Origin of the sequence: Crystallibacter degradans (genome assembly GCF_012952295.1) — a bacterium.
GTDB classification, from domain to species: domain Bacteria; phylum Actinomycetota; class Actinomycetes; order Actinomycetales; family Micrococcaceae; genus Crystallibacter; species Crystallibacter degradans.
Genome location: NZ_JABBCH010000003.1, coordinates 57,180 through 283,249, shown reverse-complemented (window position 1 = coordinate 283,249; position 226,070 = coordinate 57,180). Strand labels below are relative to the sequence as shown.

General features: G+C 64.6%; 222 protein-coding genes and 4 tRNA genes (2 of these 226 cut by a window edge). 161 read left to right on the top strand and 65 right to left on the bottom strand.

Translation table 11 applies throughout. The annotated features are described in order from the left end of the window. Positions 1-215, top strand: partial view of a DUF4229 domain-containing protein gene (locus HGO92_RS07995; protein ID WP_169993505.1) — the 3' portion only. 121 nt of this gene lie to the left of the window's left edge; the window shows 215 of its 336 coding nt (coding positions 122-336); its start codon lies beyond the left edge, outside the window; the stop codon is at positions 213-215. A gap of 3 nt (positions 216-218) precedes the next feature. On the opposite strand, the gene HGO92_RS07990 is transcribed toward HGO92_RS07995, so the two are convergent. The 4 genes from HGO92_RS07990 to HGO92_RS07975 all read right to left on the bottom strand — a co-directional run bounded on the left by HGO92_RS07990 (position 219) and on the right by HGO92_RS07975 (position 3,813). Then, positions 219-1,100: a 1,4-dihydroxy-2-naphthoate polyprenyltransferase gene (locus HGO92_RS07990; protein WP_169993504.1), complete on the bottom strand. Its 882-nt coding sequence runs from the start codon at positions 1,098-1,100 to the stop codon at positions 219-221. A 100-nt stretch (positions 1,101-1,200) separates the two neighbouring features. Further along, on the bottom strand, positions 1,201-2,316 hold the full coding sequence (locus HGO92_RS07985) for an AMP-binding protein (RefSeq protein WP_169993502.1): 1,116 nt from the start codon (positions 2,314-2,316) through the stop codon (positions 1,201-1,203). A gap of 10 nt (positions 2,317-2,326) precedes the next feature. Further along, positions 2,327-3,265: a 1,4-dihydroxy-2-naphthoyl-CoA synthase gene (locus HGO92_RS07980; protein WP_169993727.1), complete on the bottom strand. Its 939-nt coding sequence runs from the start codon at positions 3,263-3,265 to the stop codon at positions 2,327-2,329. A 110-nt stretch (positions 3,266-3,375) separates the two neighbouring features. Further along, the gene (locus HGO92_RS07975; protein WP_169993500.1) at positions 3,376-3,813 is read right to left on the bottom strand and encodes a VOC family protein; all 438 of its coding nucleotides are present in this window, start codon (positions 3,811-3,813) and stop codon (positions 3,376-3,378) included. A 272-nt stretch (positions 3,814-4,085) separates the two neighbouring features. On the opposite strand from HGO92_RS07975, the gene HGO92_RS07970 reads away from it, so the two are divergent. The 6 genes from HGO92_RS07970 to HGO92_RS07945 all read left to right on the top strand — a co-directional run bounded on the left by HGO92_RS07970 (position 4,086) and on the right by HGO92_RS07945 (position 9,834). Beyond that, positions 4,086-5,732 (top strand): ATP-binding cassette domain-containing protein, encoded by a 1,647-nt coding sequence (locus HGO92_RS07970; RefSeq protein ID WP_169993498.1) that lies wholly within the window; start codon positions 4,086-4,088, stop codon positions 5,730-5,732. Between the two features lie 62 nt (positions 5,733-5,794). Continuing rightward, entirely contained in the window at positions 5,795-6,256 is a 462-nt protein-coding gene (locus HGO92_RS07965; RefSeq protein ID WP_169993497.1) for an SRPBCC family protein, read from the top strand. Positions 6,257-6,265: 9 nt separating this feature from the next. After that, positions 6,266-6,754, top strand: coding sequence for an SRPBCC family protein (locus tag HGO92_RS07960; protein ID WP_169993495.1), 489 nt, complete (start codon positions 6,266-6,268; stop codon positions 6,752-6,754). Positions 6,755-6,950: 196 nt separating this feature from the next. Continuing rightward, on the top strand, positions 6,951-8,162 hold the full coding sequence (locus tag HGO92_RS07955) for a thiolase family protein (protein WP_074701138.1): 1,212 nt from the start codon (positions 6,951-6,953) through the stop codon (positions 8,160-8,162). Next, on the top strand, positions 8,162-8,965 hold the full coding sequence (locus tag HGO92_RS07950) for an enoyl-CoA hydratase/isomerase family protein (RefSeq protein ID WP_169993493.1): 804 nt from the start codon (positions 8,162-8,164) through the stop codon (positions 8,963-8,965). The genes HGO92_RS07955 and HGO92_RS07950 overlap by 1 nt, the downstream gene beginning before the upstream one ends. A 5-nt stretch (positions 8,966-8,970) precedes the next feature. After that, positions 8,971-9,834 (top strand): 3-hydroxyacyl-CoA dehydrogenase family protein, encoded by an 864-nt coding sequence (locus HGO92_RS07945; protein WP_169993491.1) that lies wholly within the window; start codon positions 8,971-8,973, stop codon positions 9,832-9,834. 93 nt (positions 9,835-9,927) lie between these two features. On the opposite strand, the gene HGO92_RS07940 is transcribed toward HGO92_RS07945, so the two are convergent. Next, on the bottom strand, positions 9,928-10,827 hold the full coding sequence (locus HGO92_RS07940) for an SGNH/GDSL hydrolase family protein (protein ID WP_169993489.1): 900 nt from the start codon (positions 10,825-10,827) through the stop codon (positions 9,928-9,930). Positions 10,828-10,966: 139 nt separating this feature from the next. Between HGO92_RS07940 and HGO92_RS07935 the strand changes: the two genes are divergently transcribed. Together HGO92_RS07935 and HGO92_RS07930 are read left to right on the top strand one after the other, a co-directional pair. After that, complete coding sequence (locus HGO92_RS07935; RefSeq protein WP_169993487.1) at positions 10,967-11,578, top strand: GNAT family N-acetyltransferase; 612 nt, start codon at positions 10,967-10,969, stop codon at positions 11,576-11,578. Between the two features lie 4 nt (positions 11,579-11,582). Beyond that, complete coding sequence (locus HGO92_RS07930) at positions 11,583-12,296, top strand: tyrosine-protein phosphatase (RefSeq protein ID WP_240974484.1); 714 nt, start codon at positions 11,583-11,585, stop codon at positions 12,294-12,296. A gap of 310 nt (positions 12,297-12,606) precedes the next feature. Here HGO92_RS07930 and HGO92_RS07925 read toward each other — a convergent pair whose 3' ends face one another. Then, entirely contained in the window at positions 12,607-13,041 is a 435-nt protein-coding gene (locus HGO92_RS07925) for a PaaI family thioesterase (protein WP_169993485.1), read from the bottom strand. Between the two features lie 165 nt (positions 13,042-13,206). Between HGO92_RS07925 and paaZ the strand changes: the two genes are divergently transcribed. Beyond that, positions 13,207-15,279: a phenylacetic acid degradation bifunctional protein PaaZ gene (gene paaZ / locus HGO92_RS07920; RefSeq protein WP_169993483.1), complete on the top strand. Its 2,073-nt coding sequence runs from the start codon at positions 13,207-13,209 to the stop codon at positions 15,277-15,279. Positions 15,280-15,310: 31 nt separating this feature from the next. Here paaZ and HGO92_RS07915 read toward each other — a convergent pair whose 3' ends face one another. The 5 genes from HGO92_RS07915 to HGO92_RS07895 form a co-directional block, all read right to left on the bottom strand. Further along, the gene (locus HGO92_RS07915) at positions 15,311-15,961 is read right to left on the bottom strand and encodes a nicotinamide mononucleotide transporter (protein WP_169993481.1); all 651 of its coding nucleotides are present in this window, start codon (positions 15,959-15,961) and stop codon (positions 15,311-15,313) included. A gap of 66 nt (positions 15,962-16,027) precedes the next feature. Next, complete coding sequence (locus HGO92_RS07910) at positions 16,028-16,657, bottom strand: TetR/AcrR family transcriptional regulator (protein WP_169993479.1); 630 nt, start codon at positions 16,655-16,657, stop codon at positions 16,028-16,030. Positions 16,658-16,688: 31 nt separating this feature from the next. After that, entirely contained in the window at positions 16,689-18,029 is a 1,341-nt protein-coding gene (gene paaK / locus HGO92_RS07905; RefSeq protein WP_169993477.1) for a phenylacetate--CoA ligase PaaK, read from the bottom strand. 14 nt (positions 18,030-18,043) lie between these two features. Next, positions 18,044-18,535 carry a hotdog fold thioesterase gene (locus HGO92_RS07900; protein ID WP_169993475.1) on the bottom strand — a complete coding sequence of 164 codons (492 nt, stop codon included), beginning with the start codon at positions 18,533-18,535 and terminating at the stop codon, positions 18,044-18,046. A gap of 171 nt (positions 18,536-18,706) precedes the next feature. After that, a complete protein-coding gene (locus HGO92_RS07895; protein ID WP_169993473.1) occupies positions 18,707-20,935 on the bottom strand; it encodes a S9 family peptidase in 2,229 nt (742 codons plus the stop codon). 167 nt (positions 20,936-21,102) lie between these two features. On the opposite strand from HGO92_RS07895, the gene paaA reads away from it, so the two are divergent. The 6 genes from paaA to HGO92_RS07865 are packed head-to-tail and all read left to right on the top strand — an operon-like array spanning position 21,103 to position 25,887. Next, positions 21,103-22,098, top strand: a complete 996-nt coding sequence (gene paaA, locus HGO92_RS07890) for a 1,2-phenylacetyl-CoA epoxidase subunit PaaA (protein WP_169993471.1) — start codon at positions 21,103-21,105, stop codon at positions 22,096-22,098. Between the two features lie 23 nt (positions 22,099-22,121). Next, positions 22,122-22,454 carry a 1,2-phenylacetyl-CoA epoxidase subunit PaaB gene (gene paaB, locus HGO92_RS07885; RefSeq protein ID WP_169993723.1) on the top strand — a complete coding sequence of 111 codons (333 nt, stop codon included), beginning with the start codon at positions 22,122-22,124 and terminating at the stop codon, positions 22,452-22,454. Beyond that, on the top strand, positions 22,451-23,278 hold the full coding sequence (gene paaC, locus HGO92_RS07880) for a 1,2-phenylacetyl-CoA epoxidase subunit PaaC (protein WP_169993469.1): 828 nt from the start codon (positions 22,451-22,453) through the stop codon (positions 23,276-23,278). Before paaB ends, paaC begins: the two co-directional genes overlap by 4 nt. Before the next feature lie 45 nt (positions 23,279-23,323). After that, positions 23,324-23,863 (top strand): 1,2-phenylacetyl-CoA epoxidase subunit PaaD, encoded by a 540-nt coding sequence (paaD, locus tag HGO92_RS07875; RefSeq protein WP_169993467.1) that lies wholly within the window; start codon positions 23,324-23,326, stop codon positions 23,861-23,863. Then, positions 23,864-25,054 carry a 1,2-phenylacetyl-CoA epoxidase subunit PaaE gene (gene paaE / locus HGO92_RS07870; RefSeq protein WP_169993465.1) on the top strand — a complete coding sequence of 397 codons (1,191 nt, stop codon included), beginning with the start codon at positions 23,864-23,866 and terminating at the stop codon, positions 25,052-25,054. It begins immediately after the preceding gene. A 53-nt stretch (positions 25,055-25,107) separates the two neighbouring features. After that, entirely contained in the window at positions 25,108-25,887 is a 780-nt protein-coding gene (locus HGO92_RS07865) for an enoyl-CoA hydratase/isomerase family protein (RefSeq protein ID WP_169993722.1), read from the top strand. Positions 25,888-26,187: 300 nt separating this feature from the next. On the opposite strand, the gene HGO92_RS07860 is transcribed toward HGO92_RS07865, so the two are convergent. Next, entirely contained in the window at positions 26,188-26,640 is a 453-nt protein-coding gene (locus tag HGO92_RS07860) for an Lrp/AsnC family transcriptional regulator (RefSeq protein WP_169993463.1), read from the bottom strand. Positions 26,641-26,894: 254 nt separating this feature from the next. On the opposite strand from HGO92_RS07860, the gene pdhA reads away from it, so the two are divergent. The 3 genes from pdhA to HGO92_RS07845 are packed head-to-tail and all read left to right on the top strand — an operon-like array spanning position 26,895 to position 30,622. Beyond that, entirely contained in the window at positions 26,895-28,019 is a 1,125-nt protein-coding gene (gene pdhA, locus HGO92_RS07855; RefSeq protein ID WP_169993720.1) for a pyruvate dehydrogenase (acetyl-transferring) E1 component subunit alpha, read from the top strand. Positions 28,020-28,043: 24 nt separating this feature from the next. Continuing rightward, positions 28,044-29,036, top strand: coding sequence for an alpha-ketoacid dehydrogenase subunit beta (locus tag HGO92_RS07850; RefSeq protein ID WP_169993461.1), 993 nt, complete (start codon positions 28,044-28,046; stop codon positions 29,034-29,036). Between the two features lie 2 nt (positions 29,037-29,038). Then, entirely contained in the window at positions 29,039-30,622 is a 1,584-nt protein-coding gene (locus tag HGO92_RS07845; protein WP_169993459.1) for a dihydrolipoamide acetyltransferase family protein, read from the top strand. Between the two features lie 14 nt (positions 30,623-30,636). Here the strand turns inward: HGO92_RS07845 and HGO92_RS23715 are convergent, their stop codons facing one another. Then, a complete protein-coding gene (locus HGO92_RS23715; RefSeq protein ID WP_240974483.1) occupies positions 30,637-32,358 on the bottom strand; it encodes an HNH endonuclease in 1,722 nt (573 codons plus the stop codon). 198 nt (positions 32,359-32,556) lie between these two features. Between HGO92_RS23715 and HGO92_RS07830 the strand changes: the two genes are divergently transcribed. Beyond that, complete coding sequence (locus tag HGO92_RS07830; protein ID WP_169993457.1) at positions 32,557-32,763, top strand: hypothetical protein; 207 nt, start codon at positions 32,557-32,559, stop codon at positions 32,761-32,763. 75 nt (positions 32,764-32,838) lie between these two features. Here the strand turns inward: HGO92_RS07830 and HGO92_RS07825 are convergent, their stop codons facing one another. Beyond that, positions 32,839-33,696, bottom strand: coding sequence for an RCC1 domain-containing protein (locus HGO92_RS07825; RefSeq protein ID WP_169993455.1), 858 nt, complete (start codon positions 33,694-33,696; stop codon positions 32,839-32,841). A gap of 153 nt (positions 33,697-33,849) precedes the next feature. On the opposite strand from HGO92_RS07825, the gene HGO92_RS07820 reads away from it, so the two are divergent. The 3 genes from HGO92_RS07820 to HGO92_RS07810 all read left to right on the top strand — a co-directional run bounded on the left by HGO92_RS07820 (position 33,850) and on the right by HGO92_RS07810 (position 36,588). Then, positions 33,850-34,317 (top strand): hypothetical protein, encoded by a 468-nt coding sequence (locus tag HGO92_RS07820; RefSeq protein ID WP_169993453.1) that lies wholly within the window; start codon positions 33,850-33,852, stop codon positions 34,315-34,317. A gap of 202 nt (positions 34,318-34,519) precedes the next feature. Beyond that, positions 34,520-35,353, top strand: coding sequence for an MBL fold metallo-hydrolase (locus tag HGO92_RS07815; RefSeq protein WP_205834277.1), 834 nt, complete (start codon positions 34,520-34,522; stop codon positions 35,351-35,353). 11 nt (positions 35,354-35,364) lie between these two features. Continuing rightward, positions 35,365-36,588, top strand: coding sequence for an MFS transporter (locus tag HGO92_RS07810; protein WP_169993714.1), 1,224 nt, complete (start codon positions 35,365-35,367; stop codon positions 36,586-36,588). Here HGO92_RS07810 and HGO92_RS07805 read toward each other — a convergent pair. Continuing rightward, positions 36,563-37,471 carry a phosphatase PAP2 family protein gene (locus tag HGO92_RS07805; RefSeq protein ID WP_169993451.1) on the bottom strand — a complete coding sequence of 303 codons (909 nt, stop codon included), beginning with the start codon at positions 37,469-37,471 and terminating at the stop codon, positions 36,563-36,565. The two genes, HGO92_RS07810 and HGO92_RS07805, sit on opposite strands and share 26 nt — an antisense overlap. A gap of 97 nt (positions 37,472-37,568) precedes the next feature. Between HGO92_RS07805 and HGO92_RS07800 the strand changes: the two genes are divergently transcribed. The 4 genes from HGO92_RS07800 to HGO92_RS07785 all read left to right on the top strand — a co-directional run bounded on the left by HGO92_RS07800 (position 37,569) and on the right by HGO92_RS07785 (position 43,754). Next, the gene (locus tag HGO92_RS07800; protein ID WP_169993712.1) at positions 37,569-38,564 is read left to right on the top strand and encodes an o-succinylbenzoate synthase; all 996 of its coding nucleotides are present in this window, start codon (positions 37,569-37,571) and stop codon (positions 38,562-38,564) included. 160 nt (positions 38,565-38,724) lie between these two features. Next, complete coding sequence (locus tag HGO92_RS07795) at positions 38,725-40,815, top strand: PhoX family protein (protein WP_169993710.1); 2,091 nt, start codon at positions 38,725-38,727, stop codon at positions 40,813-40,815. A gap of 101 nt (positions 40,816-40,916) precedes the next feature. After that, positions 40,917-42,800, top strand: coding sequence for a thiamine pyrophosphate-binding protein (menD, locus tag HGO92_RS07790; protein ID WP_169993449.1), 1,884 nt, complete (start codon positions 40,917-40,919; stop codon positions 42,798-42,800). A 63-nt stretch (positions 42,801-42,863) separates the two neighbouring features. Next, positions 42,864-43,754 carry an intradiol ring-cleavage dioxygenase gene (locus tag HGO92_RS07785; protein ID WP_169993447.1) on the top strand — a complete coding sequence of 297 codons (891 nt, stop codon included), beginning with the start codon at positions 42,864-42,866 and terminating at the stop codon, positions 43,752-43,754. A gap of 57 nt (positions 43,755-43,811) precedes the next feature. On the opposite strand, the gene HGO92_RS07780 is transcribed toward HGO92_RS07785, so the two are convergent. The 4 genes from HGO92_RS07780 to HGO92_RS07765 form a co-directional block, all read right to left on the bottom strand. Further along, positions 43,812-44,570, bottom strand: a complete 759-nt coding sequence (locus tag HGO92_RS07780) for an amino acid ABC transporter ATP-binding protein (RefSeq protein ID WP_169993445.1) — start codon at positions 44,568-44,570, stop codon at positions 43,812-43,814. A 3-nt stretch (positions 44,571-44,573) separates the two neighbouring features. Then, positions 44,574-45,359 carry an amino acid ABC transporter permease gene (locus HGO92_RS07775; protein WP_346768889.1) on the bottom strand — a complete coding sequence of 262 codons (786 nt, stop codon included), beginning with the start codon at positions 45,357-45,359 and terminating at the stop codon, positions 44,574-44,576. A 72-nt stretch (positions 45,360-45,431) separates the two neighbouring features. Beyond that, entirely contained in the window at positions 45,432-46,241 is an 810-nt protein-coding gene (locus tag HGO92_RS07770) for a basic amino acid ABC transporter substrate-binding protein (protein ID WP_169993443.1), read from the bottom strand. Positions 46,242-46,414: 173 nt separating this feature from the next. Continuing rightward, a complete protein-coding gene (locus HGO92_RS07765) occupies positions 46,415-47,719 on the bottom strand; it encodes an isochorismate synthase (RefSeq protein WP_169993441.1) in 1,305 nt (434 codons plus the stop codon). A 148-nt stretch (positions 47,720-47,867) separates the two neighbouring features. Between HGO92_RS07765 and HGO92_RS07760 the strand changes: the two genes are divergently transcribed. Genes HGO92_RS07760 through HGO92_RS07750 form a run of 3 tightly spaced genes read left to right on the top strand, consistent with a single transcriptional unit; the run spans position 47,868 to position 51,079 of the window. Then, positions 47,868-48,629, top strand: coding sequence for a demethylmenaquinone methyltransferase (locus HGO92_RS07760; protein WP_169993439.1), 762 nt, complete (start codon positions 47,868-47,870; stop codon positions 48,627-48,629). Positions 48,630-48,631: 2 nt separating this feature from the next. Further along, on the top strand, positions 48,632-49,969 hold the full coding sequence (locus HGO92_RS07755; protein ID WP_169993437.1) for a geranylgeranyl reductase family protein: 1,338 nt from the start codon (positions 48,632-48,634) through the stop codon (positions 49,967-49,969). Positions 49,970-49,978: 9 nt separating this feature from the next. After that, positions 49,979-51,079 carry a polyprenyl synthetase family protein gene (locus HGO92_RS07750; RefSeq protein ID WP_169993435.1) on the top strand — a complete coding sequence of 367 codons (1,101 nt, stop codon included), beginning with the start codon at positions 49,979-49,981 and terminating at the stop codon, positions 51,077-51,079. A 28-nt stretch (positions 51,080-51,107) separates the two neighbouring features. Here HGO92_RS07750 and HGO92_RS07745 read toward each other — a convergent pair whose 3' ends face one another. The 3 genes from HGO92_RS07745 to HGO92_RS07735 all read right to left on the bottom strand — a co-directional run bounded on the left by HGO92_RS07745 (position 51,108) and on the right by HGO92_RS07735 (position 52,738). Continuing rightward, complete coding sequence (locus tag HGO92_RS07745) at positions 51,108-51,584, bottom strand: HIT family protein (RefSeq protein ID WP_169993433.1); 477 nt, start codon at positions 51,582-51,584, stop codon at positions 51,108-51,110. 4 nt (positions 51,585-51,588) lie between these two features. After that, positions 51,589-52,032 carry a hypothetical protein gene (locus tag HGO92_RS07740; protein WP_169993431.1) on the bottom strand — a complete coding sequence of 148 codons (444 nt, stop codon included), beginning with the start codon at positions 52,030-52,032 and terminating at the stop codon, positions 51,589-51,591. 82 nt (positions 52,033-52,114) lie between these two features. Continuing rightward, positions 52,115-52,738, bottom strand: coding sequence for a putative glycolipid-binding domain-containing protein (locus HGO92_RS07735; protein WP_169993429.1), 624 nt, complete (start codon positions 52,736-52,738; stop codon positions 52,115-52,117). A gap of 137 nt (positions 52,739-52,875) precedes the next feature. Between HGO92_RS07735 and HGO92_RS07730 the strand changes: the two genes are divergently transcribed. The 9 genes from HGO92_RS07730 to HGO92_RS07690 all read left to right on the top strand — a co-directional run bounded on the left by HGO92_RS07730 (position 52,876) and on the right by HGO92_RS07690 (position 62,956). Next, positions 52,876-53,598: a sirohydrochlorin chelatase gene (locus HGO92_RS07730; RefSeq protein ID WP_169993427.1), complete on the top strand. Its 723-nt coding sequence runs from the start codon at positions 52,876-52,878 to the stop codon at positions 53,596-53,598. 208 nt (positions 53,599-53,806) lie between these two features. After that, positions 53,807-55,531, top strand: coding sequence for a nitrite/sulfite reductase (locus tag HGO92_RS07725; protein ID WP_169993425.1), 1,725 nt, complete (start codon positions 53,807-53,809; stop codon positions 55,529-55,531). Next, positions 55,528-56,265, top strand: coding sequence for a phosphoadenylyl-sulfate reductase (locus HGO92_RS07720; protein ID WP_169993423.1), 738 nt, complete (start codon positions 55,528-55,530; stop codon positions 56,263-56,265). The genes HGO92_RS07725 and HGO92_RS07720 overlap by 4 nt, the downstream gene beginning before the upstream one ends. Next, positions 56,262-57,227 carry a sulfate adenylyltransferase subunit CysD gene (gene cysD / locus HGO92_RS07715; protein ID WP_169993421.1) on the top strand — a complete coding sequence of 322 codons (966 nt, stop codon included), beginning with the start codon at positions 56,262-56,264 and terminating at the stop codon, positions 57,225-57,227. Before HGO92_RS07720 ends, cysD begins: the two co-directional genes overlap by 4 nt. Next, complete coding sequence (locus HGO92_RS07710) at positions 57,227-58,597, top strand: sulfate adenylyltransferase subunit 1 (RefSeq protein WP_169993419.1); 1,371 nt, start codon at positions 57,227-57,229, stop codon at positions 58,595-58,597. The genes cysD and HGO92_RS07710 overlap by 1 nt, the downstream gene beginning before the upstream one ends. Then, positions 58,587-59,720 carry an ABC transporter substrate-binding protein gene (locus HGO92_RS07705; RefSeq protein WP_346768888.1) on the top strand — a complete coding sequence of 378 codons (1,134 nt, stop codon included), beginning with the start codon at positions 58,587-58,589 and terminating at the stop codon, positions 59,718-59,720. The genes HGO92_RS07710 and HGO92_RS07705 overlap by 11 nt, the downstream gene beginning before the upstream one ends. Before the next feature lie 5 nt (positions 59,721-59,725). Then, a complete protein-coding gene (locus HGO92_RS07700; protein ID WP_169993415.1) occupies positions 59,726-60,478 on the top strand; it encodes an ABC transporter ATP-binding protein in 753 nt (250 codons plus the stop codon). Then, positions 60,468-61,349 carry an ABC transporter permease gene (locus HGO92_RS07695; RefSeq protein ID WP_169993413.1) on the top strand — a complete coding sequence of 294 codons (882 nt, stop codon included), beginning with the start codon at positions 60,468-60,470 and terminating at the stop codon, positions 61,347-61,349. The genes HGO92_RS07700 and HGO92_RS07695 overlap by 11 nt, the downstream gene beginning before the upstream one ends. A gap of 110 nt (positions 61,350-61,459) precedes the next feature. Next, complete coding sequence (locus HGO92_RS07690) at positions 61,460-62,956, top strand: FAD-dependent oxidoreductase (protein ID WP_169993706.1); 1,497 nt, start codon at positions 61,460-61,462, stop codon at positions 62,954-62,956. On the opposite strand, the gene HGO92_RS07685 is transcribed toward HGO92_RS07690, so the two are convergent. After that, positions 62,953-64,386, bottom strand: coding sequence for a PucR family transcriptional regulator (locus HGO92_RS07685; protein ID WP_169993410.1), 1,434 nt, complete (start codon positions 64,384-64,386; stop codon positions 62,953-62,955). The genes HGO92_RS07690 and HGO92_RS07685 overlap by 4 nt on opposite strands. A 193-nt stretch (positions 64,387-64,579) precedes the next feature. Here HGO92_RS07685 and HGO92_RS07680 point away from each other — a divergent pair, with 193 nt between their 5' ends. From HGO92_RS07680 to HGO92_RS07660, 5 genes are all read left to right on the top strand, one after another. Next, on the top strand, positions 64,580-66,151 hold the full coding sequence (locus HGO92_RS07680) for a sodium-dependent transporter (protein WP_169993408.1): 1,572 nt from the start codon (positions 64,580-64,582) through the stop codon (positions 66,149-66,151). Next, positions 66,148-66,285 (top strand): methionine/alanine import family NSS transporter small subunit, encoded by a 138-nt coding sequence (locus HGO92_RS07675; RefSeq protein ID WP_169993406.1) that lies wholly within the window; start codon positions 66,148-66,150, stop codon positions 66,283-66,285. Before HGO92_RS07680 ends, HGO92_RS07675 begins: the two co-directional genes overlap by 4 nt. Positions 66,286-66,512: 227 nt before the next feature. Then, the gene (locus tag HGO92_RS07670) at positions 66,513-67,943 is read left to right on the top strand and encodes an aminobutyraldehyde dehydrogenase (RefSeq protein WP_169993404.1); all 1,431 of its coding nucleotides are present in this window, start codon (positions 66,513-66,515) and stop codon (positions 67,941-67,943) included. Between the two features lie 45 nt (positions 67,944-67,988). Continuing rightward, entirely contained in the window at positions 67,989-69,368 is a 1,380-nt protein-coding gene (gene gabT / locus HGO92_RS07665; RefSeq protein ID WP_169993402.1) for a 4-aminobutyrate--2-oxoglutarate transaminase, read from the top strand. A 159-nt stretch (positions 69,369-69,527) separates the two neighbouring features. Next, complete coding sequence (locus HGO92_RS07660) at positions 69,528-70,406, top strand: universal stress protein (protein WP_169993400.1); 879 nt, start codon at positions 69,528-69,530, stop codon at positions 70,404-70,406. 5 nt (positions 70,407-70,411) lie between these two features. On the opposite strand, the gene rarD is transcribed toward HGO92_RS07660, so the two are convergent. From rarD to HGO92_RS23455, 7 genes are all read right to left on the bottom strand, one after another. Beyond that, a complete protein-coding gene (rarD, locus tag HGO92_RS07655; protein WP_169993398.1) occupies positions 70,412-71,446 on the bottom strand; it encodes an EamA family transporter RarD in 1,035 nt (344 codons plus the stop codon). A gap of 61 nt (positions 71,447-71,507) precedes the next feature. Then, positions 71,508-72,506 carry a DUF6177 family protein gene (locus HGO92_RS07650; RefSeq protein ID WP_169993397.1) on the bottom strand — a complete coding sequence of 333 codons (999 nt, stop codon included), beginning with the start codon at positions 72,504-72,506 and terminating at the stop codon, positions 71,508-71,510. Then, entirely contained in the window at positions 72,503-72,922 is a 420-nt protein-coding gene (locus HGO92_RS07645) for a hypothetical protein (RefSeq protein ID WP_169993396.1), read from the bottom strand. The genes HGO92_RS07650 and HGO92_RS07645 overlap by 4 nt, the downstream gene beginning before the upstream one ends. Further along, complete coding sequence (gene eccCa, locus HGO92_RS07640) at positions 72,912-76,937, bottom strand: type VII secretion protein EccCa (protein ID WP_169993395.1); 4,026 nt, start codon at positions 76,935-76,937, stop codon at positions 72,912-72,914. Before eccCa ends, HGO92_RS07645 begins: the two co-directional genes overlap by 11 nt. A 1-nt stretch (position 76,938) precedes the next feature. Further along, complete coding sequence (locus tag HGO92_RS07635) at positions 76,939-77,940, bottom strand: nucleotide-binding protein (RefSeq protein WP_169993394.1); 1,002 nt, start codon at positions 77,938-77,940, stop codon at positions 76,939-76,941. Between the two features lie 73 nt (positions 77,941-78,013). Next, on the bottom strand, positions 78,014-79,342 hold the full coding sequence (gene eccD / locus HGO92_RS07630) for a type VII secretion integral membrane protein EccD (protein ID WP_169993393.1): 1,329 nt from the start codon (positions 79,340-79,342) through the stop codon (positions 78,014-78,016). Positions 79,343-79,345: 3 nt separating this feature from the next. Then, complete coding sequence (locus HGO92_RS23455; protein WP_205834276.1) at positions 79,346-79,654, bottom strand: hypothetical protein; 309 nt, start codon at positions 79,652-79,654, stop codon at positions 79,346-79,348. 292 nt (positions 79,655-79,946) lie between these two features. On the opposite strand from HGO92_RS23455, the gene HGO92_RS07620 reads away from it, so the two are divergent. The 8 genes from HGO92_RS07620 (at position 79,947) to HGO92_RS07585 (ending at position 89,261) form a co-directional block, all read left to right on the top strand. Then, entirely contained in the window at positions 79,947-80,285 is a 339-nt protein-coding gene (locus tag HGO92_RS07620; RefSeq protein ID WP_335644923.1) for a hypothetical protein, read from the top strand. Positions 80,286-80,366: 81 nt separating this feature from the next. After that, the gene (locus HGO92_RS07615) at positions 80,367-80,672 is read left to right on the top strand and encodes a pore-forming ESAT-6 family protein (RefSeq protein ID WP_169993392.1); all 306 of its coding nucleotides are present in this window, start codon (positions 80,367-80,369) and stop codon (positions 80,670-80,672) included. Positions 80,673-80,747: 75 nt separating this feature from the next. Beyond that, the gene (locus HGO92_RS07610) at positions 80,748-81,128 is read left to right on the top strand and encodes a DUF6507 family protein (RefSeq protein ID WP_169993391.1); all 381 of its coding nucleotides are present in this window, start codon (positions 80,748-80,750) and stop codon (positions 81,126-81,128) included. Between the two features lie 65 nt (positions 81,129-81,193). Continuing rightward, positions 81,194-84,028, top strand: a complete 2,835-nt coding sequence (locus HGO92_RS07605; protein ID WP_169993390.1) for a glycohydrolase toxin TNT-related protein — start codon at positions 81,194-81,196, stop codon at positions 84,026-84,028. Positions 84,029-84,035: 7 nt separating this feature from the next. After that, complete coding sequence (locus tag HGO92_RS07600; RefSeq protein ID WP_169993389.1) at positions 84,036-84,560, top strand: hypothetical protein; 525 nt, start codon at positions 84,036-84,038, stop codon at positions 84,558-84,560. 45 nt (positions 84,561-84,605) lie between these two features. After that, entirely contained in the window at positions 84,606-85,751 is a 1,146-nt protein-coding gene (locus HGO92_RS07595) for an SseB family protein (RefSeq protein ID WP_169993388.1), read from the top strand. Positions 85,752-85,763: 12 nt separating this feature from the next. Next, positions 85,764-87,461: an Imm61 family immunity protein gene (locus tag HGO92_RS07590; protein WP_502305984.1), complete on the top strand. Its 1,698-nt coding sequence runs from the start codon at positions 85,764-85,766 to the stop codon at positions 87,459-87,461. A gap of 372 nt (positions 87,462-87,833) precedes the next feature. Further along, positions 87,834-89,261: an FAD-dependent oxidoreductase gene (locus HGO92_RS07585; RefSeq protein ID WP_169993386.1), complete on the top strand. Its 1,428-nt coding sequence runs from the start codon at positions 87,834-87,836 to the stop codon at positions 89,259-89,261. Between the two features lie 58 nt (positions 89,262-89,319). Here the strand turns inward: HGO92_RS07585 and HGO92_RS07580 are convergent, their stop codons facing one another. Further along, positions 89,320-89,550 carry a hypothetical protein gene (locus HGO92_RS07580; RefSeq protein ID WP_169993385.1) on the bottom strand — a complete coding sequence of 77 codons (231 nt, stop codon included), beginning with the start codon at positions 89,548-89,550 and terminating at the stop codon, positions 89,320-89,322. Between the two features lie 213 nt (positions 89,551-89,763). On the opposite strand from HGO92_RS07580, the gene HGO92_RS07575 reads away from it, so the two are divergent. Both HGO92_RS07575 and HGO92_RS07570 read left to right on the top strand, forming a co-directional pair. After that, positions 89,764-90,357 carry a TetR/AcrR family transcriptional regulator gene (locus HGO92_RS07575; RefSeq protein ID WP_169993384.1) on the top strand — a complete coding sequence of 198 codons (594 nt, stop codon included), beginning with the start codon at positions 89,764-89,766 and terminating at the stop codon, positions 90,355-90,357. A gap of 53 nt (positions 90,358-90,410) precedes the next feature. Then, complete coding sequence (locus HGO92_RS07570) at positions 90,411-90,743, top strand: ankyrin repeat domain-containing protein (protein WP_169993704.1); 333 nt, start codon at positions 90,411-90,413, stop codon at positions 90,741-90,743. A 51-nt stretch (positions 90,744-90,794) separates the two neighbouring features. Here the strand turns inward: HGO92_RS07570 and HGO92_RS07565 are convergent, their stop codons facing one another. Both HGO92_RS07565 and HGO92_RS07560 read right to left on the bottom strand, forming a co-directional pair. Then, positions 90,795-92,294 carry a catalase gene (locus tag HGO92_RS07565; protein ID WP_169993383.1) on the bottom strand — a complete coding sequence of 500 codons (1,500 nt, stop codon included), beginning with the start codon at positions 92,292-92,294 and terminating at the stop codon, positions 90,795-90,797. Further along, entirely contained in the window at positions 92,287-92,757 is a 471-nt protein-coding gene (locus HGO92_RS07560) for a Fur family transcriptional regulator (protein ID WP_169993382.1), read from the bottom strand. Before HGO92_RS07560 ends, HGO92_RS07565 begins: the two co-directional genes overlap by 8 nt. A 172-nt stretch (positions 92,758-92,929) precedes the next feature. Here HGO92_RS07560 and HGO92_RS07555 point away from each other — a divergent pair, with 172 nt between their 5' ends. From HGO92_RS07555 to HGO92_RS07535, 5 genes are all read left to right on the top strand, one after another. Then, positions 92,930-93,673 (top strand): alpha/beta fold hydrolase, encoded by a 744-nt coding sequence (locus HGO92_RS07555; RefSeq protein ID WP_169993381.1) that lies wholly within the window; start codon positions 92,930-92,932, stop codon positions 93,671-93,673. Further along, positions 93,670-94,392 carry an esterase/lipase family protein gene (locus HGO92_RS07550; RefSeq protein WP_169993380.1) on the top strand — a complete coding sequence of 241 codons (723 nt, stop codon included), beginning with the start codon at positions 93,670-93,672 and terminating at the stop codon, positions 94,390-94,392. Before HGO92_RS07555 ends, HGO92_RS07550 begins: the two co-directional genes overlap by 4 nt. 10 nt (positions 94,393-94,402) lie before the next feature. Continuing rightward, positions 94,403-95,683, top strand: coding sequence for an MFS transporter (locus tag HGO92_RS07545; RefSeq protein WP_169993379.1), 1,281 nt, complete (start codon positions 94,403-94,405; stop codon positions 95,681-95,683). 105 nt (positions 95,684-95,788) lie between these two features. Then, positions 95,789-96,655: a zinc metalloprotease HtpX gene (gene htpX, locus HGO92_RS07540; protein WP_169993702.1), complete on the top strand. Its 867-nt coding sequence runs from the start codon at positions 95,789-95,791 to the stop codon at positions 96,653-96,655. 12 nt (positions 96,656-96,667) lie between these two features. Beyond that, positions 96,668-97,342 (top strand): histidine phosphatase family protein, encoded by a 675-nt coding sequence (locus HGO92_RS07535; RefSeq protein WP_169993378.1) that lies wholly within the window; start codon positions 96,668-96,670, stop codon positions 97,340-97,342. A 63-nt stretch (positions 97,343-97,405) separates the two neighbouring features. Here the strand turns inward: HGO92_RS07535 and HGO92_RS07530 are convergent, their stop codons facing one another. Further along, positions 97,406-97,897, bottom strand: a complete 492-nt coding sequence (locus tag HGO92_RS07530; RefSeq protein WP_169993377.1) for a YajQ family cyclic di-GMP-binding protein — start codon at positions 97,895-97,897, stop codon at positions 97,406-97,408. Between the two features lie 171 nt (positions 97,898-98,068). On the opposite strand from HGO92_RS07530, the gene HGO92_RS07525 reads away from it, so the two are divergent. From HGO92_RS07525 to HGO92_RS07510, 4 genes are all read left to right on the top strand, one after another. Further along, positions 98,069-98,443 carry a hypothetical protein gene (locus HGO92_RS07525; protein WP_169993376.1) on the top strand — a complete coding sequence of 125 codons (375 nt, stop codon included), beginning with the start codon at positions 98,069-98,071 and terminating at the stop codon, positions 98,441-98,443. A 102-nt stretch (positions 98,444-98,545) separates the two neighbouring features. Further along, positions 98,546-98,627: transfer RNA gene (locus tag HGO92_RS07520), tRNA-Tyr, on the top strand. A gap of 251 nt (positions 98,628-98,878) precedes the next feature. Continuing rightward, entirely contained in the window at positions 98,879-101,194 is a 2,316-nt protein-coding gene (locus HGO92_RS07515; protein ID WP_240974482.1) for a penicillin-binding protein, read from the top strand. A 16-nt stretch (positions 101,195-101,210) separates the two neighbouring features. Next, positions 101,211-102,803, top strand: coding sequence for a hypothetical protein (locus HGO92_RS07510; protein ID WP_169993374.1), 1,593 nt, complete (start codon positions 101,211-101,213; stop codon positions 102,801-102,803). Positions 102,804-102,825: 22 nt separating this feature from the next. On the opposite strand, the gene HGO92_RS07505 is transcribed toward HGO92_RS07510, so the two are convergent. Beyond that, a complete protein-coding gene (locus HGO92_RS07505; protein ID WP_169993372.1) occupies positions 102,826-103,233 on the bottom strand; it encodes a hypothetical protein in 408 nt (135 codons plus the stop codon). A gap of 181 nt (positions 103,234-103,414) precedes the next feature. On the opposite strand from HGO92_RS07505, the gene HGO92_RS07500 reads away from it, so the two are divergent. Then, positions 103,415-103,801, top strand: a complete 387-nt coding sequence (locus tag HGO92_RS07500) for a thioredoxin family protein (RefSeq protein WP_169993370.1) — start codon at positions 103,415-103,417, stop codon at positions 103,799-103,801. 67 nt (positions 103,802-103,868) lie between these two features. Here HGO92_RS07500 and HGO92_RS07495 read toward each other — a convergent pair whose 3' ends face one another. Then, the gene (locus HGO92_RS07495) at positions 103,869-104,855 is read right to left on the bottom strand and encodes a DNA-3-methyladenine glycosylase family protein (RefSeq protein ID WP_169993368.1); all 987 of its coding nucleotides are present in this window, start codon (positions 104,853-104,855) and stop codon (positions 103,869-103,871) included. A 103-nt stretch (positions 104,856-104,958) separates the two neighbouring features. Between HGO92_RS07495 and HGO92_RS07490 the strand changes: the two genes are divergently transcribed. Then, positions 104,959-106,335, top strand: a complete 1,377-nt coding sequence (locus HGO92_RS07490; protein ID WP_074701218.1) for a cystathionine beta-synthase — start codon at positions 104,959-104,961, stop codon at positions 106,333-106,335. An 11-nt stretch (positions 106,336-106,346) separates the two neighbouring features. Next, positions 106,347-107,507, top strand: a complete 1,161-nt coding sequence (locus HGO92_RS07485; RefSeq protein WP_169993366.1) for a cystathionine gamma-synthase — start codon at positions 106,347-106,349, stop codon at positions 107,505-107,507. Between the two features lie 81 nt (positions 107,508-107,588). On the opposite strand, the gene HGO92_RS07480 is transcribed toward HGO92_RS07485, so the two are convergent. Further along, on the bottom strand, positions 107,589-109,052 hold the full coding sequence (locus tag HGO92_RS07480; RefSeq protein WP_169993364.1) for an alanine/glycine:cation symporter family protein: 1,464 nt from the start codon (positions 109,050-109,052) through the stop codon (positions 107,589-107,591). 102 nt (positions 109,053-109,154) lie between these two features. Between HGO92_RS07480 and HGO92_RS07475 the strand changes: the two genes are divergently transcribed. The 13 genes from HGO92_RS07475 (at position 109,155) to HGO92_RS07415 (ending at position 123,566) form a co-directional block, all read left to right on the top strand. Then, positions 109,155-109,802 carry an MOSC domain-containing protein gene (locus tag HGO92_RS07475; protein ID WP_169993362.1) on the top strand — a complete coding sequence of 216 codons (648 nt, stop codon included), beginning with the start codon at positions 109,155-109,157 and terminating at the stop codon, positions 109,800-109,802. Between the two features lie 70 nt (positions 109,803-109,872). Beyond that, positions 109,873-111,900, top strand: a complete 2,028-nt coding sequence (locus tag HGO92_RS07470) for an oxidoreductase (protein ID WP_169993360.1) — start codon at positions 109,873-109,875, stop codon at positions 111,898-111,900. Then, positions 111,900-112,409 carry a PadR family transcriptional regulator gene (locus tag HGO92_RS07465; RefSeq protein ID WP_169993358.1) on the top strand — a complete coding sequence of 170 codons (510 nt, stop codon included), beginning with the start codon at positions 111,900-111,902 and terminating at the stop codon, positions 112,407-112,409. The genes HGO92_RS07470 and HGO92_RS07465 overlap by 1 nt, the downstream gene beginning before the upstream one ends. Positions 112,410-112,775: 366 nt before the next feature. Next, complete coding sequence (locus HGO92_RS07460; RefSeq protein ID WP_169993356.1) at positions 112,776-114,707, top strand: DEAD/DEAH box helicase; 1,932 nt, start codon at positions 112,776-112,778, stop codon at positions 114,705-114,707. 245 nt (positions 114,708-114,952) lie between these two features. Next, entirely contained in the window at positions 114,953-116,185 is a 1,233-nt protein-coding gene (locus HGO92_RS07455) for a glycosyltransferase family protein (RefSeq protein WP_205834274.1), read from the top strand. Beyond that, complete coding sequence (locus HGO92_RS07450) at positions 116,175-117,449, top strand: glycosyltransferase family 4 protein (protein ID WP_169993354.1); 1,275 nt, start codon at positions 116,175-116,177, stop codon at positions 117,447-117,449. Before HGO92_RS07455 ends, HGO92_RS07450 begins: the two co-directional genes overlap by 11 nt. Continuing rightward, positions 117,449-118,609 (top strand): glycosyltransferase family 4 protein, encoded by a 1,161-nt coding sequence (locus HGO92_RS07445; protein ID WP_169993352.1) that lies wholly within the window; start codon positions 117,449-117,451, stop codon positions 118,607-118,609. The genes HGO92_RS07450 and HGO92_RS07445 overlap by 1 nt, the downstream gene beginning before the upstream one ends. Further along, the gene (locus HGO92_RS07440; RefSeq protein ID WP_169993350.1) at positions 118,606-120,459 is read left to right on the top strand and encodes an ABC transporter ATP-binding protein; all 1,854 of its coding nucleotides are present in this window, start codon (positions 118,606-118,608) and stop codon (positions 120,457-120,459) included. The genes HGO92_RS07445 and HGO92_RS07440 overlap by 4 nt, the downstream gene beginning before the upstream one ends. After that, positions 120,460-121,779: a phosphotransferase family protein gene (locus HGO92_RS07435; protein ID WP_169993348.1), complete on the top strand. Its 1,320-nt coding sequence runs from the start codon at positions 120,460-120,462 to the stop codon at positions 121,777-121,779. It begins immediately after the preceding gene. Beyond that, positions 121,776-122,837: a phosphotransferase family protein gene (locus HGO92_RS07430; protein ID WP_169993345.1), complete on the top strand. Its 1,062-nt coding sequence runs from the start codon at positions 121,776-121,778 to the stop codon at positions 122,835-122,837. The genes HGO92_RS07435 and HGO92_RS07430 overlap by 4 nt, the downstream gene beginning before the upstream one ends. Further along, positions 122,834-123,232, top strand: a complete 399-nt coding sequence (locus HGO92_RS07425) for a hypothetical protein (RefSeq protein ID WP_169993343.1) — start codon at positions 122,834-122,836, stop codon at positions 123,230-123,232. Before HGO92_RS07430 ends, HGO92_RS07425 begins: the two co-directional genes overlap by 4 nt. Before the next feature lie 127 nt (positions 123,233-123,359). Next, positions 123,360-123,431 (top strand) — tRNA-Thr (locus HGO92_RS07420). 58 nt (positions 123,432-123,489) lie between these two features. After that, positions 123,490-123,566 (top strand) — tRNA-Met (locus HGO92_RS07415). Positions 123,567-123,698: 132 nt separating this feature from the next. Here the strand turns inward: HGO92_RS07415 and HGO92_RS07410 are convergent. Continuing rightward, positions 123,699-124,187: a hypothetical protein gene (locus HGO92_RS07410; RefSeq protein WP_169993341.1), complete on the bottom strand. Its 489-nt coding sequence runs from the start codon at positions 124,185-124,187 to the stop codon at positions 123,699-123,701. Between the two features lie 206 nt (positions 124,188-124,393). Between HGO92_RS07410 and HGO92_RS07405 the strand changes: the two genes are divergently transcribed. The 6 genes from HGO92_RS07405 (at position 124,394) to HGO92_RS07380 (ending at position 128,281) form a co-directional block, all read left to right on the top strand. Then, positions 124,394-124,960 carry a type 1 glutamine amidotransferase domain-containing protein gene (locus HGO92_RS07405; protein WP_169993339.1) on the top strand — a complete coding sequence of 189 codons (567 nt, stop codon included), beginning with the start codon at positions 124,394-124,396 and terminating at the stop codon, positions 124,958-124,960. Positions 124,961-125,091: 131 nt separating this feature from the next. Further along, on the top strand, positions 125,092-126,000 hold the full coding sequence (locus HGO92_RS07400) for a DUF2797 domain-containing protein (RefSeq protein ID WP_169993337.1): 909 nt from the start codon (positions 125,092-125,094) through the stop codon (positions 125,998-126,000). Positions 126,001-126,017: 17 nt separating this feature from the next. After that, positions 126,018-126,254, top strand: a complete 237-nt coding sequence (locus HGO92_RS07395; protein WP_169993335.1) for a hypothetical protein — start codon at positions 126,018-126,020, stop codon at positions 126,252-126,254. A 65-nt stretch (positions 126,255-126,319) separates the two neighbouring features. Next, a complete protein-coding gene (locus tag HGO92_RS07390) occupies positions 126,320-126,769 on the top strand; it encodes an FAS1-like dehydratase domain-containing protein (protein WP_169993698.1) in 450 nt (149 codons plus the stop codon). Continuing rightward, complete coding sequence (locus HGO92_RS07385) at positions 126,769-127,194, top strand: MaoC family dehydratase (RefSeq protein ID WP_205834272.1); 426 nt, start codon at positions 126,769-126,771, stop codon at positions 127,192-127,194. Before HGO92_RS07390 ends, HGO92_RS07385 begins: the two co-directional genes overlap by 1 nt. A gap of 7 nt (positions 127,195-127,201) precedes the next feature. Next, positions 127,202-128,281 carry a UDP-N-acetylmuramate dehydrogenase gene (locus HGO92_RS07380; protein ID WP_169993331.1) on the top strand — a complete coding sequence of 360 codons (1,080 nt, stop codon included), beginning with the start codon at positions 127,202-127,204 and terminating at the stop codon, positions 128,279-128,281. A gap of 20 nt (positions 128,282-128,301) precedes the next feature. Here the strand turns inward: HGO92_RS07380 and HGO92_RS07375 are convergent, their stop codons facing one another. The 12 genes from HGO92_RS07375 to HGO92_RS07320 form a co-directional block, all read right to left on the bottom strand. After that, positions 128,302-128,457: a hypothetical protein gene (locus HGO92_RS07375; protein WP_169993329.1), complete on the bottom strand. Its 156-nt coding sequence runs from the start codon at positions 128,455-128,457 to the stop codon at positions 128,302-128,304. A gap of 6 nt (positions 128,458-128,463) precedes the next feature. Then, positions 128,464-128,733 (bottom strand): hypothetical protein, encoded by a 270-nt coding sequence (locus tag HGO92_RS07370; RefSeq protein ID WP_169993327.1) that lies wholly within the window; start codon positions 128,731-128,733, stop codon positions 128,464-128,466. After that, positions 128,730-129,152 (bottom strand): hypothetical protein, encoded by a 423-nt coding sequence (locus tag HGO92_RS07365; RefSeq protein WP_169993325.1) that lies wholly within the window; start codon positions 129,150-129,152, stop codon positions 128,730-128,732. Before HGO92_RS07365 ends, HGO92_RS07370 begins: the two co-directional genes overlap by 4 nt. 240 nt (positions 129,153-129,392) lie before the next feature. Further along, entirely contained in the window at positions 129,393-130,544 is a 1,152-nt protein-coding gene (gene asd, locus HGO92_RS07360; RefSeq protein WP_169993323.1) for an aspartate-semialdehyde dehydrogenase, read from the bottom strand. Positions 130,545-130,646: 102 nt separating this feature from the next. Continuing rightward, positions 130,647-130,955, bottom strand: coding sequence for a GNAT family N-acetyltransferase (locus HGO92_RS07355; protein ID WP_169993321.1), 309 nt, complete (start codon positions 130,953-130,955; stop codon positions 130,647-130,649). A gap of 120 nt (positions 130,956-131,075) precedes the next feature. After that, positions 131,076-131,657 (bottom strand): dihydrofolate reductase, encoded by a 582-nt coding sequence (locus HGO92_RS07350; RefSeq protein WP_169993319.1) that lies wholly within the window; start codon positions 131,655-131,657, stop codon positions 131,076-131,078. Then, entirely contained in the window at positions 131,654-132,415 is a 762-nt protein-coding gene (locus HGO92_RS07345) for a thymidylate synthase (RefSeq protein ID WP_240974499.1), read from the bottom strand. Before HGO92_RS07345 ends, HGO92_RS07350 begins: the two co-directional genes overlap by 4 nt. A 112-nt stretch (positions 132,416-132,527) precedes the next feature. Continuing rightward, a complete protein-coding gene (locus HGO92_RS07340; protein WP_169993316.1) occupies positions 132,528-133,052 on the bottom strand; it encodes a ferritin in 525 nt (174 codons plus the stop codon). Positions 133,053-133,168: 116 nt separating this feature from the next. Beyond that, positions 133,169-134,134 carry an NUDIX hydrolase gene (locus HGO92_RS07335; protein ID WP_346768886.1) on the bottom strand — a complete coding sequence of 322 codons (966 nt, stop codon included), beginning with the start codon at positions 134,132-134,134 and terminating at the stop codon, positions 133,169-133,171. Continuing rightward, complete coding sequence (locus tag HGO92_RS07330) at positions 134,131-136,356, bottom strand: RNA degradosome polyphosphate kinase (RefSeq protein ID WP_169993312.1); 2,226 nt, start codon at positions 136,354-136,356, stop codon at positions 134,131-134,133. Before HGO92_RS07330 ends, HGO92_RS07335 begins: the two co-directional genes overlap by 4 nt. A 73-nt stretch (positions 136,357-136,429) precedes the next feature. Next, positions 136,430-137,407: a mycothiol synthase gene (mshD, locus tag HGO92_RS07325; RefSeq protein WP_169993310.1), complete on the bottom strand. Its 978-nt coding sequence runs from the start codon at positions 137,405-137,407 to the stop codon at positions 136,430-136,432. A 42-nt stretch (positions 137,408-137,449) separates the two neighbouring features. Beyond that, positions 137,450-138,160 carry a winged helix-turn-helix transcriptional regulator gene (locus HGO92_RS07320; RefSeq protein WP_169993309.1) on the bottom strand — a complete coding sequence of 237 codons (711 nt, stop codon included), beginning with the start codon at positions 138,158-138,160 and terminating at the stop codon, positions 137,450-137,452. Positions 138,161-138,317: 157 nt separating this feature from the next. Between HGO92_RS07320 and HGO92_RS07315 the strand changes: the two genes are divergently transcribed. The 3 genes from HGO92_RS07315 (at position 138,318) to ygfZ (ending at position 141,050) form a co-directional block, all read left to right on the top strand. Next, the gene (locus tag HGO92_RS07315; RefSeq protein ID WP_240974481.1) at positions 138,318-139,070 is read left to right on the top strand and encodes a hypothetical protein; all 753 of its coding nucleotides are present in this window, start codon (positions 138,318-138,320) and stop codon (positions 139,068-139,070) included. Positions 139,071-139,294: 224 nt separating this feature from the next. After that, positions 139,295-139,897: a nitrobindin family protein gene (locus HGO92_RS07310; protein WP_169993307.1), complete on the top strand. Its 603-nt coding sequence runs from the start codon at positions 139,295-139,297 to the stop codon at positions 139,895-139,897. A 67-nt stretch (positions 139,898-139,964) separates the two neighbouring features. Next, complete coding sequence (ygfZ, locus tag HGO92_RS07305) at positions 139,965-141,050, top strand: CAF17-like 4Fe-4S cluster assembly/insertion protein YgfZ (protein WP_169993306.1); 1,086 nt, start codon at positions 139,965-139,967, stop codon at positions 141,048-141,050. Between the two features lie 27 nt (positions 141,051-141,077). Here the strand turns inward: ygfZ and HGO92_RS07300 are convergent, their stop codons facing one another. The 5 genes from HGO92_RS07300 to HGO92_RS07280 form a co-directional block, all read right to left on the bottom strand. Continuing rightward, positions 141,078-141,788 carry a GNAT family N-acetyltransferase gene (locus HGO92_RS07300; RefSeq protein WP_169993304.1) on the bottom strand — a complete coding sequence of 237 codons (711 nt, stop codon included), beginning with the start codon at positions 141,786-141,788 and terminating at the stop codon, positions 141,078-141,080. Between the two features lie 36 nt (positions 141,789-141,824). Next, on the bottom strand, positions 141,825-142,853 hold the full coding sequence (locus HGO92_RS07295) for an ATP-dependent 6-phosphofructokinase (protein WP_169993303.1): 1,029 nt from the start codon (positions 142,851-142,853) through the stop codon (positions 141,825-141,827). Positions 142,854-143,115: 262 nt separating this feature from the next. Next, positions 143,116-143,373, bottom strand: coding sequence for a PspC domain-containing protein (locus HGO92_RS07290; RefSeq protein ID WP_169993301.1), 258 nt, complete (start codon positions 143,371-143,373; stop codon positions 143,116-143,118). A 32-nt stretch (positions 143,374-143,405) separates the two neighbouring features. Next, on the bottom strand, positions 143,406-143,645 hold the full coding sequence (locus tag HGO92_RS07285; protein ID WP_169993299.1) for a hypothetical protein: 240 nt from the start codon (positions 143,643-143,645) through the stop codon (positions 143,406-143,408). Continuing rightward, on the bottom strand, positions 143,642-145,147 hold the full coding sequence (locus tag HGO92_RS07280) for a PspC domain-containing protein (RefSeq protein ID WP_169993297.1): 1,506 nt from the start codon (positions 145,145-145,147) through the stop codon (positions 143,642-143,644). The genes HGO92_RS07285 and HGO92_RS07280 overlap by 4 nt, the downstream gene beginning before the upstream one ends. 134 nt (positions 145,148-145,281) lie before the next feature. On the opposite strand from HGO92_RS07280, the gene HGO92_RS07275 reads away from it, so the two are divergent. Together HGO92_RS07275 and HGO92_RS07270 are read left to right on the top strand one after the other, a co-directional pair. Next, a complete protein-coding gene (locus HGO92_RS07275) occupies positions 145,282-146,640 on the top strand; it encodes an ATP-binding protein (RefSeq protein WP_169993296.1) in 1,359 nt (452 codons plus the stop codon). After that, positions 146,637-147,287: a LuxR C-terminal-related transcriptional regulator gene (locus HGO92_RS07270; protein WP_169993294.1), complete on the top strand. Its 651-nt coding sequence runs from the start codon at positions 146,637-146,639 to the stop codon at positions 147,285-147,287. The genes HGO92_RS07275 and HGO92_RS07270 overlap by 4 nt, the downstream gene beginning before the upstream one ends. A 66-nt stretch (positions 147,288-147,353) precedes the next feature. Here the strand turns inward: HGO92_RS07270 and HGO92_RS07265 are convergent, their stop codons facing one another. Next, a complete protein-coding gene (locus HGO92_RS07265) occupies positions 147,354-148,562 on the bottom strand; it encodes a pyridoxal phosphate-dependent aminotransferase (RefSeq protein WP_169993292.1) in 1,209 nt (402 codons plus the stop codon). A 293-nt stretch (positions 148,563-148,855) separates the two neighbouring features. Between HGO92_RS07265 and HGO92_RS07260 the strand changes: the two genes are divergently transcribed. The 5 genes from HGO92_RS07260 (at position 148,856) to rplA (ending at position 151,729) form a co-directional block, all read left to right on the top strand. After that, positions 148,856-148,928 (top strand) — tRNA-Trp (locus HGO92_RS07260). Between the two features lie 114 nt (positions 148,929-149,042). After that, positions 149,043-149,312 carry a preprotein translocase subunit SecE gene (secE, locus tag HGO92_RS07255; protein WP_083339782.1) on the top strand — a complete coding sequence of 90 codons (270 nt, stop codon included), beginning with the start codon at positions 149,043-149,045 and terminating at the stop codon, positions 149,310-149,312. A 107-nt stretch (positions 149,313-149,419) separates the two neighbouring features. After that, on the top strand, positions 149,420-150,292 hold the full coding sequence (nusG, locus tag HGO92_RS07250) for a transcription termination/antitermination protein NusG (protein WP_346768885.1): 873 nt from the start codon (positions 149,420-149,422) through the stop codon (positions 150,290-150,292). 125 nt (positions 150,293-150,417) lie between these two features. Then, on the top strand, positions 150,418-150,849 hold the full coding sequence (rplK, locus tag HGO92_RS07245) for a 50S ribosomal protein L11 (protein ID WP_169993291.1): 432 nt from the start codon (positions 150,418-150,420) through the stop codon (positions 150,847-150,849). A 172-nt stretch (positions 150,850-151,021) separates the two neighbouring features. Next, positions 151,022-151,729, top strand: coding sequence for a 50S ribosomal protein L1 (gene rplA, locus HGO92_RS07240; RefSeq protein WP_169993289.1), 708 nt, complete (start codon positions 151,022-151,024; stop codon positions 151,727-151,729). 68 nt (positions 151,730-151,797) lie between these two features. Here rplA and HGO92_RS07235 read toward each other — a convergent pair whose 3' ends face one another. Beyond that, complete coding sequence (locus HGO92_RS07235) at positions 151,798-152,313, bottom strand: hypothetical protein (protein ID WP_169993287.1); 516 nt, start codon at positions 152,311-152,313, stop codon at positions 151,798-151,800. 132 nt (positions 152,314-152,445) lie between these two features. On the opposite strand from HGO92_RS07235, the gene HGO92_RS07230 reads away from it, so the two are divergent. From HGO92_RS07230 to rplL, 8 genes are all read left to right on the top strand, one after another. Then, the gene (locus tag HGO92_RS07230; RefSeq protein WP_169993286.1) at positions 152,446-153,546 is read left to right on the top strand and encodes a GNAT family N-acetyltransferase; all 1,101 of its coding nucleotides are present in this window, start codon (positions 152,446-152,448) and stop codon (positions 153,544-153,546) included. A gap of 116 nt (positions 153,547-153,662) precedes the next feature. Continuing rightward, positions 153,663-157,382, top strand: a complete 3,720-nt coding sequence (locus HGO92_RS07225) for a nitrate reductase subunit alpha (protein WP_169993284.1) — start codon at positions 153,663-153,665, stop codon at positions 157,380-157,382. Then, complete coding sequence (gene narH / locus HGO92_RS07220) at positions 157,382-159,172, top strand: nitrate reductase subunit beta (RefSeq protein ID WP_169993282.1); 1,791 nt, start codon at positions 157,382-157,384, stop codon at positions 159,170-159,172. Before HGO92_RS07225 ends, narH begins: the two co-directional genes overlap by 1 nt. Further along, entirely contained in the window at positions 159,169-159,792 is a 624-nt protein-coding gene (narJ, locus tag HGO92_RS07215) for a nitrate reductase molybdenum cofactor assembly chaperone (protein WP_169993281.1), read from the top strand. The genes narH and narJ overlap by 4 nt, the downstream gene beginning before the upstream one ends. Continuing rightward, positions 159,789-160,541, top strand: coding sequence for a respiratory nitrate reductase subunit gamma (gene narI / locus HGO92_RS07210; RefSeq protein WP_205834270.1), 753 nt, complete (start codon positions 159,789-159,791; stop codon positions 160,539-160,541). Before narJ ends, narI begins: the two co-directional genes overlap by 4 nt. Positions 160,542-160,553: 12 nt before the next feature. Continuing rightward, positions 160,554-161,765, top strand: a complete 1,212-nt coding sequence (locus HGO92_RS07205; protein ID WP_346768884.1) for a nitrate/nitrite transporter — start codon at positions 160,554-160,556, stop codon at positions 161,763-161,765. Positions 161,766-162,068: 303 nt separating this feature from the next. Beyond that, entirely contained in the window at positions 162,069-162,671 is a 603-nt protein-coding gene (gene rplJ, locus HGO92_RS07200) for a 50S ribosomal protein L10 (RefSeq protein WP_169993279.1), read from the top strand. Between the two features lie 74 nt (positions 162,672-162,745). After that, complete coding sequence (rplL, locus tag HGO92_RS07195; RefSeq protein ID WP_074701263.1) at positions 162,746-163,123, top strand: 50S ribosomal protein L7/L12; 378 nt, start codon at positions 162,746-162,748, stop codon at positions 163,121-163,123. Positions 163,124-163,199: 76 nt separating this feature from the next. Here rplL and HGO92_RS07190 read toward each other — a convergent pair whose 3' ends face one another. Together HGO92_RS07190 and HGO92_RS07185 are read right to left on the bottom strand one after the other, a co-directional pair. Continuing rightward, complete coding sequence (locus tag HGO92_RS07190; RefSeq protein WP_346768883.1) at positions 163,200-163,679, bottom strand: aminoacyl-tRNA deacylase; 480 nt, start codon at positions 163,677-163,679, stop codon at positions 163,200-163,202. A 4-nt stretch (positions 163,680-163,683) separates the two neighbouring features. After that, entirely contained in the window at positions 163,684-164,883 is a 1,200-nt protein-coding gene (locus tag HGO92_RS07185; protein WP_169993276.1) for an acetyl-CoA C-acyltransferase, read from the bottom strand. Between the two features lie 514 nt (positions 164,884-165,397). Here HGO92_RS07185 and rpoB point away from each other — a divergent pair. The 19 genes from rpoB (at position 165,398) to tuf (ending at position 192,064) form a co-directional block, all read left to right on the top strand. Then, positions 165,398-168,916, top strand: coding sequence for a DNA-directed RNA polymerase subunit beta (gene rpoB, locus HGO92_RS07180; RefSeq protein WP_169993274.1), 3,519 nt, complete (start codon positions 165,398-165,400; stop codon positions 168,914-168,916). A 114-nt stretch (positions 168,917-169,030) separates the two neighbouring features. Then, the gene (locus HGO92_RS07175) at positions 169,031-172,924 is read left to right on the top strand and encodes a DNA-directed RNA polymerase subunit beta' (protein ID WP_169993273.1); all 3,894 of its coding nucleotides are present in this window, start codon (positions 169,031-169,033) and stop codon (positions 172,922-172,924) included. 188 nt (positions 172,925-173,112) lie between these two features. Beyond that, entirely contained in the window at positions 173,113-173,877 is a 765-nt protein-coding gene (locus tag HGO92_RS07170; protein ID WP_169993271.1) for an IclR family transcriptional regulator, read from the top strand. A gap of 91 nt (positions 173,878-173,968) precedes the next feature. Continuing rightward, positions 173,969-175,159, top strand: coding sequence for a 4-hydroxybenzoate 3-monooxygenase (locus HGO92_RS07165; RefSeq protein ID WP_169993270.1), 1,191 nt, complete (start codon positions 173,969-173,971; stop codon positions 175,157-175,159). Between the two features lie 37 nt (positions 175,160-175,196). Beyond that, positions 175,197-176,042, top strand: a complete 846-nt coding sequence (gene pcaH, locus HGO92_RS07160) for a protocatechuate 3,4-dioxygenase subunit beta (RefSeq protein WP_169993268.1) — start codon at positions 175,197-175,199, stop codon at positions 176,040-176,042. Further along, positions 176,042-176,614: a protocatechuate 3,4-dioxygenase subunit alpha gene (pcaG, locus tag HGO92_RS07155; protein ID WP_169993267.1), complete on the top strand. Its 573-nt coding sequence runs from the start codon at positions 176,042-176,044 to the stop codon at positions 176,612-176,614. Before pcaH ends, pcaG begins: the two co-directional genes overlap by 1 nt. A gap of 6 nt (positions 176,615-176,620) precedes the next feature. Beyond that, complete coding sequence (locus HGO92_RS07150; RefSeq protein WP_169993265.1) at positions 176,621-178,045, top strand: lyase family protein; 1,425 nt, start codon at positions 176,621-176,623, stop codon at positions 178,043-178,045. After that, complete coding sequence (locus tag HGO92_RS07145) at positions 178,042-178,836, top strand: alpha/beta fold hydrolase (RefSeq protein ID WP_169993264.1); 795 nt, start codon at positions 178,042-178,044, stop codon at positions 178,834-178,836. The genes HGO92_RS07150 and HGO92_RS07145 overlap by 4 nt, the downstream gene beginning before the upstream one ends. A 75-nt stretch (positions 178,837-178,911) precedes the next feature. After that, positions 178,912-179,337 carry a 4-carboxymuconolactone decarboxylase gene (gene pcaC / locus HGO92_RS07140; protein ID WP_169993262.1) on the top strand — a complete coding sequence of 142 codons (426 nt, stop codon included), beginning with the start codon at positions 178,912-178,914 and terminating at the stop codon, positions 179,335-179,337. Between the two features lie 186 nt (positions 179,338-179,523). After that, positions 179,524-180,729 carry an acetyl-CoA C-acyltransferase gene (locus tag HGO92_RS07135; RefSeq protein WP_169993261.1) on the top strand — a complete coding sequence of 402 codons (1,206 nt, stop codon included), beginning with the start codon at positions 179,524-179,526 and terminating at the stop codon, positions 180,727-180,729. A gap of 21 nt (positions 180,730-180,750) precedes the next feature. Further along, the gene (locus HGO92_RS07130) at positions 180,751-181,449 is read left to right on the top strand and encodes a 3-oxoacid CoA-transferase subunit A (protein WP_169993259.1); all 699 of its coding nucleotides are present in this window, start codon (positions 180,751-180,753) and stop codon (positions 181,447-181,449) included. Further along, positions 181,446-182,087, top strand: a complete 642-nt coding sequence (locus tag HGO92_RS07125) for a 3-oxoacid CoA-transferase subunit B (protein WP_169993257.1) — start codon at positions 181,446-181,448, stop codon at positions 182,085-182,087. Before HGO92_RS07130 ends, HGO92_RS07125 begins: the two co-directional genes overlap by 4 nt. A 35-nt stretch (positions 182,088-182,122) precedes the next feature. After that, positions 182,123-182,911, top strand: a complete 789-nt coding sequence (locus tag HGO92_RS07120; protein WP_169993255.1) for an IclR family transcriptional regulator domain-containing protein — start codon at positions 182,123-182,125, stop codon at positions 182,909-182,911. A 132-nt stretch (positions 182,912-183,043) separates the two neighbouring features. Next, positions 183,044-185,155, top strand: a complete 2,112-nt coding sequence (locus HGO92_RS07115) for an acyltransferase family protein (RefSeq protein ID WP_169993253.1) — start codon at positions 183,044-183,046, stop codon at positions 185,153-185,155. Between the two features lie 56 nt (positions 185,156-185,211). After that, positions 185,212-187,335 (top strand): acyltransferase family protein, encoded by a 2,124-nt coding sequence (locus HGO92_RS07110; RefSeq protein ID WP_240974480.1) that lies wholly within the window; start codon positions 185,212-185,214, stop codon positions 187,333-187,335. A 266-nt stretch (positions 187,336-187,601) separates the two neighbouring features. Then, positions 187,602-187,976: a 30S ribosomal protein S12 gene (gene rpsL / locus HGO92_RS07105; RefSeq protein WP_169993251.1), complete on the top strand. Its 375-nt coding sequence runs from the start codon at positions 187,602-187,604 to the stop codon at positions 187,974-187,976. Between the two features lies 1 nt (position 187,977). Continuing rightward, a complete protein-coding gene (gene rpsG / locus HGO92_RS07100; protein ID WP_074701280.1) occupies positions 187,978-188,448 on the top strand; it encodes a 30S ribosomal protein S7 in 471 nt (156 codons plus the stop codon). A gap of 84 nt (positions 188,449-188,532) precedes the next feature. Continuing rightward, complete coding sequence (fusA, locus tag HGO92_RS07095; RefSeq protein WP_169993250.1) at positions 188,533-190,647, top strand: elongation factor G; 2,115 nt, start codon at positions 188,533-188,535, stop codon at positions 190,645-190,647. Positions 190,648-190,873: 226 nt separating this feature from the next. Further along, on the top strand, positions 190,874-192,064 hold the full coding sequence (gene tuf, locus HGO92_RS07090) for an elongation factor Tu (RefSeq protein WP_169993248.1): 1,191 nt from the start codon (positions 190,874-190,876) through the stop codon (positions 192,062-192,064). Between the two features lie 153 nt (positions 192,065-192,217). Here the strand turns inward: tuf and HGO92_RS07085 are convergent, their stop codons facing one another. Continuing rightward, positions 192,218-192,598: a VOC family protein gene (locus tag HGO92_RS07085; RefSeq protein ID WP_169993246.1), complete on the bottom strand. Its 381-nt coding sequence runs from the start codon at positions 192,596-192,598 to the stop codon at positions 192,218-192,220. A 233-nt stretch (positions 192,599-192,831) separates the two neighbouring features. Between HGO92_RS07085 and HGO92_RS07080 the strand changes: the two genes are divergently transcribed. Together HGO92_RS07080 and HGO92_RS07075 are read left to right on the top strand one after the other, a co-directional pair. Then, a complete protein-coding gene (locus tag HGO92_RS07080; RefSeq protein ID WP_169993244.1) occupies positions 192,832-196,572 on the top strand; it encodes a hypothetical protein in 3,741 nt (1,246 codons plus the stop codon). Positions 196,573-196,581: 9 nt separating this feature from the next. Next, positions 196,582-196,722, top strand: a complete 141-nt coding sequence (locus HGO92_RS07075) for a hypothetical protein (protein ID WP_169993242.1) — start codon at positions 196,582-196,584, stop codon at positions 196,720-196,722. Positions 196,723-196,795: 73 nt separating this feature from the next. On the opposite strand, the gene HGO92_RS07070 is transcribed toward HGO92_RS07075, so the two are convergent. After that, positions 196,796-198,268, bottom strand: coding sequence for a GH1 family beta-glucosidase (locus HGO92_RS07070; protein ID WP_169993240.1), 1,473 nt, complete (start codon positions 198,266-198,268; stop codon positions 196,796-196,798). Between the two features lie 543 nt (positions 198,269-198,811). On the opposite strand from HGO92_RS07070, the gene rpsJ reads away from it, so the two are divergent. The 26 genes from rpsJ (at position 198,812) to HGO92_RS06940 (ending at position 213,832) form a co-directional block, all read left to right on the top strand. Continuing rightward, on the top strand, positions 198,812-199,120 hold the full coding sequence (gene rpsJ / locus HGO92_RS07065; RefSeq protein ID WP_003803825.1) for a 30S ribosomal protein S10: 309 nt from the start codon (positions 198,812-198,814) through the stop codon (positions 199,118-199,120). A gap of 16 nt (positions 199,121-199,136) precedes the next feature. Then, positions 199,137-199,790 (top strand): 50S ribosomal protein L3, encoded by a 654-nt coding sequence (rplC, locus tag HGO92_RS07060; protein ID WP_169993238.1) that lies wholly within the window; start codon positions 199,137-199,139, stop codon positions 199,788-199,790. A 4-nt stretch (positions 199,791-199,794) separates the two neighbouring features. Further along, positions 199,795-200,397, top strand: coding sequence for a 50S ribosomal protein L4 (rplD, locus tag HGO92_RS07055; RefSeq protein WP_169993236.1), 603 nt, complete (start codon positions 199,795-199,797; stop codon positions 200,395-200,397). Then, complete coding sequence (rplW, locus tag HGO92_RS07050) at positions 200,394-200,699, top strand: 50S ribosomal protein L23 (RefSeq protein ID WP_139005744.1); 306 nt, start codon at positions 200,394-200,396, stop codon at positions 200,697-200,699. Before rplD ends, rplW begins: the two co-directional genes overlap by 4 nt. A gap of 30 nt (positions 200,700-200,729) precedes the next feature. Then, positions 200,730-201,569 (top strand): 50S ribosomal protein L2, encoded by an 840-nt coding sequence (gene rplB / locus HGO92_RS07045; RefSeq protein WP_169993234.1) that lies wholly within the window; start codon positions 200,730-200,732, stop codon positions 201,567-201,569. Positions 201,570-201,581: 12 nt separating this feature from the next. After that, a complete protein-coding gene (gene rpsS / locus HGO92_RS07040; protein ID WP_074701289.1) occupies positions 201,582-201,863 on the top strand; it encodes a 30S ribosomal protein S19 in 282 nt (93 codons plus the stop codon). A gap of 39 nt (positions 201,864-201,902) precedes the next feature. Then, positions 201,903-202,268, top strand: a complete 366-nt coding sequence (rplV, locus tag HGO92_RS07035; RefSeq protein WP_074701290.1) for a 50S ribosomal protein L22 — start codon at positions 201,903-201,905, stop codon at positions 202,266-202,268. After that, positions 202,269-203,111: a 30S ribosomal protein S3 gene (gene rpsC / locus HGO92_RS07030; RefSeq protein ID WP_169993233.1), complete on the top strand. Its 843-nt coding sequence runs from the start codon at positions 202,269-202,271 to the stop codon at positions 203,109-203,111. It abuts the gene before it with no gap. After that, positions 203,112-203,528, top strand: a complete 417-nt coding sequence (gene rplP / locus HGO92_RS07025; RefSeq protein ID WP_074701292.1) for a 50S ribosomal protein L16 — start codon at positions 203,112-203,114, stop codon at positions 203,526-203,528. Positions 203,529-203,530: 2 nt separating this feature from the next. Then, a complete protein-coding gene (rpmC, locus tag HGO92_RS07020; RefSeq protein ID WP_169993231.1) occupies positions 203,531-203,863 on the top strand; it encodes a 50S ribosomal protein L29 in 333 nt (110 codons plus the stop codon). Next, the gene (rpsQ, locus tag HGO92_RS07015; protein WP_074701294.1) at positions 203,860-204,150 is read left to right on the top strand and encodes a 30S ribosomal protein S17; all 291 of its coding nucleotides are present in this window, start codon (positions 203,860-203,862) and stop codon (positions 204,148-204,150) included. The genes rpmC and rpsQ overlap by 4 nt, the downstream gene beginning before the upstream one ends. Before the next feature lie 395 nt (positions 204,151-204,545). Next, positions 204,546-204,914 (top strand): 50S ribosomal protein L14, encoded by a 369-nt coding sequence (gene rplN / locus HGO92_RS07010; protein ID WP_074701295.1) that lies wholly within the window; start codon positions 204,546-204,548, stop codon positions 204,912-204,914. 3 nt (positions 204,915-204,917) lie between these two features. Next, entirely contained in the window at positions 204,918-205,286 is a 369-nt protein-coding gene (rplX, locus tag HGO92_RS07005; RefSeq protein WP_074701296.1) for a 50S ribosomal protein L24, read from the top strand. Further along, on the top strand, positions 205,286-205,855 hold the full coding sequence (gene rplE, locus HGO92_RS07000) for a 50S ribosomal protein L5 (RefSeq protein ID WP_074701297.1): 570 nt from the start codon (positions 205,286-205,288) through the stop codon (positions 205,853-205,855). The genes rplX and rplE overlap by 1 nt, the downstream gene beginning before the upstream one ends. Positions 205,856-205,937: 82 nt before the next feature. Beyond that, on the top strand, positions 205,938-206,336 hold the full coding sequence (gene rpsH / locus HGO92_RS06995) for a 30S ribosomal protein S8 (RefSeq protein ID WP_074701298.1): 399 nt from the start codon (positions 205,938-205,940) through the stop codon (positions 206,334-206,336). An 18-nt stretch (positions 206,337-206,354) separates the two neighbouring features. Continuing rightward, a complete protein-coding gene (gene rplF / locus HGO92_RS06990; protein WP_169993229.1) occupies positions 206,355-206,891 on the top strand; it encodes a 50S ribosomal protein L6 in 537 nt (178 codons plus the stop codon). Between the two features lie 2 nt (positions 206,892-206,893). Beyond that, positions 206,894-207,265 (top strand): 50S ribosomal protein L18, encoded by a 372-nt coding sequence (gene rplR, locus HGO92_RS06985; RefSeq protein ID WP_074701300.1) that lies wholly within the window; start codon positions 206,894-206,896, stop codon positions 207,263-207,265. Continuing rightward, positions 207,262-207,978, top strand: a complete 717-nt coding sequence (rpsE, locus tag HGO92_RS06980; protein ID WP_169993227.1) for a 30S ribosomal protein S5 — start codon at positions 207,262-207,264, stop codon at positions 207,976-207,978. Before rplR ends, rpsE begins: the two co-directional genes overlap by 4 nt. Beyond that, entirely contained in the window at positions 207,978-208,196 is a 219-nt protein-coding gene (gene rpmD, locus HGO92_RS06975) for a 50S ribosomal protein L30 (RefSeq protein ID WP_139005753.1), read from the top strand. Before rpsE ends, rpmD begins: the two co-directional genes overlap by 1 nt. A 2-nt stretch (positions 208,197-208,198) precedes the next feature. Next, the gene (gene rplO / locus HGO92_RS06970; protein ID WP_169993225.1) at positions 208,199-208,654 is read left to right on the top strand and encodes a 50S ribosomal protein L15; all 456 of its coding nucleotides are present in this window, start codon (positions 208,199-208,201) and stop codon (positions 208,652-208,654) included. Between the two features lie 198 nt (positions 208,655-208,852). Beyond that, positions 208,853-210,166 carry a preprotein translocase subunit SecY gene (gene secY, locus HGO92_RS06965; RefSeq protein ID WP_169993223.1) on the top strand — a complete coding sequence of 438 codons (1,314 nt, stop codon included), beginning with the start codon at positions 208,853-208,855 and terminating at the stop codon, positions 210,164-210,166. Then, positions 210,163-210,738: an adenylate kinase gene (locus HGO92_RS06960; protein WP_169993222.1), complete on the top strand. Its 576-nt coding sequence runs from the start codon at positions 210,163-210,165 to the stop codon at positions 210,736-210,738. Before secY ends, HGO92_RS06960 begins: the two co-directional genes overlap by 4 nt. 100 nt (positions 210,739-210,838) lie before the next feature. Beyond that, the gene (gene map, locus HGO92_RS06955; RefSeq protein ID WP_169993220.1) at positions 210,839-211,666 is read left to right on the top strand and encodes a type I methionyl aminopeptidase; all 828 of its coding nucleotides are present in this window, start codon (positions 210,839-210,841) and stop codon (positions 211,664-211,666) included. A 340-nt stretch (positions 211,667-212,006) separates the two neighbouring features. Continuing rightward, positions 212,007-212,693 (top strand): beta/gamma crystallin family protein, encoded by a 687-nt coding sequence (locus HGO92_RS06950; protein WP_169993219.1) that lies wholly within the window; start codon positions 212,007-212,009, stop codon positions 212,691-212,693. After that, the gene (locus tag HGO92_RS06945; RefSeq protein WP_169993217.1) at positions 212,694-213,290 is read left to right on the top strand and encodes an RNA polymerase sigma factor; all 597 of its coding nucleotides are present in this window, start codon (positions 212,694-212,696) and stop codon (positions 213,288-213,290) included. Between the two features lie 2 nt (positions 213,291-213,292). Beyond that, positions 213,293-213,832 (top strand): hypothetical protein, encoded by a 540-nt coding sequence (locus HGO92_RS06940; RefSeq protein ID WP_169993215.1) that lies wholly within the window; start codon positions 213,293-213,295, stop codon positions 213,830-213,832. 1 nt (position 213,833) lies between these two features. Here HGO92_RS06940 and HGO92_RS06935 read toward each other — a convergent pair whose 3' ends face one another. After that, entirely contained in the window at positions 213,834-215,099 is a 1,266-nt protein-coding gene (locus HGO92_RS06935; RefSeq protein ID WP_169993213.1) for a multidrug effflux MFS transporter, read from the bottom strand. A 91-nt stretch (positions 215,100-215,190) separates the two neighbouring features. Here HGO92_RS06935 and HGO92_RS06930 point away from each other — a divergent pair, with 91 nt between their 5' ends. Continuing rightward, positions 215,191-215,658 (top strand): MarR family winged helix-turn-helix transcriptional regulator, encoded by a 468-nt coding sequence (locus tag HGO92_RS06930; RefSeq protein ID WP_169993211.1) that lies wholly within the window; start codon positions 215,191-215,193, stop codon positions 215,656-215,658. A gap of 24 nt (positions 215,659-215,682) precedes the next feature. Here HGO92_RS06930 and HGO92_RS06925 read toward each other — a convergent pair whose 3' ends face one another. Next, positions 215,683-217,782: a restriction endonuclease gene (locus HGO92_RS06925; protein ID WP_169993209.1), complete on the bottom strand. Its 2,100-nt coding sequence runs from the start codon at positions 217,780-217,782 to the stop codon at positions 215,683-215,685. A 169-nt stretch (positions 217,783-217,951) separates the two neighbouring features. Here HGO92_RS06925 and HGO92_RS06920 point away from each other — a divergent pair, with 169 nt between their 5' ends. The 10 genes from HGO92_RS06920 (at position 217,952) to HGO92_RS06875 (ending at position 225,084) form a co-directional block, all read left to right on the top strand. Next, positions 217,952-218,758: a phosphotransferase enzyme family protein gene (locus tag HGO92_RS06920; RefSeq protein WP_205834269.1), complete on the top strand. Its 807-nt coding sequence runs from the start codon at positions 217,952-217,954 to the stop codon at positions 218,756-218,758. Between the two features lie 9 nt (positions 218,759-218,767). Continuing rightward, positions 218,768-219,772, top strand: coding sequence for a P1 family peptidase (locus HGO92_RS06915; RefSeq protein ID WP_169993207.1), 1,005 nt, complete (start codon positions 218,768-218,770; stop codon positions 219,770-219,772). 161 nt (positions 219,773-219,933) lie between these two features. Continuing rightward, positions 219,934-220,155: a translation initiation factor IF-1 gene (gene infA, locus HGO92_RS06910; protein WP_005267757.1), complete on the top strand. Its 222-nt coding sequence runs from the start codon at positions 219,934-219,936 to the stop codon at positions 220,153-220,155. A 72-nt stretch (positions 220,156-220,227) separates the two neighbouring features. Beyond that, a complete protein-coding gene (gene rpmJ / locus HGO92_RS06905) occupies positions 220,228-220,341 on the top strand; it encodes a 50S ribosomal protein L36 (RefSeq protein WP_005267758.1) in 114 nt (37 codons plus the stop codon). A 152-nt stretch (positions 220,342-220,493) separates the two neighbouring features. Then, positions 220,494-220,868, top strand: a complete 375-nt coding sequence (gene rpsM, locus HGO92_RS06900) for a 30S ribosomal protein S13 (RefSeq protein ID WP_074701314.1) — start codon at positions 220,494-220,496, stop codon at positions 220,866-220,868. A 43-nt stretch (positions 220,869-220,911) separates the two neighbouring features. Next, positions 220,912-221,313, top strand: a complete 402-nt coding sequence (rpsK, locus tag HGO92_RS06895) for a 30S ribosomal protein S11 (protein ID WP_074701315.1) — start codon at positions 220,912-220,914, stop codon at positions 221,311-221,313. A 153-nt stretch (positions 221,314-221,466) separates the two neighbouring features. Continuing rightward, positions 221,467-222,477, top strand: a complete 1,011-nt coding sequence (locus HGO92_RS06890) for a DNA-directed RNA polymerase subunit alpha (protein ID WP_074701316.1) — start codon at positions 221,467-221,469, stop codon at positions 222,475-222,477. Between the two features lie 68 nt (positions 222,478-222,545). Next, entirely contained in the window at positions 222,546-223,103 is a 558-nt protein-coding gene (gene rplQ, locus HGO92_RS06885) for a 50S ribosomal protein L17 (RefSeq protein WP_169993205.1), read from the top strand. 34 nt (positions 223,104-223,137) lie between these two features. Further along, entirely contained in the window at positions 223,138-224,064 is a 927-nt protein-coding gene (locus HGO92_RS06880) for a tRNA pseudouridine synthase A (RefSeq protein WP_169993203.1), read from the top strand. A 162-nt stretch (positions 224,065-224,226) separates the two neighbouring features. Further along, positions 224,227-225,084 carry a Rieske (2Fe-2S) protein gene (locus HGO92_RS06875; protein WP_169993201.1) on the top strand — a complete coding sequence of 286 codons (858 nt, stop codon included), beginning with the start codon at positions 224,227-224,229 and terminating at the stop codon, positions 225,082-225,084. Here HGO92_RS06875 and HGO92_RS06870 read toward each other — a convergent pair. Then, the gene (locus HGO92_RS06870) at positions 225,070-225,705 is read right to left on the bottom strand and encodes a prepilin peptidase (RefSeq protein WP_169993199.1); all 636 of its coding nucleotides are present in this window, start codon (positions 225,703-225,705) and stop codon (positions 225,070-225,072) included. The genes HGO92_RS06875 and HGO92_RS06870 overlap by 15 nt on opposite strands. A gap of 22 nt (positions 225,706-225,727) precedes the next feature. Beyond that, positions 225,728-226,070 carry the end of a type II secretion system F family protein gene (locus HGO92_RS06865; protein WP_169993198.1) on the bottom strand. It continues 542 nt past the right edge of the window, so only the last 343 of its 885 coding nucleotides appear in the window; its start codon lies off the right edge, out of view; it ends in the stop codon at positions 225,728-225,730.

The following is a 226,070-nucleotide window of genomic DNA, read 5'->3' as shown; positions in this document are numbered from 1 at the left end:
GCATCACGTACCTGTTCTTCCGCGAAATGCGCGACGCCGCTTCGGAGTCCCTGCGGCACCGGTTCTCGGGCAAGGCCGCGCCCCTGCGGACCTCAACCGAGATCTCGGATGCGATGGCCGAAGACGAGGCCGTGGACCGCTATGGCGAGCTCCGGGTGGACGCGGACCGCAAGCCCAAAGACACCAAGCCCGAAGACAAGCCGACGGCGGACTGACCGCTACATCAGCCGGGTCAGCGCCAGACCCAGCGAGAAGGCGACGGCGAAGCACAGGTTGATGATGCCGGTCTGCTTCAGCACCGGGATCAGGTCCTTGCGCTTCTTGCCCTTGAGCATGACCCAGCTGGGCATCAGGCACACTGGGGCCAGCAGCAGCACCAGCAGGATCCACGGATGCTCGTTGACCAGGACCAGCGGCAGCAGGATGGCAACGGCCAGCATCATCACGTAGCTGATCCGTGCCGCCTCGTCGCCCAGCCGGACGGCAAGGGTGATCTTCCCGACCTCGCGGTCCGTGGGAATGTCCCGCACGTTGTTGGCCATCAGCAGCGCCGTGGCGATCAGCCCGGTGCCTACTGCACCTACGAATGAAGCCCAGTTGACCTGCAGCGCCTGGGTGTAGGTGGTGCCCATGGTCGCCACGATGCCGAAAAACAAGAACACGAAGACCTCGCCCAGGCCCCGGTAACCATAGGGGTTGCTGCCGCCGGTATAGCCCCACGCGGCAATGACACAGCCAGCGCCCACCAGCAGCAGCGGCCAGGTCTGGGACAAAATAATCAGGGCCAGCCCGGCGATCAACGCCAGCCCAAAACAGCCGAACGCCGCGAACTTGACGGACTTCGGCGAGGCCACGCCGGAAGCGGTCAGGCGGATGGGTCCCACGCGGACGTCGTCGGTGCCGCGGATGCCATCCGAGTAGTCGTTGGCATAGTTGACGCCGATCTGGAAGAGCAGGGCGATCAGCAGCGCCAGCAAAGCCCGCGTTGGGTTGAAGGCCTCGAGGTCGAAGGCCGCGGCGCTGCCCACGATGACCGGGGCAGCCGCCATCGGCAGCGTGCGGGGGCGTGCGCCTTCAAACCATTGGGCAACTGTAGCCACGTGAAGATCCTGCTTTCGTGAACGGTAATGATGGCGGCGGACCGGATCCGGTGCCGGCCGCAATGAACTATTCTCGCTTATCGCTGGTGGGCGGCGGGTATCAGCCGGCTTCGCGCAGCGCCTGCGCCACGGCCAACCGGTCCGGCTTGCCGTTGGCCAGCAGCGGCAGGGCATCCAGCCGCACGAGGATGCGCGGCACCGCGGCCGGCCCCAGCGTCTCGCGGACCGTGCGGCGGATCAGCTCATCGTCCGCCTGACCGACGACGGCGGCGCCCACCCGGGTGCCCCATTCCGGGTCCTCGACCCCGGCCGCCAGGGCGGCCTCCACCCCGGGGACGGTCTCGACGGCCGCGGCGACGGCGGCGGCGGAAACCTTGACGCCACCGGTGATGAGCACATCGTCCGCCCGCCCGCTGACGGTCAGAACGCCGTCGTGCATTTCACCCAGATCCTCGGTGAGGAACCAGCGGGTGGCCGAGCCATCCTTGTCCGGAGTGGTACTGAAGTGCGCGTCCGTGAGCTCGGGGTTGTCCAGGTAGCCCGAGGCCAGGACGTCGCCGCCGATGGAAATCCGGCCTGCATCCAGCCCCAGCTGCACGCCGTCCAGCGGTACGCCGTCGTAAATGCAGCCGCCGCAGGTCTCGCTCATGCCGTAGGTACGGACAATCCGCAGTGAATGCTTCCGGGCCGCCGCGCGCAGGTCGTCGGACATCCGGGCGCCGCCAAGCAGGATGGTGTCGAAGCGGCGCAGCACCTGGACCGTTTCCGGGGACGGGTCCGTGAGCAGCCGGTGCAGCTGGGTGGGGACCAGCGAGACCAGCCGGAACCTATCCGTGAGCTCGCCCGCCGCGGCGGTGAATGCCTCCGGGGTGAAGCCCGCCGACAGGTCCATCACCCAGGGGCGGGTGCCCGCGTAGAGCGAACGCACCAGCACCTGCAGGCCGGCCACATAGTTGGGGCTCAGCGTCAGCAGCCACTGGCCCTCGCCCTGCAGCCGCATGGCCGTGGCCATCGAGGACGCGGCCAGCGCCTCAATGCCCAGCATGGTGGCCTTCGGCGTGCCGGTCGAGCCCGAGGTCCGCACTACCGCTGCGGTCTCCGGCGCCAGACCGGCCGAGGTAACCGGCTCGGGGGTGCCATCAGGTGCGATTTCGACGGCGGGGCCCGCGCCTGCCAGCGCCGCGGACAGTGCCTTCAGCGCCGGATCGATGTTCATCCGGGCAGCCCTAGAAGTAGTGCGGAAAGCGGGACCAGTCGGGATCGCGCTTTTCCAGGAAGGCTTCCTTGCCCTCCACGGCCTCGTCCGTCATGTAGGCCAAGCGGGTGGCCTCGCCGGCGAAGACCTGCTGGCCGGCCAGCCCGTCGTCCGCGAGGTTGAACGCGAACTTGAGCATGCGGATGGCCTGCGGCGACTGCCGGGCGATATCCGCGGCGTACTCCAGTGCGGTCGCTTCGAGACGCTCGTGGTCCACGGCCTCGTTGACGGCGCCCATCCGGACCATGTCTTCGGCGGAGTACTCGCGGGCCAGGAAGAAGATTTCGCGGGCGGCCTTCTGGCCGATCTGGCGGGCCAGCAGCGCCGAGCCGTAGCCGGCGTCGAAACTGCCGACGGTGGCATCGGTCTGCTTGAACTTGCCGTACTGGCGGGAGGCGATGGTCAGGTCAGCGACCACGTGGAGGCTGTGGCCGCCGCCGGCCGCCCAACCATTAACGACGGCGATGACCACCTTGGGCATGGTGCGCATCAAGCGCTGGACTTCGAGGATGTGCAGCCGTCCGGCGCGGGCCGGGTCGATGGTTTCCTGCGTCTCGCCGTCGGCGTAGCGGTAGCCGTCGCGGCCGCGGATCCGCTGGTCGCCGCCGGAGCAGAACGAGTGCCCGCCGTCCTTGGGGGAGGGGCCGTTGCCGGTCAGCAGGACGGTCGCCACATCCGGCGTCATCCGGGCGTGGTCCAGTGCACGGTAGAGCTCGTCCACCGTGCCGGGCCGGAAAGCATTGCGGACCTCGGGCCGGTTGAAGGCGATACGCACCGTGGGCAGATCGCGCAGCACGGCGCCGGACGTGTCCCGTTCCACCTGGCGGTGGTACGTCATGTCCTGGAAGTCGAAACCGGATACCTCGCGCCACTGGGCGGGGTCGAAGACATCTGACACCTTTGCGGGCAGGGCGGCGGCCTGTGCTTGGTTGCTGGCTTCCGGAACGGCAGTGGCGGGCGCGGGGGCAGAATTCTCAAAGCTCACATAGCGAGTTTAGCCCCGGGCCCAAAACCGACCTGTCACGTGAGGCAGAATTCGTTGCCTTCCGGATCGGCCATGGTCTCCCAGCTGTACGGTCCCTGCTGGGCGTCATACAGGAACTTGGCACCGCGTGCTTCAAGCCGCGCCCGGACCACGTCCCTGTCGTCGCCGGCAAGGCGCACGTCCCAGTGCAGCCTGTTCTTCACCGTCTTCGGTTCCGGGACCGGCTGGAAGAGGATCCGCCGGCCATCGGGCAAGTCCTTTTCCCCCGGCGGAGAAATGGCGGCGCCGGCCCGCCAAACCAGCATGCCGTTATGGATGACGGTGTCTTCCTCGCGGGCGTGGCCCTTGGCGATCATTTCGCTGATGAATTCCGGGTCCGTTTGCTCCACCGACCAGCCCAGGGTTTCGGCCCACCAGTCGGCCTGGCTGTGGGCGTCGGCGCAATCGACGACTATCTGCAAGTTGTAGGTCATGTTTCGACGGTAGGCGCCCGGCCATTCGTGCGCCAGAGTCTTCCGGACAGCTATTGTCCGCGAAAGCGACGACGGTTGGTCCAGCACATGCGGCGTCCACGGCCCGCAACTGCACGGAGGGGCGTTGAAACGTTGACAGCTCCATCCCGGCGCTCCCACACTGGAAGGCATGAAGCTGTAACCCGCTTTCGTCCATTTGCCTGCCCGCTGCACACCGGCCCCGTGGCCGCGCGCGCCCCGCAGGCATAACTATTCGACGCAATGGGGTTACCGTGACCGGTCATATTCATCTCTCACACCTTTCGCACGGCTACGGCGGCCGGCTCCTGCTGGACAACGTCAGCCTTGTCATCCCGTTCGGCGAACACCTGGCCATCATCGGCGAGAACGGCGCCGGCAAGTCCACCTTGCTCAGGCTGCTGGCCGGTCTTGAACAGCCGGACGCTGGAACCGTTGCCGTCCACGGCACCCACGGTTACCTGGGGCAGACGCTGGACCTGCCGCCGTCGTCCTCTGTTGGACAGGCCATCGACGCGTCCTTGTCCGGACTGCGCACCATGGAATCGGAACTCCGCGGACTCGAGGCCGCTATGGCCGGCGGCAAGGCGCAGGAAAGCGGCCGGTACGACGAGCTGCTCGCGGCCTACCGGCTGCGCGATGGCTACGCCGCGGATGCCCGCGTGGACGGCGCGCTGAACGGGCTGGGCCTCGGGCATATCACCAGGGACCGGAAGATCGGCTCGCTCTCTGGCGGCGAACAGGGACGCCTGGCGCTCGCCTGCCTGCTGGCGGATCCCGCCCCGGTGCTGCTGCTGGACGAGCCGACCAACCACCTGGACAACAGCGCGGTCGAGTGGCTGGAACATGCCCTCGCCGCGCACCCGGGCACCGTCGTCGCCGTTTCGCATGACCGAACCTTCCTGCAACGCGTCGCCACCACCGTGGTGGAAGTGGACGCGGACCGCCGTACCTTGACGCGCTACGGCAACGGCTACACCGGATATCTGCGGGAGAAAGCGGCCGAGCGCCAGCGCTGGGCTCAGGCCTACGGCACCTGGCTGGACGCGATCGCGGCGGAAAAGGCGAAAATTGCCCGGCACCAGGAGCAGTTCGACGACGTTCCGGACCGGCCGGACAAAGACAAGATGGCCTTCGATTTCAAGACCAGCACCGTGGAGTCGGCACGGACCAGCCGGCTGCGCAACGCCCAGGAACGGCTGCGCCGGCTGCAGGCCCGGCCCGTGCAGCGGCCGCCCGAACCACTGAAGCTGGCCGCGGACTTCGGCGGCACCGGCCTGACCGGAACCATGCTGGAGGCGTCCGGCGTCGTGGTTGAAGGCAGGTTGCAGATGGACGGCCTTCAACTGGCGGCCGGGCAGAAACTGCTGGTCTCCGGCCCCAACGGTGCGGGTAAAACCACGCTGCTGGATGTGCTGGCCGGCCGGCTGGTACCCGACAGCGGAACTGTGCGCCGTCGCGGGCGGCTGGGCTACCTGCCCCAGGAGCTTGCCCCGCCGGCCCACCCGGAGCACCGGCTGCTGCAGGCTTTCGGCACCGGACTGCCCGGCGATACCGAGGAACACGCGGAGAAGCTGCTGGCCCTCGGGCTGTTCCGCACCGCGGACTTCTTTGTGCCGGTCGGGGCGCTGTCCGTGGGGCAGTATCGCCGGCTGGCGCTGGCCCGGCTGCTGGTTGGCCATTACGACGTGCTGCTGTTCGACGAGCCCACCAACCATCTCGCTCCGGCGTTGGTGGGTGAGCTGGAGGAAGCGCTCGCCGCCTACGCGGGAACCCTTGTCATGGTCAGCCACGACCGCCAACTGGGTGCCTGGTTCGCCGGGCGCTTCGGCGGCACCGGGCCCGGCGCGGAACTGCGGCTGGTCGACGGCCGGGTCGCGCCTTTCCCAGTGGCTGTCTGACCCATGGGCTACTGTGTTGGGCAGACCATCGCGGATACACATGTTAGAAACCAGAGGGATCAATGGCGCATCAACTGGAGTTGACCCAGCACGTGAATGCACCGGTGGAGGCCGTGTGGGAGGTGTTGACGGATATCGACGGTGCCGCGGGAACGCTGTCCGGTGTAACCAAGGTGGAGGTCCTCACACCCGGCCCCTACACCGAAGGCTTCCGTTGGCGGGAAACCCGGAAAATGATGGGGAAGGAAGCCACCGAAGAGATGTGGGTTGCAGACGCCCAGGCTCCCCATGCCACCACGGTTAAGGCGCAGTCCGGCGGCGCCGACTACACCACGCGCTTCACCTTGCGTCCGGTGGCGGGCGGTACGGAACTGACAATGTTCTTCGGTGCCGAGCAGGCCCGCCCGGGCGCGCTGACCAAGCTGATGATGGCTGTGTTCGGCAAGTTCGGCATGAACGCCGCCCGTAAAGCGATGGCACAGGACTTGAAGGACATCGCGGCCAAGGCCGAAAACCGTGCCTGAGGAGGAAGTATGACGGCAGGAAAATTCAAGGTGGATGTCAGTCTGGACAGCACGGTGGAGGGCCAGCCGGTGCTGCGTTTCCGCCGCCGGTACGGCCACGACGTCGAACGGTTGTGGCGCGCGCTGAGCGAGGACTCTGAACTTTCGGCGTGGTTCCCCTGCGCGGTCCGGCTGGAACAGCACGTCGGCGGAGTCATCGAGTTCCGTTTTCCGGATGAAGAACCTGACGAAGGCAAGGTCCTGGAGCTGGATCCGCCGCACCTGCTCGCCTTCAGCTGGGACCAGGAAGTGCTTCGCTGGCAGCTGCAGCCCGATGCCGGCGGCAGCCTGCTCCTGCTCACGAACACCATTCAGGATCCGGCCAGGGTTGCCAACGTTGCTGCCGGCTGGCACGGCTGCCTGGAGCAGCTGGCGGCTTTCCTGGACGGCTCCGCCGCCGCCGCGGGGCAGTCCCATGAAGAACTCGTCCGGCACTACAGCGAGGCGCTGGGGCAGTAAGTAAGCCGCCCGCCGTCGTCGTTATGTTGACAGCGCCCGGAGTCATGTAACGCCTTGGACTGATGCTTCAGTTGACCCTCGCCAGCGCGCGTGGGATTCTTTATAGAACGGTCGGTCGGTAATTTCTGCCGGGCAAAATCCGTCGGAGCCGTCCGCACATCGTCATCCAAGACACTCGAGCGCGAGGGAAAATTCAATGGCTGAGGCATTCCTGATTGGCGGGGCCCGTACCCCGGTTGGCCGCTATGGAGGCGCACTGTCCGCGGTACGCCCGGACGATCTGGCCGCGCTCGTGGTCAAGGAAGCCGTGCACCGCGCGGGCGTGGATCCGGACGCCGTGGACGAGGTCATCTTCGGCAACGCCAACGGTGCCGGCGAGGAAAACCGCAACGTTGCCCGCATGGCCTGGCTGCTGGCCGGCTACGGGGACCACGTGCCCGGCATTACCGTCAACCGCCTGTGCGCGTCGGGGCTGAGCGCCATCATTATGGCCTCGCACATGATCAAGGCCGGCGCCGCGGACATCGTCGTGGCCGGCGGCGTCGAGTCGATGAGCCGCGCGCCCTGGGTGCAGGAAAAGCCGATGAAGGCCTTCGCTAAGCCCGGCGAGCAGTTCGACACGTCCATCGGCTGGCGGTTCGTCAACGAGCGCTTCGCCAAGGGCGACCTGTCGCGCGATGGCAAAATGACCTACTCCATGCCGGAGACGGCCGAGGAGGTCGCCGATGTCTACGGCATCTCCCGCGAGGACGCTGACGCCTTCGCCGTGCAGTCGCACGAGCGGGCGATCGCGGCAATCGAGGGCGGCCGGCTGAAGGACGAGATTGTCCCCGTCACGGTCAAGAGCCGCAAGGGCACCTCCGTCGTCGACACGGACGAGGGCCCGCGCCCGGGCACCAGCCTCGAGGTCCTCGCCGGGCTCAAGCCCATCATCAAGCCCGGCGGCGTGGTCACGGCCGGCAACTCCAGCTCCCTCAACGACGGCTCGTCCGCGATCATCGTGGCGTCCGAGGCGGCCGTGAAGAAGTTCGGCCTGACCCCGCGCGCCCGCATTGTGGAAGGCGCCTCCGCCGGCGTCGCCCCGGAAATCATGGGCGTCGGCCCGGTCCCGGCCACCCGCAAGGTGCTGGACAAGGCCGGCTGGAGCGTCGAGGACCTCGGCGCCGTCGAACTCAACGAAGCCTTCGCCACCCAGTCCCTGGCCGTGCTGCGCGACCTGAAGATCGACCAGAGCATCGTAAACAACGACGGCGGGGCCATCGCCTTGGGGCATCCGCTCGGTTCCAGCGGCTCACGTCTGGTGGTGACCCTGCTGGGTCGGATGGAACGCGAGAACGCCCAGCGCGGCCTGGCCACCATGTGTGTGGGCGTGGGCCAGGGAACGTCGATGATCATCGAGCGGGTCTGATGCTCTTCGAAACGCACGAGTTCTCCACCCTGCTGCTCGAAGAGCGCGAGGACCGGATCCACGTCCAGCTGCACCGGCCGGAGGTCCGCAACGCCATCGACCAGGCCATGGTCGATGAACTGCATGCCATCTGTGCAGTGCTGGAGCGGCAGCCGCGGATCATGATCCTGTCAGGTACGCAGGTCAACGGTAAGGGGATCTTCGCCTCCGGTGCGGATATCGCACAGCTGCGCGAACGCCGTCGTGAGGATGCCTTGGCCGGGATTAACTCGACCATCTTCAACCGGATAGCCCAGCTGCCCATGCCGGTCATCGCCGCCCTCGACGGCTATGCCCTCGGAGGCGGGGCCGAACTGGCTTACGCCGCGGACTTCCGCCTGGCCACACCGAGTGTGAAGATCGGCCAGCCGGAGACCAACCTTGGCATCATGGCAGCCGCCGGAGCCACCTGGCGCCTGAAGGAACTGGTCGGCGAACCGCTGGCCAAGGAAATCCTGCTGGCCGGCCGCATCCTCGGTGCGCAGGAAGCCCTGGCGGTGCATCTGGTCACCGAAGTTCACGAGGCGGAGGTCCTGATCGACGCCGCCCACGCGCTGGCGGACCGGATCGGGGCCCAGGACCCGCTGGCCGTCCGGATCACCAAGAGCGTGTTCCACACTCCGCGGGAAGTCCACCCCGTCATCGATACGATCGCGCAGGGAATCCTGTTCGAATCCGAAGCCAAATTCGACCGTATGCAGGCGTTTCTCGACAAGAGCGCTGCCAAGCGGGCGGCCAAGGAAAAGCAGACAGAAAGCAAGTAAGCCACATGGAAACAGTAGATACGGTACCTAGCAAAGTAGGCGTGCTCGGCGGCGGCCGCATGGGTGCAGGCATCGCCCACGCCTTCCTGACCGCCGGTGCCGAGGTAGTTGTGGTGGAAAGGGACGACGACGCCGCGGAAGGCGCGCGCCGCCGGGTCACCGATGCGTTGCTCAAGAGCGTGCAGCGCGGCACCACCACCGAGACCATCGAGGCGCTGACCCAGCGGCTGTCGGTCTCGGTCAACTACAACTCCTTCGGCAGCTGCGGCCTGGTAGTTGAAGCCGTACCGGAAGACTTCGAACTGAAGTCGACGGCGCTCAAAGCCGTGGAAGCGCAGCTGCCTCCGAACGCCTGGCTGGCCACCAACACCTCGTCGCTCTCGGTTGGCAAGCTCGCCGAACAGCTCGAACGGCCTGCCAACTTCTGCGGCCTGCACTTCTTCAATCCGGTGCCGGCTTCGCTGCTGGTCGAGGTGGTGCTGGCCGAGGAGACCTCGGATGAGTCGGCCGCTGCGGCCCGGTCATGGGTCCAGTCGCTGGGCAAGACCGCCGTCGTCGTCAATGACGCCCCTGGCTTCGCTTCATCGCGTCTGGGGGTGGCCATCGCCCTGGAAGCCATGCGCATGGTGGAGGAAGGCGTGGCCTCGGCGGAAGACATCGATGCGGCCATGGTTCTCGGCTACAAGCACCCCGTGGGGCCGCTGAAGACGACGGACATCGTGGGCTTGGACGTCCGACTGGGCATCGCCGAGTACCTGCACTCCACCCTGGGGGAGCGCTTTGCGCCGCCGCAGATCCTGCGGGACAAGGTGGCAAAGGGCGAGCTCGGACGCAAGAGCGGCAAGGGTTTCTTCAGCTGGGATAGCTAGGCACACCCCAAACGCACTAAGCAGGCAAACAATCGCCCGTCGGAGAGTTTCTCCGACGGGCGATTGTTTATGACTATTACTTTCGGTTGACTACTAGTCCCGCAAGGAACGGACTACAGGTTTCAGGACCTTCGCGTAGCCCTTCTCATAGCCTTTTTCAGTCGGGTGGTAGTTGTTGGGGTGCTGCAGATTGGCGGGATCGAAGTTGATCCACGGGTCGGATGACCCGATCCCATGATTCCGGAATCGTTTGGTCACATCGACGTAGACCGCATTGGACTCGGAACTTTCCGCAGTTTGCTTGATGATGCTGTTTAGCCGGTCCACTCCGTCGTTGAATACCTTTGCGGCTTCGGGAGACAGGGGCGAGGCTGTGGCGCCCTCGGTAGAGAACAAGTGTGGATAGCCGAGTGCGACGATGGCCGCATCTGGCGCCTCATCACGTATCAGTTTGTAGTCGTGTTTCAGTGCCGGGGCGACCTGCTTTTCGGCCACGAAGACGGCTCCGGCCACTGCGTCGTTGCAGTCCTTCAACGTCAGCTTTGCGCATGCGTAAATGATCGTGCCAAACGAGACGTCGTTTCCACCTGCCGTGATGGCCACTAGGTCTGTGTGCTCGCCGAGATCATCGGTAGCCGCAAGAATTTGATCGGGAACGTCCGGAACGTCCGGATCATCGTCGACGTCAACCAAAGCCTTGGCACCCGAGCAGGCTGCATTGGTAGCGTTGACAGCATGGCGGCGCTCTTCCAGAGCTTCGGCATACCCGGAATCTGTAATGAGGCAGTTCGCGCCCGGAAGCACGGTGCTGTCCATGAATGTGCCGGCACCGATGCCGGCCGAGTAGGAGTCGCCGAGAACGACCAGATCAACGGAGTCCTCATGGGCGACGGCAGGTGCAGCGACAGACCCGGCTACAAGACCGGCAACCAGAACTGTCAGCGCACCAACGCGCTTAGTCAGGCCGGTACGGCCTCGAAAATTGGCTTTCATGCGTCCCAAAATACCCGTGACGGCTGCCGACGTGGCACGTTTCACGTCGTGTCGGCTAACAAGAAGTTTTGCGACACGCCGATGGGATGCGTCAAATTTTCGGGATCCCAAGGTTTTTCCAAGGTCCTAAGATGAGTCCATGTCACTGTTCGAGCCGCTGACCCTGACCGGTAAGTACGTCCGACTGCAGCCTTTGCGCAGGCGCCACATGCCAGCACTGGAGGATGCTGTACGCGACGGCGAGCTGTGGAACCTCTGGTATACGCGGGTTCCCTCCCCGGAGACCATGGAACTGGAGATCCGCCGCCGGATGGAGAAACAGGACCAGGGCACCATGCTGCCGTTCACCGTCAGCCGGCTCTCCGACGGCGTGGTCCTCGGCATGACCACCTTCTGCAACATCGATACGGACACCCCGCGGGTGGAGATCGGCTACACGTGGACCCGGGCCAGCGCGCAGGGGACCGGAGCAAACCCGGACAGCAAGATGGTCCTGATGACGCATGCCTTCGAAAAGCTCGGCTGTCGCGCAGTGGAGTTCCGGACGCATTGGATGAACCATCAGTCCCGCGAAGCCATCGAACGTCTCGGGGCGAAGCAGGACGGCGTGCTGCGCAACCATACAAAAATGCCGGACGGAACCGTGCGCGACACGGTTGTTTACTCCGTGCTCGATTCCGAGTGGCCCATAGTCAAGCGCGGTCTCCAGGCCAGGCTGGACAAAGTCCGTACTGACGCAGGGGACCGGTGAGGGCATGACGGCACGGCTGGAGCGGATCCGCCCGATGGAGTGGGAGGGCGCGGTCAATGCGCGCCGGATTGCCGGGGACATTTTCGGTATGGGCCGTTCGGAATGGCTGACGGAGACCGGCTGGCGCCAGATGTACGACGACGGGGTGCGTACCGTTATCGATTTGCGGAACGTGGGGGAGCGCTTGCGCCGCGAAACGGATCCCGAGGTCGCGGCCGAGGTCCGCTCGCCCTTTACCGTGCTTAACTGCCCGACGGAAGAACCAGACCACGCGGAGTTCCGCGAGCTCAGCGGACCGTACATGAGCCATCCGAGTTCCTACCCGGACAACCTCCGGCTCTTTCCGCACAAGATCACAGCGATAGCCCGGTCCCTGGCAGGGGCGGAGGGCGCCGTCGTTATTCATTGCTCGGCCGGACGCGACCGCACCGGACTCATCGCGATGCTGCTGCTGAACCTCGCCGGCGCGGACACCGGCACCATTGCGGACCACTACGAGTTCGGCCTGCGTGGCATCAACGAGTGGCACCGCATCAGCCCTTATCGGCATCCGATTGAACGGTACGTCTCCGGTCCGGAGCTTGCTGCGCGGATCGAGGACACCCGCGCAGCGGTAGAGGCAGCCGCGGAAGGTTTCGACGCCGCAAAGTACCTGTTGCGGAACGGACTGGGCGAGACGGAGCTGCGGCAACTACGGAGCCGGTTGCATCTGGACTGACTTTGGCGGCGGTGGCAGCTTCCCCAAGCTGCCACCGCGGCCTTCCCCAACGCCGCCGAGGGACTCATGCATACACGGTGCTGCACTCGACGGTCCGCCCGCTGCCGTCGTCATGTTCGTCTTGAACGTGCGGGGCAGGAGTCCGCGGATGGTGGCTGCTTTACCGTCAGCAATTTCTGCTGGGCGGTCTGCCGGGCCTCCGCTGACGCCGGTGCGGGCTTCGTGCTTGAAACACTACCGGCCGGTTAGGGGAGAAGGGAGGATCTCCACTACTCGATTTTCTACTGGTCTTTCTTGAGTAGCCGGCGCACTATTCGCCGGGTTTGGGGCGGTCCAGAATGAGGTTGGTGATGCGCATGGAGCACAGCCGGCGTTCCTCGTCGTCGTAAATCACGACCTCATGGCTGGTGGTGGTGCGGCCCAGGTGGATCGCGGTGGCCACGCCTGTGATCCTGCCGCTGCGTGCCGAACGGTGATGCGTGGCTGAGACATCGACACCGACGGCGGAGCGGCCCTTGCCGGCATGGATCACGGCCGCCCAGGACCCGATGGCCTCGCCGAACGCCAGGGAGGCACCTCCGTGCAGCAGGCCGAAAGACTGCCGGTTTCCCTCCACCGGCATGGTGGCGACGACGCGCTGGGCAGATTCTTCCAGGATCTTAACGCCCATCTTCTCGTCCAGTTCGCCGAGGACGATCTTCCATGGCTGATCCTGCTCGTTTTCTGTCTTGATATCCGGCTGCATTAGTCGATCCTGACCCTTCCGTCCTGTTGGCTTCGGACGCATTCATGTAGTGTAGACATGTTACCGAACGACCGTTCAGTTTGTTTATCCTGCGTTGTTCAGATGCTTGTCGATACTGTGGACGATACTGCGATTCGTCCCCAGAGAAGGAAAGGGCAGTCAACGATGACCACAACCTCCGTTGGTGTTGAATTTGTGCCGAGTTTCGTCCAGGACGCCTGGTGGACGCCGGAATCCGGGGTAACCGGTACCGAGGTCCGTGACGCCAGCACAGGCGATGTGCTGGCCCAAGTGAGCACGGACGGGCTGGATCTGGCAGAAATGGTCCGGTACGGCCGGAGCGTCGGCCAGACCGAATTGGGCAAGCTGACCTTCCACCAGCGTGCGCTGAAACTCAAGGAACTGGCACAGTTCCTCAACAGCCACCGTGAGGCGCTCTACGAGCTTTCCCACCGCTCGGGCGCCACCAAGATCGACAATATGATCGACATCGACGGCGGCATCGGCGTCCTTTTCACCTTCGGTTCCAAGGGCCGGCGTGAACTACCCAATTCCCAGGTGGTCATCGACGGGCCCGCCGAAGTGCTCGCCAAGGACGGTTCCTTCATCGGTGAGCACATCTACACCCGTATTCCGGGTGTGGCCGTGCAGATCAACGCCTTCAACTTCCCCGTGTGGGGCATGCTGGAGAAGTTCGCGCCGGCGTTCATCGCGGGCGTTCCCACCATCGTCAAGCCGGCCACTCCCACCGGCTACGTCACGGCCGCCGCGGTCAAGCTCATCATCGAGTCCAACATTCTGCCGGCCGGCTCCCTGCAGCTTATTTCCGGCTCCGCCCGGGACATGCTGGACCACCTTGACTACCGCGATGCGGTCTCCTTCACCGGTTCGGCTACCACCGCAAATCTGCTGAAGTCCCATCCGAATGTCGCCCAGGGCGGTATTCGCTTCACGGCGGAAGCTGACTCCTTGAACGCAGCGATCCTGGGTCCCGATGCCGTGCCGGGCACCCCTGAGTTCGACGCCTTCATCAAGTCGCTGGTCACCGAAATGACGGCCAAGGCCGGCCAAAAGTGCACCTCCATCCGCCGCACCATCGTCCCGACCGAGCGTGTGCAGGACGTTGTCGACGCCGTGCGGACGCGGATCGAGGAGCGGGTTGTCGTCGGCGATCCGCGGGCCGAAGGCGTGACCATGGGCGCCCTGGCTTCGCTGGAGCAGCTTGCCGACGTGCGCGCGGCAGTTCAGGAAATGCTCGACGCCGGTGGCGAACTGGCGTATGGCACGCTGGATTCCCCTAAGGTCACCATGCAGGACGGAACCGTCGGGAGCGTCGACGACGGCGCATTTATGTCCCCGGTGCTGCTGAAGTTTGCCGACGCAGAGGCGGAGGCGGTGCACTCGCGCGAGGCGTTCGGGCCGGTTTCCTCCGTCATCGGCTACAAGGACCTGGATGACGCCATCCGGCTCGCAGCCATGGGCTCAGGCTCCCTGGTTGCCACCGTCGCCACCAACGACCCCGAGACCGCGCGCAAACTGGTCACGGGAATCGCCGCCCACCACGGCCGCGTGCTGGTGCTCAACCGCGAGGATGCGCGCACCTCAACAGGCCACGGCTCCCCGGTGCCGCACCTGGTCCACGGCGGTCCGGGACGCGCAGGCGGCGGCGAGGAACTCGGCGGCATCCGTTCCGTGCTGCACCACATGCAGCGCACCGCGGTCCAGGGCTCGCCCAACATGCTCACGGCGATTACCGGTGTCTGGCACACCGGCGCCGACCGCAATTTCGACGAGGTGCACCCCTTCCGGAAGAGCCTCGCCGAACTCAAGATCGGCGATGCGCTGCGCTCGGACCTGCGGCAGGTCACCCTGGAGGACATCACGGCCTTCGCAAACGAGACCGGGGATACGTTCTACGCGCACACCAACCAGGAAGCTGCGGAGACCAATCCGTTCTTCCCCGGCATCGTGGCGCATGGCTACCTGCTGATTGCCTGGGGCGCAGGCCTCTTCGTGGAGCCCGCTCCGGGGCCGGTGCTGGCCAACTACGGTCTGGAAAACCTGCGCTTCATCACGCCGGTTGCGGCCGGCGATTCCATCCGCGTGACACTAACCGCGAAGCGGATCACGCCGCGTGAAACGGACGAGTACGGCGAGGTTGCCTGGGATGCAGTCCTGACCAACCAGAACGATGAGATCGTTGCCACCTACGACGTGCTGACGCTCGTCGAAAAGTAGCAGCGGTGACGGTTGCTCCTGCCCGGCGGTATCAGCTGCCGGCAGGGTGAGCCACCGGAGCAAGGCGGCCCTGATGATTCAGGGCCGCCCTCCATTTAAGCAGTCCGAAGACGTAGAGACCCAGGACGACGGCGGTATAGGCGAATGCCGCAGGCGGGGCCGGGACCAGCACGGCCAGGCTGGCCAGGTTCAAGGCCCCGAAAGCGGCACCCACATACCAGGACTCGAAGATGCCGTGCGCGAACCCCAAGTACATCACCAGCGGCAGGGACGACAGCAGGCTGCTCAGGACGTACCCGGGACCGACAAAGGACAGCAGCTCGAAGCCGGCAAAACCTGTGATCAGGGTGAAGAGGATCAATAGCCCGGCCGCGATGCCCCACTCCACTGGGTACGCATGTCTTAGCGGGATTGAAGCGGTAGCGCCGTCTTTGTATAGCTGCCAGCGCCATAGGCCGTAGATGCAGACGGCGAGCGTGAGCACTGGGCCGAAACTGGTCCGGATGCCTTGGGCCTGGATGCTGAGACTGAGAAAGGCGATGGTGGTGGCGATGGGAAAGAGCCAGACCCATCGGAACCTGTAGGCAAAGAGCGCAATGCCGGCAATGGTGAGACCCATGTTCGCCAGCGATATCCACATATACGGTCCGGTTTCCCCTGGAAAATCCGCGAACCAGTCCATAACGTCCCCCTGACGCCGATTGGTTGCTGCCAGCGTAACAGTCCGGCGGCCGGGGGCGGGAGACTCTCAGGCGATAACGCGGGCAGCCGTTGGCAGGTGAAGACCGTCGAACATCATGGAAATCAGGTCATCGGCCAGCTTTTGCGAGGTCAGCTTTCCGCCGGGCTTGTACCACTCGACGATGGAGTTAATCGTGCCGAAGAGCAGGCGCGTGGTGGTGCGCGGATCGATATCGCTGCGCAGGCTGCCTTCTTCGCGGGCCGCGTCCATCAGGGCCGCAACCTTGTGGTCGAACTCGCGGCGGCGTTCCAGTGCGTTGCGCTCCACCTCGGTGTTTCCGCGCAGCCGCAGCAGCAAGGTGACGTAGGGGAGTTTTTCCGTCAGGACGTCGATGGTCCGGCGCAGCACGTACTCCAGCCGGTCATCCGCCCGGCCGGCGGAGGCACCGGGCTCTTCCAGAATTGCTTCCAGCGAGCCCAGTGCCTCCTCCAGCGCCAACCGCAGCAGGTCCCCCTTGGACGGAACATGGTGGTAGATAGCGCTCTTGGAAATGCCGAGGTTTTCCGCCAGGATGCCCATGGAGGTAGCCTCGTAGCCATGCTTGTTGAAGACGGTGACGGCTACGCTCAGCACTGACTGCTGGTCGTATCCCGGACGTCCGCGCCGGGCTGTTTCCGGATTCTTCGTCTTCACCATGACAACTATCTTTCCATGAACGTTCGGTCGGTCAGCCCTCGAGCTTGCGCAGGTCGTAGACCCTGCGGAGCTTGCCGTTGGACCGCTCGAGGGAGCCTGGTTCAACGATGTCGATCCGGCAGCTGGAGCCGACATGGATCTTGATCTGCTTCTGCAGGTCCTTGGCAGCCGTGGCGGCGGTTTCGGCCGTGCAGTCGTCGCGACGTTCGATCTTCACGGTCAGCTCGTCCATCCGGCCCGGCCGGGTGATCTCGAGCTGGAAGTGCGGGCTCAGGCCCGGAACGCGCAGCGCGATTTCCTCGATCTGGGTGGGGAACAGGTTTACGCCGCGCAGGATGATCATGTCATCGCTGCGCCCGGTGATCCGCCCGATGCGGCGCATGTTGGCCCGGCCCGTGCCCGGCAGCAGCCGGGTCAAGTCGTGGGTGCGGTAGCGGATGACCGGCATGGCTTCCTTGGTCAGCGAGGTGAACACCAGTTCGCCGTGTTCGCCGTCGGCCAGCACTTCGTCCGTTGACGGATCGATGATCTCGGGGCGGAAATGGTCCTCCCAGATCGTGGAGCCGTCCTTGTAATCGATGCACTCGCCGGCGACGCCCGGACCCATGACTTCGGAGAGGCCGTAGATGTCGCAGGCGTCAATGTCGAGCTTGGTTTCGAGCTCGTGGCGCATTTCCTCGGTCCACGGTTCAGCACCGAGCACGGCAACCTTCAGCGAGGTCTGGCGCGGGTCCAGGCCCTTGCGTTCCATGGCATCAACGATGGTCAGCAGGTAGGTGGGGGTGCAGAGGATGGCATCCGGCTCGAAGTCCTGGATCAGCTGGATCTGCTTTTCGGTCTGGCCGCCGGACATGGGGATAACCGTGCAGCCAAGCTTTTCGGCACCGTAGTGTGCGCCGAGGCCCCCGGTGAAGAGGCCATAGCCGTACGCGTTGTGGACCTTCCAGCCCTTCTTGACGCCGGAGGCGCGCAGCGACCGGGCGAACAGCGTCTCCCAGCGTTCAAGGTCGCCCTTGGTATAGCCGACCACCGTGGCCCGGCCGGTAGTGCCGGAAGACGCGTGGATGCGTGCCACCTCGTTCTGCGGAACGGCGAACATGCCGAACGGGTAGGACTGGCGGAGGTCTTCCTTGTCCGTGTACGGGAACTTCGCCAGGTCGGCCAGTTCCTTCAGGTCCTCCGGGCGCACCCCGGCGTCGTCGAACTTCTTTTTGTACATCGGCACACGTTCGTAGGCGTAAGCCACAGTGTGCTGCAGGCGCGCAAGCTGAAGGGCTTCGAGTTCGTCCCGGCTCATCAGCTCCTCGGGATCGAGGGTCTCGGGCTCAGCCGGAGTGGACTTGCGGGCTTTCGTTCCGGTGGTGGTGGTCATTAAAGAGGTCCTTGCTAGTGCTTTTTGGCGGCGGGGTTGGGTACGGTGCGCGATCTGCCGCGGAACTCGGCGAGGACTTCCTCGCCGCTCCCGGACTCCTGGGTCACGCGGATGTCGTACAGACCGCTGCGGCCGGTCTGGTTGACGAGGGTGGCGGTGGCAGTCAGCTGACGGCCTGAAAACCCCGGATTCATGAAATTAACATCGACGCCGGAGGCAACGGTAATGGTGCTGCCGTCACCGTGCGGATCGTTGCAGGCCAGTGCGAAGGCGACGTCGGCGAAGGCGAAGATCATGCCGCCCTGCGCCATGCCGAAGCCATTGAGCATCTCGTCCCGCAAGCGCATCCGGATGACAACATCACCGAACTCCGCGCGAACCAGTTCCACGCCCATCCACGCGGCGGCCTGGTCGTTGACGAAGGCAGGATGGAAGGGCGCAGCAGATTCCGCGGCGGGGCTGTCGGGCTGCCCGCCGAGGTTGGTGTCGACGTCGATTTCCGTCATGTGGGCCCCTCCCTGTTCTTTACCGAATGTTCATTAGGTAATCCTGATTTGTGAGCCAAGTCAAGTCATCCCAGTCAGCAGAAGGCACCAGCAGCACCCAGCCGGAAGCGAGGCTGCCGCAGAAAGCTGCGACAGCCTCGCCGTCATACTCTCCCCGAGGGGGCTAAATAACTAGATCAGTTCGCGGGCATCCAAGGCCGCAAGGACGAAGGCGTAGTCCCAGGCCCGGTCCTTCCAGGCTTCGTACCGCCCCGAGGCACCGCCGTGGCCGCCGTCCATCTCCGTCTTGAGCACAATCGGCTCCGACGCCGTGGCGGCCTCGCGCAGCCGTGCCACCCACTTGGCCGGTTCCACGTAGAGCACGCGGGTGTCATGGAAGCTGGTCACCGCGGCGATGCGCGGGTAGGCCGCCTTATGCACGTTCTCGTACGGGGAGTAGGACTTCATGTAGGTGTAGACCTCGGGATCGGTGATCGGATTGCCCCATTCTTCCCACTCCAGGGCGGAGAGCGGCAGGTCCGGATCAAGGATCGAGGTCAGCGGGTCCACAAACGGCACCTGGGCGACGACGGCCGCGTACTTTTCCGGCGCCAGGTTGGCAATGGCACCCATCAGCAGGCCGCCGGCGGAACCGCCCATCGCGGCGATCCGCGCGGGATCGGCCCAGCCGGAAGCCGCCAGCCAGTCGGTGGCGTCGATGAAGTCGGTAAAGGTGTTCTTCTTGGCCAGCTTCTTGCCGTCGTCGTACCACTTGCGTCCCACCTCGCCGCCGCCGCGCACGTGCGCAATGACGAACACGACGCCGCGGTCCAGCAGCGAGAGCCGGGCGGTGTTGAAGCCCGGATCCATGCTGAGCTCGTAGCTGCCGTAGCCGTAGATGAGCGCGGGATTGGCGGAATTACGCTCCAGCGTGGCCTTGCGGACGACCGAGAGTGGAATCTGCGTCCCGTCCTGCGCAGTGGCCCAGGCCCGCTCGGCGACGTAGTCCTCGGATCGGTAGCCGCCCAGGACCGGCGTCTCCTTGCGCAGGAACAGCTCCCCGGTAGCCAGCTCGTAGTCATAGACCCGGGGCGGCGTGAGGAAGGAGCTGTAGCCGAGCCGGATGACCGGCGCGTCGTAGTCGGAGCCGCCGACACCGGCGGTGTAAAGCTCCTCGTCGAAGTCCGGCTCCACCGGTTGCGCCTGCCCGGGCGTCCCCAGCCCCGCCAGCGGGATGACCTGGACCCTCTCGATCGTGTCTTTGCGTACGGAAAGCACCACGTGCGTAGCGGTAACCCCCGCGCCGTTGACCCGCACGCCGTCGTCGTGCGCTGTGACGGTATCCCAGCGCTGCTGTGCCAGCGGCTTGGCGAACTCGGCCGCGTCCACCACGGAAACCATGGAGTTGACCGCGTCCTTGTTGTGCGTGAGCAGGACCTTCTCCACCCCGTCGAGCAGGAACGGTTCGGCCTCGTAGAGGATGCGCTCGTTGCGCGAAATGATGGTGCGCAGGCCGGTCTCCTGGTGCGCGAAATCAAGCAGGCGCGTTTCGCTGTATTCGGAGCAGCCGATCCCGATGACCAGGTGCCGGCGGTCGGCGGAGAGCTCGAAACCGGTCCACATTGCGGGATCGTCTTCCTGATAAACAACGACGTCGGCGCTCACCTCGGTGCCGAGCGTGTGGGATTTGATCTGGTGCGGCCGCCAGGAATCGTCCACCACGGTGTAGAAGACCTGGCTGCCGTCGGGGGAGAAGGCCAGCGAATAGAAAACGTTCTCCACCACGTCCGGAAGCAGTTCGCCGGTCCGCAGGTCCTTGATCCGCAGTGTGAAGCGTTCGTCGCCGGCGTTGTCCACCGCGTAGGCATAGAGGTTGCCGTCACGGGTGACTGCCGCGCCGCCAAGGGAGAAGAAGGGGTGGCCCTCGGCCTCGGCGTTGCCGTCCAGCAGGATCTGCTCGCCCTGCACTTCGGTGGCCGGTTCAACCTGCGGCGGGGTCCAGTCTGCCTTGGTGTCGCCGGTGTCCTGTGCCTTGACCCGGCACTGGATGCCGTACTGCTTGCCCTCTTCCATCCGACCGTAGTACCACCAGCCGTCCTTGCGGACCGGGACGGAGAGATCGGTCTCCTGCGTGCGGTTCTTGATCTCGTTGAAGATCGCCTCGCGCAGCGGCTGCTGGTCGGCAGTGACGGTTTCGGTGTACTGGTTTTCGGCCTGCAGATGGGCGACGACTTCCGGGTTCTCCTTCTCGCGGAGCCATTCGTAGTTGTCCACGAACGTGTCCCCGTGGTGCGTGCGCTCCACCGGTTCCTTCCGGGCGACCGGTGGCTGCGGCAATCCTGTGGGCCGGGTCTGGCCGGCCGGGTTGGCAGTGCCAGTGGTGGGGGAGTCTGCTGCGGTGTCTGCGGGAGAGTGGCTCATGCCCCAAATATATAGACCGGGTTCCGTGTGGCCGCCAGGTTTGGCTGACAGGTGAACCGAACGCTCGGCGAGTGACGCTTGACGGGCTCGTCGACGTGACTATATCCTGAACGAACGGTCGGTAAATATTTCGCGCCGGAATTTCCCCCCATAGTGAGGTGACCATCATGGCAACGAAGACGCAATCCCCCAGAGACGCACAGTTGCAGCCTGTTCCGTCCGCTGAGGACGAGGCCGGCCAGGCCTACTTTGACAAGATCATCGCCGAGGATTCACGGATCGAGCCGGCGGACTGGATGCCGGCCGGGTACCGGAAGACCCTGACCCGGCAGATTTCCCAGCACGCCCACTCCGAAATCATCGGGATGCAGCCGGAGGCGAACTTCATCACGCGCGCCCCGTCGCTGAAGCGCAAGGCCATCCTGATGGCCAAGGTGCAGGACGAAGCCGGGCACGGCCTCTACCTGTACTCCGCGGCGGAGACGCTGGGCACGCCCCGCGACGAGCTCTTTGACCAGCTGCTCAGCGGCAAGGCGAAGTACTCCTCCATCTTCAACTACCCCGCGCTCACCTGGGCGGACATGGGTGCCATCGGCTGGCTGGTGGACGGTGCCGCTATCGTCAACCAGGTGCCGCTGTGCCGTGCTTCCTACGGTCCCTACGGCCGGGCCATGGTGCGCGTGTGCAAGGAAGAGTCCTTCCACCAGCGGCAGGGCTTCGAGATCCTGCTCGAGCTGGCCAGCGGAACGCCTGCGCAGAAGCAGATGGCCCAGGATGCGGTCAACCGCTTCTACGCTCCGGCGCTGATGATGTTCGGTCCGAACGACGACGAATCCCCGAACTCGCAGCAGTCCATGCGCTGGAACATCAAGCGCTTCTCCAATGACGAGCTGCGCCAGCGTTTTGTGGGCATGATCCAGGAGCAGGTTAGGGTCCTCGGACTGACCCTGCCCGATGACGAGATCCGCTTCAACGAAGAAACCGGCAAGTGGGAGTACGGCGAACTCGATTGGAATGAGTTCTACGAGGTCCTCAAGGGCCGCGGCCCCTGCAACGCCCAGCGGATGGAACGCCGCCGCGAGGCGCACGAGAACGGCGCATGGGTACGCGAAGCAGCAGCTGCCTACGCAGCTAAGAAGGCACAGAAAGCACAGGTAGCCTAATGGCAACATCAGACCAGACCGCTATGGGGACGTCGGACAAGACCCCCGCCACGGAAATCGGCCACACGCCGGAGAAGGCCCCCTGGCCGCTCTGGGAGGTTTTCGTCAGGTCATCCCGCGGACTTTCGCACGTGCACGCAGGTTCCCTGCACGCGCCGGACGCCGAGATGGCAGTGCGTAACGCACGGGATCTGTACACACGGCGCAACGAAGGTGTATCGCTGTGGGTCGTACCGGCGTCGTCCATTGTTGCCAGCGATCCGGATGCCAAGGGTGAGTTCTTCGAATCGCCCAAAGGCAAGGACTACCGCCACGCCACGTACTACAAGAAGAGTGAAGGGGTGAAGCACCTGTGAGCGGCGAAAGCGCAACACGCATCACGCCGGGCAACGCCCTGCGTCCCGAGGACGTGGCCGAGCGGGTTGCCGGTGGTGTCCAGGTCGGCGAAGACGTCGGCGAATATGCACTGCGCCTCGGGGACGACGCCCTGATCCTGGCCCAGCGGCTCGGCTGGTGGATCTCCCGTGCGCCCGAGCTCGAAGAAGACGTGGCCCTGGGCAACATCGCCCTGGACCTCCTCGGACACGCGCGCTCGTTCCTCACCTATGCCGGCTCCGCCTGGGGCAAGACCGAGGATGACCTGGCCTACTGGCGCGGCGAGTCTGAATTCCGCTCCTGCTTCCTGGTCGAGCAGCCTAACGGTGACTTCGGCAAGACCATCGCCCGCCAGCTGGTGTTCTCCATCTTCCAGCACGAGCTGTACTCACGACTGGTCGATTCCGCGGACGAGACGATCGCCGCCATCTCGGCTAAGGCGCTTAAGGAAGTGGATTACCACCGGGACCACGCGATCCAGTGGACCATCCGCCTCGGAGACGGCACGGAGGAGTCCAAGCGCCGCATCCAGGCGGGTCTTGAATCGGTCTGGCCCTACGTGGCCGAACTGTTCCAGGATGACGAACTCATTGAACGGCTTGGCGGAGTTGCCGCGCATCCGTCCGAAATGCGCGCACCCTTCGACGCGCTCATGGCGCAGGTGCTGGATGAGGCAGGGCTGGAGCTCCCCGACGTGCAGCCGGCAATGACCGGTGGCCGCGGCGGCAAGCACAGCGAACACCTGGGCTACATCCTCGCGGAAATGCAGGTCATCGCGCGCGAACACCCGGGCGCCACCTGGTAAATCGGCAAGAGCCAAGACGAGTCAACAAAAGATAACGGAGCAGGTATGTCTACCAACACAGCAGTGCGCCCGGCCGAGGCTGAAGCAGCCAGGGCCTGGGACATCGCGGCGACGGTCTGCGACCCTGAGATTCCCGTCATCAATATCGCCGAACTGGGAATCCTGCGCAGTGTCGACGTCGTGCCTGGAGAATTCGACGACAACGGCAACCCGGCAGTGGACGTCACCATCACGCCCACCTATTCCGGCTGCCCCGCCATGGATGCCATCAAGGACGACGTCGTTGCCGCCCTTGGCGAACAGGGTTACGGTGACGTGCGGGTCAGGCTCGTCTTGGCGCCGGCCTGGACCACGGACTGGATGACGGATTCGGGCAAGGCCAAGCTGGAGGAGTACGGCATCGCGCCGCCCACCGGCATGGCTGCCCTCCGAAGCGGTCCGATCAGCCTGGGACTCAGCGTGAAATGCCCGCAGTGCAACTCGCTCAACACCCGTGAACTGACCCGGTTTGGCTCCACCTCCTGCAAGGCGCTCTATCAGTGCAATGAGTGCAAAGAACCTTTCGATTACTTCAAGGTGCTCTAAATGACTACTTCCACATCGCCGGCCTCAGCTTCCGACGCTTCCGGCGGTACCGCCACCGACGCGCCGGCCAAAAAGCGCGGCTCCTTCCACCCGCTGAGCGTTGCCGAGGTCCGCCGCCTCACCGACGAGGCCATCGAGGTCACCTTCGCCGTGCCCGAGGAGCTGCAGGGCCAGTACGACTATGTCCCCGGCCAGTACGTAGCGCTGCGCACCACCATGGAGGGCCAGGAAGTCCGCCGCAGCTACTCCATCTGCGCCGAGCCTCGCCCGGGGGAGATCCGCGTGGCGATCAAACGCGACATCGGGGGCTTGTTCTCCAACTGGGCCAACGAGAACCTGAAGGCCGGCGACGTCCTGGACGTCATGAGCCCCACGGGTGCGTTCATCTCCAAGCACCAGATGACGGAGATCAACCGCCCGGAGGCCATCGACACGGACGCCGAAGACGTTTTCGTGGCGTTCGCTGCCGGTTCCGGCATCACCCCGGTGATCTCCATTGCCCGCACCGTTTTGGCCGCGAACGACAACGTCCGTTTTGACCTGGTGTATGCGAACAAGGCCGCCATGGACGTCATGTTCGTGGAGGAACTGGCGGACCTGAAGGACAAATACCCGGCGCGTTTTGCCGTCCATCACGTGCTCTCCCGCGAACAGCGCATCTCGCCGCTGCTCTCGGGCAGGATCGACGCCGAAAAACTCACCAGCCTCTTCGATGACGTGCTGCGTACGGACGACGTCGACGAGTGGTTCCTCTGCGGTCCGTTCGAATTGGTCCAGCTCTGCCGCGACACCCTGGCCGAGCGCGGAGTGCCGGCGGAGAAAATCCGGTTCGAGCTCTTCACCACCGGCGAGCCGACCAAGCCGCAGGGCAACATCGGCCGCCCGGTCGAGGTGGACCCGAACGCCGACAACTACGAAATCAACTTCCAGCTCGACGGACTCTCCGCCCAGGTGGCCAGCCCCAAACATGCCCGCGAAACCGTGCTCAACGCGGCACTGCGCGTCCGTCCCGATGTTCCCTTCGCCTGCGCCGGCGGCGTCTGCGGCACCTGCCGCGCCAAGGTGGTCTCCGGGACGTTCGAGATGGATGAGAACTACGCGCTGGAGCCGGAGGAGATCGAGCGCGGCTACGTGCTGACCTGCCAGACCCGGCCCACCGGCGATGAAATCACCGTCAACTACGACGCGTAAACGCCGCTGAATTTACCTGCACTGCACCTGCACCGAAGGAGAAAACCGTGGGCATGATCGAGTTGTCGATCGCTAACAACGTCGCCGAAGTGGTGCTGAACGCGCCGCAGAAGATGAACGCGCTCAACGAAGAGGCCTTGGCTGAACTGGAAAAGGCGTACGACGACGCCGCCGCGGCTGCCGCTGACGGTTCCGTCCGCGCGTTGCTGCTCCGCGGTGAAGGCCGGGGCTTCTGCGCCGGACGGGACATCTCCGGCGTCGTACCCGAAACCGACGACGCGTACGGCTACCTCGGAAACCTGGTGACGCCGCTGCTGAAAAAGATGGCAGCCTTCCCGGCACCCACGTTCGCGGCGGCACAGGGGGCATGTCTCGGCGTCGGACTGGGCCTGCTCATCGCCACCGACGTAGTCTACGTTGCCGACAACGCGAAGATCGGTTCACCGTTCGCCAACCTTGGCGCCACTCTGGATTCCGGCGGCCACTGGTTGTTCACCGAGCGGCTCGGTGCCCACCGCACACTGGATCTGATCTACACAGCCGACCTGATGAGCGGCGAAGAAGCTGTCCGCGCCGGCCTGTTCAGCCGGGCCATGCCGGCGGACGAACTGTTGGACAGCACACGGGCCACGGTGGCCAAGGTTGCCCAAGGTGCCACCGGTGCCTTCCGCGCATCGAAGGAACTGGTGGCGAACATCCGGGACCAGCGGCTGGGACTGTGGTCCGCCGTCGACGAGGAAAACACCGCCCAGGGCGAGCTGTGCAAGAGCGAAGACTACGCCGAGGGTTTCAAGGCGTTCCAAGAAAAGCGCAAGCCGGTTTTCAAGGGCTAGCAGGCCTTTCTCCTATCGGGGCTGCCGCACCCTTCCTACCCTTGACATGTCATGCTCCCGGGCAGAGAATTTATCAAACTGATTTTCTAACCGATGAAACGATCCGAGCTGGGGAAACCCACAAGGCATGGCAGGGCTGGTCCGCTTCTGCGGCCACATGGGGGAGGGCAGTTCCGCGACGCGAGGCTGTTGCAGTCGGAGCGCACCAGTCCTGACCATGGTTAACGGGACGCCGCCGGGAAGAACCCGGCGGCACTGCCGTTTAATGCCGGCTGCAGGGGTCCTTGCCCAGCCCGGCTGTTATCGGGTGTCGAGGTCTTCGAACACGAGGAACGTCTGCGTGTCCAGAATCCCCGGCATTGACTGGATCTGGTCGAAAATCACCCGGCGCAGGTCCACATTGTCGATGGCGCGGACCAGCAGGATCACGTCAAAGTTACCGCCGACAAGCGCGATGTGGTGGACCTCGGGGATGGCTCGCAGGGCTTCCCGGAGTTCGCGCCAGGAATGCTGGCGCAATTTCAGCGTTACGTAGGCGGAAGACTTCAAGCCGGCTTTGATCGGATCCACCAGGGCGGTGAACTTTGTCAGGACCCCGGCTTCGGTCAGGCGAGCGATGCGCGAATACGCGTGCGCGCGGGAGATATGCACGTTCTCGGCTACGGACGTAACCGACAACCGGCCATCGCGGGTGAGCTCTGCCAGGATCTTCCGGTCAATGTCGTCCAGTTTCGGCGAATCGCCATCTGTCATTCGTCTACACCTCGTTTAGTTAGTCAGCTCACACTTACAATTCGTCTACAAGAATACGGTGTCAGAATTGAAAATTCCATGATTCTTGCTGGAAGTGGATACGAATAGTCATCCGAACGCATACTAAAGCAACACAGTTTCTACTCTCCGGCACAGCTGCGGTGAACGATTATCCGCCTGGCGGCCAACAGTATGCGAAGGATGCGAGGGAGCAAACGATGACTATCTCAACCGGAAACCCGCTCGAGGGATCGATGCAGGACCCCTCCCGCAGTTCAGACCTGGATCAGCAGGCAACCGCCGAGTCCTACATGCTGCCGTCCGGGCAGCCGGTCCAGCTGGTGGATCCCGACGGCCGCCACATCCACAACGACAAATACCCCCTGCCGAATGGCGAAGCACTGCTGACTGCCTACCGCGAACTCGTGGTTGGCCGCCGTGTCAATGACCAGGCCAATGCGCTGGTGCGCCAGGGCCGCATGGCCGTTTATCCGTCCTCACATGGCCAGGAAGCCTGCCAGGTTGCGGCAGCCGTCTGCATCGACAAGCAGGACTGGCTCTTCCCTACGTACCGCGACACCGTCACAGTGCTGGCCCGGGGCGTGGATCCCATCCAGGCGCTCACCCTGCTGCGAGGCGACTGGCACAGCGGGTACGACCCGTACGAACATAACGTTTCCATCCAGGCTACGCCGCTGGCCACCCAGCTGCTGCACGCCGTCGGGGTGGCCCATGCGGCCAAGCTCAAGGGCGAGAACACCGTTGTGATCGCCATGTGCGGGGACGGTGCAACCAGCGAAGGCGACTTCCACGAGGCACTGAACTTCGCCGCCGTCTTCCACGTTCCGGTGGTGTTCTTCGTCCAGAACAACCAGTACGCCATCTCCGTACCGTTGCACCACCAGACCGTGGCGCCGTCGTTAGCTCACAAAGCCATCGGTTACGGCATGCCCGGGGAGCGGGTCGACGGCAATGACCTCGCCGCACTGCTGTCCGTCCTGGGCAAGGCCGTCGAGCGGGCACGGGACGGCGGCGGACCGGCCTTGGTGGAAGCACACACCTACCGCATGCAATCCCACACCAACGCGGACGATGCCACCCGCTACCGCGAAGACGACGAGGTCCAGCAGTGGGTGCCGAAGGATCCGATCAAACGTATGCGCACCTATCTGACTGACCTCAACCTGCTGGACGAAGCAGTGGAAAAGAACATTGCCGAGCAGGCGGAGACCGTGGCAGCCGCAATGCGGGACGGGCTGAACGCCGAGTCCGAGGTGGATCCGGAAGACCTGTTCCGCTACGTATTCACCGAAAAGACCAGCCAGCTGCACGAACAGGCGGCCAAGCTGCGCGACGAGCTGTCACGCGAATCGGCCTAGCTGCTACCACCGGAGGAACCCACCATGAGCACAACACTGACGTTTGCCAAGGCGCTGAACACGGCACTGGCCGATGAGATGGAATCGGATTCGACCGTCGTCGTATTTGGTGAAGATGTAGGCCTTCTTGGCGGCGTCTTCCGGATTACCGACGGACTGACGGCACGCTTCGGCGAGGAACGTTGCTTCGACACGCCGCTGGCCGAGTCCGGCATTATGGGCATGGCCATCGGCATGGCGATGAACGGGCTGCGTCCGGTGGTGGAGATGCAGTTCGATGCCTTTGCCTACCCTGCCTTTGAGCAGGTCGTTTCGCACGTCGCCAAGATGCCGAACCGGACCAAAGGCAAGGTCAAGCTGCCCATGGTTATCCGCATTCCGTATGCGGGCGGCATTGGCGGCGTGGAGCACCATTGCGACTCCTCCGAGTCCTACTATGCGCACACGCCCGGGCTGACGGTGGTGGCGCCGGCAACCGTGCAGGACGCCTACACAATGCTCCGCGAGGCCATCCGCCATCCGGACCCGGTGGTTTTCCTGGAGCCGAAGAAGCTGTATTGGTCCAAGGAAGACCTCGAACTGGAGTCCCTGCGCGAATCAGTCGGCTCCTTCGGACGTGCTGTCGTTGCGCGCGAAGGCAGCGACGCCACGCTGATTGCCTACGGTCCTTCGGTGTCCACCGCGATGAATGCCGCGGCCGCCGCTGCCGAAGAAGGCCGGTCGCTGGAGGTAATCGACGTGCGTTCCATCGTTCCTTTCGACGACGAAACCGTGGCGGCATCCGTGCGTAAGACGGGGCGCGCCGTCGTGATCGCCGAGGCCCCGGGCTTTGCCTCGGTGGCCTCGGAAATCGTGGCCCGGGTGCAGGAACGCTGCTTCCACTCGCTGGCAGCGCCGGTTCTGCGCGTTACCGGTTTTGACATTCCTTACCCGGCGCCGAAGTTGGAGCAGTTCTACCTGCCCAGCGTGGACCGCATCCTGGACGCCGTGGATGATCTTCAGTGGGAGGACGCATAATCATGTCACGTCAGATATTCAACCTTCCGGATCTGGGCGAGGGACTGACCGATGCCGAACTGGTCAACTGGCTCGTCAATGTAGGCGATGAAATCAAGGTCGACCAACCGATCGCCGAAGTCGAAACCGCCAAGTCCATGGTGGAAGTACCCAGTCCGTATGCCGGCACTGTTGCCGAGCTTCACGGGGCGGCAGGGGAAACCATTGATGTTGGCAAACCGTTGATTTCCGTCGACGCCGCAGGAGCCGCAGGTTCTGCCGGGCCGGCTGGAGGTTCCACTTCAGCTGCCGGCGGCGCACGCGCTGCCGAAGCACACCCCGACGCGGAAGCGTATCGGAACGAGGAACGGGCCGGCGTCCAAGCCCCGGCTGCGGCTGCTGAGCCGGCCGAAGAAAGCGGATCCGGAAATGTCCTCATCGGCTATGGAACACCTGGCGGCCACGGCGGCGCCAAGCGTACCCGTCGGCCAAAGGGGAGCACTGGTGTGCGGGCCGGGACAGCCGCTCCGGTGGCTGAGCCGAGGACCGTCTCCGCTTCCGCACCGGCTGTTGCCGCAGCACCCGATCGAGCGCCGCGGGCCGCTGTAGCCCAGGCCGTGCGGTCGGCCGAAGCCGGTGACCCTGCTGCTCTGGCAGCTGCCCCGCCGTCTAACGGATCGGCCCCCATTGGTCTGGCGCCGCAAGTGGTCTCACCACTGGTGCGCAAACTGGCGCGGGACGGCGGATTGAGTATTTCCGAGATGCAGGGCTCGGGCCCCGGCGGGCTGATCCTGCGTCGGGACGTTGAAGCTGCGCTCGCAGGCTCAAGCGGAAGCCGGACCGCGGTGGGATCGGCCGACACAGCTTCCACTTCTGTGGCCGCCGACGGCGCTGAGACCGATGCGCGCACTGGACTTGGGATCGCTACGCGCACGCCTATGAAGGGCGTCCGGAAGACGGTAGCTGCAGCCATGTCGCAGAGCCGGCGGGAGATCCCGGAAGCCACAGTATGGGTAGACGTAGACGCCACCGCGCTGCTTGAAATGCGTGCCGCGTTGAAGAAACGGGATCCGGACAGCACTCCGGGTCTCCTGGCCTTCATCGCGCGTTTTGTCACCGCAGGCTTGGCCAAGTTCCCTGAACTGAATACCCGTGTGGAAAACGACGAGATTGTTGGCTTTGACGGCGTAAATCTCGGTTTCGCGGCACAAACGGAGCGTGGGCTGATGGTCCCCAGCATCCGCGGTGCCGATAAGCTCAGCGCCCGCGAACTGGATGCCGAGATTCGCCGGCTGGCTGCCGTCGCACGCGAGGGCAAAGCCACTCCGGCAGAATTGACCAGCGGAACCTTTACGCTGAACAACTACGGAGTCTTTGGGGTAGACGGCAGCGCAGCCATCATCAATTACCCTGAAGTGGCCATCCTTGGGGTTGGCCGGATCATTGATAAGCCATGGGTCGTCAATGGACAGTTGGCGGTCCGTAAAGTCACCGAGCTGACCCTGGCATTCGACCACCGTGTATGCGACGGCGGCACAGCCGGCGGCTTCCTTCGGTATGTAGCGGACGCCATTGAAAGCCCGGGAACGGTTCTCGCCGATCTCTGACTTTGCCGTTGCTGTCAGGCTGCTTGGCGGTAGATGAAGTCGATGCGGCCCAGGGCCTGCTCGAAGACTGACAACGGCTCCAGTGTCTCGTCCGCCTGCTCCGTCGCCGGTGGCGTGCCGGGCAGGGCTGGCGCGGTCGAGCGGTAGGTGTGCCCGGTCGGGGTCGTCGTTTCGACGGTGTGGCGTGGACCGGGGATCCTTCGGGCGTGCCAGCCGTCGGTTTCCTTCGCCAGGTTACATGCTTCACATAGCCCTTGCCCGTTGAGCTCGCTGGTCGCCCCGGCGTCGCGCCAGGGCACGACGTGGTCGTGGTGGCGGATCGGTGCGTCGCACCACGGCGTGCGGCAGAGCTGGTCCCTGGCCTGGATCATGCGTTGCATCCCGGCCGGCATCAACCGCGCCCGCGAATCCGCGCCGAGCAGTTGTCCGGTGCCCGGCGCGGTGTACAGTCGGCGCACCCAGACTTCCACCTCGGACTCATCGATCGCGTTTCCGGAGGCTGTTCGCTCCGAACCTGGTGGCCCTGTTGGCGTACCGGTGGCTTCGGTGGTTCCGGTGTCTGCGGTGTCGGCACCTGCATCGTTGGCCGGTATGGGTTCGGCTGTGTCTGGCGGGCCGGAGCCGGCAGCACCGTCCCCAGCGCCGGCATCCGTTGCGCGGGTAACGATCGTGTCTTCCTCGGCGCCGTTTATCGGATTGCCGACCGCAGGATGATCTGTGCCGCCGTTCCCAGCGGCGCCCTTCATCGGGCTACCGGCGGCGGAGGCGTCCTTGCCAGCGTTCCCGTTCCCGTTCTCGGTGTCGGTGTCGCCGGTGTGGAGCAGGTCGCGGGCCCATTGGGCGGGGACGATGCCGTACCCGGCCAGACGGGCAGGCTCGGAGTCGCCTTGGAACAGGGTGCGGTCGGTCATGACCAGCTGCACCTCGATTTTTGCGGGATTCTCGGCTGGTTGGCCGGTGACGCGTTCGACGAGGATGTCGGCCATGAGCTGGCCCCGGCCGCGTTCATCGCCCTGCGCCTTGAGCCGGTCGGCTTCCTTGGCCAGGGCCGCGTGGACGGCCACGCCCTGCACCACCGGCAGCAGGCAGGACACCTGGGCCATGGTGTCCGGCGCGGGACGGCAGGAGACGTGGCGTTCGGTTTCGGCTTTCGCGGCCCTACGGACCACCGACAGTGGGTCCAGCCGCAGCGCGGCCTGCTTCGCCATGGCCCCGATCCGCTTGTCCCCGCAGCCGCGCAGTGTTTTCGGATCAGCACACAATTCCCGGTCGACGCGGGCCCGGTCTTCCACGCCCAGGCACGCGGTTTCGCGGACCAGGATGGTCGCCCGCCACTCGTTCAGCCGGCCCTCCGCCAACGCCTTATACGTGTGCGGCATTTCCCTGATCAGCGTGGTGGCCATGCCCAGGTGCTTACCGCCCCGGTTCGGGGAGTCCTTGCGTGCCAGGCCGATCTCCTTGGCCAGGCCCCGGCTCCGCTTCTCCGCCGCGACCCCGGCCGCTGCCCGGGTTTCCCGGCGGGAAGCAGCAAACGCTTCCGTCTCGCGCGCCTGCGCGGCAGCCGCGGCGGCTTTAAGTTCCTCCAGTGCGGTGATCCGGTCGATCCGCACCCCCTCGGCGACGTCCTGGTCCATGTTCGCCAGTTCCAGGATCGCGGCCCGGACCAGTACAGCACCCGGATCACCGGGGACCGGCTTCACCGGATCCATCTCCGCCGGAACGATTGACTCGAACATACATTCGATTCTACGGTGATGTGACGGACGGCACAAGCGTTTAGTCCAGCGGTGGATAACCAGAAAGGTGGTGATAGCTAGGGGAAATGCCGAGGCTGTTGGCCATGTGAAGGCTCGCAGGGCACCACCCAGTGGCGGCCCGAACCTCGGCCGTACAAATCCCTGTACCGCCGACATTGCCCGGGCTACCCTTGTGACATGAAAGCTCTTCCTGAGGCCTACGAACTGTATTTGGCCGGATTGAGTTCTGCTGAGGCAGACGCCATTCGTCCGGTATTTCTGGAGTCTGTGGCGGAAGGCGACCATGGGATTCTGATCCGTGGCGCGGGGTCGCACCACGTCCAGGCTCTCGTCGACCCTCGCGTCCCCTTTGGCGAGATCCACGAAGGGTACATGTGGGACTAAAGTGTGAATCGCAGCGCTAAATGGCGGCTTATCTGCGGCGCTAAATGGCGTCCCGCGCCGCGCCTAAGCCGCTCGTTAGTCGGTTGAGGAGAGGTACCAGCTCACAGTGTCGCATTGGCCGTCATCGCTGTTACCGGTCGCCAAAACGCTCCCATCGGAGCGAAGGCCTAGCGTGTGAGTGGAACCAGCCGCAACCGCCACGACGTCACGCCACGATGCAACATCGCATTGGCCGCGACTGTTGTCGCCGGCCGCGCGCACCTGGCCCCCAGCGACCACCGCAACCGTGTGATAACTGCCTGCTGACACGGCTACAACGTCACGCCACGCAGACACTTCTTCGACCCAGGACGCTCGGTCTCCGGCCACAATCACTCGTCCGTCTCTGGTGAGGGCGACCGTATGCAGGTAGCCCGCGGCCACCGCCCGCAGGTCGCGCCATCCGGCCACCTCGCATTGGCCCCTGCGATTGTTTCCCGCAGCCACTGCTGTGCCATCCGCCCGAAGCCCTATGGAGTGCCAGTCTCCCGCCGCAACGGCCACCAGTTCGTTCCAACCTTCAATGTCGCTGGCTCCTTCGTTCCGTCGACCAGCCGCACGGGCTGTACCGTTTGCGATGACTGCGAGCGTGCGTCGCCAACCAGCGGCGATGCTCACGACGTCTGTCCATTCGTCGACGTCGCACTGCCCCTCGTTGTTCCAGCCGGTCGCGAGCACCGTGCCGTCCTCGCGCAGTCCAACCGTGTGAGAGCGCCCGGTGTTCGATGCTGTGTGCACGTTTCCAGCCGCCACCGCGACGATGCTATTCCAGCCCTCGACGCGCCGTTCCTCCGCTTTCGGGATGCCCGCGGTTAGCACCGAACCCTGCGCGGTAACGCCTACCGAGTGTCGGCGACCGGCCGCGATGCGGGTGTGGGGATAGCAAGTAGTCATCTTTAGATCGTCTCAGGAGTTGCGACGCGCAACATCAGTCCCTCGGAGGTTGTGGTCGATGGGGATGCGCCCTCTACGTAATGGAACGGTGGCCCGCTAACGGCCGTTTATGAAACACCCCTGGGCAAAAAGATCCCGGCCGAGCTCGTCGAGGTGATCGAGGCGCTGGCCCTCCGCCGGCCAGCGCCGACCATGGCCTTCATCTGCCGGCGGGTCGGAGACATCGCCCGGGACCGGGACCTGCCGGCACCGAGCTACTCCAGCGTCCGAGCCGTAGTCACGGCGATCGATCCAGGACTGATCACGCTCGCACAGGAAGGCGACGCTGCATACCGGGACAGGTTCGAGTTGGTGTTCCGCCGTGCAGCCTCCCGTCCGAACGAGCAGTGGCAGGCGGACCACACCCTCCTCGACATCATGGTCGTCGACAAGGGCGGCAACCCCGTGCGGCCCTGGCTCACCATTGTGCTCGATGACTACTCCCGCGCCGTCGCCAGCTACACCCCTCTTCACCGGAGCACCGACGGCCGAGCAGACAGCACTGGCGCTGCATCAGGCCGTACACCGCAAGACCAGCCCGGCTTGGCAGGTCTGCGGGCTCAGTCGGCCATACATCTCTGACAAAAGTGCGCCATTTACCGCTGCGATTCACAGACTAAAGGACCAGTAAATCGGTTTTCGTTCTCATCCCACCGGAATGAGGGCGTTCGGTTACGCGCTATCCGGTCTGTGACTGCTTCCCTCCCGCCCACCGCGATACGGTAGTGGTTGGACGCGCAATGACGCTGCGTCCTGGGAACGGATCCAGGAGGAAATGGCCGGCATGAGCGAGACCGTGCAAACCGAGGACAAGGCCGAGCATGTTCAGGTGGCACCCGGAAACTATGTGATCCGAACGCGGAGCTACTTGCTCAATAGCGGCCTGGTGATCGGGAAGCAAAAAGCCATGGTGATCGACACCGGGGCAGGCCCTCGACAGGCACGGCAGATATACAAGGCTGTCCGGTCCCTAACGAAGCTGCCGCTGGTGGTAGTCAACACCCATTCGCATTTCGACCACATCTTCGGCAACGCCTTTTTCGCGGACAACGGCGTCCATGACTTTTATGCGCATCGCAACTGCGCGCACGATATGGCTGAAACTGCCTCACTCCAGCGCGAGCAGGTAGCGGAAACCGAGCCCGAAATGGCCGAGGGGACCGGGGAGCACACCCGCATCCGTGTCCCGACCAAGCCGGTGGATACCGAAGTCACCGTGAACCTCGGCGACATGCCGGTGAAGCTGTTCTACCTGGGCCGTGGCCATACCGACGGCGATTTGCTGGTGGGTACACCGTCGACCCTCTTCGCCGGCGACCTGGTGGAGCAGGGCGCGAATCCCGCGTTCGAGGATTCCTACCCGCGGGACTGGGTGGAAACACTCCGCAAGATCTCCGGCCTGCGCCACGAATACGATGTCCTGGTGCCTGGCCACGGGCAGACGGTCAGCGATGCTTTCGTGAAGAGTATGTGGGAGACCATGTCACTGGCTGTCCGGATGGGTGAGCAGGCCAGCAGGGACACGCCCGCGGACACCACAAAAGCGATACCGATCCTGCCATACGGCCCACTCCAGTCGAGGGCGCTGCTCACGCGGCTGAAGCATGCACCGCGTTAAGGGGAGCTGAGCTGAGGCCCGAAGAGAGTTTCAGCCTCCGCCGGATCGCCGTGCCCGCGTATGGCCCGTCCCTTCTCTACGGAGTAGGCCAGGGAGCCATTCTGCCGGTGGTGGCCCTGAGCGCCAGGGACCTCGGGGCTACCGTGGCTCTTGCCGCGCTGATGGTTACGCTGCTCGGCGTCGGTTCGCTGGTGACCAACATCCCGGCGTCGATGCTCACCGCACGGTTCGGCGAGAAGTGGGCGCTGGTGGCGGCGTCGCTGTGGTGTGCAGCCGCGATGTTCCTTGCGGTGGTGGCTCCAAACATCACGGTCTTCGCGCTGGCCGTCTTCCTGATCGGCATGGGCGGATCCGTTTTCCTGCTGGCCCGGCAGTCGTACCTGAGCGAGGCCGTGCCGGTACATTTCCGCGCCCGCGCGCTGTCCACCCTCGGCGGCGTTCACCGGATCGGGATGTTCCTCGGTCCGTTCGCCGGCGCCGTCGTTATTGGTTTGGCCGGAACCTCCAGCGCCTACTGGCTGGGCGCGGGTGCCTTCCTCGTGGCCGCGGTAGTCTCGCTGACGGTCCCCGAACTGGAGGTGGCCCGCCCGGACCGAGACGGACAAGCACCGGCGCGACCGAGCATGCGTTCGATTGCCAGCAGCCACCGCCACATCTATCTGACGATCGGGATCGGCATCCTGCTGATCGGTGCCGTTCGCGCATCACGCAACGTGGTGATCCCGCTGTGGGGCGACAGCATTGGGCTGGATGCGGCGACGACATCGGTTATTTTCGGCCTTTCCGGCGCGGTGGACATGCTGGTGTTCTACCCGGCCGGAAAACTGATGGACCTCAAGGGCCGACTTGCCGTGGCTATCCCGTTCCTGACCGTCATGAGCGGCGCCCTGTTCCTCATCCCGTTCACCACCACCATGCTGGGCTTCCTGCTCGCGGCGCTGCTGATCGGGCTGGGCAACGGCCTGGGGTCGGGGATTGTCATGACCCTCGGGGCGGACTATGCGCCGCCGGTGGGTCGGGCGCAGTTCCTCGGCTTCTGGCGCCTGCTCAGCGACACAGGCATCATGGGCGGGCCGGCGCTGCTCAGCCTCGTGACGGCCGCGGTCTCCCTGTCCGCCGGCATCTGGATGACCGCCGGACTGGGGCTGCTGGGTGCGGCGGCCATGGCCTACTGGATCCCGCGCACCGGGCCGCTCAAGCCGGAGCCGGTTATCTCCGGCGGGACTGGAAACTGAAGAGCCAAATCAGCAGGGCGCTGAGCAACATGCCAGCGCCGACAATCAAGCCCATCCCGGCCCAGAAGAACAGCGGTAGCCGTCCGTCGCCTGGCGTCGGCGCGGCGCCGATTTGCTGGATGAACCAGTAGAGCGCGGCGGCCAGGCCCAACCCGAGGAGCGCCAGCAGCCAGCACAGCCGGGGCCACACGGGCGAGGATGACCAGTGGCTGCCGTAGCCGCGGAAGTAGTTCCAGCCGTCGCCCGTACGCAGTACCAGCGGACCTGCGACCAGGGTCCAGAACCCTGCCACCAGGAACGCCGCAACCACATCGGCTGGACGGTGCCAGCCGTTGATCAGGGTGGCCGCACCCGCGAGCACGGCATAGGCGCCGCCGGCTGCTGCCGCGAAGGGCCGCCAGCGGGGCGATACCACCAGGAAAATGGCCATCGCCGCGGCCGCCGCGATGGTGGTATGGCCGGAGGGCAGCGAGTTGTGTTCCAGCGTGGGAACGCCGCGGTCGGGCCGGTCCAGAATGAGGTTCTTCAGGATCCAGGTGCTGGCGGCCGAGGCGGCAACCACGCCCACGGCGATGCCGGCTGCCCGCCAGCGGCGCCGGGCCAGCGCCACCACCAAGAGAACGACGGCGGCGAGTGCCACCGAGATATCGGGCAGCAGGTCCAGGAAGTCGAGGAAGACCCCGCGGCCCAACTGCCAACCGGCGTCGGCTTCGGCCCAGGCGGACTCATCCGCGAACTGGCCCAGCGTGGTTCGGACAAAGGCGTAGTAAGTGAAGGCAAACGCGGCTACGCAGAGGACGGCGCCGAGCCAGAACAGGATGGGACTTCTGCCGGCCCGTCGGCCGGCGGCGGGCCGGGCCATGCGCTTCTGCTGGTTAGTCATCGCCTTCAAGGGTCGCATAATTTGCTGGACGGATGCCGGACAGCCGCGCCCTCGCGCCGCGGCGTAGAGTGGAACGGTGACGACTGAGCACTTTGAGATGCCGCCTCTGGACGAACTGCTCGCCACGGCGCGGGTGGTGTCGCTGCCCATGAAAGTGAAGTTCCGCGGCGTGCTCCGGCGCGAGGTGATGCTCTTCCACGGTCCGGCCGGCTGGGCTGAATTCTCTCCTTTTACAGAGTACGACGACGGCGAGGCGGCTTCCTGGCTGCGTTCGGCTGTGGAGGCGGGCTGGCAGGGCTTCCCGGAGCCGGTGCGCACCAGCGTGCCGGTCAATGCCACCGTTCCGGCGGTTGCCCCGGAGGACGTGCAGGCCGTGCTGGCGCACTATGACGGGCCGAAGACGGTCAAGATCAAGGTTGCCGAACGGGGCCAGGGCCTCAAGGATGATGTTGCCCGGGTGGCGGCAGTTTCGGCGGCCGCGCCGGGTTCGGCATTGCGGGTGGATGCCAACGGCGGCTGGGACGTTCCCACCGCCGTCGAAGCGTTGACGCGGCTGGCCGAGTACGGGCTCGAATACGCCGAGCAGCCCGTTCCGGACATCGATGGCCTGCGGCAGGTGCGCCTTGAACTGCGGCGGCGCGGCATTGGCACCCCGATTGCTGCGGACGAGAGTGTGCGCAAGGAAAGCGACCCGCTCCTGGTTGCCCGGGAAGAGGCGGCAGACCTGATCGTGGTCAAGGTACAACCGCTGGGTGGGGTGCGCCGGGCCTTGGATATTGTCGCCCAGGCGGGCCTGCCCGCCGTCGTCAGTTCCGCCTTGGACTCGTCCGTGGGGATCAGCGCCGGGGTCGCGCTGGCAGCGGCGCTGCCCGAACTGCCCTACGCCTGCGGCCTGGCCACGGTTTCGCTGATGGACGGCGACGTGACGGACCGGCCCTTGGTGCCGGCAGGCGGAGAGCTGCCGGTCCGCACGGTGGAGGTAGATGAGGATTTGCTGGAACGGTACGCGGCACCGGCCGAGCGGCAGCAGTGGTGGACCGAGCGGCTCGAACGCGCATATAGGACACTGGCCGAGGTAGTAGCCGCGAGGTAGCGGGATCGAGTGGGTGGCCGGGGAAGGGGTGGACGGCGAAAGCCGGGCTTGACCGCGGAGGGTTCGCGCCGCCGTCGTTCTTTGTTTGCTTTTTGTTTACTTAGCCTCGGCCTGTTGGTCGGATTGCACTGACATGGTGAAAGCCGTTCGCAACCGTTCGATGTGGAAGGCCTCTGAAGTGTCTGATCTGAAAAAACGCCTGCTGCCGATGCTGGGACATACCTCCGGCAAGCGCAGCGCCATGACCTGTGCGCTCAAGTGTGACAATGCCTGCGCGAAGGGCGTCTGCAATACCTCGGACAACAACTACTTCCGCGACATCGTCTCCGCCGAATTCTCCCGGCGGAACATGCTCGGCGTCAGCGGTGCCGGCGTGGTGGCGCTGATGTTCGGTGGGGGAGCGGCTGCGGCTAATGGCCGGGCGGCCGGTCTGGCACCTGCGGCCAAGAAGGGCTTCGGCCACGGCAATGCCAGCAAGCTGAAGTTCGCCGGCATCGACGGTGTGCGGAACACGGTGGATGACGTGGTTGTGCCCAAGGGATACAACTGGGAGCCGGTGATCCGCTGGGGCGATCCGCTGTTCCACGATTCCGCCGAGTTCGATCCCGAGAACCAGACACCCGAGTCCCAGGCAGGGCAGTTCGGCTACAACTGCGACTACCTGGACATCATCGAGATCCGGGGCAGCAACGGCAAGCGCGGTGTGCTGTTCTCCAACCACGAATACACCAACGAGAACATCATGTTCCCGCCGGACATGGATATCAGCCAGGTCCGCAAGACCGCGATGGCGGCACACGGGCTGTCCGTGGTCGAGGTGGAGCGCAAGGGCAAGGGCCAGCCGTGGAAGTACGTCCGCGGGGCGAAGCTGAACCGCCGCTTCCTGATGGACACCGAGTACGAGCTGACCGGTCCCGCCGCGGGCTCGGACCTGCTCAAGACCAAGGCGGACCCGAGCGGGCGCGTGGTGCTGGGGACGCAGAACAACTGCGCCGGCGGCACCACGCCCTGGGGCACCATCCTCTCCGGCGAAGAGAACTTCAACCAGTACTTCAAGGTTTCGGCGCCCACCGATGAGCAGCGCCGCTACGGGCTGACCAACGCCAATCCGTCGCGCGGCTGGCACATCGAAGAACCGCGCTTCGACACCGACGCCGCCGAGGGCAAGAACGAGGACAACCGCTTCGGCTGGATTGTGGAAGTGGATCCCTTCGATCCGAAGTCCACGCCGCGCAAGCACACCGCCCTTGGCCGCTTCAAGCACGAGGGCGCCAACGTCACCATCGCCAAGTCCGGCCACGCCGTGTCCTACTCGGGCGACGACGAGCGCTTCGACTACCTCTACAAGTTCGTCTCCAAGGACACGTACCGCGAGGGCGACAAGAAACACAACATGACGCTGCTGACCGAGGGCGATCTCTACGTGGCCAGCTTCTCGGGCAACTCCCCGGCGAACCAGATTGACGGTTCCGGCGTGCTGCCCAGCGACGGTGCGTTCGACGGCGTAGGCCACTGGATCCAGCTGACCCACAACAACAAGTCGCTGGTGCCGGAGATGGAGATCGACCAGGTCCTGGTCTACACCCGGCTGGCCGCGGACAAGATGGGTGCCACCAAGATGGACCGCCCGGAGGACGTGGAGATCAACCCGGCCAACGGCAAGATCTACGTGGCCTGCACCAACAACACCAACCGCACCGCCGCCCAGGCCGATGAGCCGAACCCGCGGGCCAACAACCGCCACGGCCACATCGTCGAGATGACCGAGACCGGGGACCAGACGTCCACCCAGTTCACCTGGAAGCTGCTGCTGGTTGCCGGTGACCCCGAGGTGGACGAGAGCGTTTACTTCAACGGCTACCCGGCCGACCAGGTCCAGCCGCTCTCCTGCCCGGACAACCTGGCGTTCGACTCGGCCGGCAACCTGTGGATCTCCACCGACGGCCAGCCCGGCACCATCCAGCGCAATGACGCCCTGTATCGCGTCACCATGGAAGGGCCGGAGACGGGCAAGGTGGAGCAGTTCATGGCGGTCCCGATCGACGCCGAAACCTGCGGTCCCGTCATCCACGACGAGGACGGTCTGGTCTTCGTGGCGGTCCAGCACCCGGGTGAGGACGGTTCCTGGGATCAGCAGCGCTCGCTGTTCCCGGACTACCTCCCGGCCGGCACTCCGTCGGGCAAGGGCGGTCTGCCCCGCCCGGCCGTGATCCAGATGTTCAAGGGCAAGAACGGCTTCGTCGGCCGCTAGCACCTTGGGTCCGGCGGCCCAGCGTTCAGCCGCAGCGGCACAGCAGCGACCCACGGCCGCGTCCACCTTGGTGGGCGCGGCCGTCTGCCTAGGATATACAGGTGACCGTTGAACTGAACGCCCTCGATGCCGCCCGCTCCGCTGTCAGCGCTTTGCTGGACGGTGGCGTGCGCGATGTGGTGATCGCGCCGGGTTCGCGCAGCGCCCCGCTGGCCTACGCGCTCGCCGAGTCCGAGGCCCGCGGGGAACTGCGGCTGCACGTGCGGATCGACGAGCGGGCGGCGGCCTTCACCGCCCTGGGGCTCTCGCTGGGTTCCCTGCGCCCGGTGCCGGTAGTCACGACGTCGGGCACCGCCGTCGGCGAACTCCTGCCGGCCGTGATGGAAGCTAACCATGCCGGCGTCGAGTTGGTGGTGCTCACGGCGGACCGGCCGGAGGAGCTGCGCGGCACGGGGGCCAACCAGACCACCAGCCAGCCGGGAATTTTCGGCCGGCATGTCCGCTACGCGGTGGATGTGCCCGCGGGCGAAGATCCCGCAGAGGCCATCAATTCCGGGCTGCTGGCGGGCAAGGGCATCCCCGTGGCTCCGGTGGAGACCGTACAAGCCACACATTCCCTGACCGCCACGCCCTCGCAAGCCCACCAGGCCCAGCACGGGGCGGATCATCATCAGGGGGCGGTTGGCCCGGTGCACCTCAACCTGGCGTTCCGCGATCCGCTGGTGCCGGCAATGAACAACGGTGGGGCTCCGGCTTCGCACTTCGGCGCACCTGCCGCCGGGGGACAGCAGGTTGAGGAGCTTCAGCAGGTGCCGGCCGCCTTGGCAGCGGAACCCACCGAGGCGTCGGCCGCCGCCGCACCTGCGACCACAGCAGGGCCTGCGTCCGCAGTCGAACCGGCGGAAATGCGGCAGACCGTCGTCATTGCCGGCCACGGTGCCGGTGCCCAGGCGGAGGCGTTCGCCCGCGCGCACCGGCTGCCGCTGCTGGCCGAACCGTCGTCGAATGCGCGGTTCGGTCCCAATGCCATCGAGGCGTACCGGCTGCTGCTGGGGCATCTGGGCGGGGAGATCGAGCGTGCCGTGGTCTTCGGCCGGCCGACACTGTCCCGGCCAGTGGCTGCCCTGCTGGCCAGGACGGACGTCCAGACGGCACTGTTCATGCCCGAACCCGTGGCCTGGTTCGAACCGGGCCGGCGCCGGGAACGGATCATCAGCGAGCCGGCGGAACTCTCCACCTTCTCCGGCACCGGCCCGGCCGGCTGGCTGGAGCGATGGCAGGACGCCGTTGCCGCGGCCGTGCCGGCCATCGGGAACCTGCTGGACCAGGCACCGGGCCTCACCGGACTGCATGTGGGCCGGGCGGTCTGGGCCACTTCCCGCGGGCGTCTGGTGCTCGGTTCGTCCAACCCGATCCGCGATGTAGACCTGATGGGCTCTCCGGCGCCGGAACCGTCGGCCTTCGTCCACGCCAACCGCGGCTTGGCCGGGATTGACGGCACCATCTCGACGGCCACCGGCATCGCGCTGAGTGCGGACGGGCCGACCACCGTCTTGCTGGGGGACCTGACCTTCCTGCACGATGCCTCGGGCCTGTTTCTCGGCAACGGCGAAGCGGAACCAGCGCTGCGCATCGTCGTCGTCAATGATGCCGGCGGCGGCATCTTCTCCCTGCTCGAACACGGTGAGGTGGGCGGCCGCGCTGACTACGGCGCCGCCGTCGAACGTCTCTTCGGCACCCCGCACCAAGTGGACCTGGCCGCCATCGCCGCAGCCTACGGAGTGGGCTACAGGCTGGTCGAGGATGAAGCCGTGCTGGGGGATGCGCTGCGGGAGCCGGTAGCAGGTCGCAGCATTGTTGAGGTCCGCACGGACCGGGCAGCGCTGCGTCAGCTGCATGCCGCGATCACGGAGACCGTAGGAGCTGCCCTGCGCGCCCGGCTGCCCGAGCGGCCCCGAACGTTGCCTCAGGTAACTCCCGGCTGACGTCGGTTCTCACCGCAGGCCAGACATAGCCGAAGCATAGGGTTCCGGGCTAGAAAGGAACCCATGACGCACAAGACGCCTCACCCTGACCATGACCGCGGACTCGAATTCGACCTGAAGATGCTGAGCCGCCGGCGCACGCTCGGGTTGTTCTTCGGTGCCGGCACGATGGTTGCCTTGGCCGCCTGCACTCCCTCGGGCACCACCAACGGTTCAACGACGACGGCGGCCACGTCACCTCCCGCTGCTGGTTCGGCCTCCGGTAAGGCGTCCGCCTCCGGTGCGGCGACGCCGTCGTCCACGGTGACCCGTGCCATCGCCGAGTGCGGCGCGGAGATACCGGATGAAACCGCCGGTCCCTTCCCCGGCGACGGCTCCAACGGCCCGAATGTGCTGGAGGCGTCCGGCGTGGTCAGGAGCGATATCACGTCCAGCTTCAACGGGTCGTCAACGAGGTCGGAGGGCGTGCCGCTGACGTTCACACTGACCCTGCTGGACAACGCCAACGGGTGCAAGGCGCTCGCCGGGGCCGCGGTCTATGTCTGGCACTGCGACCGGGACGGCAGATACTCCATCTACGATTCGGGCCTGGAAGGCGAGAACTTCCTGCGCGGCGTGCAGGAAGCCAACGCCAACGGGCAGGTGACGTTTACAACCGTCTTTCCCGGTGCCTACAACGGACGCTGGCCGCATATCCACTTCGAAGTCTTCGAGTCCATGTCCAACGCCACGAGCGCCGGGCAGATCCTGAAGGTTTCGCAGATCGCCCTCACGGATGCGGCCTGCACGGACGCCTACGCCGCCCCCGGGTACGAAGTCAGCCGCCAGAACTTCCCCAATACACCGCTCGCCAGCGACAACGTCTTCGGCGACGACGGCGGGATCTATCAGCTGGCCACGATGTCCGGTTCCGCGGCCGACGGCTACACTGCCTCGCTGAACGTCACCATCTGAATCTGAGCTGCCGGTCAAAGGCCGGCAGCTCAGGATACCCGGGCGCTGGGCGAGAGGTCAGAGAACCTTCGAGAGGAAGGCTTTGGTACGTTCGTGCTGCGGGTTGCCCAGCACATCCTCAGGCTTGCCCTGCTCCACTACGACGCCGCCGTCCATAAAGACCACGCGGTCGCCCACTTCGCGGGCGAAGCCCATCTCGTGGGTCACCACCATCATGGTCATGCCCTCATCGGCGAGCTGGCGCATGACTTCCAGCACGTCGCCCACGAGTTCCGGATCTAGTGCGCTGGTGGGCTCGTCGAAGAGCATCATGTCCGGGTTCATGGACAGGGCCCGGGCGATCGCCACGCGCTGCTGCTGGCCGCCGGACAGCTGGGCCGGGTACGCGTTCTCCCGATTGTCCAGCCCGACTTTGGCCAGGTTGCGCCGGGCGGTTTCGACGGCCTCGGACTTGCCGCGCCTTTTGGCCCGTTGCTGGGCCAGGGTGAGGTTGCGCAGCACGCTCAGGTGCGGGAAGAGGTTGAACTGCTGGAACACCATGCCGATCCGGGTGCGGATCTTGTCCAGGTCCGTTTCCTCGTCGGTGATGTCCACGCCTTCCACCAGGATGGTCCCCTTGGTGGGTTCCTCCAGCCGGTTCACGCAGCGCAGCAGGGTGGACTTGCCTGAGCCGGACGGCCCGATGACACACACCACTTCGCCCTGGTCAACGTGGAAGTCGATGCCTTTGAGGACTTCGTTGTCCCCGAAGCTCTTGTAAAGGCCCCGGACTTCAATTGCGGGACGGTCCTTTCGCAGGGAACTCTCCGTCGCCATGGCTTACCGGCCTCTCTTGTTGTGTCGTTCAAGCTTGGCAACCAGCTGGGTGAGCGGGAGCGTGATGATCAGGTACATCAGCGCCGCTATCATCAGCGGTGTCGCGTTCGCCTGCTGTGAGACGGCGTCGCGGGCGAAGGTGGTCAGTTCCCGCTCGTTCAGCGCCATGCCGGCGATGAACAGCAGCGAGGTGTCCTTGATCAGGATGACCAGTTCGTTGGTCAGCGGCGGAGTGATGATGCGGAAGGCCTGCGGCAGGACAACCGACACCATGGTCCAGCTCGGGTTCATGCCCAGCGAGCGGGCGGCCTCGCGCTGGCCCGGGGGAACGGCCTCGATGCCGGCGCGGATGGTTTCGGCGATGTAAGCTGCGGAGACCACAATCAGTGCGATCAGGCCGGCACCGGCGCTGCCGCCCGGCGGGCGCCAGTCGAAGGCGATCGGCACGGCGAACGCGAAGCCGAAGATCACCAGCAGGGCCGGCAGGCCACGGAAGATCTCCACGTACGCGGTGGCCACCCAGCGATAGGGGCCCACCGGGGAGAGCTTCATGAGCGCCAGCAGCAGGCCAAAGATCAAGCCACCGACGAAGGCAATTGCCGTGTAGACAATCGTGTTCTTCGCTGCCGTCAGGACGACGTTCGGGAATAGAGTCGCCGCTACGTCCGGGTTGAAGAAGTTGGTTTGGATCGTGCCCCAGTCGGCGACAAGTACGACGGCGACTACGGCAAGTACGAAAATGGCGTAGAGCACGCCGCGGAACAGGCGCCTACGGGTAGACGGTTTCACATTCAGGCCTTCCAAAGGTCTTCAGGACAGCTTCGCCCCGGACAGCTCGTCCGGGGCGAAGCCGTAAGGGCATTACTGGGTGAAGTACTTGTCGTAGATCTCCTGGTATTTGCCGCTTTCCCGCAGTTCGGCCAGCTCGGCGTTCACTGCCTCCAGCAGAGCCTCGCTACCCTCTTCTTTCACCGCGAAACCGTAGGACTCGTCCGTCGGGTATTCCTCGACGATCTCGTACTTGCCGCCCTCCAAGTGGCCGAGGTTGACCGGCAGATCCTGTAGTACCGCGTCGACGCCGCCCGACTGCAGTGCCGGGAACAGCTCGGCATCCGACGGGTACGCGCGGACCTCAGTGTCGGCCGGCACGTTTTCGCGGGTGTACGCCTCGCCGGTGGTGCCCTGCTGCACGCCTACGGACTTGCCTGCCAGATCCCCGATGGCCTTGATATCGGAATCGGCCGGAACCAGCAGCGACTGCAACGAGTCGTAGTACGGCTCGGAGAAGTCGAGGTTCTCTTCGCGCTCTTCGGTGATGGTCATTGCGCTGGCGCCGATGTCGCACTGTCCGGAGGCGAGGACCACACCGGATTGGAGGGCGTCGAAGCCAACATCCTGAATCTGCGTCTCCAGGCCCATACCCGTGGCGATCTCGCGGATGAGGTCCATGTCGTAGCCGGTGTATTCGCCGTTTTCCTCGAACTCAAACGGCGGGTACGGAATGTCGGAGCAGACGGTGAGTGTGCCCGGAGTGACCAGGCCCAGCTCGTTGCCGTCGGCTGCCTGGGAGCCGCCGTCCGAAGACGAGCCGCCACCGCATGCGGTGAGGGCCAGGGTGCCCGTGGCAAGGACGGCGAAGACCTTGACCGCGGTGGATGCGTTAGTGCGCATGGCTTTCCTACCTGTTCTTTGATGAAAAATCCGGCTTAAGTCTAGCCGTAACATTCGGTAACGGGTGATATGCATCACAGGCTACATTGATTGCCTATTAGTCAACAAGCGGGACCCGCCCAACTATACAAATTGTTATGCTGCCGCGACCTGCAGCACAATTTTCGCCATAGCTAGCGGCGCAGTCCCAGCGCTTCGATCATGGGCCGAAACTTGGCCCAAGTTTCGGCCAGTTCCGCTTCCGGTGTCGAAGCGTCCACAATCCCGCAACCGGCGTAGAGCCGCACGCGGGTAGGGCTTTCCACTACCGCGCCGCGCAAAGCAATGCCCCATTCGCCGTTACCTGCCCCGTCTGTCCAGCCCACCGGACCGGCATAGGGGCCGCGGTCCATCTGCTCGAGCTCGCGGATCAGCGCACCGGCCACTTCGGTGGGCGTACCGCACACGGCCGCCGTGGGGTGCACGGCTTCGGCCAGTTCCAACGACGACGGCGCGTGGCCGCCATTGGTGGACAGCTCGGCCGAGACATCGGAGGCCAGATGCCATACGTTGGGCAGTTCGAGCACAAAGGGCTCGCTGTGCGAGGTCATCTCGGAGGTGTAAGGCTGCAGCTTGCGGGTCAACGAGTCGATGGCGATCTCGTGCTCGTGCTGCTGCTTCTCAGAGCCGGCGAGCACCCGTTCGGCGTAGGCGGCGTCGGACTCGCCGTCGATCTTGTGGGTGTTGGCGCGGTCCAGCGTCCCGGCCAAGACCCGCGCGCGGGCTACGTTGTTCTCGACCTTGATCAGCATCTCCGGGGTGGAGCCGATGAGTCCGTCCACGCTATAGGTCCAGCAGTCCTGGTAACGGATGGCCAGTTCACGCAGCACCTGGGCGGTGGCGATGGGCGAGGAGAGGTCCGCGATCACGTCGCGGGCGAGGACCAGCTTGCTCAACCCGCCGCCGGCGATCTTCTGCACACCGGCCGCGACCGCCGCTTTGTAAGCGCTTTCGGAAACCTGCCCCGGGTGCAGGCGGTCAGCGGTTTCGGCGCCGCGCTCGGCGGAAATCTCGTCCAGCCAGCCGGCCAGGGCGGCCTCGGCCGTCTCCGCGCTGAGGTCTGCGCCGTCGTCGTCGGTTATATAGGTCAGCCAGCAGCCCTGTTCGCCGAGGCCGACAACAACCTGCGGAACAATCAGCCGCGAGGCGTGGCCGGAGGTTTTGGAGAAGGCGAACGAGCCGAAGGCCACCAGCCCGGTGCCGGGCAGGCCTACCGGGTTGTCCACCTCCGCGTCCTGCTGCAGCTCCCGCCACCAGCGGGCCGCGGTCTGGAAGCGTCCGGGGCCGGCGTCGGTGAAGCGGGCAACCTCGCCGAAACCGACCAGGCCGCCGCCGCGGCGGACCCAGCAGAGCACGTCGTCGCGGACCAAGTAGTCCATTATTCCGGTTGGTGAAGAGTGCTCACCGAGGTCAACGGTGACGGCGCGCAGGGAGGTCATAATGACTTCAAGGTTACCCCGCCTCCGGCGCGCCAAAGCACCGGTGCAAGCTGGCCCACACGCGCGGTTGCACCCCAGGGGCGCAGGCTCCCGCCAGGGGTTTGCGGGCGCGGCAAACCGGCGCGGCAAACTTTGAGACAATGAACGGGTGAACCGTGCATCCCTGGACAAGCGCCCTGATGAAGTAGCAGCCATGTTTGATGACGTCGCCCCAAAGTACGACGTCGTCAATGACGTTCTGTCCATGGGGCAGACCCGGCGGTGGCGCCGGATTGTGGTGGACGCCGTCGGTGCCAGGCGCGGCCAGCGCGTCCTGGATCTGGCCGCCGGAACCGGCACGTCCAGCGAGCCCTACGCCGATGCCGGCATCCACGTGGTGGCCTGCGATTTCTCGCTGGGCATGCTGCAGGTGGGCAAGCGCCGCCGCCCGGACATCGACTTCGTCGCCGGCGACGCCACCAGCCTGCCGTTCGCCGACAACTCCTTCGACGCCGTGACCATCTCCTTTGGCCTGCGCAACGTGAACGAACCGCGCAAGGCACTGCAGGAAATGCTGCGTGTGACCAAGCCCGGCGGGCGGCTGGTCATCGCCGAGTTCTCCTCGCCGACCCTTCCGGTCTGGCGCACCATGTACACCGAATACCTGATGCGGATGCTGCCGGCCATTGCCGGCAAGATCTCGTCCAACCCGGACTCCTATATCTACCTGGCCGAATCCATCCGCGCCTGGCCCAACCAGAACGAGCTGGCCCAGTGGATCGCCGAGGAGGGCTGGCAGGACGTGGCCTACCGCAACCTCACCGGCGGCATCGTGGCCGTGCACCGCGCCCGGAAGCCGGGCCGGACCGACGCGCCCAACGCCAACGCCCAGACCGCGCTCCGCCGCCGGGGCACGAGGGCTGCGCTGTAACCGTGTCCGTTCTGATTGTCGGGGCCGGACCTGCCGGCTCAACCGCTGCCTACTATCTGGCCAAAGCGGGTATTGAAGTTACGGTGTTGGAAAAGACGTCGTTTCCGCGCGAGAAGGTGTGCGGCGACGGCCTGACCCCGCGCGCGGTGCGCGAGGTCCAGCTGCTGGGCCTGCCGCACGAGGAATCAGCCGGCTGGCGCCGCAACAAGGGCCTGCGCCTGATCGCCGGCGGCCGGCGGCTGGAACTTGCCTGGCCGGAGCTCTCGGACTTCCCGGACTACGGCCTGATCCGCACCCGGCTGGGATTCGACGAGGAACTGGCCCGCCATGCCGAGGCGGCGGGCGCCCGGATGCTGGAACGCCATTCCGTTTCCACTGCACTGAGGAACGACGCCGGCCGGGTCACCGGGGTGCGCGCCAACATCCTGGACGAACGCGGCCGGAAGACGGGGCAGACGCAGGACTTCAGCGCCGACGTCGTACTCGCAGCCGACGGCAACTCGACCCGAACGGCCCTGAGCCTCGGCATTGAAAAACGCGACGACCGGCCGCTGGGCGTGGCCGTCCGCACCTACTTCACCAGCCCGCGGCACGACGATGACTGGATGGAGGGCTGGCTGGAACTGCCCGATGCGCAGGGCAATCCGCTGCCCGGATACGGCTGGGTCTTCGGCGTCGGGGACGGTACCTCCAACGTGGGCCTGGGCATCCTGAACTCGTCGCGCTCCTTCGGCAAGCTGGATTACAAGCAGGTGCTGCGGGACTGGACCGCCGCCATGCCCGCCGAGTGGGGCTACAACCCCGAGAACCAGGTGGGCGAGATCCGCGGCGCGGCCCTGCCGATGGGCTTCAACCGGACGCCGCACTACTCACCCGGGCTGCTGCTGCTCGGCGACGCCGGCGGCATGGTCAGCCCGTTCAACGGCGAGGGCATTTCCTACGCGATGGAATCGGCCCGCTACGCCGCGGAACTGATCGCCGACGCGTTTGGCCGGCTGAGCGGTTCACAGGGGCAGATCCTCAGCCAGGCAGGCTTCGACTCCTCGCTGGCCCGCTACGCCGGCGTCATCCAGGGCCACTGGGGAAGCCACTTCACGCTGGGCCGCGTTTTTGCAGGCCTGATCGGAAAACCTGCCATCATGAAGCTGGCGCTGCGGACCGGAATGCCGGTGCCGGTGCTGATGCGCTTTGTGGTGCGGATGCTTGCCAACCTGACGGACCAGGACGGCAAGGGTTTTGAGGATAGAGTTATTCATCTGTTGGAGAAACTCACGCCGCCGGCGTCCAACCAAGGCCTTTCCACGCACAGCCGCACACCATCTGCCCCGACGATTAGTTAGTGTTATACAGTGACTGACGCAAAACCGAGCTGGACTCCTGCAGGTTCCGGCGTGCCGGACTCCCTGGAGCTGGACACGGCCACCGCTGCCCTCGCCACCAGCCTGAACCTGCCGGCGGGCTTCGCCCCGGTGGCCCAGGATCCCGCTCTCGGGCCTGCCGTGTCCACGGCCCTGGCCAGAGTGGAAAAGCGGCTGCGTGCCGCCATCGCGCATTCGGATCCGCTGGCGGACACCACCAGCCGGCATCTGGTGGAGGCCGGCGGCAAACGCATCCGCCCGCTGCTCACCATCCTGGCGTCCCAGCTGGGGGAGGGCCCCGTGCCCGAGGTGCTGCAGGCCGCCGTCGTTGTTGAGCTGACGCACCTGGCCACCCTGTATCACGACGACGTGATGGACTCCGCCCCCTACCGCCGCGGCGCGCCCACGGCCCATGAGGTCTGGGGCAATCAGGTGGCGATCCTCGCCGGCGACCTGATCTTTGCCCGCGCCTCCATCCTGGTCTCGGAGCTCGGCCCGGAAGCCGTCAAGATCCAGGCACGCACCTTCGAACGGCTGGTGCTGGGCCAGCTGCACGAAACCGTGGGACCGCGCGAAGACGAAGACCCCGTGGAGCATTACCTTTCGGTCATCGCGGACAAGACCGGTTCGCTGATCGCAACGTCCGGCCAGCTGGGCGCGATGTTCGCCAACGCCGGTCCCGATGTGGTGGACATGATGCTGGAATACGGCGAAAAGGTCGGCGTGGCCTTCCAGCTCGCGGACGACGTCATTGATGTCACCGGGCTGAAGGTCAAGTCCGGCAAGTCGCCCGGAACAGACCTGCGCGAGGGCGTGCCCACGCTGCCGGTCCTGCTGCTGCGCCAGGCCGCCGCGGCCGGCGACAGCTCGGCGGCGTCCGTACTCAAGCTGGTGGATGCGGACCTGACTTCCGACGAGGCCCTGGCCCGCGCCGTCGAAGCGCTGCGCGAACATCCGGTGACCGCGGAAGCCTGGACCGTGGCACGCAAATGGGCCGATGACGCCAAATCGGCCCTGGAACGGCTGCCGGACAGCACCGTCAAGCTGGCGTTGACCGCGTTTGCCGAGGCGGTTGTCGACCGCGACGTTTGATCCCGGATGCGGCTAACGCGGCGAGCGGTCAGAGCTGCGCCATGACCGCCCGTAGTTCGGCGGCCTTGCGTGCCCGGATGGCGGGATCCACGATGGGCCGCTGCGGAGTAAAGTACAGTCCGTCGTCGTGCCAGCGGGGCAGCACATGCTGGTGGTAGTGCCAGACGTGCTGGCTCCCGGCGGGCTCGTTGTGCTGGCGGGTGGTAATACCGTCCGGCTGCCAAGCCTTCTTCATGGCGACGGCAATGTCCCGGCTCAGCGAGGCGATCTCTGCCAGGACATCGTCCGGCATGTCATAGAGCAGCTCGAAGTGTTCCTTTGGCCCCACCAGCACGTGCCCGGGTTCGGGCTCAAAGCCGTGCGAAGCGATCCAAGCCATGGCCAGATCCGTGGAGGCCACCAGATCCTCCGCGCGGCATAGGTTCTTCTGGAACCGGAACTGCCCGGAGGCAAAATCGCAGAACGGGCACTGGTAATTTGCGGGAGCGTGGCTTGGCCAGATCATGGGGTCAGTCTTGCAGTTCGTCGTCGTTCTCATCGTCATTGAAGACCCAGTCGAACATGTCGAAGACGAACTCGCTGAAGGTGGATTCCTCGCTCTGCCAGCGCTGCTTGCCGGTGTTGGTGCGGATCCAGACGATGGGATCGGGGACGGCAAGATGCTCGGTCCGGAAGCCCCAGTTGGCTTCTTCATCCATTTCGTCCAGGAACAGCAGGTAGCCGTCCTCGATCTCCAGCTCGTCCGGATCCCAGAAGAAATCGTGGGCCTCCATCAGGTCCTCGCAGCCGCCAAGGGCGTGGTAGAACTCCACGAGTGCCTGCGGAATCTGGAACTTGTGTTCGCCGAGGAGGCCCTCGAGTTCGTCGTAGGAAATGCCGTCTTCTTCGCTCCACTTCCGGTCCAGGTACTTGGGGACGAGGGCACGGAACTTGTCCACGAACATTTCGGGCATGGGGGCTCCTTGACTGGTGGGGTGGGTCGCTCACCATCCTACCTGCGGGTGCCGCTTGGCCGGCCCTGTTACCCCTCCAGCCTCAGCCGCGGCGGCGCTGTGCCAGCCCGGGGTAGTCCACCACAATTCCGTCGGCGTCAACCGTGACTTCGGCACTGAAGTTGCCGGAATCAAAACCGATCAACGCAGTGCCGGTGACGTCGTCGTACGCCTTGATTCCCGTGTAGCGCTGCAGGGCGGGAACCACCTGCAGGCTGGGCATCCGGACAAAGGCGACGGCGAGATCCGCGGAAACCTGCTCGTCATGGACCAGGCCCAGGCGCAGGATCGGCATGGTGTTGGTGACGGGGCACAACCCGAGGTCGCAGTCCACCGCGCCGACCAGTACAGACGGATCCGCCAGCCCCGGCTCGGGCAGGTCCACAGTGCCCCAGGCGCGCGCTTCTGCGCTCCATTCGCCGTTGGTCGCGCGCAGCAGTTCCAGGTGCCGGCTCCAGCCGTTGCCGTGCACCGTAACCATCAGGCGCTCGGTAAACCAGTTCTGCGTGGTGGTCAGCGACCAGCTGGCGGCGTATTCGGAGGTGCGGGAGGCGCCATGGGCGGTCAGCCGCTCGGGCTCGAGGTTGATGGTGGCCGAATCCGCCCGGCTCGGGTCGTCCTCACCGAGCCAGCTGTGCGTCCGGCTTTCATGCGTTTCATGTGCCATGGCCCAAGCCTTGTGCCTGTGCCCGGATATGGCAAGACCACGGCGGGGAGTGCGGCGCGCCGGGGACATGACCGTTCATTGCGCGGGGGACCTCCGACGGCGCTGTGCCGGTGAAACTGCCGCTATTGTATTGCCTCATGCCACCAGTCCTGATTGCCTGCGCGCACGGAACGTCCAACCCGGCAGGCCGCCGAGCCATCGATGCCCTCCGCCACGAGGTGGCCCGGCTGCGCCCTGGGACCGAGGTGCTGGAGGCCTACGTGGACGTACAGGAGCCGGCCCTGCCCGACGTCGTTGCGGCGTTGCCGGCCGGGCGCCGCGCCGTCGTCGTTCCGCTGTTGCTCTCCGTGGGATACCACACGAGCGTGGACATCAGTCAGGCGGTGGCGAGCCGTCCGGATACCTGCGCGGCGGAACCGCTGGGTCCCGATGCGCGGCTGGCCGCACTGCTGCAGGAACGCCTGGTGGAGTCGGGGGCAGCTAATGACGACGCCGTGGTGCTGGCTGCCGCCGGATCCAGCCTGGCGGCGGCCACGGGAGCCGTGGCGGAACTGGCCGGCATGCTGCGTAAGCTGCGGTCCGGTCCGGTGACGGCCGGTTTCGGTGCCTCGGCGAGGCCGTCCGTGGCCGAGGCCGTGGCCGCTGCCCGGCAGGGATCGGCCAAAGCGGAATCCGCCGGGGTGGGGTCTGCCCGTGTGGTGGTGGCGTCCTACCTGCTGGCACCGGGATTCTTCCACGACAAACTTGCCGGCGCCGGTGCGAACATCGTCACCGGGCCGCTGCTGCCGCATCCGGTCCTGGCCCGGCTTGTGCTGGACCGTTACGACGCTGCCGTTGCCGCGAACTTCACCCGCGGATAGGCAGTACTACCGCCGCGGTTAGGTAGCACCCACGCAACTGGGTAGCGCCCTTTCGACGTCATTCGTTCGACGCTTTCGTTACGGCGGGCGCGTAATAAGTCGTCGGAAGACGGGCAATATTTCTGCACAATACGTCGCGCAACAGGCCGTGACCGGATGTTTCGGGCGGCATTGTCGCCGGTCCAGCGCCTCCGTACGCTCGTCCACTATGAGCGCACCAGCAGCATCCGCTGACACCAGAACAGGCAGGCCGTCCCGTCCGCCCACCAAGCCGCACGGCCAGTGGAAGATCGACGGAACCGAGCCGCTGAACGGCAACGAGGAATGGAAGCAGCAGGACGGCGGGCTCAATGTCCGCCAGCGGATTGAACAGATTTACGCCAAGCGTGGCTTCGACTCCATCGAGGCCACGGACCTGCACGGCCGGTTCCGCTGGTGGGGGCTGTACACCCAGCGCCGGCCCGGGATCGACGGCGGCAAAACCGCGACGCTGGAACCGCACGAGCTCGAAGACAAGTACTTCATGCTCCGTGTGCGGATCGACGGCGGCGCGCTGAGCACCGAGCAGCTGCGGGTGATCGGCCGGATCTCCACGGAGTTCGCCCGGGACACCGCGGACCTGACCGACCGGCAGAACATCCAGCTGCATTGGATCCGGGTGGAGGATGTGCCGGAAATCTGGAACCGGCTGGAAGCGGCCGGACTCTCCACCACGGAAGCCTGCGGCGACGTGCCCCGCGTCATCCTCGGTTCCCCCGTGGCCGGCATCGCCGCGGACGAGATCATCGACCCGACGCCGGCCATCCGGGAAATCTCCGAGCGCTACATCGGGGATGAGTCCTTCGCCAACCTGCCGCGCAAATACAAGACCGCCATCACCGGGCATCCGAGCCAGGACGTGGTCCACGAGATCAACGACTTCGCGCTGGTGGGCGTGGTGCATCCCGACCTCGGCCCCGGTTACGACCTCTGGGTGGGCGGCGGGCTGTCCACCAACCCACGGCTGGCTGAACGCCTGGGCGTCTTCGTCCCGCCGGAGCGGACGGCCGAAGTCTGGGTCGGCGTCACCAGCATCTTCCGGGACTACGGCTACCGGCGGCTGCGCAACAAGGCCCGGCTGAAATACCTGCTGGCCGACTGGGGGCCGGAGAAATTCCGCGCCGTCCTGGAGGAGGAGTACCTCTCCGCCCCGCTGCCGGACGGCCCGGCCGCGCCCAAGCCCACCTCGCCCGGTGACCATGTCGGGGTGCACCGGCAGAAAGACGGCAGATTCTACCTGGGTGTCACGCCGGTGGTAGGCCGCGTTTCCGGCAGCACGCTGGTGCAGCTGGCCGACCTGCTGGAGGCCAAGGGTTCCTACCGGCTGCGGACCACCCCGCACCAGAAACTGGTGCTGCTGGACATTGCGGAGGAACACGTGGCGGAGCTGACGGCGGAACTCGACGGGCTCGGCCTCACCGCTGCGCCTTCCTTGTTCCGCCGCGGCACCATCGCCTGCACCGGGATTGAATTCTGCAAGCTCGCCATCGTGGACACCAAGACCACCGCCGCCGCGGCGATCACCGAACTGGAAACCCGGCTCAAGGACCTCGCGGACAGCGGGGAGCTGCCGCAGCAGCTGAGCCTGAACATCAACGGCTGCCCGAACTCGTGCGCCAGGATCCAGACGGCCGACATCGGGCTCAAGGGCCAGCTGCTGCCGGACGGCAACGGCGGGCAAACCCCGGGTTTCCAGGTTCATCTGGGCGGGGGACTTGCCGCAATTGACCGCGCGGAACCGGGCCTGGGCCGGACTGTCCGCGGCCTGAAGGTCACGGCGGATGACCTGGTCGACTACGTGGAGCGGCTCATCCGGCAGTACACCGCCGCAAAGCACGACGGCGAGACCTTCGCGCAATGGGCGCACCGCGCCGAGGAAGGAGCACTGAAATGACCGTACGTTCAACCACGGCAACATCGTCATCCCGTTCCCGGAGCGAGGAGCAGCTGCGCGCGCTGGCCGAAGCAGGGTCCGCCGAGCTGGGCTGGGACGCTCCGGCACCCGAGGTTGTCGCCTGGGTAGCTCGGAACTTCGGCACAGCCGAGGCTGCTGTTGCCTGTTCCATGGCCGATGCCGTGCTGCCGCATCTGGTCGCGCAGCAGTTGCCCGGCGTCGATGTCCTGTTCCTGGAGACCGGCTACCACTTTCCGGAAACCCAGGCCACGCGCGACGAGGTAGCACGCTCACTGGACGTCAACGTGGTGGACGTGCTGCCGGAGCAGACGGTGGCCGAGCAGGACAGCAGTCTCGGCACGGACTTGTTCTCTCGCGACGCGGCCTTGTGCTGCGAGCTGCGCAAGATGCGCCCGCTGAAAAAGGCCCTGTCCGGTTACGGCGTCTGGTTCACCGGCGTCCGCCGCGATGAGGCACCGACCCGGACCAACACCGAACTCGTCACCTGGGACAGCGTGCATGCCCTGGTCAAGGTCAACCCTCTGGCCGGCTGGAGTTTCGATGACCTGCTGGACTATGCCGGCCGGAATGGTGTGCCGGTGAACCTGCTGCTGTCCAACGGCTATCCGTCCATCGGATGCAAGCCCTGCACCCGCCCGGTTGCCCCGGGCGAAGACCCCCGTGCCGGCCGCTGGGCCGGCCTTGCCAAGACGGAATGTGGAATCCACCAATGAACACCGCTTACCTGACCGAAGACCGTCCGCCCGTCGGGGCACCCACCACAGCAGCCAGCGCCCCGCGCGCCGCCCTGTCCTCGCTGGACGCGCTGGAATCCGAGGCCATCCACATCATCCGCGAGGTGGTCGCCGAGTTTGAGCGGCCAGCCCTGCTGTTCTCGGGCGGCAAGGATTCCGTGCTGATGCTGCACCTGGCCACCAAGGCCTTCTGGCCCGCCAAGGTGCCGTTCCCGGTGCTGCACGTGGACACCGGGCACAACTTTCCCGAAGTGCTCGAATTCCGCGACCGGACCGTGGAAAGGCTGGGCCTCTGCCTGGTGGTGGGCAGCGTGCAGGAGTTCATCGACCGCGGCGAATTGTCCGAGCGGGCGGACGGCACCCGCAATCCGCTGCAGACGGTGCCCTTGCTGGACGCGATTTCGCGCCACCGGTTCGACGCGGTCTTCGGCGGCGGACGGCGGGACGAGGACAAGGCGCGGGCAAAGGAACGGATCCTGAGCCTGCGCGACGAGTTCGGCCAGTGGGATCCGCGCAACCAGCGCCCCGAACTGTGGAACCTCTACAACGGCCGGCACACCGTGGGCCAGCACGTCCGCGCCTTCCCCATCTCCAACTGGACCGAGCTGGACGTCTGGCGCTACATCGAACGCGAAGGCATCGAGCTGCCCGGCCTCTACTACGCCCATGAACGCGAAGTGTTCCGGCGGGACGGCATGTGGCGGGCGGTCGGCGAAGTGTCGCAGCCCCGGGACAGCGAGGAAGTCCTGACCCGGACGGTGCGCTACCGGACGGTGGGGGACATGTCCTGCACAGGCGCCGTGGAATCAGCTGCCGCCACGGCGCACGACGTCGTGATCGAAGTCGCGGCATCCACCCTGACCGAACGTGGCGCCACCCGGGCCGATGACCGCATCTCCGAGGCCGCCATGGAAGACCGCAAGAAGGACGGGTACTTTTAATGACCACCACCGACTTCCAGACCGCCACGCTGTTCAGGTTCGCCACGGCAGGCTCCGTCGACGACGGCAAGTCCACGCTGGTGGGCCGGCTGCTGCATGACAGCAAATCGATCCTCGCGGACCAGCTCGAGGCGGTGACCCGGACCAGCGCCGAGCGCGGCTTCGGCGGATCCGCGTCCGGCCGTGGGCAGGGCCAGCAGATCGACCTGGCCCTGCTGACCGACGGCCTGCGCGCCGAGCGGGAACAGGGCATCACCATTGACGTCGCCTACCGCTACTTCGCCACCGAAAAGCGCAGCTTCATCCTGGCCGACTGCCCGGGCCATGTGCAGTACACCAAAAACACGGTGACCGGCGCCTCCACGGCGGATGCCGTCGTCGTACTTATCGATGCCCGCAAGGGCGTGCTGGAACAGACCCGGCGGCATCTGGCCGTGGCCCGGCTGCTGCGCGTGCCGCATATCGTCGCCGCGGTCAACAAGATCGACCTGGTGAAGTTCAGCGAGGCGGTGTTCCGGGATGTGGAGGAACAGTTGCTGCGCGCCGCCGCGGAGCTGGGGCTGCCTGACGTACGCGTTGTGCCGGTCTCCGCGCTGGAAGGCGATAACGTCGTCGAGCTCTCCGCGCGCACACCCTGGTACACCGGGCCGGCGCTGCTTGAGGTGCTGGAAACGCTGCCCGCCGTGGACGAGCTTGAGACCGAACTCGAAGCGTTCCGGTTCCCCGTGCAGTCGGTCATCCGGCCGCAGGGGGCGCTGGCGCCGGGCCTGGATCCCGAGGCCTTCCGCGACTACCGCGGTTACGCCGGGCAGCTGGCCTCAGGCGTGGTCCGTGTCGGCGACAGCGTCACCGTGCTCGGCTCCGCCGCCGGGACCCAAATAACGACGTCGGTGGCCGGCATCGACTTCGCCGGCACCTCCCTGCCGCAGGCCTCCGCGCCGCAGTCCGTGGTGCTGCGGCTCAGCGACGATATCGACATCAGCCGCGGCGATCTGCTGGTGGAAACCGGGACCTTCGCCGCAGCAAGCCAGGACCTGCACGCCTCGCTGTGCTGGCTCTCGCCCAAGCCGCTGTGCGAAGGCGCCAAGGTCCTGATCAAGCACGGCAGCAGGACCGTGCAGGGGCTCGTCCGCTCCATCACCGGCCGGCTGGATCTGGCCAGCTTCTCTGAAGGGCCGGCGGCGGACCTGGGGCTCAACGACATCGGGACGGTGCAGATCCGGCTGGCCTCGGCGCTCCCGGTCGAAGACTACGAACGGCACCGCCGGACCGGGGCCTTCCTGGTGATCGACCCTGTTGACGGCAACACCCTCGCCGCCGGCATTGCCAACAGCGTTCCGGATGGGGAAGGGGAGCCCCGTGGCGGCTAAACAGACACGGAAGAAAGGGCTCCTGCTCTCTAGCCGCACGTCCGAAGTCCTGCTCGCCGTCGGGCTGGCGGTCGCGATTGTTGCCGGGGCGGTCGCCGCTTCCGGCGCAGCGAATAGCACCGGCACGCCGGCGGCCGAGGTTCCGGTGAGCGATGCGCAGGAACTGCGGCTCGGCTACTTCGCGAATGTGACCCATGCGCCGGCGCTGATCGGTGTGGACAAAGGGTTTTTCGCCGAGGAGCTCGGCGGAACCGAACTGTCCACGCAGGTCTTCAACGCCGGTCCGGCCGCCGTGGAGGCGCTGAATGCCGGCGCCATCGACGCCGCCTTCATCGGACCCAATCCCGCCATCAACTCCTACATACAGAGCGAGGGACTGTCCCTGCGGATCGTCTCGGGGGCGAGCTCCGGCGGCGCCCAGCTGGTGGTGCGGGAAGGAATCGACAACCCCGAAGACCTGCACGGGGCCACGCTGACCACGCCGCAGCTTGGCGGGACACAGGATGTTGCCCTGCGGGTCTGGCTGCAGGAACAGGGGATTGCCATTGCCGCGGACGGCCAGGCGGGCGCTGCAATCAACCCGACGGAGAATGCCCGCACCCTGCAGCTGTTCAAGGACGGACAGATCGACGGCGCCTGGGTGCCGGAACCGTGGGCCACGCGGCTGGTGCTCGAAGCCGGCGCGAAGGTGCTGGTCGATGAGCGGGACCTGTGGCCTAAGGGCCAGTTCACCACCACGCTGCTGATTGTCGGCACCGACTTCCTGAACCGGCATCCCGGGCAGGTCAAAGCACTGATCGAGGGCGAACGGCGGTCCGTGGACTGGCTTAACGAGACAGTGGCTGGAGATCCGGCCGCAGCGGTCAAGGCCATCAACGCGGGGCTCGAAGGCGCCCATGGACTGCCGCTCACCGACGAAGTGGTTCAGCGCTCGCTGGCGAACATCACGTTCACTCTGGATCCCCACGCCACCGCACTGGCCCAGCTGTTGGAGGACGGTGTCACGGCTGGCACTACTGAGCAGGCCGACATCAGCGCCATCCTGGATCTGTCCATCCTCAACGGACTCCGGTCGCAGGAGGGCAATCCTGCCGTTCCTGCTGCCGGCCTGGGCAAGGAGTAACGACTATGACTTCTCAAAACACCGTGCTGCAACGCGCCGCCGCCCAGCTGGAAATCAGCGGTCTGTCCAAACGCTTCGGCCCGGACGCCCCGCTGGTGCTGGACAACGTCAACTTGAGGGTGGAGCAGGGCGAGTTCGTTGCGCTGCTCGGAGCCTCGGGCTGCGGCAAGTCAACGCTGCTGAACCTGGTGGCCGGTCTGGAAGAACCGACGGCGGGAGAGCTGAAAGCTCCGGAAGCGGCGTTTATGTTCCAGGACGCCTCGTTGTTCCCTTGGCTGACGGCGCAGGCCAATGTCGAGCTCGCGCTGGAACTGCGCGGGGTGGGACGGCAGGAGCGGGCGGAACAGGCCCGGGAGCTGCTGGAGCTGGTCCACCTTGGCGGAGCAGGGAGAAAGCGCCCGCACGAGCTGTCCGGCGGCATGCGCCAGCGCGTGGCCTTGGCCAGATCTCTCGCCCAGTCCCGCGACCTGCTGCTGATGGACGAGCCGTTCGCGGCGCTGGACGCCATCACCCGGGACCTGCTGCATGACGAACTTGAACGGATCTGGCGCCGGACCGGGCGGACCATCATCTTCATCACGCACAACGTCCGTGAAGCGGTCCGGCTGGGGCAGCGGGTGCTGCTGATGTCCTCCCGTCCCGGCCGGATCGTCGCCGAATGGCGCGTCGGCGACGGGCTGGACGCACGGGACCGTGCCGAACTGTCCGGCGAGATCACCACCGAGCTGCGACGGGAGATCCGCCGTCATGCGACTTGATACAGACTCCGGCGACGACGTCGCGCAGCTCGAAGCCGGGCTGGATGCGCTGCAGGCCGAGCAACCGGGCCGGTCCGCAGTCAGGCCGGCCATCGGCAAGGCGCTGCTGCCCGTTCTGGCGCTCGCGGCCATCGTCTACGTGTGGCAAATGTACATCTGGATTGTGCAGCCGCGCCCGGACATCCTGCCCGGCCCGGCCGACGTGGCCGCGGCGCTGGGCTCCTTGTGGGGTGACGGCGCGGCGCAGGAGACCATCCTCACCAGTCTCGAACGCGGCGTGCTCGGATTCCTGATCGCAGCAGTGATTGCCACCCCCGCCGGCCTGCTGCTGTCCCAGCACAAGGGGCTGCGCGCCGCTTTTGGCCCGCTCATCTCCGGGCTGCAGGTGCTGCCGTCCGTGGCCTGGGTTCCCGCGGCCATCATCTGGTTCGGCCTGACCGATGCCACGGTGTACTTCGTGGTGCTCATGGGCGCCGTGCCCTCGATCATCAACGGGCTGATATCCGGTGTCGACCAGGTGCCGCCGCAGTTCCTGCGGGTAGGGCATGTCCTCGGCGCCAACCGCTGGCAGCAGGCAACCCGGATTATCCTCCCGGCCGCGCTGCCCGGCTATATCGGCGGGCTGAAGCAGGGCTGGGCGTTCTCCTGGCGCTCGCTGATGGCGGCCGAAATCATCACCGTCGGCGGGTCCATGGGCTTCGGCCTGGGATCGCTGCTGCAGCAGGGCCGCGACCTCTCGGATATGGCCATCGTCGTGTCGGCCATCCTGCTGATCCTGGCCATCGGCATCGTTATCGAGCTGCTGGTTTTTGCCCCCGTGGAGCGCAGGCTGCTGCGCGGGCGGGGACTGCTGAAGGCCGGTGCGGCCTGAGTCCTGCAAGGCTCGCCCTCCACAACCTCTCTTCCCACTGACCTGAATTCCCCGAAAGGAACACCCCAATGACCACATCGCCCCTTGCCTCGACCCAGTCAGGCGCAGGAATGTCATCCGAGCCCGAGGCTGCACTGGCTCCTCAGTCCGACCGCGCACGGCCGCTTCGCGTCGCCGTCGTTGGTTCCGGTCCTGCCGGTGTTTATGCCGCCGATATCCTGACGAAAAGCGACGAGGTGGCCTCCGGCGCGGTGCAGGTCAGCATCGACCTCTTCGATCGCTACCCGGCCCCGTACGGCTTGATCCGCTACGGCGTTGCACCGGACCACCCGCGCATCAAGGGGATCGTGACGGCGCTGCACAAGGTGCTGGACCGCGGCGACATCCGGTTCTTCGGCAACGTGGATTACGGCACCGATCTGTCCCTGGCCGATCTGCGCGAACACTACGACGCGGTCATCTTCGCCACCGGCGCTATCAAGGACGCGGATCTGAACATTCCCGGCGTCGAACTTGAGGGCTCCTTTGGCGGGGCGGACTTCGTTTCCTGGTACGACGGCCACCCGGACGTTCCCCGCGAGTGGCCGCTTGACGCGAAGGAGATCGCGGTGATCGGAAACGGCAACGTGGCCCTCGACGTTGCCCGTGTGCTCTCCAAACATGCCGACGACCTGCTGTTTACCGAGATTCCGGACAACGTCTACGAGGGCCTGAAGAATTCGCCAGTCACCGATGTCCACGTCTTCGGGCGCCGTGGTCCGGCGCAGGTGAAGTTCACGCCGCTGGAGCTGCGCGAGCTGTCGCACTCCAAGGATGTGGACCTCGTGCTGTATCCGGAGGACTTCGACTTCGACGAAGGCTCCGACGAGCAGATCCGCTCCAACAACCAGACCAAAACCATGGTCAACACGCTCACCAACTGGCTCGTGGAGGAGCAGGACACCGGTGCCTCGCGGCGGCTGCACCTGCATTTCCTGCATAGTCCGGTGGAAATCCTCGCGGGCAGCGGGGAGGCGGCGGGCCGGACCGCGGGCATCCGTTTCGAGCGGACCGAACTCGACGGCAGCGGCAACGTGCGCGGCACCGGAGAGTTCATCGACTATCCCGTCCAGGCCGTGTACCGGGCGGTGGGCTACTTCGGATCCGCGCTGCCCGACGTGGAATTCGACCACCAGCGTGGTGTGGTTCCGAACGACGGCGGCAAAGTGCTGGATGCTGACGGAAATGCCGTACCGGGACTGTATGCCACGGGCTGGATCAAGCGCGGTCCTGTGGGCCTGATCGGGCACACCAAGGGCGACGCGCTGGAGACCGTCACCCATCTGCTGGCAGACCGGACAAGGCTGCCCGCTGCGGCACGGCCGGACGAAGCCGCGATCCTGGAACTGCTCGGGGACCGCGGGGTGGAGTACACCACGTGGGACGGCTGGCTGGCACTGGATGCGCACGAGCGGGCACTGGGTGCCGAAGCAACGGAAGCAGGCCCGGTGGCGCGCGAACGGGTCAAGGTAGTCCCGCGGGATGAAATGGTCCGGATCTCCCGGCCAACGGGGGCCGCCGCAGCCGGGGGAGTGGCCGCAGCCGCCGCCGGAACGGACCGGGGCTAGGAGGAACCGGACTCGGCCGCGAGCCGGCGCACGGTCAGGGCCAGCCAGAGATGGACCCGGTCCGCCGTGGACGCCGGGTCGTAGCCGGTCAGCTCGATGATCTGGGCCAGCCGGTACCGAACCGAGTTGCGGTGCAGGCCCAGGGTCTCGGCGACCGCGGCCACGGAACCGTTCAGTTCCAGATAGGTTTCCAGCGTGGACATCAGCTGGGCATCGTGGGCGGCGTCGAACTCGGACAGCGGATCCAGCGCCTCGGCGGCGAGGTCGGCCAGCGGCACGTCTTCGGAGGCCATCAGCAGCGAGGTCAGCGACAGCCGCTGCGGAACGTTCAGTCGGGCACCGTGGGTGAGGGCTTCCTTCGCCTCGAAGTAGCTCCAGCGCAGGCCGTTGGGCTGGGCATAACTGCCGCCCACGCCCACGGTGGCGGTCAGGCCGGCGTCGTACAGGTAGCTGCTGAGTTCCTCGCCGAGCCGCTCGCCGGACTCGGCGTCCTGGACCACCAGGACCAGCCGGTCATCGACGAGTCCGGTGGCGGTGCTTTCGAAGCCGGCGGGCAGCGGCAGGGTCCGCAAGGCGGGGCGCTGCCCGGTGGCGGTCTGGACCAGCATGACCAGCTGGCGCCGGGCGGTGTCGACGCCGATGGTGTTCAGCCTCAGCGTCGCATCCTGGCCATGCAGGGTGCCGCGGACAATATCCTGCAGGATCTGTCCGGCGGCATTGCGCTGGGCCGTCCGGTGCTTGGCCTGGTTGCTCAGTTCCAGGCTGATCATGCTCTGCGCATAGTCGACGATGGCATTGCGTTCGTACGGTTCCGCCAGCGCAAGCGTGCACCGGTCCTTCAGTCCGGTGGCAATGGGCACCTTGTTCCAGCTGCCGGTAGTGCCGGCTCCGGTGCTGAACAGGACGGCGCCATACTGCGAAAGTTCGACGTCGGTACCCACCATTCCGGCCAGGGTGCGCAACAGCGCCGGCAGACCGCCACCCCCCAGCAGCGAGGCCGAGAGGGCCTGGTGGTCGGAGAGCAGCCGTTCAAGTTTGCGGTAGTGGTCGGCAGAGATCGCATCGGCCACCATCCGGCTGATCGCGACGAACGGCGTTTCGTACGGGATTTCGAACACCGGCAGGTTCAGTTCGTCCGCCTGGTTCAGAAACGCCGGCGGAACTTTGCTGTGCGAAAGGCCCAAGGCGAAGCCGATCGCAACCACACCGGCCTCGTGGACGCGCGCAACGAAGCGCCGTTGCGCGGCAGCGGTCTTCTGGCGCAGCCCGGTTGTCAGCACCACCTCGCCGCCGCTGAGGAACGGCAGCGGGTCTTCCAATTCGGTAGTCGCCACCCAGGTGATGGCCGCATCGGGATTGCCGGCAGCCTTCCCCACGATGCGCAGGTGCAGGGACTTCTTGGCCAATAGACTGGCGAGGGATACAGCCATAGGGCCACTATACGGGTATGCATTGTGCAGCTGCACTACAAGAGCCTGACCGCGCGGCGGGAAAAACGAAGACTTTCAGGGCCCACAGGGATAACGGTTTGTGCGTTGACCAGCGGGGTGCTGTTCCTCGCGCATGGGGCCGGGTCTATGATGGGCGAAATCAGTCATTTTGCAATCGTTAAGAGGTCCTAGCATGAGCAATCTGCCGCACCCGAAAGGGGCGCCGCCGGCCAAGCCGCCGCGCGAGATGTGGTCCACCCGTAAAGTCTTCATTCTCGCCGCCATCGGTTCCGCCGTCGGCCTGGGCAATATCTGGCGCTTTCCCTACGTTGCCTATGAAAACGGCGGCGGGGCGTTCATCATTCCGTATCTGGTCGCACTTCTGACGGCCGGTATCCCGCTGTTGTTCCTCGATTATGCAGTGGGACACCGCCACCGGGGCTCCGCGCCGCTGGCCTACCGGCGTCTGACGCCGAAAGCCGAAGGGCTCGGCTGGTGGCAGGTCGCCATCTGCTTCATCATTTCCATCTACTACGCGGTGATCATCGCGTGGGCCGGCATGTACATGATCTTCTCGTTCACCGAGGCCTGGGGTGATGATCCGCAGGGGTTCTTCCTCGGGGAATTCCTTGAGGTCAGCGAGAACGTCAACATCGGCTTCGACTTCGTGCCGAATGTGCTCATTCCGCTGGTCATTGTCTGGGCCTTGGTGCTGCTGGTCCTGGCCGCCGGCGTCCAGAAAGGCATCGGCCGGGCCAACATCATCTTCCTTCCGCTGCTGCTGGTAATGTTCCTGATCCTGGTAGTCCAGTCGCTGTTCCTGCCCGGCGCGGCCGACGGGCTGGACGCTCTGTTTACCCCGGATTGGGGTGCGCTGACAAACACCGGAGTCTGGGCGGCGGCCTATGGCCAGATCTTCTTCTCGCTGTCCGTGGCCTTCGGCATCATGGTCACGTACGCGTCCTACCTCAAGCGCAAGACGGACCTGACCGGCTCGGGCTTTGTGGTGGCCTTCGCCAATTCCGGTTTCGAGATCCTGGCCGGCATCGGTGTCTTTGCCGCCGTCGGCTTCATGGCCTTCACCGCGGGCGCAGAGGTTGGCGACGTCGCCGGTTCCGGCGGTATCGGCCTGGCCTTCATCGCGTTCCCGACCATCATCTCCGAGGCCCCGCTCGGCGCGCTGCTTGGCGTGCTCTTCTTCGGATCGCTGGTCTTCGCCGGCTTCACCTCGCTGATCAGCATCATCGAGGTGATCATCTCGGCAGTGCAGGACAAGCTGGGCATGGGACGGGTGAAGACCACGTGGATCGTCGGTATCCCGCTGGCACTGATCTCGATCCTGCTGTTCCCGACCACCACGGGACTGAACCTTCTGGATGTCACGGACGCCTTCGTCAACAACTTCGGCATTATGGCCTGTGCGTTCGTCACGGTCCTGCTGCTGACGTACGCCTTCCGGAAGCTGCCGCTGCTGGGCGGGCACGTCAGCGACGTGTCCTCGATCAAGCTCGGGCTTGGCTGGCGGATCCTCGTGGGCATTTTGTCCCCCATCGTCCTCGGCTACATTCTGATCAGCGAGCTGATCAAGAAAATCCAGGAAGGCTACGGCGAGATGCCGACGTGGTTTGTGGGCGTCTTTGGCTGGGGAATGGTGGTGGCGCTGATCGTGGTTGCCCTGGTCCTGTCCCTCATTCCGTGGAGCAGCAAATCCGCGGCCAACGATCCTGTGCTGGATGCGCCGAATAAGAAAGAGGTAAGCAAATGAGCACCGCGGCCATCGTCATGCTGATCATTTCCATCCTGACTGTTTGGGGAGGCCTTGGCCTCGCGCTGGTCAACCTCCAGCGGCACCCGGAAGACGACACCCGAATGCCCGAGGAGCACGCACCGGAGCTCTGATGCCCGTTCGCTCCTTCTGTCGATGCCCCGTTGTCTGCGCAGCGGGGCATCGACGTGTCCGGGGTACATGGCTGGCTGGACAAGTGCACGAACGGCAGTGCCGGTCCGTGTGCAGGAAGCTATGGCTGCGGGCCGGGCCGGGGGCATATTGTCGCAGTGTTGCGGCAATCACAGCCGCTGACCGGTTATGCGCGTTACGGCCTGAGGCCAGAAAAGGGATGTAAACCGTGGTTCAGACCCTGCAGAACTTCATTAACGGCGAATTCGTCACTCCCGCCGGAACCGAGCTGCTCGACATCATCAACCCGACCAACGGCGAAGTGGTGGCCCAGTCCCCGGTCTCGGTTGAATCCGACGTCGATGATGCGATGGCTGCGGCCGCAGCGGCGTTCAAGACCTGGAAGCACGCCACACCCAGCCAGCGCCAGTTGCTCCTGCTCAAGCTCGCGGACGCGCTGGAAGCCCACAGCGAGGAATTGGTCGAGGCGCAGCACCGCAACACCGGCCAGGTCAGGGAAATGATTGCCTCCGAGGAGGTAGCTGCCGGCGCCGACCAGCTGCGCTTCTTCGGCGGAGCCGCACGCCTGCTCGAAGGCAAGTCCGCCGGCGAGTACATGGAAGGACACACCTCCTTTGTGCGCCGGGAACCGATCGGCGTGGTCGCACAGGTGGCGCCGTGGAACTACCCGCTGCTCATGGCCGTCTGGAAGATCGGTCCGGCCCTGGCCGCCGGGAACACCGTGGTGCTCAAGCCTTCCGACACGACGCCGGAATCCACTTTGGTGCTGGCCCGGCTGATCAAGGACATCTTCCCGGCCGGCGTCGTCAACGTGGTGCTCGGCAACGGCGGCACAGGTGCAGCTATGGTGGAGCACAAGATCCCGGGCCTGGTCTCCATCACAGGCTCCGTCCGCGCCGGAATTGCCGTGGCCAGCGGAGCAGCCAAGGGCCTGAAGCGCGCACACCTGGAACTGGGCGGCAAGGCTCCGGCCATTGTCTTCGCCGATGCCGACATCAAGAAGAGCGCCGCGGCCATCGCCGAGTTCGCCTTCTTCAACGCCGGCCAGGACTGCACCGCCATCACGCGCGTGCTGGTGGAGGAATCCGCCCACGATGATCTGGTCAACGCCATGGTCGATCACACCAGGACGCTCCGGACCGGCTCCGACAATGACGCCGAGAACTACTTCGGGCCACTGAACAACATCAACCACTTCAATGCCGTGAACGCCGTCATGGACGCGCTGCCGGCGCACTGCACGGTCGCCGTCGGCGGCAAGCGCGCAGGCGACAAGGGGTTCTTCTACGAAGCGACCATCGTCACCGGGGCGAAGCAGACAGACGATATTGTGCAGCAGGAAACGTTCGGCCCCGTCATTACCGTGCAGAAGTTCGGTACGGAGGCCGAGGCCGTGGAGATGGCCAACGACGTCGAATACGCCCTGGCCTCCAGTGTCTGGACCAGCGACCATGGCACGGCCATGCGCGTCTCCCGCGACCTGGACTTCGGCGCCGTCTGGATCAACACCCACATCCTGCTCACGGCAGAAATGCCGCACGGCGGATTCAAGCAGTCCGGCTACGGCAAGGACCTGTCCATGTACGGCGTCGAGGACTACACCCGCGTCAAGCACGTCATGAGCGCCCTGGACGCTTAAGCACCAAACAAACCTACCTACCTGAACCAGTTGAAAGGCTAAGAAATGACCACTCAGGCTACCGAGCCCCAGTTCCGGCTCGAGCAGAAGCGCAAAATCCTCGGCGACTTCCCCGGACCCAAGTCTGTTGAACTCGCTGCCCGCCGTGCGAAGGTCGTCGCCGGCGGCGTCGCCTCCAGTGTGCCGGTCTACGTGGCCGACGCCGACGGCGGCATCGTCCAGGACGTCGACGGCAACTCATTCATCGACCTGGGCTCGGGTATCGCCGTGACCAGTGTCGGCGCGTCCGATCCCGCCGTCGTCGGCGCCGTCAAGGAGCAGGTGGAGCACTTCACGCACACCTGCTTCATGGTCAGCCCGTATGAGGGTTACATCGCGGTTGCCGAGCAGTTGAACGAGCTGACCCCGGGCGACCACGACAAGCGCACCGTGCTGTTCAACTCCGGCGCCGAAGCGGTGGAAAACGCCGTCAAGGTGGCCCGCATTGCTACCGGGCGCACCGCCGTCGTCGCCTTTGACCACGCCTACCATGGCCGCACCAACCTCACCATGGGCCTGACGGCGAAGGCCATGCCGTACAAGTCCAGCCCGGCCGGCAGCTTCGGCCCGTTCGCACCGGAAATCTACCGCGTGCCGATGAGCTACCCGTTCCGCGAGGAAGCCGACATCAAGGGCGAGGACGCGGCCCGCCGCGCGATCACTATGATCGAGAAGCAGATCGGCGCCGAAAACGTCGCCGCGATCCTGATCGAGCCGATCCAGGGCGAGGGCGGCTTCATTGTCCCGGCCGAGGGCTTCCTGCCGGCCCTGGCCGCATGGGCCAAGGACAAGGGCGTTGTCTTCATCGCGGACGAGGTCCAGGCCGGCTTCTGCCGCACCGGTGAGTGGTTCGCCTCCGACCACGAGGGCATTGTGCCGGACATCATCACCATGGCCAAGGGCATCGCCGGCGGCATGCCGCTGTCCGCGATCACCGGGCGCGCGGAGCTGATGGATGCTGTGCATGCCGGCGGACTGGGCGGCACCTATGGCGGCAACCCCGTGGCCTGCGCCGCCGCGCTGGCTGCCATCGAAACCATGAAGGAGCAGGACCTGAACGCCCGGGCCCGCTCGATCGAGTCCCAGGTGCGGGCACGGCTGGAGAAGCTGGCGGCCGAGGTGGATATCATCGGCGAGGTGCGTGGCCGCGGAGCCATGCTGGCGCTGGAATTCGTGCAGCCGGGTACCGCCGGTACCACCAAGGATCCGAACGCCGAGGCAACCAAGGCGATTTCCGCCGCCTGCCTCAAGGAAGGCGTCATCATCCTGACCTGCGGTACCTACGGCAACGTGGTCCGTCTGCTGCCGCCGCTGGTCATCGGCGACGACCTGCTGTCGGATGCCCTCGACGTGCTCGAGGGCGCCATCCGCGCGGCCGCCGCCTGACCGTTTAGCGCATCTGCCTGAGGGGGCAGGGCCCGGCAAGCGCCGGGCCCTGCCCCCTCGGTGCTTCCGGAGCCGGCTGGTGAAATGTGTCCTGCCTCACGGTAGAGTCTGCTCATAATGCTCATGCGGTAACCGCCGCGGCGGTGGAGGGTGGATCGGATGCGATATGTCGTGGGGTACCAGCCGGATGACCGGGGAGCCGATGCCATCGCGCTGGCGGTAGCCATTGCGCGGGCGCAGGGGACCGGGCTGGACATCGTCTACGTAGTGCCGGAGAACGCGCCCTATGTAGCCGTCAATCCGCAGGGCAAGCGCATCAGCGCCGGCGAACAGGAGGTCCTGACCGCGCGCCGCGAAGCGCTCAAACTGGTGCCTTCGGATATCGACGCCGAATTCCGGGTGGTGGACTCGGATTCTTTCGCCGAAGGCCTGATCGAAACAGCCACTGCACAGTCGGCCGCGCTGATCGTCATCGGTGCCGCCTCCAACGGGTTGTTCAAACGGTTTTCGGTAGGCAGCGTTGCCAACGCCTTGCTGCACGCCTCACCGGTCCCCGTGGCCCTTGCGCCGCGCGGCTACCAGCGGAAGGGGCCGCTGACCCGGCTCACGGCCTTCATCGGCGAGCGGCAGGGCGCGCAGACGGCCCGGGATGTGGCCCTGCGGGCAGCGGGCCGCCGTGGCCTGCCGCTGCGGCTGGTCTCGCTCGTGGCACTGGACACGCAGGAACGCTCAGACTCCGGCGAGGCGATACACCAGGCGCATCTGCATGCCAATTCCGTGCTGGCCGAAGCCGCCACCACCGCGCTGGACGGAACCGCAACCGTCACCGTGGCGCACGGACGAAGCATCGAAGAGGCCATCGACAGCCTGGACTGGGACGAGGGCGAACTCGTGATCATCGGCTCCAGCCGGCTCGCCCAGCACAACCGGCTGTTCCTGGGCAGCACGGCGCTGAAGGTGCTACGGGCGCTGCCAGTGCCTATGGTCGTGGTCCCGCGCGAAGGCGTTCACGGGCTGGATGCGCCCGGCCACGTCTGACCGGTTCAGGCGGCAACGGGTTGAGGCAGCTTGCGGTAGGAAGCGAACATGTCCGTGGTCAGGATGATCAGGGACAGCCAGATCAGGCCGAACCCGATCCACCGTTCCAGCGGCATCGGCTCGTTGAAGACGGCCAACGCGATGATGAACTGGATCAACGGGGCCAGATACTGCAGCATGCCCACCATGCTCAGCGGCAGGCGCCGGGCCGCAGCTCCGAAGAACAGCAAGGGCAGTGCCGTGATGAGCCCGCCGGCAGCCATCAACCAGAAATGCCCGGGCCCGTTGTCGAGCAGGGTTGCCTGCCCCTGGACCATCAGCACCGCCATCACGGCCCCGGCGAGGGGAGTCAGCACCAAGGTCTCCACGCTCAGGCTTGAGACGGCGTCCACCTTGGTACCGACGTTCTTCTTGACCAGACCGTAGAAGCCGAAGCTGAAGGCCAGGACCAGCGACAGCCAGGGCACGTTGCCGTAACCGAAAGCCAGCACCAGGACGGCGATGAACGCCACGGCCAGGGCCACCCATTGGGCCCGCCGGAGCCGTTCCTTCAGGATGAGCACCCCAAGCAGGACGGAAATCAGCGGGTTGATGAAGTAGCCGAGCGAGGCCTCCACCGTACGTTCGCTGAGCACGGCGACGGTGTAGGTCAGCCAGTTGACGGCGATGAGTGCCGCTGCCAGCGAAAGCGTTCCCAGGGTGCGCTTGTCCACCAGCGCAGCTTTGAAGGGGCGCCAGCTGCGCATGGCCGTCATCAGCAGCACGCAGAACAGCAGCGACCAGACCACCCGGTTGGCCACTATCTCCAGCGGACCGGCCGGCTCCAGGATGGCGAAGTAGAGCGGCAGGATGCCCCACAACCCGTAGGCAGCCAGCCCGAAGAGCAGGCCCGTGTTGTGTTCGCTGCGCGGTTTCCTGCCCTTGGGGCCGGCCGCTACTACATCCGTCTCCGCCGTGGCATCCAGATCGGGGGCGACGGCAGTTAACTGCTGGCTGGGAGGGGAGGCGGGATCGCCGTCGTTAGTTGACACAGAGCCCATAACATCACCGGCAGGCCGGGTATTCCAACCCATCGTCTGGTGGGCTCATGAGGCGACCGCCTCAGCCGGGCAGCTGGCCGGAAAGTTTGCCCGCGAGTTCTGCCCAGGCCTCCAGCGGGTGTTTCCCGCCGGGGGCAGGTTCCTGCGCGTAGTTCACGGCCAGGGACTGCACCGGCGGAACGCCGATCAGCCGAGCGCGCGGTCCCGCGGCTGCCAGCGCCTGTCGTGCGCCATAGTCCCGGAGCGTCTCGGAGCCGAAGAACGCACAGGCCGGAACGGACATCCCGGTGAAACGCGCCGGGCGGGCTAGATTGCTGAAGCCCACGGCATGGCCCAGAACGGCGGTGCGGGCGTGGCTGCGGTGCATCCGCGCGGCAAAGGCGTCCAGCTGGTCCGAGTCCAGCGGATCGGCGCTTTCCGCCAGGAGTTCCACGCTTTCATGGACCCCGGCGGCGGATCGTTCCACCGTGACGACGGCGATCGCAGCTGCCGCCGTCCCTACGCGCGGCTGCCCCACGGCGACCAGCACCGAGGTTTCCGGTGCCCGGTCATAGCAGTGGGCCGTGACCGCCGCGGTGTCCCAGGGTTCACTGACCGGTTCGGCCCGACCCCATCCGACGGGCGGGTAGCCGGTGAGTTCGGTGAACAGCTGCGCGGTGAAGTCCCCGATGCGGGTGCCCAGGCTCGCCGGGTGAATAGTCTCCGTCCGGACATGGAGCAGGCCGCCGGGCGTGCGCGGGGTCAGCAGGAAGTCCTCGGCGAGTTCGTCCAGCGGTTCGAAAACCTCACCGTTCCAGGTGTGGACCCGGCCGGTGAAGCCGTCATAGAACGTGCCGTCCGCGCTGGTGGCCAGCCATTGGCAGCCCGGCTCCGAGAGCAGCATGCTCAAGGGCAGGCTGATCGCGGCAGTACCCGGTGTCAGCACGGCGAAGTGCCGTCCGTCTTCTTGGGCGGCCGCGTGCGACTTGGCGATCCAGGGCGAGAGGTAGGTGACGGGTTTGTCCTGGAAAAGGACTCCCGTGGCGGCACTGCTGAAATCGAAAGCGGAGGCGTGGGTCACGGCTGCACCTGCCCGGGAACGACGACGGCGCCCTCGCACCGGCGGGCGAGGGCATGGCAGAGGGCGTCGGCCCTGGCGGTGGCGTCGGGGAGCCCGTCGCGGACGTGGACGTCCTGCCACCAGAGCGGTTCGGCGGAGGGATCTCCGGTACCGGGGGTGAAGACGGCTGGCACCCGGACGCCGGGCACCGCGGAGACGTCCGCTCCGGCGAGCAGCCGCTGCACCTCCTGCGGGACGCGGACCAGGCGCGGCAGCTCGAGCACCAGCTCCACCTCGCCGTCGTCGGTGAAGAGTTCCAGCAGGGAGTTCTCCGCGGTTTCCCTGACATTGAGCTCCGGCACGGTGGCGACCATGGCCTCGACCACGGTGCGCTGGTCCGGTTCCCGCAGGCTGATGACGGTCCAGTCACTGCTCATCGGTGTCGGCCTCCGTTGCGTTGTAGTAGAGCTGGACGGTGCTCACGGGCTTGCCCGACTGCACCAGCTGCGCCCGGCCCGGCGGCAGCGCACGGGCGCGGATGCCGTTCAGCAGTGCGCCCTCGCCGCGGTCGCCCGACATCAGGATGCCGGTGCTGCCCGAATCGCGCAGCGACATAAAGAAGGCCTCGTACATGCCGCGGCTGGCCCCGCGCACGCGGCGCGAGAGCACCGCGTGCAGGCCGATCTCCGGGCCCAGCGGCAGGTACGGCGTCAGCCGGCTCAAGGGGGAGGAGCCGCCCGCGGTGAGAATGTCGTAGTCGTCGATGATGAGCACAACGCGCGGAGGATTCGCACCGGGGTTGGCACCGCCGTCGTTGTTTCCGTTGACGCGTTTGTCCAGTTCCGATGCCACGGCCCCGGCCAGCTGTTCGGCCAGCGCCGGACTGGTGGCATAGCCGCCCAGGTACTCCTCGGGCACCTCGTCGGCCAGGCCGCGCCGGGGGTCGAAGACCGCGAAGACGAGGTTGTCCGGCGTATGCTGCTCGGCCAGCCGGCGGATTACCGAGCGCATGACGTTGGTCTTGCCGGCGCCGTCGTCGCCGAGGACCACCAGGTGCCGGTCCTTGACGTGCATGTCCAGGTGCTCGGTGCCCAGATCCGTCTCACGCAGACCCAGCGGGACACGGCCAGGCCGCGCCGGGGTGACGGCTGTTTCGGCCCCCACCAACGGCGGCAGGACGCGGACCTGCATGGCCCGGTCATCGGTGGAGGCCGCGACGGCGGCAACCAGATCCCGCATGCCCTGGACCGCGGTGTCCGGATCCGGCTCGGAGTCGATCCGGGGCAGGGCGATGTGGCCGATGAGCTTCTGCTCCATCAGGCCGCGGCCCGGCCGGTCGGCGCCGATGGACTCGGCGAGCTTGCGGCCGAAGTTCGATTCGGCGGGATCGCCCAGGCGCAGTTCGATCCGGTTGCCGAAGAAGCTCTGCTGGGCAATGCGGACCTCGTTGGTGCGGGTGGACGTCACAATCGTGTGGATTCCGTAGCCGCCGCCGCGGGAGATGATCGAGTGGACCTTCTTCTCGACGTCGTCGAACTCGTCGCTGAGCTGGCTGTAGCCGTCCAGCACCAGCACGATGTCCGCGCTGGCCAGTTCCGGAATCATGCCCTGGGCACACATTCGGCGCAGCGTCTGCAGCGAATCGATCTGGTACCGCTCGAACAACTGCTCGCGGGTATCCAGCATGGCCGCGATCTCCTCGATGGTGCGGCGCACCACTTCGCGGTTGGTGCGCACCGCCACGCCGCCCACGTGCGGCAGCCCCTCCAGCGGCAACAGGCCGCTGCCCAGAAGATCGACGGCGTAGATGCCCACCTCGGAGGGGCTGTGCGTGAGGGCCAGGCTGCAGACAATGGTGCGCAGGGCTGTGCTCTTGCCCGACTGGGGCCCGCCGACAATGATGGCGTTGCCGCCGGCATTGTTCAGGTCCAGTTCCCATAGGCCCTGCCATTGCTTGGCTGGGTCATCCAGGAGGCCGATCGGGACACGCAGGTTACCGCCCTTGGCCAGCCGGATGCCCTGGCTCGTGGCGGCGACGGAGCCGGCCGCAGTGTCCAGTGCGATGCCCTTCGGCAGGGGCGGCAGCCAGATGGGCTGGACCGAGCGCGGGAAAGTGCGCAGGGTTTCCATCAGCGTGGACATGACCGTGGGGCCGGTGGTCCGCTGCGAGGCCTTGGTCCGCAGCCCCGACTTTGCCGGTTTGCTGCCGGCGGCACCGGTTGCAGCGTCTTCGAGCACGGCGGCGTAGCGCGGGACGGCCAGCACCAGCTCCTGGGACTCTTCCTGTTCCTCTTCCGGTTCCTCCACCTCCACCGGGCCGGAAACATAGCCCGATTTGAACCGCGTGTAGGTGGTGGTGTCCACCTTCAGGTAGCCGAAACCGGGGACCGGAGGCAGATGGAAGGCATCCGGGGTATCCAGCACCGTGCGGGACTCGGATTCGGAGAGGGTGCGCAGGCCGATCCGGTAGGAGAGGTAGGTGTCCAGGCCACGCAGCTTGCCGCCCTCGATCCGCTGGCTGCTCAGCAGCAGGTGCACGCCGATGGACCGGCCGATGCGGCCGATGGAGAGGAACAGCTCGATGAAGTCCGGCCGCGCCGTCAGCAGTTCGCCGAACTCGTCGATAATGACCACCAGATGCGGCAGCGGGTCCATTTCTTCGCCCCGGGCCAGGCGTTCCTGGCGGTGCAACTGGTAGTCGGTGATGTTGGCGATATTGCCCGCGGCCTTGAGCAGTTCCTGCCGCCGGAGGATTTCGCCGTTCAGGCTGGCGTAGACGCGCTCGATCAGGGTCAGGTCATCGGAGAGGTTGGTGATAATGCCCGTGACCTGCGGGGCACCCTCGAACGGGGCGAAGGTGGCCCCGCCCTTGAAGTCCACCAGCACCATGGCCAGCACATCGGGGGAGTGGGTGGCCAGCAGCCCGAGCACCAGGCTGCGCAGCATCTCCGACTTGCCCGAACCCGTAGCCCCCACGCACAGCCCGTGCGGGCCCATGCCGAACTGGGCGGATTCCTTCAGGTCAAGCATGGTGGGCTTGCCTCGGTCATCCGGGCCGAGCGGGACGCGCAGGAAGTCGATTTCGCTGCGCGGCTGCCACAGCCTGCGGATATCCGCGGCGTCCAGGCGGGGGGAGAGGCCTAGCATTTCCAAATAGCCCACAGAACTCTCGGCGCTGTTGTGCTCAAGCGAGTCCGGTGAGAGCCGCATCGGCGCCAGTTCGCGGGCCAGCGATTCGGCGGTCGCCAGCGGCAGGTCATCCAGCAGGCCTTCCTCGGTCCCGGGCTCAACCGGGTCCTCGCGGTAGTTCTGGCACAGGAAGCTGCGCGGGCCGGCGGTCGTCTCGCTGATCCGGATGCTCACCTCGCCCGGTTCGTGCCGGCGATTGTCGGTGAGGTAGATGACCGTGGCGCCCAGCTGGCCGGGGGAGGACAGCTTGTCCGGCAGCGCCAGTTCCTGCGGCGGCTCACCGTAGGTGTCGGCGATGACCAGCAGCCGCGGCATGGAGTTGCCCACGCCGGCCTTTAGATGGTTTTTGCGCGCTTCAGCAGCGATGGTGGAGCGGTTCTGCAGGTCGTCCTTGAGCAGGTCGGAGAGGGAATCGAGCGAGGGCGCCAGGCGGCGGACAGGTCCGGTGCGGTGCGTCCGCGACTGGTCCGCCAGGTGCGGCAGCCACGTAGCCCAGGCCCAGTCGTCGTACCGGTCCTCCGGCACGGACAGCGCGATGTGCAGATCCTCCGGGGAATGGAAGGCGGCGGCCTCCACCAGCAGGTTCCGGCAGACGGCCAGGGCGAACTCGCGGGAACCGACCAGGCTGACGTTCCCGGCCGAGTCCAGCGGAATGGTCAGCGGCAGCTCCGGCGAAGCTTCGAAGCGCTGGCGCAGGATCTGCAGTTCGGTGGTCATGAACCGGTCCGCCTGCTGCAGGCCGGAGCTGGAGTCATTGACCCTGATCTCCCGGTTCCGCCGTTCGCCGCTGCCGATCCGCACGTCCAGGAAGTCCTCGTTGCGCCGGCGGCGTTCCCAAATTCGCTTGGGGTTGCGGATGATGTCGAACAGGGCCGACGGCGGGGGGCTGCTCACGCGGGCAACCTTGATGGCGCGCTGCTCATCGGTGCGCAGTTCGGTCCGCGCGCGCTCCAGATATTCCAGGTAGTGCTCGCGCTGGTCGCGGCTCTGCCGGGCCTGCTTGCCTTTTTGGCTGACCATCATGGCGATGGAAGCCAGGATGGTCACAATCATCATCAAAGCACCGACGGCGGCCAGCGACGATCCGCGGAAGAGCATCATGACCGTCATGGACGCGCCCGCGCCGAGCAGCGGCACCAGCGACATCATGTTCATGCCGCTGCGGCCCTCGTTCACGGGCGGCGGCGCATCCAGGGCGTAGGGTTCAACGGTGCGCGCCGGCGGTGTGGTCCGGGCCGGGCGGTGGATCAGCTTGACGCTCATATCACCGGTTCCCATTGGCTGCGTGAAGCGCCGTGGACGCCAGCGTGGTGGCATCCAGCCGGGTCTGCGGTGCCAGCAGGCCAAGGTCGATTTCGACACCGGCGGCCAGATGCCGGTCGTAGGGCAGGGCGAGCACGTCCAGGCCTTCGCGGCTGAGCCGGACCGCCTCCTTGACCGGATCCAGCGGCGCATCGGAATCGGTGCTGGTCACCACGGTCAGCAAGGGCAGCGCGTGTGTGGCCGGATCCTGCCGCCAGGCGCGTGCGTAGCTGAGCGCGTCATTGACCCCGGAAACGGTGGCCGGAACCACCTGCACCACGGCGTGCGAGGACTTGATGGCCCATACGCTGTCCGGGTGGCTGATGCCGGTGGGACAGTCGATCAGCGTGATTGGGAAGTAGCGGCTGACCGCGGTCAGGGCGTTGCCCAGCGCCGGGTACTCCGCGCGCGGCTGCCACAGCCGGACGCCGGTGGCGTAGAGATTGGCCTCGGCTGCCCTCATCCGGCCGGCCAGCTCGGCGTGGCTCGCGGGGGTTCCACTAACGACGGCGGAGGCCAGCTCGTCGACGGACGGCGCCTGTTCGAGGCCAAGACGCAGCGTCAGTGAGCCGAGTCCAGGATCGTTGTCCACGGCGGCCACTGAGTCCTGGCGCATAGCGGCAAACACGGAGGCGAGCAGCGCCGTCGTCGTTGTCTTGCCGGCACCGCCGCGCGAACTGATGACGGCGATGCGGCGGCCAGTGGTGACCGGTTCCTGAGCTCCGGCGGCGGCCGCGCTGAGCCGCTGCGGATAGTCGTCGGAGCGGAAGAGGCTGGTGAGCTGGCGCAGAACACGGGCGCCGGCGGGCAGTCCCTGGCGGGTGCGCAGGCGGCGGCGGAAGGTGTCGGTGGAGGTTTCGAAGCCGCCGAAACCGCCGAAGCCGCCTTCTGAGGTGGCCTGGGCTGCCTGTGCTTCGCGCCGGGTCTGCGGCGCCGGCTGGGGAGTCCACGGATCGTACGTCACTGGGGCTTCCTTCCCAAGGAGCGGGGTCGGGCTGGGGTTGCGGGCCGGTCTGCGGTGGCGGTGCGTGCCGGACTCATGAGCCGAAGCTCGCCAGCAGCTGGGCGAAGAGTCCGAACAGCCCGAGGATCAGCGGCACGGTGGCCAGGATGGCGATGGTCTCGATCTTGTTCCCGGCCAGGCGCAGGCGCGCGGCGGTGTGCGCCGGCAGGCTCAGCGTGAGGACAGAGCCGATGGCCAACGCCGTCACCAGCAGGAGCAGGCCCACCAGCCATTCGGAGCCGTCCAGCAGCCGCAGGGCGGATAGCGCCAGCGCGGCGACTCCCACTGAGGCGGCGATGTAGAGCGAGACCCGCTCGGCTGCCAGCGGAAAGGAACGAGCCCGCAGGCTTGAGGCGAGGACCAGTGCGGCCAGCAGCGGCAGCGTCCACGCCTGCTGGGCCGAGTCCGTGCCCAGGATCCACAGCGCCGCGGCGATGGACAGCGCCGTCAGCACGGTGCCCAGCGCCAGGGTCCGGTGCGCGGCGCGGATGGCGTCCAGGGCATCGGCACGCCGGATGGCGCCGCCCTGGGAACGCTGGTCATCCAGGGTGGCCAGGCCGGAGACGGACAGGGCGATCTTCGGCGTCAGGCCCAACAGCACAATGCTGATGGCCCCGGAGATGGCTGCTGCCCGGACCGGATCACCGGAGAAAAACCCGCACGCGGCCCAGATAACGGTCAGTGCGGCCACCGTTCCCGCCGCACCGAACATGGCCTTGGACCGGCCCAGCACTGCCCCGACGGCGGCAAAGGCCGCGGTAGAGAGCAGCGCGAGGACCAGCAGTTTCAGCTCGATCCCGAGGTCCAGGAGCAGGACGGAGCCGAGCCCAAAGAGCCAGCCGGTACCGGCCAGGGTCAGTCCCACGTTCCTGCGCTGCGGCATCCCGAACATAGTCGACGCGGCCAGCAGGGCAACGGCGACCGCCAGCAGGATCCACCAGCTGCTGCCGCCTGCGAACGAGCCCAGCAGTATTTCCGCGGCGCCCCAGCTGCCCAGGGCTGCGAAGGCACCCGCCGTCAGGTGGCGGAAGCGCTCGTCCCAGCGCCCGCCCACCGACTCGGTTTCCTCGACAACCGTATCCGTGACGTCATAGACGACGGCGGGCGGCGGAGCATCGGAGGCGTTGAACAAGGTGAGCTTGCCGCCGTCGCTGACACCGGCGTCGGACAAGGTCAGTTGGTCGGACAAAGGTTCGCCGGAGGCCTGGACCAGCACCTTGGCCGCGACCTCGTCACGCGGTGAATCCGCCATCAGGTCGAGAATCTGCGGCATCAGGGTGCCCACCGGCTGGTCTGCCGGCAGCAGCAGATCCAGGTGCCGGCTTTCGCCGATCAGCGTGACGCGGGTAAAAGCGAGGGGCATCGGTCAGGCTCCCGGACGTAGATTTTCGAGGGGCAGCGCCCCGTGCTGCGGATCTTCATGCACCTGCACCCAGGCCGAGGCAGAGCGTTCCTGCTGCTTCTGCCGCTGTTCGCCCAGCAGGTTGCTGACAAAGGAGTAGCCCACGCAGATTGCGGCAATCAGTGCGGCCAGTGCAATGCTGAACAGGAACAGCCTCAAGCTGTCCATCCAGCGGCGCTGGTTCGGATTCCCGCCGTACAGCAGCGCAGAGGTCAGCCGGTTGCGCCGGACCACCACAGACTCGATGAGCTGACTGTCGTAGTCGTTGGCCATGCAGGCACTCCTCTTCTGGCGTCGGTTTCGTGTGGCTGGCGGTGCTCGTCGGCTCTGCGGCCGGGCAACGCGTATCCATCATGTCATCCCGAAACCGCCAAAAGGCCGGATGACCGGCCGAGTGGGGAGTTCTACCCATGCTGAACGGTTGCGGCGGATGTGGCGTTTGGGATTCTATTGAGCTAACCGGTTACCGCAGACCCCTTACAGTCTCCAAAGCTTCTGCTGGTAATTCTTGCGAAACGATCAACCAGTTCAGACGAGAGCGCAGCCAAGCGCCATAAAGGTGGTAATGATGAAATTTGATATGGGCTCACAGACCCTGTCGCAGCTGACCTCGCAGACCGGAGGCTCCAACGAGGACATGGGCCAGCTGGTCCGGAACCTGGTTGACGCGGTAGCGCCGCTCGAAGGCAAGTTCAACGGCCAGGCCCGCGTGAAGTTCGACGAGTTCAAGGCCCGCGCCGACGAAATCGCCAACAACCTCAATGGTGCGCTCGCCGCGATCCTCACCGGCCAGAGCGAAATGGACCTGGCGTTCCACACCGGCGACCAGGAGTCGGCCGACAACGCCTCGCAGCAGCAGGGCGCCGCGAATTTCGACGCCGCCAACTTCAGTTCTTCGCGCTAGTCACTCCGGCCTCCAGCAGCGGCCATCCCTGAAAGATCTCATTTCCCCGGCGCCACCGCCGGATCTCCGAAAGGAACAGCTATGTCCCAGGACCGTCTTACTTACGACACCGACATCTCCGCCCAGGTACAGGGCGAAATCCAGTCCATCGTCGGCCGGCTCGAAAGCCTGATCGCCGAGCGCGACAAGGCCGTTGCCGCCGCCATGTCGGATTACCAGGCCGACGGCGTCTCCGAGGAGTACCAGGGCGTGGAATCCCGCTGGAAGAACGCGGCCGGCGAGGTCAAGGAAATCATCCGCCTGGTCCGGAGCACCCTTGAGCAGAATGACCAGACTGCGGCAAACACGGGTGCCCGCGCCCGTGCCGCCGTCCAGAACATCGGCTAACCAGCCGGATAGGGCAGCGCCGAAACCCCGGCGCTGCTTTTGGTACGGATCAGGCACGCCAGGCATGGAGGAAAGATGGCAGCGGACTGGGACATTGAATCGGCGACAATCCGATCCATCATCGGTAAGGTGCAGACGCAGACGGAGAAGTATGCGGACCTGTTTGTGGAGTTCGGCGCGGAAGTGAGTTCCATCATGGAAGCCTCGAAGTCGCAGATCATCGGCGAGGCGCTGGTCGGATTGTCCGAGGAGAAGCTGCAGGCAGCCATGACCCAGGTCCAGGGCCGCAGCATCCAGGCCCTCAATTCCACCTCTACCGCGGTCAACGCCATCATCACCGGTGACCAGACGATGGAACAGAACGTCCGGGCGGCCCAGGACACTGCCAATGACGAATACATCCCCGAGCCCGCACCTGCGCCGCACCGGAACGGACCGGTTCCCCAAGCGGTCTGAACGACTTTTGCACCGCCGCCACACATTCACGCATTCACTCACTCGCACACATGAGGTATTGAACCATGGGCTGGAATCCCTCTGAGTTTCCGCCGTTGCCGGACGGCGATGTGCTGGAACAGCACGCCGGCAAGCTGCGGACCAAGGCAGAAGGCATTCAGTCGGCGGCCGAGGAATCGCACACGCTGTGGGCCGGCATGTCCACCGCCTACAAGGGCCCGGGGGACTGGCAGGTCCACACTGCCTTCAACAAGGTGGCCTCCGAGGCGGAAGTTGTCCTGGAGGACGCGAACGCGGTCGCGGCTGCCATCGATACCTTCGCCGAGTGGGCCAGGGAAGCCAAGCGGCGCTACAACGCTCTGTATGCGGACTGGCTCGCGGTGCAGTCCCGGATCGACGACGGCGGCGGTGACTGGCGTGAGGACCAGGACCTGGTCAACGACGACAACAATATCCTCAAGTCCGCCGACGCGTTGCTGGCAGAACATATGGAAGCGGAACGCACGTGTGCGACGGCGATCTCCGGCCTCTTCGATGGGCCCTCGTATGTGGTGACAACGCAGGATGGGCCGGGAGCCAACCAGGTTGCCTATGGCTACACCGCGGACCAGCTTGATGCCGCGGCGGCCGAGGGGAACATTCCCTGGGGCGAGCCGACCGAGTGGGACAAGCCCTGGTACCGCGATGCCCTCGACGGCGTGGTGTCCTTCGGCAAGGGGGTCTGGAGCGGTATCACCGGCACGGTGACCGGCCTGTGGAACATGGTGAACTTCACGGACATGGAGACCTTCTCCGCCACGTGGAAGGGCATTGGCACGCTGGCGCTGGATGTGGCGATCGTTGCCAGCCCCGTTGCCCAGGTGGCCCTGCGCGCCACCGGAAACAAACACATTGTGGACCAATCGGCGGACCGTCTGGTGGCCGTGGGCAAGGCCGCCGTGCACTGGGATGATTGGAAGCGCGACCCTGCCTATGCGGCCGGCGCGTCTGCTTTCGATCTGGCCTCCATCCTGCTCACGGCCGGCGGCGGCGCCGTGGCCAAGACAGGTTCGGTGGCCTCGGCCGTGACCCGAGTCGGCAGCACCGGCAGCCGCGTGGCCAGCGTCGTGAACGCCACCGGACTGACAAAGATCGCCGGCTACACCGGCCGGGTCATCGACCTGGGCAGCGCGCTGAAGATCAACACGGTCAACTTCGCCACGGATACCGCCCGTGTCACCCTCGGCCGGGTGGCACCTGCCGCCGTCCGTGTGGACAACTTCATCAACGACGTCGGCACTTCACTTTCCGGTCCGCGTCCGGCTTACGCCGGGGTTCCCGCCGGCAACGGTCCGGGCCCGGTTAGCACGCGCATCGACAACCTGATCAACCGCTTCGACGCGGAAGGCCCCGCAGGCCCCACCCGTGCTCCTGCGACGCAGGGGACAGCGGCTTCCAGCCGGAACGCGTTCGACGTCGACGGTCAACGTATCAATGATCGTTTTCGCCACCCTGAAGCTCCCCAGCGCGGAACCGCGCAGCCGGACGTCGTCAGCGACCCGGCCCGGCATGAAAGCTACGGGCTGTCCCGTGACGACGCTGATCTCCAAGGCCGAAGCTTGGAGAACGGAGCGCGGTATCCGGAAAGCATCAGTGACGACCTAACCGGCATCGTGGATGAAAAGCAGCCGAAGTTCGGGGTGGACGAGAACGGCACGCCGCTGAGCGAACAGGAGTACGCGAACCGTTACGGGGAGATCAATGACTCAAGTGGCGCGCTCGAATGGGACAGCTATCCCGACAACGCGGGCGCTGTGGAAGGCACTATCCGAACCTATGATTCGCTCGATGACCTGCACGGAGACATCGGCGAAGTGTCGCTGGACCGCATCGGTCCCAACGGCGGCGCCTACCTCGCCGTGGACGGTACTCCGTGGCATATGCGGAGCCTGCCGGTCAACACATTGGGCAAGGAGCTGCACCATTTCGACTTCAATGACCTGCCCGACGGCGTCCGTGTTGAAGTTTCGGAAATCGCACCGGCATTCGGCCGTCCCGGTGGAGGCACCCAGCTGCGGTTCCTCGACGGCAACGACGTCCCTGTCGGTGTAGACGAAGCCATCCGCAGGGGCGGGCTGCAGGAAACCGGTCCTCGTACCTTTGACAGGCCATGGGCTTCGAATGCAGACAACCCTGTTGACCTCCTGCAGGAACATGGGCTGAAGGTTTCCAGCCGGGCCTCCGTCCTCGACGCGGTAGCTAAAGCAGACATCGAACTCGAGCCGAACACAGTCTATGAGGTTGCCGGGCGAGGAAAGTTCTACACGAATTCATCCGGCAATATCCAGCACGTAGAGGCTACGAGTGGCGAGAAGGGCGGCTGGAACCCGGAATTGAATAATCCCCGCCCGCTGGTGCGTTACCACATTGACGACAACGTGGTCATCGACACTGATGCCGAGGCCCGCCCCGTGGCGCTGCATGCTCATGACATTGAGTACTTCAGCAAGGACCTGGCCGAGAACTGGCGGCACGAATCAAACCAACAGAAAGTCGGAAATCTGGGCGGTACGGACTACGATGGCGGCCACTTGCTGGCCGCAATGTTCGGGGGACCGGGCGAGAAGATCAATCTCATTCCCCAGCTGAACATCCAGAACCGCAATCTGGGCCTGGCCGACCTCACCGCCGTTGAGCGGAGAAAGCTCACCGGAAACGCGCGCACCTGGTATGAGACCGAACTATGGATCCGGGACAGGCTTAAAGATGTCCGGCAAGGGACCGCAAAGCCTGCGGTAACGTGGGACGTAAAGCCGGTCTACCGCTCCGGCGATCCCTCTGCAGTACCCGGCAGAGTCGAGCTGAAGGTCACTATTGACGGGCAGCAGCAGAAGTTTTACTTCCGGAATAAGAGAGGCTGATATTTCATTGGCACAGCTGATCGGCAGCGCCGAATTGGACAGGCTCAATACCCTTGCCAGCGCGAAGTATCCCCACGCCGCAGAAATCCGCCTTGAGATCAACATGTTCGGTACCGCTTTGAGCCTGACCGAATCAGCCCTTGGGGAGGATGGCCGCTGGAAGAACACGGACTTTACAGACCAAGTTGAGTTTGACCCTCAGCTGCTTGATGACGACAAGGTGGCGAGCTACAGCAAGGGGACAGGATCTTGGTTCGAAGCCCGGCTGAGCCTGCGCCGGAATGCGGAAGCATCGTTTGAACGGTTCCCGCAGGACCGCATGGACCGTATCTCGGAAGGGATCGGCATGCCTCTTTCGACGGAATCGATCCAGGACGAGCTCGTGATTTTTCCCCGGTATCGGGAGAACATTCCATCCTGGATGGTCGATTCACTGAACGCCCAGGGGGTAGCTGTTCCGTACCTCGACCCTGCCGATGATCAGGTCGTGTTCGGTGAAGAACGCATCCCGTACGAGGAGCCGAGCCTGTGAGGCGTCGATCCGTTCCGACACACATTTCCCGAGGACGACAGACACATGACTGAACAAACACCCATCATGGTCCGTCAGCAGGAGCTGGTCGAGAGCTTGGCCGCTTGGATGCTCTCGGCCGTTAACACGGAACCGGGCTGGGACCGCATGGTACTCGAGCTCAAGCCGTCCGCTGGTGCCATCCTGACGCGGATCACTCAGGAACGGCAAGGGGCATCCGGGTCCAACACCGGCCAATTGCAGCCGGGTACCACCGCGTTCGATGATGCGGCCGAACTGCACCGGTTGACCGGAGGCACTGACGGCAGGTCGTGGAAGAACGCCGCCATCAACGTCACGGCCCACGGCTGGCCGGACCCGCGCTACAACCTGGATACGTACTTCAACTACGATCAGCCTGCGCCGGATTTCGGACTCGGGGAACCCGAGGATGCAGCCCGGAGCAATGGGGCCGGAGAACACCCAGCTCGGGGTGCCGGCGTCGATAACCGTCTCGTTCGGGAAGCGATCGAGGAGTTCAGCCGCAATCCTGGTCAGCAGGCGGCCGTCAACGTCCTGCGGCAGGTCATCGGATCGGAGCTGCTCCTTGACATTACCGATGCCGGGAACGGCAGGCCGGGCATCTCGATTGTCGAGGCCAATGGGGTCCCAGCGGTGCTTGCCTTCACTTCGCAGGAGACGCTGGCCGCATTCAGGGCCAATACCGGGCGGCCGGGCGCGCCTGCCTCCTGGGTGCAGCGGGGGGAAGAACTGTTGAAGTTCGTCGACAGCAGGCCGGAAGTCCATTACCTCTATCTCGACCCTGCGGGACCGTCCTGCGCTCTTGGCCGGCCGGAGATCCATTTCGCTGTGGCCAGCATGGTCAATCCAGGTCTGAAGGCCGCGGCTGGAACGCAGTCTGCGGCGCCCGCCGTGGCGGAGCTGTCTGCCCAGGGTGCGCGCGTCCTGCTTGCAGACAACAAGGACCAGTCCGGCCAGGGCCGCGGTCCGCTGGTGCTGGCCGGCCCCGAGGGGCAGCCGGTCCTCCCAGTGTTTTCCTCCGGCGTCGAAGTGGCAGCGTTCGATTCTTCCGCCCGCTTCACCGAAGTCGACGCAGCCTGGGTCCTGGATACTATCCGCCGGAACCCCGACCGTGAACTGGTGATCAACCCGGCTGGCCCGTCTGTGGTCATCCGGCACGGCGACCTCTAAGCGTCTGCGGTAATGCAAAAAAGCGTGGAACCACCGCACGCGGATCTTGCTGCCCTGGACCAAACGGTACTGGCGACAGCGGCGCGCTGGTATGGAAGCGGGCCCGCAATTGTGCGACAGGGCAATTGGTCGGTCTTTGATGAAGAAGACTACCGAATGGTAATTAAATGCTCCGGCAGCAACTATGTGGTCTACGACCGTCTTTTCCAGTCCAATGCCGAGCGCCGGCCCCAGTATTTGATCTCGCCAGACCCGGGAACTGTGAACCGCTGCGTCCTGTATATTGCGTCGCAGCGTTATAGGAAACAGCAGGGGCTGCCTTCCCTGCCGCTGGAGGACCACGCGAACGAAAGATTCAGCGGCCGGACAGTATCACCGGAGGGGACCTACCCTACGGTGATCGAGGGCAGTCGCGGGGGAGTGCCCTATTCGGCGGCATTCAGTTTCCGGAACGCGGCCAGGGCGTTCACACATTATGCAGGTGCCCCCCTGGATGAGTTGGTGGAATCCCTTCAAGTTCCGGATGGGAGGCCGCTCTTTCCGCTCCTCTCCCCACCGCCTACACCATCCCCGGCCGGCGCGGCGGCAGCGGTACATGCGGCACGGGACTACATCCCGGCGCCCGACCCCGGCGAAGCCCTGGCCGCATCGGGCGAACGGCTTGCGCAGCATTACGCGCTGCTGTGCCGCGCGAAATCGGGACTCGACGCCATACGGCTGTTTCCACCGCTGGACAGGACACTGATCAGCCCCGGGCCGGAGGAGCTGGTTGCCCTGCGGGCGTTGGGAGACGGCCAGGAACGTTCACCTGAAGCGACGCCCCTGTTCGGCGATTTCTGGTATCTGCCCCAATTGGAACTGGCCGGCCGAGGCGAGGAACTGATGAAGTGGCACCAGAGTACTGCGACGCGCAACCGCAACCGCAACCTCGATGACAGGCTTCGTCCGTCAACGTTCGATGCGGGCTGGATTCCGTTCGCGGCCGCTTCTGACGGTGAAGTCCTGGCCATTGATACCAACCCCGGACCGGCGGGTAACCCGGGGCAGCTGGTCAGCTCCGGCGAGCGGATTGACCATGAACCGACGTACCAGGCGCCGTCCCTGTCTGCGCGGCTGGAGCGGCAAATCCGGCTGCTTCATGCTGACTGCAGCTACTGGGAATTGGGCGACAACGACGACGGCAGCGAGGATTCGCTGCGGCCGATGGTGTCCTATCTGTCCCGGTTCCTCCGGCTGGCCGCCGGACTGCCGGAACCCGAGGAAAGTATGGGTCCCGCGGAAGCTGTTGCCGCCGTCGTGCCCTATCTGGAATTGCTCGGCGTGCAGGTCCAACGTATGGGGGACCGGAGCAGTTGTGAAGCCGGAGAAGTGCCGATTCAGTGGCATGTGCCCCACACCCCCGGCGTGCCGCCCATCACGGTGACCGGACAATCCGGAGAGCGGTCGTTCCTGCTTGCTGCGGACGCAACCCGTTTCATCCTGTGGCAGGCGATGTCCGCGTTGAGGCGTCACAGGGCTTCGGAAGCCGGAAGGTTGTCCGACCTGCTCTTGGTACCGCAGCCCCTGCCGCATGAGATAGCGGTTTCGCCAGATGATGACCGTGTGTACATGCAGTACGGAAATCAGCCGCTGAAAGAAATCATCGGTTACTACGGCCTTCCGCTCTTTCGGGAAGGTCAAATGTACGGGGCATATGAACCAGGCGACTGAACCATCTCCCGGTATACGGCTCTGCCACTGCAGGAGCTGGTCATATCCCTGGTAGCCCCGGATGGCAGGCCGTTGTCCGCCCGGTTCCAACGTCCGACCATGCGCGCCACCTCACTTACGATTCCGACGCTCCGATTGACGAGCTGACCGCAGCCATCGAATTCGACGACGGAGCCCCGCATTTCACGCCTGATCGTCTCGGGTCCGACGGCCGAGGCCACGGGCTGGACTGCTCAAGCCTGGATACGGCCGCGCATATGGCGGCGGCTTGTGGCCAGCGCCACCGTTTTAGGACGTGGGCGACTGCGGCATTTAGAATAGGAAACTGTGCGCTTATTGCGCAAGAGGATTCCCCCGAAAGAAGGACGATCAGTGTCTAACTCAGTTACGGACCGGGAGCAGCGCCCGTTGCGGGTCGCCATCATCGGAGCCGGCCCTGCAGGTGTCTATGCTGCCGACATCCTGACCAAGGCCGAGCGTGACTTCGAAGTCAGCATCGATCTCTTCGACCAGTACCCTGCGCCCTACGGGCTGATCCGATACGGCGTTGCCCCGGACCACCCCCGGATCAAGGGCATCGTGAACGCGCTGCACAAGGTGCTGGACCGCGGTGACATCAGGTTCCTGGGCAACGTCAACTACGGGCGCGACCTCACGCTGAAGGACTTTCGCGACTTCTACGACGCGATCATCTTCGCCACCGGCGCTATCAAGGACGCCGACCTGGATATCCCCGGCGTCGGGCTGGAAGGCTCCTTCGGCGCCGCGAACTTCGTTTCCTGGTACGACGGCCACCCGGACGTTCCCCGCGAGTGGCCGCTGGAGGCCAAGGAGATCGCGGTTATCGGCAACGGCAACGTGGCCCTCGATGTTGCCCGCGTGCTCTCCAAGCATGCCGACGACCTGCTGGCTACCGAGATCCCGGACAACGTTTACCGGGGCTTGAAGAACTCGCCCGTAACCGATGTCCACGTCTTCGGGCGCCGTGGTCCGGCACAGGTGAAGTTCACCCCGTTGGAGCTGCGCGAACTCTCACATTCCCGCGACGTCGACATCGTCCTCTACCCGGAGGACTTCGACTTCGACGAAGGCTCCGACGAGCAGATCCGCTCCAACAACCAGACCAAAACCATGGTCAACACGCTCACCAACTGGCTCGTGGAGGAGCAGGACACCGGTGCCTCGCGCCGGCTGCACCTGCATTTCCTGCACACCCCGGTGGAAATCGTCGAAGGAACCGGCGACGGCGCCGGCAAGGTTGCCGCGATGAAATTCGAGCGCAACGAGCTGGATGGTACCGGCAACGTCCGGGGCACCGGCGAGATCGTTGAGTACCCGGTCCAGGCCGTCTACCGCGCCATCGGCTACTTTGGCTCGGAGCTGCCCGAGGTCGGTTTCGACGAACGCCGCGGTGTCATCCCGAATGAGGGCGGCCGCGTGATCGACACCGAAGGCAACCCGGTTCCGGGCATCTATGCCACGGGATGGATCAAGCGCGGACCGGTCGGCCTCATCGGCCATACCAAGGGCGACGCGCTGGAAACCATCGGTTTCCTGCTGGAGGACCGGCTGGATCTGCCTGCGGCAAAGAACCCCGGCGAGGACGCCATTATCAGCCTGCTCGAGGAGCGCGGCGTCGAATACACCACCTGGCAGGGCTGGCTGAAGCTGGATGAGTATGAGCGCAAGCTCGGTGCCGATTTCGCAGCGGCGAATGACGACGGCGGTGCTCCCGCCGTCCAGCGCGAACGCGTCAAGGTTGTGCCGCGCGACGAAATGGTGCGCGTCTCCCGCGGCTGACACCGGAAACGTCGGCCGGACGCAAGGAGTGCGCCGGGACCTTAGCCAGTTGCGTCAGCTACGGATTGACGTAGAAGCGCAGGACGTCGCCGCTGGGCAGCTCAAGCCGGATCTTGTTCCGGCTCGGAGTGCTGATCCGCGCCTCCGGATAGACGGTCCGCAGGCTGTTGATGAGCGGCTCCGGACCTGGGTCCTGAGCGCCCTGCCCCGAACGCGATTGTTCAGCCGATCTACCTCGACCGGTCAGCTTAGCGGTGCTCCATTGCAGCCAAGTCTGTGTTGTAGCCACGATACCCATCCTCAGTTGATGGCTTAACCGTTTCCGGCTGGTCCGACCCCCGTGCCGTCCCTATACCAGTATGCGAGCCATTGCTCTCTACCTTAGGACGGCACACCTAGAAAAAGTTATGAAAATCAAACTTCATATGGCGCCGCACTATGCTGGGGTCCAGCAGAGCATCCAGCCAGGATGCCGTGGGAGGACGAGGAGCGCGCACGGGGCATGGCCAGACCGCAGAATCTCCAGCGCAAGCCGCAGCTACTGGCGGGCATTCTGGATTATTTGCAGGACAAGAACCTTGCTGGACTGTCCTTCCGGTCCTTGGCAGAGGGACTGGGAATCAGCAGCTACATGCTGGTCTACCACTTCGGCACGAGGGAACAGTTGGTCGCTGAAATCGTGGCCCAGGTCCAGTCCGGGCTGGCAGCGCCGCCGCGCGGCCAAATGCTCCAGCTGACACCCGAGGGATTCCGCGAGCAGATGCTCCGGTTGTGGAGCCGGTCCATGACGGTCCGTGGCCGGCAGCTCCAGCGGCTCGGTTTCGAAGCCGCCATGCAGGATCCGGAAGGGGTGTTCGGCAGTCACTCGGCCGACCTCTATGGGGCCTGGCGGGACGTGGCCACCGCTTGGCTGCAGGCGAACGGAGTGGGGCCGGGGGCGGCAGAGGCCGAAGGGCGCCTTTTTGCGGCAGGTGTCCACGGCCTGCTGTATGAGCACGTGCTGACAGGACAGGCGCAGCAAACGACGGCGGCCTTCCGCCGATTGCTCGATCGTTACCTTTCGAACGCGGAGTCTTCCCCTACGCTGGACCTGTGACCAACAATATTCCACTCAATGATGAACAGGCCGGACGGGTTGTCGGGATCGCCATGGATCTGGCCCGCGAAGGCAGGACCAGTGAACTATCGGAGTTTCTCGACCACGGACTGCACGTGGACGTGCTCGATTCGGACAACAACACCCTGCTGATGCTCGCTGCCTACCACGGGCATGAAGAGACTGTGGGGATGCTGCTGGAGCGCGGCGCCGATCCCGACATCCGAAATGCCCGCGATCAGACGCCGATTGCCGGCGCTCTGTTCAAGGGCGAAGATGCGATAGTCGGCCGACTGCTGGCGGCCGGAGCCGATCTCGATGCCGGCACGCCGACCGCGCGCGACGCAGCCAAGATGTTCGGCCGGGAGCACCTGCTCGAGAAATAAGAAATGCCCGGGACCAGCCGCATGACTGGTCCCGGGCATTTTCTTTGGCTCTTAGACCGAGTCGGAGTTTACATCCGTCTCGGAAAGCTTGCCGGCCCGCAGTGCCTCAATGGCCTTGCGAACTCCTTCACCGTAGGCCGGATCGGCCTTGGTGCAGTTGGCGATGTGCCGCTCGATGGTGGCTTCGGAAGCCCCGTCGATGCCGCGGGCGGTGTTCTCGAAGAGCACCTGCTTCTGCTCTGCGGACATCTTCTCGCGGAAGAGGATGCCGGGCTGCTCGAAGTAGTTGTCGTCGTCCTCGCGGTAGTTGAACCGGTCGGCGATAGCGCCTACGGCCTGCGCCGGATCGCGGTACGCCGGCTGCTGCTGCCAGCGGCCGTAGGAGTTCGGCTCGATGCCCGGGGTGGCACCCTGGTTGCCGTCAACGCGCATCGTGCCGTCGCGGTGGTAGGAGTTGACTACCTTGGCGCCACGCGGGTAGTTCACCGGGATCTGGTGGTGGTTGACACCCAGACGGTAGCGCTGTGCGTCGCCGTAGGAGAACAGGCGGCCCTGCAGCATACGGTCCGGGGAGAAGCTGATGCCCGGAACAACATTGGCCGGCGAGAAAGCAGCCTGCTCAACATCGGCGAAGTAGTTCTCCGGGTTGCGGTTCAGCTCCCACTCGCCAACCTCGATCAGGGGATAGTCCTTCTTGGACCAGACCTTGGTGAGGTCGAACGGGTGGTACTTGTACGTCTCGGCGTCGGCCTCGGGCATGATCTGGACCATGAGCTTCCACTTCGGGAAGTCGCCGCGGTCGATCGAATCGAGCAGGTCGCGCTGGTGCGATTCGCGATCGTCACCTACGAGCTTGGCAGCTTCCTCATCGGTGAGGTTCTTGATGCCCTGCTGCGTACGGTGGTGGAACTTAACCCAGAACCGCTCACCGGCGTCGTTGATGAAGCTGAAGGTGTGCGAGCCGAAGCCGTGCATGTGGCGGTAGGATGCCGGGATGCCGCGGTCGGACATAACGATGGTGACCTGGTGCAGGGCCTCAGGCAGGTTGGTCCAGAAGTCCCAGTTGTTCTCGGCGTTGCGCAGGTTCGTGCGCGGGTCGCGCTTCACAGCGTGGTTGAGGTCGGGGAACTTCAGCGGATCGCGGAAGAAGAACACCGGGGTGTTGTTGCCCACCAGGTCCCAGTTGCCCTCTTCGGTGTAGAACTTGACGGAGAAACCACGGATGTCGCGCTCGGCGTCGGCTGCGCCGCGCTCACCGGCAACGGTGGAGAAACGGGCGAACAGTTCGGTCTTCTTGCCGACCTCGGAGAAGATCTTGGCGCTGGTGTACTTGGTGATGTCATTGGTCACCGTGAACGTGCCATAAGCACCGGAGCCCTTGGCATGCATGCGGCGCTCGGGGATGACCTCGCGGTCGAAGTGCGCCATCTTCTCCAGGAACCAGACGTCCTGCAGCAGCATGGGGCCGCGCGGGCCGGCGGTCAGGCTGTCCTGGTTGTCCGCGACGGGCGCGCCCGCAACGGTTGTCAGCGGCTTGGTGTTTTCAGCCATGTGTTCTATTGCTCCTTGTCGGATCTTCCATTGTGAAGGTCTTTTTGGCAGTGCAGGCCGGACAGATGCCCCAGTACGTGACCTCGGCTTCGTCAATCGTGAAGCCGTGGTCATCGGAGGCCGAGAGGCACGGTGCTGCGCCAACGGCGCAGTCCACGTCTTCGATCCCTCCGCATGACCGGCACACCAAGTGGTGGTGGTTGTCGCCAACCCGGGCCTCGAAGCGGGCCGGCGAACCTGACGGCTCGATCCGGCGCACCAGCCTGGCATCGGTCAGCGCTGCGAGCACGTCATAGACGGCTTGCTTCGAAACCGTGCCTAGTTCGGTCCTCACCACACCGGTGATGGTGTCGGCATCGGCGTGCGGGTGGGCACGAACGGCCTCCAGCACTGCAGTCCGTGGACGGGTCACACGAAGCATGGCTTCGCGCAGCAAGTCCTCCGGCTCCCTCATATCGACCATGGCACCGATACTTTCACGTTTTCTGGAATCAGTCCAGAAAAGATGTCGCTCTGGGCGTGTCGGGGGTCACGAGAGTGGTTGGGTTATTTGGCGGCGCACTAATCGTCAATCGTCGTCCGCCGGTGCCACCCCGTAGCCTACGATGACATTCACTTTAGGAGGTGCGCACTTTATGTCTCCAACCCAGGAATCCACGGTGCAGGTAGAAGGGCGCGAACTCAAAATTCTGACCCGGGGGAGCGGGCCGGAAACCTTCGTCCTGGTACCCGGCATCGGTGTCTCGCCACGGTATTTTGCCCCGCTGGCCCGCGAACTGGCTGCCTTCGGTGCCGTGCACTCTGTTGAGCTGCCCGGATTCGGCGGTACCCGGGCTCCACGGGAGGCGTTGTCGATGCAGGGTTTCGCCCGGCTGGTGCGGGGTGCGCTGGATTCTGCCGGCATTGGCCCGGCGGTGCTGGTGGGGCATTCAATGGGGTGCCAGATCACCGCGGAGATGACCGTTGCCCATCCCGAGCTGACGCGCGCCCTGGTGCTGCTGGGGCCGACGACGAACCGGAAGGAGCGAAGCGCCCTTCAGCAAGGGTGGCGGCTGTTCCAGGACACGCTGAGGGAACCACCACAGGTCAACTACGTGGTGCTGAGCGATTATGCGCGGTCCAGCAAGCGTTGGTACTTCACCACCGTCCCCGAAATGGTCGGGCACCGGCTGGAGGAAACTGTGGCAAAAATCGACGCGCCCACGCTGGTGCTGCGCGGTGAACGCGACCCCATCGCGCCGCGCGAGTGGGTTGCCGAACTCGGAAGGGCCTGCCCTGGCGCACGGATTGCGGAGGTCCCGGGCGAGGCCCACGTGGCGATGTTTCGCCGGCCCAGAACCGTCGCTTCCTACTGCCTGGAACTGGCGGCACGGGCATGAGCGGCGGCCGGCCCCGGGGCATTGGAATGACGCTGCGCCGCGGCTGGGCGTGGCTGCAGGACTATGCCTACGTCGCCTATTGGCAGGTGCACGGCTTCCTGTTCCGTGATGATCCTGCGCCTTATCTGCAGGCAACGGGCCGGGAAGACCAGCCGGTGCTGCTCATCCCGGGAATCTACGAAAAATGGCAGTTCCTCAAGCCCATCGCTGACGACTTGAGCCGGGCGGGCCATCCGGTCCACGTGGTGGAGCCGCTCGGATACAACCGGGGCACCGTGGCCAGGATGGCTGAGCTCGTCAGCGCCTACTTGACGGCCGCAGACCTGCAGAACGTGACTATCGTGGCCCACAGCAAGGGCGGGCTCATCGGCAAGTACGCCATGACCATGCCGGGAGCCGCGGGATGCATAGCCCGCATGGTTGCAATCAACACTCCGTTTTCCGGTTCGGTCTATGCCCGGTTCTTCCTGGTCCCCAGCATCAGGGCTTTCTCGCCCCGCAACGGTGCACTGCGCTCCCTCGCCGCCGAACTCTCTGTGAACCACCGGATCACCTCGATCTACAGCTCCTTTGATCCCCACATCCCCGGCGGCAGCGAACTGCCCGGCGCAGAGAACATCGAGCTGGACCTGATGGGCCACTTCCGCATCATCGGCGACCCCAAGGTCCTCGAGGCGATCCGCAGCGTGCTGTCAGGGAAAGGTGCTTCCGGCAACTAGAATTTCGTCCATGCCCAAACTGTTCGCCGACACCACTCCGCTCAAGGAGAGCCTGGATTTTCGGCGGATGTGGATCGGGACCTCGCTGTCCTCGATCGGTGCCCAGCTCACGCTCGTGGCGGTCAGTCTCGAGGTCTACCAGCTGACCCAGTCCACCCTCGCGGTCGGCGCCATCGGCATCGTCGGGCTGGTCCCGCTGGTGCTGGCGGGACTGTACGGCGGTTCGGTGGTGGACGCGCACGACCGCCGGAAGGTCGCCCTTTACTCCGGTCTGGTGCTCTGGGCCTGCGCCGGGCTGTTCGCGCTGCATGCCTGGTCCGGACTGGGCCAGATCTGGCTGCTCTACCTCCTGATTGCCATCCATTCCGGCGCCGCCGGCCTCAACCAGCCGGCCCGCAGCGCCATTGTGCCCCGGCTGGTCCGGCGGGAAATCCTGCCTGCTGCCAACGCCCTGACCATGATGACCTTCGGACTGGGCATGACCATCGGCCCGCTGCTCGCCGGCGTGCTCGTGGCCAACGTCGGGTTCGGCTGGACCTACACGATCGACGTCGTGACCTTCACCGCCGCCATCTGGGCCGTATTCCGGCTGCCGCCGATTCCGCCAGAGGGCGAAGTCCGCAAGGCCGGCCTCCGGTCCGTCCTCGAGGGGCTGCAGTTCCTGCGCACCCGGCCCAACATCCGCATGACGTTCCTGGTGGACATGGCCGCCATGGTCCTGGCGCAGCCCCGCGCCCTGATGCCGGCCATCGGAGCAGTGGTGATCGGCGGCGGGGAAGCGACGGCGGGAATCCTGCTGGCAGCGGTGGCCGCGGGCGCGTTTCTCGCGGCTCTCTTCTCCGGGCCGCTGGGCCAGATCCGCCGGCAAGGGCTGGCCGTGCTGTGGTGCGTGGCAGTTTGGGGAGCCGCGGTCACAGCCTTTGGCGTCGTCGTCGTTCTTGCCGGGAAAGCCGAAGCGGCGGCGGATGGAAGCATCAGCACCTGGCTGGTTCCGGCGGTGGCCTGCCTGATGGTGGCAGGGGCGGCAGATACCGTCAGCGGCGTGTTCCGCAATACCATCCTGCAGTCGGCGACGCCGGACGCCATGCGGGGCCGGCTCCAGGGCATCTTCATCGTCGTCGTTGCCGGCGGGCCCCGGCTCGGCGACGCGGTGGCCGGCGGTAACGGCGAGTGGCTGGGCGAGGGGTTCGCTGCAGTCGCCGGGGGACTGGCGTGCGTGCTGGCGGTCTGGCTGCTGCATAAATGGCAGCCGCGCTTTGCCCGCTATGACGATAGGAACCCCGAGCCGTAAGGAACACGGCGCCGCCGCTGTACGTTATATGGAGTGCCTGGTCAGAAGATGGCCGGGCGTGCCACGCTGGTCACCGACGGCCGGCGTAGAAGGAGACCTGACGCGGTGCACAATCATTTCAACGGTTTGAAGACAGCCGGCTTGCTCGGCGTGCTGTTTGCGATCCTGCTGGGCATCGGCGCCCTGCTGGCCAGCGGCACGGGCAGCAGCAGCTGGATCTGGATCATGGCCCTGATCGGTGTCGGCACCACGGCCTACAGCTACTGGAACAGCGACAAGCTGGCCATCCGCGCCATGCAGGCCTACCCGGTCACCGAGCAGCAGCAGCCGCAGATGTACCGGATTGTCCGTGAGCTTTCCACCCGCGCCAACCAGCCGATGCCGCGGCTGTACGTCTCACCCACACAGGCGCCGAACGCGTTCGCCACCGGCCGCAATCCGCAGAACTCCGCGGTGTGCTGCACGGAGGGCATCCTCCGCCTGCTCACTGAGCGCGAGCTGCGCGGGGTGCTCGGCCATGAGTTGATGCACGTCTACAACCGCGACATTCTCACGTCCTCGGTAGCAGCCGCCGTCGCCGGCGTCATTACGTCGGTTGCCCAGTTCATGCTGTTCTTCGGAGGCCGGGACCGCAATGCCAACCCCATTGCCCTACTCGCCATGTCGCTGCTGGCACCGGTCGCCGCCATGCTGATCCAGATGTCCATCAGCCGGACCCGCGAATACGACGCCGATGAAGACGGTGCGCAGTTGACCGACGATCCGCTGGCGCTGGCGTCGGCACTGCGCAAACTGCAGTACGGCACGCAGCAAGCCCCCTTGCCCCAGGACCAGAAACTGGTCAACACCAGCCACCTCATGATCGCCAACCCGTTCCGCGGCGGCGGGGTCAAGAAGATGTTCAGCACCCATCCGCCGATGGATGACCGGGTGGCCCGGCTCGAACGCATGGCGGGACGGACCCTTGGCTAAGGAGCGGACCAGATGCGCCTGCTGCTGATCCGCCATGGCCAAACGCCGTCGAATATCAAAGGCCTGCTGGACACAGCGGTTCCCGGACCCGAGCTGACCAAGCTGGGCCGCAAGCAGGCCCGGGCGCTGCCAAAGGCGCTCGACGGCGAGCCGATCGACGCGCTGTTCGCCTCCACCGCGATCCGTACCCAGCTGACCGCCTCGCCGCTTGCCGCCGGGATGCAACTGGACATGGAAATTCGCGACGGCGTGAAGGAAATCTCGGCCGGGCAGCTCGAGATGCTCGGCGACATCGAATCGGTGCGGACCTACATGACCACCGTTTTCGCCTGGTCCGGCGGAGATCTGGATCGGCGCATGCCGGGCGGGCCGGATGGCCATGAGACGTTCGGCCGTTTCGACGAGGTGGTCGCCGAGGCCGAGTCCGCGGGCCTGGCAACAGCTGCCATTTTCAGCCACGGGGCCATGATCCGCAGTTGGGCGGGAGCGCGGGCCGGAAATCTGAGCGTTCCGTTTGTGGCGCGTCAGATTCTTAGCAACACCGGCGTGGTTGTCCTTGAAGGCAGCCTGGCCACCGGCTGGAGGGCACTGACCTGGATGGGCCAGGCCGTGGGCGGAGCCGAGTTGGCGGACACGTTGGCCGACGGCCCGACGGGCGATCCGGTTCCCGCCCGGGAAGACCAGTAAGTGTTCAGGCCGGCTGGGCGGATTTGGCGCGGCAGCGGGACAGCGCTGCCGCGCCTGGAGATTTTAGCGGTAGTTGATGAACTGGAGATCGACGTCCAGGTCAGCTGACTTCAGCATCCCCATGACCGACTGCAGGTCGTCCCGCGACTTGGAACTCACGCGCAGTTCATCGCCCTGGATCTGGGCCTTCACGCCCTTGGGGCCCTCATCACGGATGAGCTTGGAGATCTTCTTAGCCTGATCCTGGGCGATGCCCTCCTTGATCGAGGCCTCGATCCGGTATTCTTTGCCGGATGCGTACGGCTCTCCGGCGTCGAGGGACTTCAGCGAGATGCCGCGCTTGACCAGTTTGGACTGCAGGACATCCAGGACGGCCTTGACCCGTTCTTCGGAGTTCGCCTTCATCAGGATCTTCTCGCCGCTGAAGTCCACCTCCGCGCCGACGCCCTTGAAGTCGTACCGCTGCGCGATCTCCTTCTGCGCCTGGTTGAGGGCGTTGGCAACTTCCTGGGTGTCTACCTTGCTGACGATGTCGAATGATGACTCACTGGCCATGATTCCTCCTTCGGTGTGGGAAACGTAGTCTGCCACTAGCCTACTGTCTGTCCTTAGGCCCGGACTGTACCTTTCACAGCCCTTACTCAGGTTGCGCTCAGTCCTTATGCATCTTCCGGCGAAAGACTCGAATAATTGATTCACCAAGCGAAGCATTTGAGGAGACAGTTGATGTCCAGCCGCCAGCGGTATCTTGTCCGTTCGATGAGGGTAGCCGCCGGTTCGTTTCTCACGGCCGCAACGGTGGCTACCCTGACGGTCATTGGTTCCGGGCCGGCGGCGGCAAGCTCATCGACCTTGAATGCTGTGCACACCCATCTAGCCGTGACCGGAGCCGGCACGTTGGTCCGGCGCGAGTCCGACTTGCTGGAGAAACACCTCGCACAGGCCCGCTTCACTGGCGACCCGCGGCAGTCCGAACGTGAGGAGCGACTGGCGGGACTGCGTGCCGAGATGGACCAGGCTGTTGCCTGGGGGATGGTGACCCAGGCGCAGGCCGATGGCTTCATCTCCCAGCTGTCCTCCCGCATTGATCGCGGGTTTTAGGCAGTGAAACAGGGGACCAGAAGCTCGATTCGATTCTCGGCCCGATCTTCTGTAAGGTTATCTTGCTTCCACTTACGGAGGCGGTCTTCAAGGAAGACGTTCGGCAGATTACCCGAGCGGCCAAAGGGGGCTGACTGTAAATCAGCTGGCAATGCCTACGGGGGTTCGAATCCCTCATCTGCCACCGGACATAAGATCCCCGGAACTTCACCACGTGAGGTTCCGGGGATCTTCACTTAACGATCCATCGGGCCGACTTCCCTCTGTCTCATATGTCCCAGATGTCAATTACGTCACATTTCGGACGTCTTACAACACTGCGGCAACATTCCCTTGTGCACGGTGTGCGAGGACGTACTCTGTACATACCGCTCGCCGGTGGCCACAGTGACGTGGTCTTGCCAGATCTGCGTTAGCAGTCGTCAGGAGTACTAGATGGGACGAAAAAACGCGGCATTGACAAGTCTCCATGAACTCATGGGGTCTGCTCGGTCGGGTTATCCGGAGAAGGAACGTGCCTGGCCGGCACGCCTGGCCGTGTGGGCCGGAGCCGTGGCGGTTGTAGCGCTAAGCGCAGGGACGCTGGTCGCGCCGGGAGCCGTTGCGGTCTCGGCGGGAGCGAACACTCTGGTGAGCCTCTGGGAGGAACTACCCGAGGATCTGCCGCTGGAGCGCTCATTGCCCCAGCACACTGTGCTGCTGGACAAGGACGGCAAGGAGTTCGCCCGCTTCTACAGCGAGAACCGGATCGACATCGACGTCGAAGATGTGTCACCGACGTTCCTCGAGACGCTGATCGATACCGAAGACGCACGCTTCTACGAGCACAACGGTGTGGATCCGTACGGCATTACGCGGGCATTCGTGAACAATGCCGTTAACTCCAGCCAACAAGGTGCCTCGACCCTCACCCAGCAGTTGGTCCAGAACATCCTGGTCAACAACGCCCGTGACGAAACCGAAGAATCGGTCGCGGTGGGGGACACCTACAACGCGAAGATCCGCGAGTCGAAGTATGCGGTCCGGCTCGAACAGCAGTTGAGCAAGGACGAGATCCTGAAGATGTACGTCAACGCGGTGTATTTCGGCAACCGCGCCTACGGCATCGAGGCGGCCGCCCGGATCTACTTCAACACTTCGGCGTCCAAACTCAACCTGACGCAATCAGCGTTGCTGGTCGGCATGCTCAAGGGGCCTGCGGTTTATGATCCCGTGGTCCATCCGGAAGCGGCGACGATGCGGCGGAACACCGTGATCTCCGTGCTGGAGCGCCGAGGAACGATCACCGCCGAAGAAGCGGATACCGCGCGGGAATCGCCGCTAGGTCTTGAACGCGGATCTGTTCCCTCCAGCTGCGGCGACTCGGAGTATCCGTTCTACTGCCACCTGGTCCGAGAGGAAATTCTGACCAATCCGGCCTTCGGAACCACACCCGAGCAAAGGGCTGACCGCTTGTCCCGCGGCGGGATGACCCTGACGACGGGATTGGACCGGCAGGCAATGGAGTCGTCCCGGAAAGCGGTGACGAAAGCACTGGGCGACAAGAACCGGGCCGCCCTCGGCGTCGCCGTCGTTGAACCGGGAACGGGCCACGTTGCTGCCATCACCCAGAACCGGAAGTGGGGGAAGGGCAAGGGCGCCACCGAGGTGGTTTACGCCACCAGCGAGTTCCAGGTCGGCTCCTCGATGAAGCCGATTGTGCTGGGCACGGCCCTCAGCCAGGGGGTTCCGGCCTCGCAGCGTTACTCGGCGAACGGACCGTACTACTCGCCGTCGCTGGATGATCCGGTGGAGGGATTCCATAACTACGGATACATCAACCACGGCAGCGTCGACGCCTACGAGGCCATCCGCAAGTCCATCAACGTGTATTTTGTGCGGCTGATCGAAGAGACCGGGGTGGTGGATGTGGCCAAGTTTGCCGAAATGCTGGGAGTGACGTCTCTGCCCACGGATAAGCTCAGCGGCCGGGAAGCATCATTGGCCCTGGGTGCGTATGAGATTTCGCCGCTGGAAATGGCCAACGCCTATGCCTCGTTCGTCAGCGGCGGTGTGGTGTGCAAACCCGTGACAGTGATCGCCGGGGTCCGCAGCGATACCGGCGAGAAGATCCCGGTTCCCGATGCCGACTGCCATCAGGGGATTGATCCGGGCGTTGCCGATACGGTCGCAGACGCTCTGAAGGAGCCGTTCAAGTCTGGCGGCACTCTCTCCGGAATGGGCAAGCTCAAGGGGCGCGAGGCCGGAGCCAAGACGGGCACCACCAACGATTTCTCCGCCAACTGGATTGTGGGAATGACGCCTCAGTTCTCGACAGCCGTATGGCTCGGCGACCCGCGCGGCGGCGGCCAGTATCCACTCGACGAAGTCGACGCCTACGGGACCACCTTCTACGATCTCACCGGTTCCGAGGTGGCCGGGCCCGTTTGGAAGGCCACGATGGAAGGTGCACACAAGGGCCTGCCGGCGGTTCCGCTGCCCGATTCGGCGCCCGTTGGCGTAGGGACAGTTACCGCTAAAGCCATTCCCGACGTCCGCGGCCTGAAGGTCGACGAAGCTATCACGGTGCTGCTGCGGAACAACCTGACGCCCGTGATTAATAAGGAGCCGGCCAAGGAGAATCCCCTGTACACCCCGGATATGGTCACTGCGCAGACACCGACCCCGGGCAGCTCCTTAAAGTACCGGCAGGAAGTGGCGATCACTTTGAGCGCCGACAGCGATACCTCGATCAGTGTCCCGGCCGAATAGCAGTTGAGGAGCCATCGTGTCTGTATTCGAAAAGCGCCCAGGCATGGCACTGGCAGCCGGTGCCGTGGCACTGACGGCTGTCGCAGGGAGCGGTCTCTGCGCGCTGTATCTGTCCGGAATGCCTTTTGCTGCCTCCGAACAGGTTTCCGTTGAGGAAAAGGCATCAGAAAGCACTGCAGCCAAACCGGTCTTCGCCGAGATCCGGGACATGCCGGCGGAAAAAGTGCTGTCAGGCGCATTGGCGGAGCCGCCGAAGGGCTGGCGGCCTTCCGGTACGCTGCAGCGCTCGGCGTCGCAGCCGGTGCCGTACTCCTGCGCCGTCAACGACACGGCCCCGTCGGTAGCCCTGTCGCGGCTGTTCAGCGTCGACGGCGATCGTGTCCAGGTTGTTACTGCCGCCTACACCGCGGGACTTGGCGCCGAGGTCATGCGGCAGCAGGTTAAGGAGGCGCAGTCGTGTGCCGGAAGCGCCGTCGCAGTCAACGAGAGCAAAGTCGGCGGGAAAGATCCAGGCGTGGAAGCGCATCGTGTCTTTACCTATAAAGGCAGCAACGCCGCCCAGGTAGTCTCCTTCCGCCGTGGAGATGTGCTTGCCTTTCTGGTGGGTGCGCCGGATGCTCCGCTGAGCCGGATCGCGAGGCAACTGGACGAGCATCTTGCCGGCGGGCTCAAAGACGTCTGTGTCGACCAGAAATCAGTGGCCGCGGATGCCTCGCGCTCGCCCTGGTCCGCCGCTGGATACAAGCCGTACACGGTCAAGGACAAAGTTGCGGTCAGGGACGTGCCGTTGCCCTCGGTGCCCGCCGCGTCCGGGATCGAAGCCGTTCCGCTGCCGGGCCCGGAGATCAAGGTTGAATACGTCCAGCCTGCCGCTGATCCCTATTACGCGGTATGGCCGCCGATGCCCAAACGGATGGACGTTCCGGAGCCGCCGAAGAGCCCGGCAAAGGCTGCCGTTACCGAAACCAGCATCAGGATTCTGGCAGAGGACAAGCAGGGACCCGGCTGCGGCTGGGCGTTCACCGGGATGGGCCCCATGGTTTTCGACGCCCAGGCAGCAGAGCAGACGAATACCGAACGGCGTCAGGAAGCCAGCAAGAAGCTGGCCGCCGGGACCCAGCAGTGGCAGCAAAGCGTGCTCGACTACTGGACGGCGTACGACAAGTACGGCCAGGCCGCCGACGATTACAAGGGCTATGCCAAGGAAGTCCGCGAGGTCAACAAGGCCTGGGCGGCCATCGGTGCAGAATGGGATGCGTACTGGGTTTCCTACGCGGCGTATGAAAGCGCCCTGGGCGTACGAGCACAGTTCTTCCGTGACCAGGAGAACGCCGAGCGGTCCTACGTAAACGCGCTGGCCCAGTGCGAGGCTGACAACCGGAGGGCGGCGGAGCAGCCCAAACCGAAGCCCAAGCCCGAGCCGGAAGACTCCGACGACAAGGACAAGGATGAGGACAAGGAGGAGCCCAGGGAGGAGGAGCAGCCCGAGGCGAAGCAGGTTGACTGCGACTCCGCGGTAAGTGTTCCCGCCATCCTGGACTGGGCTCCGCCTCCCGTACCGTCGGAGCCAGCACCGCCGGCCGATCCGCGTCCGGAAAACCGCCGCTAGCTGGCGGGCAGCGGAGGCGGCTTCAAGCGGCCTCCGCCCGGGCGAGCGGGTAGATGTCCCAGAGGAAGCAGGTGGCGTCCGCGTCCACCACATGCATCAGGTTGAAGTGCAGCCATTTCCAGGCGGAGGCGCCGTTATTGTCTGCAGGTGCGGGCGGACAGCTTCCTGGTGTATACCAGCTGCCGCGGCACCAAATGTGGTGCAGCTTGCCGTTGATGGTCTCGTACGGATCATCGCCAGCGTTGCCCCTGGGTAAGTCCAGCTTGGACCTCAGCGAGGCGGCCCGGCCAACGGCATAGAGCTCGGTCCTGGACGGATCGTGGCCGAAGGGCAACTCCTCCACCAGTTCATCAATCAGGGCCGTGCTGAGAACGACCGCGTCATCGATAGTCGAACCCTCGGTCAGGATCAGTGCAGTTTGGCGTTCCATCGGTTGCTCCTTCGATTGTGGTTGATCCGTCGAAACCGAGATTAGGCGGCACCCGAGGCGGCGGGTAGGGAAGCGGCAGACCTGTGGAAAACACGTGCACGATCCGGGTGCCGGGCACCAGCGCTCATGCGCTGAGCGAACAGGGGGCGACATATTCGGCTGACCCCGTTAGCGTGGAAGCATGGCAACGATTAATATCACCGAAGCCCAGTTCCCCCAGACCATTGAAGAGAACGACATTGTGTTCGTCGACTTCTGGGCTGATTGGTGCGGCCCATGCAAGCAGTTTGCCCCCGTATACGATTCAGTCTCCGAACAGCACGAGGATATTGTCTTCGCGAAGGTAGACACCGAGGCCGAGCAGGGCCTCGCCGCCGCAGCCGGCATCACCTCGATCCCCACCCTGATGGCGTTCCGCGAGAAGGTCCTTGTTTTTTCGCAGCCCGGCGCCCTGAATTCGGGCCAGTTCACCGAATTGGTGGATGCCGTCAAGGGCCTGGACATGAAGGAAGTCCACGCCCAGGTGGCAGCCCAGCAACAGCAGGCCCAGCAGGCCGACGCCGAGTAGTACGCTGCTCCCGCGACAATTAAAGCTCCCCGCCGTTCCGATACGGCGGGGAGCTTTTTTGGCTTGATCAGTGGAAGCGGTGGTCCTGCGGGGCCAGCCGCGGACCGAAAGCCGGTTTGCGGAAACCGCTGAGGTAGAGCATCCGCACCACCCGCTGCCGGTGCCCGCGCCAGGGCTCAAGCAAAGCCAGCATCCCGGCGTCGTCCGTTTTCTTTCCGGTCAGGGCGTAGCCGACGAAGGCGGCCAGATGGAAGTCTCCAACTGAGACCGAATCCGGATCGCCATGGGTACGCTGCGCGATCTCGGCTGCGCTCCACGGACCGATGCCCGGCACAGAACACAGCTTCGCCGTCAGCTCCGGCCCCGGGGCAAGGGTGGCCAGCCGCTCCAGGCCGGAAGCAACATTGCAGGCGCGAAGAATGGTGGCGGAGCGCTTGGCATCCACACCGGCGCGGTGCCAGTCCCAGGAAGGGACACGCCGCCATTGCGCCGCGGACGGGGCGACCTTCAGTCCTGCCGGCGCCGGTCCCGGGGCAGGCGTACCGTACTTGCTCACCAGATACCGCCAGGAATAGCGGGCTTCGATGGTGGTGATTTTCTGCTCCAGCACCACTGGCACCAGGGCGTCCAGGATGCGTCTGGTACTAGGCAGCCGCAGGCCTCGATACCGCCGTCGCGGTTCGGCGACCAGCTTCGGGAGCGTGGCCTGGAACGCTGTCCGGTCGAAGGCTGTCCAGTCGTCATCTGCCCCCAGCAGGGCCGGCAACCCGGGCAGGGCCACCTCGGCGCCGGGACCCCACGCGAGGGCCCGGATGACGGTTGGATCGGCGCCGGCATTGGGGCCGGTGTCCTCGCTGGCCAGGCGCAGCGTCACCGGGCCTTGGGCAGTAGCGAAAGCCAGCCACGCACCGTCGTGCGTGGTTTGAAAGGTGGGGTCCTGCTTGCCGCGGGGAATGATGCCCAGGGTGCCGCGCAGATCGTAGCCGGCAGGAAGTTCCACCGCTGCCGCAGCATCTGCGGTCGGGGCAGCGGTGGCGGCAAACGTGGAAGGCACATATCCATGGTCGCACGCGCCGGGGATGGCAGGACGGCCGGGTTGAGTCGCCGGGTTTCGTTCCGGCTATGACCGTTGTGGACGGGCCGGTAGATTTGGGCGCATGAAGTTTGCCAATTCTGTACTGGACCTGATCGGGAATACGCCGCTGGTCAAACTCAACAATGTGACCGAAGGCATCAGCGCCACCGTGCTGGCCAAAGTGGAGTATTTCAACCCGGGCGGGTCTATCAAGGACCGGATCGCGGTCAAGATGGTTGAAACCGCGGAGCAGGACGGACTGCTCAAGCCCGGCGGAACCGTGGTGGAACCCACCAGCGGCAACACCGGCGTGGGCCTGGCGCTCGTGGCACAGCAGAAGGGCTACAAGTCCATTTTCGTCACCCCGGACAAGGTGGGGGTGGAGAAGCGCGACGTGCTCAAGGCCTACGGCGCCGAAGTGGTTGTCACGCCCACGGCCGTGGCACCGGACAGCCCGGAGTCCTACTACGGCGTGTCAGACCGGCTGGTCCGGGAAGTGGAAGGCGCGTACAAGCCGGACCAGTTCTCCAACCCGGCGGCTCCGCTGAGCCACTACGAAACCACCGGCCCGGAGATCTGGCGGGACACGGACGGGCTGGTCTCGCATGTGGTCATCGGTGCCGGCACCGGGGGCACCATCACCGGCACCGGCCGCTACCTCAAAGAGGTCTCGGCGGACCGCGCTTCGGGTCCGGTCCGGATCATCGGCGCGGACCCGGAAGGCTCCGTCTATTCCGGCGGCACCGGACGCCCCTATTTCGTGGAGGGCGTCGGCGAAGACATGTGGCCGGCGAACTACGACAAGTCCGTGCCGGATGAGGTCATCGCCGTCAACGACGCCGAGTCCTTCGCCATGACCCGCAGGCTGGCCCAGGAAGAGGGACTGCTGGTCGGCGGCTCCTCCGGCATGGCCGTGGTCGCCGCGCTGAAGGTGGCCCGGGAGCTGGGACCGGACGACGTCGTCGTTGTTATTCTGCCGGACTCCGGCCGCGGTTACCTGGGAAAGATCTTCAATGACGAATGGATGAAGTCCTACGGCTTCATTGCCGGCGGTGAAGAGGCCACGGTGGGCGAGGTGCTCAAGGGCAAGGCCGGACGCCTGCCAGAACTGGTCCATACCCACCCCACCGAATCGGTCCGCGACGTCATCGAGATCATGAACGAGTACGGCGTCTCCACGCTGCCGGTCTTCTCGCAGGAACCGCCCGTGGTGATGGGCGAGGTGCTCGGCTCGGTGGATGAGCGCACCCTGACGGCCCAGCTGTTCAAGGGCGAAGCCAAGCTGACCGACAAGATCGGCGACCACATGGGCGAACCGATGCCGCTGATCGGCTCGCTGGAATCCATCTCCGCCGCCCGCGAAAAACTCCAGTCCAACAATGCGCTGATGGTGACCTTTGTCGGCGCCCCCATCGGCGTGCTGACCCGCCACGACCTGTTGACCTACCTGACGAGCTGAAGGAGATTTCCATGACTGCAGAGAAGAACCAAGGCTTCAACACCCGCGCCGTGCACGGCGGCCAGGCCTTCGAACCCCGGACCGGGGCGGTTGTTCCGCCCGTCCATTTCAGCTCCACCTATGCGCAGGACGGGATCGGCGGCCTGCGCGACGGCTACGAGTACGGGCGCGGCACCAACCCCACGCGTGATTCGCTGCAGGAGCAGCTGGCGGCGGTGGAGGGCGGCAAGCACGCGTTTTCCTTCGCCTCCGGCCTTGCCGCCGAGGATTCGCTGATCCGCGCGCTGCTGGTCCCGGGCGAACACATCGTGCTAGGCAACGATGCCTATGGCGGCACCTACCGCCTGATCAACCGGGTGCTCGGGGACTGGGGCGTGGGCCATACGGTGGTGGATATGTCCGACGAGTCCGCCGTGGCGGCGGCCGTGAACGGGAACAAGACCCGGTTTGTCTGGGTGGAAACCCCGTCCAACCCGATGATGAAGGTTACTGACATCGCCGCGCTCGCCGAGGTTGCGCACGGCGCCGGCGCGCTGCTGGTGGTCGACAATACCTTCGCTTCGCCGTACCTGCAGAACCCGCTGGCGCTCGGCGCGGACATCGTGGTGCACTCGACCACCAAGTACATCGGCGGCCACTCGGACGTGGTTGGCGGTGCCGTGGTGCTCAACGACGACGAACTGGCCGAGAAGATCGGCTTCATCCAGTTCGCCGTGGGGGCGGTGTCCGCACCGCTGGACGCGTTCCTGACCACCCGCGGCCTGAAGACGCTGGGCGTGCGCATGGACCGGCACTCGGCCAATGCACAGGCCGTGGCCGAATGGCTGCAGGGCCGGCCGGAGGTAGAAGCCGTCTACTACCCGGGCCTGCCGGACCATCCCGACCACGAGCTGGCGAAGAAGCAGATGCGCGGCTTTGGCGGCATGGTCTCGGTCTCCTTCAACGGCGGCGAGGCAGCGGCCCGCAAGGTTGCCGAAAACACCACGATCTTCACGCTGGCGGAGTCGCTGGGCGGCATCGAGTCCCTGGTCAACTACCCGGCAGAGATGACGCACGCTTCAGTGAAGGGTACGGAGCTGGAAGTCCCAGCCAACCTGATCCGCCTCTCAGTGGGCATCGAGGACACCGAAGATCTGATCGCGGATCTGGAGCAGGCGTTCAAACAGATCTAGCGCTTTAAAACCCTTAACGACGACGGCGGTGCCGGACTTTTGGAAGTCCGGCACCGCCGTCGTTGGTTGCGAAGCAGGTCCTTAACGCCTGGTGGGGACCGAAACCTCGTGGTTGGTGACGTCCTCGGGGCTCCAGCATTCGACTCCGTCCAGATCCGGCATGTCGTCTGCGGTGAAGACCGGGTCAACGCCCTGCCTGGATTGGGCGGTGTAGTGCTTGAGTAGCCGGAAGGCGACGCCGGAGAGCAGCCCGATGGCGATCAGGTTGGTTAGCGCCATCAGCCCCATGATGCCGTCGGCGAGGTTCCAGATCAGCCCGGCCGAAGCGATGGAGCCGAGGAAGACTGCCGCAGTGGCCAGCGTCCGGTACATCATCAGGACGGTTTCGTGATCGGTGATGAATCCGATGTTGGTTTCCCCGTAGTAGTAGTTGCCGATGATGGAGCTGAAAGCGAGCATGAAAATGATGACCGCCAGCATGATGCTTGCCCAGGAACCCAGCTGCGAGGTGATGGCGGTCTGGGTGAGCTCGATTCCCTGCGACGCTCCGACCGGGTTCTCTACCGTGCACAGAATGATGAACGCGGTGATTGAGCAGACCAGGAAAGTGTCGAAGTAGACCCCGAGGGTCTGGACCAGCCCCTGCTTGACCGGGTGGGTGACGGACGCAGTGGCACCGGCGTTGGGAGCCGAGCCGAGGCCAGCTTCGTTGGAGAACATGCCGCGTTTCACGCCCTGCATGATCACCGTGCCCAGGCCGCCGCCGATGGCCGATTGGAAGTTGAAAGCCTCGCCGAAGATCGCGCCCAGGACGTCGGGTACGCGCTCAAGGTTCATGCCGACGATGACCAGGCCAAGGAGCACGTAGAGCAGCGCCATGGCGGGGACCAGGGCTTCCGTGACATGGGCGATGCGTCGGATACCGCCGAAGACCACCAGTGCAGTGAGCAGTGCCAGCACCAGGCCAACGGTCCAGCCAAAGATGGGGGTGACCGCTTCGGCGCCGAAAGCCCCGGCCACCGATTGGGAAATGGTGTTGGCCTGCAGGGAGCTGAACGCGAAGGGGAAGCAGATGATGAGGATAACCGCGAAGATGATGCCCATCCAGCGCTTCTTCAGGCCGCGCTCCATGTAGTAAGCGGGGCCGCCGCGGTAGCCGTCCTTGGTCCGCACTTTGTACAGCTGGGCCAAGGTGGATTCGACAAAACTGGAGGCACCGCCGACGAACGCCATGGTCCACATCCAGAAGACGGCGCCGGGGCCGCCAACCGCAATGGCCGTGGCCACGCCGGCCACGTTGCCCACGCCCACCCGGGATGCAGCCGAAACGGTAAAAGCCTGAAAAGAGGAGATCGATTTGCGCGAGCCGTCCTCGTTGACCAAGGCCTTATCCGTCAGCGTCTTGAACATGGCCGGGAGCAGGCGCAGTTGCACCACGCCTGAGCGGACGGTGAAGTAGATTCCGAGAACCGCTAGGACAGGGAGCACCACCCAGGTCCACAGTTCGTTGCCCCACGTGCCGAATAACTCTTCCAGTATTTCCATGGGTACACCCTACTGACCACCAGGCCGTGGCCACACCCCTGCTGGCGCCCGGGGCCGGTCTGCGAACAAAACCCGCGGTGGCAACGGCCCTAAACTGGGGCAATGACTTCCGGATTGCTGCTTGCCGTGTGCTCTGTCCATGCCCTGAAGCCCGACGAGAGCATTGTCGGCGTGACCGCCATCGACAAGCTGCCGGTGGAAGGCCCTGTCCTGGTACACCAGCTCGGGCTGCGGACGGATGTGCAGGCGGACCGCAAGCACCACGGCGGCGAACTGAAGGCGCTTTACGCCTATGCCGAGGAAGACGCGGAGCAGTGGGCGGCCGAGCTCGGGCGCGACGTGCCGGCCGGTCTGTTCGGCGAAAACCTGCGTACCCAGGGCCTGCCGGTCAGCCAGGCGCTGGTGGGGGAACGGTGGCGGATCGGCAGCAAGGTCATCGCCGAAGTGACCATGCCGCGGATTCCCTGCGCCACCTTTGAACGGCACATGGCAGAACCGGGCTGGGCCAAGCGTTTCCTGCGCAAGGGGCTGCCCGGCGCTTACTGCAAAGTGGTTCAGGCCGGGGAAATCGCATCCGGCGACAGTATTGAAGTGGTTTTCCGTCCCGGGCACGGCGTGAGCGTGGCAGACGTTTTCGGCGCGCTGGACAAGGCCCAGGCTCAGGCTCTGCTGTACTCGGAAGCGGCCGGTGAAATCAGCATCGACGGCAACGTCAACAAGGCGGTCAAACTGGCCCTGCGCCGCGGCTGACCCGCCGCTATTGCCGGGAGGCGTCCGGCACCCTAGTCTTTATGCAACTAGTTGTGCAAAGGAGTGCATAGTGACATCGTCTGCCTTCCCCCGGTTGCTTGAGCCGCTGGACCTTGGCTTCACCACGCTGCCCAACCGGGTCCTGATGGGCTCCATGCACGTGGGCCTGGAAGAGTTGCCCCACGGCTTTGAACGGATGGCGGCCTTCTATGCCGAACGGGCCCGCGGGGGAGTGGGCCTGATAGTCACCGGTGGCATTTCGCCCAACGAGGCCGGGCGTCCGCTGGCCGGCGGCGCAAAGATGACCACGGCGGCCGAGGCGGAGCAGCACCGCACCGTAACGCGGGCCGTGCATGAGAACGGCGGGCGGATCGCGATGCAGCTGCTGCATAGCGGGCGCTACGCCTACCATCCGGATCTGGTGGCGCCGAGCGCCGAACAAGCACCGATCAATGTCCATGTTCCCCGCGAGCTGGCTCCGGCGGAGATCGAAGAGACAATCGAGGACTTCGCCAACGCCGCCGCACTAGCTCAATCGGCGGGCTATGACGGCGTCGAAATCATGGGCAGCGAAGGCTACCTGATCAACGAATTCATCGCGGCGCGGACCAACCACCGCACCGACGGCTGGGGCGGCTCCTACCGCAACCGGATCCGCTTTCCGCTAGAGATCGTCCGCCGGACGCGCGAACGGGTCGGCACGGACTTCATCATCATCTACCGGCTTTCCATGCTGGACCTGGTGGAGGGCGGATCCAGCTTCGAAGAGGTGCTCGAACTGGCCCACGGGATCGAGGCCGCCGGCGCTACGCTGATCAATACCGGAATCGGCTGGCACGAGGCCCGGGTCCCCACCATCGCCACGTCCGTTCCGCGCGGCGCATTCGCCTGGGTGACCCGGAAGCTGATGGGCCAGCTCGGCATCCCGCTCATCACCACCAACCGCATCAACACCCCTGAGGTCGCCGAACAATTGCTGGCGGACGGCTGCGCCGACATGGTTTCGATGGCCCGCCCGCTGCTGGCAGATCCGGCCTTTGTGCTCAAGGCCTCGCGCGGGACGTCGGATGAGATCAACACCTGCATCGCCTGCAACCAAGCCTGCCTGGACCACACCTTCGTCGGGAAGGTCACCTCCTGCCTGGTCAATCCGCGGGCCTGCCACGAGACCGAGATCCTCCTGGAACCGGCCGCGGAGAAGAAGAAGGTCGCCGTGGTCGGCGCCGGTCCCGCGGGCCTGGGGTTCGCCGTCGCGGCGTCCGAGCGCGGCCACCGGATCACCGTCTTCGAGGCCGCCGGCGAGATCGGCGGGCAGTTCAATCTGGCCAAACAGATCCCGGGTAAGGAAGAGTTCCACGAGACCATCAGGTACTTCGGCCGCCAGCTTGAACTGTGCGGCATCGAACTGCGGCTCAATACGAAAGCCACCGCACAAGACCTGCTTGCCGAGGACTTCGACGAGGTCATCCTCGCCACCGGTGTGCTGCCCCGGCTCCCCGGAATCGAGGGCCTGGACCATCCCTCGGTGCTGGGCTACCTGGACGTGCTGCGCGAAAAGAAGCCGGTGGGCAACAGTGTCGCCGTCCTGGGCGCCGGCGGCATCGGCTTCGACGTCGCCGAGTACCTCACGCAGTCCGGACCGAGCGCCACACTGGAGCCGGAGCTGTTTTACGAGCACTGGGGCATCGACCCGCACTACGGAACGCCGGGCGGCCTGGCCCGGCCGCGCCCGCCCAAGCCTGGGCGCAAGATCTACCTGCTCCAGCGCAAGAACAGCAAGATCGGCGCCGGCCTGGGCAAGACGACCGGCTGGATCCACCGGGCCGAGCTCAAGGCCAAGGACGTCACCATGATTCCCGGCGTCACCTACCGAAAAATTGACGACGGCGGACTGCACTTCAGCGTGGACGGCACCGACCAGGTGCTCCCCGTGGATACAGTGGTGTTGTGCACCGGCCAGGAGCCGCAGCGCGAGCTGCAGGCGGAACTGGAGGCAGCCGGACAGGCGGTCCACCTGATCGGGGGAGCGGACGTGGCGGCCGAGCTCGATGCCAAACGCGCCATCAACCAGGGCACCCGGCTGGCGGCGGCCATCTGATGTCCCTACCGCACGCCATTCTGACCGCGCTGCTGGAACAGCCCGGCTCCGGGGCGGAGCTGGCGCGCCGTTTCGACAAGTCCTTCGGGTTCTTCTGGCCGGCCACGCACCAGCAGATCTACCGCGAGCTCGGCCGGCTGGAGGAAGACGGGATGATCCGCTCCACCGGCCGCGATTCGAGCCGGGGCAGGGCCAAGGACTACGAGGTGCTCAGCGAAGGGTGCCGGGAGCTGCAGCGGTGGACGGCCGAACAGCAGGACCCCCGGCCGGTCCGGGAGGCACTGATGATCAGGCTGCGCGCCGCCTCGGTGCTCGGCGATCCCTCGATCGCGGACGAACTGGAACGCCACCTCCAGCTGCACCGCGGGCAGCTTGCCACCTACCAGCAGCTCGATGAGCGCGGGGACTGGGGCCGTGGCAATGAACTTCAGCGCGCAGTGCTGACTGCCGGCATCATGTTCGAAGAGGCGTGGATTGCATGGGCGGAACAGACTCTCGATGCCCTCTGAAACCGGCTGTGCCCAAGGTCACCGGCCGCCGTCGTGCATTCGGGCGCAGAGAAGTTGCAGCGTACCGTACACTGGATACATCCCCCACTCCGGTATTCCCTTATTTCGACGCGGAAAACGCGTCTGATGGTGTGTAGGGTCCGCATAACGCGGACAGTTTTCATTTTGGGAGCGCCGGCTGAGAAAACGCCATACAGACTGCCGTGAGGCAGCCAGCAAAGTTATGGCGGGAAGTCCTGCCAAGGGATTGGAACAGCGCCGGACTTGTGTCAACAGGCCTCTCGGATCATCACCGCCCATAGCTCAATCGAGTTCTGTGGTGATGCTTTGTGTGGCCACGGTCCCCAAATGAATATGAGGAACCCCATGTCTGAAACTCCCACTGCCACCATGTCTGAAAATGCCGCCACTGAGCCGGCCACGGACAACAGTGCCGCCGAAGCGACAGAAGAAAACGCAGTTTTGTTCACCGATTTCGGTCTTGACGGCCGCGTGCTCGCAGCCCTGAGCGACGTCGGCTACGAAAAGCCGTCCCCCATCCAGGCCGCCACCATCCCCGTGCTGCTCGAAGGCCGCGACGTCGTGGGCCTGGCCCAGACCGGTACCGGCAAGACCGCCGCTTTCGCGGTCCCCGCGCTGTCCCGGATGGCCGAACTGCCGCCCACCAAGAACACCCAGATCCTGGTGCTGGCCCCCACCCGTGAGCTCGCGCTCCAGGTGGCCGAAGCCTTCTCCTCGTACGCCTCGCACATGGAGAACTTCACTGTTCTTCCGGTCTACGGCGGATCCCCCTACGGCCCCCAGCTTGCCGGCCTGCGCCGCGGTGCACAGGTAGTTGTCGGTACCCCCGGCCGCGTCATCGACCACATCGAGAAGGGTTCCCTGGACCTCTCGGAACTGCAGTACATGGTGCTGGACGAGGCCGACGAAATGCTGCGCATGGGCTTCGCCGAGGAAGTTGACCAGATTCTCTCGAAGACTCCGGAAAGCAAGCAGGTTGCCCTGTTCTCGGCCACCATGCCCACCGCCATCCGCCGGATCGCCAAGAAGTACCTGAAGGATCCGGCCGAGATCACGGTCAAGGCCAAGACCACCACGGGCACCAACACCCGCCAGCGCTACCTGCAGGTCATGGGCCCGCACAAGCTGGATGCCATGACCCGGATCCTGGAAGCGGAAGATTTCGACGGCGTTATCGCCTTCGTGCGTACCAAGATGGCTACCGAGGACCTGGCCGACAAGCTCAAGTCCCGCGGCTACCGCGCCGCCGCCATCAACGGCGACATCCCGCAGCAGCAGCGTGAGCGCACGGTCGAGGCCCTGCGCGACGGCAAGATCGACATCCTGGTTGCCACCGACGTGGCCGCCCGCGGTCTCGACGTCGAACGCATCACGCTGGTAGTCAACTACGACATCCCGCACGACACCGAGTCCTACGTTCACCGCATCGGGCGTACCGGCCGTGCCGGCCGCTCGGGTGACGCAATCCTGTTCATGACCCCGCGCGAGAAGTACCTGCTGCGGGCCATCGAGAAGGCCACCCGCCAGCCGGTCGAACAGATGCACCTGCCTTCGGCAGAAACCATCAACAGCCTGCGCATGAGCAAGTTCGCGGAAAAGATCACGGAGACGCTCTCGTCCGAAGATGTCTCCATCTTCCGCGACCTGATCTCGAACTACGAGACCGAGCACGATGTACCGGCCGCCGAGATTGCCGCAGCACTGGCCGTCATGGCCCAGGGCGGACGCCCGCTGCTGGTCCAGGATCTGCCTGAGGCACCGAAGGGCCAGCGCGAGCGCGCTGCCGGTGGACGCGACTCCATGGGCTCCCGCGGCCCGACCCGTACACTGACCGAAGGCAATGCTACCTACCGCATCGCCGTCGGCCGCCGCCAGCGCGTCATGCCGGGATCCATCGTCGGCGCTATCGCCAACGAGGGCGGCCTCAGCGCCGCTCAGATCGGCGGCATCGACATCCGCTCGGACCACTCCCTGGTGGAGCTGCCCGCGGACCTGTCCCAGGACCAGCTGCGTGCCTTGTCCCGCACCCGCATCGGCGGCGAGCTGATCCACCTTGAGCTGGATTCGGGCCGCAAGCCGCGCCGCGACCAGGGCGACTTCGGCGGCAGCCGCGGCGGCTACGGCAGCGACCGTCCGTTCAAGAAGAAGTTCGAGGGGGACCGTCCGTACAAGAAGAAGTTCGACGGCGACCGCAGCTTCAGCAAGGACCGCGGCGAGCGTTCCGACTTCGCCGGCCAGGGTGCCGGAGCGCGGAAACCCCGCCACAAGAGCTACTAAACCGCGGCCGGACCCTGCAGTTCCTGCTGGTAACCGGCGGCTGAAGTAACTTCCTTCAAAAAGGCACCCGTTCAGACGGGTGCCTTTTTGCGTGCCCCGGGGCAAGTGCCAAGCCGTTCACGCGTTGATGTGACGCGCGCTACGCCAAGCATGAGAACTCTCTCATAAAGGTTTCATAAACGATTCATCATCCTGCGCCAAAGTGAACAAAGACGCACGAAGAGTTTGAAGCCTATGGAGGACCGATGTACACCAACCAGCAGGACAGCGGTGAGTTACGGATAGTTCTCTACTCGCATGATTCCCAGGGTCTGGGACATACCCGGCGCAACCTAGCCATCGCCCATGCGCTGGCGGCCCGGCTGCCGGCGCTCACAGGTCGGAAAGTCTCGGGCCTGCTGGTGACCGGCGAGGGGACCGCCACCAGCTACCGGCGGCCCGAAGGCTGGGACTGGATGGTCATTCCCGGCATCAGCAAGCGCGAGGGCAACTACGCTCCGCGCCACCTGGATGTGCGGATGAGCCGGCTCATCAGTTTGCGCTCGGCCGTCATCGAAGGCGCCCTGACGGCCTTCCGGCCCCACCTGGTCATTGTGGACCGGCATGCCTTCGGTGTGGACGGGGAACTGGTGGACGCGCTGGCTGCGGTGCGGGAGGCCAATCCCGGATGCAAGGTCATCCTCGGCCTGCGCGAGGTCCTTGACGATCCTGTCGTTGCAGCCCGCGAATGGGCCGCGCTCGGGGACCTGCGCCACGTGCGGCGCACCTTCGACGAGCTGTGGGTCTACGGCGACCCGGCCGTGCATAATCCGGTGGCCTCCGGCGAAATTCCCGCGGCACTCAGCGATAAGGTCCGCTTCACGGGCTATCTGGCCGCCGGCCGGCCCTGCTCTTCGCGGAAACCCCAAGCCCGCAAGCCGTACCTGCTGACCATGGTTGGCGGCGGTTCCGACGGGTTCGATCTGACCATGGCGGCGGCCCGGGCCAAGGTTCCTGCGGGGTACCGCCATCTGGTCATTACCGGCCCGCAGATGGCAGCAGACCAAAGGCGCCAGGTCGAACGGGCCGCCCGGAAGCGGACCGACGTGATCGCCAGTGTCCCGGACGCGCTCGTCGAGATCAATGCCGCGGCGGCCATCGTGACCATGGGCGGCTATAACTCGGTCTGCGAAATCCTCAGTACGGATACCCCTGCGCTCGTGGTGCCGCGGGTCTGGCCCCGGCAGGAGCAGCTGATCCGCGCACGTTCGCTCAGCCGCCGCCGGCTCGTGGACGTCTGCGAGCCGGCCCAGCTGAGCAGCAAAGTCCTCGGGAACTGGTTCGAAACCGTTGCCGGAACAGCTGCCGGCCGCACCGGCATCGAGCTGGACGGGCTCACCTCGGTGGCCCGCCTGGCCGCGGGTCTGCTGGGAACCGCCCGCGCCGAAGACACAGTGAGCCCTGCGGGGCAGAAGGAGTTGAACCGAGTTGCAGGCTAAGCCCAATACGCCCAGAGTCGGCTATGTCCTCAAGGTCTATCCGCGGTTATCCGAGACCTTCATTGTCACGGAGATCCTGGCCCGGGAAGCCTCCGGCGAAGAGCTGGAGATCTTCTCGCTGCGGCCGCCGGCGGATCCGCGGTTCCACCCGGAACTGGCCCGGGTACAGGCCCCGGTCAACTATGTGCCCAAGCCGGCCAAGCTCAGCGAAGGCTGGGCCATTGTCGCCCGCGCCCAGGAGCTGAATCCGGAATTCGCCGGACGGTGGGCGCAGCTGCTGCCGGAATTCGCCGCTTACGACCCTACGGAAGTGCACCAGGGTATCGAGCTGGCCACCATGGCACTTGAGCGCGGCATCACGCACCTGCACGCCCACTTTGGCTCGCTGGCAGCCCGCACCGCGGAAATTGCGGCCGCATTGTCCGGCATCACCTATTCCTTCACCGCCCATGCCAAGGACATCTTCCACCAGGAGGTGGACCGCGGCCGCTTGGCCCGGACCCTGGCCAACGCGTCGCACGTTGTCACCATCAGCGAGTACAACTACCGCTACCTGCGCTCCACTTACGCCGCGGAAACGGCCAACCTGCACCTGGTCTATAACGGGCTGGAACTCGAGCGCTTTCCCTACACCGCGCCGCAGGTACCCGGACAGACGCTCCGGGTTGCCGCCGTCGGACGCCTCGTGGAGAAGAAGGGCTTTGACCTGCTGATTGAAGCGGCGGCCGAACTGCGCAGCCGCGGCCTGCGGCTTGATGTCCGGATTGCCGGCGGCGGCATGCTCGAAACCGAGCTGGCCGAACAAATCACCTCACTCGGTCTGGACGGCACGGTGCGCCTGCTGGGCCCGCGGACCCAGCGGGAAGTCGCCGACCTGCTGCGCTGGGCAGATGTCTTTGCCGCGCCCTGCGTGATCGGAGAAGACGGCAATGCCGACGGGCTGCCCACCGTCCTGCTGGAAGCCATGGCCATGGGCGTGCCCTCCATCGCCAGCGATGTCACCGGCATCCCGGAGGTCATTCATCCGGCCCACGGCGGTGCGGCGCGGACCGGCATCCTGATCCGCAACGGTGTGGTGGCGGACCTGACCGCCGCACTTGAGGAGGCGGCCCGGCCGGACTTTGACCGGGAGGGCATCTCCGCAGCCGCGCGGCAGTCCATCGAAGCGAATTTCGACTCCACCAAGCAGGCACGGCGGCTGCGGCAGCTCGTGGAGGCCCCGGTGCCCACCGTTCCTGCCGCGGAAAGCGTGGAGGCGGCGTAATGCGAGTGGCATATCTGTGCGCTGACCCGGGAATTCCGGTTTTCGGCACCAAGGGAGCTTCGGTCCACGTCCAGGAGATTATCCGCGCCTGGCGGGCACGCGGCGCCGAGGTACGTGTGTACTGCACGCGCACCGGCGACGACATTCCCGCGGACCTGGCCGACCTCCCGGTGACCTGGCTGAAGGTACCCAAGAGCCAGGGACCAGAGCGTGAAGTTGCTCAGGCCGCGGCGGCCGCGGAGCTGGCCCGGAAAATTATCGACGACGGCGCCGACCTCGTCTACGAGCGCTACAGCCTCTTCGGCACCGGACTGGCCCAAGCCACCGCCGCACTGGCCATTCCCGGCATCCTCGAGGTCAACGCCCCGCTGATCGACGAGCAGCGCACCCACCGCTACCTGCATGACGAAGCTACCGCCACCGCGGCACTGCGCGCCCAGGTGGCCGCGGCGGACCGCACCGTATGCGTCTCCGCACCGGTCGTCCGGTGGGTGGAAAGCAAAACTGACGCTGCCCACCATGGAGGCATCGCCGTCGTACCTAACGGTGTGAACACGGACCGGATCCTGCCTGCTTGCTCCGACTCCGAGGCCGTGCCGGTAGTGGCCTTTGTCGGCACGCTCAAACCGTGGCACGGGGTGGAGGTGCTGCTGGAAGCCGCCGCGCTGGCCTCGCAGGTGTGGCAACTGCGCATCGTCGGCGATGGCCCGCTGGCGGCTGGCCTCCAGCGGCGTGCCGGGGAACTGGGCGTGGCGGTGGACTTTACCGGTGCCGTGGTACCCGAACGGATTCCCGCGGTGCTGGCAGACTGCTCGCTCGCCGCCGCACCCTACCCGGCGATGGACTCGGACGCGGACCAGTACTTCTCGCCGCTGAAGATTTATGAGTACCTCGCTGCTGGGCTGCCGGTGGTGGCCTCGAACGTGGGCCAGATTCCGGAAATTATCGACGACGGCGGAACCGGGCTGCTGGTGGAACCATCGGATCCGGCCGCGCTGGCTGCCGCGATTGACCGCTTGGTAGCCCAGCCCGAACGGCGCCAGACCATGGCGCTGGCGGCCCGGGAGCAGGCGGTCGCCCGGCACAGCTGGCACCAGGTGCTGGCGCGCAGCCTGGCCGGAATCCGCCTGCCTGCCGGAAACCAGGAGCTGACGGTATGAGCCGGAAACAAGCCAACCCGGCGGCCCTGCGCCGCACCCTCGGAATTATCAGGCCGCACCTGGGCCGGCACAAGCTCCTGATGGGCGGCGGCATCACTGCCCTGCTGTTCGAGGTGGTGTTCAGGGTGCTCGAGCCGTGGCCGGTCAAGTTTGTGGTGGACGCGGTCACGCGCAGCCTCGGTGCGGATCTTGCCGGCAGCGGGCCCGCGGCAACTCCGGCGCTGCTGCTTTCCTGTGCCCTGGCCACGATCTGCATTGTGGGCTTCCGCGCGCTGGCGAACTATCTGGCCACCGTCGCCTTTGCGCTCGCGGGCTCGCGGGTCGCCGCGGCGCTGCGCGTGCGCGTCTTCTCCCATGTCCAGGCCCTGTCCGACCGGTACCACTCCTCGGCGCGGACCGGCGATACCGTGCAGCGGCTGGTGGGCGATATCGGCCGGCTCCAGGAAGTGGCGGTCACCGCCGGGCTGCCGCTGGTGGCCAACGTCATCACCCTGGTTGTGATGGCCGGCGTCATGTTCTGGCTGGATCCGCTGCTGGCCCTCGTGGTGGTCCTCGCGGCGGCCGCCTTCCTGCTCATCTCCCGCGGCAGCACCGGCAAAATCACCGCTGCTTCCCGGAAGACCCGCAAGGGCGAAGGCGCGCTGGCCAACACCGCGCAGGAGAGCCTCGGGGCTATCCGCGTGGTGCAGGCCTACGGCCTGGAACGGATCCTCGCCGGCAAGTTCTCCAACAGCAACAAGCAGGCCCTGACCGAGGGGGTGCAGGCACGCCGGCTGGCCGCCGGGCTGGAACGCCGCACGGATGTGATTGTCGGGGTCGCGACGGCGGCAGTACTCTTCGGCGGCGGCATGCGGGTGGCCGAAGCAGCGATGACACCCGGGGATCTGGTCATCTTCCTGACCTACCTGAAGACCGCCATGAAGCCGCTGCGGGACCTGGCCAAGTACACCGGACGCATCGCCCGTGCCACGGCTTCAGGCGAACGCGTCGCCGACCTGCTGGACGAACGCGTGGACATCCAGGACGCGCCGGACGCGGTGGAGCTGTCCGGCGTCCGGGGCGAGATCCACCTGCAGAGTGTGCGCGCAGCCTATGGTGACGGACGTCCCGTGCTGCACCACGTGAACCTGCACATTCCGGCCGGGCAGAAGGTGGCCGTGGTTGGACCATCCGGTTCCGGGAAGTCTACGCTGGCTTCGCTGCTGGTGCGCATGATGGATCCGGTGCACGGTTGCGTCAGCGTCGATGGACACGACCTGCGGCAGGTGACGCTGGCTTCGCTGCGCTCGCAGGTGAGCCTGCTGCTGCAGGACTCGGTGCTCTTCACCGGCACCATCCGCGACAACATCCGCTACGGCAGGATGGAGGCCACGGACGAGGAGGTGGAGGAGGCCGCACGGCGTGCCCAGGCCCACGGCTTCATTATGGCCTCGCCGGACGGCTATGACACCGTGGTGGGGGAGCGCGGCAGCACGCTCTCCGGCGGACAACGCCAGCGGCTCGCCATCGCCCGTGCCTTGCTCCGGCACGCACCGGTGGTGGTGCTGGACGAGGCCACCACGGGACTGGACCCGGAAGCAGCAAGTGAAGTGCTCGCAGCTCTGGGCACCCTGACCGAAGGACGTACAACTGTGACGATTACGCACGACGCCGGACCGGCACTGGCCGCCGACCGTGTTCTCTGGGTCCAGGACGGCAATGTGGTGCTGGACGGCACTCCCGCAGACCTGCTCGGTCATCCTTCCGGCACCTTCAAAGCCTGGGTGGAACAGCAGCAGGCGGCCAATGCCAGCGAGGCACGCGTCGACGTCGGCCATCCCGCCGGCGGCCAGGTGACGGAGGTGGTCTAGATGGGCGGTTCCGTTGTTGATCCTGCGCTTCCGGCGCTGGACGCCGTGATGGACCCGGAGCGGCTGAGCAGTCTGTTCGGCCGCCCGGTAGCCGCGGGGCATCTGCGTTATAAGCCCGGTGTGTCCGTGGTGGCACGGCTTTCCGGAAGTGATGGGCTGGCCTGGATTGCCGGATACTCACGCAGTCAGGACTCCAAGCTGGCCAAGACCTTCAAACGCGCCGAGCGGCAAGGGGTGCAGCTTGAATCCGTGGAGCTCCCCGAAGCCCCCGGACATCTGGTGGTTTCCGGGCCGCTGGCGTTGGACGCCAAACTGCACCGCGTCCTCGCCCGGACCGGGCTGCTGTCCGGCCGTGCCGGTGGAATCGACGTGCTGAACTACAACCCCCACCGACGTCTGGTCGCAGCGTTCGGGCAAGGCGACCAGCGCAGGGTCGCCAAGGTCACGGCCGGACGGGCGCGGGTTCACGCAGAGATGCTGGCACGGCTGCAGGACGCCGGCGTCCCGGTCCTGGAACAACAATCTCCCGAGGAGAACCCGGATGCCCGGCCGGACGGCGCCGAGGACCGGCACACCGTGTACTACCCCTGGTTCGGCGAAACCGACCTGCAGCTCCTGCACCGGCAGGAGCAGGAGCAGGAGCAGGGGACACCTGAGCCGGTGATACCTGAGCAGGGCGCACCTGAGCGGGGCGGCCCGGATGCGTTGGCGCTCGCCGCCGAGGCGGGCAGGACCCTGGCCTTCCTCCACGCCCAGCCGCCGTGGGCCGGCCCTGACGCCGCCCAGCCACCGACAGCGGGTCAAGGCGGAACCGGCACCGATGCGAAGGTTCCCGCGCCCGGCCACATTGCAATGCCGGGCCTGCAGAAACTGGCTGCCAATACCGGCCAGCTGGTGCCAGCAGCTGGCGAGCGTCTGCATCATGCCGCCGACCTTTTGACCGTGCGGCTGCGCCGGCCGGGCCGGGCCGGTTTTGTGCACGGCGATTTCTCCGCCGACCAGATCCTGGTCGGCAGCGAAGGCCTGCGCATTATCGACCTGGACCGGTTTGGCTACGGTGCAGTGGTGTCGGATCTGGGCTGCTTCGCCGCGGTCGAACTGCTGGACACCGGCACGGGAACCCTGACGGCTGCCCTGCTCAAGGGATACCAGGAAGGCCATGGCGGAATGTCCGGCGTCGGGCTGGACGCCGACGAATTGAACGTCTGGACAGCCTGCCACCTGTTCTCGAGGATTCTGGAGCCGTTCCGTTCCTGCGAGCCGGACTGGCGGCAACGCATTCTCGACCGGCTGGCACAGATTGAGGGGATGCTGGCATGACCGCCGTCGTTCCTTCAACAGTTTGTGATCAGGCCGGCGCACCCGTGTCGATCCGCCGCGCGTGGCCCAAGCCCGGACGCCGGCTCACCTTCGAGGCCGTGGATGAATACGGCCGCCTTCGGGCGGGCACGATCGACGACGGCGGGAAAGCCACCGTTGCCCGTTTCAGAACGGACCCCGCGCTGCCTGGACTGGGGGAGGCCGGCGGGAAGTTACTGGTCCACCGCTATAAGCGCCGCGCTGTGCTGCGGTCCGAGGACGGAGCCTGCTACACCAAGCTGCTGGCGCCCGGTAAGGCCGCCACGGTTGCCGGGCAGTCCGCGCTGATGCACAAAGCAGGTGCCCGCGCAGGCTTCGCGGTGCCAGAGGTCATGCGCAGCGGACCGGACCGGGTGGTCTCCACTGCGCTGGCCGGCACTAGTCTGCATGAACTCGGGGGCGCGGATGCCTCGGGCACCTGGGACCGGGCCTGGCAGCTTTGGGCAGAGCGGTGGCCGTCGTTGGTACGGGACGGTGCCGGGGCGCAGGAGCTACCGCTGCATGACGGAACGGCGGAAGCGGACACGGTGCGCAAGTGGGTGGCCCATCTGCTGGACTTCCAAGCGCTGGAAGCCGATCCGGCTGCTGTCCGAAGCCTCGCCGATGAGGTGTGTGGAGCCCTGGCGGAGGGGAGCGGCCGTGGGGAAGCTGGCCTTGCGCACCGGGACCTCCACGATAAACAGCTGCTCTGCTGTGCAGACGCTGGAACGCTTGGACTGCTGGATTTCGATACCGCCGCGCTGGCCGAGCCTGCACTGGATCTGGCGAACCTGGCCGTCCACCTGCGGTTGCGGGCAGACCAGGGGACGGTCACCACGCTGGCCCGCAAGACGGCTGAAGCAGCGGTGGACGCAGCCGCTGCAGACCTGTCGGTGACGGCCCGCCGGCTGCATCTCTACACCGTGGCCACCGAGCTGCGGCTGGTCTGCGTCTACGCCTTCCGTCCGCAATGGCAGCATCTTGCCCAGTCATGGTTGGACCGGTTGCTGGCGCCCCAGGTAAGAAAGGGAATCTCGTGAAGATCTTCTCGTCCATACTGGCCTTGCTGCTGGTCGGCGCAGCGAGCGTGATGTTGTGGAACGTAGCCGTGGCACAGCCGGAGGATTCCACCATCGACGTCTCGCACCTGCAGCAGGCGTCGTCGCCGCCGGAACCGACCCCTGCTGCCGATCCCGATGCCAGTGCAGATCCCAAGCCCGAAGCGCCGGCGAAACCTTCGCCCGAGAAGGAACCTCAGGAGCCCAAGGGCAAGGATGAGCCGGCCAAGCCGGCGCAAGACTCCGCCCCCAAGCCACAGCCGGCCCCGGCCCCGGTGCCGGAACAGGTCGCGCCTGCGCCGCCGGTTGTTGTTGACGATGACGATTGGGATGACGACGTCGACGATGGCTGGGAGGACGACGGCGGAGACGATTAGCCGCCGTTTTGGGGCCCTTGATGAGGCGAAACAGCGCCGGTATTAGCGGCCGGAATTGTGGGGCTGGCCACAACCGCCGGTTCCGATTTCACACGGGGCTAAACTGCTGGTAAAGTTTTTCTCCGTTGCCCCCCTAGCTCAGTGGTAGAGCGCGTTCTTGGTAAGAACGAGGTCACCGGATCGATTCCGGTGGGGGGCTCTGAATAGCGAAGCCCGCGTCTGTGTCGCAAAGACGCAGTGCGGGCGTTCCTATTCGTGGCGGTGTAGCTCAGCTGGTTAGAGCGCACGACTCATAATCGTGAGGTCCCCGGATCGAGTCCGGGCACCGCTACCAAAGAAGGCCCCTGGCTAGGAGTTAATTCTAGTAGGGGCCTTTTCTATTGCCCTTATCGGGCAACCGAACCAACGCCTTCCCCTCAACGCTTGGAACATGGCGGCAAGCACTTCTGCCAACTTGCTGCCGAGGCTACGGCGCGACCACGAAATCGACTTCGTAAGCGCACAGTGTTTCCTCTGCCGCGATCACAATCGCAGAATAGTCTCGGACCATGTCTTCTGTTGGTTCCGGGTCAACGGCACCCATGGAGTAGACGAGCCTCAGGCGCGCAGGGTCCTCGCCAGCATTGATTAGCCGGCACGTATAGGATGCGAGCTCCATGGCCTCCTGGTCGGTGCGTTGTTGCTCTACTCGCTTCTCCAAGCCCGATTCCAGAGTGGTTCTGTAGGCAGTGAGGAATAGTTCGTAGTCGCCCGGTTCGGAGCCCTGCCCGACAGGGGGATCGGGCGGGTCTGCTTCTGGCGTCGGCTCGGTCGAAGGGTCCGGTTCGGCCGACTCCGGTGTCGGTTCCGCTTGATGGGACGTCTCCGCAGCCGCTGGCGTGGACGTATCCTCGGCCGGTGCCGAACATCCCGCGACCAGTATCAACCCGGCTACTACGACAAAACCCTTCTTCATGGTCTCCCTTGCTGGCGCTCCTCAAAAGGCTACATGGTTGGGAGATTGAACTATTCACCGGCTCATGAAGTACCCAGGGGCAATCCTGGCGTCGCTGTCGAGCTTGGCCGGACCTCAATGATCAGCTTGCTTACTGAATCCTTCTGTGGCTAGCGTGGAGGGTACGGGGGCTGGCCCCGATCCGGCCCCTGGGAAGTGGAGGAATGATGTCTGAACAGAATATTTCCGGTAAGAAGGTAGCCTTCCTGCTCACGGACGGCGTAGAGCAAGTCGAGCTGACCAGCCCTTGGCAAGCGGTTAAGGATGCCGGCGGAGAGCCCGTCCTTGTCGCACCCAAATCCGGGACCGTGCAGGGGTTCAAGGGTACCGAGAAGGCCGACACCTTCCCGGTGGACGTGACCGCTCACCAGGCCCGCGTTGACGATTACGACGCGCTGGTCATTCCCGGCGGTGTCGTGAATGCGGACCATCTGCGCGCGGAAAAGTCCGCCGTCGACTTCACCCGTTCCTTCTTCGATAACCAGAAGCCTGTGGCCGTTATTTGCCATGGCCCCTGGGTTCTCATCGAGGCCGGAGTGACCGATGGCCGGAGGCTCACTTCGTATCACACCCTGGCCACGGACCTGAAGAATGCCGGAGCCAAGTGGGTTGACGAGGAGGTAGTGGTGGACCAGGGGCTGGTGACCAGCCGGAATCCTGATGATCTGCCCGCCTTCAACGCCAAGCTGGTGGAAGAAATCGCCGAAGGCAGGCACCGGGGCCAGACAACGTAGGGCTGTCCGTGTAGGGTCCAAGGACTTTCAACGCCCGACGGCGGACGGCTCGCGAGTGCGGCCGTCGTCGGGCTTTGCCATGGCGTGATGTCGGGGGTATGACGGGCGAGCCTGCGTCTTAGAGTAGTTACATGGAAGACACTTTCCTGTGCCACGGCATAATCTGGAACACGGCGGGGCCACGGCTGGCATTGGCAAGACCCGACGGCACGACTGCCGCTATGGATGTCGCCGAGGGGACTCGGCTCGGCTTCCGGGTTCTAGAAGCAGGAAGGTTCTGCCTGGGCAGCCACCGGGTCCAGGGACCGCAGGCCAGGCACCATGTGCCATGCCCCCTTCAAGCACCCGCCGAACGCGGCTACCAATGCATCAGCTGCTTTCTGAACGATGATTTGCGCTTCCTCCACGACGCCCACCGTAGCGGGTCGGCTCCGGACGGACTGCGCGCCTACCTCGCCCAGCCGCATTGGCTGTACGTGGCAACGTTCGCCTCCGGTACGAGCAAGGTAGGCACCTCCTCGGACCTGCGCAAGCGGCTCCGACTAGCCGAACAAGGAGCCGTGGCTGCCCGCTACGTGGCCAGAGCCGAGGACGGCAGAATTGTCCGCGTGCTGGAGGACATGGTTTCCCAGCAAACGGAATTGACCCAGGCCGTGCGCTCTGCAGCGAAACTGTCCGGTCTTCAGGCGCCGCGGAGCCCGGCCGAGCTGGACAGCATCAACGCCGACCACGCCCGCACTGTCCGGAATCTGCTGCCGGGAGTGGAGCTGGAAGGCTTTGCCGCCGTCGACCAGACGTGGGAACTGCCGGAACCCGGCAGGCGGGTGATCGGTTCGGACTCACGCACGGCTTATCCGCTGGAGCTGGCGGCCGGCACTCACGGACTGGTGCTGGAGGCTTTTCTGGGCAGCATTGCCTTGGTCCGGACCGGGGAGGCCGGGCCGGCATATCTGGCCGACCTGAACGGGCTCAAGGGCAGGCGGATCGAGCTGGGCGTCTATCAGTCACAGCTGCCCCCGGTGCAGGTTTCGTTGTTCTGAACCGCTAATCTTGAAGTATGAACCCCTGGGATATTGGCTCGCCGCTCTACCGCAAACTGGTCATCTCAGCCATGGTTCTTATCGGCGCCGGTATCCTGCTGTCCATTATCGCCGCCGGTGCCGGCCTTCAGCCCCTTGTATGGGCAGCGCTGGCCATTATTATCACCGGCCTGCTCACGCATCTGGCCGGACTGGTGGTGCGGGCGCGGGACGCCAGGGCCCGCCGGGCTGCCGCCCGGCCGCAGAAGAATTGATGCACCCCTGCACTAGGCTTTGAAGAGACTTTCTGCCCTTGAGAAGGAGATCCATGTCAGAACAGATCGGGGTCAACCCGCAGTTGGCCGGCCGCGTTTATCCGGCCGGGGAAGCCTACACTGTAGGCCGTGAGAAGATCCGGGAGTTTGCGCGGGCTGTTAAGGCAACGCATCCGGCCCACTTCGAGGTGGAAGCCGCAAAGGACCTGGGTTACCCGGACCTGATTGCGCCGCCCACATTCGCAATCATTGTTGCGCAACGGGCAGACGCACAACTGGTTGAAGATCCCGAGGCTGGCATCGATTTCTCCCGTGTTGTCCATGCCGACCAGCGGTTCGTCCACCACCGTCCCATCGTGGCAGGCGATCAGCTGGTAGCCGAACTGCACGTGGACCAGGTGCGGGCGATGGGCGGCGGAGCCATGATCACCACCCGCGCGGAGATCAGCACTGCTGATGGTGAGAAGACCGCCACTGCAACGTCTTCGATTCTGGTGAGAGGGGAAGGCCAGTGATGCCCACATTGAGCGATCTGTCCGTCGGACAGGAAATCGGTTCCACGACCATCGATATTTCCCGGGCTGATTTGGTGCGGTACGCCGGTGCCTCCGGTGACTTCAACCCGATTCACTGGAACGACCGTTTTGCCGAGCAGGTCGGACTACCCGGAGTGATCGCCCACGGCATGTTCACAATGGGGGCAGCTGTCCAGCTGGTTACAGATTGGGCAGACAACCCCGCGGCTGTCGTCGATTACCAAACCAGATTCACCAAACCGGTGGTTGTGGAGAACCTGGACACCGGCGGGGCCACTCTTGGGGTCACTGGAGTCATCGGAGCCATCGACGAGGCCAATTCGTCGGTCCGCGTGGATCTCACCGTAACGGCCGCCGGGCAGAAGGTCCTGGTCAAGGCGCAGGCCGTTGTCCGTGCCTGGTGAGGCTGCCATGAGGCTGGCGCCTCTTACTACGGTCGGAGTGGGCGGACCCGCCCGGCGCTACGTCGAAGCCACAACGGAGCGGGAGATCATCGACGGCGTCCGTGCCGCGGATGAGGCAGGCGAAGACCTGCTGATTATCGGCGGAGGGTCCAACCTCGTGATTGCGGATGAGGGGTATCCGGGAACGGTTCTGCGGATTGCCAGCACCGGCTACGACGTGGATGACGCCGATGCAACCTGCGGCGGCGTCATGGTCACCGCCCGGGCCGGGCAGCCGTGGGACGAGCTGGTGGAGGCCACCGTTCTGCACGCGTGGTCCGGGCTGGAGGCGCTGTCTGGAATCCCCGGTCTGACTGGAGCTACGCCGGTCCAGAACGTGGGAGCCTATGGCGCGGAAGTCTCGCAAACCATTGCGAGTGTGCGGACGTGGGACAGGGAAGCCAACGCGGTTAAGACGTTTGCCAACTCGGACCTCCGGTTCGGCTACCGTGACTCCGTCCTGAAGCAGACAACAACCAACGGGTCACCGCGCTTCGTGGTACTGACGGTCCAGTTCCAGCTGGAACCGAGCCGGATGAGCGCGCCCATCCGTTATGGTGAGCTGGCGCGTTCTCTTGGTGTTGAAGCCGGTGAACGGGCCAAGGCGAATGATGTACGCAGCGAGGTCCTGCGGCTGCGTGCCTCGAAGGGCATGGTCCTGGATCCGGCCGACCGGGATACGTACAGCACCGGTTCCTTCTTCACCAATCCAATCGTCGCTGCCGAAGTGGCCGACCAACTGCCTGAGACGTCACCGCGGTGGCCCGTGGGCGACCAGATGAAGCTCAGCGCCGCCTGGCTGATCGACAAGTCCGGCTTCGGCAAGGGCTTCGGACTTGAGGGCACCGCCAACGGCAGCGTGGATGGATATTCCGTCGCCGGAGGCAGGGCGTCGCTGTCCACGAAACACACCTTGGCCATCACGAACCGCGGGAGCGCTACTGCCGAGGATATCGTGGCTATTGCCCGTACGGTCAGGAATGGGGTCCAGGACAAGTTTGGAATCCGGCTCGTTCCCGAACCGCTGCTGATCGGCTGCGCTCTCTGACGCTGGCGTAAGACCGTGCATCACGGCTGTACCCGTAGTGCCTGGTCATGGGCGCTCCGGAAGTGCAGCAGATCCATCCGGTGGGCCCGGAAGTCCACCAGCCGTTCCCCGCAGATCCAGCGCACCAAACGGTCGCTGTGGCTGATCTGTACCTTGCGGTCTACCCCATGGTTCATCAGCCATTACGGGGCGAGGAATTCGGGCAGTGCCGCAAGCAGCTCGCCGGCATGCATCAGCCGCGCGAAAGCCGAACCATGCGTCTGGAACTGGCGTTCCAGCTCCAGCAGCTGGCGCTGCTCGGGCGCTACGTAGTCCTCGCCGCAGAGGTCCAGGAAGTGCCGGAGATGGATTTCGATCCTGTTGCACCGGTCTACGGTTACCGGCTTCTGGCTCAAGCTGTACCTGAGGAAGAACATCCTGAGCAACTTGTCGACGTTGGGGCTGCCAGTCATGATTCAGCCCTTGCTCTCCGGACTGCTCCCTCTACCTCCAGCAAGGCGCAGCTGTGCCAGAAGCGGTCAACGTAGCCGCTCTTGCACAGCCAGCCCATCAGACGAGCAGTCTGGCTGATTTGAATGCGGCGGTCCGTCGGGTTGCTGTTGAGCCATGGCGGATCAAGGAAGCCGGGCAGAGCGTAGATGACCTCTTCGGCATAGAACGACCGGCAGAAGGCATCGGAAGGATCCTTGTGCTGTTCCCTGCGGAAATAGGGGATTTGCTGTGTCTCCAGGATCCGGTGTCCGGCCTCTTCCAAATAGCGGTGCAGCTGTGCGTGGACCAGGAGGTAGCGTTCTGCGGTCGCCTCCTGTTTGCAGGCGCACGACTGAACCAGAAACTGGTGCAGCAGTTCGCCTGCTGTTGGCGTCTTCATCGAAATAGCCCCTCCCGGCGTGCGGATTCTGATATGCCTTCACGCTATGCCGGGGAATAAATGGGATCGAACAGGTATTCTAAGTATGTGGACCGAAGTGCTCACGGTCGGGCCTGTGGAGGTACGGTGCCGGCCGGTGGTCCAAAGCCGTGTGGGAATCGCCGTTAACGGCAGCAGTCCGCTTCCCGAAGGAAACGGACTGCTGTAGAGGTTGGAAGGGCGGCTGGGACGCCCAGCCGGTTAGAGGTTGCCGGTGGCGATCCGCAGCATGCGGCGCAGCGGTTCGGCCGCACCCCACAGCAGCTGGTCGCCGACAGTGAAGGCGCTGATGTATTCCGGCCCCATTTCAAGCTTCCGGATACGTCCGACCGGAATCTCCAGGGTGCCGCTGACGGCCACGGGGGTCAACTGCTCCATGGTGGCTTCCTTGGTGTTGGGAACCACCTTGGCCCATTCGTTGTCGGCGTCGATCAGTCGTTCGATTTCGTGCACGGGCAGATCTTCCCGGAGCTTTAGCGTCAGCGCCTGGGAGTGCGAGCGCATGGCGCCGATCCGGACGCAGAGCCCGTCGAACGGGATCCGGCTGCCTTCGGCAACGTCGAGGCCAAGAATCTTGTTGGTTTCCGCGCCGGCCTTCCACTCTTCCTTGGACTGGCCGTTGCCAAGATCCTTGTCGATCCACGGGATGACCGAACCGGCAAGCGGCACGCCGAACTGGGAGGCATCCAGTTCCGGGTTCCGCTGTTCGGCCAGCACCTTCCGGTCGATCTCCAGGATGGCGGAGGAAGGGTGCGCCAACTCATCGGACACTACGGAATTCAGGCTGCCGAACTGGTTGAGCAGTTCGCGCATGTGCCGTACACCGCCGCCGGACGCGGCCTGGTACGTCATGGAGGTGCCCCACTCGACGAGGCCGTTCCTGAACAGGCCGCCGAGGCCCATGAGCATGGCGGAGACGGTGCAGTTGCCGCCGATGTAGTTCTTGACGCCGCGGGCCAGGCCCGAGTCGATTACGTCGCGGTTGACCGGATCCAGCACGATGATGGAATCCTGGTCCATCCGCAGGGTAGAGGCCGCGTCAATCCAGAGACCGTCCCAGCCGGCGTCGCGCAGCTTGGGATAGACCTCGGCGGTGTAGTCCCCGCCCTGGGCGGTGACAATAATCGGCAGCTTGGCCAGCGTCTCGATATCGTAGGCATCCTGCAGGGTCCCGGCTCCCGCGGCGAACGCGGGGGCTTGGCCGCCGGCGTTGGACGTAGAGAAGAAGACAGGGTTGATCAGATCAAAATCGCCCTCGTCCTGCATACGCTGCATAAGGACTGAGCCGACCATTCCGCGCCAGCCGATAAGGCCGACTGATTGGACAGTGGAACTTGCTGCGGGAGAAGTCATACGCTCCATTTTAGGACAGTTTCCGGCCCGACCCCCAAATAGGTGACGTATACCACCATATTGTGGTCGGTCTGTACCTATTGTTCTGCGTGTCGTAGTAACTCAGCGCGCGTGTTCGACGACCAGATCCCCGTACTCCGGGAAACGCTCAAGATACGACTGGACATACGTGCACAGCGGAACCATGACCTGCCCTTTGGCTCGCATGTCCGTCAGGATCATCGTGACCAGGGCGCGGGCAAAGCCCCGGCGGCCGTATTTCTCGTCGATGATGGTGTGCTGCAGGGTGATGACGCCGTCGTCGTCTGTCTCGAAGCCTTCGAATCCGATGAACGTATCGCCGCAGTGGAGCTCATAGCGACCCCGGCTGGAGTCTTGGACCAGAGTGAGGTTCTCGTGTGAAACAGACATGCTTCCTCCTGCGCATTGGACCGGCGGCACTGTTGGCGCCCGTAGTCCGATCCTAGCCACATCGGCGGTCCGGCGGCAGGGCCAATGTACCTGCCACGGATCCTGCGGCCGGAGTGGTCCTCAGCGGGCCGGATCCACCTGCTGTGTCCACAACGCGATGCGGTACCGGGTGCCGTTGGAAGAGGTGAGCCAGCCCTCGGCCGGCTCCGCGGCGTCGAAAGTCCATCCTGCCCCCAGCTTTGGAGCGAAAGTGTCGCCATCCGTCTCCAGATCGATCACGGTAACGACGGCGGTGTTCGCCAAAGCGGTGGCGTTGCGGAAGATTTCGCCACCACCGATAATCCAGACCTCTTCGCTGCCGGGGCTGGCTGCGGCCTCGGCCAGTGCCTGCTCGAGGGACCCGACGGCGACCGCGCCGGAACTGGCCAGCTCTTCCCGCCGTTCCGGGTTGCCGCTAATGACAATATTGGTCCGGCCCGGCAGCGGGCGGAACTTCGCGGGGAAGGAGTCCCACGTCCTGCGGCCCATGATGACCGGATGGCCCTTCGTGGTCCGTTTGAAGTGGGCCAGGTCTTCGGGCAGGTGCCACGGCAAGTCGCCGTCCTTGCCGATCACGCCATTGGAGCTTTGCGCCCAGATCAGGCCCAGTACCGGTTCCTTCCGGTCTGCATGGGTGCCCGAGGGGGTATTGGCGGGGATCATACGGCCACCGGTGCCTTGATAGCGGGATGGTGCTGGTAGTTCAGCAGCTCGAAGTCTTCGAAGTTGTAATCGAAGATGTTCGCCGGCTTCCGCACGATGCGCAGCTGCGGGTAGGGATACGCTTCGCGGCCCAATTGCTCGGTCACTTGGTCCACGTGGTCGTCGTAGATGTGGACGTCGCCGCCGGTCCAGACAAACTCTCCGGGTTCCAACCCTGCCTGCTGGGCTAGCATCAGCGTCAGCAGTGCATAGGATGCGATATTGAACGGAACGCCCAGGAACATATCGGCGCTGCGCTGGTACAGCTGGCAGGACAGCTTGCCATCGGCCACATAGAACTGGAAGAACGCATGGCACGGAGGCAGTGCCATATTCTTGATCTCGGCCACGTTCCAGGCAGAAACGATGTGCCGGCGCGAGTCCGGGTTGTTCTTCAAACCCTCGACGAGGTCGGCGATCTGGTCGATATGCCCGCCGTCCGGCGTCGGCCAGGAGCGCCACTGCACACCGTAGATGGGGCCCAGCTCACCGTTCTCGTCCGCCCACTCGTTCCAGATTTTCACGCCGCGTTCCTGCAGCCACTTCGCGTTGCAATCACCGCGCAGGAACCAGAGCAACTCCAAGGCGACGGATTTGAAATGCACCCGCTTGGTGGTGATCAGCGGGAAACCTTCGGCCAGATCGAACCGGATCTGCCGGCCGAAAACGCTGCGCGTTCCGGTGCCGGTACGGTCCGATTTTTCGGTGCCGGAGGTCATGACCTCACGCAGCAAGTCTTCGTACGGGGTGGGAATGGCATTCACGCTGACCAGTCTAGACCAGGCGGTAGCTGGGTCGAGCCTGGTCAGCGGTGATGCCCAAGAGGTGTGCCTAGACGGAGCCGCCGGCAGCTTCCGGTGCGCCGTAGTCACGGCCCTCATCGCCCACGGATTCGCGGGCCAGGAAGTTCTCGATGTCGAACAGGTTGTCCGCACGCTCCGCGATGGCCAGCAGGGTAGACATCGAAGCGACCTCCTCGACCTGCTCCTTCAGGAACCACAGCATGAACTGCTCGCCCAAGGCATCGGTTTCGGCCCGGGCAGCTGCGAACAGCGCTTCGATCTGGGCCGTGACTTCCTTTTCCTGCTTCAGGGCCAAGCTGATCGGCTCCACCACATTGGCGAAATCATTGTGGACCTGGTTAATCGCCGGAATTGTCACCTTGAGGTCCCGGTCCAGCATGTAGCGAACCAGCATCATGGCGTGGTTGCGCTCCTCGAGCGACTGCCGGTAGAAGTGCTTGGCCAGCTGGGGCAGGTCTTCGTTATCAAACCAGACGGCGATGGCGATGTACTGCTGCGAGGCAGCGAATTCGTTGCCGACCTGGTCCGCGAGAAGTTCATTGAATGTGCTCATGCAAGCACTCTAGGACCCCAACTTGGGTCTTGGATAGGCAGGTTAGGCTAGCCAGATTTCCCGTGGCCGGACCTTACAACGGACTGACCGCTGGCCGCTCGCCGCACGGGGACGTGTCAGTCGTCGTAGGCGTCGAAGTGTTCCAAGGAGACGATTCTGTTCGGATTTTTGACGCTGATCTGGCAGACGAGCATCGCACCGGGCTTCAAATACGGGTCTCTCGTGGGCAACTGTTCTGCAAGCTCCTCAGGCAGCCGGTCACGCAGGACCTTGATGACCTGGGGCAGGACCGGCCGGTGGGTGCAGACTGCCGTGGACTTGCGTTTATCCAGCAGATACTCGATGGCCGACCGGGCCTTCTGCGGATTCCGGTGTGCACTGTGCTCGGTGATGGCCTCGACCGAACGGATCTTGCTTTTTTGGGAGTTGGCGTAGGGCGTGATGGTTTGCATGCAGCGCAGCCAGGGGCTGGAAACCACCCGTTTGGGCTGCCAGGACGCGAGCAGGCGGCAGACCGCCAGCGCCTGCCGCAGTCCGGTGGCAGCAAGCGGTCGTTCACCCTCAGCCCGGGTCCAGGACGACCGCGGCTTCGCTTTGGCGTGGCGGACGACGATGAAGGGGTAGGTCTCCAGGTCACCGTTCTCGTAGGCCTTGACCAGCGCAGCCAGCGGTTCCTTGTCCGAGGGGTTGCTCAGCAGCTCGGCTGCTTCCTCCGGGGTGCTCCAGCGGACTTGGTCCACTTCCTTGCCGTCCGGTTTGGGCGTCGCCTTGTCCATTTTGGCTGCCCAGTACAGCACTTCCTTCAGTCCCGAGGGTACCTGGTAGTGGATGGTGGGCAGGGGGATGCCAAGCTTCACACGCACGCCGACTTCTTCCTCAACCTCGCGGACAGCGCACTCGGGATTGGTTTCCCCGCTGTCCAGCTTGCCTTTGGGCCAAGACCAGTCCTTGTACTTCGGGCGATGGATGAGCAATAGCTCCAGGCGCCCCTGGCTGACACGCCAGCACAATGCGCCGGCCGCGGTGACGCTGATTTTGGCGTGGGCTTCGGTCAGGTCCGTTGTCTTCAATTCCGTGATCACCGGCGCGTCACTGCACGTTGGCGCGCGCGCGAAGCCAGCAGCCATGACTGCACGTCGCTGAGCGGGTTGCCCTCGGCATCCTTGTGGTGCCGGGTCCACCGGCCTTGATTGTCCAGATGCCAGCTTGCTGTGCCCGGGTCCATGTACCGATCCATCAGGGCCACCAGATCAGCGACGTCTTCACTCGAACTGAGCTGCACGAGCGCTTCCACCCGGCGGTCCAGGTTCCGGTGCATCATGTCCGCCGACCCGATGAACACCACCGGGTCGCCGCCGTTGGCGAAGGCGAACACGCGTGAGTGCTCCAGGAAACGTCCCAAAATGGAGCGCACCCGGATGTTGTCGCTCAGGCCGGGCACTCCGGGCCGGACGGCGCAGATGCCGCGGACGATGACGTCCACCTGCACGTCTGCCTGGGATGCGCGGTACAGGGCATCGATAATTGCTTCGTCAACCATCGAGTTGACCTTGATGACCACGCGGGCCCGCAAACCGGCCTTGCGGTTGGTGATTTCCTTCTCGATCCGGTCAATGAGACCGCTGCGCACCGACCGGGGTGCCACCAACAGCCGTTTGAACGTGGACTTGGGGGCGTAGCCGGAGAGCTGGTTGAACAGCTTGGACAGATCCTCGCCCACCTGGTCGCTGGAGGTCAGCAGGCCCAGGTCCTCGTAGTAGCGGGCGGTGCGGGGGTGGTAGTTGCCGGTGCCGATGTGGCTGTAGCGGCGCAGTCGGTCGCCTTCCTGGCGTACCACCAGCGAGAGCTTGCAATGCGTCTTGAGCCCGACGATGCCGTACACCACGTGCACACCTGACTGCTCAAGCTTGCGGGCCCAGTCGATGTTGGCCTGCTCGTCGAAGCGGGCCTTGATTTCCACCAGCGCCAGGACCTGCTTGCCGGCCTCCGCGGCGTCGATCAGCGCATCGACGATGGGGGAGTCGCCGGAGGTCCGGTAGAGAGTTTGCTTGATGGCCTGGACCTTGGGATCCGATGCAGCCTGTTCCAGGAAGGCCTGCACCGAGGTGGAGAAGGAGTCGTACGGATGGTGCAGCAAAATGTCCCGGCGGCGCATGGCCGCAAAGACGTTCGCTGCCTTGGACGTTTCGCTTTCGTTCAGGTGGCGGCTGGTATGCGCCAACTGCTTTGGATAGTGCAGGTCACTGCGGTCGATGTCGGAGATAACGCTCAGGCCCCGGAGGTCCAGCGGCGTCGGCAGTGCGTAGACCTCGGACTCCTCCACACCGAGCTCGCGCACCAGTAGTTCGCGAATGCTGGGGTTAATGTCCGTGGTGACTTCGAGCCTGACCGGGGGACCGAAACGGCGGCGCAACAGTTCCTTCTCCAGCGCCTGGAGCAGGTTTTCGGCGTCGTCCTCTTCCACTTCGAGGTCTTCGTTGCGGGTCACCCGGAAGCTGTGGTGTTCCAGGATCTCCATGCCCTGGAACAGCAGGTCCAGGTGCTGGGCGATGACGTCTTCGAGCGGAATGAAACGGGCTGTCCGCCCGGGTATCGAGCCGGCACGGGGGCCGTCCAGCGAGATCATGCGCGGCAGCTGGTCGGGAACCTTGACGCGGGCAAAGAGCTCCTTGTCGCTGACCGGGTTCCGGACCACCACGGCCAGGTTCAGGGACAGACCTGAAATGTAGGGGAACGGATGGGCCGGGTCCACCGCCAGCGGGGTCAGGATCGGGAACACCTTTTCCCGGAACATCTTCGTCAGCCAATCCCGCTCGCCATCGGTGAGCTCTTCCCACCGGACCATGTAAATGTGCTCGTAAGCCAGCTCCGGCCGGATAATCTCCGCGAAGATACGGGCATGGCGCACCTGCAGCTTGTGGGCCTCCACCATGATCTGTTCCAGCTGCTCGATAGGGCTGAGCCCGGCAGCGGACGGTACCGCCAGGCCGGCAGCGATGCGCCGCTTCAAACCAGCGACGCGGACCATGAAGAACTCGTCCAGATTTGAGGCGAAAATGGAGAGGAAGTTCACTCTCTCCAGCAGGAACAGGTCCGGATCCTCGGCCAGTTCGAGCACCCGGGCGTTGAAGTCCAGCCAGCTTATTTCGCGGTCCAGGAACCGGTCGTCCAGGCTGAAGTTGCCGTCGGGCAGGAGCGAGGGCGCGAATTCCGGGATGTCGATGCGGTCCTGCGTGGCGCGGGCCGGTGCCACTTCCGAGGATCCGAGCCGTACCGGGGCCGGGGTTACCGATTCAGTGGCCATGGCGTCTCCTGTGCTGTTGCTGGGGGAGCCCACATTGTTATGGGGCAGCAGTACCTACAAGATTAACCGCTTTTCAGCTGCCCTCGGTCCCGGCCGGTCCGTACATGACATCGGTATCCCAGCGGGTGAAGCCGAGTTTGCGGTAGAGCGCGACCGCAGCCTTGTTGTCCGCGTCCACGTACAGCATGATCGCCTGCTGCCCCTGTTCGTGCAGATGCTTCATGCCGGCAATGGTCAGGGCCTTGCCCAGCCCTGTGCCCTGTGCCTCGGGGGTGACTCCGACGACGTACACCTCGCCGATGGACGGATGCGTGCCCGTGCGCGGATGCACCTTGGTCCAGTGGAAGCCCAGCAGGGCGCCGTCGTTGTTCCGCACCGCGAGCAGGAAACCCGTGGGATCAAACCAGTCTTCCGCCATCCGTGCCTGCAGGTCCGCGAGGGTTGCGGACCCCTGCTCCGGGTGGTGCGCAAAGGCCGCGGCGTTGGCCGCCAGCCAGGCCTGCTCATCCTGGCCGGGAACGAAGGCGCGGATGGAAACCCCGTCCGGAAGCACGACGTCGGGCAGCTGCGGCACGTGCGTCAACCGCATGCGCCATAGCTCGCGTACCGGGGCGAAACCGAACCGGCCGGCCAGTTTCGCGGCTCCCTCGTGGTCGCCGTGGGACCAGGCCTTCAGGGCAGGCAGTTCCGTGTGTTCCTGCAGGGCGGTGACCAGCCCGGTGCCTACGCCCTGGTTGCGGTACGTCGGATGCACCACCAGTTCCAGGACCCCGTTGGATTCGCCGTGCGCCGGCAGATTAACGACGGCGACGCCGGCCAGCGATGTGGCGGTGGACGGATCGGAGCGTTCCTCGCCGGCATAGGAGGCGAGCACCAGCAGATTGTCGGGGTCCACGGATTTCAGATTGACCCAGGTCTGTTCCGACAGCGGCGGGTTGCCGTCCGCCTCCGCGGCTGCGTCGGTCAGTGCGCGGATGTCGCCGAGCACCTCCGGATCCGGCGAGCCCTTAATGCTCAACACGGGCCATTCAGCAGAAGTCTGTGCACTCATGCCTTCAGCGTAACCCGCGTGCCGTGGCTGCGGGAGGAACCTTTACGCGGATTGCTCCAGGTCCGCGGCGTTGGGCTCCGGGCTGCGCGCCAGCGTGAACCGGTAGCCCACGTTGCGAACGGTCCCGATGAGCTGTTCATGGTCCGATCCGAGCTTGGCCCGCAGCCGCCGCACATGGACATCCACGGTGCGGGTGCCGCCGTAATAGTCATATCCCCAGACCTCATGGAGCAACTGGTCGCGGGTGAAGACCCGGCCCGGGTGCTGGGCCAGGTATTTTAGCAGCTCGAACTCTTTGTAGGTCAGGTTCAGCGGCGTCCCGCCCACGCGGGCCGTGTAGCTGGCCTCATCAATAACGACGCCGGAGGCATGGATTTCGCTGTTGGCCTCCTCGTCGTGCTGGTTGGCCCGGGCGATGGCCAGGCGCAGCCGTGCCTCCACTTCGGCCGGACCCGCGCTGTCGAGCAGGACATCGTCCGCGAGCCAGTTTGCCGAGACGGCTGCCATGCCGCCTTCGGTCAGGATCAGCATCAGGGGCGCGGTCAGGCCGGTGGCCTTGAGCAGCTGGGTCAAGGACCGGGCGCCCACCAGGTCCTTACGGGCGTCAATCATCACCACATCGGAGGGATCGGTCTCCAGCAGCGCGGTCGGTTCCGCGGGGAGGACATGCACCTTGTGGTTCAGCAGCTCAAGGGCAGGGAGGACGCCAACGGAAGGGCCCGGGGCGTTGGTCAAGAGCAGAATGTGCGGCATGTTTTCCTCCAGGGATCATTTAGGCGCACATCATCGGGCGAACGCCCGGCAGATACCTGCCTGAGACCGTGGGAGCTGCCGGACGGTTGCGCATAAGTATAACGCCGCGGTGGTCCGCGTCACCGTGTTCTCGCACTCATTCTTGAGATAAGGCAGGATGACAAGGGTGAGAATCTGGATGGTGGCGGTCGCTTCAGCCGCAGTGTTGTGTGCCCTGGTGGGTGCCTCCTATTGGTCGCAGACGGCTGTTGTCGTGGTGGCCTGCGTGGGAGTCCTGCTCGTTGGCATCGGCTGGCCGCAACTGCTCGGCGTGCCCGCCAAGAAGACGCTGGCAACCGTTATCTCGCTGGGCGGTATTGCCGCTGTCCTGCTCTCCGCCGTTGCGCCCACCGGGATGTCGATGGCGTGGTCGGTGGTGGTGGTCGCGCTGGGCGTGATGGCCGTCTTCCTGGTCCAGTTGGTCCGCGGGACGGGACAGCCCCACCGGCTTGAATCCACCTTCGGCGCGAGTACGGGCCTGGTCCTGGCGACCCTCGGCGCGGGCTGGGTGGCGGCGGAGCGCCTGGCCGCCAACTCCGCGAATTCGGGCATGATGCTCATCACCGGCGTGAGCATGCTGGTGGCCATCGGCGTGTGTGTGCTGCCCTGGCCCGACCGGCTTGTGGCGCCGCTCGGCGTCGTCCTCGCAACGCTGGCAGCGCCGCTCGGCGCCGCGCTGAGTTCGAGCATTTCGCTCCTGCCGGCCGCGGTGGTGGGTGCGCTCGGCGGCACGGTCATTGTCTGCTTCCGCCGGCTGGTCCTCGCCGACGGCGGGCCGCGCAAAATCCCGGCCATCCTCGCCATCGGGTCGGCCCCGATCATGGCCTCGGGAGCGCTGGTGTACTTCCTCGAAAAGCTGCTGCTCCGCTGATCCACGCCCCGCTGCCACGGGTTGACCGAGGTCACACGGCGCGGTGCGTAATGCGGCGGCACCACCGGCAGCCGCCGGTTAGTATGGAGGCATGTCGCATCTAGCACTTGAGATTTTCTTCATTAGCCTGCTCGTTGTCGCCGGTCTGTCCATGGCCTGGTTCGCCGGTTTGGTGGTCTGGCGCCTCTTCAAGGGCCAGAAGTAAAAGGTTTCCCCTCCAAGCCATGGCCATGGAAATACCTACTGACCTGACACCGGAAATCGTTCCGCTGTCCTGGCTTCTGGGTACCTGGGAGGGCTCGGGGCGGCTTGGCGCCGGTGACGAGGGATCGGAACATTTCTTCCAATCGGCCACGTTCAAGCACAATGGCTTGCCGTTCCTGCAGTACACCGCGGAAAGCTGGCTCACGGACGAGGACGGGACCAAGCTGCGTCCGCTGACCGTGGAAACAGGCTTCTGGGCGTTGGAACGCAAACTTAACGACGCCGACGTCGGACCGGGCCTGATCCCGGCCGATATTGTCCCCGCGCTGAAGTCAGCGGACGAGGTCGAAGAACTCCGCAACGGCAACGGCGGCTTTGATATCACGGCCACCATCGTCCACCCTGGCGGCATTTCGGAGTTGTATTACGGCCAGATCAAGGGTCCGCAGATCCAGCTGGCCACGGACATGGTCATGCGCGGTTCCCAGTCCAAGGAATACAACGCCGCTACCCGGATCTTCGGCCTGGTCAACGGGGACCTGTTCTGGCGCTGGGACGTCGCCGCCGCCCAGGGCAAAGAGCTCGAAGCCCATGCCTCGGCGATCCTCAAAAAGGTCTCCTGACTATCCCTCGTCCCGCCGGCACCGACGCCGCGGGGAATACCGCAGCCGTTAGGACGTTGACGCTGGTATGACTTATCAAAGCCCTTTGTTGTCCCGTCCCGGCGCCGTCGAGGCCACCGGCCCCGATGCCGGCGTTGCCGCCCACTACGGGGACCCAATGCGCGAGCAGCGGCTGCTCGCGCGCGGCGAGGCCCTTGCCGATCTGTCCCACCGCGGTGTTGTCACCGTTACCGGACCCGACCGCCTGAGCTGGCTCAATACCTTGTCCTCCCAGCTGTTGCTCGGGCTCAAGCCGGGGGAGTCCAGCGAAGCCCTGCTGCTGACCGTCCAGGGCCGGATCGAATACGACGCCCGCGTGGTCGACGACGGCGAAACAACGTGGCTCATCGGCGAGGCCTTCGAAGCCGAAGGCCTCGCCGAGTGGCTGAACAAAATGAAATTCATGCTCCGCGTGGAGATCGCGGACGTCTCGGCACAGTGGGCTGTTGTCGGGGCCGCGAAAGCTGTAGCAGGTTTTGAGGACCGGCTTGTGTGGCGGGACCCGTGGCCGGAGATCGGCGCGGGCGGCTACGCCTACACAAGGATCGAAGAGCCGCAGCACCCGGGCCTGGACCGGACCTGGTTCGAATACCTGGTCCCCGCAGCGGAACTCGAAGCGGCAGTTGACGGCAAGGAACTGGCAGGCACCTTGGCCGTGGAAGCCCTGCGCATTGCCGCGTGGCGGCCGCGTTTCGGGACCGAGACCGACGAAAAGACCATCCCGCACGAACTGGACCTGATGCGCACCGCGGTGCATATGGACAAGGGCTGCTACAAGGGCCAGGAGACCATTGCCCGGGTCCACAACCTGGGCCACCCCCCGCGCCGCCTCGTGTTCCTGCAACTGGACGGTACGCAGCACACCCTCCCCGCCGCCGGCAGCGAAGTCCGGCTCGCGGACCGCAAGGTCGGGACGGTAACGTCCGCGGCCCTCCACTATGAGATGGGCCCGGTGGCGCTGGCAGTCATTAAGCGCTCCGTTGACCCGGAAACACAGCTGCTGGTGGCAGATGAGGACACGCTGTACGACGCCGCGCAGGAGGTCATCGTGGCTCCGGACGCCGGCTCGGTAGTTGGCCGGCCCAAGGGATTGTTGCGCGGCGGACCCCGCTGACCCGGTACCTGCAGGCAGGACCGGGATTTATCCCTGGCCGCCTGCCTGCAGGTAGGCAGAGGTCTGCGTGCCGGATTCGACAAAGCCCAGCGCCAGCGCCGTGGCCCGCGAGGCCTGGTTGGTTTCGTGGCAGCGCCACTGCGGGATCAGTCCAGCCGTGAGAGCCTCGTGGCCGGCAACGGCCCCGATCAACGTTCCGATACCGCGCTGGCGGTATCTTGGTGCGGTCAGCACACCAATATGCCCCAGGATCTGCTGCCACTCCTTGTAGCCGGAACCGGCTATCGGCTCGGTTCCGTTGACCAGGACAAAGGACTTGTCCATCGCGGCCAAGGCCACCTCGTGGATGTCATCCGGCGGGCACAACGCCTCCAGCCGTGAGGCGTCCTGAACGGCCGTCGAAACCATGACGTCCTCGTCCGGCTGGACCATCGGGAGGTCATCGGCGAAGTACAGCTGGGACTTGCCCAGACCGTGGCCGCCTTGGCCTTTGGTCAGCTGAAGCAGCGTCTGGTACTCGGCCAGCTCGGCGTCGGAATGGCCTGCCGCGGCCTCAACAGCCCATCCCGGACCGACCAGCGCCGACCGGCCGAACAGCCGCACAAAGGTGAGGGTGTCGGCGTCGTTATCTATCCGGGTCAACCGGCCCGACGGCGAAGCGAAGGCGGAATCCTCAAAACCGAGCATCCGTGCCCAGGCCAGCATCACAATATCCGCGGTGCCCGAGTCCAGTTTCATAGTTGCCGCCCTGCATCGACGCAGTTCCACACTGGCTCAGCCAAAGAGGACTGCCGCCTCGTCGTAGCGGTGCTGCGGCACTGTTTTGAGGTTACCCAGCGCCTCTTCGAACGGAACAACGACGACGTTGGTACCGTGCAGGGAAACCATGGTTCCCCAGCGCTTGTCCGAGACGGCGTCGACTGCAACCATGCCGAGCCGGGTGGCCAGGACGCGGTCATAGGCGGAGGGGACGCCGCCGCGCTGGATGTGCCCCAAGGTCGCGGCCCGGGTTTCGATTCCGGTCAGCGCCTCGATTTCCGGCGCGAGGTGTTCACCGATGCCCCCCAGCCGGGGACGGCCGGAAGCATCAGTGCCGCGTTCGGCCCACGGCTCGGCGTCGCCTTCCGGAACCCAGCCTTCGGCCACCACTACCAAGGGGGCGCGGCCGCGGTCGTGAGCCTCGCGGACCCACTCGGCGACCTGGGCCGTGGTCACCTTCTGCTCCGGGATGAGGATGGCATGGGCGCCGGAAGCCATGCCGGCGTGCAGGGCAATCCAACCGACGTGGCGCCCCATGACCTCGGCGATCATGCACCGGTGGTGCGATTCGCCGGTGGTGCGCAGCCGGTCGATGGCTTCGGTGGCGATCTGGACGGCCGTGTCGAAACCGAACGAGTAGTCCGTGGCGTCAAGGTCGTTGTCGATGGTCTTCGGGACACCGATGATCGGCAAGCCCGCGTCCGTCAGCTCGCGGGCGCCGGCCAGCGTTCCTTCGCCGCCGATGGCGATGAGTGCATCCACGCCGAGCCGGTCCAGCGTGGCCGCGATCTTCTCCGGTCCGCCGTTGGGCCCGTCGTAGGGATTGGTGCGGGAGGTGCCCAGAATGGTTCCGCCCTGTTTGGAAATGCCGCGCACCCGATGGCGGGGCAGCTCGATAAAGTCGCCCTCGACCACACCCCGCCAGCCGTCGAGGAAGCCGACGAACTCATGGTCGTAGGACTTGATGCCCTTGAGCACAGCGCCGCGGATCACCGCGTTCAGGCCGGGGCAGTCGCCGCCGCTGGTCATGATGCCGATTTTCACTCAGGTCCAACTTTCGTCGCGGGAATTGCCGAATCGTCTCCAGAGCGCACCGTCGGGCTCCCTTCGATTCTAGGCAACTCCACCGGCGAGGGCACCCCTGACGCTGCATACGCCTGCCGCAGAGCCCAAAAAAACGCCGCATGGGAACAGCTGAAGGTCCCCGCGCGGATCTCGCGGGGACCTTCAGCCGGCCGTAGTGCGGCAGGAGCTGACGGCAAAAGCCAGCGGCAATGCCGGCGGCAGCAGCCGGCGATGGGTGCGCTCAGCGGCGGCGGGTGCCCTTGCTCTGAAGCAGCCTCTCCAGCGCGATGCTGCCGTCGTATTTGGGCAGCAGCAGCCAGGCCACCAGATAGGCGGCGACGCCGATGCCGGGAAAGAGGAAGAGCAACAGGGTAGCGATGCGGACCACTGTGGCGTCCCAGCCGAACTTTTCGGCAATGCCGCCGCAGACGCCGCCTACCCAGCGGTTGGGGCCGCGGCGGACCGGGATGGAACGGAGGGTTTTATAAAGGGTGTCCATGGGTTCAATGCTTTCGTGTTTGGGACTGATTGTCACTTGTCGTCGGCGTCGGCCGTATTGTCCTTGTTGCGCAGCATGCTCCAGATGCCCCCGGCCACCAGCGCGATGCCGGAGCTGATCAGCAGGGCAATCAGGACGTGGCCGACATTGAAGCTGATATCCCAGAGCACGCTGAGCAGGACCAGCAGGCCCACTGCTATCGCGATCAGGCCCCAGACAATGGTGCCCGTGCTCGGGCCGGTGATGCCGCCGTCGTTGGATTCAGTGCTCATTGCGAGCCTTCCCTTCCCTGCGCTTCAACAATGTTCACATCGCTGGCTGCGCCCTTGATCCGCAGAATGATGTCCGGCCCGGAGCCGTCGTCGTTGATGATGAAGGACCCCGGCTGCCACATGCCCGCGGTCTGCCGGCTTTGGCCGCCCGCCTCGTATTCAACGTTGCCCATGGCCATGGCGGCCTGGACTTCTACCGGAACGTTCTCGGGCACAATCACCGTCACGGAAGCGGCAGCCGCGTTCACCGGCACGACCACGGGGCCGCCGAAGGTACTGGCGGTGACACCCGTCAGATCCACCGTTCCGTTGCCGGCCACAATGCTGTAGCCCTCGCTGGCCGGTGCGCCCGATTCGGCGGTCCAGGTGGTGTTCGTACCGAGGGCATAGTTGGCGGTCTGCCACTGCACGCCGGCGGCAAAGACCAGCGAGAGAACGACGCCGACGGCTGCCAGGAATCCGAGGATGCCGGAGGTGCGGCCGCGGATGCCCAGAACCACGATGCCCAGGCCGATGCACAACAGTGCGGCTGCTGTGGCCACGGGCAGCCAGGCGCCGCCCAAGGCAATGTAGCCCAGTTGGTTCAGGGCCAGCAGGATGCCACCCGCCAGCAGCGCTGCTCCCAGCGTGAGGGCGATATCGGCACCGGAGGGACCGCGGCGCCGAGGGTTCGGCGGGACCGGAGGACGAACCGGCCGGGGGGTGTAAGCGGGCCACTGCTGTTCCGTTGCCGGCTGGGATCCCATGTGGGATCCCGTGGTGTAGGGGTCTTCGCTGGCAGCAGCGGTGTGCTGCCGGTCAAGCGGACCCAGCGGGATGGTCGGATCCTGGTCCCGTCCCGCCGCGCGAGGAGGGCCATAGGCGGCACCGGCAGCCGGGCCATAAGCCGGCGGAACCGGAGCTCCGGGAGTGCCAGGGGCAGCGAAGCCCTGCGGCGCAGGTCCGTACGGACCGTAAGCCGGCGGCGGTGTGCTGCGGTTACGGGTAGCGAGCCAGTAGATGAAATAGACAATGGCACCTAGCCAGATCACCGCCCAGAGGAAGCCGCCGAAGTCCCAGCCCTCGGAGAAGAAGCCGAAGGGCCATGCGAACAGGCCGAGGACGGTGACGATCAGTGCTCCGGTCATGCCTGAGGTCCAGCGGCCCCGGCCGGCTTCTTCGGCATGGATCCTGCCATCCGGTTCCGGCAGCAGCGCCCACGCGAGGCCGTACAGCAGCACGCCGATGCCGCCAAAAATGAACAGCAGCACGAAGATGCCCCGGACCAGAATCGGGTCGAGCCCGATCCGGTGGGCGATGCCGGAGGCCACGCCACCGATCCAGCGGTCCTGTCCGCGGGGCGTGCCCAGGCGGCGGAACCAGTCGAAGAAGCTGTTGCTGCCGGACGGCTGTGGGGGCAGGTAAGGAGGAGGCGTCGGTGAATCCGTACCGCGGGCGTCCTCGTCGCCGGGAAGGTCGGCAGAGCCTTCCGGGCGGGACGGTTCAGAGGGGTGTGAGGTCATAGTTCGATCATTCCAAGCCGCGCCGGTTGATTCTATGGGGGGCTACCCTGAAGCTTCCCTGACCGATGGCTGAGGGGCCCTGAGATCCGCGAGGATTGGTTCAGACCCGAGGCCGGGCGTGCTTGGATTGACCTATGTACGCTCCTCTTGTCCGTCCCGCCGACCGCATTATTGCGGGCGTCTGCTCCGGGCTGGCAGCCCATCTGGGGCTTTCGGTCAAGGTGATCAGGATTTCGATGGTCGTGCTCACCCTGGCCAGCGGCGCCGGGTTGTTGCTCTATGCCTGGCTATGGCTATTGGTTCCGACGGCGGACGAGGCGGCCCGGGCCGAAAACGCGGCCTTCAACCCGCGCAACATCGCCGGGAACTTCGCCCGCAATTTCGGCGGACCGAGGCCAGCGGGGATTCCAGCGCAGCCCGGGCCGCAACCGGGAACCGGCGCGCAGCCTCTACAGCGCCCGGCCGACGATCCGGCTGCCGCAGCCGCTGGTCCCACCGGCAGAACCCGCACCGCCGAACTGATGCAGCGCGGCGGCTGGGAAATCGCGGTCGGCGCAGCGCTCGTCCTGGCCGGTGGCGCCTTCATCGCCCAGTTGGCAGGCTTCAACGTACCGTGGGAAACCTGGCTGCCCATGCTCGCCATCGTCACCGGGGCCGTGCTGGCCTGGATGCAGCTGGATAACTCCAGGCGCAACGGCATCATGGACCGTGCCGGGGCCACCGGCGCGCAGGGTGTAGTACGGCTCATTGCAGGCCTCGTTTTCGTGGTGGCCGGCATTTTCATCCTGATCTCCGGCTCCATCAGCTGGGACGTGATGTGGCCGACGCTGCTGGCCACGCTGGCCGTCCTGGCCGGCGTTGGGCTGGTCCTGGCCCCGTGGGTCGTCAAGTACTGGACTGATCTCGAAGCCGAACGCTCCGGCAGGATCCGGGAGACGGAACGGGCCGAAATCGCGGCGCACCTGCACGATTCGGTGCTGCAGACGCTGGCCCTGATCCAGAACCGGGCCGCCTCGGAACAGGACGTCACGCGGCTCGCCCGAGCTCAGGAACGCGAACTGCGCGAATGGCTGTACCGGGACAAACGCAAGGAAGAAGGCAACCTGGTGGACCGGATCAAAGCCGTCGCAGCGGAAATCGAGGACGCGTACGGACACCCGATCGACGTGGTGGCGGTGGGCGATGCACCGATGACGGAACAGTACGAAGCCCTGATCCATGCCACCCGGGAGGCTGTGCAGAACGCGGCCAAGCACGCCGGCGGCAGCATCTCCGTCTACCTGGAGAAGACGCCGGGCAGCACGGACGTCTTCGTCCGCGACCGCGGGCCTGGATTCGAGCTTGCCGATGTGCCCGCCGACCGGCTGGGCGTCCGGGAATCATTGATCCGCCGGATGCAGCGCCACGGCGGCGAGGCACGTATCCGCAACACCGGAAACGGCACCGAAGTACATTTGGGCCTGAAGCATCCTGAGGAAGGAAACCACTCATGACCGACCCCATCCGCATCGTCGTGGTCGATGACCACGCCATCTTCAGGTCGGGACTGAAGGCGGACCTGGACTCCAGGATCGACGTCGTAGCGGAGGCAGCAACCGTGGAGGAAGCCATCGCCGTCATCCATGAGGCGAGGCCCGCCGTCGTTCTTCTTGATGTGCATCTGCCCGGCGGCCGCGGCGGCGGGGGCGCCGAAGTGGTTGCCGGCTGCGCGGATCTGCTGGCCACTACCCGGTTCCTGGCACTGAGTGTTTCGGACTCCGCCGAGGACGTTGTAACCGTTATCCGTGCCGGTGCGCGCGGCTATGTCACGAAGACCTTTTCCGGAGCGGAGATTTCGGATGCGGTGGTCCGGGTGGCCGGGGGAGATGCGGCCTTCTCCCCGAGGCTGGCCGGATTCGTGCTTGATGCCTTCGGCACTGCCGCTGTTGCTTCCGTGGACGACGAGCTGGACAAGCTCTCGGCCCGCGAGCTGGAGGTTATGCGGCTGATCGCCCGCGGTTACAGCTACAAGGAGGTGGCTAAGGAACTGTTCATCTCCATCAAGACCGTGGAAACCCATGTGTCGGCCGTGCTGCGCAAACTCCAGCTGTCCTCGCGCCATGAGTTGACCCGCTGGGCAGTGGACCGCCGGATTCTCTGAACGGAGTTAAATGACGGGTGCCGGCCTCCCCGAAGGAGACCGGCACCCGGTTAGGCGGCGCTTGTCTTACTTGGCGGTACCGAGGAAGTCCTGCAGCCGGCCGATGCCTGTGGCCAGGTCTTCGTCGCCGAGGGCGTAGGAGAGCCTCACGAAGCCGGACGGGCCGAAAGCTTCACCGGGAACGATGGCTACCTCCACCTTGTCCAGCACCAGCGAAGCCAGTTCGGCCGAGGTGGACGGGCGGACGCCGTCGATCTCTTTGCCCAGCAGCCCGCGGACATCCGCGTAGGCGTAGAAGGCACCCTTCGGCGTCGGGCATTCGATGCCTTCGATGGCGTTGAGGCCGTCGACCATGGCTTTGCGGCGGCGGTCGAACGCGACCTTCATCTCGTCGACGGCGGTCAGCGGCCCGGAGACGGCGGCCAGCGCTGCCATTTGCGAGACGTTCGCGACGTTGGAGGTGGCGTGGGACTGCATGTTGGTGGCGGCCTTAATGACATCCTTCGGGCCGATCATCCAGCCCACCCGCCAGCCGGTCATGGCATAGGTCTTGGCCACACCGTTGAGGATGACCACCTTGTCTCCGAGCTCCGGAGCTGCCGTGGCAATGGAAGTGAACGGCACGCCGTCGTACGTGAGGTGTTCGTAGATTTCGTCGGTAATGACCCACAAGCCCTTGGACGCGGCCCACCGGCCGATTTCCGCAACCTGCTCCGGCGAGTACACGGCACCGGTGGGGTTGGACGGCGAAACAAACAGCAGGACTTTGGTGTTCTCGGTCACCGCTGCTTCAAGCTGGTCGATGTTCACCAGGTAGCCCTGTTCGGGACCGGCGAAAATCTCCACCGGGACACCGCCGGCCAGCCGGATTGCTTCCGGGTAGGTGGTCCAGTACGGCGTCGGCACCAGAACCTCGTCGCCCGGATCCAGCAGGGTGGCGAAGGATTCGTAGACGGCCTGCTTGCCGCCATTGGTGACCAGCACCTGGGCAGGATCAATCCGGTAGCCCGAGTCCCGCATCGTCTTCTCGGCAATAGCCTGCTTCAGCTCCGGAAGCCCGCCGGCGGGGGAGTAGCGGTGGAACCGCGGCTCGCGGGCGGCCTTCACGGCGGCCTCGACAACGTAGTCCGGAGTGGGGAAGTCCGGCTCGCCCGCGCCGAAGCCGATAACCGGCCGGCCGGCCGCCTTCAGTGCCTTGGCTTTTGCGTCAACAGCCAGGGTGGCGGATTCGGCGATGGAGGCTATGCGCTGTGAGATGCGCGCGTTGGCAGGCATTGATTTCCCGTCTTTGAGGCGTCAGAACAAATGGTCCATGGCCCAGTTTAGGGGCTTGCCCCGCGGCCTGTCCTGCCTTCGAGCGGGAAATGCGTCCAGATGAATGCCCGCCGAGCGTTCGGTTTAATGACGACGCCGGAAATGTTGCATAATGGAGAGTCGCTTGGTGAAGGCGGCATGAGGGCTGGTTCGACGTGAGGGTTTCCCTGACGTAGACTTAGACCTCGGTGTTGAAAAACGCCATGATGGTTTGTGCCCGTATTTCGGACGCTGACGTCTTGGTTTCAACACATAGGGTAGTGGCGCAATTGGTAGCGCAGCGGTCTCCAAAACCGCAGGTTGCAGGTTCGAGTCCTGTCTGCCCTGCGCATAACCGTCTTGGACGGGAAGCAGCAGTTCAGCAATCCAAAGTATGAAGCTAGCGGCGTTGCCGGCCTCCGCCGGCGGGCCGTGTACCGGACTAGATGAGTGAGGCACAGGTTGACCGAAACGGCTGCCAACAGCTCCAAGGGACGCCCCTCAGGCAGGAAGTCCGACAAGCGCGGATTCTTCGGCAAGATCGTCCTTTTTGTCCGCCAGGTAATCGGTGAGCTGAAAAAGGTGGTCACACCTACCCGCAAGGAACTGCTGAATTACACCCTCGTGGTGATCGCGTTCGTGGTCATCATGATGCTGATCGTGACAGTTTTGGATCTGGCTTTCGGCCAGGGCTCGCTCTACATCTTCGGTGACGGAGCGCCCGAACGGTAGCGTCTTTGCTCAGGGTTCTGCCGTGTGCACCGGAGACGGCAACGCGCCGGGCCTGAGAGTCAGGCGCCATTGAATCAACAGAGCTGAAGAAGAAAGCAGGAAGCTAAGTGTCCGAGCAGGAACTCGAGTCGCAGACCACCGAGGAAACCGCTGATCTGGAAGCCGAGGATCAGGCTACTGAGACCGGTGCCGATCAGGCACCGGCTTCCGACGTTCCCGGGGAAGTTTCCGAGGAAACGGAACCGGCCGACGAAGCAACCGTTGAAACCGCACCGGCCGACGGTGACGAGCTGGCCGAAGCTGACGAGCCGGCCGACGCCGACGCAGCAGAAGACGAAGCTTCCGCCGAGGAGCCCGCCGCAGCCCCTGAAGAGGACCCGGTCGAGGCATTCCGGGCCAAGCTGCGCCGCCAGGAGGGTGACTGGTACGTCATCCACTCGTACGCCGGCTACGAAAACCGTGTGAAGGTCAATCTGGAGACCCGTATCCAGACCCTGAACATGGAGGACTACATCTTCGAGATCCAGGTCCCCATGGAAGAGGTCGTGGAAATTAAGAACACCACGCGCAAGATCGTCAACCGCGTGCGCATCCCCGGCTACGTGCTCGTGCGCATGGAACTGACTGACGCTTCGTGGGGCGCTGTCCGCCACACTCCCGGCGTGACAGGCTTTGTTGGCAACGCCCACAACCCGGTTCCGCTGAGCCTGAACGAAGTGTTCTCCATGCTGGAGCATACCGTCACCGCCGGCAAGACTGAGGGTGGCAAGCCCGGCAAGGCTGCACAGCCTTCGGCACCGATCACCGTGGACTTCGAGGTCGGCGAATCGGTTACGGTCAACGACGGTCCGTTCGAGACCCTTCCTGCGACGATCTCCGAGATCAAGCCGGAATCCCAGCAGCTGGTGGTGCTGGTGACCATCTTCGAGCGCGAGACCCCGGTTACGCTCTCGTTCAACCAGGTCACGAAGATCCAGTAGTAAAGACTTCGCGCAGCCCGGCCCGCTTTAGCCGGACCTGCGCGGGCGGCCGCCACGCCATGGCGGCCAAACCACCGTCGGCACGCTCCTGTGTCTGCGGTACGTAAATTAGAGAAGGACCCGATATGGCCCCGAAGAAAAAGGTCACCGGCCTCATCAAGCTGCAGATCCAGGCAGGCGCCGCCAACCCGGCACCGCCGATTGGTCCGGCACTTGGTCAGCACGGTGTCAACATCATGGAATTCTGCAAGGCGTACAACGCCGCAACGGAAGCCCAGCGCGGCAATGTGATCCCGGTTGAAATCACGGTTTACGAAGACCGTTCCTTCACCTTCATCACCAAGACCCCGCCGGCTGCAGAGCTGATCAAGAAGGCTGCTGGCGTGCAGAAGGGTTCCGCAACCCCGCACACCACCAAGGTAGCCAAGCTGACCAAGGCTCAGGTTGAAGAGATCGCCTCCACCAAGATGGATGACCTCAACGCCAACGACATCGCGGCTGCTGCCAAGATCATCGCCGGCACCGCCCGCTCCATGGGCATCACCGTCGAGGGCTAATTCCCCTAGGCATAACCGCTGAACGGCTGCAGGTTTTCCTGGGCTGTGAAGCAAACAAGACAAACTAAAGAACGACGGCGCCGAAACGTCACCTTTTGAAGGTGGCAACGCCGTCGTAGTGGCAGGGCCGGGCGCGGTCCGCAGACCACAACTGCACAAGGAGAAAAAGCAGATGGCAAAGCGCAGCAAAGCATATGAGGCAGCTGTAGCCAAGATCGAGGCGGACAAGCAGTACGCCCCGATCGAGGCAATCACCCTGGCGAAGGAAAGCAATCCTTCCAAGTTCGACGCCACCGTTGAGGTTGCACTGCGCCTCAGCGTCGACCCCCGTAAGGCTGACCAGATGGTCCGCGGTACGGTCAACCTGCCGCACGGCACCGGTAAGACCGCCCGCGTCCTGGTTTTCGCCACCGGTGACAAGGCTGAAGCCGCAATCGCGGCTGGCGCCGACTTCGTTGGCTCCGATGACCTGATCGAAAAGATCCAGGGCGGCTGGACCGACTTTGACGCCGCCGTGGCAACCCCGGACCTGATGGGCAAGGTTGGACGCCTCGGTAAGGTTCTTGGCCCGCGTAACCTGATGCCGAACCCGAAGACCGGCACCGTGACCCCGGACGTGGCCAAGGCTGTCAACGACATCAAGGGCGGCAAGATCGACTTCCGCGTCGACAAGCACGCCAACCTTCACTTCATCATCGGCAAGGTGTCCTTCGACACCAACAAGCTGGTGGAGAACTACGCAGCCGCACTGGAAGAGGTGCTTCGCCTGAAGCCGTCCGCTTCCAAGGGCCGCTACATCTCGAAGGCCACCGTGGCGACCACCTTCGGCCCGGGCATCTCAATGGACCCGAACGTCACCAAGGTTTCCATCGAAGCCTAAGGAAGTAATCCTTTTCGGATCTTCCGCAACAGAACGGCCCAGCATCGCGCTGCGGCCGTTCTGTTCTTTTAAGCGGCGTTGACCCGGCCGCGGTTGCCCGCATGCGGTAGGGATTTAGGCGCCAGCAAGCGGACAAAGACGAGCCCCGTTGCCTGGGCCTGGACATAGATGTCCACGACGTCCACGGCCCAGTCCTGTGCGCTCCATTCGGACGGCCGGGAGAAACCCGATAGCGATCCGCCCAGCAACCCACCCCCGTACACCACGGCGAAGACGGTATTGATGGCCTTCTGGCCGCGCAGCCCCAGTGCTGCGGCGGTGCCGTAAGCTGCGCCCCACATGGCCCCGATGGCGAAATGTGCACTGTTGTTCAGCAGCTTGCGTCCGCGGATGGACTCGACTTTCACCGGCAGGAACTTCTCTGCGAGTTCCGCCGGTGCATAACTGTCCGGGCGACCGGTGAGCGGCATCTCGACCAGTTTCTGGAACGCTGTCATCACCGCGGTCCCCGCCATTCCTGCCAGCATGCCGCGGCCGATGAATGCGACCGCTCGTTTTCCGGCGTGTCCGCTCAAGAGTTCCATAGTGCATGGTAAAGCCGTTGAGGGTCACCAGGGAAAGGCTTTCAGGAAATCGAACATGCCGGTCCGCTGGCATCGAATTAGGCGAGCGGGTAATCTGATTGGGGAAGATCAATCACTTGAGCGAGGGACGCCATGTCGACGACGTCGATCACCATACATCCCATCCGCATCCCCGGCTCGTTGGAGTCTCGGGATGCTGAGGATTTCGTTGCCTCCTCCGAGCTGGCGAACTTGGTGACCGGCCTGCTGTGGGGCAATAACGACCTTTGGGTCAGTCCTGCCGTGCGGCTGGAGGGCGCCCGTCCCAACGATTACGAGCAGTCGTTGCTGTGGGCGGCCAAGGACGGGGACAGGCACGTTGGCCGTGCCGTCCTGGAAATGACGAAGCAGGACAACTTGCACAACGCCTACGTCCACGTCATGATCCATCCAGGCTTCCGCAGGCAGGGGATCGCACGTGAGCTGCTGAGGACTGCTGAAGCCTCGGCCCAAGACCACGGCAGAAGGGTGCTGCAGTCATATAGCGAGCACCCGGCGGACTTTGATCCGGACGGGGCGGACGTCCTGCGGCCGAGGACGGGTACAGGCTCGCTGCCGGGCAATTCGGCGGCCGTCCGCTTCGCCCAGTCCCATGGATATGAGTTGGAGCAGGTGGAGCGCTTCAGCGTACTTGGGCTGCCGGCGGACGCCGCCAAGGTTGCGTCTCTGGAGGCGCAGGCGGCTGCGAAGGCGGCGGGGTACCGGCTGCTGGTCTGGGAAGACACTTGCCCGGAGGAATTCGTCGACCAATATGCCTTGCTGCGGCAGAGAATGAGCACGGACGTGCCGTTGGGTGAGATCGATTATGAGGAGGAGGCCTGGGACCGCGCGAGGGTCCGCCAAGGCGAAGAGGAACTTCGGCGGAAAGGTGGTCGTACCCTCGTCGTCGCAGCCCTGCATCTGCACAGCGGGGAACTTGCCGGACATACTTTTCTGGACTGCTACCCGGAGAAGCCGGACGTCGTTTACCAGGAGGACACTTTGGTCCTGCGCACCCACCGCGGCCACAGTCTGGGAATGCTCATGAAGGCGCATAATCTGTTGCAGGTCGGCAGGCTCTGGCCTGAAGGGCAGCGGTTGCTGACCTGGAATGCGGCCGAGAACGAGCACATGCTCGCCATCAACGATGCCCTTGGTTTTGTCCCCGCCGGGTATGAGGCGGCGTGGCAGAAAAGGCTGGGCGCACGCGCCTAACCGGGGGCAACGCCAAGGCTGCGCTGGTAGCTCCCAGGCGCCGGCGTCACCCTTCGTTATTTTTCCGTTCTCCAGAAGCTATGGCTTTAGTCAAATTCGTTTCGTAGGGTGAAGCCATGGCAGCCGGACCGATCAAACCTGGAACCGATGGCAGCGCTTCCGACGCGATGTTGGCAGTGGGGCGGTTTTTTACCCGCTGGGAACAAAGCGACGACGGACGCGCGGTGTACCGAGAAGGCGGGCGGAAGGGTGATGTTTTCTACCGCGACCGCTGGAGCCACGACAAGGTGGTCCGCTCCACCCACGGGGTGAACTGCACAGGCTCGTGCTCCTGGAAGGTGTATGTCAAGGACGGCATCATCACCTGGGAATCGCAGCAAACGGACTACCCGTCCGTGGGCAATGACCGCCCGGAATACGAGCCGCGAGGTTGTCCCCGCGGCGCGGCCTTCTCCTGGTACACCTACTCGCCCACCCGCGTGCGCTACCCGTATGCCCGCGGTGTGCTGCTGGAGCTCTACCGCGAGGCGAAGTCGCGCCTGAAGGACCCGGTTCTCGCCTGGGGCGACGTTGTCGGGGATCCAGTGCGCCGGAAGAAGTACCAGCAGGCCCGCGGCAAGGGCGGCCTGGTCCGGGTGTCGTGGCAGGAATCCATCGAGATGGCCGCAGCCGCGCATGTCCACACCATCAAGACGTACGGACCGGACCGGTGCGCAGGTTTTTCGCCCATCCCGGCCATGTCCATGGTCAGCCACGCGGTGGGTACGCGGTTCATCCAGCTGATCGGCGGGGTGATGACCTCGTTCTACGACTGGTACGCGGATCTCCCCGTGGCCAGCCCGCAGGTCTTCGGTGACCAGACGGACGTGCCGGAATCCGGCGACTGGTGGGATTCGACGTACCTGATGATGTGGGGTTCGAATGTCCCGGTCACCCGGACGCCGGATGCACACTGGATGGCGGAGGTCCGCTACCGGGGCACCAAGGTGGTCACGGTCAGCCCGGACTATGCGGACAACACCAAGTTCGCGGACGACTGGCTGCCGGCCCAGGCCGGGACGGACGCAGCACTCGCCATGGCAATGGGGCACGTGATACTCAAGGAATTTTTCGTTGAGCGTCACGTGCCTTTTTTCACGGATTACGTCAAGCAGTACACGGACCTGCCGTTCCTGATCACGCTCACGCCCTCGCCGGACGGCTCGTCGCTGGTCCCGGGCAAATTCCTGACCTCGGCCGATCTGCCGGACCTGGCGGGGAGCGAGGACGCCGAATGGAAGACGGTGCTGCTGGACGAGGTCACGGATAAACCGGTCGTCCCCAACGGATCGATGGGCTTCCGCTACAGCGAGTCCGGCAAGGGCAAATGGAATCTGGAACTCGGGGATGTCAAACCCCGTCTGAGCATGTACGAGTCCGGCGGCGAGAATGTCGAGGTCCAACTGCCGTGCTTCGAAGCGCCGGACGGCTCCGGTTCCGTTCTGCGCCGAGGCGTGCCAGTGCGCCGCATCGGCGACAAACTGGTCACCACCGTCTTCGATCTGATGCTGGCCCAGTACGGCGTCGGCCGCGACGGCCTGCCGGGCGAATGGGCAGGAGAGTACGACGACGGCGCCACGCCTTACACTCCGGCGTGGCAGGAAGCGATTACTTCCGTACCGGCCAAGATGTGCATCAAGATCGCGCGGGAGTTCGCCCGGAACGCTGAGCAGTCCGGCGGCCGATCCATGATCATCATGGGTGCCGGAATCTGCCAGTGGTTCCACGGGGATGCGACCTACCGGTCCATCCTGTCACTGCTCCTGCTCACCGGTTCGATGGGCCGCAACGGCGGCGGCTGGGCCCATTACGTCGGGCAGGAAAAGACCCGCCCGATTACCGGCTGGGTATCTTTGGCCAATGCACTGGACTGGTCGCGCCCGCCGCGGACGATGACAGGGACCTCGTACTGGTACATGCACACCGGCCAATGGCGCAATGACGGCTACTCGGCGGACTCGTTGAATTCGCCACTGGCGGAGGGCCACCTCAAGGGCATGCACACCGCGGACACCATCTCTAAGTCTGCGCGGCTGGGCTGGATGCCGTTCTATCCCCAGTTCGACAAGAACCCGCTGGACCTGGCAACCGAAGCGGAGCAGGCGGTAGAGGACGGACAGGCCGCCAATGCCGCGGCTTACGTGGCCAACCAGTTGCAAGAGGGGACACTCAGCCCTGCCGTCGAAGACGTGGACGCACCGCAGAACTGGCCGCGGACGCTGATGCTGTGGCGCTCAAACCTGATGGGCTCGTCGGCGAAGGGCAACGAGTACTTCCTGAAGAACCTGCTGGGCACGCACCACAATGTGATGGGCAACGCCGCCGAAGCTTCGATGACACGCCCCGAGGAAGTCAAATGGCACGAGGAAACTCCCGAGGGCAAGCTGGACCTGCTGGTCTCGGCCGACTTCAGGATGACGTCGACCACGCTGCTCTCCGACATCGTGTTCCCCGCCGCCACTTGGTACGAGAAGCACGATCTGTCCTCCACGGACATGCACCCGTTTGTCCACGCTTTCACCCCTGCCATCGATCCACCGTGGGAGGCCAAATCCGATTTTGAAATGTTCCACCAGCTGGCAGAAGAATTCTCGCGTCAGGCGAAGACGCACCTCGGAGTGCGTAAGGATTTGGTCAGCGTACCGTTGCAGCATGACACCGTGGGACAGATAGCCCAGCCCGGGGGAGTGGTCCGGGACTGGCGGGATGGGACCACCCCTGCCGTGCCAGGCAAAACCATGCCCGTCTTTAGCGTCGTCGAACGCGACTACACGGCCATCGCGGACAAGATGGCCGCGGTCGGCCCGCTGGCGGACAAGCTGGGCTTTACCGTCAAGAACATCAACTACAAGCTGGACCATGCGCTGGACTGGCTCGCCAAGAAGAACGGGGTGATGCTCGGCGGTTCGGCGGACGGGCGGCCGGCCATCGAGACCGATTCCAAGCTCGCGGAAGCCATTCTGACGTTCTCCGGCACCACCAACGGCGAACTGGCAGTCCACGGGTTCCGGGAACTGGAGAAACAGACGGGCCGTGATCTGGTCGACCTGGCCCTGGGATCGGAAGAGAAACACATTACCTTTGCGGACACACAATCCGCGCCGGTGCCGGTGATTACCTCGCCGGAATGGTCCGGTTCCGAAACCGGCGGCCGCCGCTACGCGCCGTTCACCACGAACATCGAACGGCTCAAGCCCTTCCACACACTCACCGGCAGGATGCACTTCTTCCTGGACCACGATTGGATGCGGGATCTCGGCGAGGCACTGCCGATCTACCGGCCGCCGCTGGACATGCACCGCCTGTTCGGCGAACCCCGCCTCGGGCAGGACGGGTCGGCCGAGATCACGGTCAGGTACCTGACCCCGCACAACAAATGGTCCATCCACTCGGAATACCAGGACAACCTGTTCATGCTCTCGCTGTCCCGCGGCGGGCCAACCTGCTGGATCAGCAAGGAAGACGCCGCGGCCATCAATGTCACGGACAACGACTGGGTCGAGTGCGTCAACGCCAACGGCGTCTATGTCTGCCGGGCCATCGTCAGCCACCGGATGCCCGCGGGCGTGGTGTTCGTGCACCACGCCCAGGAACGGACTATCGATGTGCCGAAGTCGGAGGCCACGGGCCGCCGCGGCGGTATCCACAACTCCAATACGCGGCTGCTGGTCAAGCCTTCGCATCTCATCGGGGGGTATGGCCAGCTGGCTTATGCCTTCAACTACCTTGGCCCCACCGGAAACCAGCGGGACATGGTCACGACAATCCGCAAGCGCTCGCAGGAGGTCAGGTACTGATGAAAGTCATGGCTCAAGTAGGCATGGTGATGAACCTCGACAAATGCATCGGTTGCCACACCTGCTCGGTGACCTGCAAACAGGCTTGGACCAACCGCGCCGGCACCGAGTACGTCTGGTTCAACAATGTTGAGACCCGGCCGGGGCAGGGCTATCCGCGCCGCTACGAGGACCAGGAGAAATGGCGGGGCGGCTGGGAGCTGAACCGGCGGGGCCGCCTCAAGCTCAAGGGCGGCGGCCGGCTCAAGAAGCTCTTCGGCATCTTCGCCAGCCCCGTCCAGCCGGAGCTGGACGATTACTACGAGCCCTGGACCTACGACTACGAAACGCTGACGGATGCCCCGCTCGGGGACGACTTTCCGGTGGCCAGACCCAAGTCGCTCATCACCGGCAACGACATGAAGATCGAGTGGTCTGCGAACTGGGATGACAACTTGGGCGGCACCTCGCAGCTGGGCCATCTGGACCCCATTGTCGAGAAGATCCGCAAGGAGTCCGAGGAAAAGATCAAGTTCGAGTTCGAGCAGACGTTCATGTTCTATCTGCCCCGGATCTGCGAACACTGCCTTAACCCGTCCTGCATGGCTTCCTGCCCATCCGGAGCCATCTATAAGCGAGAAGAAGACGGCATCGTCCTGGTGGATCAGGACCGTTGCCGCGGCTGGCGGCAGTGCATCACGGGCTGCCCGTACAAAAAGATGTATTTCAACCACAAGACCGGCAAAGCCGAAAAGTGTACGTTCTGCTACCCGCGCATCGAGGTGGGCATCCCGACGGTCTGTTCCGAAACCTGCGTGGGCCGCCTGCGCTACATCGGCATCTTCCTCTACGACGCGGACCGGGTTACCGAGGCCGCTTCGATCGAAGATGAGAAGGAGCTCTATCAGGCCCAGCTGGACCTCATGCTGGACCCCGATGATCCGGAAGTGATCGCCGGAGCGCGCGCCGAGGGCATCCCGGAAGACTGGATGGACGCCGCGCGGCGCTCGCCGGTCTACAAGATGGCCAAGGTTTACAAGGTCGCACTGCCGCTCCATCCGGAGTACCGCACCATGCCGATGGTTTGGTACGTGCCGCCGCTGTCCCCGGTCGTCGATCTGCTCAGCGAGCAGGGCCACGACGCCGAGGACGCGGGGAACCTGTTCGGGGCCATCGAATCGCTGCGCATCCCGGTTGAATATCTGGCGGAGCTCTTCACCGCCGGGGACACCGAGATTGTCACCGGTGTACTCCGCAAGCTTGCCGCCATGCGTTCCTTCATGCGCGGGATCAGCCTGGGCAATGATCCGGATGATTCAATACCGGAAGCCGTGGGCATGGAACCGGAGGCTATGTACGAGATGTACAGGCTGATGGCGATTGCCAAATACAACGAACGCTACGTCATCCCCAAGGCCCACGTTGAACAGGCGCACAATCTCGAAGAGATGGGCTGCTCCCTGGATTTCGACGACGGACCGGGCATGTATCCCTCCGATCCCTTCGGTGAAGCCAGCGGCAAGCCCACACCTGTAGCAGTGGAGAACTTCTACGCACTGAAACAACGGCAGACCACCGATGGCCAGACGGAACCAGGGGAGTTGCGGGGAAGGGTCAACCTGCTTAACTGGGACGGCCGGGGCGTCCCGCGGGGGCTGTTCCCAAAAACCGAGGACAATCCGCAAATGTCACCTGACTCTCCTGCCCATGGCGGTGGTGCAGCAGGTCCGGGGCCGGACTATGGAGGGCCCAGTTCCCAAGCCGGACCGAGCGGAAACCCGCTGGAGAGCCAACCACCCCGGGAGCCATGATGCAGCGGCAACGAGTAACCTACCTGGCAGCATCCTGGTGCCTGGGGTACCCGGATGAGGAATTGCTGGAACGGATGCCTCTCATCCGGTCCGCGCTGGCTGAGTTCAATGGGCTTGACGGCTCGTTCGACGACGTCCTGAACGCGCTTACCGCCAAACCGCTCGCCGAAGTGCAGGCCTGGTACGTCCAGGAGTTTGACCTCAGCAAGAGGCACGCCCTGCACCTTTCCTACTGGACCGACGGCGATACGCGCCGCCGCGGTGAGGTCCTGATTGGCTTCAAGCAGGTCTACCGGGACAGCGGAATGCTGGTCAATACACACGGCGAACTGCCCGACTACCTGCCGATGGTCCTGGAATTCGCGGCAACGGTGGACATGGCAGCCGGGCGGGAACTGCTGATCCAGTACCGGCCGAGTCTCGAAATGCTGCGCCTGGCGCTGGTCGACGACAACCTCCCGTACGCACAGGTCCTGCAAGCTATCTGCGATACCCTGCCGGGCGCCTCGCCGACTGACCGGCAGGAAGTGATGAAGATGGCTGGCTACGGCCCGCCCACTGAAAGTGTGGGTCTGGAACCGTATGATCCCCGTTTGCTTCCGATGCAGGGAGGGCAATGATGGATATTCTGCTCTGGGGCGTGCTGCCCTATGTCATGGTCGCCATCTTGGTCGGCGGCAGTATCTGGCGCTACAAATATGACCAGTTCGGCTGGACCACGCGCTCCTCGCAGCTCTACGAGTCGAAGCTGTTGCGCATCGGCTCGCCGATTTTCCATTTCGGTATCTTGGCGGTCATCGCCGGGCACTTCTTCGGCCTGGTCATTCCGAAGTCCTGGACCGAAGCGATCGGCATGAGCCAGGACTTCTACCACTTCAATGCCCTGTTTGTCGGCGGCATCGCTGGCATCGGCACATTGGGCGGCATCATCCTTCTGATCATCCGCCGCCGCACTACGGGCCCTGTCTTCATGGCCACCACGAAGAACGACAAGCTCATGTATGTGGTGCTGGTAGCGGCGATAGTGTTCGGGCTGTGGACAACGCTGGCCAGCGTCTTCCTAGGCGACCACGGCCACAACTACCGCGAAACCGTCTCGCCGTGGTTCCGGTCCCTGTTCATCTTCCAGCCTGACATCGCGTCCATGGCCGCCGCTCCGTTCTCCTTCCACCTCCACACCCTGGTGGGCATGCTGCTGTTCTGCATCTGGCCGTTCACCCGGTTGGTGCACGCCTTCACAGCGCCCCTGCACTACCTGTTCCGGCCCTACATCGTCTACCGCAGCCGCGATGTCGGCCCCGCCCCCGGAAGCCGGGCACGGCAGCCGGGCTGGCAGCCGGTAGGCACCCGGGACCGCGACCGGAAGTAGAAAGGATCTCCGGTGGAAAAAGGCGCTCCGGGCCAGACCCGTAACCTTGTCCTTGCCACTCTCGCCTCGGTCATGGCCTTCTGGGCCTGGACCATCATCGCCCCGCTCAGCGCGAGCTACACGCAGCAGATGGACCTGAGCTCCACCCAGACGTCCATCGTCGTCGCGATGCCGGTCTTCGTCGGTTCGCTGGGCCGCATTGTTATGGGAGCGCTGACGGACCGCTTTGGCGGACGGGTGATGTTCACGGCTGTCCTGCTGGCTACCACGCCGGCAGTCCTGCTGGTCGCGCTGGCCGGTGTCCTGCAGTCCTACCTGCTGCTGGTCATTTTCGCCTTCCTGCTCGGCGTGGCAGGCACCATCTTCGCCGTCGGTATTCCCTTTGTCAGTCCTTGGTTCGAGGCGTCCCGACGCGGCTTTGCTACCGGCGTGTTCGGTGCGGGCATGGGCGGCACGGCGCTGGCCGCGTTTCTGACCCCGCGCCTGGTGGGTTGGATCGGCTACTTTCCCACGCACCTGCTGGTCGCGGTCCTGCTGGTGGCGATGGCCGCCGTCGTATGGTTCTTCCTGCGTGAAGCCCCGGGCTGGACACCGAATACGAAACCAGTTGTGCCCAAGCTGCTGGCAGCCGCCAAGCTTAAGGTGACATGGCAGATGTGCTTCCTTTATGCCGTGGTCTTCGGCGGCTTTGTCTCGTTCAGCAACTACCTGCCGACCTACCTGCGGGACATCTACGAGATGGACCCCACGGGAGCCGGCACGCGCACGGCCGGGTTCGCGTTGGCGGCCGTGCTGGCGCGGCCGGTAGGCGGCATCCTTGCCGACAAGATCGGGTCCAAGCCCGTTGTACTGGTCTCGCTGGCTGCCGTGGCGGTACTGGCCTTCGTCGTCAACCTGCGGCCCGACGGCGAAATCCCAGCAGGCCTGACATTCCTGGGCATGGCCTTTGCCCTCGGGCTGGGCACCGGAGGTGTCTTTGCCTGGGTCGGCACCAGTTCCCCGCCCGAACGGGTAGGGTCCGTAACCGGAATTGTGAGCGCGGCCGGCGGACTGGGCGGCTACTTCCCGCCGCTGGTCATGGGCGCCACGTACAACGCGGAGGACAACAGCTATGCCATCGGGCTGCTCCTGCTCGCGGCCACGGCCTTGGTGGCGCTGCTGTACACCTGGCTCTACCTGAAGCGGCAGCCGTCCCGGAAGGTATCCGCGCCCGAGACTGCGTAACAGGTACGGTGCGGCGGTAACTGCACGCCATGCGGCAGCAATCACAGCGAGGTGGCAGGAACGGTCGATTTGGCCGTGGTCACCCCTTCGCGTAAGCTTGAACTACCAAAGACCGTCGGTCGTTGATTTCCCCTAAGAATTCAACCGAAAGTCCCATGCCTGGGACGGCCTGCGCAGGTGAACGAAGCAATCCTCCATTTCCGGTACTGCCGGATGTGTGAAGGCCAAGCCCCGTGCATCTGCCCGGGGCGTTTTTTATGCGTGTGACCCGAACCACCGGCACTATTCCCCGGAAGGAGGGTTATGGCAACGCCAAACAAGGTGGCAGCAGTTGAAGAGATCACCACTGATTTCAAAGAATCCAACGCTGCAGTCCTAACCGAATACCGCGGGCTTACCGTTGCACAGCTCAAGGAGCTGCGTGTTTCTCTCGGCCAGGAGACCAAGTTCTCTGTCGTCAAGAACACCCTGACTGGCATTGCAGCCAAGGAAGCCGGCATCGATGCATTCGATAACCAGCTCTCCGGACCCACTGCTATCGCCTTCATCAAGGGTGACGCTGTTGCAGCCGCAAAGTCCCTGACGGATTTCGCAAAGTCCAACCCGCAGCTCGTCATCAAGACCGGTTTCTTCGAGGGCAAAGCCCTGGATGCACCCGGTGTTGCAGCGCTGGCCGCACTCGAGTCCCGTGAGTTCCAGTTGGCACGCGTTGCCGGCGTCCTCAAGGCTCCGATGGCTGCCCTGGCCCGCACTGTCGAGGCACTGCGCGTCAAGCAGGAGGAGAACGGCGGTGCGGCAGACACTGCTGCTGCCGAAGCTCCGGCCGCAGAAGCACCTGCTGCTGAAGAAGCTCCCGCTGCCGAGGCAACCGAGGCTCCGGCCGAGGCTGCTGCCGAAGAGAAGTAAGACTCTCTTCCCAATCCAAATCTCTTGGTGCGCGGCCAATGCGCTGAACACCACCTATAGGAAGGACGCCAATCATGGCGAAGCTCACCAACGAAGAGCTCATTGAAGCTTTCAAGGAACTGTCCATCATCGAGCTCTCCGACTTCGTGAAGCTCTTCGAAGAGACCTTCGACGTCACGGCTGCTGCCGTTGCCGTTGCCGGCCCCGCTGCCGGTGGCGCCGCTGAGGCTGCTGAAGAGCAGACCGAATTCGACGTCATCCTCGAAGCCGCTGGCGACAAGAAGATCGCAGTGATCAAGGAAGTTCGCGCCCTGACTTCGCTGGGTCTGAAGGAAGCCAAGGACGTTGTCGACAGCGCTCCGAAGGCTGTTCTCGAAGGTGCAACCAAGGAAGCTGCCGACAAGGCCAAGGAAGCTCTCGAAGCTGCCGGCGCCACCGTCACGGTCAAGTAAGCTTTCCGCAACATCCAAAAGAGCCCCGCACCCAGGTGCGGGGCTCTTTTGTGTGCTCTGGCGGAATGCCGGGGCGTTATTCCGGGTCGCTGATGTCCGCGACGGTAGCATCCAGTGCCTTGATCAGGGCATCCGAATCCACAAAAGCCGAGTAGCCGTGCTCCCCGGCGCCCATGGAGATGCGCCGCCCGGTGATCGCGGCATCTGCATAGACCGGCCAGGCCGTGGTGCTGCCCAGCGGCGTGATGGTGCCACGCTGGTAGCCGGTGGCCTCGAAGGCGACGTCGGCAGCAGGCATGGACAGCTTGTTCACCCCGATCAGGGCACGCAGCTTCGGCCAGGAAATCTGCCGGTCACCGGGAATCAGGGCAAACAGGAACGTGCCGTCCTTGTGCTTTACCACGAGGGACTTAACGATGTCCGCCGGTGCGATCCCGAGCAGCTGCGCCGCCTCCACCAGGCTCCGAGCGGCCGGGCGTGCGATCAGCTCCACGTCCAGCCCTCGGTCGCCCGCGTCGGCCAGGAACCTGTCCTTGCCGGCAACGATGTCAGCCACAGGCCTACTCCTCGTCGCGGTACAGCAGCAGCGCCTCGCCCTGCCCTCCGCCGCCGCACAGTGAAACGGCAGCCTTGCCCTGCCCGCGGCGCTTGAGCTCGTTGGCCGCATGCAGGGCCAGCCGTGCGCCGGAAGCGCCGATCGGGTGTCCAAGTGCGATGGCACCGCCATGGAGATTGCACTTCTCCAGCGGGTAATCCAGGTCCTTCAGGGACTGCACGGCAACGGAACCGAAGGCCTCGTTGATTTCGATGAAGTCGAGGTCCGAAGTGCTCCAGCCGGCGCGCTTCAGGGCCTGGGCAATGGCGTTGGACGGCTGTGAGTGCAGGGAGGTGTCCGGTCCGGCCACCTGACCCGGTTTGCCGACGACAGCGAGCCACTCAAGTCCGTTGTCCTCGGCATAACCGCGGGTCGCCAGCACAACGGCGGCTGCGCCGTCGGAAAGCGGTGAGGAGTTGCCCGCCGTGATGGTGCCGTCCTTGTCGAAGGCCGGCCTCAGCGGTGCCAGCGATTCCACCGTGGTCTGCGGGCGGATACCTTCGTCCTTGGTCAGTACCAGGGCATCGCCCTTGCGTTGGGGGACAGTGACCGGGACGATCTCCGCAGCGAACACCCCGGACTCGGTGGCAGCGGCGGCGCGCTGGTGCGATGCCGCGGCAACCTCGTCCTGGGCGGTGCGGTCGATGGCAAGTTCGGCATTCCGCCGTTCCGTCGAGGCGCCCATGGATTCGTGGTCGAAAGCATCGGTCAGTCCGTCATGGGCCACCGAGTCGACGACGTTGATGTTGCCGTAGGTCCAGCCCTGCCGGGAACCGGGGAGGACGTGCGGTCCGTTGGTCATGGACTCCTGGCCGCCGGCAACTACTACCTCTGCCTCGCCTGCGCGGATCAAGCGGGCTGCATCGGTGACCGCTGCCAGGCCGGAGAGGCAAACCTTGTTGATGGTCACGGTGGGGACGTCCCAGCCGATGCCGGCTCCGATGGCGCTCTGGCGGGCCGGATTCTGCCCGGCGCCGGCCTGGATCACCTGTCCCATGATGACCGAGTCGACGTTCTCCGCCGGCACGCCGGAGCGCTCGAGGGCCGCCGCGATGGCCTTGCTGCCGAGTTCGACGGCGCTGAAACCTGCCAGCTGTCCGTTGAGCCGGCCCTGGGGAGTGCGGGCGCCGCCGAGAATTACCACGTCGTTTCTGTTACCTGACACTGTCCTGTACTCGCTTTCATCCTTGAAATAGCTGTTCCCGACAGGCTACAGTTAGCTGGCGCGGGAGTTCGATAAGCTTCCAATCTGTGGAACGCGGCAACAGCCGCAGATGTTCCGCGGGATGGCCGCCGCAGGATAAGCAGGGAAGCTGCTGTAGGGGAGCCGCGCGGAAGACAGGCGCTCCGTTGGCAGGGGAGCAGGGCCGGGGCCGGAGATTACGATTCGGCTTCCGCCGCCCGACACGCCGGATGCAGTTCACCGGCACGGACAGGCAAGGGGATAGTCTGCCTGCTGGACAATTTAGGGGACGTGGCGTAGAGTATAAATCTGCGTCTTCCCTCTTAACCTTCAGCCTTCATATAGCGGTGGGCTTTGCCACGCCTTCCTGTATTTAACAGGAATTCGGGCGGGCCTGGATCATATAGCGGATCCGGTCTGGTTGTGCTTGGCATCTCATGATGCCGGTAGTGCGGAAGCGCGTACAAGCCTGAAGGTCTGTGGAAGGATCCCTCTCTTGGTCGCCTCGAGCACCTCTAATACTGATACCGCTAACAGCCTGCTTGACGCTTCATCGAACGATGGCGCCACCCGCAGGATCTCATTCGCTAAGATTCACGAACCTCTGGACGTTCCCAATCTTCTCGCCCTGCAGACCCACAGCTTCGATTGGCTGGTCGGCAACGAGCGCTGGAAGACCCGCCTTCAGCAGGCGCTGGCCGAAGGCCAGAAGGGCATGGCCACCACGTCGGGTCTGGCGGACATCTTCGAAGAGATCTCCCCGATCGAGGACTTCCAGGGCACTATGTCCCTGAGCTTCTCCGAGCCGGAGTTCGCTGACCCGAAGTACACGATGGCGGAGTGCAAGGACCGCGACGCCACCTATTCCGCTCCGCTGTACGTCAAGGCGGAGTTCATGAACAACAACACGGGCGAAATCAAGCAGCAGACCGTGTTCATGGGCGACTTCCCGCTGATGACCGACAAGGGTACCTTCGTCATCAACGGCACCGAGCGTGTTGTCGTCTCCCAGCTGGTCCGTTCCCCGGGCGCCTACTTCGAGCGTTCCGCCGACAAGACCAGTGACAAGGACATTTTCACCGCCAAGATCATCCCGTCCCGCGGTGCCTGGTTCGAGCTGGAGATCGATAAGCGCGACCAGGTCGGCGTGCGCCTCGACCGCAAGCGCAAGCAGTCCGTCACCGTCCTGCTGAAGGCCCTCGGCTGGACCGAAGGCCAGATCCTGGAGACCTTCGGCGAGTACGACTCCATCCGCGCCACGCTGGAGAAGGACACCACCGAGACCCAGGAAGACGCACTCCTGGACATCTACCGCAAGCTCCGTCCGGGCGAGCCGCCCACGGTGGAAGCTGCCCAGTCCCTGCTGGACAACCTCTACTTCAACCCGAAGCGCTACGATCTGGCCAAGGTTGGCCGCTACAAGATCAACCGCAAGCTGGGCATCGACAAGCCGCTGGATGATCCGGACGCATCGGTCCTGAACAATGACGACATCGTCGCCATGATCAAGTTCCTCGTTGCCCTGCACGCCGGCGATAAGTCCATCGCAGGCAAGCGCGACGGCGAGGACCACGAGATCCGCGTCGAGGTCGACGACATCGACCACTTCGGTAACCGCCGTATCCGCGCCGTCGGTGAGCTGATCGAGAACCAGGTCCGCACCGGTCTTTCCCGTATGGAGCGCGTCGTCCGCGAGCGGATGACCACCCAGGACGTGGAGGCCATCACTCCGCAGACCCTGATCAACATCCGCCCCGTTGTGGCAGCTATCAAGGAGTTCTTCGGAACCTCCCAGCTGTCCCAGTTCATGGACCAGAACAACCCGCTCGCCGGCCTGACGCACAAGCGCCGTCTGTCCGCGCTGGGCCCGGGCGGTCTGTCCCGTGACCGTGCAGGCATGGAAGTCCGTGACGTCCACCCGTCGCACTACGGACGTATGTGCCCCATCGAAACCCCTGAAGGCCCGAACATCGGCCTGATCGGTTCGCTGGCTTCCTACGGCCGCATCAACGCTTTCGGCTTCATCGAGACCCCGTACCGCAAGGTCGTGGAGGGCCTGGTCACGGACCAGATCGATTACCTGACTGCAGACGACGAGATCGAGTGCGTCATCGCCCAGGCCAACGCGCCGCTGGACGAAGACAACCGCTTCTCCGAAGAACTGGTCCTCTGCCGCGAACGCGGTGGCGGTGGCGAGCCGATCCTGACCGAGCCGGCCGAGATCGACTACATGGACGTTTCCCCGCGCCAGATGGTGTCCGTGGCAACCGCCCTGATCCCGTTCCTCGAGCATGACGATGCCAACCGCGCCCTCATGGGTGCGAACATGCAGCGCCAGGCTGTGCCGCTGCTGCGTTCGGAGGCTCCGCTGGTTGGTACCGGCATGGAGCGCTACGCCGCTGTTGACGCCGGCGACTCCGTGGTTGCCGCCAAGGCCGGTGTGGTCACCGAGGTTTCGGCTGACATGGTCACCACCTTGAACGACGACGGCACCGAAACGCACTACCCGATCATGAAGTTCGCGCGCTCCAACCAAGGCAACGCCTACAACCAGCGTGTGCTGGTTGCCGAAGGCCAGCGGGTTGAGGTCAAGAGCATCATCGCCGACGGTCCCTCCACGGACCAGGGCGAACTGGCCCTGGGCAAGAACCTGCTCGTTGCGTTCATGTCCTGGGAAGGCCACAACTACGAGGATGCGATCATCCTGAGCCAGCGCATCGTCTCCGACGACGTGCTGACCTCCATCCACATCGAGGAGCACGAGGTTGACGCCCGCGACACCAAGCTTGGTGCCGAGGAAATCACCCGCGATATCCCCAACGTGAGCGAAGAGGTCCTCTCCCAGCTGGACGAGCGCGGCATCATCCACATCGGTGCCGAGGTCGAAGCAGGAGACATCCTGGTTGGCCGTGTGACCCCGAAGGGTGAAACCGAGCTGACTCCGGAAGAGCGCCTGCTGCGCGCCATCTTCGGTGAGAAGTCCCGCGAAGTCCGCGACACCTCGCTGAAGGTTCCGCACGGCGAGTCCGGTACGGTCATCGGCGTGCGCATCTTCGAGCGCGACAACGACGACGAACTGCCCCCGGGCGTGAACCAGCTGGTCCGCGTCTACGTGGCACAGAAGCGTAAGATCACCGACGGCGACAAGCTCGCCGGCCGCCACGGCAACAAGGGCGTCATCTCCAAGATCCTGCCGATCGAGGACATGCCGTTCATGGAAGACGGCACCCCGGTCGACATCGTCCTGAACCCACTGGGTGTTCCGGGCCGTATGAACGTCGGTCAGGTACTGGAAATCCACCTTGGCTGGGCCGCCAAGCAGGGCTGGACCATCGAAGGGGACCCGGAATGGGTCAAGAACCTGCCGAACCTGCCCCGCGAGAGCGGTTCCACCACGGTGGCCACCCCGGTGTTCGACGGTGCTTCCGAGTACGAGATCACCGGCCTGCTGGACTCGACCAACAAGACCCGCGACGGCGAACGTCTGATCGGTTCCTCCGGCAAGGCGCGTCTGTTCGACGGCCGCTCCGGCGAGCCGTTCCCGGACCCGATCGCCGTGGGCTACATGTACATCCTGAAGCTGCACCACCTTGTCGATGACAAGATCCACGCACGCTCCACCGGTCCGTACTCCATGATCACCCAGCAGCCGCTTGGTGGTAAGGCCCAGTTCGGTGGCCAGCGCTTCGGTGAGATGGAAGTGTGGGCGCTGGAAGCCTACGGTGCCGCGTACACCCTGCAGGAACTCCTGACCATCAAGTCCGATGACATCCACGGCCGCGTCAAGGTCTACGAAGCCATCGTCAAGGGCGAGAACATCCCCGAACCGGGTGTTCCGGAGTCCTTCAAGGTCTTGATCAAGGAAATGCAGTCGCTGTGCCTGAACGTGGAAGTCCTTTCCACCGACGGCACCACGATTGAAATGCGTGACTCGGATGAAGAAGTCTTCCGGGCCGCGGAGGAACTGGGTATCGATCTGTCCCGTGCAGAGCCCAGCTCCGTCGAAGAGGTCTAGATGAGCGGGCTGGCACGGAACCTTCGGAACCCGTGCCAGTTGCCGCCGTCGTACCTCTTTCCGTACCCGACACAAGACATTCAGATTTAGAGAACAAGAGAGAACAGGGACCATATGTCCAGCGAATCCTCCTTCGGCCTCATGCGAATTGGCCTTGCCACCGCGGATGAAATCCGCGACTGGTCTTACGGCGAGGTCAAGAAGCCGGAAACCATCAACTACCGCACCCTCAAGCCCGAGAAGGACGGACTCTTCTGCGAGAAGATCTTCGGCCCGTCCCGGGACTGGGAATGCTACTGCGGTAAGTACAAGCGCGTGCGCTTCAAGGGCATCATCTGCGAGCGTTGTGGCGTTGAGGTCACCCGCGCCAAGGTACGCCGTGAGCGCATGGGCCACATCGAACTGGCCGCACCTGTCACGCACATCTGGTACTTCAAGGGCGTGCCCTCCCGTCTGGGCTACCTCCTTGACCTGGCACCGAAGGACCTCGAAAAGGTCATCTACTTCGCCGCCTACATGATCACCAGCGTGGACGAAGAGCGCCGCCACGAAGAACTGCCGAACCTGCAGGCCGAACACGACCTGGAGAAGAAGCAGCTCTCCGACACCCGCGACTCGGACATCGCCGCGATCGCCCGCGACCTGGAAGACGAGCTTGCCCGTCTCGAGGGCGAAGGCGCCAAGGCACCCGAGAAGAAGAAGGCCCGCGACTCCGCCGACCGCCAGATGGCCAACGTCCGCAAGCGTGCGGACGCCGACATCGAGCGCCTCGAGCAGGTCTGGGACCGCTTCAAGAACCTCAAGGTCGCCGACCTCGAAGGTGACGAGGGCCTGTACCGCGAACTGCGCGACCGCTACGGTCTGTACTTCGAGGGCTCCATGGGTGCCGAGTCGATCAAGAAGCGTCTGGAAACCTTCGACATGGTTGCCGAAGCAGAGTCACTGCGCGACACCATCAAGAACGGCAAGGGCCAGCGCAAGACGCGTGCCCTGAAGCGCCTGAAGGTTGTCAACGCGTTCCTGACCACCACCAACAGCCCGCTGGGTATGGTGCTGGACGCCGTGCCGGTGATCCCGCCGGAACTGCGCCCGATGGTCCAGCTCGACGGTGGCCGTTTCGCCACCTCGGACCTGAACGACCTGTACCGCCGCGTGATCAACCGCAACAACCGCCTGAAGCGCCTGCTGGATCTCGGTGCCCCCGAGATCATCGTGAACAACGAAAAGCGTATGCTCCAGGAAGCTGTTGACTCGCTGTTCGACAACGGCCGCCGCGGCCGTCCGGTCACCGGACCGGGCAACCGTCCGCTGAAGTCGCTGTCCGACATGCTCAAGGGCAAGCAGGGGCGTTTCCGTCAGAACCTGCTGGGTAAGCGTGTTGACTACTCCGGCCGTTCCGTTATTGTTGTTGGCCCGCAGCTGAAGCTGCACCAGTGTGGTCTGCCCAAGCAGATGGCGCTGGAGCTCTTCAAGCCGTTCGTGATGAAGCGCCTGGTTGACCTCAACCACGCACAGAACATCAAGAGCGCCAAGCGCATGGTGGAGCGTTACCGTCCGCAGGTTTGGGACGTGCTCGAAGAGATCATCACCGAGCACCCCGTCCTGCTGAACCGTGCACCAACCCTGCACCGCCTGGGCATCCAGGCCTTCGAGCCGCAGCTCGTTGAAGGTAAGGCTCTCCAGCTGCACCCGCTGGTTTGTGGCGCATTCAACGCTGACTTCGACGGCGACCAGATGGCAGTCCACCTGCCGCTGAGCCCCGAAGCACAGGCTGAAGCCCGCATCCTGATGCTGTCCTCGAACAACATCCTGAAGCCGTCGGACGGCCGTCCGGTCACCCTGCCCTCGCAGGATATGATCATCGGTCTGCACCACCTGACGACCAAGCGCGAAGGTTCCGAAGGCGAAGGCCGCGTGTTCACCTCGCCGGCCGAAGCCATCATGGCGTTCGACGCCGGGGAGCTGCACCTGAACTCCGTGGTCAAGATCCGGATCTCCTCCGGGTACGTGCCCAGCGTGGACCAGCCGGCTCCGGAAGGTTGGGAAGACGGCCAGCCCGTGCTCCTCGAGACATCGCTGGGCCAGGTCATCTTCAACCAGACGCTGCCCGATGACTACCCCTGGGTAGAGAAGGTTGCGGACAAGGGCCAGCTCTCCACGATCGTCAACGATCTGGCCGAGCGCTACCCGAAGGTTGTTACCGCGGCAACGCTGGACAACCTTAAGGACGCCGGTTTCTACTGGGCTACCCGCTCCGGTGTGACCGTGGCTATCTCCGATATCGAGGCGCCGGCCGAGAAGGCCGCCATCATGGAGGGCTACGAAACGCAGGCTGCCAAGGTTGAGTCCCAGTACGGCAAGGGCCTGATTGCGGATGACGAGCGCCGCCAGGAACTGATCGACATCTGGAACAAGGCCACCAACGAGGTTGCCGACGCGATGCGCAAGAACATGACCAAGGAGAACACCATTAACCGTATGGTGTCCTCGGGTGCACGTGGTAACTGGCTGCAGGTCCGCCAGATTGCCGGTATCCGTGGTCTGGTGGCTAACCCGAAGGGTGAAATCATCCCGCGGCCGATCAAGTCCTCCTACCGTGAGGGCCTGTCGGTTCTGGAATACTTCATCGCCACCCACGGTGCCCGTAAGGGTCTTGCCGATACCGCTCTGCGTACCGCCAACTCGGGTTACCTGACCCGTCGTCTGGTGGACGTGTCCCAGGACGTCATCGTCCGCGAAGAGGACTGCGGTACCGAGCGCGGCCTGAACACCCCAATTGCAGTAGCGGACGCCAACGGCGAGCTGCACCTGCATGAGGACGTGGAGAACTCGGCGTACGCACGTACCCTCGCCACCGACGTCGTAGACGCCGACGGCAAGGTACTGGCAGCAGGCGGCTCCGACGTGGGCGACGTGCTCATCCGCGAGCTGTTCAACGCCGGCATCACCGACATCAAGGTCCGCTCCGTACTCACCTGTGAGTCCGCCGTCGGTACCTGTGCACAGTGTTACGGCCGCTCCCTGGCCACGGGTAAGACCGTGGACATCGGCGAGGCCGTCGGCATCATCGCGGCACAGTCCATCGGTGAGCCCGGTACCCAGCTGACCATGCGTACCTTCCACACCGGTGGTGTTGCCTCTGCAGGCGATATCACCCAGGGTCTGCCGCGTATCCAGGAGCTCTTCGAAGCACGTACCCCCAAGGGTGTTGCTCCGATCTCCGAGGTTGCCGGCCGTGTCACCATCGAGGACGGGGAGCGCCAGATGCGCCTCATCGTCACTCCGGATGACGGCTCCGAGGAAATCGCCTACCCGGTGCTGCGCCGTGCGCGTCTGCTGGTCGAAGACGGCCAGCACGTCGAGGTCGGCCAGCAGCTGGTGGTCGGTGCCATCGACCCGAAGCAGGTTCTGCGTATCCTCGGCCCGCGCCAGGCACAGAAGTTCCTGGTAGACGAGGTCCAGCTGGTGTACCGCAGCCAGGGTGTTGGTATCCACGACAAGCACGTCGAGGTTATCGTCCGCCAGATGCTCCGCCGCGTGACCGTCATCGAATCCGGTGAAACGGATCTGCTGCCGGGCGAACTGGCAGAGCGCAGCCGCTTCCAGAAGGAGAACCGCAAGGCGGTATCCGAGGGCAAGACCCCGGCCAACGGCCGTGACGAGCTCATGGGTATCACCAAGGCCTCCCTGGCGACCGAGTCGTGGCTGTCCGCGGCATCCTTCCAGGAGACCACCCGCGTCCTGACGCAGGCGGCCATGGAAGGCAAGTCGGATCCGCTGCTGGGTCTGAAGGAGAACGTCATCATCGGTAAGCTGATCCCGGCCGGTACCGGCCTGGACCGCTACAACAACGTCACCGTTGAACCGACTGAGGAAGCGAAGGCCAACCTGTTCACCGGCCCGAGCGCGTTCAGCGACTTCGATTACCCCGGTGTCGACGGCGGTCTGACCCCTGAGTTCCACGCCATCCCGCTGGATGACTACGACATGGGCAACGACTACCGCTAGGAACCGGACCCGGGCGTGTCGGCTTTGCCGCCACCCCGGGGCCCTCTAGGCACGTAGCAACAGAACACCCCTTGTACCCGGAAACGGGCGCAAGGGGTGCTCTGCGTTAACCACGGGGTCGCTTTTTGCTTGGGGTGGGCTGCGTGCACCCTTCCCGCGGGAGCTGGCAGTTGTGAGAACCTGATGCCATGGCCAATTCGCGTTCGGGTGACTCCATGCTGGAGCGGTTTGTGCGCATCCTCAGCGCCTTCGACGCCACCCGTTCCTCCATGAGCGTGGCCACGCTGGCACGGCGTGCAGAGGTACCGCTGGCCACCACCTACCGGCTGGTGGACGAAATGGCACGTCATGAACTGCTGAGCCGGGAGCCGTCGGGGGAGGTCCGGCTCGGGCTGCGGCTGTGGGAGCTGGCCAACCGCAGCTCGCCGGCGGTCGACCTGCGCCAGGCGGCCATGCCATTTATGGAGGACATCCAGTCCGTGGTCCGCCAGCACACCCAGCTGGCGGTGCTCAAGGACGATGAGGTCCTGATCATTGAGCGGCTTTCGAGCAGGGGATCGGTTGTGAACCAGGCCAAAATCGCCGGTCGGATGCCGGTACACCGCACGGCGATGGGCATGGTGCTGCTGGCCTATGCGCCCAACCACGTGCAGGAGTCCTACCTCGCCCGGCACCCCGAGGCGGTGGCCGTGGTGGACGCGGTTTCCTTCGACTTCCGCCGGCATCTGGCGGACATCCGCAAGCGGGGCTATGCCGCCTTCGACGGGCGGGTGGACACCGACACTACCGGGCTGGCTGTTCCCGTCCTGGGCAAGCACGGGCAGGCCATCGCCGCGATCGGCGTGGTGCTGCCGCTGGGCCTGGAGAACCTTTCCGCGATTGTTCCGGTGTTGATGGCCGGGGCCCGTGGCATCGCCCGTGCCGTGGGGGAGCTGCCGGCGTCGTCGTCGTAATTCTCATTCAATGCGAACAGGGGCGCGGGAACGCTGTCGCCGCAGTCACACTGGTTCAAGACGTGCCCCACATTCCTCGAGGAGATTCTCTATGGCTGCCAATGCTCAGATCATCAAGACCCAGGTCGGGATTGTCGGCGGCGGCCCGGCCGGCCTGCTGCTCTCGCACTTGCTGGCGAAGAGCGGCGTCGAGAACATCGTGGTCGAATCCCGCGACCACGACACGATCACCCACACCCATCGCGCAGGCATTCTTGAGGCAGGCTCGGTCAAGCTCCTCACCGATACCGGCGTGGACGGCCGCGTGCTGACCGAGGGCGATGAGCACGCCGGCATCGACCTGCGGTTCAACGGCGAGTCGCACCCGCTGGACTTCCGCGATCTGGTTGACGCCACCGTCACCCTTTACGCGCAGAACGAGGTCTTCGTCGATCTGGCAGCGGCCCGCAAGCGCGACGGCGGCGACGTACGTTACGAATCCGCGGTCACCGAGGTGTTTGACCTGGAGACCGAGACGCCGAAGTTCCGTTTCACCGACAAGGACGGCGCCGCCTTCGAAGTCCATTGCGACATCCTCGTGGGCGCGGACGGCTCCCGCAGCTTCTGCCGCCGCGCCGTTCCCGGCACCCAGGACTACAAGACCGAATACCCTTTCGCCTGGTTCGGCATCCTCACCGAAGCACCGAAGAGCGCCCCGGAACTGATCTACGCCAACTCCCCGCACGGCTTCGCGCTGATCTCCCAGCGGAGCGAGACCGTCCAGCGCATGTACTTCCAGTGCAGCCCGGACGAGGACGTCAACCAGTGGAGCGATGACCGGATCTGGACCGAGCTGCAGAAGCGCGTGCACGGACCGGACGGCTTCGAGCTGAAGACCGGCCCGATCTTCGACAAGACGGTCCTGGGCTTCCGTTCCTTCGTCCGTGAACCGCTGAGCCACGGGCGCATGTTCCTCGTCGGCGACGCCGGGCACACCGTTCCGCCGACGGGCGCCAAGGGCCTGAACCTCGCGCTGGCCGACGTGAAGGTCCTCTTCGAGGCGATCGACTCCTTTTACTCCACCAAGGATGACGCCCTGCTGCAGGGGTACTCGGACCTGGCGCTCAAGCGCGTCTGGAAGGCGCAGAACTTCTCCTACTGGATGACCTCCATGCTGCACACCTCGCCGAACGCCGACGCGTTTACGCTCAAGCGCGCGCTCGGGGAGTTGGAGACCGTGACCAGCTCGCGCTACGGGCAGCAGTACCTTGCCGAGTCCTACACGGGCTGGCCGCACAGCTAACGGATACCACTGAACATTCCAGGAAAGGAGCGAGACCATGACAGCAAATACCGACGAGACGTTCGACGAGAGCCACGTGATCGAAAATGACAGCGCCGTGATTGATTCCGACGCAGCCGCTGACAGCCAGGACTTCATCACCAACCAGATCAACAAGATCCACGATGAGTACCAGCAGGGCAAGGCCGAGGGGAGGCCGGAGGAAACGCAGCCGCGGATCGACTTCGCCCCGTACCGCAGCTCCGTGCTGCGCCACCCCACGAAGGACCTGCACCATGCGGATCCGGAAACCATCGAACTGTGGTCGCCCGCCTTCGGCCACCGCGATGTGCACGCGCTGGAAGCGGACCTGACCATCCAGCACAACGGTGAGCCGCTCGGTGAGCGCATCGTGGTCCGCGGCAAGGTGCTCGACGGCGCCGGCCGCCCGGTCCGCAACCAGCTGGTGGAAATCTGGCAGGCCAACGCCGCCGGCCGCTACATCCACAAGCGCGACCAGCATCCGGCCCCGATCGATCCTAACTTCACCGGCGTGGGCCGCTGCCTGACCGGCGACGACGGCTCGTACGAGTTCACCACCATCAAGCCGGCACCGTACCCGTGGAAGAACCACCACAACGCGTGGCGCCCGGCGCACATCCACTTCTCGCTGTTCGGCACCGACTTCACCCAGCGCATGATCACACAGATGTACTTCCCGGGTGATCCGCTCTTCTCCCTGGATCCGATCTACCAGTCCATTACGGACCAGCAGGCCCGCGACCGCCTGGTCGCCACCTACGACCACAATGTGACCAGCCACGAGTGGGCCACCGGCTACACCTGGGACATTGTGCTCTCCGGCAGCAACCGCACCTGGATGGAAGACGAGGACGCAGAGTAATGACGCAGAACTCCACACAGCTTGTAGCAACCCCCGGCCAGACCATCGGCCCGTTCTACGGTTATGCGCTGCCGTACGAGAAGGACAGCCAGCTGGTCCACCGCGCGCACGCCGGCTCCATCCGGCTGCACGGCGTGGTCTACGACGGCCAGGGCACACCCATCCCCGACGCCCTGCTGGAAATCTGGCAGGCCGACGAAACCGGCGTCATTTCCCGGGAGACCGGCTCGCTGGTGCGCGATGACCATACCTTCACCGGCTTCGGCCGGGCGGCGGTGGACAACGAGGGCCACTACACCTTCACCACGGTCAACCCGGGCGCCACGCAGGAGGGCAAAGCCCCGTTCATCTCGCTGGTGGTTTTCGCCCGCGGCCTGCTGAACAAGCTGCACACCCGCATCTATCTGCCGGAGGACACCGACGCACTGGCCAACGATCCGCTGCTTTCCTCGCTGCCGGAAGAGCGCCGCAAAACCCTGATCGCCACCCGCGAGGCCAACGGAGATCTGTACTTCGACATCCGCCTGCAGGGTGAAAACGAGACGGTCTTCCTGAGCTACCCGGGAGCATAACTACAGATGAATCCAGCGGACAACGCTGATTTCGGGCTGCTGTCCCCGGCTTCGGCCGGGACAGCAGCATCCCGTTTAACCAGCGATTACCAGTTCATCCAGGCCATGCTCGACGTCGAACTCGAGTGGGTCCGCGTCCTCGCGGATGCGGGCTATATCGACGCCGGCCTCGTCCCCGCGGTCGAAGCGGCCTCCGCCGCCGAGCAGTACGATGCGGCGTCCGTGGCCGAACGTGCGCAGGGCGGCGGCAACCCGGTTATTCCGTTGCTCGGCGACCTGCGCGCCCGCGTGAAGGAGGCCTCACCCGCGGCCGCGGCGGCCATCCACAAGGGCGCCACCAGCCAGGACATCCTGGACAGCGCCCTGCTGCTGATGGCCAGCCGTACCCTCGAGGTCATTCTCGCGGACCTCAAGACCACCGCTTCGGCGCTGGCGCGGCTCGCCGATACGCACCGCGGCACCGTCACGGTGGCGCGTACGCTGACCCAGCACTCGCTGCCGAGCACCTTCGGGCTCAAGGCCGCGAACTGGCTTTCAGGTGTCGGCCAGGCCGGTGTGCAGCTGTCCGAGGTGGCCGGCAGGCTGCCGCTGCAGTGGGGCGGCGCCGCCGGAACCATGGCAGCACTGACGGCCATGGCCGCCAAGGGCCCCCAAAACAAAACCGCAAATAACGACGGCGGGGCGCTGGCTTTGGCCGCGCAGCTCGCCGGACGCCTGGGGCTGGCCGACCCGGTGGCGCCGTGGCAGACCAACCGGCTGCCGGTCACCGCTCTGGCCGCGGCCCTGGCCGACGTGCTCGCCGCCGCGGGCAAGGTGGCCAATGACGTGCTGCTCCTCAGCCGCCCCGAATTCGGCGAACTGTCCGAACCCCGGGCGGAGGGGCGCGGAGTCTCCTCGGCCATGCCGCAGAAACAGAACCCGGTGCTTTCCGTCCTGATCCGCAGCGCCGCCCTGGCCGCCCCGGGCCACCTGGCCCAGGTCCAGGCCGCCGCGGCCGGGGCCATCGACGAGCGGCCGGACGGTTCCTGGCATGTGGAGTGGCAGGCCCTGCGCCAGCTGCTGCGGCTGGCCGGGGGAGCGGCGGCCAAACTGGCCGAACTCACGGACGGCCTGGTGGTGCACGCGGACCGGATGCAGGAGAACCTGGCCATCACCGGTCCGCTGGTCGTGAGCGAGAAGATCATGGCCACCGTCGCCCCGCTGCTGGACGACGGTGCGGCCGGATCCGGCAAGCCCAAGGTGCAGGCACTGGTCAACGAGTCCCTCTCCGGCGGGACACCGTTCACGCAGCTGCTGCGCGGTGCCGTGCCGCAGCACAAGCTGTCCGAGGCGGACCTGCAGGCGCTGCTGGACCCGGCCGGCTACCTGGGCCAAAGCGACGAACTGATCACCCGGATCATTGAACATTTTTCAGATTGGAGCCAAGCATGAGTATTCCCCAGATCACCCCCACCCTGCTGTCCGAGGGCCGCGGCAAGCCGGTCCTGATCGCCGGCGCCGGCCTCGGCACAGGGACCAAGGCCCTGTGGATCGACGCCGTGCCGTTCCTGGATGACTTCCAGGTAGTCGGCGTGGACTTGCCCGGCCACGGTGCCAGCCCAGCTTCAACCGAAACCTTCACCGTGGCCGAGCTCGCCTCCGGCGTCGTCAATGCGGTGGAGAAGCTGCGCGCGGCCGGTGACATCGCCGCGGACCAGAAGGTCTATTACGCCGGCGTCTCGCTGGGCGGCGCCCTGGGGCTGCAGCTGGGCCTGGACTACCCCGAGTTCTTCGCCGGCATCGGCGTCATCTGCTCGGCAGCCAAGATCGGCGAGCCGCAGTCCTGGCTGGACCGCGCGGAGACCGTCCGGGCTTCCGGCACGCCCACCATGGTGACCGGGTCGGCGCAGCGCTGGTTCGCCCCGGGCTTCATCGAGAAGAACGCGGAGGCCACCACCCGCCTGCTGCACACCCTGCAGGACGCGGACCGCTTTGCCTACGCGCACTGCTGCGAAGCGCTGGCCGGTTTCGACGTGCGCGAGCAGCTGGGCGGAATCTCCACCCCGGTGCTGGCGATTGCCGGCGGCCAGGACGAGGTCTGCCCGCCGCCCTTCGCCGAAGCAACGGCGGCCGGCGTACGCAACGGCCGTGCCGCCGTCGTCGATTCGGCAGCACACCAGGCACCGCTGGAGGCGCCCGAGGAGACGGCCAAGCTGCTGCGCGAATTCTTCCTCGCCGGCTAGCAGCCAACACCAAGCCACCCAACGCAAGCCACCTGAAGAGAACCACCACCATCAAGCCAACAAGGAGCACCACCGGTGAGCGAGACAACCCCGATATTCGATCCGGCCCAGACCCAGCAGGACGTGTACGACGGCGGCATGAAGGTACGCCGCGAAGTGCTCGGCGATGCGCACGTGGACCGGGCCAACAGCTCGATCGACGAATTCACCCAGGAGTTCCAGGAACTGATCACGCGTTACGCGTGGGGGACCATCTGGACCCGTGAGGGGCTGCCGCGGACCACGCGCAGCGCCATCACGCTGACCGCGATGATCGCCAACGGTTACTGGGAGGAGCTGGCCATGCATGTGCGGGCCGCACTCACCAACGGCATGACGCGGGACGAGATCAAGGAAGTCATCCTCCAGTCCGCCATTTACTGCGGTGTTCCCGCCGCCAATGTCGCCTTCAAGGTGGCCCAGGGCGTGTTCGCCACCCTTGACGAGGATCAGGCGAAGTAGCTATAGTTCATATCACGTACATCTGTTCGTAAAGCGAACACCTAGTCTCGGTGTTCAGCCTGCGGACAGAGGCGAGAACTTTTCAGCACCTCATCCGGCCCGGCCGCACAACCTGAGCAAGGCTGCGCGGCCGGGCCGGGACTGAATCCGCGCCCGAGCGAAGGGCGGCGGTCTAAGGAGCCCGTAGTGAACCAGGCGTACCTCTATGACGCTATCCGTACCCCTTTCGGCAAATTCGGCGGTGGTTTGGCAGGCGTCAGGCCTGACGATCTGGCCGCCGAGGTAGTCAAGGCCTCCGTATCGCGGGCGCCGGGTCTGGACCCGGAGCGCATCGACGAAGTCATCTTCGGCAACGCCAACGGTGCCGGCGAGGAAAACCGCAATGTGGCCCGCATGGCCACCCTGCTGGCAGGCCTGCCCACCTCCATCCCGGGCACTACCGTGAACCGCCTCTGCGGCTCCAGCCTGGACGCAGCCATCATCGCCTCCCGCCAGATCAACGCCGGTGAAGCCGACGTCACGCTGATCGGCGGCGTCGAGTCCATGAGCCGCGCCCCCTGGGTGCTGCCGAAAACCGCCAAGCCCTACCCGGCCGGCGATATGACGCTGGCGTCCACCACGCTCGGCTGGCGCCTGGTGAACAAGAACATGCCCAAGGAATGGACCGTCTCGCTGGGCGAGGCCACCGAGCAGTTGCGTGAACGGCACGGCATCAGCCGCGAACGCCAGGACGAATTCGCTTACAGCTCGCACAGGCTGGCCGATGCCGCCTGGAACGAGGGCAAGTACGAGAACCTCGTGGTTCCCGTCCCCGGCACGGACCTCACCCGGGACGAGAGCATCCGCCCCACCAGCACGCCGGACGTCCTGGCCGGGCTGAAGACCGTGTTCCGCCCGGCCGGTGACGGCCCCGAGGGCGGCACCGTCACCGCCGGCAACGCGTCACCGCTTAACGACGGCGCCTCCGCGGCACTGCTGGGCAGCGAGGCCGGCGCCGAGGTGCTCGGCATGGAACCGCTGGCCCGCATCGCCGGCCGCGGCGCCGCCGCCCTGGAACCGCAGTTCTTCGGGTTCGCGCCGGTCGAGGCCGCCAACCAGGCCCTCAAACGGGCCGGCATCAGCTGGGGCGACGTTGCCGCCGTCGAACTCAATGAAGCTTTCGCCGCGCAGTCGCTGGCCTGCATCGACGCCTGGGACATCGACCCGGCGGTCGTCAACGCCTGGGGCGGCGCCGTGGCCATCGGCCACCCGCTGGGCGCCTCCGGCATCCGCATTCTCGGCACCCTGGCCCGCCGGCTGCAAGCCAGCGGCCAGCGCTGGGGCGTGGCCGCAATCTGCATCGGCGTGGGCCAGGGCCTCGCCGTCGTGCTTGAAAACGTCAACGCCAAGTAAGTAATTAGGAGAGGCTTGAGCATGCTCAACATTGCACAAACAGCCCAGGAAGCGGTGGCGGGCGTTCATGACGGCGCCACCGTGCTGATCGGCGGCTTCGGCAACGCCGGCCAGCCCATGGAGCTGATCGACGCGCTGCTCGAATGCGGCGCCACGGACCTGACCGTTGTCAACAACAACGCGGGCCAGGCCGACGCCGGTCTGGCGCTGCTGATCAAGGAGCGCCGGGTCAAGAAGATCATCTGCTCCTTCCCGCGGCAGTCCGATTCCTGGCACTTCGACACCGCGTACCGGGCCGGCGAGATCGAGCTGGAACTGGTGCCGCAGGGCAACCTGGCCGAGCGCATCCGCGCCGCCGGAGCCGGCATCGGCGGCTTCTTCACCCCCACTGGCTACGGCACCATGCTGGCCGAGGGCAAGGAAACCCGCGAGATCGACGGCCGGGGCTACGTCTACGAGACCCCGATCCACGCGGACTTCGCGCTGATCAAGGCCCTGAAGTCGGACAAGACCGGCAACCTGGTCTACCGCAAGACCGCCCGCAACTTCGGCCCCATCATGGCCGCCGCCGCCAAGAAGTCCATCGTGCAGGTTTCCGAGATTGTGGAAACCGGGCAGCTGGATCCCGAGGTGGTCGTCACCCCGGGCATCTACGTGGACACCGTCGTCAAGATTGCGGCGCCCGCAACCGCCGCGGCAGAACAGAAGGTAAGCAAGTGAGCGAGAAAATCGGCCGCGACGAGCTGGCCCAACTTGTAGCCAAGGACATCAAACCGGGATCCTTCGTGAACCTGGGCATCGGCCAGCCGACGCTGGTCTCGAACTACCTGACCCCGGAGCAGGGCATCACCCTGCACACCGAGAACGGCATGCTGGGCATGGGCCCGGTAGCCCAGGGCGACGAGATCGACGAAGATCTGATCAACGCGGGCAAGATTCCGGTCACGGAACTGCCCGGGGCGTCCTACTTCCACCACGCGGACTCGTTCGCCATCATGCGCGGCGGCCACCTGGATGTCTGCGTGCTCGGAGCCTTCCAGGTCTCCGCCACCGGCGACCTGGCCAACTGGCACACCGGCGCCCCGGACGCCATCCCGGCCGTGGGCGGGGCCATGGACCTGGCCACCGGTGCCAAGGACGTCTACGTGATGATGTCCCTGTTCACCAAGGACGGCCAGTCCAAGCTGGTGCCGGAATGCACCTACCCGGTGACGGGCGTGAACTGCGTGACCCGCATATACACTAATGAGGCTGTATTCCTGATTACGAAGGACGGCGTCCGCGTGCGCGAAACCTTCGGAACCACCATCGAGGAACTGCAGGCCAAGATGGAAGTGAAGCTGCTTCCGGCCGAATAACCGCAACTGACCTGCGTACTGCGCAGTAGGGAATGATGACCGAGACCAAACTGCCGGGCGACCAGTTCGTCCAGTCGCTCGCCCGTGGCCTTGCCGTGATCCGTGCTTTCGACGCCGATCACATCAGCATGACCCTCAGTGAGGTCTCCAAACGAACGGGACTGACCCGCGCCACCGCCCGCCGTTTCCTGCACACCCTGGTTGATCTGGGGTACGTGCGGACGGACGGCCGGGTGTTCGAACTGACGGCCCTGGTGCTACAGCTCGGATACTCCTACTTGTCCGGGCAGTCCCTTCCCCAATTGGTGCAGCCACTGCTCGAAGAGCTCTCCGAGGAACTGCACGAATCTACCTCGGCCTCAATTCTCGACGGCGACGACATCGTCTACATCGCACGCATCCACACCCGGCGGATCATGACGGTGGGCATCACGGTGGGCACGCGGTTCCCGGCCTACGCCACGTCGATGGGGCGGGTGCTGCTCGCCGGGCTGCCGGCCGACCAGCTGGACGAATACCTGTCCCATGCGGAACTCAAACCGCTCACCCCGCGGACCATCAGCGATCCCGCGCGGCTCCGCACCGAACTGGACAACGTCCGCGGGCAGGGCTGGGCGCTGGTGGACCAGGAGCTCGAAAACGGCCTGCGTTCCGTGGCCGTCCCGATCCTGCAGCCGGACGGCACGGTGGTGGCCGCGCTGAACATGTCCATGCAAGCCTCGCTGGCCGACGGCACGGACCTGGACCAGGCTGTCGTCGAGGCGCTGCCCAAGCTCCAGGCTGTCTCCGCCAAGATCACCGACGCCCTGCGAGCCCAGCACTAGTAGCCCAGCACTAGTTTTCTGCCGCCAGCTTCGCGGCGGTTTTCTGCCCGCGGCGGAATCCACGGCCATTCCGCGGACGATCCGGACCGCGCCCGGCTGCTGCCTGTTATCTTTTTGTTATATTGGCTGTCTATGCCTGAACTGACCAGACAAGCCGCCGAAACCGGGGGACAGCAGCCCGCTGCCAAGCCGCAGCGGCGCAAATTCCTGCCCGAAGTGCAGGCCCTGCGCGCCCTCGCCGTACTCCTCGTGGTGATTTACCACCTGCAGCCCGGCTGGCTGCCCGGCGGGTTTGTCGGGGTCGATGTCTTCTTTGTCATCTCCGGTTTCCTGATCACCGGGCACATGCTGCGCGAAGTCCAGCGGACGGGCAAGCTCTCGTTGTCCGCGTTCTGGGCCGCGCGGGCCCGGCGCATCCTGCCCGCAGCCCTGGTGACCATTGCCGCGGTCTGCCTGGCCACCTTCCTGCTGAGCCCTGCAACCCAGTGGGGCAGGATAGGCTCGCAGGCGCTGGCCTCCACGTTCTACACGCAGAACTGGTTGCTCGCCGCCGACTCCACCGACTACATGGCGGCCGGCAACAGCGCCACACCGCTGCAGCACTTCTGGTCGCTGGCTGTGGAGGAACAGTTCTACCTGTTCTGGCCGCTGCTGATGCTCCTCGCCGTGGCACTCGGCCGGCGCTGGCGGGTCAAACGCGGGCAGCAACTGCCTGCCGTGGTGCCGGTCTTCGCCGCGGTGGCGGCGGCGTCGCTGGTCTTCAACATGTGGTTTACGGCCACCGGCAATCCGGCCGCGTACTTCATCACCCCCACCCGGATCTGGGAGCTCGCCCTCGGCGGCGTGCTCGCCGCGACCTTGACCTACACAGACCGCTGGCTGCGCACCCGCAAGGTCCTGGCGCTGGCCGGAGCCGCCGCCATCCTCACCGCTGCCTTGGTCTTCAGCGGCACCACGCCCTTCCCCGGCGCCGCCGCGCTGCTGCCCGTGCTCGGGACCATGGCCGTCATCGCCGCCGGCCGCACCACCGGCACCGCGTCGCTGCACACCGTCGTCGACCGCAGGCCCGTGCAGTGGCTGGGGAACGTCTCCTACTCCCTCTATCTCTGGCACTGGCCGCTGGTGGTGTACTACCGCACGCTCGCGGACCGGCCGCCGGGACCGTGGGAGAGCCTGCTCCTGCTGGCGGCCTCGCTGGGACTGGCGGCGGCAAGCTACTACTTCATCGAGACTCCGGTCCGCAAAGCCGGCTGGCTGTCGGCGCACCCGTGGCGTCCCATCGGCGCGGGGATTGTGGCGATGGGGCTGATCGGGACGCTGGCACTGGCCCCGGGGCAGCAGCGCGAGCAGCTGGTGGCCGAGCGCGCCGTGCAGACGCAGCAGTTGCTGGACGCCCCGCCGTCGCAATTCGGGGCGAAGGCGATGGATGCCAGTGCCGACAAGAGCTTCGCCGGCGCGAACGAAGCCATCGTGCCGGATCCGAACAAGGCCGTGGAGGACGAATTCGACTTCGGCGACTGCGTGGCGCAGCAGCGCGACGCCGAGACGCCGGAATGCGAATTCGACTACCGCAAGAACGACGGCGGACCCACCGTTGCGCTGGTGGGGGACTCCCACGCGGGGCAGTGGGCGCCCGCACTGGACGTCCTGGCCAAGGAGCGTGGCTGGAACCTGGTCACCTACATCCACAACTCGTGCCCCTTCACGCCGGAGCGGCGGGTGCTTGAGGCCGAGGGCAAATCCGTCTGCACCGAACCCAACATGCGGACCCTGGAGCGGCTGGTCGACCGGGGCGATGTGGACGCGGTCATCACGTCCTACTTCTCTTCGTCGGTCTTCGAGGACACGGACACCGGCCATCGTCCCGGAGTTGCAGGCATGGCCGGGTACTGGAACACGCTGGCCGATGCCGGCGTCGATGTCTATCCGATCGTCGACACGCCGGCACCGCGGCCCGGAGCGGACCCGCGGGACTGCGTGGACCTGCACTATGGCGAGCCCGAGCGCTGCAGCCAGCCGCGGGACGAGGGCTTCGACGGCAAGGACATCACCCGCGAGGCGGCCGCCCTGGCGCCGCGGGCCCGGGTGGTCGACCTCTCGGACAAGTTCTGCGGCGCGGATTCCTGCCCGATGGTGATCGGCAACGTCATGCTCTACCGGGACTTTAACCACGTCACCCGGACCTACATGCTGACCCTGGTCGACCGGCTGGGGGAGGAGCTCGCGGCCGCCAAGGCGGAGTAAAACCTAAGCGGAAATATGCCGCGTTCATGTCGAATGCACCGTCTGTTTATCTGGGCATGACTGACTTAGCACCCATGGAGACCAAACAGACGGAAGGAAAAGTACGCAAGTTCCTGCCCGAAATCCAGGCCCTGCGGGCTCTGGCGGTGCTCATGGTGGTGGCCTATCACCTTGAGCCGCGGTGGCTGCCCGGCGGGTTTGTCGGCGTCGACGTTTTCTTCGTGATTTCCGGCTTCCTGATCACCGGACACATGCTGCGCGAGGTGGCAAAAACCGGCACCATCTCGCTGCGCCACTTCTGGGCCGCACGCATCCGGCGCATCCTGCCCGCGGCGCTGCTCACCGTCGTCGTTGTCCTGGTGGTCACGCTGATGATCGCTCCGATGACGCAGTGGCCGCAGATCGGTATCCAGGCGCTGGCCTCGACGTTCTATGTGCAGAACTGGGCCTTAGCCACCAATTCGGTGGACTACCTTGCTGCCACGGAGTCCGCCACCGCCCTGCAGCACTTCTGGTCCCTGGCTGTGGAGGAACAGTTCTATGTGTTCTGGCCGCTGCTGGTCCTGCTGGCGGCCTACCTGGTCCGCAAGTCCAATGCGCGGCTGCAGTCCGGCGGGCAGTTGCGCCGGGCAAGTTACTCGGTCACCCGCTGCGCGGGCCTGCTCTTCGCGCTGGTCACCGCGGCCTCGCTGGTTTTCGGGATCTGGTACACCGCAGGCGGCAGCCCGGCTGCCTACTTCATTACGCCCACCCGGATCTGGGAACTCGGGCTGGGCGGGCTGCTGGCACTCACCCTGACCTACACGGACCGCTTGCCCCACCTGCGCAGCCTCCTGGCGGCCGCGGGCCTGGCCGCGATCCTGGCAGCGGCCTTCCTGCTGGACGGTTCGACGCCCTTCCCCGGCACCGCCGCGCTGCTCCCGGTCCTGGGCACAATGGCGATCATTGCCGCCGGCCGCACCTGCGGCGAGCTGTCGCTGCACCGGCTGGTCGACCTGAAGCCCGTGCAGTGGACCGGCAACATCTCCTACTCCCTCTACCTGTGGCACTGGCCGCTGATCGTCTTCTACAAGACGGTGGCCGGCCGCGAGCCCGGGCCGGTGGCCAGCCTGATGCTGCTGGCGGTGTCCTACGGCCTGGCCGCGTTGAGTTACTACTACGTGGAGAGCCCTGTGCGCCGGTTCGGTTGGCTGAATGCCCAGGCTTGGCGCCCGCTGGCCGCGGGAGCTGCCGCCACCGCGCTGGTGGGCACGATGGCCTTCGTCCCGGGCAACCAGCAGCAGCGGATCCTGGCGGAGCGCGCGGTCCAGACCTCGGCCCTGCTGGCCGCACCTCCGAAGGACTTCGGAGCAGAGGCAATGTCACCGGCAGCGGACCGCGCGTTCGCCGCTGAGTCCGATGTGATCGTGCCGGACCCTACGGTGGCGAAGGAAGATAATTTCGACGTCGGCGACTGCGCTTCGCTGGCATCGGACCCCGACACGAAGGAGTGCGAATTCGGGGACGAGGACGCGGAGAAGACCGTGGCATTGGTCGGGGACTCGCACGCCGCGCAATGGTTTGCCGCGCTGGAGCCGGTTGCCAAGAAGCAGGACTGGCGGCTGGTGACATACCTGCACAACTCGTGCCCCTTCACCACGGAAATGCGGGTGGCCGAACGGGACGAGGACCTGCAGTGCACCGAGCCGAACCGCGGAACCCTGGACCGGATCATCGACAGGGGAGACGTGGACACCGTCGTGACCTCCTACTACGCCAACGTGAACTTCGTGGCTTCCGGTACGGAACACCGCCCGGGAGCTGCCGGCTTTGCCGAGAACTGGAACGCGCTGGCCGACGCCAGGATCGAGGTCTATCCCCTGATGGATACGCCCCGGCCGCGCGAAGGGGCCATAGTCCCGGACTGCGTCTCGCAGTCCTATGAGGATCCGCAGGAGTGCGGCCAGCCGCGCAGCGAAGGGTTCGACGACCAGGACCTCACACGGGAAGCCGCGGAACTGGCGCCCCGGGCCCGGGTGCTGGACCTCTCGGACGCCTTCTGCGGGGAGGATTCCTGCCCGGCCGTGATCGGCAACGTGCTGCTCTACGCGGACAAGAACCACATCACCAGAACCTACATGAAGACGCTGGCGCCGCGGCTTGAGCAGGAGCTGCTGGCAGCCATGGAAGAGGCGCAGTGAGCCTGCGGTCAGCCGCTTCCCTAATCTCTGATAGACTATTACCCGATTGTTTTGTGTGGCAGTGGATGAAGGCCGTTCCGAAGTTTCCGCAGGTTGGGAATTTGGGGATGGAGCCTGTTTCCGGTCCGCGGGGTTCTTGCGCGGTGAATGCCACACCTTTGCATGCCTACGGTCGTTTCATTCCGCAGTAGGCGTGGAGACGACTGGAAAGTGCCTGGCCTCGCAACAGTGGCGGGGCAAAGCCTAGAAAAACGGAGATCACGAAAGTGCCTACGATTCAGCAGCTGGTCCGCAAGGGCCGCTCACCCAAGGTCAATAAGACCAAGGCGCCCGCGCTTAAGGGCAGCCCCATGAAGCGCGGCGTCTGCACCCGCGTTTACACCACCACCCCGAAGAAGCCGAACTCCGCTCTTCGTAAGGTAGCCCGTGTCCGCCTCAACGGTGGCATCGAAGTTACCGCCTACATCCCCGGTGTAGGCCACAACCTGCAGGAACACTCCATCGTGCTCGTTCGCGGCGGCCGTGTTAAGGACCTGCCGGGTGTCCGCTACAAGATCGTCCGTGGTGCACTTGACACCCAGGGCGTGAAGAACCGCAAGCAGGCTCGTAGCCGCTACGGCGCGAAGATGGAGAAGAAGTAATATGCCCCGCAAGGGTCCGGCCCCCAAGCGGCCGCTAGTTGTAGATCCCGTCCACGGTTCCCCCATGGTCACCCAGCTGATCAACAAGGTTCTGGTCGACGGCAAGAAGTCCACCGCGGAGCGCATCGTTTACGGTGCCCTTGAAGGTGTCCAGACCAAGACCGGCGGCGATCCCGTTGCCGCTCTGAAGAAGGCCATGGACAACGTCCGGCCTACCCTCGAGGTCCGCTCCCGCCGCGTCGGTGGCGCCACGTACCAGGTTCCCGTTGAGGTCAAGCCGGGCCGTGCCACGGCTCTGGCCCTGCGCTGGCTGGTTGGCTACTCCAAGGCCCGCCGCGAGAAGACCATGACCGAGCGTCTCATGAACGAGATTCTGGACGCCTCGAACGGTCTCGGTGCCGCTGTGAAGCGTCGCGAAGACACCCACAAGATGGCCGAGTCCAACAAGGCCTTCGCCCACTACCGCTGGTAAAAAACCTTTACCGACGACGGCGGCTGGATCGCTCAGCTGCCCACCGCCGTCGTTGGTTGGGGCTCACCTAAAAAGGGAGAAACTGTGGCACTCGACGTGCTTACCGACCTTAATAAGGTCCGCAATATCGGCATCATGGCCCACATCGATGCCGGCAAGACCACCACTACTGAGCGCATCCTGTTCTACACGGGTGTCAGCCACAAGATCGGCGAAACGCACGACGGCGCTTCGACGACCGACTGGATGGAACAGGAAAAGGAACGCGGCATCACCATCACCTCTGCCGCGGTGACCTGCTTCTGGGACAACAACCAGATCAACATCATCGACACCCCGGGCCACGTGGACTTTACGGTTGAGGTCGAGCGCTCCCTGCGGGTCCTCGACGGTGCCGTTGCAGTCTTCGACGGCAAGGAAGGCGTCGAGCCGCAGTCCGAGACCGTGTGGCGCCAGGCCGATAAGTACGAAGTGCCGCGTATCTGCTTCGTCAACAAGATGGACAAGCTCGGTGCGGACTTCTACTTCACCGTCGACACCATCATCAACCGCCTGGGTGCCAAGCCGCTGGTTATGCAGCTGCCGATCGGTGCCGAGAGCGAGTTCGTCGGTGTTGTGGACCTGCTGACCATGAAGGCCCTGACCTGGCCCGGCGACTCCAAGGGTGACGTCACCATGGGTGCCGCCTACGAGACCGGCGATATCCCGGCGGACCTGCAGGCCAAGGCCGAGGAATACCGCGCCCTGCTGGTCGAGGCTGTTGCAGAATCTTCCGACGAACTGATGACCAAGTTCCTCGAAGGTGAAGAGCCCTCGATCGAGGAGCTCAAGGCCGGCATCCGCAAGATGGTTGTCAACTCGGAGATCTACCCGGTCTTCTGTGGCTCCGCGTTCAAGAACCGCGGTGTGCAGCCGATGCTGGACGCCGTCATCGATTACCTGCCTTCCCCGCTGGACGTTGCGTCGATGATCGGCCACGACCCGCAGAACGAGGAAAAGGAACTGACGCGCAAGCCGAGCGAGGACGAGCCGTTCTCCGCGCTTGCGTTCAAGATTGCCGCGCACCCGTTCTTCGGTCAGCTGAACTTCATCCGCGTTTACTCCGGTAAGGCCGTGGCGGGTCAGCAGCTGCTGAACTCCACCAAGGGCAAGAAGGAGCGTCTGGGCAAGCTGTTCCAGATGCACGCCAACAAGGAGATGCCGGTCGACGAGCTGCATGCCGGCCACATTTACGCCGTCATCGGCCTCAAGGACACCACCACCGGCGACACCCTGTGTGCACCCGATGCCCCGATCGTCCTCGAATCGATGTCCTTCCCGGAGCCGGTGATCTTCGTGGCCATCGAGCCGAAGACCAAGGGCGACCAGGAGAAGCTGTCCACAGCTATCCAGAAACTCTCCGCTGAGGACCCGACGTTCACCGTCAGCCTGAACGAAGATACCGGCCAGACCGAAATCGGCGGCATGGGCGAGCTCCACCTGGACATCCTGGTGGACCGCATGCGCCGCGAATTCAAGGTCGAGGCCAACGTCGGTAAGCCGCAGGTGGCGTACCGCGAAACGATCAAGAAGGCTGTCGACAAGGTCGACTTCACCCACAAGAAGCAGACGGGTGGATCCGGCCAGTTCGCAAAGGTCCAGGTGGCCTTCGAGCCGCTGGACACTTCCGAAGGCGTCTTCTACGAATTCGAGAACAAGGTCACTGGTGGCCGTATCCCCCGCGAGTACATTCCCTCGGTGGACCAAGGTATCCAGAGTGCCCTGCAGCTCGGTGTGCTGGCCGGCTACCCGCTGGTCGGCGTGAAGGCCACTCTGCTTGACGGCGCCTACCACGACGTCGACTCTTCGGAAATGGCGTTCAAGATCGCCGGTTCCCAGGTGCTGAAGGAAGGCGTCAAGCGCGCCAACCCGGTCCTGCTCGAACCGCTGATGGCCGTTGAAGTACGTACCCCTGAGGAATACATGGGTGACGTCATCGGTGACCTGAACTCCCGCCGCGGCATGATCCAGTCCATGGAAGATGCCTCGGGCGTAAAGGTTGTCCGCGCCAACGTGCCGCTGTCCGAGATGTTCGGTTACATCGGCGACCTGCGTTCCAAGACGCAGGGTCGTGCTGTGTACTCGATGCAGTTCGACAGCTACTCTGAGGTCCCGAAGGCAGTTGCCGACGAGATCATCCAGAAGACGCGCGGCGAGTAAATTTCGGTAGCGTCCCGGTTCGCCGGGACAACACCAAAGGCAGTGGGCCGGTCACTCCGGTGGACGGCCCACTGCACCGCAGGCCGAGGGTAACGGCAAGTTGCCGGTACCTGAAGAAATCTGTAATTTCACCAAATACAAAAGCCCGAAGTAGACTTGTTCAGGTTTCGGTAACGAAAAGCGTTACCGAAGAGCAATTCTTCTCAAAACGTTCTAGGAGGAACCCGTGGCGAAGGCAAAGTTCGAGCGGACTAAGCCGCACGTCAACATCGGCACCATCGGTCACGTTGACCACGGTAAGACCACGTTGACCGCTGCTATTTCCAAGGTGCTTGCTGACAAGTACCCCGATCTCAACGAGCAGCGTGACTTCGCAGCTATCGACTCTGCCCCGGAAGAGCGCCAGCGCGGTATCACCATCAATATCTCGCACATCGAATACCAGACCGAGAAGCGCCACTACGCACACGTAGACGCCCCCGGTCACGCTGACTACATCAAGAACATGATCACTGGTGCAGCTCAGATGGACGGCGCAATCCTCGTGGTTGCCGCTACCGATGGTCCGATGGCTCAGACCCGCGAGCACGTTCTGCTGGCCCGCCAGGTTGGTGTTCCCTACCTGCTGGTCGCGCTGAACAAGTCCGACATGGTTGAAGACGAAGAGCTCCTCGACCTCGTCGAAATGGAAGTTCGCGAACTGCTCAGCTCGCAGGACTTCGACGGCGACAACGCTCCGGTCATCCGCGTTTCGGGCCTGAAGGCTCTGGAAGGCGACCCGCAGTGGGTCAAGTCCGTTGAGGACCTGATGGAAGCCGTTGACGAAAACGTTCCGGACCCGGTCCGCGACAAGGACAAGCCGTTCCTGATGCCGATCGAGGACGTCTTCACCATCACCGGCCGCGGTACCGTTGTTACCGGCCGCGCCGAGCGTGGTACCCTCGCCATCAACTCCGAGGTCGAGATCGTCGGTATCCGTCCGGTCCAGAAGACCACGGTTACCGGTATCGAGATGTTCCACAAGCAGCTCGACGAGGCATGGGCCGGCGAGAACTGTGGTCTGCTGCTCCGCGGCATCAAGCGCGAAGACGTAGAGCGTGGCCAGGTTGTTGTGAAGCCGGGTTCCATCACCCCGCACACCGACTTCGAGGCCAACGTCTACATCCTGTCCAAGGATGAAGGCGGACGCCACAACCCGTTCTACTCGAACTACCGCCCGCAGTTCTACTTCCGTACCACGGACGTAACCGGCGTTATCACCCTGCCGGAAGGCACGGAAATGGTTATGCCCGGCGACAACACTGAGATGACCGTTGAGCTCATCCAGCCGATCGCTATGGAAGAGGGCCTCGGCTTCGCTATCCGTGAGGGTGGCCGCACCGTTGGATCAGGTCGCGTTACCAAGATCATCAAGTAATTACTTGGTTCCTGGGTAATCGTACCGGTGCAGTTGCACCGGTTTGAGATCAGGAAAACCCCCGCTGTTTACAGCGGGGGTTTTCTGTCTTAACTCCCGTTGGCTGGCTCCGGCCGATACCGGCCCGGGACGGTCGTACTGGCTGAACTCCTCTCAGACGGGTTGGTGGAGGCAGAGAACGTTCCCTTCCGGGTCGGCAAACCATGCGCAACGGAGGTTGTCGCTGGTCGCGATGTGGTCGATGGTCTTCAGACCCGGCAGGTCGTAGTCTTCGAACCTGATGCCCCGGCCCTCGAGATCCTTCATCTCGGCTTCCAGATCCGCTACCTCGAAACTGACGGCCGTGTTCTGCGACGGAGTGGCATCCGGCCGGCGCAGCAGTTCGAGTGCAGTGGCTCCGTCGGTGGAGAAAATGAACGTGTCGTCGTCCATGAGGCCCTGAGGGTCGAGACCAAGCGACTTCTCATAGAAATCGCGTGCGCGGTCCAGATCCTTCACGGGCAGGACCGCTGTCATTTTGGTAGTGCTGAGCACTGCGTCCAACTCCCTTCGTGCAATCGGCGTGCGGACATCTACAGAATAGTCTTCCGCGGGCGCGATGAACCTGCCGATTAGCGACAATTTTCAGCACGCCACAGGCTGCTCGATAGGACCGGGATCGTGGACAAGCTCCGGCTTATCCACAGCCCCGGAATCCGGTGTGGTGCCCCGCCAGATGGCTCATATACTGAGCAGAACAGTCTCAATAATGAAGAGGTCCGGGGGATATGGAGCTATTCGCGGTCATCCTGCTGGCCGGCGTGGCGTTTATTGCGGGATGGTTCATCAGCCTCCGCCGCGCCGGTGCCAATGAAGTCCAGGGAACCTGGGCGGCCAAGTTGCCTCCGCCGGCCCAGGTTTACGAGGAGGGCTACCACCAGGGGTACCTGGATGCACAGGCGGCCATGGTGCCCGCGGGCGGTGTTCAAACGGAATCCGCAGGACAGGCTCCGGAACCCCCGGTTGCTACGCAACTGGAACCTGCACCGCAGACCACAACGGCGCAGCCAAACCCCGCCTTCGGGCCGCCTTCGCAGGACTTGCCGCAGGGGCCTCTGGCTGGGCATCAGCCCGGCCTTCACCCGGAACAGCCTCTGCCCGGCTACCATCCCGTGCCAGGGCAACACCCCGTTCCGAACGTTTCGGAGCAGGCGGCTCCCGTCCTCGATCCTGCAGTGGCCGCGCGTCATCGTGAAGAAGAGGAACGAGAGCGGGTACGGGCCAAGCAGCGGCGGGACCTGCGCAATATCAACATCACCCTCTACTCGGCGAGCCTGCTGCTCGTGGCCGCGGCGGCGCTGTTCATCGGTTCCGCCCTGCCTGCCAGTGCCCGGGCGGTGACGATATTTGCCGTAACTCTGCTGTTTTACGCTGCCGGCTTGGCGGTTTATACGCGAGCACCACGGCTGCGTCCGGCCGGCATTGCCTTCACCGGCACCGGACTGGCACTGCTGCCCGTGGCCGGCCTGGCGCTGTATAATTTCGTCCTCGCCGACGCCGCCGGTAGCTGGTTGATAACGGCACTCGTCGGCACGGCAGCCTACGCCTACGCCGCCGTGCGGATGCAAAGCCGGGTGGTGGCATACCTGAGCTTGCCGTTCTTTATCTCCATCGCCTGGTCGGCCGTGGCCGTGCTGGGCGGTGCATTGGTCTGGTACTTCACCTTTTCCATTGCCTTGGCGGCCACGTTCAGCCTCGTCTCCTACTTCCGCCCCCGGTGGGTGCCCGGCGTGTATGGCGCGGCCCTGGTAGCGGTGCACCGTTACCTCACACCCCTGGCCGTGCTGGCCGCGTTCTTCGTGGGGGACCAGTTGCAGGCGGGCGACTACGCGCTGCTGCTCGCCATGGCTGTCGGCTACTACGGCGCCATGCTGTTCACAGGCGGAGCGCAGGACAAACTAGCCAATATCTATGGGCTCCGCATCGCGGTGTCTTTGGCCGCCATGTATCTGGTTGTGGCGGCCGGCGGCAACTGGCCCTGGGCGTTGTTCACCGTGGCCGCAGTGCTGGCGGTTCAGGCGGCGGCGTTGGCGGTGTTCGCCCCGGTCTGGCTTCGGTTCCTCAAGGACCGTCCGTGGGTCCGGCACCGGACGGCGGACGGTGCCGGACTGGCCGCATCGATCTTCCGTATTGATCTGGGAACGGTCTTCGCCCTGCAGGCATTGCTGACCTTGCTCCAGGTCCTCGATGGCATCGGCGCAACAGGCAGACCCGGGCCGGAGCCGGTGCTCATACTGCTGGTCCTTGCCGCTTCCGCCTTCACCATCGCTTGGAAATTCCGTGGCTGGGCGGAGTCGCTGATAGCGCTGCCGGCCCTATCAGCCGCGGTCCTGCTGGAGTGGAGTAATCCATGGCGGCAGGAACTGCTACTGGGACTGGCCCTGGTCTATTTGCTGGCCCGCATCCGCGCGTCGGCCGGGCAGGAGCGCCTTTGGGTCGTTTCCGCGGCGCGCGGCGCGGCGACGCTGCTATTGCCGACCACGGCCCTGACCCATCTGCCGCAACTCGGCATGGAACAGGACCTGGCCGGACGCACGGCGCTGCTTGTCCTGGCTCTGGGATTGGTGGTGAACCAGGTCGCCAGCACCGTGCTGCTGGACCGCGGGGTCGGCAGTGCGGCACCCCGGCTGACTGTGCTCGTCTCCGCAGTACTGGGCTTCGCGACCACATGCGGGCTCATAGCCGCGGAACTCCCTGCAGACCCGGGTGTTCAAGACGGCGGCGTCCACCTGGGGTACCTGGTGTTCTGGGCCTGGACTGCCGCCGGAGTGGCGTCTTCCTTCGTGCTGACGCCGCGTAGCCGGCACCAACCCGCCAACCTCGGCAAACGGGCAGAGACCACGCTGGATGCCCCGGCCGGACTGATGGAACCGCTGGCTCCCGTTATCCTGGCCGCCGGCGCGCTGCTGGGGACATCTTTCCTCGGCGTCCGGGGATACGAGATCCTGGTCGGCGTCGTCTTGGTTTACGCCGCGGCCATGGTAGCCATCTTGCGGAACCGTGGAGGCAAAGGCGTGTATCTGCTCGCGGCCCAGCTGTCGCTGACCGGGCTGGTGGCATTGATCGGGCAGGATCTGGACGCCAGCATCCATGTGCTTTTCGTCCTTGTCGCCTGCACAACGGCACTCCAGGAGGCCGCGCGCCTGCTCGCCCGGGGGCGGCTGGGGGAGTACGGGCTGCAGAGAGTCTCTGCGTGGCTGGGCCTTGTTCTGCTCGTGGTTCTGCCGTGGGTCTATAGCGCGGCAGTTGCTGCGCCGCAGCGGGGCGTCGTCGTAGTGCAGTTGCTCCTGTTGATCGCCGTAGCCGCTGCCCGGTTACGGCAGCAGCAGGGCGCCGGGCCCAGCGGGTACGTCAGCGTGTACGGCTTGGCTACCCTTACTGCCGTGATCACCGACGCGGCGCCGCTGGCAGAGACGGGCTGGCTGCCGGCCCTGCTGTCGGCGGACGGCGGCGCGCTGGCAGCGCTGCTGTTCGGGGCCGTTGCCGCAGTTCTGCGCGTGCTCAGGCGGGGGGAGCGGCTGCGCTATCTGCTCCTTGCCGCCACGGCCGTTTTCATGTTGGAGGCATTGGCGTTGTCGCTGGTGGAAGATGCTTGGATGACGCCGGTGGCCCTGTTCGGGGCGGCGGTGCTGTTCTTCGTACTGTCGCACCGCGAGCAGCTGCCCTGGCTCTACGCCGGTGGTGCCGTTTCAGTCCTGGCAGCCGCGTTTGCCTTGATGCAGCGACTGCAGGAAGTGGCACTGCTGGACTTTGCCAGTGGGCCCGCACAATGGCTGGCCGCAGCATGGCTCACGGCAGTACTGCTGTACGGCTTCCGGCTCACGCTGCGTGAACGCGAAGATGCGGATCCGGTGCGGGCGGTCATCCTGACCGGTGTGGCTCTTAGTGTGCTGGGTCTGGTGTCAATGCTGGCCATCTTCCCCGGGCCTACTGCTATTGCGGCATCCTTGTCCATCATCGTGGCGGCCGCTCTGGCTGTGATCGAAACGCCGGAGCGGGCACGCGAGGCGGCGGCTGAGGGCGCCTTCTTTGTGTTCGTCCTTGCTGTGCAACGGCTCTATGCAGTTGCCGCCGGCTGGATCGATCCGTTCTGGGCGTTGCAATGGTGGATTGTTGCCGGCGCTCTGGTTGCTGCCTACGAGTTCGTCCGCGGTCGGGATCAACGTGGGACGATCGTGCTGGCCGCCGCTGCCGGCGGGCTGTCGCTGTCCGGCTTCGGAACGATCATTCTGAGCGACGCCGGCAAACAGATCTGGGCGTTGCTGGGCCATGGCGGGCTGCTCGTAGCGGGAGTTGTGCTGTCGCGGAGACTGTTCACCGTGTGGGGAGCGGTGGGCATTGCTTTGGCGCTGCTGTGGTTTATGCGCGGCTTTACGTTCCTGCTGCTGGCCTTCGCCGCATTGGCTCTGTTGGCCTTCGCCGTCTGGAAATTGATGCGGCACGGCAAGCAGGACGCGGAGCGGCAGTAGGATCGGACCATGGAGTGGATAGTCTTTTGGATCGTTATCGGCATTGTGGTGGCTGTAGCCGGGGCCGCCGTGTGGGGCCGCAAGTACTTCCGGCATGAAATCGACCGGGCCAAGCGGATCCGTCGCGCCAACCAGGACGGCGAACGCTAAGCGCGTACGCGGTCGGGGCGCGAAGTGCCGGCCGATGCTGCGTCGGAGGCTGCGGACTGCCGTCGCCGGCACATCAGCGACGGAGACTGCTGGTGTCGGCAGCCCGTAGCGAGGTGATTTCCTGCAGCCAGTTGTAGGAGGACTTCGGAATGCGCTGCTGGGTTTCGAAGTCCACGTACACCAGCCCGAAGCGTTGGCTGTAGCCGGCGGCCCACTCGAAGTTGTCCATCAGCGTCCACACGTAATAGCCCCGCAGGTCGATCGACTCGGCAGGTCCGCCGGGAGCGGTGGCGTTCAGGGCCGCCGCCAGATGGTCACCGAGGTAGCTGATGCGGTTTACATCTGCAACGTGTGGCTCCAATGTCAGGGCATCCTGGACCACAACATCCGGAAAGCTGGCGCCGCCCTCGGTGATGAAGACCGGCGGTAACCCCGGATACCTGTTCGCCATTTCCGTCAGGGCCACGGCGAGGTACTCCGGCGCGATCGGCCAGCCGAAAGCCGTGCGATCGTACTGCGGCCAGCCGGTGATGTGGAAGGGCAGGTCCGGACTGTCCTCGAGCATGTGCTCCGGCACCCCCTCCGGAATGGCATCTGGACCGGTGTTAGGTCCCGAGCCGGGCGCAATCCTGGTCGGGAAGTAGTAGTTGAGCCCGTAGAAATCCAGCGGCTGGCTCATGATCGCCAGATCCTCCGGGGAAACATCTGTGAGGTAATGCAGGAACGGTGTCAGCAGCGGATTGAAGTCCGAGTACCGGCCCAGCAGGACCGGGTCGGAGAACATTGCGTTGTGCAGGATGTCGAAGAGCTCCACCATCAGGTCATTGGCAAAGCCGCCGCGGGCGGAGACCACGGGGGAATACACGTTGGTAATGCCCAGCTCACCGGGAACATTGGCACTGCGCAGCGCCTGGATGCTCAGCCCGTGGGCCAGGATCATATGGTGCGCTGCCGGCAAGGCTTCGAACAGGCCCGGATAACCCGGGGCATGGATGCCCAGGGCATAGCCGTTGAGGGTTACGGTGGTGGGCTCATTGATAGTGACCCAGCGGTGGACCCGGTCGCCGAAGGCCTCCGCGGCGAGGCCTGCGAAGTCGGCCAGTCGGTAAGCGGTATCGCGGTTGAGCCATCCGCCGGCCTGCTCGAGTGGCAGCGGGGTATCCCAGTGGTAGAGCGTGCACATGGGGGAGATGCCACGCTCCAGCAACTGATCGAGGAGCCGGTCGTAGAAATCGATGCCCGCCTGGTTGACCTGACCGCGGCCGTCCGGCTGGATACGCGGCCAGGAAAGGGAGAAGCGGTACGAGTCGACGCCCAGGGCATGCAGCAGTTCAACGTCTTCGGGCATCCGGTGATAGTGGTCGCAGGCGACGTCGGCCCGGTCACCGTTGACGATATGGCCATCCTGCTGGGAGAAGGCGTCCCAGCCCGAGGGCCCGCGGCCGTCTTCGGCCACGGCACCTTCGATCTGAAAGGCGGCCGTGGCAACTCCCAGCGTGAAGTCCGGCGGGATCAGTGCTGCAAGGCTCTGCGGTGTCATGCCCATGACTATGTCCTTAGAACAAGCAGGCGGCGGCCGAAGGAGCCGTCGATAATCAGAAGCATCTCACTTCAAGCCCGTCACGTCACGGCAATTTTTGGCGTGTGCAGACAAATGGCTATGCTGGGGAAGAGAACACATTGGATGTTCAGGTCGGACCGGAGTGTATACCCGGCCGGTGCAGATGCCCGGCAACCCGGCGCAGATTGGCGTTTCATGCCGATATCTGCCACACTAGATGAGTTGTTCAAGCGCTTCCTTATGTCGTCGTGCGAAACCGCGTCCCGCCCGGGATAATGCCCGGGGCCAGGGTCAGGTTCCACTTAGGCGGAGAAGCCCAAATATAACCCGCCCCAATTTTGCATGGGTTTCGTGCGCAGAATATTCGCGACACGCCCGAGCGCGGGGGTCGGAGCCTCGGCAGGGTGAGGAACCCGGAAATTTCCGGATTCAGTCTGTTGGAGGAGCGCCAGGCATGGACTTGATCCGGCCGGAGGGGCGCAGACCGGAAATTAACAGAGCAGCACTGAGAAAGAGAGCGGAGACGCCATGGCGGGACAGAAAATCCGCATCCGTCTGAAGTCATATGACCATGAGGTCATTGATGTTTCAGCACGGAAGATCGTTGAGACGGTCACGCGTGCAGGCGCAACGGTAGTCGGCCCCGTGCCGCTGCCCACCGAGAAGAACGTGTACTGCGTTATTCGTTCGCCGCACAAGTACAAGGACAGCCGTGAGCACTTTGAAATGCGTACTCACAAGCGTCTGATCGACATTATTGACCCCACGCCGAAGGCCGTTGACTCGCTCATGCGTCTTGACCTGCCTGCTGACGTGAACATCGAAATCAAGCTGTAGGGGAGTGCGGATAAATATGTCTACCACTACACGCCAGGTAAAGGGACTGCTGGGCACCAAGCTCGGCATGACCCAGGTCTGGGACGAGAACAACCGCCTTGTGCCGGTAACTGTCGTCCAGGCTGACTCCAACGTCATCACTCAGCTGCGCAATGCAGATGTTGATGGTTACACCGCCGTCCAGATCGGCTTCGGCCAGATCGACCCCCGCAAGGTGTCCAAGCCGCTGGCTGGTCACTTTGAGAAGGCCGGTGTTACCCCCCGCCGCCACGTAGTTGAACTGCGCACCTCAGATGCAGACACCTACGAGCTGGGCCAGGAGCTCTCCGTGGAGACCTTCGAGACCGGCCAGAAGGTCGACGTCGTCGGAACCTCCAAGGGTAAGGGCTTCGCCGGTGTTATGAAGCGTCACGGCTTCCATGGTGTTGGTGCCTCCCACGGTGCCCACAAGAACCACCGCAAGCCCGGTTCCATCGGTGGCGCATCCACCCCGGGCCGCGTCTTCAAGGGCCTCAAGATGGCTGGCCGCATGGGCGCCGTCCGCCACACCACACTGAACCTGACCGTTCATGCTGTGGACACTGAGAAGTCGCTGCTCTTGATCAAGGGTGCCGTTCCCGGTGCCCGCGGCTCGGTCGTTCTCGTCCGTTCCGCTGTGAAGGGAGCCTAGTTCAATGGCTAACACTGTAAATGTCGATCTGCCTGCAGAGATCTTCGACGTACAGACCAACGTGCCGCTGCTGCACCAGGTTGTCGTCGCGCAGCTCGCTGCCGCCCGCCAGGGCACGCATAAGACCAAGACCCGCGCCGAGGTTTCGGGTGCAGGCCGCAAGCCGTTCAAGCAGAAGGGCACCGGCCGCGCCCGTCAGGGTTCCATCCGTGCACCTCACATGACCGGCGGTGGCGTTGTCCACGGTCCGACCCCGCGCGATTACAGCCAGCGCACCCCCAAGAAGATGAAGGCTGCTGCCCTGCGCGGCGCCCTGTCCGACCGGGCACGCAACGGCCGCATCCACGTTCTCGAGTCCCTGGTTGCCGGCGAGAAGCCGAACACCAAGGGTGCCCTCGAGTCCCTGCGGTCTATCTCTGACCGTAAGAACCTGCTCGTTGTTATCGAGCGCGCCAACGATGTTGCGGCCCTGAGCCTGCGCAACATCACGGAAGTTCACACGATCTACGTAGATCAGCTGAACACCTACGACGTGCTGGTTTCCGACGACGTGGTCTTCACCAAGGCAGCCTACGAGGCTTTCGTCAACAAGGAGGACGCCAAGTGAGCGCGACCACCGCAAAGGATCCCCGCGACGTCGTCATTGCACCCGTCGTTTCGGAGAAGAGCTACGGCCTGATCGACGAAGGTAAGTACACCTTCCTGGTCGACCCGCGCTCGAACAAGACCGAGATCAAGCTGGCCGTGGAGAAAATCTTCTCCGTCAAGGTCGACTCGATCAACACCATCAACCGTGCCGGGAAGCGCAAGCGCACCCGTTTCGGATGGGGACAGCGCAAGAACACCAAGCGCGCAATTGTCACCCTGAAGGAAGGCACAATCGACATCTTCGGCGGTCCGCTTTCTTAAGCGGAGACCACTTTAACGAGGAAATAAACTATGGGAATCCGTAAACACAAGCCGACTACGCCGGGCCGACGCGGCTCTAGCGTTGCCGACTTCGCTGAAATCACGCGATCGACGCCGGAAAAGTCGTTGGTTCGTCCCCTGACCAAGTCGGGCGGCCGTAACAACTCCGGTAAGATCACTACCCGCCACAAGGGTGGTGGCCACAAGCGCGCCTACCGTCTGATCGACTTCCGTCGTCACGACAAGGACGGCGTGCCGGCCAAGGTTGCCGAGATCGAATATGATCCGAACCGTACCGCCCGTATCGCACTGCTGCACTACGTTGATGGCACCAAGCGTTACATCCTTGCTCCAGCCAAGCTGAAGCAGGGCGACGTTGTTGAGGCCGGCGCCAGCGCCGACATCAAGCCCGGCAACAACCTGCCGCTGCGCAACATCCCCGTGGGTACTGTTATCCACGCTGTTGAACTGCGTCCTGGCGGCGGTGCCAAGATGGCCCGCTCCGCCGGTGCCTCGGTACAGCTCGTTGCCAAGGAAGGCAAGTACGGCCAGGTCCGTCTGCCCTCCGGCGAAATCCGCAACGTTGACGTGCGCTGCCGCGCATCCATCGGTGAGGTCGGCAACGCCGAGCAGTCCAACATCAACTGGGGCAAGGCCGGCCGCCTCCGCTGGAAGGGCGTTCGCCCGACCGTCCGCGGTGTGGCCATGAACCCGGTCGACCACCCGCACGGTGGTGGTGAAGGTAAGACCTCCGGTGGACGCCACCCGGTCAACCCGAACGGTAAGCCTGAGGGCCGCACCCGCCGCCCCAACAAGGAAAGCGACAAGCTCATTGTGCGTCGCCGTCGTACTGGCAAGAACAAGCGATAGGAGCCTGGAGACATGCCACGCAGCCTGAAGAAAGGCCCCTTCGTCGATCAGCACCTCTTTGTCAAGGTAGCTGCAGAGAACGAAAAGGGCACCAAGAACGTCATTAAGACGTGGTCCCGCCGTTCGATGATCGTCCCCGACATGCTCGGGCACACGATCGCCGTACACGACGGACGCAAGCACATTCCGGTGTTTGTCACCGAGTCGATGGTCGGGCACAAGCTCGGCGAATTCGCCCCGACGCGGACTTTCCGCGGCCATGTGAAGGACGACCGTAAGGGCAAGCGCCGCTAGGCGCCTGCTCGTACGGCAGAAGACGAGAGAAGGAAAGCAATGGAAGCCAAGGCTATTGCGCGCCATATTCGCGTGACGCCTATGAAGGCCCGGCGCGTCGTCAACCTTGTTCGTGGCAAGCAGGCGAATGAGGCTCTGGCAATTCTGAAGTTTGCCCCGCAGGCAGCTTCAGAGCCGGTCAGCAAGGTACTCGCATCGGCAGTCGCCAACGCCCGCGTTCTCGCGGACCGTGACGGCGTCGCCTTTGACGAGAGCGACCTGTACATCAGCGAAGCATTTGTCGATGAAGGCCCGACCATGAAGCGGTTCCAGCCGCGTGCCCAGGGCCGCGCCTACCGCATCAACAAGCGGACCAGCCACATCACACTTGTTGTCGCTACCCCGGAGAAAGAGGAGGACCAGTAAGTGGGACAGAAAGTAAACCCGCACGGATTCCGACTCGGTATCACCACCGACCACGTTTCCCACTGGTTCGCTGACAGCAACAAGGCCGGCCAGCGTTACAAGGACTTCGTTCGCGAAGACGTCAAGATCCGCCAGCTTATGTCCACGGGCATGGAGCGGGCAGGTATTGCCAAGGTTGAGATCGAGCGCACCCGTGACCGTGTCCGCGTGGACATCCACACCGCACGCCCCGGTATTGTTATCGGCCGCCGCGGTGCAGAAGCTGACCGCATCCGCGGCGAGCTCGAAAAGCTGACCGGCAAGCAGGTACAGCTGAACATCCTTGAGGTCAAGAACCCCGAGATCGAAGCACAGCTCGTTGCCCAGGGCATCGCCGAGCAGCTGACTTCCCGCGTGGCTTTCCGCCGCGCGATGAAGAAGGCAATGCAGTCCGCACAGCGGGCCGGCGCCAAGGGTATCCGCGTTCAGTGCTCCGGCCGCCTGGGTGGCGCCGAAATGAGCCGTTCGGAGTTCTACCGCGAAGGCCGTGTGCCCCTGCACACCCTCCGCGCGAACATCGACTACGGCTTCTTCGAAGCCAAGACCACCTTCGGCCGCATCGGCGTGAAGGTCTGGATCTACAAGGGCGACGTTACTGCCAAGGAACTGGCTGCGCAGCAGGCTGCAGCTCCGTCCCGCGGCCGTGGCGGAGACCGTCCGGGCCGCGGCCCGGCAGACCGCGGTGGCGAACGCCGTCGTCGTAATGACCGTCCTGCGCCGGCTTCGGCCGATGCAGCTCCCAAGGCCGAGGCTCCGGCTGCTGAAGCAGCTGCCGCTCCGGCTGCCGAAGGAGGACAGGCTTAAATGCTTATCCCACGTCGAGTCAAGCACCGTAAGCAGCACCACCCGGGTCGTTCCGGCGCTGCAACGGGCGGCACCCAGGTCAGCTTCGGCGAGTGGGGTATCCAGGCGCTTACGCCTGCATACGTCACCAACCGGCAGATCGAAGCAGCCCGTATCGCTATGACCCGCCACATCAAGCGTGGCGGTAAGGTCTGGATCAACATTTATCCGGACCGCCCCCTGACGAAGAAGCCGGCCGAAACCCGTATGGGTTCCGGTAAGGGTTCGCCGGAGTGGTGGGTTGCCAACGTCAAGCCGGGCCGGGTTCTGTTCGAACTCTCCGGTGTCAGTGAAGAGGTAGCTCGCGAGGCACTGCGCCTGGCGATCCACAAGCTCCCGTTGAAGGCACGCATTGTGCGTCGCGAAGGTGGTGAATAGAAATGGCAATTGGTTCAAAAGAATTGGCAACTGACCAGCTCGAGACTTTCGATAAGGACCGTCTCACAGAAGAGCTGCGCAAGGCCAAGGAGGAACTGTTCAACCTCCGTTTCCAGTCCGCCACCGGTCAGCTGGAGAACCACGGCCGCCTCAAGGCAGTCAAGCGCGACATCGCCCGCATCTACACGGTGCTGCGTGAGCGCGAGCTGGGCATCCGCCCCGACGTCGTAGCTCCCGTTGAGGAAGCTAAGACCGAGAAGAAGGCAAAGAAGTCCAAGAAGGCTGAGCCTGCAGAAGATGCAGAGACTCCGGCCACCGAGGATGATGCCAAATGAGTGAGAAGGAAGCATCTGTGACTGAAGCAGCACAGGCTCGTGGCAACCGGAAGACCGCCCGCGGCTACGTTGTCTCGGACAAGATGGATAAGACCATCGTCGTCGAGATCGAAGACCGCAAGAAGCACGCCCTTTACGGCAAGGTTCTTCGTCGGAACTCCAAGATCAAGGCCCATGACGAGCAGAACACCGCCGGCATCGGCGACCTGGTCGTCGTCGCCGAGACTCGGCCGCTGTCCGCTACCAAGCGGTGGCGTCTGGTCGAGATCGTCGAAAAGGCCAAGTAGACCCTAGGGTTTACGGTTGGGCCCGTCCGTTTCGACGGGCGGGCCCGACCCCTTAGATTTCCCGCCCATAGCTGGTTTGCGGCAGATGCCGCAAGCCGGTCGGGACCGGGTTTGAAGGGGAGCGATCCTCTTGAAAAATACGAGCCCCTGGCCGCTTAGTTCTCGGGAAAAACCGGTGAATTTCGCGTCTGGGGTGTCTTAGTAATAAACTAGTAATCTTGCCTGTGCCGTTTGGAAAGACTATCCACCTTTCCGTATGGACAGAATAGGCAAATTCCCACTTCCGCCTTCGGTCCGCACTTGCGCGCGGGCAGGGGGAGCACGGGGTGGGGGTATCCCATATCCGTTCCGCAAGGCTCACATGATGAGAACCAGCGCGACGACAGGAGTAATAAGTGATTCAGCAGGAGTCGCGGCTTAAGGTCGCCGACAACACGGGTGCCAAGGAAATCTTGACCATCCGCGTTCTCGGTGGATCCGGACGTCGCTACGCAGGCATTGGCGACGTGATCGTTGCCACCGTCAAGGACGCAATTCCCGGCGGCAACGTCAAGAAGGGTGACATCGTCAAAGCTGTCATCGTTCGTACCAAGAAGGAACGCCGTCGTGTGGACGGTTCCTACATCAAGTTCGATGAAAACGCTGCAGTGATCCTGAAGAACGACGGCGACCCCCGCGGTACCCGTATCTTCGGCCCGGTTGGCCGTGAGCTTCGCGATAAGAAGTTCATGAAGATCATCTCGCTTGCTCCGGAGGTGCTGTAGTTCATGGCTGCAAAGTTCAAGATCAAGAAGGGTGACCTGGTTCAGGTCATCACCGGTGCCAAGCAGGAACGCGGCGGCGACCGCGGCAAGCAGGGCAAGGTCCTCAAGGTTTTCCCGGAGACCAACCGCGTACTGGTTGAAGGCGTAAACACCGTCACCAAGCACACCAAGGTCGGTCAGTCGCAGCGCGGCACGAAGACCGGTGGCATCGAGACCGTAGAGGCCCCGCTGCACATCTCCAACGTTGCCGTTGTTGACCCCGAGACCAAAAAGCCGACCCGCGTTGGCTACCGCACCGAGACCGTCGAGCGTGATGGCCGTGAGCGCACTGTGCGTATCCGCGTTGCCAAGAGCTCCGGGAAGGATCTGTAATGACTGAGACCGTCACCAAGATCGTCCCCCGTCTGAAGACCCGTTACGCAGAAGAGATCAAGCAGACTCTGCGCGACGAGTTCAATTACGTCAACGTCAACCAGGTTCCGCGCCTTGTCAAGGTTGTTGTGAACATGGGTGTTGGAGATGCCGCCAAGGACTCCAAGCTCATTGACGGTGCAGTGCGCGATCTGACCCAGATCACCGGCCAGAAGCCCCAGGTCACCAAGGCCCGCAAGTCGATCGCACAGTTCAAGCTGCGCGAAGGCATGCCGATCGGTGCGCACGCAACACTGCGCGGCGACCGCATGTGGGAATTCGTTGACCGCCTGGTCAGCCTGGCACTGCCCCGTATCCGCGACTTCCGCGGCCTCAACGGCAAGCAGTTCGATGGCAATGGTAACTACACCTTCGGTCTGACCGAACAGGCGATGTTCCACGAGATCGATCAGGACAAGATCGACCGCGTCCGCGGTATGGATATCACTGTAGTGACTACCGCAAAGACTGACGACGAGGGTCGTGCGCTGCTCAAGGCGCTTGGCTTCCCGTTCAAGACCGAAGATTAATTCAACTACGTAAAAGGTCCCGTTCCGCTGGTTGAGCCTGCCGGAACAAGGAAACCGTTACGAGGAAGGGCAAGAGCCCACAATGACTATGACAGATCCTGTCGCAGACATGCTGACTCGTCTGCGCAATGCAAACTCGGCTTACCACGAATCCGTGTCCATGCCGTACAGCAAACTCAAGGCACGCGTTGCCGACATCCTGAAGGAGCAAGGCTACATCGCCGGCTGGAAGGAAGAGGAAGCTGAGGTTGGCAAGAAGCTGACCATCGAACTGAAGTTCGGCCCGAGCCGCGAGCGTTCTATCGCCGGTATCCGCCGCATTTCCAAGCCCGGTCTCCGCGTTTACGCGAAGTCCACCAACCTGCCGCACGTGCTGGGTGGCCTGGGTATCGCAATCCTGTCCACCTCTTCCGGGCTGATGACTGATCGTCAGGCCGGCAAGAAGGGCGTGGGCGGCGAAGTCCTCGCTTACGTCTGGTAACGGAAAGGAAGAGATAAAATGTCACGTATTGGACGTCTCCCCATCACCGTTCCCGCCGGCGTAGAGGTTAAGGTCGACGGCAACGTTGTCTCCGTCAAGGGCACCAAGGGAGAACTGACCCACGCGGTTGCTTCCCCGATTCAGGTGGCCCTGGACGAGAGCACGCTGACCGTGTCCCGCCCGAACGACGAGCGCGAATCCCGGTCCCTCCACGGCCTGACCCGCACCCTGATCAACAACATGATCATCGGTGTGACCGAAGGCTACAAGAAGAACCTCGAGATTGTTGGAACCGGTTACCGCGTACAGGCCAAGGGCTCGGACCTCGAGTTCGCCCTGGGCTACAGCCACCCGGTTGCCATCAAGGCACCCGAAGGCATCACCTTTGCAGTAGAGGGTCCGACCAAGCTCTCTGTATCGGGAATCAATAAGCAGCAGGTCGGCGAGGTTGCTGCCAACATCCGCAAGCTGCGGAAGCCGGACCCCTACAAGGGCAAGGGCATCCGTTACGCAGGCGAGCAGATCCGCCGCAAGGTCGGAAAGGCTGGTAAGTAACCATGGCTCTCGGAATTAAGGGTAAGAGCAAGTCCGCTGCACGCGGCCGCCGCCACCTGCGCGTCCGTAAGCGCATCACCGGCAGCGCGGTCCGTCCGCGTCTGGTAGTCAACCGCTCCGCACGCCACGTATTCGTCCAGGTTGTCGATGACAGCAAGGGCATCACCGTGGCTTCGGCTTCCACCATGGAAGCTGATCTGCGCGGATTCGAAGGCGACAAGACCGCTAAGTCCAAGCGCGTTGGCGAGCTCGTAGCCGAGCGCGCCAAGGCTGCCGGCATCGAGGCCGTTGTCTTCGACCGTGGTGGTAACAAGTACCACGGCCGTGTCGCAGCTGTTGCCGAAGGCGCACGTGAAGGTGGGCTGGCACTGTGACCGCAGAGAATAACGAAAAGGATACTCAGGTGACTGAAGCAACTGAGACCACCGCAGCCGCGGGTACCGCCGATAAAGCTGCTTCTTCCCAGGATGACCGCCGCGGCGGCCGTCGTGGAGAGCGTGGCGACCGCGGTGGCCGTGGCGAGCGTGGTGGCCGTGGTGGCCGCGACAACGCACGCGACGCCGAGAAGGACAAGTACCTCGAGCGCGTCGTCACCATCAACCGTGTTTCCAAGGTCGTCAAGGGTGGTCGTCGCTTCAGCTTCACCGCTCTGGTAGTTGTCGGCGACGGCAACGGCCTGGTCGGCGTTGGTTACGGCAAGGCGAAGGAAGTTCCCGCAGCAATCGCCAAGGGTGTTGAAGAAGCCAAGAAGTCCTTCTTCCGCGTCCCGATCATCGGCGGCACGGTGCCTCACCGTGTCCAGGGTGAGGCCGCTGCAGGCGTCGTCATGCTCCGTCCGGCCGCTGCCGGTACCGGTGTTATCGCCGGTGGCCCGGTCCGCGCCGTACTCGAGTGTGCCGGTGTCCACGATGTGCTCTCGAAGTCGCTCGGCTCGGCCAACGCGATCAACATTGTGCACGCAACGGTAGACGCACTGCGCCGTCTCGAAGAGCCTCAGGCAGTAGCAGCCCGTCGTGGCCTGCCGCTGGATGAGGTTGTTCCTCCGATCCTGCTCCGCGCAATGCAGCAGCAAAAGGCAGGTGCGTAATGATCCAGACGACTCGTAACAACTTGGTTGCGTCTGATGCACAGTTGGAAATCACCCAGATTAAGTCCGTCATTGGCGGCAAGCAGAATCAGCGCGACACGCTGCGTTCATTGGGCCTGAAGCGTATCGGACACACCGTTGTCCGTAACGCCGATGCCGTGACCGTGGGCATGCTCAACACTGTTTCTCACCTGGTAAAGGTCGAGGAGGCGAAGTAGAGATGGCAGAAGAGAACAACACTCTGAAGGTCCACCACCTGCGTCCTGCCCCCGGTGCCAAGACCGCCAAGACCCGTGTTGGTCGTGGTGAAGGCTCCAAGGGTAAGACTGCCGGCCGTGGTACCAAGGGTACGAAGGCGCGCTACCAGGTCAAGGCAGGATTTGCGGGCGGCCAGCTGCCGCTGCACATGCGCCTGCCGAAGCTGCGTGGCTTCAAGAACCCGTACAAGGTGGAATTCCAGGTTGTGAACCTGGATAAGCTCAACGAGCTGTTCCCCGAGGGTGGCGAGGTCACCGTGGATAACCTGGTCGAAAAGGGCGCGGTTCGCAAGAACCAGCTCGTCAAGGTTCTGGGCACCGGCGACATCACCGTCAAGGTTGATGTGAAGGCTCACGCCTTCTCCGCCAGTGCTGCTGAGAAGATTGCCGCCGCCGGCGGTTCCGTCACGGAGCTGTAGCCAAACGGCTTCGGTAGTGATCTCTCACAACCAATGACTAAACTCTTGGTGGTCGGTGTATTCCGGCCACCAAGAGTTTCGTTGGGTTAAAGGCAGTTTACTTTTTAGTCCGCGAGTTATTCCGGACGCGGCCGAGCAGATAGACTCGGTTCTTGTGCATCGCCGCTCGGCGGCATCAAAGACTTTTCAGGAGGACGCTTGCTCAGCGCAATTGGCCGGGTTTTCCGGACGCCGGACCTGCGGCGCAAGTTGTTGTTCACCCTCGGTATCATCACCATCTACCGCCTGGGTGCCTTCATCCCTGCCCCCGGTGTTGATTACGGAAACGTGCAGCAATGCTTGGCGCTCGGCAACACCAGCGGCGGGCTGTACCAGTTCGTCAACCTCTTCAGCGGCGGCGCCCTGCTACAGGTGTCCATCTTTGCCCTCGGCATCATGCCGTACATTACGGCGAGCATCATCGTGCAGTTGCTGCGGGTGGTCATTCCCCGCTTCCAGGAGCTGCATCAGGAAGGCGCGCAGGGTCAGTCCAAGCTGACCCAGTACACCCGCTACCTGACCATAGCCCTTGGCCTGCTCAACGGCACCACACTCGTCTCGCTGGCCCGCTCCGGCGCCCTCCTGGGCGACTGCCCGGTGCCGATCATCCCGGAAGACAGCCTGATGGTTATCGTGCTGCTCATCCTGACCCTGACGGCCGGTACCGGCCTGATCATGTGGATGGGCGAACTGGTCACGGAAAAGGGCGTCGGCAACGGCATGTCCCTGCTGATCTTCGTTTCCATCGCCGCAGGCTTCCCGAGCTCGCTGGGTGAAATCCTGCGCGCACAGGGCGTCAACATCTTCATCGGCGTGATCATCATCGGCCTCTTCACCGTGGCCGCGGTCATCTTCGTGGAGCAGTCCCAGCGCCGCATCCCGGTCCAGTACGCCAAGCGTATGATCGGCCGCCGCACGCTGGGCGGCACCAGCACCTACATTCCGATCAAGGTGAACATGGCCGGCGTTATCCCGGTCATCTTCGCTTCGTCGATGCTCTACCTGCCCTCGCTGGTAGCCCAGTTCAACACCCCGACGGACGGCACCACCCCGCCGCCGGAATGGGTCAACTGGATCAACACCTTCCTGGTCAGCGGCGACCACCCGGTCTACATGGCCGTGTACTTCGGCCTGATCGTTTTCTTCACATACTTCTATGTGGCCATCACCTTCAACCCTGAAGAAGTGGCGGACAACATGAAGAAGTACGGCGGTTTCATCCCGGGGATCCGGGCCGGCCGCCCCACCGAGGAATACCTCTCCTACGTGCTGTCCCGGATTACCCTTCCGGGCGCGCTCTACCTCGGCGTGATTTCTCTGATTCCGCTGATCGCCCTGGTGCTGATCAACGCGAACCAGAACTTCCCGTTTGGCGGCGTCTCGATCCTCATCATGGTTGGTGTTGGTCTGGAAACCGTGAAACAGATAAATGCCCAGCTACAGCAACGTCACTATGAAGGACTACTGCGATGACAAAGATGCTCATTATCGGCCCGCCCGGATCCGGCAAAGGAACCCAGGCATCACGTATCTCCGAGCGGCTGGGCATCGTCGCCATTTCCACCGGTGATATCTTCCGCGCCAACGTCAAGGAAGAGACCCCGCTGGGCCTCGAAGCCAAGAAGTACATCGACAACGGCGACTTCGTCCCGGACAGCGTCACCAACAACATGGTTCGCGACCGCCTTTCCAAGGACGACGTCGAACCGGGCTTCCTCCTCGATGGCTACCCGCGGACCACGGCACAGGTGGATGAGCTGGACAGCATCCTGGCCGAGAGCGAAGACCAGCTGGACGTTGTCCTGCAGTTGACTGCCGACGACGAGGAACTGGTCAAGCGCCTGCTGGGCCGCGCGGAGCAGGAAGGCCGCGCCGATGACAACGAAACCGTCATCCGGCACCGTCTGGACCTGTACCACGAGCAGACCGAGGCAGTCGTCTCCCGCTACCAGGGACGCGGCATCGTGACCAAGGTAGACGGACTGGGCGCCATCGACGATGTCACCAACCGCATTATGGACGCGCTTAAGAGCGTTACCGCTTAGTCAACGGAGCTGCCGCTCCAACCTAGGCCCAGGCCCTGATCCTTCGGATTCGTTGGACGGGGCCTGCGGCATTTCGCAGAACAGAAGGAACACAGAAACCATGGCATTCGGCCAGCCCAGCATCGAGTACAAGACCAAGGACCAGATCCGCAAAATGCGCAAAGCGGGTCTGGTGGTCAGCCGCGCCCTCGACGCTGCGGTGGCCGCCGCCGTCGTTGGTGCCACCACCAGCGATGTGGACGCTGCCTTCGAAGCCGTGATCAATGAGGCCGGCGCCAAGAGCAACTTCAAGGGCTACCACGGATTCCCGGCCACCGTCTGCGTTTCGGTGAACGAGGAAGTTGTCCACGGCATCCCCGGCCCCAGGGTTCTCCAGGACGGGGACATCCTCTCCATCGACGGCGGCTGCAGCATCGACGGCTGGCACGGGGACTCCGCACGGGGCGTCATCGTGGGTACGGCCGATCCCGAAGACCAGCGGCTCTCCGACGTGACCGAGGAGGCCATGTGGCGGGGGATCGCTGCCCTGGCCAACGGCTCGCGCGTCGGCGACATCGGCAACGCCATCGATGACTACGTCAGCAGCGTCGAGGGCAAGCCGCTGGGCATCCTCGAGGACTACGTGGGCCACGGCATCGGCACCGCCATGCACCAGGCGCCGGACGTGCTGAACTACCGCACCGGCCACCGCGGGCCGAAGATCCGTCCGGGCCTGTGCCTGGCCATCGAACCCATGCTGGTCCGCGGAGACATCGAGACCAAAACCTTGGACGATGACTGGACCGTCGTCACCACCGACGCCTCGCGCTCATGCCAGTGGGAACACACGGTAGCCGTGCACGACAAGGGCATCTGGGTTCTCACCGCCGAAGATGGTGGCGCTGCCAAACTGGCGCCGCTGGGCGTCACACCGGTTCCGCTGGACTGACCGGCCCCAATTTTCAAGCGAACGACGGCGGCCGTTGGCTGGCCTTCGAGCGTTACGTTCCGCGGGTCTCGCCCGGGATGAAAAAACTTTCATTCCAGGCGAGACCTTTTGCGTCCCCGGCACATTAAGCAAGTAGATGGCCCGCAAGGGACCTGATTCCGGCTGAGGAACGAACGGCCTTGGCCCGTCAGGATGCATTGCATGGAGAGAGGGTCATCGAGGGTATGGCCGCGGGGCGGTGGGAGCGAACGGCTCACCGCTCCGTTGGCCGGCCACACCCTTTTCCTTCCAATCCACAGGGCTTTAGGAGCCCGGGAAGGGGCTCTTATATGGTGGAATTATGGGCCGCAAAGTACTGAAACAGCGCAAGCATGCCGTCTTCGCGGCAGTGATCACAGCAGGACTGATGGGAATAGGCGCCGTTCCGGCGGTCGCCGCCAGCCCGGCTCCCGCCGGAACCTCGGAGACAACCTCGGTTCAGCAGTCCACCGGGGCGGAACATTGCTGGTTCAACGCCGCTACCTCCGCGTCCGAATGCTATGGAACTGAAGCCGCATTGGACACGGCGCTGGAGCAGCTCGGTGTGGACCAGCAGGCCACAAGGACCCAGACGATGGAGCCGGCAGCGGCCACGCAGCGAACCGTCGAACCGGCCGCGGCATCGCTGGCAACAGCAGAGCCCGCGATGGCAACCCAGCCAGCAGCTGAGCCGGCGCCCGTGACCGAGGAGGCGCCGTCGTCGTCGTCGTTGGTTACGGCGGGAATTGTGTACGCGAACGCTGGGTACTCCGGCGCCTCATACCGGATCCTGAACTACGGGGGCTGCTCCGCAGGCGGCTCGGCCTTCATCAATCTGGCCGATGTCGGTTGGAATGACCGGGTGACATCCTTCCGCGGCTACAACGGCTGCACGGTGCGGCTGCACGAAAACCGCGACGGCGAAGGGGCGACCTATGGTGACTACCGGTTCTCGAGCTGGATCGGTGCCTTCAATGACCGGGCTTCGTCAGCCAGTTTCTTCGGCTAAATGGCAGCCAATGACGAGCCGGCGGCCGAAGCGCCGCCGGATGAGTCCGCGCTGCTCCGGCGGTGCGGGCGCAGGGACGAAGACGCGTTCGGTGTGCTCTACGATCGCCATGCCGACGGTGTGCTGCGGTACCTGGGCAGGATCACCGGCGACGTCGGGGCCGCGGAGGAGCTGGCGCAGGAAACGTTCTTCCTCATGTGGGAGAAGGCGAAGCGGATCAAGTGCATCAACGGCTCTGTCTTTCCGTGGCTTTACACCACAGCCAAATACTTGGCGGCGAACCACCTGCGCAAAAAGGGCAATCAGCACATGCTGGACATCGACCGGTTGGACATCGGGCGCGTTCTTGCCGAGGTCTCGACCGAAGAGAAAGTCATCGCGCAGGACACCCTCAACCGGGTCCACCGCGCGGTGTCGGCCATGCCGGAAGCAGACCAGCGGATCTTCCTGGTCCACTTCGTCGGCGGCCGCCCGCACGGTGATATTGCCAAGGAACTCGGCCTGACCAAGGCCGCGGTCAAGAACCGGGTGCTGCGCCTGCGCACCCGGCTGAAGAACCAGTTTTCGGACGTGCTCACAGCGGAAGAAGGTGAATAGGAATGGACGAACTCCAGGTCAGTAAAGCGCGGGTGCGCTCGGCGCTGAGTGCCCGGATTACGCAGGACATCGCCCGCCACAAACGACGACGGCGGGTGCTCACCGCCGCGGTCGCCGTGCCGGTGCTGGCCGGTTCCGCCACCGCGGGCTTTGCCATTCTGAACCTCACCGACGACCAGAAGCGCTTCACCGCCATCTGCTACATGGGCTCCACACCCGATGTCCCGCAGCAGGAGGCCGGCTTTGCCAGCGGCGGCGAGATAGTGGGCACCAATCCGGACGGCAGCGTCATGGTGGACCTGTCCGGCGTGCCGCAGCGGATCGACCCGCAGGAACTCTGCGGGGCACTCTGGAGCGAAGCACCGCTGGAAGGGCAGGACCAGCAGTCGCCGGGAAACGAGCCGCCGGCCATGGTGACCTGCATCCGGGACGACTGGCGCTACGCCGTCTTCGCCACGCCGGACGGTCTGCCCGCCAACGTCGAGCAGTTCTGCGAAGCCATCGACATGAAGCCCGGCACCATCGACGTCACCAAGCTCTGAGTCAGCGGGCTGCCGCTTCGCTCATTTCGGGCTGGGCAGGCTCTGTTTCGGCGTCGCTCGCCTCAGTGGAGCGGCTGCAGGTCAGCAGGAAGAAGCCGGCTGCGGAGATGAGCGCGGCTAAGGCCATGGCGATCGCCATGGGGCGGGCATCGTGCTCGCCCGCCAATCCGACGAGCGGGGAAACCGCGGCGCTAAGGATGAATTGGAAAGCACCGAGGAACGCCGAGCCGGTGCCCGCGTGGTGCCGCGCTTCACCCAGGGCAAGGGCGGTGGCGTTGCCGTAGATGAACCCCAGCGAGCCTTGGAAGACGAAGAGCAGCAGCAGGGTGGGGGTCATCGCGACGCCGGTGAACACCACTGTTAGCAGGGCTAGGGTTGCCAGGACGAGGGCGATGACGCCACCGCCCAGCATCTTGCGGAAGTCCACGCGCCCGGCCAGCTTGGTGGCGATGATCGCGGAGATCATGATGGCCAGGGAATTGAGCCCGAAGACCAGCGAGTACGTGGTGGTGGACAGGCCCAGGATGTTCTGCAGGACAAACGGCGACGCCGAAATGTAGGCGAACATGGCGCCGAAGGCGAAACAGAAGGTGACCAGGTAGCCCACGTAGTTCCGGTTGGCGAGCACGGTCCTGCCGCTGCGGAGCATGGCCTTGAGCCCGCCGCCCTGGCGCTCGGACGCCAGGAGCGTTTCCTTGATGAAGCACAGTGCGGCGATGAACATCAGGGCAACCAGGAACGCAACCACCCAGAAGACACCGCGCCAGCCCAAGCCGGCGATGATGGCGCCGCCGAGCACCGGAGCCAGAACCGGAGCAATGCCAAGGATGATCATCATGACCCCCAGCACCTTGGCAGCCTGGATACCCTTGGCGGAGTCGGAGATAACGGCGCGGGCGAGCACCACGCCTGCGGCGCCGCTCAAACCCTGCACGAAGCGCGCTGTGATGAGGAGTTCGACGCTGGGCGCAACGGCAGTGCCGATGCTGGCCAGCAGGCAGATGGCAGTGCCGATCAGCAGCGGCTTCCGCCGTCCCGTGCCGTCGGACAAGGGACCGATGATTAGCTGGCCGAGCGCCAGCCCGATCAGGAACGTCGTCAGGGTCAACTGGATGCTGGTGGCCGAAGCCCCCAGGTCGCTTGCCATTTGCGGGAAGGCCGGCAGGTACATGTCGGTGGCAAGCGGGCTCACCGCGGTCAGCAGGGCCAGCACCCCGATCACCGCGCCCGTCAAACGTGGGGCATCGCGTGGGGGAGCCATGGTCATAGCGGGATTCCTAACCAGGAAGAGAATTGGGTTGGCCTCCAACTTAATTATGTTTTTATATATATATCAAGATGTGGACTAAGATTGGGCTATGCCGTTGACCACAACCAGCGTTCCCTCCCACGAATTGGGCTCGCTGCTCCACTCCCTTTCCTGGACCATCCACCGCATTCTTCCCTCGGCGGCCGGCCTTGATCCGCTGCCCACCTCCGAGCTGGTGGTGCTCATGCGCGTCCACCGGGAACCGGGCCTGACCGTTTCAGAGCTTGCCCTGCAACTGGGGTTGCGCCAGAGTAATGCCAGCGCTGCCGTGAAGGCGCTGGCTGACCGCGGGCTGGTTGAGCGGAGAACCAGCCCGACCGACCGTCGGCTGGCCTTGCTGCACCCGAGTGAAAAGGCACAGAAAAACAAGAGGCTCATTGAGGAAGCGTGGTCCGGATCCATCAGCACGGCCCTGCTGAAGCTTCCGGCCGAGCAAATCCAGGCCATCGTGGGCGCTGCCGAGGCACTCGCTGCCCTTGAAGAGGAGTTGCGGACCGAACTGGCCAACGCGCACTAATGTGGGCGTTTCACGCGCAGCGAGTTAGTTCTCCATATCAACGCGGGCGATGCTTCGTCCGAGCGCCTCAACCTTGGCTGCGACCAACCCCGGGGCATCGATCAGCCGATAGGTGATGGATCGTCCCGCACTTCCAGTCGCGTGGGCAATGGAAGCGATCAGGGGGTGTTCGAGAAATTGCAATACCTCTTCGATGTCTTTGGTTGAGGGCCGGGGGTCGATTTCGTCCCTGACGATGAGGTAGATCTGGTCCGCAGATAGGGCACCGTGCGTTACATCATCTGCTTCACGGGCTTCCTGAGCGAGCACTGCCACGACCTGAGAGAGCAGCATGATCCGGCGCTCGGCATGCGACCACCCACTTTCAAGGTCCTTTCGCGCCCCTGGGCGGGAATCCACGAGACCCAGGTAAGCAGAGGGGGACCGTGGCGTCGTTTCATGTCGTCGAAGTGTCCGGCAGAGTTCATTCACCGTGACGAGGGCAACGCCGTTTTGTTCGGCCCGAGCGCGGACACGGCCACTATCGAAACCTGGCCCGACGAGGGCGACGAAGTCGGCGTGGTGCTTCTCCTTATGCTCCGAGAGAGTGTCGAAAGAGACTGCTCCTTCATTAACCGTCCCACTGCGGGCAGCCTTCGCATCAAGAATCACCCGCACCGGTTTCCCGTCGGGATTATCGACGGTGGCGAGCACATCTGTCTTACCTCCACCTCCGATGTGCCGCGCCTCGAATCCCAGGTAGGAGAAGGATTCAGCCACAGCCTTCTCCAAACGGATCGGGGAATCGCCGGCCACTGCCGCAGATTCCAACTCGAGAGCCAATTTGTTTGCCGGCGACGGGCCGTGGTCTCTCGACGGCTGGTCAAAACCATTGGTCTCGTCGTCATACTCGTCTAAAGCAGTCTGTATAGGAATTTCGAGGGCAATGCGTTCTCCCAACGGCGTTGGCTGGTACCTCCAGTTAGCACGCTCCTCGATGAGGCCGGCTGCCTTGAGAAGCTGAAGTCGGGTTCTGACCCCTCCAACATCCACCCTTGCCATACCGTAGTGCGCGTACGCAGCCCGAGCGAGGTCGGGAGCCCTATCAAACTCTGCCAGCAACGGAATGATCTCTAGCATGAACAGGAATCTGCGGTGCAGGATGAGCACGAGGTCTAAGGTGCTTTGAGTCTCCAGCCATGCGGTGGCGGGCTCGGACGGGGAGTAAATATTAAACCCGGTCTGTTCGAGGAGGCCTGACTTATTGAGGGTTGTCATGACAGCGCTGAAGGAGCTCTCAGACAATTCGAAAGTTCTTTGTGCAAAGGCGAGTAGGTCGGCCCTTGAGATGCTTGGGGATGAAGCATTGACCAGCAGGTATAGGGATTCGACAATCTCGGTTTCACCGTTCCCGCGTGGTATGTACCCAAGGGACGAGTTTCTGCCCATCAGGACCTCCGGTGTCAGGCCCTTGACGAGCGCAGCGATCGGTTGAGGCGGCTCAGGGACGTTCGTGACGGTTGCTGCCGTCCGTGGCCTTTGCTCGGGGCCGCCAAGTTGCAAGCCAGTCACCGCCTTCCGCCCAGCGTCGGTCAATCCGATGTGCGTGTTGGTTTTGTACTCCACTAGCCCCAAAGCCGACATCCAGGTGACGCGTCTTCGGACCTGATCCAGTGTCGTCCACTGCAACTGGTACTCCCTCGCTGCCACATCCATTAGTTCTCGCACCGTCCTAGCCCCATCTGCAAGGGCATGGAGGAGTTCACCGACGAATCGCACATGACGGTGGAAGATTGCGAGGAGGTCATGGGGGTCACGTGAATACATCCATAACCGCGCCTCCTCAGATACGTCCAAGTGCTCTCGATCCAGATGGGCGATAAGCCCTGCCGGTGCGACCTGTTTCACAGCGTCACGGAGCTCGCGTTGAACTCCGTCGCCCAAGTCCACCATGGCGGCAACGCGCCCTTCCTGGGTAACGACAGCTGACAATAACGTCTCCAAGGTCTGGACCTGGTTCTTGCCACCACCTGGCATGTAGGGCATTGCAAGAATCCTAGAGGACCATGGGAGCGGGACAACTGTTGACTGTTCACTCACAACGGCCTGTTCGTTGGGCGATGATGCGACGGTATCCTCGGTCAATTCAGTTGCGCCTTTCGGTGTTCAGGGTCCAAGACAACATTAGATAATTGTGTCCTATTGCCTTCGGCGTTGTTGCTGTCGATAGGCGGACGGGGCGCTGGGCGAACGAATGGCCGTTTCAAAAGCCCCACGACGGAGCTGTGGAAGGGTTCACACGATCGAGGATCCAATGAACGACGACGGCGGGCGGCAGTTGGGGGAGGGCGGCTGGACCGAGGTGGTCAGAAACGGGGACACGGTCCGCCGTCCGGTCCGCCCGTTCACCGCTACCGTCCAGCAGTACTTGGCGCACTTGCACGCCCAAGGCTTCGAGGCCGCTCCGGTCCCGCTCGGTTACGACGACGCCGGACGGGAAGTCCTCTCCTATGTCCCGGGCGACATCCCGGTGGAACCGCTGCCCGCAGAGGCAACGGGCCCGGAGGTACTGGCCGCGCTGGCCCGGCTCATCCGCCGGTTGCATGATGCTGCACAGGGATGGGCGCCGCCGGAAGGCGCGGTGTTCGGCAGCCTCCCCGGTATCCGTCCGCCAGGCGTTAAGCCACTGTTCGCTACGCCCGAACTGGTCTCCCATCAGGACTACTGCCCGGGCAATGTCGTCTTCCGCAACGGCGTTCCGGCGGCCCTGATCGACTTCGACCTGGCCAGGCCGACTACCCGGGTCGCCGACATCGTCAACGCGCTCTACTGGTGGGCGCCGCTCCTGCATCCGACAGACCGGGGGCCCTCGCTGAAGGAAGCGGACATCCCGGCACGGGTGCGGCTGTTCGTCGACGCCTACGGCATGAACGCCGAGCAAAGAAGCCGGCTGGTTGACGTCGCCATTCAGCGCGGCCGCAACGCCTCGCTCACCGCCAAGGCTGCCGCCGACGCCGACCCTGTCTTCCGGCGCTGGTGGGACGAAGGCGTGAAGGACCGGATGCCCAGGGCCGAAGCTTGGCTCAGCGACAACGCCGATCTGATCCGGGCCGCCCTCTAGAGTGAAGGCATGACTTCCTCCATCACCGATGTTCCCGGAATCAAAGTCGGCCAGGTCCAGCGGATCGGCGAGGGCTGGCTGTCCGGCGTGACCGTGGTGCTGCCGCCGCCGGGAACCATCGGGTCCGTGCACGTGGGCGGGGGAGGCCCGGCCACCCATGAAACCGATGCGCTCGACCCGACCACGCTGGTCCCCACGGTGGATGCGGTGGTCCTTACCGGCGGCAGCGCCTTCGGGCTGATTACCGCCCACGGTGCGCAGCGCTGGCTCGAGGAGCAGGACAGGGGCTTCCGGACCGATGCCGGCGTGGTGCCCATCGTGCCCGCGGCAGCCATCTTCGACCTCGGCCGCGGCGGCGACGCCAAGGCCCGACCAACCGAGCAGATGGGGTACGACGCCGCCGCTGCAGCAGGTGCCTCCCCAGACTTTGCGCCGGTACAGCGAGGCAACGCCGGCGCCGGCACCGGAGCCGCGCTGGACTACCAGCGCTATAAAGGGGGAGTGGGCAGCGCTTCGCTGCGGATGAGCGGCGTCAACTCCGAAGTGGTCATCGGCGCGATCGCCGTGGTCAATGCAGCCGGTGCACCTGTCGGACTCGGCACGGAACAGGTCTTGCGCGCTGCCCCCGAGCTGCCGCCGCTGCCCGGCCAGACACAGCGATCTACTGATACTCAGGCTCCACCACCCGGCCAGGCGCCGCTGAACACTACGCTGTGCGTCGTAGCTACCAACGCCGTGCTGGATCCCGCGCAGGTCAAGCGCACTTCGTCCGCCTCGCACGCGGGGCTGGCGCGGGCGCTCAACCCGTCCCACACGCTGGGCGACGGGGACGTGGTCTTCGGCCTGGCCACCGGCGAGAAGCAGCTGGTGCAAGAGGGCCCGGTGACCCCGGTCCTTGAACTGCAGATTTTGGCGGCGGAAGCCGTCCGCCTTGCCATTCTTGACGCGGTGGCGAGTGCCGAGACTGTGGAGACCCCCGCCGTCGTACTTGCAAAGCATCCCGATTTAACTTAAAGCGGCTCGCGGAGTACAGTTATCTGTTGGTTGTCTCTACTTTCGTGCCCGTTCCCGGGCCGGGGGCCGCTCAACGAGCGCATTCCACCGGAAGTCTAGTGGCAAGCAACACCCAAAAACTAGCCCCACGCAAGTGGTGGTTACTGACGTTAGCGGAGGATATGGCTAAGAAAGACGGTGTCATAGAGATTGAAGGCACTGTGCAGGAAGCTCTGCCCAACGCGATGTTCCGCGTTGAGCTGACTAACGGACACGTTGTGCTTGCTCACATCTCGGGAAAGATGCGTCAGCACTACATCAGGATCCTCCCAGAGGACCGTGTTGTAGTGGAACTCAGCCCGTACGACCTCTCACGGGGCCGTATCGTCTACCGCTACAAGTAAAGACTTAGCTCCGCGGGACACCGCGGTAATAGGTAATTACGCAAGCGACAACTGCAAACGCAAAGGATAACCATGAAGGTCCAGCCGAGCGTCAAGCGGATCTGTGATAAGTGCCAGGTGATTCGTCGCAAGGGCAACGTCATTGTGATCTGCGAGAACCCGCGCCACAAGCAGCGCCAGGGCTAAGCTTCCTGCTTCGAAGCAGGAACTACCCACGCGTAGTAATTCAATAGGCAGTGCAGCAGGATTTCCTGCACACCCCCGGGCTCGGAGGCCGGGGACCTGGTAACAGGGATGCATTGCTTCAGACCTCCGGATACAACAAGGAGAACCGCCATATGGCTCGTCTCGCTGGCGTAGATATTCCCCGCGAAAAGCGGGTAATTATCGCCCTGACTTACATCTACGGCGTGGGTAAGACCCGTGCAGAGCAGATCGTCGCGGAAACCGGCATCAGCCCGGACACCCGCGTCAAGGACCTCACCGATGCAGAGCTCGTGCAGCTGCGTGATTACATCGAGGGCAACTACAAGGTAGAAGGTGACCTCCGCCGTGAGGTTGCCGCCGACATCCGCCGCAAGGTTGAGATCGGTAGCTACGAAGGTATTCGCCACCGTCGTGGACTGCCCGTTCGCGGTCAGCGCACCAAGACCAACGCTCGCACCCGTAAGGGCCCGAAGCGCACCGTCGCCGGTAAGAAGAAGACTCGCTAAACAGCGGTCTGCTAGCTACCAACCAACTTTGTAGGAGAAATATATGCCCCCCAAGACTCGTGGAGCGGTACGTAAGCCGCGTCGCAAGGACAAAAAGAATATTGCGCTCGGACAGGCGCACATCAAGAGCACCTTCAACAACACCATCGTGTCCATCACGGACCCGAACGGTGCTGTCATCTCGTGGGCTTCGGCCGGCGAGGTTGGCTTCAAGGGTTCGCGTAAGTCCACCCCGTTCGCAGCGCAGATGGCTGCTGAGTCCGCTGCAAAGCGTGCCCAGGAGCATGGCCTGAAGAAGGTCGACGTTTTCGTGAAGGGTCCGGGATCCGGACGCGAGACTGCAATCCGTTCGCTGCAGGCCGCTGGCCTCGAGGTTGGCTCCATTTCGGATGTCACCCCCAGCGCCCACAACGGTTGCCGTCCCCCGAAGCGCCGCCGCGTCTAACCAGCCGCCTTTTGGTTCCTTCGGCCGCCGTCGGTTCCCATGTATATGGGAATTACGACGGCGGCTGAAGGTTCCGCTCCCGGCTGTCTAGCCGTTCTTTTCCACCAATTCGTGCTGCGTCATATAGCGGACGCTCGCTGAAAGGAAATCTAAGTGCTCATTGCACAGCGCCCCACCCTTACCGAAGAAGTAGTGGCCGACAACCGCTCACGGTTCGTTATCGAACCGCTTGAGCCGGGCTTTGGCTACACCCTGGGAAACTCTCTTCGCCGCACCCTGCTGTCCTCGATTCCCGGTGCTGCTGTAACCAGCATCCGGATCGACGGTGTGCTGCATGAGTTCACCACCGTTCAGGGTGTGAAGGAAGATGTCACCGAGATCATCCTGAACATCAAGAACCTGGCTGTTTCCTCCGAGCATGACGAGCCCGTGGTCGCCTACCTGCGCAAGCAGGGACCCGGTGTTGTCACCGCTGCGGATATTGCACCGCCGGCCGGCGTGGAATTCCACAACCCGGACCTGCACATCGCCACGCTGAACGAGAAGGGCAAGTTCGAGCTCGAACTGACCATCGAACGCGGCCGTGGCTACGTTTCGGCGAGCCAGAACAAGTCCGGCGACTCGGAGATCGGCCGCATCCCGGTTGACTCCATCTACTCGCCGGTACTGAAGGTTACCTTCAAGGTTGAGGCAACCCGTGTTGAGCAGCGCACCGACTTCGACCGCCTGATTGTCGACGTCGAAACCAAGGACTCCATTGCACCGCGCGACGCCGTCGCCTCTGCCGGAACCACCCTGGTCGAGCTGTTCGGCCTGGCACGCGAGCTGAACACCCAGGCTGAAGGTATTGAAATCGGCCCGAGCCCCACAGATGCCGCCCTGGCAGCTGACATGGCTCTGCCGATCGAGGACCTTGAGCTGACCGTGCGGTCCTACAACTGCCTCAAGCGTGAGGGCATCCACACCGTGGGTGAGCTCGTTGCCCGCTCCGAGGCTGACCTCATGGACATCCGCAACTTCGGTGCGAAGTCCATCGATGAGGTCAAGGCAAAGCTTGTTGAGCTTGGTCTGTCCCTGAAGGATTCCCCTCCAGGATTTGACCTTGCCGCACGTGCCGCAGCCATCGAAGAGGACGAAGAAGCCTTCGGCGAGGACGAACTCTAAATCGCAAGAATTCTGCCGTCATGGTGCTCTGTAGCGCCAAGAGCGGCACCATTTGAGGAGAAAACATAATGCCTACCCCCCCTAAGGGTCCGCGCCTCGGAGGCGGTCCGGCGCACGAGCGACTGATGCTCGCCAACCTGGCCGCTGCTCTGTTCGAGCACAAGCGCATCACCACCACCGTTACCAAGGCAAAGCGTCTGCGTCCGTACGCCGAGCGCCTGGTTACCTTCGCCAAGCGCGGAGACCTGGCCTCGCGCCGTCGCGTGCTGTCCCTGATCAGCAACAAGGGCATCGTCCACGAGCTGTTCACCGACATCGCTACTGCCGTCGAGAACCGTGATGGTGGCTACACCCGCATCACCAAGATCGGCAACCGCAAGGGCGACAACGCTCCCATGGCTGTCATCGAACTGGTCCTGGATCCGGTTTCCCCGAAGCAGGCCGTTGTGGCCGAAGCTGAGAAGGCTGCCGCCAAGTCCGCTCCGGCTCCGGTTGAGGAAGAGCCCGTTTCGGCCGAATCCGCTTCCTCTGCTTCGGCTGAGTCCGCTGACTCGCCGGCTTCCGCTCCTTCGGCTCCTTCCGCCGAAGAAGCTGCTGAGGCTCCGGAAGCTGACGAGAAGAAGTAATTCTTCGAGTCTGAATCCGGCTAGCATTTAGAGCATGCATTCCCAGAAGCCCGCTGTCCCGCAACCGGACAGCGGGCTTCTGCGTGTCCGGATGAATTTAGCGTACGACGGCGGTCCGTTCAGTGGGTGGGCAATCCAACCGGGATTGCTGACCGTCCAGGGTGCGCTGGAAGAAGCGCTTGCCACGCTGCTACGCCGGCCCATCCGGCTGACCGTGGCCGGCCGGACCGACGCCGGCGTCCATGCCCGCGGCCAGGTGGTGCACTTCGATCTGGAACCGGGGGAGTGGGAGTCGCTGGCCCGTGGCAAGATGATCGACCCGTCTGCCTCCCTGCTGCGCCGGCTGCGCGGTGTCATCACCAAAGTCCTCGGTGGCCGGGTTGGCGCACCGGTGCCGTACCGCGATCTCGCCGGCGCCATCGAAGTCCACACGGCCGAACTTGCGCCCATCGGTTTCGACGCGCGGTTCTCCGCCCTCTGGCGCCGGTACAGCTACCGCATTGCTGACCGCGCCGGATCGTGGGATCCGTTGACCCGCAATATCACCCTCTGGCACAAGCACGCCCTCGACGTCGACGCCCTGAACTCCGCGGCGGAGCGCATCCTCGGGGTGAACGACTACTTGTCCTTCTGCAAACCCCGCCAGTTCTCCACCACCATCCGCGAACTCCAGGACTTCAGCTTCACCCGCAATAACGACGGCGTAGTGGTCGCCACGGTGCGCGCGGACGCCTTTTGCCACAATATGGTCCGTGCGTTGATCGGCGCCTCGCTGGCGGTCGGCGCGGGCGAGGAGAAACCGGAGTGGCTGCACGAGCGCCTCGTAGCCAAGGTCCGGGACTCCAAGACCATATTGGCTCCGCCGCATCCGCTCGTCCTGGAAGAAGTGAAATACCCGGATGACGCCGCCCTGTTCGGCCGCGCTGAGCAGACCCGCGCCCTGCGCACTTCCGAAGACTGACGCCCCGGCCAGCGGACTTCAACTCGGTCAGTTCCCTCCTAGCGTGCGCTGACCCTTGCCCGCCTCCCGGTGCGATGGCAGACTCAGTGGATCGGGATGATGCCCGCTGTGATGGCTTCGTTCCTACAACGGACGTGTGAGTCGAGGCTTCAGGAGGCTGCAATGAACGTGCTGCATCAGGTCGTGGAGAAGTTGGAAGGCCTCGAATTCCTGGACAAGGTAGCCGAACCGTACGCCGCCACCATGGGCCGCATAGTAAAGCCGCGATATTTGCGTAGCCTGCTCAGCGGTACGTACCTAGGACACCCGTTGCACCCGCTGCTGACCGACTTGCCCATCGGTGCGTGGACTATGGCTACCTTGCTCGATAACCTCGGCGGAGAGTCTTCCGAACCGGCAGCCGATTTATTGGTCATGGCCGGGATTGCCACTGCGATTCCCACTGCCGCATCCGGTTCTAACGACTGGTCCGATACGCAGGGCAAGGAGCGCCGCGTCGGGCTGGTGCACGCCCTGTCCAACTCAACCGCTGTAAGCCTGTACGTCGCATCCCTCATTGCCCGCAAGAAAGGCAATCGGAGAGCAGGCAAGGTCCTCGGATTGGCCGGGTTCGGCGTCCTAATGACCGGCGGCTACCTTGGCGGCCACCTGTCCTACTCCAAGGGCGTCAATGTCAACCGCACCGCCTGGCGCGAAGGGCCAACCGAATGGCAGACCGTGCTTGCGGAAGCCGAGCTGAGCGAGGGCAGCCTGCGAAAGGTGGATCTGGACGGAGTGTCCGTGGTGCTCTACCGCGACGGCGGCCAGATCCACGCGCTGGACAGCGTCTGCAGCCACATGGGCGGTCCGTTGGAAGAGGGAACTGTCAGCGAAGGCTGTGTCACTTGCCCCTGGCATGGCAGTACCTTCCGGCTGTCCGATGGCGGCATCGTCCGCGGCCCGGCGAGCAATCCGCAGCCGGTCTACGAAGCGCGCGTCATCGACGGCGGAATTGAAGTCCGCCGGTCACCCGACTCCTGAAACCAGCGGTACCAAGATAGTCGCGGCGATCATCGACGGGCCAAAGGGGATCTCAGACTTCCTGTTCAAAACACGCCCAAGCACGAGAACCACTATGGCCACTGCGTTAAGGACGAACGCTCCCACCAGAACCAGCAGCCAGGCGTTCAGACCTAGGTAACCCGCATAAAGCCCGACGACAGCGGCCAGTTTCACGTCGCCCATGCCCATACCGCCCGGCTTGATCAGCGCCATGACCAGATAGACAGCGAACATAACAGCCGCGCCCAGTACTCCGCCCAGCAACTGCACCCAACTGCCACTCATCAGGCTGGCCACTCCGAGCAGGCCGAGTGCGCCGAGCAGGAACGGCAGAACCAGCCGGTTCGGCAGCAACTTGTGCCGGGCATCGATCGCACCGAGCAGTATCCCCATCACCGCAAGGTAGAGGAACGCTGGCAGCGCGGGATCTGCGTCGAAGATTACTGCAAGGAATCCGCAGAACAACCCGGCCAGCGCCGCCACCGGCAGGCGCCATCGGGCAGGCAGCGCGGTCCGCGCCTCGCGCTGAGCCAGGGGAAACGCCACGTTGCCGGCTGCAAGTCCAACGGCGGCACAGGCCGCGATGAGTAGGATGTTCACTATACGAGCCTAAAGTGGCCAGTCACTGGCCGCTGAAGGTTGCAATAGCGTTGATCGCTGCGGGTCCCAGGATGGCGATGAAGAGCACTGGAAAGATGAAGAACAGCAGCGGAAAGAGGACCATGACTGGCAGTTTCATAGCCTTTTCTTCGGCGCGCTGACGCCGCTTGACACGCATGACCTTGGCTTGAGTCCGGAGCACGCCGCTGAGCGCGATGCCATACGCATCCGCCTGAACTATAGCTTTCACGAAGCTCCTGAGTTCCGGCACATTCGTCCGGTCCGCCAGAGCTAGGTATGACTCCCTGCGGCTTCTGCCCACCTGCATATCCTGCAGGGTCCGGACCAGTTCCTCGGCCAAAGGT

Bases quoted from the DNA above. Each gene is read 5' to 3' on its own strand.
- HGO92_RS07130 (WP_169993259.1), top strand. From the start codon at position 180,751: ATGCTCAACATTGCACAAACAGCCCAGGAAGCGGTGGCGGGCGTTCAT.
- HGO92_RS07075 (WP_169993242.1), top strand. From the start codon at position 196,582: ATGGAGTGGATAGTCTTTTGGATCGTTATCGGCATTGTGGTGGCTGTA.
- HGO92_RS07550 (WP_169993380.1), top strand. From the start codon at position 93,670: ATGAGCGGCGGCCGGCCCCGGGGCATTGGAATGACGCTGCGCCGCGGC.
- HGO92_RS23715 (WP_240974483.1), bottom strand. From the start codon at position 32,358: ATGTTCGAGTCAATCGTTCCGGCGGAGATGGATCCGGTGAAGCCGGTC.
- HGO92_RS07895 (WP_169993473.1), bottom strand. From the start codon at position 20,935: ATGAGCCACTCTCCCGCAGACACCGCAGCAGACTCCCCCACCACTGGC.
- HGO92_RS07115 (WP_169993253.1), top strand. From the start codon at position 183,044: ATGCCTGAACTGACCAGACAAGCCGCCGAAACCGGGGGACAGCAGCCC.
- rpsQ (WP_074701294.1), top strand. From the start codon at position 203,860: ATGAGTGAGAAGGAAGCATCTGTGACTGAAGCAGCACAGGCTCGTGGC.
- paaZ (WP_169993483.1), top strand. From the start codon at position 13,207: ATGACCACAACCTCCGTTGGTGTTGAATTTGTGCCGAGTTTCGTCCAG.
- pdhA (WP_169993720.1), top strand. From the start codon at position 26,895: ATGCAGGACCCCTCCCGCAGTTCAGACCTGGATCAGCAGGCAACCGCC.
- rplV (WP_074701290.1), top strand. From the start codon at position 201,903: ATGGAAGCCAAGGCTATTGCGCGCCATATTCGCGTGACGCCTATGAAG.
- map (WP_169993220.1), top strand. From the start codon at position 210,839: ATGGCATTCGGCCAGCCCAGCATCGAGTACAAGACCAAGGACCAGATC.
- HGO92_RS07780 (WP_169993445.1), bottom strand. From the start codon at position 44,570: ATGGCGACGGAGAGTTCCCTGCGAAAGGACCGTCCCGCAATTGAAGTC.
- HGO92_RS07375 (WP_169993329.1), bottom strand. From the start codon at position 128,457: ATGAACCATGGGGTAGACCGCAAGGTACAGATCAGCCACAGCGACCGT.
- paaA (WP_169993471.1), top strand. From the start codon at position 21,103: ATGGCAACGAAGACGCAATCCCCCAGAGACGCACAGTTGCAGCCTGTT.
- rplP (WP_074701292.1), top strand. From the start codon at position 203,112: ATGCTTATCCCACGTCGAGTCAAGCACCGTAAGCAGCACCACCCGGGT.
- rpsK (WP_074701315.1), top strand. From the start codon at position 220,912: ATGCCCCCCAAGACTCGTGGAGCGGTACGTAAGCCGCGTCGCAAGGAC.
- HGO92_RS07350 (WP_169993319.1), bottom strand. From the start codon at position 131,657: ATGATCCCCGCCAATACCCCCTCGGGCACCCATGCAGACCGGAAGGAA.
- HGO92_RS07320 (WP_169993309.1), bottom strand. From the start codon at position 138,160: ATGCCGCACATTCTGCTCTTGACCAACGCCCCGGGCCCTTCCGTTGGC.
- HGO92_RS07365 (WP_169993325.1), bottom strand. From the start codon at position 129,152: ATGAAGACGCCAACAGCAGGCGAACTGCTGCACCAGTTTCTGGTTCAG.
- HGO92_RS07150 (WP_169993265.1), top strand. From the start codon at position 176,621: ATGAATCCAGCGGACAACGCTGATTTCGGGCTGCTGTCCCCGGCTTCG.
- HGO92_RS07730 (WP_169993427.1), top strand. From the start codon at position 52,876: ATGCCACCAGTCCTGATTGCCTGCGCGCACGGAACGTCCAACCCGGCA.
- narJ (WP_169993281.1), top strand. From the start codon at position 159,169: ATGATGCAGCGGCAACGAGTAACCTACCTGGCAGCATCCTGGTGCCTG.
- rpsJ (WP_003803825.1), top strand. From the start codon at position 198,812: ATGGCGGGACAGAAAATCCGCATCCGTCTGAAGTCATATGACCATGAG.
- HGO92_RS07710 (WP_169993419.1), top strand. From the start codon at position 57,227: ATGACCACCACCGACTTCCAGACCGCCACGCTGTTCAGGTTCGCCACG.
- HGO92_RS06915 (WP_169993207.1), top strand. From the start codon at position 218,768: ATGACTTCCTCCATCACCGATGTTCCCGGAATCAAAGTCGGCCAGGTC.
- HGO92_RS07700 (WP_169993415.1), top strand. From the start codon at position 59,726: ATGACTTCTCAAAACACCGTGCTGCAACGCGCCGCCGCCCAGCTGGAA.
- HGO92_RS07445 (WP_169993352.1), top strand. From the start codon at position 117,449: ATGCGAGTGGCATATCTGTGCGCTGACCCGGGAATTCCGGTTTTCGGC.
- HGO92_RS07685 (WP_169993410.1), bottom strand. From the start codon at position 64,386: ATGGCTGTATCCCTCGCCAGTCTATTGGCCAAGAAGTCCCTGCACCTG.
- pcaG (WP_169993267.1), top strand. From the start codon at position 176,042: ATGACGCAGAACTCCACACAGCTTGTAGCAACCCCCGGCCAGACCATC.
- HGO92_RS07275 (WP_169993296.1), top strand. From the start codon at position 145,282: ATGTACGCTCCTCTTGTCCGTCCCGCCGACCGCATTATTGCGGGCGTC.
- HGO92_RS07590 (WP_502305984.1), top strand. From the start codon at position 85,764: ATGCAAAAAAGCGTGGAACCACCGCACGCGGATCTTGCTGCCCTGGAC.
- HGO92_RS07535 (WP_169993378.1), top strand. From the start codon at position 96,668: ATGCGCCTGCTGCTGATCCGCCATGGCCAAACGCCGTCGAATATCAAA.
- HGO92_RS07825 (WP_169993455.1), bottom strand. From the start codon at position 33,696: ATGACTACTTGCTATCCCCACACCCGCATCGCGGCCGGTCGCCGACAC.
- HGO92_RS07985 (WP_169993502.1), bottom strand. From the start codon at position 2,316: ATGAACATCGATCCGGCGCTGAAGGCACTGTCCGCGGCGCTGGCAGGC.
- HGO92_RS07660 (WP_169993400.1), top strand. From the start codon at position 69,528: ATGCGATATGTCGTGGGGTACCAGCCGGATGACCGGGGAGCCGATGCC.
- ygfZ (WP_169993306.1), top strand. From the start codon at position 139,965: ATGACTTATCAAAGCCCTTTGTTGTCCCGTCCCGGCGCCGTCGAGGCC.
- HGO92_RS07940 (WP_169993489.1), bottom strand. From the start codon at position 10,827: ATGAAAGCCAATTTTCGAGGCCGTACCGGCCTGACTAAGCGCGTTGGT.
- HGO92_RS07235 (WP_169993287.1), bottom strand. From the start codon at position 152,313: ATGGAACTCTTGAGCGGACACGCCGGAAAACGAGCGGTCGCATTCATC.
- cysD (WP_169993421.1), top strand. From the start codon at position 56,262: ATGAACACCGCTTACCTGACCGAAGACCGTCCGCCCGTCGGGGCACCC.
- HGO92_RS07170 (WP_169993271.1), top strand. From the start codon at position 173,113: ATGGCCAATTCGCGTTCGGGTGACTCCATGCTGGAGCGGTTTGTGCGC.
- rplR (WP_074701300.1), top strand. From the start codon at position 206,894: ATGGCTCTCGGAATTAAGGGTAAGAGCAAGTCCGCTGCACGCGGCCGC.
- HGO92_RS07930 (WP_240974484.1), top strand. From the start codon at position 11,583: ATGACGGCACGGCTGGAGCGGATCCGCCCGATGGAGTGGGAGGGCGCG.
- HGO92_RS07545 (WP_169993379.1), top strand. From the start codon at position 94,403: ATGCCCAAACTGTTCGCCGACACCACTCCGCTCAAGGAGAGCCTGGAT.
- HGO92_RS07680 (WP_169993408.1), top strand. From the start codon at position 64,580: ATGAGCAATCTGCCGCACCCGAAAGGGGCGCCGCCGGCCAAGCCGCCG.
- HGO92_RS06960 (WP_169993222.1), top strand. From the start codon at position 210,163: ATGACAAAGATGCTCATTATCGGCCCGCCCGGATCCGGCAAAGGAACC.
- HGO92_RS07270 (WP_169993294.1), top strand. From the start codon at position 146,637: ATGACCGACCCCATCCGCATCGTCGTGGTCGATGACCACGCCATCTTC.
- HGO92_RS06880 (WP_169993203.1), top strand. From the start codon at position 223,138: ATGCATTCCCAGAAGCCCGCTGTCCCGCAACCGGACAGCGGGCTTCTG.
- rplA (WP_169993289.1), top strand. From the start codon at position 151,022: ATGGCAAAGCGCAGCAAAGCATATGAGGCAGCTGTAGCCAAGATCGAG.
- HGO92_RS07430 (WP_169993345.1), top strand. From the start codon at position 121,776: ATGACCGCCGTCGTTCCTTCAACAGTTTGTGATCAGGCCGGCGCACCC.
- HGO92_RS07355 (WP_169993321.1), bottom strand. From the start codon at position 130,955: ATGTCTGTTTCACACGAGAACCTCACTCTGGTCCAAGACTCCAGCCGG.
- HGO92_RS07080 (WP_169993244.1), top strand. From the start codon at position 192,832: ATGGAGCTATTCGCGGTCATCCTGCTGGCCGGCGTGGCGTTTATTGCG.
- rplF (WP_169993229.1), top strand. From the start codon at position 206,355: ATGTCACGTATTGGACGTCTCCCCATCACCGTTCCCGCCGGCGTAGAG.
- HGO92_RS07290 (WP_169993301.1), bottom strand. From the start codon at position 143,373: ATGGACACCCTTTATAAAACCCTCCGTTCCATCCCGGTCCGCCGCGGC.
- HGO92_RS06920 (WP_205834269.1), top strand. From the start codon at position 217,952: ATGAACGACGACGGCGGGCGGCAGTTGGGGGAGGGCGGCTGGACCGAG.
- paaD (WP_169993467.1), top strand. From the start codon at position 23,324: ATGTCTACCAACACAGCAGTGCGCCCGGCCGAGGCTGAAGCAGCCAGG.
- rplC (WP_169993238.1), top strand. From the start codon at position 199,137: ATGTCTACCACTACACGCCAGGTAAAGGGACTGCTGGGCACCAAGCTC.
- HGO92_RS07280 (WP_169993297.1), bottom strand. From the start codon at position 145,147: ATGACCTCACACCCCTCTGAACCGTCCCGCCCGGAAGGCTCTGCCGAC.
- HGO92_RS07935 (WP_169993487.1), top strand. From the start codon at position 10,967: ATGTCACTGTTCGAGCCGCTGACCCTGACCGGTAAGTACGTCCGACTG.
- HGO92_RS07465 (WP_169993358.1), top strand. From the start codon at position 111,900: ATGTCCCTACCGCACGCCATTCTGACCGCGCTGCTGGAACAGCCCGGC.
- rpsS (WP_074701289.1), top strand. From the start codon at position 201,582: ATGCCACGCAGCCTGAAGAAAGGCCCCTTCGTCGATCAGCACCTCTTT.
- narH (WP_169993282.1), top strand. From the start codon at position 157,382: ATGAAAGTCATGGCTCAAGTAGGCATGGTGATGAACCTCGACAAATGC.
- HGO92_RS07785 (WP_169993447.1), top strand. From the start codon at position 42,864: ATGACGCACAAGACGCCTCACCCTGACCATGACCGCGGACTCGAATTC.
- HGO92_RS07225 (WP_169993284.1), top strand. From the start codon at position 153,663: ATGGCAGCCGGACCGATCAAACCTGGAACCGATGGCAGCGCTTCCGAC.
- HGO92_RS06945 (WP_169993217.1), top strand. From the start codon at position 212,694: ATGGCAGCCAATGACGAGCCGGCGGCCGAAGCGCCGCCGGATGAGTCC.
- HGO92_RS06875 (WP_169993201.1), top strand. From the start codon at position 224,227: ATGAACGTGCTGCATCAGGTCGTGGAGAAGTTGGAAGGCCTCGAATTC.
- rplL (WP_074701263.1), top strand. From the start codon at position 162,746: ATGGCGAAGCTCACCAACGAAGAGCTCATTGAAGCTTTCAAGGAACTG.
- HGO92_RS07955 (WP_074701138.1), top strand. From the start codon at position 6,951: ATGGCTGAGGCATTCCTGATTGGCGGGGCCCGTACCCCGGTTGGCCGC.
- HGO92_RS07675 (WP_169993406.1), top strand. From the start codon at position 66,148: ATGAGCACCGCGGCCATCGTCATGCTGATCATTTCCATCCTGACTGTT.
- rarD (WP_169993398.1), bottom strand. From the start codon at position 71,446: ATGGGCTCTGTGTCAACTAACGACGGCGATCCCGCCTCCCCTCCCAGC.
- HGO92_RS07615 (WP_169993392.1), top strand. From the start codon at position 80,367: ATGTCCCAGGACCGTCTTACTTACGACACCGACATCTCCGCCCAGGTA.
- rpsM (WP_074701314.1), top strand. From the start codon at position 220,494: ATGGCTCGTCTCGCTGGCGTAGATATTCCCCGCGAAAAGCGGGTAATT.
- HGO92_RS06935 (WP_169993213.1), bottom strand. From the start codon at position 215,099: ATGACCATGGCTCCCCCACGCGATGCCCCACGTTTGACGGGCGCGGTG.
- HGO92_RS07230 (WP_169993286.1), top strand. From the start codon at position 152,446: ATGTCGACGACGTCGATCACCATACATCCCATCCGCATCCCCGGCTCG.
- HGO92_RS07330 (WP_169993312.1), bottom strand. From the start codon at position 136,356: ATGGCCACTGAATCGGTAACCCCGGCCCCGGTACGGCTCGGATCCTCG.
- rpsG (WP_074701280.1), top strand. From the start codon at position 187,978: ATGCCCCGCAAGGGTCCGGCCCCCAAGCGGCCGCTAGTTGTAGATCCC.
- HGO92_RS07145 (WP_169993264.1), top strand. From the start codon at position 178,042: ATGAGTATTCCCCAGATCACCCCCACCCTGCTGTCCGAGGGCCGCGGC.
- HGO92_RS07500 (WP_169993370.1), top strand. From the start codon at position 103,415: ATGGCAACGATTAATATCACCGAAGCCCAGTTCCCCCAGACCATTGAA.
- rpmC (WP_169993231.1), top strand. From the start codon at position 203,531: ATGGCAATTGGTTCAAAAGAATTGGCAACTGACCAGCTCGAGACTTTC.
- HGO92_RS07735 (WP_169993429.1), bottom strand. From the start codon at position 52,738: ATGGCACATGAAACGCATGAAAGCCGGACGCACAGCTGGCTCGGTGAG.
- HGO92_RS07505 (WP_169993372.1), bottom strand. From the start codon at position 103,233: ATGGAACGCCAAACTGCACTGATCCTGACCGAGGGTTCGACTATCGAT.
- rplE (WP_074701297.1), top strand. From the start codon at position 205,286: ATGACTGAGACCGTCACCAAGATCGTCCCCCGTCTGAAGACCCGTTAC.
- HGO92_RS07370 (WP_169993327.1), bottom strand. From the start codon at position 128,733: ATGACTGGCAGCCCCAACGTCGACAAGTTGCTCAGGATGTTCTTCCTC.
- HGO92_RS07720 (WP_169993423.1), top strand. From the start codon at position 55,528: ATGACCGTACGTTCAACCACGGCAACATCGTCATCCCGTTCCCGGAGC.
- HGO92_RS07860 (WP_169993463.1), bottom strand. From the start codon at position 26,640: ATGACAGATGGCGATTCGCCGAAACTGGACGACATTGACCGGAAGATC.
- HGO92_RS07560 (WP_169993382.1), bottom strand. From the start codon at position 92,757: ATGGTCGATATGAGGGAGCCGGAGGACTTGCTGCGCGAAGCCATGCTT.
- HGO92_RS07830 (WP_169993457.1), top strand. From the start codon at position 32,557: ATGAAAGCTCTTCCTGAGGCCTACGAACTGTATTTGGCCGGATTGAGT.
- HGO92_RS07950 (WP_169993493.1), top strand. From the start codon at position 8,162: ATGCTCTTCGAAACGCACGAGTTCTCCACCCTGCTGCTCGAAGAGCGC.
- paaE (WP_169993465.1), top strand. From the start codon at position 23,864: ATGACTACTTCCACATCGCCGGCCTCAGCTTCCGACGCTTCCGGCGGT.
- HGO92_RS07345 (WP_240974499.1), bottom strand. From the start codon at position 132,415: ATGACCTCCGGCACCGAAAAATCGGACCGTACCGGCACCGGAACGCGC.
- HGO92_RS07865 (WP_169993722.1), top strand. From the start codon at position 25,108: ATGATCGAGTTGTCGATCGCTAACAACGTCGCCGAAGTGGTGCTGAAC.
- HGO92_RS07405 (WP_169993339.1), top strand. From the start codon at position 124,394: ATGTCTGAACAGAATATTTCCGGTAAGAAGGTAGCCTTCCTGCTCACG.
- HGO92_RS07440 (WP_169993350.1), top strand. From the start codon at position 118,606: ATGAGCCGGAAACAAGCCAACCCGGCGGCCCTGCGCCGCACCCTCGGA.
- HGO92_RS07410 (WP_169993341.1), bottom strand. From the start codon at position 124,187: ATGAAGAAGGGTTTTGTCGTAGTAGCCGGGTTGATACTGGTCGCGGGA.
- HGO92_RS07945 (WP_169993491.1), top strand. From the start codon at position 8,971: ATGGAAACAGTAGATACGGTACCTAGCAAAGTAGGCGTGCTCGGCGGC.
- HGO92_RS07110 (WP_240974480.1), top strand. From the start codon at position 185,212: ATGACTGACTTAGCACCCATGGAGACCAAACAGACGGAAGGAAAAGTA.
- HGO92_RS07285 (WP_169993299.1), bottom strand. From the start codon at position 143,645: ATGAGCACTGAATCCAACGACGGCGGCATCACCGGCCCGAGCACGGGC.
- HGO92_RS06950 (WP_169993219.1), top strand. From the start codon at position 212,007: ATGGGCCGCAAAGTACTGAAACAGCGCAAGCATGCCGTCTTCGCGGCA.
- HGO92_RS07960 (WP_169993495.1), top strand. From the start codon at position 6,266: ATGACGGCAGGAAAATTCAAGGTGGATGTCAGTCTGGACAGCACGGTG.
- HGO92_RS07530 (WP_169993377.1), bottom strand. From the start codon at position 97,897: ATGGCCAGTGAGTCATCATTCGACATCGTCAGCAAGGTAGACACCCAG.
- HGO92_RS07070 (WP_169993240.1), bottom strand. From the start codon at position 198,268: ATGGGCATGACACCGCAGAGCCTTGCAGCACTGATCCCGCCGGACTTC.
- HGO92_RS07490 (WP_074701218.1), top strand. From the start codon at position 104,959: ATGAAGTTTGCCAATTCTGTACTGGACCTGATCGGGAATACGCCGCTG.
- HGO92_RS06940 (WP_169993215.1), top strand. From the start codon at position 213,293: ATGGACGAACTCCAGGTCAGTAAAGCGCGGGTGCGCTCGGCGCTGAGT.
- HGO92_RS07745 (WP_169993433.1), bottom strand. From the start codon at position 51,584: ATGATCTGGCCAAGCCACGCTCCCGCAAATTACCAGTGCCCGTTCTGC.
- HGO92_RS07910 (WP_169993479.1), bottom strand. From the start codon at position 16,657: ATGGTGAAGACGAAGAATCCGGAAACAGCCCGGCGCGGACGTCCGGGA.
- rplD (WP_169993236.1), top strand. From the start codon at position 199,795: ATGGCTAACACTGTAAATGTCGATCTGCCTGCAGAGATCTTCGACGTA.
- HGO92_RS07925 (WP_169993485.1), bottom strand. From the start codon at position 13,041: ATGCAGCCGGATATCAAGACAGAAAACGAGCAGGATCAGCCATGGAAG.
- rpsH (WP_074701298.1), top strand. From the start codon at position 205,938: ATGACTATGACAGATCCTGTCGCAGACATGCTGACTCGTCTGCGCAAT.
- HGO92_RS07315 (WP_240974481.1), top strand. From the start codon at position 138,318: ATGACAAGGGTGAGAATCTGGATGGTGGCGGTCGCTTCAGCCGCAGTG.
- HGO92_RS07460 (WP_169993356.1), top strand. From the start codon at position 112,776: ATGTCTGAAACTCCCACTGCCACCATGTCTGAAAATGCCGCCACTGAG.
- rplJ (WP_169993279.1), top strand. From the start codon at position 162,069: ATGGCAACGCCAAACAAGGTGGCAGCAGTTGAAGAGATCACCACTGAT.
- HGO92_RS07400 (WP_169993337.1), top strand. From the start codon at position 125,092: ATGGAAGACACTTTCCTGTGCCACGGCATAATCTGGAACACGGCGGGG.
- HGO92_RS07120 (WP_169993255.1), top strand. From the start codon at position 182,123: ATGACCGAGACCAAACTGCCGGGCGACCAGTTCGTCCAGTCGCTCGCC.
- HGO92_RS07695 (WP_169993413.1), top strand. From the start codon at position 60,468: ATGCGACTTGATACAGACTCCGGCGACGACGTCGCGCAGCTCGAAGCC.
- HGO92_RS07845 (WP_169993459.1), top strand. From the start codon at position 29,039: ATGTCACGTCAGATATTCAACCTTCCGGATCTGGGCGAGGGACTGACC.
- HGO92_RS07555 (WP_169993381.1), top strand. From the start codon at position 92,930: ATGTCTCCAACCCAGGAATCCACGGTGCAGGTAGAAGGGCGCGAACTC.
- HGO92_RS07385 (WP_205834272.1), top strand. From the start codon at position 126,769: ATGCCCACATTGAGCGATCTGTCCGTCGGACAGGAAATCGGTTCCACG.
- HGO92_RS07800 (WP_169993712.1), top strand. From the start codon at position 37,569: ATGCCGCCTCTGGACGAACTGCTCGCCACGGCGCGGGTGGTGTCGCTG.
- HGO92_RS07525 (WP_169993376.1), top strand. From the start codon at position 98,069: ATGTCCAGCCGCCAGCGGTATCTTGTCCGTTCGATGAGGGTAGCCGCC.
- HGO92_RS07300 (WP_169993304.1), bottom strand. From the start codon at position 141,788: ATGAAACTGGACTCGGGCACCGCGGATATTGTGATGCTGGCCTGGGCA.
- rplO (WP_169993225.1), top strand. From the start codon at position 208,199: ATGGCAGAAGAGAACAACACTCTGAAGGTCCACCACCTGCGTCCTGCC.
- HGO92_RS07395 (WP_169993335.1), top strand. From the start codon at position 126,018: ATGAACCCCTGGGATATTGGCTCGCCGCTCTACCGCAAACTGGTCATC.
- HGO92_RS07265 (WP_169993292.1), bottom strand. From the start codon at position 148,562: ATGCCTGCCAACGCGCGCATCTCACAGCGCATAGCCTCCATCGCCGAA.
- HGO92_RS07850 (WP_169993461.1), top strand. From the start codon at position 28,044: ATGAGCACAACACTGACGTTTGCCAAGGCGCTGAACACGGCACTGGCC.
- HGO92_RS07770 (WP_169993443.1), bottom strand. From the start codon at position 46,241: ATGCGCACTAACGCATCCACCGCGGTCAAGGTCTTCGCCGTCCTTGCC.
- rpmD (WP_139005753.1), top strand. From the start codon at position 207,978: ATGATCCAGACGACTCGTAACAACTTGGTTGCGTCTGATGCACAGTTG.
- HGO92_RS07605 (WP_169993390.1), top strand. From the start codon at position 81,194: ATGGGCTGGAATCCCTCTGAGTTTCCGCCGTTGCCGGACGGCGATGTG.
- HGO92_RS07610 (WP_169993391.1), top strand. From the start codon at position 80,748: ATGGCAGCGGACTGGGACATTGAATCGGCGACAATCCGATCCATCATC.
- rpmJ (WP_005267758.1), top strand. From the start codon at position 220,228: ATGAAGGTCCAGCCGAGCGTCAAGCGGATCTGTGATAAGTGCCAGGTG.
- HGO92_RS07915 (WP_169993481.1), bottom strand. From the start codon at position 15,961: ATGGACTGGTTCGCGGATTTTCCAGGGGAAACCGGACCGTATATGTGG.
- HGO92_RS07515 (WP_240974482.1), top strand. From the start codon at position 98,879: ATGGGACGAAAAAACGCGGCATTGACAAGTCTCCATGAACTCATGGGG.
- asd (WP_169993323.1), bottom strand. From the start codon at position 130,544: ATGACTTCTCCCGCAGCAAGTTCCACTGTCCAATCAGTCGGCCTTATC.
- HGO92_RS07725 (WP_169993425.1), top strand. From the start codon at position 53,807: ATGAGCGCACCAGCAGCATCCGCTGACACCAGAACAGGCAGGCCGTCC.
- HGO92_RS07485 (WP_169993366.1), top strand. From the start codon at position 106,347: ATGACTGCAGAGAAGAACCAAGGCTTCAACACCCGCGCCGTGCACGGC.
- HGO92_RS07740 (WP_169993431.1), bottom strand. From the start codon at position 52,032: ATGCCCGAAATGTTCGTGGACAAGTTCCGTGCCCTCGTCCCCAAGTAC.
- HGO92_RS07815 (WP_205834277.1), top strand. From the start codon at position 34,520: ATGAGCGAGACCGTGCAAACCGAGGACAAGGCCGAGCATGTTCAGGTG.
- HGO92_RS07975 (WP_169993500.1), bottom strand. From the start codon at position 3,813: ATGACCTACAACTTGCAGATAGTCGTCGATTGCGCCGACGCCCACAGC.
- HGO92_RS07565 (WP_169993383.1), bottom strand. From the start codon at position 92,294: ATGGCTGAAAACACCAAGCCGCTGACAACCGTTGCGGGCGCGCCCGTC.
- paaK (WP_169993477.1), bottom strand. From the start codon at position 18,029: ATGACCACCACCACCGGAACGAAAGCCCGCAAGTCCACTCCGGCTGAG.
- paaB (WP_169993723.1), top strand. From the start codon at position 22,122: ATGGGGACGTCGGACAAGACCCCCGCCACGGAAATCGGCCACACGCCG.
- HGO92_RS07455 (WP_205834274.1), top strand. From the start codon at position 114,953: ATGTACACCAACCAGCAGGACAGCGGTGAGTTACGGATAGTTCTCTAC.
- HGO92_RS07480 (WP_169993364.1), bottom strand. From the start codon at position 109,052: ATGGAAATACTGGAAGAGTTATTCGGCACGTGGGGCAACGAACTGTGG.
- HGO92_RS23455 (WP_205834276.1), bottom strand. From the start codon at position 79,654: ATGGCCAACGACTACGACAGTCAGCTCATCGAGTCTGTGGTGGTCCGG.
- HGO92_RS07340 (WP_169993316.1), bottom strand. From the start codon at position 133,052: ATGAGCACATTCAATGAACTTCTCGCGGACCAGGTCGGCAACGAATTC.
- HGO92_RS07620 (WP_335644923.1), top strand. From the start codon at position 79,947: ATGATGAAATTTGATATGGGCTCACAGACCCTGTCGCAGCTGACCTCG.
- HGO92_RS07175 (WP_169993273.1), top strand. From the start codon at position 169,031: ATGTCCAGCGAATCCTCCTTCGGCCTCATGCGAATTGGCCTTGCCACC.
- HGO92_RS07595 (WP_169993388.1), top strand. From the start codon at position 84,606: ATGACTGAACAAACACCCATCATGGTCCGTCAGCAGGAGCTGGTCGAG.
- HGO92_RS07900 (WP_169993475.1), bottom strand. From the start codon at position 18,535: ATGACGGAAATCGACGTCGACACCAACCTCGGCGGGCAGCCCGACAGC.
- HGO92_RS07690 (WP_169993706.1), top strand. From the start codon at position 61,460: ATGTCATCCGAGCCCGAGGCTGCACTGGCTCCTCAGTCCGACCGCGCA.
- rplQ (WP_169993205.1), top strand. From the start codon at position 222,546: ATGCCTACCCCCCCTAAGGGTCCGCGCCTCGGAGGCGGTCCGGCGCAC.
- HGO92_RS07965 (WP_169993497.1), top strand. From the start codon at position 5,795: ATGGCGCATCAACTGGAGTTGACCCAGCACGTGAATGCACCGGTGGAG.
- HGO92_RS07795 (WP_169993710.1), top strand. From the start codon at position 38,725: ATGTGGAAGGCCTCTGAAGTGTCTGATCTGAAAAAACGCCTGCTGCCG.
- HGO92_RS07475 (WP_169993362.1), top strand. From the start codon at position 109,155: ATGACTTCCGGATTGCTGCTTGCCGTGTGCTCTGTCCATGCCCTGAAG.
- HGO92_RS07570 (WP_169993704.1), top strand. From the start codon at position 90,411: ATGGATCTGGCCCGCGAAGGCAGGACCAGTGAACTATCGGAGTTTCTC.
- rplK (WP_169993291.1), top strand. From the start codon at position 150,418: ATGGCCCCGAAGAAAAAGGTCACCGGCCTCATCAAGCTGCAGATCCAG.
- HGO92_RS07805 (WP_169993451.1), bottom strand. From the start codon at position 37,471: ATGACTAACCAGCAGAAGCGCATGGCCCGGCCCGCCGCCGGCCGACGG.
- narI (WP_205834270.1), top strand. From the start codon at position 159,789: ATGATGGATATTCTGCTCTGGGGCGTGCTGCCCTATGTCATGGTCGCC.
- eccCa (WP_169993395.1), bottom strand. From the start codon at position 76,937: ATGAGCGTCAAGCTGATCCACCGCCCGGCCCGGACCACACCGCCGGCG.
- HGO92_RS07645 (WP_169993396.1), bottom strand. From the start codon at position 72,922: ATGAGCAGTGACTGGACCGTCATCAGCCTGCGGGAACCGGACCAGCGC.
- HGO92_RS07310 (WP_169993307.1), top strand. From the start codon at position 139,295: ATGGCCATGGAAATACCTACTGACCTGACACCGGAAATCGTTCCGCTG.
- HGO92_RS07765 (WP_169993441.1), bottom strand. From the start codon at position 47,719: ATGACCTCCCTGCGCGCCGTCACCGTTGACCTCGGTGAGCACTCTTCA.
- eccD (WP_169993393.1), bottom strand. From the start codon at position 79,342: ATGCCCCTCGCTTTTACCCGCGTCACGCTGATCGGCGAAAGCCGGCAC.
- pcaH (WP_169993268.1), top strand. From the start codon at position 175,197: ATGACAGCAAATACCGACGAGACGTTCGACGAGAGCCACGTGATCGAA.
- infA (WP_005267757.1), top strand. From the start codon at position 219,934: ATGGCTAAGAAAGACGGTGTCATAGAGATTGAAGGCACTGTGCAGGAA.
- rplB (WP_169993234.1), top strand. From the start codon at position 200,730: ATGGGAATCCGTAAACACAAGCCGACTACGCCGGGCCGACGCGGCTCT.
- HGO92_RS07380 (WP_169993331.1), top strand. From the start codon at position 127,202: ATGAGGCTGGCGCCTCTTACTACGGTCGGAGTGGGCGGACCCGCCCGG.
- HGO92_RS06930 (WP_169993211.1), top strand. From the start codon at position 215,191: ATGCCGTTGACCACAACCAGCGTTCCCTCCCACGAATTGGGCTCGCTG.
- mshD (WP_169993310.1), bottom strand. From the start codon at position 137,407: ATGAGTGCACAGACTTCTGCTGAATGGCCCGTGTTGAGCATTAAGGGC.
- HGO92_RS07435 (WP_169993348.1), top strand. From the start codon at position 120,460: ATGGGCGGTTCCGTTGTTGATCCTGCGCTTCCGGCGCTGGACGCCGTG.
- HGO92_RS07165 (WP_169993270.1), top strand. From the start codon at position 173,969: ATGGCTGCCAATGCTCAGATCATCAAGACCCAGGTCGGGATTGTCGGC.
- HGO92_RS07575 (WP_169993384.1), top strand. From the start codon at position 89,764: ATGGCCAGACCGCAGAATCTCCAGCGCAAGCCGCAGCTACTGGCGGGC.
- rplX (WP_074701296.1), top strand. From the start codon at position 204,918: ATGGCTGCAAAGTTCAAGATCAAGAAGGGTGACCTGGTTCAGGTCATC.
- gabT (WP_169993402.1), top strand. From the start codon at position 67,989: ATGACCACTCAGGCTACCGAGCCCCAGTTCCGGCTCGAGCAGAAGCGC.